General features: G+C 46.8%; 176 protein-coding genes, 29 tRNA genes, 18 rRNA genes, 1 pseudogene and 1 riboswitch (2 of these 225 only partly in view). Of the genes and pseudogenes, 144 read left to right on the forward strand and 80 right to left on the reverse strand.

What is annotated here, in order from left to right:
* Window positions 1-712: the beginning of a guanosine-5'-triphosphate,3'-diphosphate diphosphatase gene (gppA, locus tag OO774_RS00260; RefSeq protein ID WP_264903678.1), read on the reverse strand. It extends 782 nt beyond the left edge of the window; 712 of the gene's 1,494 nt are visible here — the first part of the coding sequence; it begins with the start codon at window positions 710-712; its stop codon lies beyond the left edge, outside the window.
* An 18-nt stretch (window positions 713-730) separates the two neighbouring features.
* Complete coding sequence (gene rhlB, locus OO774_RS00265) at window positions 731-2,044, reverse strand: ATP-dependent RNA helicase RhlB (RefSeq protein ID WP_264903679.1); 1,314 nt, start codon at window positions 2,042-2,044, stop codon at window positions 731-733.
* A gap of 111 nt (window positions 2,045-2,155) precedes the next feature.
* Here rhlB and trxA point away from each other — a divergent pair, with 111 nt between their 5' ends.
* From trxA to OO774_RS00350, 17 genes are all read left to right on the forward strand, one after another.
* Window positions 2,156-2,482, forward strand: a complete 327-nt coding sequence (trxA, locus tag OO774_RS00270) for a thioredoxin TrxA (protein ID WP_264903680.1) — start codon at window positions 2,156-2,158, stop codon at window positions 2,480-2,482.
* Window positions 2,483-2,677: 195 nt separating this feature from the next.
* Window positions 2,678-3,937, forward strand: a complete 1,260-nt coding sequence (gene rho, locus OO774_RS00275; protein ID WP_038868581.1) for a transcription termination factor Rho — start codon at window positions 2,678-2,680, stop codon at window positions 3,935-3,937.
* A 108-nt stretch (window positions 3,938-4,045) separates the two neighbouring features.
* Entirely contained in the window at window positions 4,046-5,041 is a 996-nt protein-coding gene (locus OO774_RS00280) for a hypothetical protein (protein WP_264903683.1), read from the forward strand.
* A 96-nt stretch (window positions 5,042-5,137) separates the two neighbouring features.
* Window positions 5,138-6,991 (forward strand): 4-hydroxy-3-polyprenylbenzoate decarboxylase, encoded by a 1,854-nt coding sequence (gene ubiD / locus OO774_RS00285; RefSeq protein ID WP_264903685.1) that lies wholly within the window; start codon window positions 5,138-5,140, stop codon window positions 6,989-6,991.
* Window positions 6,988-7,257: a 2Fe-2S iron-sulfur cluster-binding protein gene (locus tag OO774_RS00290; RefSeq protein WP_264903687.1), complete on the forward strand. Its 270-nt coding sequence runs from the start codon at window positions 6,988-6,990 to the stop codon at window positions 7,255-7,257. The genes ubiD and OO774_RS00290 overlap by 4 nt, the downstream gene beginning before the upstream one ends.
* Window positions 7,258-7,271: 14 nt before the next feature.
* Entirely contained in the window at window positions 7,272-7,985 is a 714-nt protein-coding gene (fre, locus tag OO774_RS00295; protein ID WP_264903689.1) for an NAD(P)H-flavin reductase, read from the forward strand.
* Between the two features lie 473 nt (window positions 7,986-8,458).
* Window positions 8,459-10,011, forward strand: a 16S ribosomal RNA gene (locus OO774_RS00300).
* 101 nt (window positions 10,012-10,112) lie between these two features.
* Window positions 10,113-10,189, forward strand: a tRNA-Ile gene (locus OO774_RS00305).
* 45 nt (window positions 10,190-10,234) lie between these two features.
* A tRNA-Ala gene (locus tag OO774_RS00310) sits at window positions 10,235-10,310 on the forward strand.
* Window positions 10,311-10,642: 332 nt separating this feature from the next.
* A 23S ribosomal RNA gene (locus OO774_RS00315) occupies window positions 10,643-13,532 on the forward strand.
* A gap of 110 nt (window positions 13,533-13,642) precedes the next feature.
* A 5S ribosomal RNA gene (gene rrf, locus OO774_RS00320) occupies window positions 13,643-13,759 on the forward strand.
* Between the two features lie 373 nt (window positions 13,760-14,132).
* Window positions 14,133-15,685, forward strand: a 16S ribosomal RNA gene (locus OO774_RS00325).
* A 101-nt stretch (window positions 15,686-15,786) separates the two neighbouring features.
* A tRNA-Ile gene (locus tag OO774_RS00330) sits at window positions 15,787-15,863 on the forward strand.
* A 45-nt stretch (window positions 15,864-15,908) separates the two neighbouring features.
* Window positions 15,909-15,984: transfer RNA gene (locus OO774_RS00335), tRNA-Ala, on the forward strand.
* A gap of 334 nt (window positions 15,985-16,318) precedes the next feature.
* Window positions 16,319-19,208, forward strand: a 23S ribosomal RNA gene (locus OO774_RS00340).
* Window positions 19,209-19,318: 110 nt separating this feature from the next.
* Window positions 19,319-19,435, forward strand: a 5S ribosomal RNA gene (gene rrf, locus OO774_RS00345).
* The 16S, 23S and 5S rRNA genes sit together here with 5 tRNA genes alongside, the layout of an rRNA operon.
* A 70-nt stretch (window positions 19,436-19,505) precedes the next feature.
* Window positions 19,506-19,596: transfer RNA gene (locus OO774_RS00350), tRNA-Ser, on the forward strand.
* 512 nt (window positions 19,597-20,108) lie between these two features.
* Here OO774_RS00350 and OO774_RS00355 read toward each other — a convergent pair.
* The 9 genes from OO774_RS00355 to hemC all read right to left on the reverse strand — a co-directional run bounded on the left by OO774_RS00355 (window position 20,109) and on the right by hemC (window position 30,584).
* Window positions 20,109-23,063, reverse strand: coding sequence for an SPOR domain-containing protein (locus OO774_RS00355; RefSeq protein WP_264903691.1), 2,955 nt, complete (start codon window positions 23,061-23,063; stop codon window positions 20,109-20,111).
* A gap of 4 nt (window positions 23,064-23,067) precedes the next feature.
* On the reverse strand, window positions 23,068-23,913 hold the full coding sequence (locus tag OO774_RS00360; protein ID WP_264903692.1) for a fimbria/pilus periplasmic chaperone: 846 nt from the start codon (window positions 23,911-23,913) through the stop codon (window positions 23,068-23,070).
* A 14-nt stretch (window positions 23,914-23,927) separates the two neighbouring features.
* Window positions 23,928-24,398 (reverse strand): DUF4402 domain-containing protein, encoded by a 471-nt coding sequence (locus tag OO774_RS00365; RefSeq protein ID WP_264903695.1) that lies wholly within the window; start codon window positions 24,396-24,398, stop codon window positions 23,928-23,930.
* Window positions 24,399-24,536: 138 nt separating this feature from the next.
* A complete protein-coding gene (locus tag OO774_RS00370) occupies window positions 24,537-25,175 on the reverse strand; it encodes a DUF4402 domain-containing protein (protein WP_264903697.1) in 639 nt (212 codons plus the stop codon).
* 189 nt (window positions 25,176-25,364) lie between these two features.
* Window positions 25,365-26,111, reverse strand: coding sequence for an SPOR domain-containing protein (locus OO774_RS00375; protein ID WP_264903699.1), 747 nt, complete (start codon window positions 26,109-26,111; stop codon window positions 25,365-25,367).
* Window positions 26,112-26,504: 393 nt separating this feature from the next.
* Entirely contained in the window at window positions 26,505-27,686 is a 1,182-nt protein-coding gene (locus OO774_RS00380) for a heme biosynthesis HemY N-terminal domain-containing protein (protein ID WP_264903700.1), read from the reverse strand.
* On the reverse strand, window positions 27,686-28,897 hold the full coding sequence (locus OO774_RS00385; RefSeq protein WP_264903702.1) for a uroporphyrinogen-III C-methyltransferase: 1,212 nt from the start codon (window positions 28,895-28,897) through the stop codon (window positions 27,686-27,688). Before OO774_RS00385 ends, OO774_RS00380 begins: the two co-directional genes overlap by 1 nt.
* Before the next feature lie 17 nt (window positions 28,898-28,914).
* Window positions 28,915-29,643, reverse strand: coding sequence for a uroporphyrinogen-III synthase (locus tag OO774_RS00390; protein ID WP_264903703.1), 729 nt, complete (start codon window positions 29,641-29,643; stop codon window positions 28,915-28,917).
* 2 nt (window positions 29,644-29,645) lie between these two features.
* Window positions 29,646-30,584, reverse strand: coding sequence for a hydroxymethylbilane synthase (gene hemC / locus OO774_RS00395; protein ID WP_264903705.1), 939 nt, complete (start codon window positions 30,582-30,584; stop codon window positions 29,646-29,648).
* Window positions 30,585-30,931: 347 nt separating this feature from the next.
* Here hemC and OO774_RS00400 point away from each other — a divergent pair, with 347 nt between their 5' ends.
* A complete protein-coding gene (locus OO774_RS00400; RefSeq protein WP_264903706.1) occupies window positions 30,932-33,457 on the forward strand; it encodes a class I adenylate cyclase in 2,526 nt (841 codons plus the stop codon).
* 70 nt (window positions 33,458-33,527) lie between these two features.
* Here the strand turns inward: OO774_RS00400 and cyaY are convergent, their stop codons facing one another.
* Window positions 33,528-33,842 (reverse strand): iron donor protein CyaY, encoded by a 315-nt coding sequence (cyaY, locus tag OO774_RS00405; protein ID WP_264903708.1) that lies wholly within the window; start codon window positions 33,840-33,842, stop codon window positions 33,528-33,530.
* Here cyaY and OO774_RS00410 point away from each other — a divergent pair.
* The 6 genes and pseudogenes from OO774_RS00410 (at window position 33,822) to yigB (ending at window position 38,537) form a co-directional block, all read left to right on the forward strand.
* Window positions 33,822-34,033: pseudogene (locus tag OO774_RS00410) on the forward strand (lipoprotein). The gene cyaY and the pseudogene OO774_RS00410 sit on opposite strands and share 21 nt — an antisense overlap.
* A 61-nt stretch (window positions 34,034-34,094) precedes the next feature.
* Window positions 34,095-35,348: a diaminopimelate decarboxylase gene (gene lysA / locus OO774_RS00415; RefSeq protein WP_065297535.1), complete on the forward strand. Its 1,254-nt coding sequence runs from the start codon at window positions 34,095-34,097 to the stop codon at window positions 35,346-35,348.
* Between the two features lie 10 nt (window positions 35,349-35,358).
* Entirely contained in the window at window positions 35,359-36,189 is an 831-nt protein-coding gene (gene dapF / locus OO774_RS00420) for a diaminopimelate epimerase (protein ID WP_264903709.1), read from the forward strand.
* Window positions 36,183-36,914 (forward strand): DUF484 family protein, encoded by a 732-nt coding sequence (locus OO774_RS00425; protein ID WP_264903711.1) that lies wholly within the window; start codon window positions 36,183-36,185, stop codon window positions 36,912-36,914. The genes dapF and OO774_RS00425 overlap by 7 nt, the downstream gene beginning before the upstream one ends.
* A complete protein-coding gene (gene xerC / locus OO774_RS00430; protein ID WP_264903713.1) occupies window positions 36,880-37,812 on the forward strand; it encodes a tyrosine recombinase XerC in 933 nt (310 codons plus the stop codon). Before OO774_RS00425 ends, xerC begins: the two co-directional genes overlap by 35 nt.
* Before the next feature lie 8 nt (window positions 37,813-37,820).
* Entirely contained in the window at window positions 37,821-38,537 is a 717-nt protein-coding gene (gene yigB, locus OO774_RS00435) for a 5-amino-6-(5-phospho-D-ribitylamino)uracil phosphatase YigB (protein WP_264903715.1), read from the forward strand.
* Window positions 38,538-38,845: 308 nt separating this feature from the next.
* Here yigB and OO774_RS00440 read toward each other — a convergent pair whose 3' ends face one another.
* Window positions 38,846-39,442, reverse strand: coding sequence for a tRNA-uridine aminocarboxypropyltransferase (locus OO774_RS00440; RefSeq protein WP_264903717.1), 597 nt, complete (start codon window positions 39,440-39,442; stop codon window positions 38,846-38,848).
* Window positions 39,442-40,992 (reverse strand): hypothetical protein, encoded by a 1,551-nt coding sequence (locus OO774_RS00445; RefSeq protein WP_264903719.1) that lies wholly within the window; start codon window positions 40,990-40,992, stop codon window positions 39,442-39,444. The genes OO774_RS00440 and OO774_RS00445 overlap by 1 nt, the downstream gene beginning before the upstream one ends.
* 47 nt (window positions 40,993-41,039) lie before the next feature.
* On the opposite strand from OO774_RS00445, the gene OO774_RS00450 reads away from it, so the two are divergent.
* On the forward strand, window positions 41,040-41,510 hold the full coding sequence (locus OO774_RS00450) for an EVE domain-containing protein (RefSeq protein ID WP_264903721.1): 471 nt from the start codon (window positions 41,040-41,042) through the stop codon (window positions 41,508-41,510).
* A gap of 48 nt (window positions 41,511-41,558) precedes the next feature.
* On the opposite strand, the gene OO774_RS00455 is transcribed toward OO774_RS00450, so the two are convergent.
* Together OO774_RS00455 and OO774_RS00460 are read right to left on the reverse strand one after the other, a co-directional pair.
* Window positions 41,559-42,395, reverse strand: a complete 837-nt coding sequence (locus tag OO774_RS00455; RefSeq protein ID WP_264903723.1) for a Cof-type HAD-IIB family hydrolase — start codon at window positions 42,393-42,395, stop codon at window positions 41,559-41,561.
* A gap of 280 nt (window positions 42,396-42,675) precedes the next feature.
* Window positions 42,676-43,677, reverse strand: coding sequence for an alpha/beta fold hydrolase (locus OO774_RS00460; RefSeq protein WP_264903725.1), 1,002 nt, complete (start codon window positions 43,675-43,677; stop codon window positions 42,676-42,678).
* 65 nt (window positions 43,678-43,742) lie between these two features.
* Here OO774_RS00460 and rhtB point away from each other — a divergent pair, with 65 nt between their 5' ends.
* The 7 genes from rhtB (at window position 43,743) to OO774_RS00495 (ending at window position 50,329) form a co-directional block, all read left to right on the forward strand.
* Window positions 43,743-44,360 carry a homoserine/homoserine lactone efflux protein gene (gene rhtB, locus OO774_RS00465; protein WP_264903727.1) on the forward strand — a complete coding sequence of 206 codons (618 nt, stop codon included), beginning with the start codon at window positions 43,743-43,745 and terminating at the stop codon, window positions 44,358-44,360.
* Window positions 44,361-44,387: 27 nt separating this feature from the next.
* Window positions 44,388-45,611 carry an EAL and HDOD domain-containing protein gene (locus OO774_RS00470; protein ID WP_264903728.1) on the forward strand — a complete coding sequence of 408 codons (1,224 nt, stop codon included), beginning with the start codon at window positions 44,388-44,390 and terminating at the stop codon, window positions 45,609-45,611.
* A 102-nt stretch (window positions 45,612-45,713) separates the two neighbouring features.
* Window positions 45,714-46,049, forward strand: coding sequence for a metalloregulator ArsR/SmtB family transcription factor (locus OO774_RS00475; RefSeq protein WP_264903730.1), 336 nt, complete (start codon window positions 45,714-45,716; stop codon window positions 46,047-46,049).
* Between the two features lie 52 nt (window positions 46,050-46,101).
* Window positions 46,102-47,103 (forward strand): ArsJ-associated glyceraldehyde-3-phosphate dehydrogenase, encoded by a 1,002-nt coding sequence (locus OO774_RS00480; protein ID WP_264903732.1) that lies wholly within the window; start codon window positions 46,102-46,104, stop codon window positions 47,101-47,103.
* 12 nt (window positions 47,104-47,115) lie between these two features.
* The gene (locus OO774_RS00485) at window positions 47,116-47,610 is read left to right on the forward strand and encodes a cyclin-dependent kinase inhibitor 3 family protein (RefSeq protein ID WP_264903734.1); all 495 of its coding nucleotides are present in this window, start codon (window positions 47,116-47,118) and stop codon (window positions 47,608-47,610) included.
* 256 nt (window positions 47,611-47,866) lie between these two features.
* A complete protein-coding gene (gene arsJ, locus OO774_RS00490) occupies window positions 47,867-49,084 on the forward strand; it encodes an organoarsenical effux MFS transporter ArsJ (RefSeq protein WP_264903736.1) in 1,218 nt (405 codons plus the stop codon).
* A 231-nt stretch (window positions 49,085-49,315) separates the two neighbouring features.
* On the forward strand, window positions 49,316-50,329 hold the full coding sequence (locus OO774_RS00495; RefSeq protein WP_264903738.1) for an acyltransferase family protein: 1,014 nt from the start codon (window positions 49,316-49,318) through the stop codon (window positions 50,327-50,329).
* Between the two features lie 18 nt (window positions 50,330-50,347).
* Here the strand turns inward: OO774_RS00495 and OO774_RS00500 are convergent, their stop codons facing one another.
* A complete protein-coding gene (locus OO774_RS00500) occupies window positions 50,348-50,677 on the reverse strand; it encodes a DUF2500 domain-containing protein (protein ID WP_264903740.1) in 330 nt (109 codons plus the stop codon).
* Between the two features lie 241 nt (window positions 50,678-50,918).
* On the opposite strand from OO774_RS00500, the gene OO774_RS00505 reads away from it, so the two are divergent.
* From OO774_RS00505 to OO774_RS00515, 3 genes are all read left to right on the forward strand, one after another.
* Complete coding sequence (locus tag OO774_RS00505; RefSeq protein WP_264903741.1) at window positions 50,919-51,287, forward strand: DUF4145 domain-containing protein; 369 nt, start codon at window positions 50,919-50,921, stop codon at window positions 51,285-51,287.
* A 961-nt stretch (window positions 51,288-52,248) separates the two neighbouring features.
* Complete coding sequence (locus OO774_RS00510; protein ID WP_264903742.1) at window positions 52,249-52,869, forward strand: lysoplasmalogenase; 621 nt, start codon at window positions 52,249-52,251, stop codon at window positions 52,867-52,869.
* A 69-nt stretch (window positions 52,870-52,938) separates the two neighbouring features.
* Complete coding sequence (locus OO774_RS00515) at window positions 52,939-53,160, forward strand: YecH family metal-binding protein (RefSeq protein WP_264906031.1); 222 nt, start codon at window positions 52,939-52,941, stop codon at window positions 53,158-53,160.
* A gap of 77 nt (window positions 53,161-53,237) precedes the next feature.
* Here OO774_RS00515 and OO774_RS00520 read toward each other — a convergent pair whose 3' ends face one another.
* Together OO774_RS00520 and rsmD are read right to left on the reverse strand one after the other, a co-directional pair.
* Window positions 53,238-53,504 carry a DUF1145 domain-containing protein gene (locus tag OO774_RS00520; RefSeq protein WP_264903743.1) on the reverse strand — a complete coding sequence of 89 codons (267 nt, stop codon included), beginning with the start codon at window positions 53,502-53,504 and terminating at the stop codon, window positions 53,238-53,240.
* 26 nt (window positions 53,505-53,530) lie between these two features.
* Window positions 53,531-54,130 (reverse strand): 16S rRNA (guanine(966)-N(2))-methyltransferase RsmD, encoded by a 600-nt coding sequence (rsmD, locus tag OO774_RS00525; protein WP_264903744.1) that lies wholly within the window; start codon window positions 54,128-54,130, stop codon window positions 53,531-53,533.
* A gap of 223 nt (window positions 54,131-54,353) precedes the next feature.
* Between rsmD and ftsY the strand changes: the two genes are divergently transcribed.
* From ftsY to glpG, 6 genes are all read left to right on the forward strand, one after another.
* The gene (gene ftsY, locus OO774_RS00530; RefSeq protein ID WP_264903745.1) at window positions 54,354-55,583 is read left to right on the forward strand and encodes a signal recognition particle-docking protein FtsY; all 1,230 of its coding nucleotides are present in this window, start codon (window positions 54,354-54,356) and stop codon (window positions 55,581-55,583) included.
* 22 nt (window positions 55,584-55,605) lie between these two features.
* On the forward strand, window positions 55,606-56,280 hold the full coding sequence (gene ftsE, locus OO774_RS00535; protein WP_237318871.1) for a cell division ATP-binding protein FtsE: 675 nt from the start codon (window positions 55,606-55,608) through the stop codon (window positions 56,278-56,280).
* On the forward strand, window positions 56,270-57,238 hold the full coding sequence (gene ftsX / locus OO774_RS00540) for a permease-like cell division protein FtsX (protein WP_264903747.1): 969 nt from the start codon (window positions 56,270-56,272) through the stop codon (window positions 57,236-57,238). Before ftsE ends, ftsX begins: the two co-directional genes overlap by 11 nt.
* Before the next feature lie 175 nt (window positions 57,239-57,413).
* Entirely contained in the window at window positions 57,414-58,271 is an 858-nt protein-coding gene (gene rpoH / locus OO774_RS00545) for an RNA polymerase sigma factor RpoH (RefSeq protein ID WP_264903749.1), read from the forward strand.
* A 490-nt stretch (window positions 58,272-58,761) separates the two neighbouring features.
* The gene (gene glpE, locus OO774_RS00550; RefSeq protein WP_014233309.1) at window positions 58,762-59,082 is read left to right on the forward strand and encodes a thiosulfate sulfurtransferase GlpE; all 321 of its coding nucleotides are present in this window, start codon (window positions 58,762-58,764) and stop codon (window positions 59,080-59,082) included.
* Window positions 59,082-59,924 carry a rhomboid family intramembrane serine protease GlpG gene (glpG, locus tag OO774_RS00555; RefSeq protein ID WP_264903752.1) on the forward strand — a complete coding sequence of 281 codons (843 nt, stop codon included), beginning with the start codon at window positions 59,082-59,084 and terminating at the stop codon, window positions 59,922-59,924. The genes glpE and glpG overlap by 1 nt, the downstream gene beginning before the upstream one ends.
* A 63-nt stretch (window positions 59,925-59,987) precedes the next feature.
* Here glpG and OO774_RS00560 read toward each other — a convergent pair whose 3' ends face one another.
* Window positions 59,988-60,398 (reverse strand): flagellar basal body-associated protein FliL, encoded by a 411-nt coding sequence (locus OO774_RS00560; RefSeq protein ID WP_264903754.1) that lies wholly within the window; start codon window positions 60,396-60,398, stop codon window positions 59,988-59,990.
* A gap of 152 nt (window positions 60,399-60,550) precedes the next feature.
* On the opposite strand from OO774_RS00560, the gene OO774_RS00565 reads away from it, so the two are divergent.
* Window positions 60,551-61,090 carry a chorismate lyase gene (locus tag OO774_RS00565; protein WP_264903756.1) on the forward strand — a complete coding sequence of 180 codons (540 nt, stop codon included), beginning with the start codon at window positions 60,551-60,553 and terminating at the stop codon, window positions 61,088-61,090.
* The gene (gene ubiA, locus OO774_RS00570) at window positions 61,091-61,945 is read left to right on the forward strand and encodes a 4-hydroxybenzoate octaprenyltransferase (RefSeq protein ID WP_264903758.1); all 855 of its coding nucleotides are present in this window, start codon (window positions 61,091-61,093) and stop codon (window positions 61,943-61,945) included. It begins immediately after the preceding gene.
* 57 nt (window positions 61,946-62,002) lie between these two features.
* On the opposite strand, the gene plsB is transcribed toward ubiA, so the two are convergent.
* The gene (plsB, locus tag OO774_RS00575; RefSeq protein WP_264903760.1) at window positions 62,003-64,429 is read right to left on the reverse strand and encodes a glycerol-3-phosphate 1-O-acyltransferase PlsB; all 2,427 of its coding nucleotides are present in this window, start codon (window positions 64,427-64,429) and stop codon (window positions 62,003-62,005) included.
* A gap of 363 nt (window positions 64,430-64,792) precedes the next feature.
* Here plsB and lexA point away from each other — a divergent pair, with 363 nt between their 5' ends.
* The 3 genes from lexA (at window position 64,793) to dinF (ending at window position 67,787) form a co-directional block, all read left to right on the forward strand.
* Window positions 64,793-65,413 carry a transcriptional repressor LexA gene (gene lexA / locus OO774_RS00580; protein ID WP_118119602.1) on the forward strand — a complete coding sequence of 207 codons (621 nt, stop codon included), beginning with the start codon at window positions 64,793-64,795 and terminating at the stop codon, window positions 65,411-65,413.
* 180 nt (window positions 65,414-65,593) lie between these two features.
* Window positions 65,594-66,388 (forward strand): class I SAM-dependent methyltransferase, encoded by a 795-nt coding sequence (locus OO774_RS00585; protein WP_264903762.1) that lies wholly within the window; start codon window positions 65,594-65,596, stop codon window positions 66,386-66,388.
* Between the two features lie 55 nt (window positions 66,389-66,443).
* Complete coding sequence (gene dinF / locus OO774_RS00590) at window positions 66,444-67,787, forward strand: MATE family efflux transporter DinF (protein ID WP_264903764.1); 1,344 nt, start codon at window positions 66,444-66,446, stop codon at window positions 67,785-67,787.
* 66 nt (window positions 67,788-67,853) lie between these two features.
* Here dinF and sthA read toward each other — a convergent pair whose 3' ends face one another.
* Entirely contained in the window at window positions 67,854-69,254 is a 1,401-nt protein-coding gene (gene sthA / locus OO774_RS00595) for a Si-specific NAD(P)(+) transhydrogenase (RefSeq protein WP_264903765.1), read from the reverse strand.
* 95 nt (window positions 69,255-69,349) lie between these two features.
* Between sthA and OO774_RS00600 the strand changes: the two genes are divergently transcribed.
* From OO774_RS00600 to OO774_RS00610, 3 genes are read left to right on the forward strand one after another with little or no spacing between them, the layout of a single operon-like run.
* Window positions 69,350-69,502 carry a hypothetical protein gene (locus OO774_RS00600; RefSeq protein WP_264903766.1) on the forward strand — a complete coding sequence of 51 codons (153 nt, stop codon included), beginning with the start codon at window positions 69,350-69,352 and terminating at the stop codon, window positions 69,500-69,502.
* 46 nt (window positions 69,503-69,548) lie between these two features.
* Complete coding sequence (fabR, locus tag OO774_RS00605; protein WP_264903767.1) at window positions 69,549-70,190, forward strand: HTH-type transcriptional repressor FabR; 642 nt, start codon at window positions 69,549-69,551, stop codon at window positions 70,188-70,190.
* Window positions 70,190-70,561 (forward strand): YijD family membrane protein, encoded by a 372-nt coding sequence (locus tag OO774_RS00610; RefSeq protein WP_264903768.1) that lies wholly within the window; start codon window positions 70,190-70,192, stop codon window positions 70,559-70,561. Before fabR ends, OO774_RS00610 begins: the two co-directional genes overlap by 1 nt.
* Window positions 70,562-70,631: 70 nt before the next feature.
* Here OO774_RS00610 and trmA read toward each other — a convergent pair whose 3' ends face one another.
* A complete protein-coding gene (gene trmA, locus OO774_RS00615) occupies window positions 70,632-71,738 on the reverse strand; it encodes a tRNA (uridine(54)-C5)-methyltransferase TrmA (RefSeq protein WP_264903769.1) in 1,107 nt (368 codons plus the stop codon).
* 184 nt (window positions 71,739-71,922) lie between these two features.
* Window positions 71,923-72,126, forward strand: a riboswitch (cobalamin riboswitch).
* A 57-nt stretch (window positions 72,127-72,183) separates the two neighbouring features.
* Between trmA and btuB the strand changes: the two genes are divergently transcribed.
* The 3 genes from btuB (at window position 72,184) to murI (ending at window position 75,623) form a co-directional block, all read left to right on the forward strand.
* Complete coding sequence (btuB, locus tag OO774_RS00620; protein ID WP_264903771.1) at window positions 72,184-74,019, forward strand: TonB-dependent vitamin B12 receptor; 1,836 nt, start codon at window positions 72,184-72,186, stop codon at window positions 74,017-74,019.
* Between the two features lie 64 nt (window positions 74,020-74,083).
* On the forward strand, window positions 74,084-74,767 hold the full coding sequence (locus OO774_RS00625; RefSeq protein WP_264903773.1) for an adenine nucleotide alpha hydrolase: 684 nt from the start codon (window positions 74,084-74,086) through the stop codon (window positions 74,765-74,767).
* Between the two features lie 40 nt (window positions 74,768-74,807).
* On the forward strand, window positions 74,808-75,623 hold the full coding sequence (murI, locus tag OO774_RS00630; RefSeq protein ID WP_264903775.1) for a glutamate racemase: 816 nt from the start codon (window positions 74,808-74,810) through the stop codon (window positions 75,621-75,623).
* Here murI and OO774_RS00635 read toward each other — a convergent pair.
* Complete coding sequence (locus OO774_RS00635) at window positions 75,577-76,032, reverse strand: RNA-binding protein (RefSeq protein WP_264903777.1); 456 nt, start codon at window positions 76,030-76,032, stop codon at window positions 75,577-75,579. The genes murI and OO774_RS00635 overlap by 47 nt on opposite strands.
* A 611-nt stretch (window positions 76,033-76,643) precedes the next feature.
* On the opposite strand from OO774_RS00635, the gene OO774_RS00640 reads away from it, so the two are divergent.
* From OO774_RS00640 to OO774_RS00660, 5 genes are all read left to right on the forward strand, one after another.
* A 16S ribosomal RNA gene (locus OO774_RS00640) occupies window positions 76,644-78,196 on the forward strand.
* Window positions 78,197-78,321: 125 nt separating this feature from the next.
* Window positions 78,322-78,397, forward strand: a tRNA-Glu gene (locus tag OO774_RS00645).
* A gap of 299 nt (window positions 78,398-78,696) precedes the next feature.
* Window positions 78,697-81,586, forward strand: a 23S ribosomal RNA gene (locus tag OO774_RS00650).
* 110 nt (window positions 81,587-81,696) lie between these two features.
* Window positions 81,697-81,813 (forward strand): 5S ribosomal RNA (gene rrf / locus OO774_RS00655).
* Window positions 81,814-81,854: 41 nt separating this feature from the next.
* Window positions 81,855-81,931 (forward strand) — tRNA-Asp (locus OO774_RS00660).
* A 286-nt stretch (window positions 81,932-82,217) separates the two neighbouring features.
* Here the strand turns inward: OO774_RS00660 and pssA are convergent.
* Both pssA and OO774_RS00670 read right to left on the reverse strand, forming a co-directional pair.
* Window positions 82,218-83,558 carry a CDP-diacylglycerol--serine O-phosphatidyltransferase gene (pssA, locus tag OO774_RS00665; RefSeq protein ID WP_264903779.1) on the reverse strand — a complete coding sequence of 447 codons (1,341 nt, stop codon included), beginning with the start codon at window positions 83,556-83,558 and terminating at the stop codon, window positions 82,218-82,220.
* Window positions 83,559-83,653: 95 nt separating this feature from the next.
* Window positions 83,654-84,061: a GNAT family N-acetyltransferase gene (locus tag OO774_RS00670; RefSeq protein ID WP_264906033.1), complete on the reverse strand. Its 408-nt coding sequence runs from the start codon at window positions 84,059-84,061 to the stop codon at window positions 83,654-83,656.
* Between the two features lie 100 nt (window positions 84,062-84,161).
* On the opposite strand from OO774_RS00670, the gene murB reads away from it, so the two are divergent.
* Entirely contained in the window at window positions 84,162-85,205 is a 1,044-nt protein-coding gene (gene murB, locus OO774_RS00675) for a UDP-N-acetylmuramate dehydrogenase (RefSeq protein WP_264903780.1), read from the forward strand.
* The gene (gene birA, locus OO774_RS00680; protein ID WP_264903782.1) at window positions 85,202-86,167 is read left to right on the forward strand and encodes a bifunctional biotin--[acetyl-CoA-carboxylase] ligase/biotin operon repressor BirA; all 966 of its coding nucleotides are present in this window, start codon (window positions 85,202-85,204) and stop codon (window positions 86,165-86,167) included. Before murB ends, birA begins: the two co-directional genes overlap by 4 nt.
* A gap of 9 nt (window positions 86,168-86,176) precedes the next feature.
* On the opposite strand, the gene coaA is transcribed toward birA, so the two are convergent.
* A complete protein-coding gene (gene coaA, locus OO774_RS00685) occupies window positions 86,177-87,100 on the reverse strand; it encodes a type I pantothenate kinase (protein ID WP_264903783.1) in 924 nt (307 codons plus the stop codon).
* 206 nt (window positions 87,101-87,306) lie between these two features.
* Between coaA and OO774_RS00690 the strand changes: the two genes are divergently transcribed.
* The 13 genes from OO774_RS00690 to rpoC all read left to right on the forward strand — a co-directional run bounded on the left by OO774_RS00690 (window position 87,307) and on the right by rpoC (window position 101,297).
* Window positions 87,307-87,382, forward strand: a tRNA-Thr gene (locus OO774_RS00690).
* A gap of 51 nt (window positions 87,383-87,433) precedes the next feature.
* Window positions 87,434-87,518: transfer RNA gene (locus OO774_RS00695), tRNA-Tyr, on the forward strand.
* Window positions 87,519-87,553: 35 nt separating this feature from the next.
* Window positions 87,554-87,628 (forward strand) — tRNA-Gly (locus OO774_RS00700).
* A 13-nt stretch (window positions 87,629-87,641) separates the two neighbouring features.
* A tRNA-Thr gene (locus tag OO774_RS00705) sits at window positions 87,642-87,717 on the forward strand.
* A gap of 102 nt (window positions 87,718-87,819) precedes the next feature.
* Window positions 87,820-89,004, forward strand: a complete 1,185-nt coding sequence (tuf, locus tag OO774_RS00710; protein WP_264903785.1) for an elongation factor Tu — start codon at window positions 87,820-87,822, stop codon at window positions 89,002-89,004.
* 268 nt (window positions 89,005-89,272) lie between these two features.
* Window positions 89,273-89,653, forward strand: a complete 381-nt coding sequence (gene secE, locus OO774_RS00715; RefSeq protein WP_264903787.1) for a preprotein translocase subunit SecE — start codon at window positions 89,273-89,275, stop codon at window positions 89,651-89,653.
* Between the two features lie 13 nt (window positions 89,654-89,666).
* Complete coding sequence (gene nusG, locus OO774_RS00720) at window positions 89,667-90,215, forward strand: transcription termination/antitermination protein NusG (RefSeq protein ID WP_005384681.1); 549 nt, start codon at window positions 89,667-89,669, stop codon at window positions 90,213-90,215.
* A 164-nt stretch (window positions 90,216-90,379) separates the two neighbouring features.
* Window positions 90,380-90,808, forward strand: coding sequence for a 50S ribosomal protein L11 (gene rplK / locus OO774_RS00725; RefSeq protein WP_008078231.1), 429 nt, complete (start codon window positions 90,380-90,382; stop codon window positions 90,806-90,808).
* A 4-nt stretch (window positions 90,809-90,812) separates the two neighbouring features.
* Window positions 90,813-91,514: a 50S ribosomal protein L1 gene (rplA, locus tag OO774_RS00730; RefSeq protein WP_014233286.1), complete on the forward strand. Its 702-nt coding sequence runs from the start codon at window positions 90,813-90,815 to the stop codon at window positions 91,512-91,514.
* 292 nt (window positions 91,515-91,806) lie between these two features.
* Entirely contained in the window at window positions 91,807-92,301 is a 495-nt protein-coding gene (gene rplJ, locus OO774_RS00735) for a 50S ribosomal protein L10 (protein WP_264903874.1), read from the forward strand.
* 57 nt (window positions 92,302-92,358) lie between these two features.
* A complete protein-coding gene (gene rplL / locus OO774_RS00740) occupies window positions 92,359-92,727 on the forward strand; it encodes a 50S ribosomal protein L7/L12 (RefSeq protein ID WP_264903876.1) in 369 nt (122 codons plus the stop codon).
* 251 nt (window positions 92,728-92,978) lie between these two features.
* Window positions 92,979-97,007, forward strand: coding sequence for a DNA-directed RNA polymerase subunit beta (rpoB, locus tag OO774_RS00745; RefSeq protein WP_264903879.1), 4,029 nt, complete (start codon window positions 92,979-92,981; stop codon window positions 97,005-97,007).
* Window positions 97,008-97,094: 87 nt separating this feature from the next.
* Window positions 97,095-101,297 (forward strand): DNA-directed RNA polymerase subunit beta', encoded by a 4,203-nt coding sequence (rpoC, locus tag OO774_RS00750; RefSeq protein WP_264903880.1) that lies wholly within the window; start codon window positions 97,095-97,097, stop codon window positions 101,295-101,297.
* A gap of 305 nt (window positions 101,298-101,602) precedes the next feature.
* Here rpoC and OO774_RS00755 read toward each other — a convergent pair whose 3' ends face one another.
* Entirely contained in the window at window positions 101,603-102,094 is a 492-nt protein-coding gene (locus OO774_RS00755) for an Rsd/AlgQ family anti-sigma factor (protein WP_014233281.1), read from the reverse strand.
* A 178-nt stretch (window positions 102,095-102,272) separates the two neighbouring features.
* On the opposite strand from OO774_RS00755, the gene nudC reads away from it, so the two are divergent.
* Together nudC and hemE are read left to right on the forward strand one after the other, a co-directional pair.
* Window positions 102,273-103,067: an NAD(+) diphosphatase gene (nudC, locus tag OO774_RS00760; RefSeq protein WP_264903881.1), complete on the forward strand. Its 795-nt coding sequence runs from the start codon at window positions 102,273-102,275 to the stop codon at window positions 103,065-103,067.
* Window positions 103,068-103,318: 251 nt separating this feature from the next.
* Window positions 103,319-104,386 carry a uroporphyrinogen decarboxylase gene (hemE, locus tag OO774_RS00765; protein WP_264903882.1) on the forward strand — a complete coding sequence of 356 codons (1,068 nt, stop codon included), beginning with the start codon at window positions 103,319-103,321 and terminating at the stop codon, window positions 104,384-104,386.
* 485 nt (window positions 104,387-104,871) lie between these two features.
* Here hemE and OO774_RS00770 read toward each other — a convergent pair whose 3' ends face one another.
* Together OO774_RS00770 and OO774_RS00775 are read right to left on the reverse strand one after the other, a co-directional pair.
* Complete coding sequence (locus tag OO774_RS00770) at window positions 104,872-105,444, reverse strand: uracil-DNA glycosylase family protein (RefSeq protein ID WP_264903883.1); 573 nt, start codon at window positions 105,442-105,444, stop codon at window positions 104,872-104,874.
* Window positions 105,445-105,451: 7 nt separating this feature from the next.
* Window positions 105,452-106,375 (reverse strand): D-2-hydroxyacid dehydrogenase, encoded by a 924-nt coding sequence (locus OO774_RS00775; RefSeq protein WP_264903885.1) that lies wholly within the window; start codon window positions 106,373-106,375, stop codon window positions 105,452-105,454.
* Between the two features lie 66 nt (window positions 106,376-106,441).
* On the opposite strand from OO774_RS00775, the gene OO774_RS00780 reads away from it, so the two are divergent.
* Window positions 106,442-107,029 carry a DUF416 family protein gene (locus OO774_RS00780; protein WP_264903887.1) on the forward strand — a complete coding sequence of 196 codons (588 nt, stop codon included), beginning with the start codon at window positions 106,442-106,444 and terminating at the stop codon, window positions 107,027-107,029.
* A gap of 68 nt (window positions 107,030-107,097) precedes the next feature.
* On the opposite strand, the gene OO774_RS00785 is transcribed toward OO774_RS00780, so the two are convergent.
* Window positions 107,098-108,234: a hemolysin family protein gene (locus tag OO774_RS00785; RefSeq protein ID WP_264903889.1), complete on the reverse strand. Its 1,137-nt coding sequence runs from the start codon at window positions 108,232-108,234 to the stop codon at window positions 107,098-107,100.
* 253 nt (window positions 108,235-108,487) lie between these two features.
* Here OO774_RS00785 and hupA point away from each other — a divergent pair, with 253 nt between their 5' ends.
* On the forward strand, window positions 108,488-108,760 hold the full coding sequence (hupA, locus tag OO774_RS00790; RefSeq protein WP_005433627.1) for a nucleoid-associated protein HU-alpha: 273 nt from the start codon (window positions 108,488-108,490) through the stop codon (window positions 108,758-108,760).
* A 39-nt stretch (window positions 108,761-108,799) separates the two neighbouring features.
* Window positions 108,800-109,498, forward strand: a complete 699-nt coding sequence (locus OO774_RS00795; protein WP_264903913.1) for a DUF1481 domain-containing protein — start codon at window positions 108,800-108,802, stop codon at window positions 109,496-109,498.
* 71 nt (window positions 109,499-109,569) lie between these two features.
* On the opposite strand, the gene purD is transcribed toward OO774_RS00795, so the two are convergent.
* Together purD and purH are read right to left on the reverse strand one after the other, a co-directional pair.
* Window positions 109,570-110,859: a phosphoribosylamine--glycine ligase gene (purD, locus tag OO774_RS00800; RefSeq protein ID WP_264903915.1), complete on the reverse strand. Its 1,290-nt coding sequence runs from the start codon at window positions 110,857-110,859 to the stop codon at window positions 109,570-109,572.
* A gap of 128 nt (window positions 110,860-110,987) precedes the next feature.
* The gene (purH, locus tag OO774_RS00805) at window positions 110,988-112,580 is read right to left on the reverse strand and encodes a bifunctional phosphoribosylaminoimidazolecarboxamide formyltransferase/IMP cyclohydrolase (protein WP_264903916.1); all 1,593 of its coding nucleotides are present in this window, start codon (window positions 112,578-112,580) and stop codon (window positions 110,988-110,990) included.
* Window positions 112,581-112,845: 265 nt separating this feature from the next.
* Here purH and zntR point away from each other — a divergent pair, with 265 nt between their 5' ends.
* The 18 genes from zntR (at window position 112,846) to OO774_RS00895 (ending at window position 132,181) form a co-directional block, all read left to right on the forward strand.
* Window positions 112,846-113,244, forward strand: coding sequence for a Zn(2+)-responsive transcriptional regulator (gene zntR, locus OO774_RS00810; protein WP_264903918.1), 399 nt, complete (start codon window positions 112,846-112,848; stop codon window positions 113,242-113,244).
* 155 nt (window positions 113,245-113,399) lie between these two features.
* A complete protein-coding gene (gene cadC, locus OO774_RS00815) occupies window positions 113,400-114,926 on the forward strand; it encodes a lysine decarboxylation/transport transcriptional activator CadC (protein ID WP_264903920.1) in 1,527 nt (508 codons plus the stop codon).
* 675 nt (window positions 114,927-115,601) lie between these two features.
* Window positions 115,602-117,154, forward strand: a 16S ribosomal RNA gene (locus OO774_RS00820).
* 347 nt (window positions 117,155-117,501) lie between these two features.
* Window positions 117,502-120,391 (forward strand): 23S ribosomal RNA (locus OO774_RS00825).
* A 110-nt stretch (window positions 120,392-120,501) separates the two neighbouring features.
* Window positions 120,502-120,618: ribosomal RNA gene (rrf, locus tag OO774_RS00830) — 5S ribosomal RNA — on the forward strand.
* 318 nt (window positions 120,619-120,936) lie between these two features.
* A 16S ribosomal RNA gene (locus OO774_RS00835) occupies window positions 120,937-122,489 on the forward strand.
* A 101-nt stretch (window positions 122,490-122,590) separates the two neighbouring features.
* Window positions 122,591-122,667, forward strand: a tRNA-Ile gene (locus OO774_RS00840).
* A gap of 45 nt (window positions 122,668-122,712) precedes the next feature.
* Window positions 122,713-122,788, forward strand: a tRNA-Ala gene (locus OO774_RS00845).
* Between the two features lie 334 nt (window positions 122,789-123,122).
* Window positions 123,123-126,012, forward strand: a 23S ribosomal RNA gene (locus OO774_RS00850).
* 110 nt (window positions 126,013-126,122) lie between these two features.
* A 5S ribosomal RNA gene (gene rrf / locus OO774_RS00855) occupies window positions 126,123-126,239 on the forward strand.
* Between the two features lie 318 nt (window positions 126,240-126,557).
* A 16S ribosomal RNA gene (locus tag OO774_RS00860) occupies window positions 126,558-128,110 on the forward strand.
* A 125-nt stretch (window positions 128,111-128,235) separates the two neighbouring features.
* Window positions 128,236-128,311 (forward strand) — tRNA-Glu (locus tag OO774_RS00865).
* 2 nt (window positions 128,312-128,313) lie between these two features.
* Window positions 128,314-128,389: transfer RNA gene (locus OO774_RS00870), tRNA-Lys, on the forward strand.
* A gap of 14 nt (window positions 128,390-128,403) precedes the next feature.
* Window positions 128,404-128,479: transfer RNA gene (locus OO774_RS00875), tRNA-Ala, on the forward strand.
* 13 nt (window positions 128,480-128,492) lie between these two features.
* A tRNA-Val gene (locus tag OO774_RS00880) sits at window positions 128,493-128,568 on the forward strand.
* Window positions 128,569-128,946: 378 nt separating this feature from the next.
* Window positions 128,947-131,836, forward strand: a 23S ribosomal RNA gene (locus OO774_RS00885).
* A gap of 110 nt (window positions 131,837-131,946) precedes the next feature.
* Window positions 131,947-132,063: ribosomal RNA gene (gene rrf / locus OO774_RS00890) — 5S ribosomal RNA — on the forward strand.
* A 41-nt stretch (window positions 132,064-132,104) separates the two neighbouring features.
* Window positions 132,105-132,181 (forward strand) — tRNA-Asp (locus OO774_RS00895).
* A gap of 1,099 nt (window positions 132,182-133,280) precedes the next feature.
* Here OO774_RS00895 and fis read toward each other — a convergent pair.
* The 9 genes from fis to OO774_RS00940 all read right to left on the reverse strand — a co-directional run bounded on the left by fis (window position 133,281) and on the right by OO774_RS00940 (window position 143,110).
* Entirely contained in the window at window positions 133,281-133,577 is a 297-nt protein-coding gene (gene fis, locus OO774_RS00900) for a DNA-binding transcriptional regulator Fis (protein ID WP_000462885.1), read from the reverse strand.
* Between the two features lie 23 nt (window positions 133,578-133,600).
* Complete coding sequence (gene dusB / locus OO774_RS00905) at window positions 133,601-134,569, reverse strand: tRNA dihydrouridine synthase DusB (RefSeq protein ID WP_264903922.1); 969 nt, start codon at window positions 134,567-134,569, stop codon at window positions 133,601-133,603.
* A 139-nt stretch (window positions 134,570-134,708) separates the two neighbouring features.
* Window positions 134,709-135,596: a 50S ribosomal protein L11 methyltransferase gene (prmA, locus tag OO774_RS00910; protein WP_264903923.1), complete on the reverse strand. Its 888-nt coding sequence runs from the start codon at window positions 135,594-135,596 to the stop codon at window positions 134,709-134,711.
* A 130-nt stretch (window positions 135,597-135,726) separates the two neighbouring features.
* Window positions 135,727-137,070, reverse strand: a complete 1,344-nt coding sequence (gene accC, locus OO774_RS00915; RefSeq protein ID WP_264903925.1) for an acetyl-CoA carboxylase biotin carboxylase subunit — start codon at window positions 137,068-137,070, stop codon at window positions 135,727-135,729.
* 14 nt (window positions 137,071-137,084) lie between these two features.
* The gene (gene accB / locus OO774_RS00920) at window positions 137,085-137,567 is read right to left on the reverse strand and encodes an acetyl-CoA carboxylase biotin carboxyl carrier protein (RefSeq protein WP_264903926.1); all 483 of its coding nucleotides are present in this window, start codon (window positions 137,565-137,567) and stop codon (window positions 137,085-137,087) included.
* 60 nt (window positions 137,568-137,627) lie between these two features.
* Window positions 137,628-138,077, reverse strand: coding sequence for a type II 3-dehydroquinate dehydratase (aroQ, locus tag OO774_RS00925; protein WP_264903929.1), 450 nt, complete (start codon window positions 138,075-138,077; stop codon window positions 137,628-137,630).
* A 303-nt stretch (window positions 138,078-138,380) separates the two neighbouring features.
* Window positions 138,381-140,330 (reverse strand): acetate--CoA ligase, encoded by a 1,950-nt coding sequence (acs, locus tag OO774_RS00930; protein WP_264903931.1) that lies wholly within the window; start codon window positions 140,328-140,330, stop codon window positions 138,381-138,383.
* Window positions 140,331-140,623: 293 nt separating this feature from the next.
* Window positions 140,624-141,253, reverse strand: a complete 630-nt coding sequence (locus tag OO774_RS00935; protein ID WP_264903933.1) for a 3'-5' exonuclease — start codon at window positions 141,251-141,253, stop codon at window positions 140,624-140,626.
* 30 nt (window positions 141,254-141,283) lie between these two features.
* Complete coding sequence (locus OO774_RS00940) at window positions 141,284-143,110, reverse strand: DUF294 nucleotidyltransferase-like domain-containing protein (protein ID WP_264903936.1); 1,827 nt, start codon at window positions 143,108-143,110, stop codon at window positions 141,284-141,286.
* A 231-nt stretch (window positions 143,111-143,341) separates the two neighbouring features.
* Here OO774_RS00940 and OO774_RS00945 point away from each other — a divergent pair, with 231 nt between their 5' ends.
* Both OO774_RS00945 and OO774_RS00950 read left to right on the forward strand, forming a co-directional pair.
* Complete coding sequence (locus tag OO774_RS00945) at window positions 143,342-144,532, forward strand: 3-phenylpropionate MFS transporter (RefSeq protein WP_264903939.1); 1,191 nt, start codon at window positions 143,342-143,344, stop codon at window positions 144,530-144,532.
* 120 nt (window positions 144,533-144,652) lie between these two features.
* Window positions 144,653-148,087, forward strand: coding sequence for a PAS domain-containing hybrid sensor histidine kinase/response regulator (locus tag OO774_RS00950; RefSeq protein ID WP_264903941.1), 3,435 nt, complete (start codon window positions 144,653-144,655; stop codon window positions 148,085-148,087).
* Between the two features lie 66 nt (window positions 148,088-148,153).
* Here OO774_RS00950 and OO774_RS00955 read toward each other — a convergent pair whose 3' ends face one another.
* From OO774_RS00955 to OO774_RS00975, 5 genes are all read right to left on the reverse strand, one after another.
* A complete protein-coding gene (locus OO774_RS00955) occupies window positions 148,154-149,539 on the reverse strand; it encodes a class II fumarate hydratase (protein ID WP_264903943.1) in 1,386 nt (461 codons plus the stop codon).
* Between the two features lie 15 nt (window positions 149,540-149,554).
* Window positions 149,555-149,935 carry a hypothetical protein gene (locus tag OO774_RS00960; protein ID WP_264903946.1) on the reverse strand — a complete coding sequence of 127 codons (381 nt, stop codon included), beginning with the start codon at window positions 149,933-149,935 and terminating at the stop codon, window positions 149,555-149,557.
* A gap of 521 nt (window positions 149,936-150,456) precedes the next feature.
* Complete coding sequence (locus OO774_RS00965) at window positions 150,457-150,939, reverse strand: hypothetical protein (RefSeq protein WP_264903949.1); 483 nt, start codon at window positions 150,937-150,939, stop codon at window positions 150,457-150,459.
* Between the two features lie 105 nt (window positions 150,940-151,044).
* Window positions 151,045-152,772, reverse strand: coding sequence for a sodium:solute symporter family protein (locus OO774_RS00970; protein ID WP_264903951.1), 1,728 nt, complete (start codon window positions 152,770-152,772; stop codon window positions 151,045-151,047).
* 12 nt (window positions 152,773-152,784) lie between these two features.
* Window positions 152,785-153,048: a DUF4212 domain-containing protein gene (locus OO774_RS00975; protein ID WP_014233250.1), complete on the reverse strand. Its 264-nt coding sequence runs from the start codon at window positions 153,046-153,048 to the stop codon at window positions 152,785-152,787.
* Window positions 153,049-153,436: 388 nt separating this feature from the next.
* Here OO774_RS00975 and OO774_RS00980 point away from each other — a divergent pair, with 388 nt between their 5' ends.
* Window positions 153,437-155,182 (forward strand): potassium/proton antiporter, encoded by a 1,746-nt coding sequence (locus tag OO774_RS00980; protein WP_264903954.1) that lies wholly within the window; start codon window positions 153,437-153,439, stop codon window positions 155,180-155,182.
* 3 nt (window positions 155,183-155,185) lie between these two features.
* Here the strand turns inward: OO774_RS00980 and OO774_RS00985 are convergent, their stop codons facing one another.
* From OO774_RS00985 to aspA, 4 genes are all read right to left on the reverse strand, one after another.
* Window positions 155,186-155,815, reverse strand: a complete 630-nt coding sequence (locus OO774_RS00985; RefSeq protein ID WP_264903956.1) for a response regulator transcription factor — start codon at window positions 155,813-155,815, stop codon at window positions 155,186-155,188.
* Window positions 155,816-156,008: 193 nt separating this feature from the next.
* Complete coding sequence (locus OO774_RS00990) at window positions 156,009-157,826, reverse strand: protein-disulfide reductase DsbD (protein ID WP_264903958.1); 1,818 nt, start codon at window positions 157,824-157,826, stop codon at window positions 156,009-156,011.
* 161 nt (window positions 157,827-157,987) lie between these two features.
* Window positions 157,988-159,295 carry an anaerobic C4-dicarboxylate transporter gene (locus OO774_RS00995; protein WP_264903960.1) on the reverse strand — a complete coding sequence of 436 codons (1,308 nt, stop codon included), beginning with the start codon at window positions 159,293-159,295 and terminating at the stop codon, window positions 157,988-157,990.
* A gap of 173 nt (window positions 159,296-159,468) precedes the next feature.
* Window positions 159,469-160,920, reverse strand: a complete 1,452-nt coding sequence (gene aspA, locus OO774_RS01000; protein ID WP_264903961.1) for an aspartate ammonia-lyase — start codon at window positions 160,918-160,920, stop codon at window positions 159,469-159,471.
* Window positions 160,921-161,305: 385 nt separating this feature from the next.
* Between aspA and OO774_RS01005 the strand changes: the two genes are divergently transcribed.
* Window positions 161,306-161,836 carry an FxsA family protein gene (locus tag OO774_RS01005; protein ID WP_264903962.1) on the forward strand — a complete coding sequence of 177 codons (531 nt, stop codon included), beginning with the start codon at window positions 161,306-161,308 and terminating at the stop codon, window positions 161,834-161,836.
* Between the two features lie 69 nt (window positions 161,837-161,905).
* On the opposite strand, the gene trmL is transcribed toward OO774_RS01005, so the two are convergent.
* From trmL to OO774_RS01025, 4 genes are all read right to left on the reverse strand, one after another.
* Window positions 161,906-162,385: a tRNA (uridine(34)/cytosine(34)/5-carboxymethylaminomethyluridine(34)-2'-O)-methyltransferase TrmL gene (trmL, locus tag OO774_RS01010; protein WP_264903963.1), complete on the reverse strand. Its 480-nt coding sequence runs from the start codon at window positions 162,383-162,385 to the stop codon at window positions 161,906-161,908.
* 116 nt (window positions 162,386-162,501) lie between these two features.
* Window positions 162,502-163,110 (reverse strand): superoxide dismutase, encoded by a 609-nt coding sequence (locus tag OO774_RS01015; RefSeq protein WP_264903964.1) that lies wholly within the window; start codon window positions 163,108-163,110, stop codon window positions 162,502-162,504.
* Window positions 163,111-163,182: 72 nt separating this feature from the next.
* On the reverse strand, window positions 163,183-164,589 hold the full coding sequence (gene cpxA, locus OO774_RS01020) for an envelope stress sensor histidine kinase CpxA (protein ID WP_264903965.1): 1,407 nt from the start codon (window positions 164,587-164,589) through the stop codon (window positions 163,183-163,185).
* Complete coding sequence (locus OO774_RS01025) at window positions 164,589-165,278, reverse strand: response regulator (protein ID WP_264903966.1); 690 nt, start codon at window positions 165,276-165,278, stop codon at window positions 164,589-164,591. The genes cpxA and OO774_RS01025 overlap by 1 nt, the downstream gene beginning before the upstream one ends.
* Before the next feature lie 190 nt (window positions 165,279-165,468).
* Here OO774_RS01025 and OO774_RS01030 point away from each other — a divergent pair, with 190 nt between their 5' ends.
* The 3 genes from OO774_RS01030 (at window position 165,469) to pfkA (ending at window position 168,260) form a co-directional block, all read left to right on the forward strand.
* Entirely contained in the window at window positions 165,469-165,981 is a 513-nt protein-coding gene (locus OO774_RS01030; protein WP_264903968.1) for a CpxP family protein, read from the forward strand.
* Between the two features lie 123 nt (window positions 165,982-166,104).
* Window positions 166,105-167,013 (forward strand): CDF family cation-efflux transporter FieF, encoded by a 909-nt coding sequence (gene fieF / locus OO774_RS01035; RefSeq protein WP_264903969.1) that lies wholly within the window; start codon window positions 166,105-166,107, stop codon window positions 167,011-167,013.
* Between the two features lie 284 nt (window positions 167,014-167,297).
* A complete protein-coding gene (gene pfkA, locus OO774_RS01040; RefSeq protein WP_264903970.1) occupies window positions 167,298-168,260 on the forward strand; it encodes a 6-phosphofructokinase in 963 nt (320 codons plus the stop codon).
* A 173-nt stretch (window positions 168,261-168,433) separates the two neighbouring features.
* On the opposite strand, the gene OO774_RS01045 is transcribed toward pfkA, so the two are convergent.
* Complete coding sequence (locus OO774_RS01045) at window positions 168,434-169,801, reverse strand: MATE family efflux transporter (RefSeq protein WP_264903971.1); 1,368 nt, start codon at window positions 169,799-169,801, stop codon at window positions 168,434-168,436.
* Between the two features lie 218 nt (window positions 169,802-170,019).
* On the opposite strand from OO774_RS01045, the gene OO774_RS01050 reads away from it, so the two are divergent.
* From OO774_RS01050 to OO774_RS01060, 3 genes are all read left to right on the forward strand, one after another.
* Window positions 170,020-170,310, forward strand: coding sequence for a co-chaperone GroES (locus OO774_RS01050; protein ID WP_005381516.1), 291 nt, complete (start codon window positions 170,020-170,022; stop codon window positions 170,308-170,310).
* Between the two features lie 77 nt (window positions 170,311-170,387).
* The gene (groL, locus tag OO774_RS01055; RefSeq protein WP_264903990.1) at window positions 170,388-172,034 is read left to right on the forward strand and encodes a chaperonin GroEL; all 1,647 of its coding nucleotides are present in this window, start codon (window positions 170,388-170,390) and stop codon (window positions 172,032-172,034) included.
* A 321-nt stretch (window positions 172,035-172,355) separates the two neighbouring features.
* Window positions 172,356-172,919, forward strand: coding sequence for a phaC PHA synthase (locus OO774_RS01060; protein ID WP_264903991.1), 564 nt, complete (start codon window positions 172,356-172,358; stop codon window positions 172,917-172,919).
* A gap of 100 nt (window positions 172,920-173,019) precedes the next feature.
* Here the strand turns inward: OO774_RS01060 and epmB are convergent, their stop codons facing one another.
* A complete protein-coding gene (gene epmB, locus OO774_RS01065) occupies window positions 173,020-174,042 on the reverse strand; it encodes an EF-P beta-lysylation protein EpmB (protein WP_264903992.1) in 1,023 nt (340 codons plus the stop codon).
* A 32-nt stretch (window positions 174,043-174,074) separates the two neighbouring features.
* Between epmB and efp the strand changes: the two genes are divergently transcribed.
* Window positions 174,075-174,641: an elongation factor P gene (efp, locus tag OO774_RS01070; protein ID WP_014233232.1), complete on the forward strand. Its 567-nt coding sequence runs from the start codon at window positions 174,075-174,077 to the stop codon at window positions 174,639-174,641.
* 179 nt (window positions 174,642-174,820) lie between these two features.
* Here the strand turns inward: efp and frdD are convergent, their stop codons facing one another.
* From frdD to frdA, 4 genes are read right to left on the reverse strand one after another with little or no spacing between them, the layout of a single operon-like run.
* On the reverse strand, window positions 174,821-175,198 hold the full coding sequence (gene frdD / locus OO774_RS01075) for a fumarate reductase subunit FrdD (protein ID WP_264903993.1): 378 nt from the start codon (window positions 175,196-175,198) through the stop codon (window positions 174,821-174,823).
* 11 nt (window positions 175,199-175,209) lie between these two features.
* Entirely contained in the window at window positions 175,210-175,593 is a 384-nt protein-coding gene (gene frdC, locus OO774_RS01080) for a fumarate reductase subunit FrdC (RefSeq protein WP_264903996.1), read from the reverse strand.
* The gene (locus OO774_RS01085; protein ID WP_264903998.1) at window positions 175,586-176,353 is read right to left on the reverse strand and encodes a succinate dehydrogenase/fumarate reductase iron-sulfur subunit; all 768 of its coding nucleotides are present in this window, start codon (window positions 176,351-176,353) and stop codon (window positions 175,586-175,588) included. The genes frdC and OO774_RS01085 overlap by 8 nt, the downstream gene beginning before the upstream one ends.
* Entirely contained in the window at window positions 176,353-178,158 is a 1,806-nt protein-coding gene (gene frdA, locus OO774_RS01090; RefSeq protein ID WP_264904001.1) for a fumarate reductase (quinol) flavoprotein subunit, read from the reverse strand. The genes OO774_RS01085 and frdA overlap by 1 nt, the downstream gene beginning before the upstream one ends.
* A gap of 426 nt (window positions 178,159-178,584) precedes the next feature.
* Here frdA and epmA point away from each other — a divergent pair, with 426 nt between their 5' ends.
* The 4 genes from epmA (at window position 178,585) to OO774_RS01110 (ending at window position 181,702) form a co-directional block, all read left to right on the forward strand.
* Window positions 178,585-179,556 carry an elongation factor P--(R)-beta-lysine ligase gene (gene epmA, locus OO774_RS01095; protein WP_264904003.1) on the forward strand — a complete coding sequence of 324 codons (972 nt, stop codon included), beginning with the start codon at window positions 178,585-178,587 and terminating at the stop codon, window positions 179,554-179,556.
* 9 nt (window positions 179,557-179,565) lie between these two features.
* Window positions 179,566-179,940: a VanZ family protein gene (locus tag OO774_RS01100; RefSeq protein WP_264904004.1), complete on the forward strand. Its 375-nt coding sequence runs from the start codon at window positions 179,566-179,568 to the stop codon at window positions 179,938-179,940.
* Window positions 179,941-179,961: 21 nt separating this feature from the next.
* Entirely contained in the window at window positions 179,962-180,597 is a 636-nt protein-coding gene (locus OO774_RS01105) for a TetR/AcrR family transcriptional regulator (RefSeq protein WP_264904005.1), read from the forward strand.
* A 148-nt stretch (window positions 180,598-180,745) separates the two neighbouring features.
* Window positions 180,746-181,702, forward strand: coding sequence for a DHH family phosphoesterase (locus OO774_RS01110; protein ID WP_264904007.1), 957 nt, complete (start codon window positions 180,746-180,748; stop codon window positions 181,700-181,702).
* A gap of 51 nt (window positions 181,703-181,753) precedes the next feature.
* On the opposite strand, the gene OO774_RS01115 is transcribed toward OO774_RS01110, so the two are convergent.
* The 6 genes from OO774_RS01115 to OO774_RS01140 all read right to left on the reverse strand — a co-directional run bounded on the left by OO774_RS01115 (window position 181,754) and on the right by OO774_RS01140 (window position 187,642).
* Window positions 181,754-183,082, reverse strand: coding sequence for an IS4 family transposase (locus OO774_RS01115; RefSeq protein WP_264904009.1), 1,329 nt, complete (start codon window positions 183,080-183,082; stop codon window positions 181,754-181,756).
* 128 nt (window positions 183,083-183,210) lie between these two features.
* The gene (locus tag OO774_RS01120; protein WP_264904011.1) at window positions 183,211-184,359 is read right to left on the reverse strand and encodes a murein hydrolase activator EnvC; all 1,149 of its coding nucleotides are present in this window, start codon (window positions 184,357-184,359) and stop codon (window positions 183,211-183,213) included.
* A 29-nt stretch (window positions 184,360-184,388) separates the two neighbouring features.
* A complete protein-coding gene (gene cysE / locus OO774_RS01125; RefSeq protein WP_014233221.1) occupies window positions 184,389-185,210 on the reverse strand; it encodes a serine O-acetyltransferase in 822 nt (273 codons plus the stop codon).
* Window positions 185,211-185,282: 72 nt separating this feature from the next.
* Window positions 185,283-186,320, reverse strand: a complete 1,038-nt coding sequence (gpsA, locus tag OO774_RS01130; RefSeq protein WP_264904014.1) for an NAD(P)H-dependent glycerol-3-phosphate dehydrogenase — start codon at window positions 186,318-186,320, stop codon at window positions 185,283-185,285.
* A 210-nt stretch (window positions 186,321-186,530) separates the two neighbouring features.
* Window positions 186,531-187,001, reverse strand: coding sequence for a protein-export chaperone SecB (gene secB / locus OO774_RS01135; protein ID WP_264904016.1), 471 nt, complete (start codon window positions 186,999-187,001; stop codon window positions 186,531-186,533).
* Between the two features lie 206 nt (window positions 187,002-187,207).
* Window positions 187,208-187,642 (reverse strand): rhodanese-like domain-containing protein, encoded by a 435-nt coding sequence (locus OO774_RS01140; RefSeq protein ID WP_264904019.1) that lies wholly within the window; start codon window positions 187,640-187,642, stop codon window positions 187,208-187,210.
* Between the two features lie 553 nt (window positions 187,643-188,195).
* Between OO774_RS01140 and gpmM the strand changes: the two genes are divergently transcribed.
* A complete protein-coding gene (gpmM, locus tag OO774_RS01145; protein WP_264904021.1) occupies window positions 188,196-189,728 on the forward strand; it encodes a 2,3-bisphosphoglycerate-independent phosphoglycerate mutase in 1,533 nt (510 codons plus the stop codon).
* A gap of 71 nt (window positions 189,729-189,799) precedes the next feature.
* Here gpmM and OO774_RS01150 read toward each other — a convergent pair whose 3' ends face one another.
* The 4 genes from OO774_RS01150 to rsgA all read right to left on the reverse strand — a co-directional run bounded on the left by OO774_RS01150 (window position 189,800) and on the right by rsgA (window position 194,662).
* The gene (locus OO774_RS01150) at window positions 189,800-190,687 is read right to left on the reverse strand and encodes a DMT family transporter (protein WP_264904023.1); all 888 of its coding nucleotides are present in this window, start codon (window positions 190,685-190,687) and stop codon (window positions 189,800-189,802) included.
* Between the two features lie 341 nt (window positions 190,688-191,028).
* Window positions 191,029-192,444 (reverse strand): SLC13 family permease, encoded by a 1,416-nt coding sequence (locus OO774_RS01155; RefSeq protein WP_264904025.1) that lies wholly within the window; start codon window positions 192,442-192,444, stop codon window positions 191,029-191,031.
* 167 nt (window positions 192,445-192,611) lie between these two features.
* Window positions 192,612-193,481: an archaetidylserine decarboxylase gene (gene asd, locus OO774_RS01160; RefSeq protein WP_264904028.1), complete on the reverse strand. Its 870-nt coding sequence runs from the start codon at window positions 193,479-193,481 to the stop codon at window positions 192,612-192,614.
* A 116-nt stretch (window positions 193,482-193,597) separates the two neighbouring features.
* Window positions 193,598-194,662, reverse strand: a complete 1,065-nt coding sequence (gene rsgA, locus OO774_RS01165) for a small ribosomal subunit biogenesis GTPase RsgA (protein ID WP_264904031.1) — start codon at window positions 194,660-194,662, stop codon at window positions 193,598-193,600.
* A gap of 129 nt (window positions 194,663-194,791) precedes the next feature.
* Between rsgA and orn the strand changes: the two genes are divergently transcribed.
* The 12 genes from orn (at window position 194,792) to OO774_RS01225 (ending at window position 196,976) form a co-directional block, all read left to right on the forward strand.
* On the forward strand, window positions 194,792-195,337 hold the full coding sequence (gene orn / locus OO774_RS01170; RefSeq protein ID WP_264904033.1) for an oligoribonuclease: 546 nt from the start codon (window positions 194,792-194,794) through the stop codon (window positions 195,335-195,337).
* A 156-nt stretch (window positions 195,338-195,493) separates the two neighbouring features.
* A tRNA-Gly gene (locus OO774_RS01175) sits at window positions 195,494-195,569 on the forward strand.
* A 44-nt stretch (window positions 195,570-195,613) separates the two neighbouring features.
* Window positions 195,614-195,690, forward strand: a tRNA-Met gene (locus OO774_RS01180).
* 120 nt (window positions 195,691-195,810) lie between these two features.
* Window positions 195,811-195,886 (forward strand) — tRNA-Gly (locus tag OO774_RS01185).
* A gap of 41 nt (window positions 195,887-195,927) precedes the next feature.
* Window positions 195,928-196,004 (forward strand) — tRNA-Met (locus tag OO774_RS01190).
* A gap of 32 nt (window positions 196,005-196,036) precedes the next feature.
* Window positions 196,037-196,112 (forward strand) — tRNA-Gly (locus OO774_RS01195).
* A gap of 44 nt (window positions 196,113-196,156) precedes the next feature.
* Window positions 196,157-196,233: transfer RNA gene (locus tag OO774_RS01200), tRNA-Met, on the forward strand.
* A gap of 32 nt (window positions 196,234-196,265) precedes the next feature.
* A tRNA-Gly gene (locus OO774_RS01205) sits at window positions 196,266-196,341 on the forward strand.
* Window positions 196,342-196,385: 44 nt separating this feature from the next.
* Window positions 196,386-196,462: transfer RNA gene (locus tag OO774_RS01210), tRNA-Met, on the forward strand.
* A gap of 32 nt (window positions 196,463-196,494) precedes the next feature.
* Window positions 196,495-196,570: transfer RNA gene (locus OO774_RS01215), tRNA-Gly, on the forward strand.
* 53 nt (window positions 196,571-196,623) lie between these two features.
* Window positions 196,624-196,699: transfer RNA gene (locus tag OO774_RS01220), tRNA-Gly, on the forward strand.
* A gap of 200 nt (window positions 196,700-196,899) precedes the next feature.
* Window positions 196,900-196,976 (forward strand) — tRNA-Met (locus OO774_RS01225).
* A 700-nt stretch (window positions 196,977-197,676) separates the two neighbouring features.
* Here the strand turns inward: OO774_RS01225 and queG are convergent.
* Complete coding sequence (queG, locus tag OO774_RS01230; RefSeq protein WP_264904034.1) at window positions 197,677-198,804, reverse strand: tRNA epoxyqueuosine(34) reductase QueG; 1,128 nt, start codon at window positions 198,802-198,804, stop codon at window positions 197,677-197,679.
* A 313-nt stretch (window positions 198,805-199,117) separates the two neighbouring features.
* On the opposite strand from queG, the gene tsaE reads away from it, so the two are divergent.
* The 8 genes from tsaE to hflC all read left to right on the forward strand — a co-directional run bounded on the left by tsaE (window position 199,118) and on the right by hflC (window position 208,271).
* On the forward strand, window positions 199,118-199,582 hold the full coding sequence (gene tsaE / locus OO774_RS01235; RefSeq protein WP_264904035.1) for a tRNA (adenosine(37)-N6)-threonylcarbamoyltransferase complex ATPase subunit type 1 TsaE: 465 nt from the start codon (window positions 199,118-199,120) through the stop codon (window positions 199,580-199,582).
* Window positions 199,576-201,291 carry a LysM peptidoglycan-binding domain-containing protein gene (locus OO774_RS01240; RefSeq protein ID WP_264904037.1) on the forward strand — a complete coding sequence of 572 codons (1,716 nt, stop codon included), beginning with the start codon at window positions 199,576-199,578 and terminating at the stop codon, window positions 201,289-201,291. The genes tsaE and OO774_RS01240 overlap by 7 nt, the downstream gene beginning before the upstream one ends.
* Window positions 201,292-201,308: 17 nt before the next feature.
* A complete protein-coding gene (mutL, locus tag OO774_RS01245; protein ID WP_264904039.1) occupies window positions 201,309-203,324 on the forward strand; it encodes a DNA mismatch repair endonuclease MutL in 2,016 nt (671 codons plus the stop codon).
* Window positions 203,321-204,253: a tRNA (adenosine(37)-N6)-dimethylallyltransferase MiaA gene (gene miaA / locus OO774_RS01250; RefSeq protein ID WP_264904042.1), complete on the forward strand. Its 933-nt coding sequence runs from the start codon at window positions 203,321-203,323 to the stop codon at window positions 204,251-204,253. The genes mutL and miaA overlap by 4 nt, the downstream gene beginning before the upstream one ends.
* Window positions 204,254-204,448: 195 nt before the next feature.
* The gene (gene hfq / locus OO774_RS01255; protein WP_182011619.1) at window positions 204,449-204,712 is read left to right on the forward strand and encodes an RNA chaperone Hfq; all 264 of its coding nucleotides are present in this window, start codon (window positions 204,449-204,451) and stop codon (window positions 204,710-204,712) included.
* 38 nt (window positions 204,713-204,750) lie between these two features.
* Window positions 204,751-206,040 (forward strand): ribosome rescue GTPase HflX, encoded by a 1,290-nt coding sequence (gene hflX, locus OO774_RS01260; protein WP_264904045.1) that lies wholly within the window; start codon window positions 204,751-204,753, stop codon window positions 206,038-206,040.
* Window positions 206,041-206,085: 45 nt separating this feature from the next.
* Window positions 206,086-207,288: an FtsH protease activity modulator HflK gene (gene hflK / locus OO774_RS01265; RefSeq protein ID WP_264904047.1), complete on the forward strand. Its 1,203-nt coding sequence runs from the start codon at window positions 206,086-206,088 to the stop codon at window positions 207,286-207,288.
* Between the two features lie 2 nt (window positions 207,289-207,290).
* Entirely contained in the window at window positions 207,291-208,271 is a 981-nt protein-coding gene (gene hflC, locus OO774_RS01270) for a protease modulator HflC (RefSeq protein ID WP_264904050.1), read from the forward strand.
* Window positions 208,272-208,360: 89 nt separating this feature from the next.
* On the opposite strand, the gene OO774_RS01275 is transcribed toward hflC, so the two are convergent.
* Window positions 208,361-208,546, reverse strand: coding sequence for a DUF2065 domain-containing protein (locus tag OO774_RS01275; RefSeq protein ID WP_264904052.1), 186 nt, complete (start codon window positions 208,544-208,546; stop codon window positions 208,361-208,363).
* Window positions 208,547-208,708: 162 nt separating this feature from the next.
* Here OO774_RS01275 and OO774_RS01280 point away from each other — a divergent pair, with 162 nt between their 5' ends.
* The gene (locus OO774_RS01280) at window positions 208,709-210,025 is read left to right on the forward strand and encodes an adenylosuccinate synthase (RefSeq protein WP_264904054.1); all 1,317 of its coding nucleotides are present in this window, start codon (window positions 208,709-208,711) and stop codon (window positions 210,023-210,025) included.
* Window positions 210,026-210,267: 242 nt separating this feature from the next.
* Window positions 210,268-210,909 (forward strand): tetratricopeptide repeat protein, encoded by a 642-nt coding sequence (locus OO774_RS01285; RefSeq protein ID WP_264904056.1) that lies wholly within the window; start codon window positions 210,268-210,270, stop codon window positions 210,907-210,909.
* A gap of 70 nt (window positions 210,910-210,979) precedes the next feature.
* On the opposite strand, the gene hmpA is transcribed toward OO774_RS01285, so the two are convergent.
* The gene (hmpA, locus tag OO774_RS01290; RefSeq protein WP_264904057.1) at window positions 210,980-212,164 is read right to left on the reverse strand and encodes an NO-inducible flavohemoprotein; all 1,185 of its coding nucleotides are present in this window, start codon (window positions 212,162-212,164) and stop codon (window positions 210,980-210,982) included.
* 110 nt (window positions 212,165-212,274) lie between these two features.
* Between hmpA and nsrR the strand changes: the two genes are divergently transcribed.
* The 10 genes from nsrR (at window position 212,275) to OO774_RS01340 (ending at window position 224,400) form a co-directional block, all read left to right on the forward strand.
* Window positions 212,275-212,700, forward strand: coding sequence for a nitric oxide-sensing transcriptional repressor NsrR (gene nsrR, locus OO774_RS01295; RefSeq protein WP_264904059.1), 426 nt, complete (start codon window positions 212,275-212,277; stop codon window positions 212,698-212,700).
* 116 nt (window positions 212,701-212,816) lie between these two features.
* A complete protein-coding gene (gene rnr, locus OO774_RS01300) occupies window positions 212,817-215,336 on the forward strand; it encodes a ribonuclease R (protein ID WP_264904061.1) in 2,520 nt (839 codons plus the stop codon).
* A 99-nt stretch (window positions 215,337-215,435) separates the two neighbouring features.
* Window positions 215,436-216,179 (forward strand): 23S rRNA (guanosine(2251)-2'-O)-methyltransferase RlmB, encoded by a 744-nt coding sequence (gene rlmB, locus OO774_RS01305; protein ID WP_264904063.1) that lies wholly within the window; start codon window positions 215,436-215,438, stop codon window positions 216,177-216,179.
* A 78-nt stretch (window positions 216,180-216,257) separates the two neighbouring features.
* Window positions 216,258-216,944 (forward strand): phosphoglycolate phosphatase, encoded by a 687-nt coding sequence (locus tag OO774_RS01310; RefSeq protein ID WP_264904064.1) that lies wholly within the window; start codon window positions 216,258-216,260, stop codon window positions 216,942-216,944.
* A 114-nt stretch (window positions 216,945-217,058) separates the two neighbouring features.
* Window positions 217,059-218,075, forward strand: a complete 1,017-nt coding sequence (gene trpS / locus OO774_RS01315; protein ID WP_264904066.1) for a tryptophan--tRNA ligase — start codon at window positions 217,059-217,061, stop codon at window positions 218,073-218,075.
* 218 nt (window positions 218,076-218,293) lie between these two features.
* The gene (locus tag OO774_RS01320; protein ID WP_264904068.1) at window positions 218,294-218,881 is read left to right on the forward strand and encodes an aminodeoxychorismate/anthranilate synthase component II; all 588 of its coding nucleotides are present in this window, start codon (window positions 218,294-218,296) and stop codon (window positions 218,879-218,881) included.
* Between the two features lie 361 nt (window positions 218,882-219,242).
* Window positions 219,243-220,454, forward strand: coding sequence for an aspartate aminotransferase family protein (locus OO774_RS01325; RefSeq protein WP_264904070.1), 1,212 nt, complete (start codon window positions 219,243-219,245; stop codon window positions 220,452-220,454).
* Window positions 220,455-220,716: 262 nt separating this feature from the next.
* Entirely contained in the window at window positions 220,717-221,736 is a 1,020-nt protein-coding gene (gene astA, locus OO774_RS01330) for an arginine N-succinyltransferase (RefSeq protein WP_264904071.1), read from the forward strand.
* 28 nt (window positions 221,737-221,764) lie between these two features.
* Window positions 221,765-223,222: a succinylglutamate-semialdehyde dehydrogenase gene (astD, locus tag OO774_RS01335; protein ID WP_264904072.1), complete on the forward strand. Its 1,458-nt coding sequence runs from the start codon at window positions 221,765-221,767 to the stop codon at window positions 223,220-223,222.
* A 386-nt stretch (window positions 223,223-223,608) separates the two neighbouring features.
* Window positions 223,609-224,400, forward strand: a complete 792-nt coding sequence (locus tag OO774_RS01340) for a DUF1338 domain-containing protein (protein WP_264904074.1) — start codon at window positions 223,609-223,611, stop codon at window positions 224,398-224,400.
* 117 nt (window positions 224,401-224,517) lie between these two features.
* Here the strand turns inward: OO774_RS01340 and crp are convergent, their stop codons facing one another.
* From crp to OO774_RS01370, 6 genes are all read right to left on the reverse strand, one after another.
* Window positions 224,518-225,150, reverse strand: a complete 633-nt coding sequence (gene crp, locus OO774_RS01345) for a cAMP-activated global transcriptional regulator CRP (protein ID WP_005381432.1) — start codon at window positions 225,148-225,150, stop codon at window positions 224,518-224,520.
* Between the two features lie 240 nt (window positions 225,151-225,390).
* Window positions 225,391-226,260, reverse strand: coding sequence for a phosphoribulokinase (locus tag OO774_RS01350; protein WP_014233188.1), 870 nt, complete (start codon window positions 226,258-226,260; stop codon window positions 225,391-225,393).
* A gap of 136 nt (window positions 226,261-226,396) precedes the next feature.
* The gene (locus OO774_RS01355) at window positions 226,397-226,609 is read right to left on the reverse strand and encodes a YheU family protein (protein ID WP_176292282.1); all 213 of its coding nucleotides are present in this window, start codon (window positions 226,607-226,609) and stop codon (window positions 226,397-226,399) included.
* An 86-nt stretch (window positions 226,610-226,695) separates the two neighbouring features.
* Complete coding sequence (locus OO774_RS01360) at window positions 226,696-227,703, reverse strand: hydrolase (RefSeq protein WP_264904082.1); 1,008 nt, start codon at window positions 227,701-227,703, stop codon at window positions 226,696-226,698.
* Between the two features lie 168 nt (window positions 227,704-227,871).
* Window positions 227,872-228,360 carry a TIGR02444 family protein gene (locus OO774_RS01365; protein WP_264904084.1) on the reverse strand — a complete coding sequence of 163 codons (489 nt, stop codon included), beginning with the start codon at window positions 228,358-228,360 and terminating at the stop codon, window positions 227,872-227,874.
* Window positions 228,357-230,276 carry an ABC transporter ATP-binding protein gene (locus OO774_RS01370; RefSeq protein WP_264904085.1) on the reverse strand — a complete coding sequence of 640 codons (1,920 nt, stop codon included), beginning with the start codon at window positions 230,274-230,276 and terminating at the stop codon, window positions 228,357-228,359. The genes OO774_RS01365 and OO774_RS01370 overlap by 4 nt, the downstream gene beginning before the upstream one ends.
* A 175-nt stretch (window positions 230,277-230,451) precedes the next feature.
* On the opposite strand from OO774_RS01370, the gene kefG reads away from it, so the two are divergent.
* Window positions 230,452-230,686, forward strand: partial view of a glutathione-regulated potassium-efflux system ancillary protein KefG gene (kefG, locus tag OO774_RS01375; protein ID WP_264904086.1) — the start only. Its footprint extends 362 nt past the window's final position; the window shows 235 of its 597 coding nt (coding positions 1-235); its start codon is at window positions 230,452-230,454; the stop codon falls past the right edge of the window.

The raw sequence follows: 230,686 nt of genomic DNA on the forward strand, positions 1-230,686 counted from the left end.
GTTTGGAGTGAGTAATTACTTCGTCCATTCCCTGTGCCAGCATTATTTCTTGTAGCGCCTGGACGGTACCAGATGCGCCGACACAAACATCCCAACCCAAGTCGGTATACTGCTCTAATATCGGCTTGATGGTCTGTTTTGCGCCTTCAATGGCGGCATCAAAGTTACGCGCAGTCAGCTGGCGGTCTTTAAAGAAGTTCTCTAACCAGGTCACACAGCCCATTTTTAAACTGGTGAGGGCTTTAGCTTCGAACCCTTCCCCGATGATAAGCTCAGTGCTGGCACCGCCAATATCGACCACAAGGCGACGGCCACTACCACCAGAAGTGTGCGCGACGCCTTTATAGATAGTCGCGGCTTCTTCTTCACCGGAGATAACTTCGACGGGGTAGCCTAGAATTTGACGAGCTTTCTCAAGAAACATATCCACATTCGTCGCGGTACGTAATGTAGCGGTACCGACGATACGAATGTTCTGCTTAGGAATATCTTGCAAGCGTTCCGCAAATAGACTTAAGCAGTCCCATCCTCGCTGCATAGCTTCCATACTAAGAGAATTATGTTCATCCAAGCCCGCCGCTAGACGAACTTTGCGCTTAATTTTAGCCATTGTCTGAACGCTGCCATCGATGTGACGCACAACGAGCATGTGAAAACTGTTCGACCCGAGGTCGATGGCGGCGTATAGCGGTGATGATCCTGCTTGACTCATAGTCGGCTTCAGATTCCTTTATGATTGTTTAGGCGCTGATTGACGTGGCTGACGAGGACGACGTCCTTGTTGCTTACGGTTACCAGAGCGAGTTCCGCCTGTATTTGTGCGACGCTGTTGAGTGCGTGGCGCACGCATACGGATAGGAGCTGGCAGATCTTGAATCAGAGCTGACGCATCATATTCCGATACAGGGATAGTGTGTTCAATGTATTCTTCAATCGCAGGTAGGTTGATCGCGTACTCTTCACAAGCAAAGCTGATAGAGTTGCCGCTCGCACCAGCACGACCGGTACGACCGATACGGTGTACGTAGTCTTCACAATCGTCTGGCAGATCATAGTTGAATACGTGTGTTACTTGAGGAATATGCAGGCCACGAGCCGCTACATCCGTCGCCACTAGGATATCCACATCACCTTTAGTGAACTGCTCAAGAATCTTTTCACGTTTCTTCTGCGGTACATCACCAGTCAATAGACCAACACGATGGCCGTCTGCCGCCAGGTGACCCCAAACGGATTCACATTTATGCTTGGTGTTAGCAAATATAATCGCACGATCTGGCCATTCTTCTTCTATAAGTGTTTGAAGAAGCGCCATTTTGTCTTCGTTTGAAGGGTAGAAAAGTTCTTCCTGGATGCGGTGACCAGTTTTTTGCTCTGGTTCTACCACGACATGTTCTGGGTTGTGCATGTGTTCAAACGCGAGTTCTTGTACGCGGTAAGACAGCGTTGCAGAGAACAGCATGTTCAAACGCTCTTTTGGTTCTGGCATACGACGGAACAAGAAACGGATGTCTTTAATAAAACCAAGATCGAACATGCGGTCGGCTTCATCTAACACAACCGCTTGAATGTTATTCAGGTTAAAGACTTTTTGTTTGTAGAAGTCGATGATACGTCCTGTCGTACCGATAAGAATATCTACCCCGCCTTGTAGCTTAGCCAGTTGCTTGTCGTAGCTTTCGCCACCGTAAGCCAGTGCCGCTTTTAAGCCCGTACTTGCAATTAGAGTTTCAGCATCATTGTAGATCTGAATCGCTAATTCACGCGTAGGCGCCATAATGATGGCGCGTGGTTGTGTTGGTTTGCGACCTTCATGCTCCGGTGTCGTCATAAGGTGGTTGAACGTTGCAGTAAGAAACGCGAGTGTTTTACCAGTGCCCGTTTGGGCCTGGCCTGCGATGTCTTGGCCGGTGAGCAGTACCGGCAACGCCAAGGCTTGGATAGGGGTACAAAACTCAAACCCTTTTTTATCCAATCCATCAATAACTTGGGGCTCTAACCCCAAATCGGCGAACTTTTGCTCTGTGATATGCGTCTTTTTCATGGCTATAGAATATCAGCTAAAGCTTGCATTACGAAAGTAAATACATTCCAATAGGGCATCAAATTACTGGTTATCATCCAACCAGTTTCGAAAAACACATTGGAGTGGAAGATGAGTGATAAGATTTTGCAGCTAACTGATGACGGTTTTGATAACGATGTAATCAACGCTGCAGGCCCTGTATTAGTAGATTTTTGGGCAGAATGGTGTGGTCCTTGTAAGATGATCGCGCCTATCCTGGACGAAGTCGCTGAAGAGTACGAAGGCAAACTCACTATCGGTAAACTAAACATCGACCATAACGCAGGCACACCACCTAAGTTTGGTATTCGTGGCATTCCAACGCTACTGCTATTCAAAGACGGCAACGTAGCGGCAACGAAAGTTGGTGCTCTGTCTAAAACTCAACTTAAAGAATTTTTGGACGCAAACATATAATCACCAAGTGATTACAGATAAAACCGTGCAACCATCAATGCACGGTTTTGTTTTTCTAACTCTGGACTAGAATATTAATTAGTGCTAACTTATCGCGCGTTAATTGAACAAATTTCTCTTCTTGGTCGATCCTGTGACCAAATCCATCTTAACTAGAAAACAGATCTTATTTTGACTAAACAAGAATCCACTACCATGAACCTGACCGAACTGAAGAACAGACCTGTGTCTGACCTTGTAAAACTGGGCGAAAGCTTAGGATTAGAGAACCTAGCTCGCTTAAGAAAACAAGACATCATCTTCGCGATTTTAAAAGCGCATGCGAAAGGCGGCGAAGACATCTTTGGCGATGGGGTTCTGGAAATTCTGCAAGACGGCTTTGGTTTCCTACGCAGTGCCGATAGTTCATACCTTGCTGGTCCGGACGATATTTACGTATCGCCAAGTCAGATTCGTCGTTTTAACCTACGTACAGGTGACTCAATTGCTGGTAAAATTCGTCCACCAAAAGACGGCGAACGTTACTTTGCACTTCTGAAAGTCAACACGGTTAACGATGACAAGCCAGACAACGCTCGTAACAAGATCCTATTTGAAAACTTAACGCCTCTGCATGCCAATGAGCGCATGGTAATGGAGCGCGGTAACGGTTCTACAGAAGATATCACTGCACGTGTTCTAGATTTGGCATCGCCAATCGGTAAAGGTCAACGTGGTTTGATTGTTGCTCCGCCAAAAGCGGGTAAGACAATGCTTCTGCAAAACATTGCTCAAAGCATCGCATACAACCACCCAGAATGTGAACTAATGGTACTTCTTATCGACGAACGTCCGGAAGAGGTAACAGAGATGCAACGTCTGGTTAAAGGTGAAGTAGTCGCTTCAACATTTGATGAGCCCGCATCTCGTCACGTTCAAGTAGCGGAAATGGTTATCGAGAAAGCGAAGCGCTTGGTAGAACACAAGAAGGATGTGGTTATCCTACTTGACTCGATTACTCGTCTGGCTCGTGCATACAACACGGTTGTACCTTCATCAGGTAAAGTTCTAACAGGTGGTGTGGATGCGAACGCACTGCACCGTCCTAAGCGTTTCTTCGGTGCGGCACGTAATGTAGAAGAAGGCGGTAGCTTAACAATCATCGCAACTGCGCTAGTTGATACTGGTTCTAAGATGGATGAAGTTATCTACGAAGAATTTAAAGGTACAGGTAACATGGAATTACACCTGAACCGTAAGATTGCAGAGAAGCGTGTCTTCCCTGCGATTGACTTCAACCGCTCTGGTACTCGTCGTGAAGAGCTACTGACTAAGACTGACGAACTACAGAAAATGTGGATTCTACGTAAGATCGTTCACCCAATGGGCGAAACCGACGCAATGGAGTTCCTAATCGATAAGCTAGCGATGACGAAGACCAACGATGAGTTCTTCGATGCAATGCGTCGTCAATAACAGCTAAGTTCTTATTTTGCAAAAGCCACCACAAATAATGGTGGCTTTTTTATTGCTTTCTACCGATAGAAGCCGCAGAATGAGGACTAATGTTATCGGGAGGTTAACATGCAACAAGGAATGTTGTCGTCATTACTCCTGAGTTTGTCACTCGTGACTATACCTATGACCGCATCTGCGAAGGAAATGCAGGAGTCTGTGGTAGAACAGTGGCTTCAGGATACCCAAATACAAACCAAAGTCTCTGAACTTCTTGAATATGTTGTCAGGGATGAGGTTGACTCGCTTAAATTTTCCCTCAATCGACTGGCGTTACCTCAACAAGAGGTGGTGCGTTTCCGCTTACTTGAAAAACTAGAGCAGCAAAACGTAATTCTTACGCCGCGTATGGCTCTTTTTGTTGAATCGCAAAGCCGTATTACTCCCACTTATCAGGTGCTCGAGCGTGGCGATGGTTACGAATTCACAGTGCCAGCTTTTAACTTTCCTACCGTTGCAAGCCGTTTGATCAAGCGCTGGAAGCAAGACCAGAGCACGTTAGAATTTGTTCTTCAAGCGGAGCGCAAAGAGCTCGAACTCAGCCAGTGGCTATTGGCGGGTACCTCACAACAAACACAGGCTCGTGAATCATTATTGATTCGTGAATTAGATAGCTTGTCTCCAGGTGCATTAAATGCATTAACCGTACAGTTGACTCAAATAGATGTGACCAGTTGGCTGCCATCTACTGCAGTGGTTGCTCGCTTAGCTCAGGTAAGTCAGGACGAAGCAATGTACGACTTGTTGTGGCGAATGCGTGCCGATTACAATAGCCACGCAGAACTGGATCGATTAGCTCAAATAGGCGATACCTTTTCATTACATCAGTTGATGAACTCAACCGTTAATCCAACGCTCAAACCTTATGCGATTAGCCTTTTAACCAAAACCTATCCATTGAGCCCTGAAGTGAAGCAGTTCTTAATTGCCAAAATGGCGTTGTCAGGAGAAGCGACATTGGTGGCGAGAGAGTTAGCACAACAAGGGCATCAAAGCTGGCTTCAAGAGTTAGTTTCGGGGAATCATCAGGTTAAAGTGCGTCAAATCGAACAAGTTCTGAAGTAATACTACGCTTAAAACCCACACAAAATAGGAGGACCTTAGTGTCCTCCTATTTGATATACTGCAAAAAGTTTAATCAGTCAGCAGTCATGAAGGCCTATGAGTTTTAAGGATTTACGCGAATTTATCGACTACCTGGAGCAGAAAGGTCTCCTCAAGCGCATTAGTCACCCTGTCAAACCCGCTTATGAAATGACAGAAATCAGCGATCGTACCTTGCGTGCTGGTGGCCCTGCATTGCTGTTCGAGAATCCAATAGGTTACGATGTTCCCGTTTTAACTAACCTGTTTGGTACCCCGGAGCGTGTTGCGATTGGTATGGGGCGTGAAGACGTAAAAGAACTGCGCGAAGTCGGTAAATTGCTGGCTTATCTTAAAGAGCCAGAGCCGCCGAAAGGATTCAAAGACGCGTTAGAAAAGTTGCCGGTATTCAAGCAAGTCCTGAACATGCCAGCCAAGCGTCTGCGTAAGGCGCCTTGCCAGGAAATCGTCTGGCAGGGTGATGAGGTCGACTTAGACAAAATTCCCGTGATGAGCTGCTGGGCTGAAGATGTCGCGCCGTTATTAACCTGGGGACTAACCGTTACCAAGGGGCCGAACAAAAAACGTCAGAACCTTGGGATCTACCGTCAGCAAAAAATAGCGAAAAACAAAATCATCATGCGTTGGCTGGCACATCGAGGTGGCGCTCTTGACCTTCGCGACTGGATGGAAACTAATCCAGGCAAACCATTCCCAGTATCGGTGGCATTCGGTGCGGACCCTGCGACCATTCTTGGTGCGGTAACGCCAGTACCTGATACGTTATCGGAATATGCCTTTGCTGGCTTGTTACGTGGCAGTAAAACCGAAGTCGTCAAATCCATCAGCAACGAGCTGGAAGTGCCAGCGAGTGCGGAAATTGTGATGGAAGGTTACATCGACCTGAATGAGTTTGCTGATGAAGGCCCTTATGGCGATCACACGGGCTACTACAACGAAAAAGAAAAGCACCACGTCTTTACCATTACGCACATTACCATGCGTAAAGATCCGATTTACCACAGCACTTACACCGGTCGTCCACCCGACGAACCTGCTGTTCTGGGTGTAGCACTGAATGAAGTCTTCGTTCCTATTCTGCAGAAGCAGTTCCCGGAAATAGAAGATTTCTATTTACCACCTGAAGGGTGTTCGTACCGTATGGCGGTCGTCACGTTGAAGAAGCAATACCCGGGACATGCAAAACGCGTAATGATGGGTGTATGGTCGTTTTTACGTCAGTTTATGTATACCAAGTATGTGATAGTGTGTGACGAGTCAGTAAACGCGCGTGACTGGGATGATGTGGTTAAAGCCATGACTGTGAATATGGACCCGGTTCGTGATACCGTAATGATTGATAATACGCCGATAGATTCACTGGACTTTGCTTCTCCAGTGGTTGGCCTGGGTTCCAAGATGGGACTGGATGCGACCACTAAATGGGAAGCGGAACTGGCGACTCGCCCAGAAGCCACTGCTCCAGAAAGTAAGGCGATGACACAAGCTGACTTGGACTCCTTAAAAGAACAACGTCGTGAAATTATCGACATCTATTTACCACCGACGGCAAATAATCAGTTCGCTGTGGTAACCATGAAGAAAGACCAGGCTGGCCAGTCTCAAGCATTACTTGAAAAGTTATGGCAATACTTTGCTGATTATACCGACATCAAGTTTATTATCTTATGCGATGAAGACGTCAATGCCAGAGATTGGAATGACATCATCTGGGCAGTAACGACTCGTATGGACCCTGATAGAGATACTATCCAACTTCGGGGAAGTATGACGAGCAGTTCGAAATTAGCATTGGACGCGACGAATAAGTTTGCAACTGAGGTGACGCGCGATTGGGGTATCCCAATTAAGAAAGATCCTAAACTTGTGGCTAAAGTTGATGAGATTTGGAATCAGTTAGGTATTCTATGAGTCATACAGTCCACCTTCTGCCGATAAACGTATCATTTGAGGTTGAAGATGGTGAGACGGTGTTGGAGGCTGCGCTCAACAATAATATTCGCTTCCCTCATCGTTGCCGGGTTGGCGCGTGTGCCATGTGCATGTGTAAGAAGGTATCGGGTGAAGTGAGTTATCACCTCGACCCAATGCTAACCGATAAAGAACAGCAGCAAGGTTGGATATTTCCTTGCCAAGCCTATACAGAAAGTAATTTAGTGCTTACTTTTGATGAGTAAGCGAGAGGGACATCATGACCATCCAATGTAAAGTAAAGTCTATTCAGCCGTTAGCTTGTAATACTTACCAAATTCTACTTCACCCAGAATCACCTGTAACTTTCAAAGCAGGTCAATATCTTATGGTTGTGATGGGAGAGAAAGACAAGCGCCCATTCTCTATTGCGAGCAGTCCTTGTCGACATGAAGGTGAGTTGGAACTGCACATTGGTGCCGCAGAACATAATGCCTACGCAATTGAAGTAGTCGAAGCAATGAAAACCGCTCTAGAAACGGGTAGTGATATTGAAATTGATGCACCACACGGAGATGCGTGGATTCAAGAAGATAGTGAACGTCCACTACTACTGATCGCTGGTGGCACTGGGTTCAGTTATGTACGCTCTATTTTAGATCATTGCGTGGCACAGAATAAGACCAATCAAATCTATTTGTACTGGGGTGCTCGTGATGATAGCCAGTTATACGCAAAAGATGAACTTATCGATATTTCAGAGAAGTTTTCTAACGTTCACTTTATTCCTGTAGTAGAGGAAGCACCGACTGATTGGCAAGGCAAGGTTGGTAACGTACTACAAGCAGTGAGTGACGATTTCGAAAGTCTGGAAGACTATGATATCTATATAGCAGGTCGCTTTGAAATGGCGGGCGCCGCTCGAGAACAGTTTACTCAGAATAAGAAAGCGAAAAGCGAACGTATGTATGCAGACGCGTACGCTTTCATTTAAATACGGCTTTTATGGCATAAAAAGAGGGTTTTTTACCCTCTTTTTTACGTTTTTGATTAAATAATCATCGAGTGTTCGGTTTTTTGGTTTTTTTCAAAAAAAAGGGTTGCGCTACGATCGTAACTCCCTATAATGCGCATCCACCGACACGGCAGACGCGATAAGGCTTCAGCAGGGTCGGAGAGGTAAAAAGCTTCTACGAAAAAAATAGTTGAAAAAAGTGTTTGACACTAACAACCAAATCGCTAGAATGCACCTCCGCTTTGAGAGAAAGATATCTCTCTAAGCAAGCTCTTTAACAATATAGACCTATCAATCTGTGTGGGCACTCGTTGATGATAATCCAATTAGAAACTTCGGTTTCAAATTAGGTTTCAATGAAACGAAGTGACCATTGAATCGAAAGATTCAGCACAGTCAATTCAAACATTACTTTATGTAATGTTCAGTATTCATTGAGCCGACAAAATCTTAAATTGAAGAGTTTGATCATGGCTCAGATTGAACGCTGGCGGCAGGCCTAACACATGCAAGTCGAGCGGAAACGAGTTAACTGAACCTTCGGGGAACGTTAACGGCGTCGAGCGGCGGACGGGTGAGTAATGCCTAGGAAATTGCCCTGATGTGGGGGATAACCATTGGAAACGATGGCTAATACCGCATGATGCCTACGGGCCAAAGAGGGGGACCTTCGGGCCTCTCGCGTCAGGATATGCCTAGGTGGGATTAGCTAGTTGGTGAGGTAAGGGCTCACCAAGGCGACGATCCCTAGCTGGTCTGAGAGGATGATCAGCCACACTGGAACTGAGACACGGTCCAGACTCCTACGGGAGGCAGCAGTGGGGAATATTGCACAATGGGCGCAAGCCTGATGCAGCCATGCCGCGTGTGTGAAGAAGGCCTTCGGGTTGTAAAGCACTTTCAGTCGTGAGGAAGGTAGTGTGTTTAATAGATGCATTATTTGACGTTAGCGACAGAAGAAGCACCGGCTAACTCCGTGCCAGCAGCCGCGGTAATACGGAGGGTGCGAGCGTTAATCGGAATTACTGGGCGTAAAGCGCATGCAGGTGGTTTGTTAAGTCAGATGTGAAAGCCCGGGGCTCAACCTCGGAATAGCATTTGAAACTGGCAGACTAGAGTACTGTAGAGGGGGGTAGAATTTCAGGTGTAGCGGTGAAATGCGTAGAGATCTGAAGGAATACCGGTGGCGAAGGCGGCCCCCTGGACAGATACTGACACTCAGATGCGAAAGCGTGGGGAGCAAACAGGATTAGATACCCTGGTAGTCCACGCCGTAAACGATGTCTACTTGGAGGTTGTGGCCTTGAGCCGTGGCTTTCGGAGCTAACGCGTTAAGTAGACCGCCTGGGGAGTACGGTCGCAAGATTAAAACTCAAATGAATTGACGGGGGCCCGCACAAGCGGTGGAGCATGTGGTTTAATTCGATGCAACGCGAAGAACCTTACCTACTCTTGACATCCAGAGAACTTTCCAGAGATGGATTGGTGCCTTCGGGAACTCTGAGACAGGTGCTGCATGGCTGTCGTCAGCTCGTGTTGTGAAATGTTGGGTTAAGTCCCGCAACGAGCGCAACCCTTATCCTTGTTTGCCAGCGAGTAATGTCGGGAACTCCAGGGAGACTGCCGGTGATAAACCGGAGGAAGGTGGGGACGACGTCAAGTCATCATGGCCCTTACGAGTAGGGCTACACACGTGCTACAATGGCGCATACAGAGGGCGGCCAACTTGCGAAAGTGAGCGAATCCCAAAAAGTGCGTCGTAGTCCGGATTGGAGTCTGCAACTCGACTCCATGAAGTCGGAATCGCTAGTAATCGTGGATCAGAATGCCACGGTGAATACGTTCCCGGGCCTTGTACACACCGCCCGTCACACCATGGGAGTGGGCTGCAAAAGAAGTAGGTAGTTTAACCTTCGGGGGGACGCTTACCACTTTGTGGTTCATGACTGGGGTGAAGTCGTAACAAGGTAGCGCTAGGGGAACCTGGCGCTGGATCACCTCCTTATACGAATGGACAGTTTGCTTTCACTTTTTAAAAGTGAAGACAAATGAGTCACGATGAGTGTCCACACAGATTGATACGGTTTATGTAAAAGAGACGATACTGGGTCTGTAGCTCAGGTGGTTAGAGCGTTCGCCTGATAAGCGAGAGGTCGGTGGTTCGAGTCCACTCAGACCCACCAATTCCCTTCCCAAGGAGTTGGCATACAGTATCGACACACCTTGATGGGGCTATAGCTCAGCTGGGAGAGCGCCTGCCTTGCACGCAGGAGGTCAGCAGTTCGATCCTGCTTAGCTCCACCATCTTTAAGCGCATTAGCAATAGTGCTTTTAAAAATGGTTACTTCTTTGAAGTGATTAGCTCTTTAACAATTTGGAAAGCTGACAAAACAAACTTTGTTTTTTAGAAATAAAGATTTGTTTGTAAAGTTCTCAAAGTATTCCTAATGGAATACAACTAAAAACACATTCAAGTGTTCTTGGGTTTTGCGAAAGCAAAACATATTTGAGTCCGGCAAAATCGAAAGCTATCTCGCTCATTCAAATAATGAGATAGCAACTTTGGTTGTTTGACCGTTTGATTTCACTTTTTAAAGTGAAGACAAAATGCAATTCGAAACTCCTTCGGGTTGTATGGTTAAGTGACTAAGCGTACACGGTGGATGCCTTGGCAGTCAGAGGCGATGAAGGACGTATTAACTTGCGATAAGCCCAGATTAGGCAGTAAAAGCCACTTGAGTCTGGGATTTCCGAATGGGGAAACCCACTTACATAAGTAAGTATCGTTATGTGAATACATAGCATAACGAGGCGAACCGGGGGAACTGAAACATCTAAGTACCCCGAGGAAAAGAAATCAACCGAGATTCCGAAAGTAGCGGCGAGCGAAATTGGACTAGCCCTTAAGCTTTATAGGCGTTAGGTGAACAAGCTGGAAAGCTTGGCGATACAGGGTGATAGCCCCGTAACTGACGACGCATATTCAGTGAAATCGAGTAGGGCGGGACACGTGATATCCTGTCTGAATATGGGGGGACCATCCTCCAAGGCTAAATACTACTGACTGACCGATAGTGAACCAGTACCGTGAGGGAAAGGCGAAAAGAACCCCTGTGAGGGGAGTGAAATAGAACCTGAAACCGTGTACGTACAAGCAGTAGGAGCACCTTCGTGGTGTGACTGCGTACCTTTTGTATAATGGGTCAGCGACTTATATTCAGTGGCAAGGTTAACCATCTAGGGGAGCCGTAGGGAAACCGAGTCTTAACTGGGCGTTCAGTCTCTGGATATAGACCCGAAACCAGGTGATCTAGCCATGGGCAGGTTGAAGATTGAGTAACATCAATTGGAGGACCGAACCGACTAATGTTGAAAAATTAGCGGATGACTTGTGGCTAGGGGTGAAAGGCCAATCAAACCTGGAGATAGCTGGTTCTCCCCGAAAGCTATTTAGGTAGCGCCTCGGACGAATACTACTGGGGGTAGAGCACTGTTAAGGCTAGGGGGTCATCCCGACTTACCAACCCTTTGCAAACTCCGAATACCAGTAAGTACTATCCGGGAGACACACGGCGGGTGCTAACGTCCGTCGTGGAGAGGGAAACAACCCAGACCGCCAGCTAAGGTCCCAAATTACTACTAAGTGGGAAACGATGTGGGAAGGCTCAGACAGCCAGGATGTTGGCTTAGAAGCAGCCATCATTTAAAGAAAGCGTAATAGCTCACTGGTCGAGTCGGCCTGCGCGGAAGATGTAACGGGGCTAAGTAGTAAACCGAAGCTGCGGCAATATACTTTTGTATATTGGGTAGGGGAGCGTTCTGTAAGCGGTTGAAGGTGTGTGGTAACGCATGCTGGACGTATCAGAAGTGCGAATGCTGACATGAGTAACGATAAAGGGGGTGAAAAACCTCCTCGCCGGAAGACCAAGGGTTCCTGTCCAACGTTAATCGGGGCAGGGTAAGTCGACCCCTAAGGCGAGGCCGAAAGGCGTAGTCGATGGGAAACGGGTTAATATTCCCGTACTTCTTACAATTGCGATGGGGGGACGGAGAAGGCTAGGTGGGCCTGGCGACGGTTGTCCAGGTTCAAGTGCGTAGGCTTGAGAGTTAGGTAAATCCGGCTCTCTTTAAGGCTGAGACACGACGTCGAGCATCTACGGATGTGAAGTCATTGATGCCATGCTTCCAGGAAAAGCCTCTAAGCTTCAGATTGTAAGGAATCGTACCCCAAACCGACACAGGTGGTCGGGTAGAGAATACCAAGGCGCTTGAGAGAACTCGGGTGAAGGAACTAGGCAAAATGGTACCGTAACTTCGGGAGAAGGTACGCTCTCGACGGTGAAGTCCCTTGCGGATGGAGCTATTGAGAGTCGCAGATACCAGGTGGCTGCAACTGTTTATTAAAAACACAGCACTGTGCAAAATCGTAAGATGACGTATACGGTGTGACGCCTGCCCGGTGCCGGAAGGTTAATTGATGGGGTTAGACTTCGGTCGAAGCTCTTGATCGAAGCCCCGGTAAACGGCGGCCGTAACTATAACGGTCCTAAGGTAGCGAAATTCCTTGTCGGGTAAGTTCCGACCTGCACGAATGGCGTAATGATGGCCACGCTGTCTCCACCCGAGACTCAGTGAAATTGAAATCGCTGTGAAGATGCAGTGTACCCGCGGCTAGACGGAAAGACCCCGTGAACCTTTACTACAGCTTGGCACTGAACATTGACCCTACATGTGTAGGATAGGTGGGAGGCTTTGAAACCAGCACGCCAGTGTTGGTGGAGCCGACCTTGAAATACCACCCTTGTAGTGTTGATGTTCTAACTTGGTCCCCTCATCGGGGATGAGGACAGTGCCTGGTGGGTAGTTTGACTGGGGCGGTCTCCTCCCAAAGCGTAACGGAGGAGCACGAAGGTGGGCTAATCACGGTTGGACATCGTGAGGTTAGTGCAATGGCATAAGCCCGCTTGACTGCGAGAATGACAATTCGAGCAGGTGCGAAAGCAGGTCATAGTGATCCGGTGGTTCTGAATGGAAGGGCCATCGCTCAACGGATAAAAGGTACTCCGGGGATAACAGGCTGATACCGCCCAAGAGTTCATATCGACGGCGGTGTTTGGCACCTCGATGTCGGCTCATCACATCCTGGGGCTGAAGTCGGTCCCAAGGGTATGGCTGTTCGCCATTTAAAGTGGTACGCGAGCTGGGTTTAGAACGTCGTGAGACAGTTCGGTCCCTATCTGCCGTGGGCGTTGGAGAATTGAAAGGGGCTGCTCCTAGTACGAGAGGACCGGAGTGGACGAACCTCTGGTGTTCGGGTTGTGTCGCCAGACGCATTGCCCGGTAGCTAAGTTCGGGATCGATAACCGCTGAAAGCATCTAAGCGGGAAGCGAGCCTTGAGATGAGTTCTCCCTGATACTTTAAGTATCCTAAAGGGTTGTCGTAGACTACGACGTTGATAGGCAGGGTGTGTAAGCGTTGTGAGGCGTTGAGCTAACCTGTACTAATTGCCCGTGAGGCTTAACCATACAACACCCAAGGGGTTTTGATGGACTCAAAGCAAGAACATTGAATGTGTAAAAACGAGAATTAACAACAGCTTTCCAAGTTTTCTCTAGAAATAGAGAGTAAGAATTTGCTTGGCGACCATAGCGATTTGGACCCACCTGATTTCCATTCCGAACTCAGAAGTGAAACGAATTAGCGCCGATGGTAGTGTGGGGTTTCCCCATGTGAGAGTAGGACATCGCCAGGCTTTTATTTTGCACTTGCTTAATATTTAAGCAAGTCACCATAGGGTTCTAAAGTTTTTTAGAATTTTATGTTGACTTTCAAAGTGGAAAGCGTATTATACGCACCTCGCTTAAGTGCTAAGGCACTGAAAGCCAAGCTCTTTAACAATATAGACCTATCAATCTGTGTGGGCACTCGTTGATGATAATCCAAATAGTTTCTTCGGAAACAATTTAGGTTTCAATGAACTGAGTGACCAATCGAGATTAAGTTTACTTAGTCTTGGCACAGTCAATTCATTATCGTTCTCCTTTTTTATAAAGGAATAACGATAATAGCTTTAAAATTACGTTTGTAGTTTTGAAGTCAGTATTCATTGAGCCAAACAAAACTTTAAATTGAAGAGTTTGATCATGGCTCAGATTGAACGCTGGCGGCAGGCCTAACACATGCAAGTCGAGCGGAAACGAGTTAACTGAACCTTCGGGGAACGTTAACGGCGTCGAGCGGCGGACGGGTGAGTAATGCCTAGGAAATTGCCCTGATGTGGGGGATAACCATTGGAAACGATGGCTAATACCGCATGATGCCTACGGGCCAAAGAGGGGGACCTTCGGGCCTCTCGCGTCAGGATATGCCTAGGTGGGATTAGCTAGTTGGTGAGGTAAGGGCTCACCAAGGCGACGATCCCTAGCTGGTCTGAGAGGATGATCAGCCACACTGGAACTGAGACACGGTCCAGACTCCTACGGGAGGCAGCAGTGGGGAATATTGCACAATGGGCGCAAGCCTGATGCAGCCATGCCGCGTGTGTGAAGAAGGCCTTCGGGTTGTAAAGCACTTTCAGTCGTGAGGAAGGTAGTGTGTTTAATAGATGCATTATTTGACGTTAGCGACAGAAGAAGCACCGGCTAACTCCGTGCCAGCAGCCGCGGTAATACGGAGGGTGCGAGCGTTAATCGGAATTACTGGGCGTAAAGCGCATGCAGGTGGTTTGTTAAGTCAGATGTGAAAGCCCGGGGCTCAACCTCGGAATAGCATTTGAAACTGGCAGACTAGAGTACTGTAGAGGGGGGTAGAATTTCAGGTGTAGCGGTGAAATGCGTAGAGATCTGAAGGAATACCGGTGGCGAAGGCGGCCCCCTGGACAGATACTGACACTCAGATGCGAAAGCGTGGGGAGCAAACAGGATTAGATACCCTGGTAGTCCACGCCGTAAACGATGTCTACTTGGAGGTTGTGGCCTTGAGCCGTGGCTTTCGGAGCTAACGCGTTAAGTAGACCGCCTGGGGAGTACGGTCGCAAGATTAAAACTCAAATGAATTGACGGGGGCCCGCACAAGCGGTGGAGCATGTGGTTTAATTCGATGCAACGCGAAGAACCTTACCTACTCTTGACATCCAGAGAACTTTCCAGAGATGGATTGGTGCCTTCGGGAACTCTGAGACAGGTGCTGCATGGCTGTCGTCAGCTCGTGTTGTGAAATGTTGGGTTAAGTCCCGCAACGAGCGCAACCCTTATCCTTGTTTGCCAGCGAGTAATGTCGGGAACTCCAGGGAGACTGCCGGTGATAAACCGGAGGAAGGTGGGGACGACGTCAAGTCATCATGGCCCTTACGAGTAGGGCTACACACGTGCTACAATGGCGCATACAGAGGGCGGCCAACTTGCGAAAGTGAGCGAATCCCAAAAAGTGCGTCGTAGTCCGGATTGGAGTCTGCAACTCGACTCCATGAAGTCGGAATCGCTAGTAATCGTGGATCAGAATGCCACGGTGAATACGTTCCCGGGCCTTGTACACACCGCCCGTCACACCATGGGAGTGGGCTGCAAAAGAAGTAGGTAGTTTAACCTTCGGGGGGACGCTTACCACTTTGTGGTTCATGACTGGGGTGAAGTCGTAACAAGGTAGCGCTAGGGGAACCTGGCGCTGGATCACCTCCTTATACGAATGGACAGTTTGCTTTCACTTTTTAAAAGTGAAGACAAATGAGTCACGATGAGTGTCCACACAGATTGATACGGTTTATGTAAAAGAGACGATACTGGGTCTGTAGCTCAGGTGGTTAGAGCGTTCGCCTGATAAGCGAGAGGTCGGTGGTTCGAGTCCACTCAGACCCACCAATTCCCTTCCCAAGGAGTTGGCATACAGTATCGACACACCTTGATGGGGCTATAGCTCAGCTGGGAGAGCGCCTGCCTTGCACGCAGGAGGTCAGCAGTTCGATCCTGCTTAGCTCCACCATCTTTAAGCGCATTAGCAATAGTGCTTTTAAAAATGGTTACTTCTTTGAAGTGATTAGCTCTTTAACAATTTGGAAAGCTGACAAAACAAACTTTGTTTCTTAGAAATAAAGATTTGTTTGTAAAGTTCTCAAAGTATTCATGTATTTGAATACAACTAAAAACACATTCAAGTGTTCTTGGGTTTTGCGAAAGCAAAACATATTTGAGTCCGGCAAAATCGAAAGCTATCTCGCTCATTCAAATAATGAGATAGCAACTTTGGTTGTTTGACCGTTTGATTTCACTTTTTAAAGTGAAGACAAAATGCAATTCGAAACTCCTTCGGGTTGTATGGTTAAGTGACTAAGCGTACACGGTGGATGCCTTGGCAGTCAGAGGCGATGAAGGACGTATTAACTTGCGATAAGCCCAGATTAGGCAGTAAAAGCCACTTGAGTCTGGGATTTCCGAATGGGGAAACCCACTTACATAAGTAAGTATCGTTATGTGAATACATAGCATAACGAGGCGAACCGGGGGAACTGAAACATCTAAGTACCCCGAGGAAAAGAAATCAACCGAGATTCCGAAAGTAGCGGCGAGCGAAATTGGACTAGCCCTTAAGCTTTATAGGCGTTAGGTGAACAAGCTGGAAAGCTTGGCGATACAGGGTGATAGCCCCGTAACTGACGACGCATATTCAGTGAAATCGAGTAGGGCGGGACACGTGATATCCTGTCTGAATATGGGGGGACCATCCTCCAAGGCTAAATACTACTGACTGACCGATAGTGAACCAGTACCGTGAGGGAAAGGCGAAAAGAACCCCTGTGAGGGGAGTGAAATAGAACCTGAAACCGTGTACGTACAAGCAGTAGGAGCACCTTCGTGGTGTGACTGCGTACCTTTTGTATAATGGGTCAGCGACTTATATTCAGTGGCAAGGTTAACCATCTAGGGGAGCCGTAGGGAAACCGAGTCTTAACTGGGCGTTCAGTCTCTGGATATAGACCCGAAACCAGGTGATCTAGCCATGGGCAGGTTGAAGATTGAGTAACATCAATTGGAGGACCGAACCGACTAATGTTGAAAAATTAGCGGATGACTTGTGGCTAGGGGTGAAAGGCCAATCAAACCTGGAGATAGCTGGTTCTCCCCGAAAGCTATTTAGGTAGCGCCTCGGACGAATACTACTGGGGGTAGAGCACTGTTAAGGCTAGGGGGTCATCCCGACTTACCAACCCTTTGCAAACTCCGAATACCAGTAAGTACTATCCGGGAGACACACGGCGGGTGCTAACGTCCGTCGTGGAGAGGGAAACAACCCAGACCGCCAGCTAAGGTCCCAAATTACTACTAAGTGGGAAACGATGTGGGAAGGCTCAGACAGCCAGGATGTTGGCTTAGAAGCAGCCATCATTTAAAGAAAGCGTAATAGCTCACTGGTCGAGTCGGCCTGCGCGGAAGATGTAACGGGGCTAAGTAGTAAACCGAAGCTGCGGCAATATACTTTTGTATATTGGGTAGGGGAGCGTTCTGTAAGCGGTTGAAGGTGTGTGGTAACGCATGCTGGACGTATCAGAAGTGCGAATGCTGACATGAGTAACGATAAAGGGGGTGAAAAACCTCCTCGCCGGAAGACCAAGGGTTCCTGTCCAACGTTAATCGGGGCAGGGTAAGTCGACCCCTAAGGCGAGGCCGAAAGGCGTAGTCGATGGGAAACGGGTTAATATTCCCGTACTTCTTACAATTGCGATGGGGGGACGGAGAAGGCTAGGTGGGCCTGGCGACGGTTGTCCAGGTTCAAGTGCGTAGGCTTGAGAGTTAGGTAAATCCGGCTCTCTTTAAGGCTGAGACACGACGTCGAGCATCTACGGATGTGAAGTCATTGATGCCATGCTTCCAGGAAAAGCCTCTAAGCTTCAGATTGTAAGGAATCGTACCCCAAACCGACACAGGTGGTCGGGTAGAGAATACCAAGGCGCTTGAGAGAACTCGGGTGAAGGAACTAGGCAAAATGGTACCGTAACTTCGGGAGAAGGTACGCTCTCGACGGTGAAGTCCCTTGCGGATGGAGCTATTGAGAGTCGCAGATACCAGGTGGCTGCAACTGTTTATTAAAAACACAGCACTGTGCAAAATCGTAAGATGACGTATACGGTGTGACGCCTGCCCGGTGCCGGAAGGTTAATTGATGGGGTTAGACTTCGGTCGAAGCTCTTGATCGAAGCCCCGGTAAACGGCGGCCGTAACTATAACGGTCCTAAGGTAGCGAAATTCCTTGTCGGGTAAGTTCCGACCTGCACGAATGGCGTAATGATGGCCACGCTGTCTCCACCCGAGACTCAGTGAAATTGAAATCGCTGTGAAGATGCAGTGTACCCGCGGCTAGACGGAAAGACCCCGTGAACCTTTACTACAGCTTGGCACTGAACATTGACCCTACATGTGTAGGATAGGTGGGAGGCTTTGAAACCAGCACGCCAGTGTTGGTGGAGCCGACCTTGAAATACCACCCTTGTAGTGTTGATGTTCTAACTTGGTCCCCTCATCGGGGATGAGGACAGTGCCTGGTGGGTAGTTTGACTGGGGCGGTCTCCTCCCAAAGCGTAACGGAGGAGCACGAAGGTGGGCTAATCACGGTTGGACATCGTGAGGTTAGTGCAATGGCATAAGCCCGCTTGACTGCGAGAATGACAATTCGAGCAGGTGCGAAAGCAGGTCATAGTGATCCGGTGGTTCTGAATGGAAGGGCCATCGCTCAACGGATAAAAGGTACTCCGGGGATAACAGGCTGATACCGCCCAAGAGTTCATATCGACGGCGGTGTTTGGCACCTCGATGTCGGCTCATCACATCCTGGGGCTGAAGTCGGTCCCAAGGGTATGGCTGTTCGCCATTTAAAGTGGTACGCGAGCTGGGTTTAGAACGTCGTGAGACAGTTCGGTCCCTATCTGCCGTGGGCGTTGGAGAATTGAAAGGGGCTGCTCCTAGTACGAGAGGACCGGAGTGGACGAACCTCTGGTGTTCGGGTTGTGTCGCCAGACGCATTGCCCGGTAGCTAAGTTCGGGATCGATAACCGCTGAAAGCATCTAAGCGGGAAGCGAGCCTTGAGATGAGTTCTCCCTGATACTTTAAGTATCCTAAAGGGTTGTCGTAGACTACGACGTTGATAGGCAGGGTGTGTAAGCGTTGTGAGGCGTTGAGCTAACCTGTACTAATTGCCCGTGAGGCTTAACCATACAACACCCAAGGGGTTTTGATGGACTCAAAGCAAGAACATTGAATGTGTAAAAACGAGAATTAACAACAGCTTTCCAAGTTTTCTCTAGAAATAGAGAGTAAGAATTTGCTTGGCGACCATAGCGTTTTGGACCCACCTGACTTCCATTCCGAACTCAGAAGTGAAACGAAATAGCGCCGATGGTAGTGTGGGGCTTCCCCATGTGAGAGTAGGACATCGCCAGGCTTTAAATATCGTTACCTGTGGAAACATGTAACAACATCATCAGTGTACTAATCTGTTGATGACAATTTGTGGAGAGATGGCTGAGTGGTTGAAAGCACCGGTCTTGAAAACCGGCATACGTTAATAGCGTATCTAGGGTTCAAATCCCTATCTCTCCGCCACTATTAAGAAGCCTCGCTAGAAATAGCGAGGCTTTTTTCATTTCTACACTGTCCTGAAATGTCTTCACGCGTTGAAGACAGTCGACGAGTTCAGGCAACTTCAACAAGCCCTTATACCAATTACATTAATTAAGTAGTCAATTTTGTCCAGTCCCTAAAGCAGAGTGAGGTATCTCTGCTTTTATTCTCCACAAATCGATTCCAAGCAGTACAAATACTGTCAACAATGGCTTCGTAGCTATCAAAGCATCGGTTGGCTAGTTCATGCTGTCGCAATCAACTCCAGACTTGCTCTATTGGATTGAGCTCTGGTGAATACGGTGGGATATGGAGACTGGTTACGTTTGAGTACTCTTTTCCTAGATAATTTTGGTGCCAGCTCGCTTGATCCATGATGATACCAATCAGGAAAATTAACTGGTCAGGGAACAGGGTTCGATAAACAAACTCGATTTGCCATGGATGGCAAATCGAAGCCCCTTGGATGGGCTCATGCGTGTTTGTGTCCGATGCTAAGAGCTTTTTTCTAATAAGAGCTCTGTGGTAGTAACCCGGCAGTTGATGCCTTGCTCCTGCAGACGGGTGCATTGAGACTGGGCCTGTGCTTTGTTCAGGTAGGTGCCCAGTTGTAACCTGAGGTGCTTGCTGCCTTCTCTAGCCACCTTAGAATAAGATGCCTGCGGCAATATATTTGCGTGCGAACGGTGGAGCAGGTGCCAGTAGGCTTTCATGGTTGTTTCGGAGCTAAACTCACCCAATGAAACCAGAAACGCTGGCTGGAAGCTCAGGGCAGCAAGACTGAAATCGTTGCCGCGCAACACATCGCCATCACCCTTTATCGTTACCTCGACGGCTGCAAGCGGATACAGTTTCTTATCCTCGATATAATGCTTATCGATCTCCACCCGGAACTTACCCGGCAACACATTTATAAAGAGGTAGAAGCCATCATATTCACTCTCCCCCCTCTGTACCACTTTACCCTGCTCGTCCAGTAGGACAAGTGGGGCATAGGCTGCCGGTTTTTCACCGCCATGACCGTCCTCTAGGTAGACCATACCTTCGATTTCACCAGTGGTGACCACAGGTATATCCAGGGTCTCCACCAACCCCGGTCTGGGTGTAATCGAGATTCCGGGGCGACTGGGCATCCAGTAGGGGTCCTCCAGACTTCCTATCTCTAGTTCAATATCCGTGGTGCGATAAGCGGGCAGGCCACGCAAAAAAGCAATCCCTTTGTCATTAGTAGAAGCTCTGCGGTATACCTGAGTGCCTTTTACCTTGGCACCCACCACTGGCGGCTCATCTTGGTCGTAGCGGCCGTTTAGGTTCAAGTCCTGAAATACGCGCACACTGATGGCACCGTTTTGCGCCAGGCGGCGGCGGTCTATATAAATGTCACTTTCCTGAGGATCCCAGCCCAGGCTAAATAGGGTGTTCAGGCCCAGGAACCATTCGCCGCGATCATCGTAGGAGAGGGTAGAGATCAGGTAAAACGTATCGGCTTTCCAGTTCAACCTCATATCCGCTTTATACCTTTCGGTTTGGGGCCAATAGTTAATGCCAAGCTCACTGTTAAGTGAGGAGCTGAGGGCGTGGCTGAGCTTGGTATCCAGCTGGGTAATCTCGGCCTCGGGTGACAAGCTGTAATCAACCCCCAACTCCCAAGTAAAGTTGGAAAAACGCTTGCGCAGTAAAGCGCTACCGATTTGCCATTCCTCTGCTTCACCCACCTCAGGCTCGGTTCTTTGATAAGTAAAGCTGTTGCTCAGGTAATAGGACGACTGGTAGAGGCTGAGACGGTTTTGTAGCGAAAAGCTCGGTTGGTCGATATCGCCATAGCGGCGGCTAAAACCCTGTTCATAGTTGAGTGCAGTCTGCCGGCCCTGGAAAAGCGAGCCTGCTAGCGTCACATTGTCATTAAGCTGACCATCATCAGCATTATGCGAGAAATTCAGTGCATGTTTGCCCAAAAAGGTTTTCCCCCCAATCCGGTAGGCGCCGTTGTTGTCAACTCCGGCCTGCATCAGCAGGCGGTCAAACAGGGAAAAACTAGCGTCTAAAGAGTAAGCAGCGTTACGTCTTTCCATCTTGGAAAAGGTTGCATCTAACAACAATTTGTCGCCAAGGCTTTTGCTATACTTGCCGGCCAGATGCCAGTCGGCAGCATTGGCTGCGGGCTCGTTGAGAAACAGGCTGCCGGGCTGGGTCAGGGAGAGATCGAAATAGTGCTGCTTTTCTACCGTGCGGCTGTCTACTAACACCTGCTTGGTCTTTTCCCGGATCTGGCCTTGCGGGCCGTAAAAGATCAGTCTAAGGGTGTTGTTGCCGTAGAGCAGCTCTATATCGTTAAACACATAGCGACCATCTGGCCCGGCGGTCAGCGCATTTATCAGTACATCATTACGGTAAAGCTCCACATCCCAGCCGGGCTGAATATCTCCCTGCAAATCCAGAGTGTCTAACTCGGTATTGCCCGTCAGTGGCCTGTTGCTAAAACTCATTCCCCGTTCCTGGGCGCTGGCACCGGCTACTGGTACAACATCGCCAAAGCGGTATTGGGTAGCGTTTACGGGACCCAATAGGCCGCCCTCCAGCGAGTTTTTTTCCAATGTCAGCCGTGCGGTGTCTAGTTCATTGTTCGAGCTACCACCAAGGTAATATTGACTGGTGAAATAGCCCAGGTCATGGCGACCCAAGACGGAATAGCCGAGGTTGACCTCTTCGCTTGAATAGGTGGCGTTGGTGCTGATATCCAACAGGGGCGCGGACAACAGTTTGTGATCGCTTTTGCGCAGTGGTAAAACCGGCTTGGCGCTGGCTATTTTTTTCCTGCTTTTTGGTCTCTGTTTACGTGCCAGAGCTGCCTGGAGCGGCAGGGGGTGCTCTGGTTTCAACATTAACGTCATAGCACCGAAGTCAAATGTCATTTTGATATTAAACCAGCGGCCGAGATCGTCGGCATGAATATAGAGGTCGTCCGGCAGGAGCTGAAAGTGTGAGTGTGACAGAGGGTAGACAATCCCGTTTGCCTCGGCTTTAGCCTGGCTGTCGACGGCAGCTTGCTCACCATTCTTTCCGGGCAGGCTCAAACTAAAGCTCTGGCTCTCATTGATATACCAGCCAGATGCCGCCGATGTTTCGCTGTCCAGCTCAATGGCGAAATTCAGTAGCTCGACAAACTGGCCAAAGGCGATAAGAGCGCTACTTTGATGCTTGATGGCAAACAGATCTCCGATCACCAGGTCGTCGATGCGCACCTCTAGCAGCAGCTCTTCACCATCGGCGATACCCCGGCTGTCATCTGCCGTTGGAGCGTCGGCAGGCACCAGACCAAAATCTGGTTCCTGATATTTACGGTTGATCGTGCGGATCAACTCAAACAGTTCTGACTGGGCAACAACGGGTGTGCAGACTGGACAAAGCAGGCCCAGCAGCAGCCATTTACACGGATGGTGAAGGGACATAAAGTTAAGGTGCTAATCGGTAGTCGCTGATGGTCAGCTGCTGCTCCGCCAGAGTGTGGTCGCCAAACTCATCGTCTCCCTGGTAAATTAGGTGCAGGGTGCCGTCCCGGGCAATGGGATCGTGAAAGGGCAGACGAACCAGGCGTTGACTGTTTTCATGGAAAACCGCCACGTTGTTAAGGGTAGCCACCTGGCGCTCTTCGCCGCTGTCATGCGGGCGCCAGAAGGCTTTCAGACTACCGAAGGTGCTGTGCAGGCCAGAGCGGTTAATAGCAAAGGTTACCCCATCTGGCTTAGCACTGCCCGCATCCCGGTAGAGCTTCACCGGGCCAAATTCCGCAGCGGCGTCAAGGCTGCCGACGCGCACGATCACCGGGATAGAAAAGCTCAGCCGAAGGTTTAATTGAAGACCCACGCCCTCGGTTTGCCTGCGATCCTTGCTGCCGGGCAGGGCAGCAAGTAGCAGGTGGGAGCGATACTCCCCGGGAGCTAGATCTTTGGGACGGCGCACCGCGATGCGAACCTGCTGGCGCTCGCCGGGTTTGAGTGTTACCTGTCTTGGGCTGAACCTGAGCATGTGGCTGGCGGTATTAAAGCCGACTAATTCGCTCTCGCTAAGCGACTGATAGAGGCCGTTGGGCAACTGCCTTTGCTGCTGAAACTCCAGTCGGTAGGTCTTGGTCTCGCTGCTGGTATTCATCAGAAAGACCTTAGTGCTACGATCTCTCTCGGCAAAGGTCACTCGGGTCGGCGAGATCAAAAGGCTGGCGCTGGCGTTGCTGGCAAGTAAAACAGGCAGCAGCAAGGTGGCGAGCAGTGACAGGGTTTTTCTGTTTATTATCAACAGCATGTAATTCCTAAACTTTATTGATGGGTGATTTGTAGAGTTATATGGGGATTGTCGTATTTGGCATCCAGGTAGTGACCCTCACCCGAGGTGGCCAGAGTGGCACCAACCCATACCCGGGCCTCGCCCTTAGCGTTGGTTCTGACCCAGGGTTTGACGTTTAACTGCTTAATGGTGAAGCGGCTGCCAGCGTTGCCGCCGTGGCTCAGGCTGTTAGCGCTCTCGGGCAGGCTGGTCGTGATATGCAGATAGCTGCCTGCCTGGAACCCGGAGAGCAGAAATTCGGCTGGGTGGCCTTGCTCTATTACCACGATATTAGGGTCATACTTTCGTGAGCCGTCCGGGTTAATCTGGTAGTTATAGATATTGTCGTTGTTGCGCAATGCGATAACCCCGAAGTCAAGCGGCTTAACCTGAGTGATCTCCCCAGCCCAGGCTCCGCCGGTGAGCAGGCATATTGCCAGCGCCGATAACAAGCGGTTACACATGACTTCTCCATAAACTCTTGTACTGGACAATTTAACTGAGGCAAGCCAGTAAGCGGGCTCGCCTCTTTGCTTTAGTAATTAATACTCCGACATATCTGTTGCTGTAAAAGTTATGGGAGTATCTTGCAACCCGTGTTGCTAGTAGCTGATGGTCACAGCGTATTCGCCTTTGTATTCAGCATCCAGATAAGGCTCTGTTCCAGCGCTCCGCGCTTTTTCAGTACTTAGGGTCGCACCTACAAGCAATACTAGGTTGCCGTTCTCGTCTGTTCTGGCTTTGCCTGCACCAGTAGTATCATCTAAGCCAACAGCTTTATCATTGGCATAAGCTGTAAATTTACCTAGGGTAAACTTCAGTGATTCCGGAGCTGCGTTTTCCATTTTCAACTCGATAGTTTCAGTATCTTTCGGCAACGCGATATTCAGGTCGGTATATCTGGCTGCGTTGCTCACCGTAAAGGTACCTGGTGATACATTGGTTTTGTCAATTGGGGTTATGCTGCCTACTTTCTTGGCTACATCGGTGGCAGTAACGGAAGTCGCAGTTAGTTCGCCGGAGGCCGGGTCCAACTTCAGTGTGGCCAAAGTCGCATCATCACCAGCAACTGCCGCGATGGTGCCGAAGTTTAATGAAGCCGTTTCGACGATATCTAGGGTATTTTTGACCTCGACCGATGCCGTCCCTTTGCCGTTAAACTCAGGTGCTACGCCCTCTGCGTAGGCAGAGCTGGCAAATACGGCCAGTGCTGCATAAGCCAGTTTTTTGTTATTTTTCAATGTTAACTCCTTTTGTTTCCAAGATAAGTGGGCGGCTAAGCGCCACCGTTAGATTATTCAATAAAGAGAACTTACTAAACCAATAGACGTGGGCGTATTGTTTAAGCACAGCCACTAAAAGCAGGGGGCAGGGCTAACCAATCGGTTATCCTTTAACCTTACTGTCAGCACATACTTACGCCGGTTGATTTACTTTATATAAGCGATATTCTGTTCATCAGACAAAGGCTTGCCGCTCAGCGGCCTTACCATACAGTCCAGTCCGTCGGTCTTAAGTTGCCGACACAATGCTTGTGCTGTCACCTTATCTTTAACTGGGCCGGCAAGTAGACGATAAAGCTTCTCCTTTTTTGGCCCGATATAAACTGGTGTTAGATAAAAACGTTTGTCTGACAGAAGTTCAGGCGACTTCTTCACCAGTTTCCTTTTATTTGACTCGATATATTGAAGCCATCTATAGGTGCCAACTTGTAATGCATATTGTTGGGTTTTAGGCTGAGCGTCTTTCTCTTTATTAGCTGAAGCCTTGATTGCTTTATCGCCTGCATCGACCACTGCCATCAACTTATGATCTTTTACTTCAGGGAGGATCTTATTTGGCGCTGGCTTAGGAGAAGAGGAAGCCATTTTATCCAGTTGACCGATCAGATTTTTAAAATCCGACTCCAACGCGGCCAACCGGTTAATGCCTGGGCGGTATTGCTCCCACTCCATATTTTGTTGATCAAGACGATCTCTCAACTCTTCGACTTGTGCTTGAATAGCCTGGTACTCAGATGTGTTTGTGGGTTTGCTGGTTGCACAGGAAGCCAGTAATAGACAAAAGCCAACGATTAACAACTTTGATATCGCGGTGCTTGTATATGGACCTTGAACTGTATTCGACCGACAACCTTGCCTTGTAAGCTTATTATTGGATGCCTTAATTATTTGCACGCATTATACCTAGAAGACAACTTATTGATATTTATAATATGATGCGAAGTTTAATCAAGGGGGTAAAACTAATCAATAGCTAAGAACAGGATTACGCGATGGGGTTAAAAGAACAGTCAAGCAAGAGCTTCTCTCTGAGCTAGCCATCCCAAGCAACTTATGACTGTTTTCCTATAACGTTCTCTTCTATGAGGAAAGTGTGATATTTGCTCTTCGGTGGGTAGAGAACAACAGTACATTAAATGGCTAGTCGGAAAGGCACGTGCAATACCTGATGTGATGGTCTGTTGATAGACGTTGTTAGAAGGCGAAATAGATAAGGTTTTTTGAATAGCAATAAAAAAACCGACACTACCAAATGTCGGTTTTTAAGTAACAATAGAAAGAGTCTACTTAATCGTTTTGAACCAGTGTCAGAGCTTTGCGAGAGACTTCGTGCGCTGCTTTAGTCAGATTTTGCTTCTCTAGTGTGTCTGCTAAGAAAGCGTAATCAGAAACGTCAGAGCGCAGTTTTAAGGCCGCCTCAAATTGCTCCTGAGACTCATGCCACTTCTCTTGACGGAAGTAGAAATGCGCTAATGCACTGTGTGCAGCCGCATTGTCAGACTCTTTCTTGATGACGTCTTCCAGCATAACAACGACCGGATGAATGTCTGGTACATTTAACTCAGGAAGAAGCTCGTATAGCTCAGGCGCTGGCGTTTTATTCAATGCTTCTTTGAGCACGGTAAAGGCTTCATTATCGGCTTTACGGGCAATCAGTTCGCGAGCAAAGCATGCGATCAAATGCGGGTCCTGTTTTACTTTACGCGCTAAGCCGTTCCAGTGAGAAATCAGTCCTTCGCTACCTTGCTGTTGTGCTACTTCATGTAATAAGCCACATTGCGCAGTTTTTATTAGCTCGATTTGCTCGCCTTCCGTTATAAGCTTTGCTTTGTTTAACTGAGGCATTAAGTCGATTAAAGGTTGCCACAGTTTTAGCTGCATATACGTCGTTTTTAGCAGATTCAACACTACCGGGTTGCTTGCGTATTGATTTTTTAGTGACGAGAGTGTGTCAAATGCCGCGCCAAACTCATTGTCGCGGATAAACTGTTTGGCACGTGTCAGTTCAACGGCTAGGTGTGCGTTTTCTTGCTGACTTGCCAGTTCCAAGTACTTGTCACGTTTCTCTTTATCACCTTGTCCTTGAGCGGCTTCTGACGCTACTAGGTAGCACAAAAGTGGCATGTCGTGGTGATTTGCCCAGCGAGTTACCTTCTTCTCAGCACCCTTCCAATCACCTTCTAGTAATTTGATGATGCCTTCATTTGTGTAACGTCGAGAACGACGCATTTTACGTACACTGAAGTAGTTCCAGGTACTTGAACTCGCGTAGACCAGTTTCTTGATTAGGTATTCTAAAATGAACAGACCAGCAAGCGCCGCGATAACAAAAATAACCAGTGTCGTTACACTCATCTCAATGGTTTTCTCGGCGATTGAGATCAGAACATAACCCTGTTGACCTGAGTATTGCGTACCTACAAACAGGCCAGCCCCCAGAATTACAAATAGGAAAATAAGACGAAACATTACTTATCCTCCGTGCCTGTCATAGTGGTTACTTCACGACGTAGACGCTCACGAATGACGTCAGATAGCTGAGATTGACTCTCCAGTTTAGCCGGGTATTCAACCTGGATGTTTTGCTGGCTTAATTGGCCGATCGTTTTGTTGAACTCTTTAACTGAGTTGTCGTCTTGATTAAAGAATGCCAGCGCCCATTTATCTGCTGTTTTAAGCGAGGTCGAGTACACTTCACCTTGTTCTTGGTAAACCGCTTTAATAGCCGTTGCTAGCTTGGCTTTAATGTTCTCTTTCAGGTAGAAGTGCTGCTGAGGGGAAAGCAGCGGGATGACGTTGCCATCGCGGGTGCGGAAAGTAATAAAGTTTTCTGAGAAGTCCTTAAGGGACGTCATTAGGTTATCTTGCCAGTTCGCGATATCTTCAGATACTTCTTGCTCGGTAACAGCAGCTGCTTCTGGAAGTAAAGCATTCGCCAGTGGCATTTTGTCGACTTGTTGTTGCAACGCAGTCAGACGCAGCACTAGGCCATCGCGGTCGATTAATGGCACGGTACGAAGTTTAGTAATGTCGTTCGCCATCGCTTTGCGAAGATTGACCAGGCTAGGGTCATTAAGCGCAGCGATACGTTGGTCTGCACTTTCCATCAGTTGAGTCGCACTTTCTACGTCGTGCTCAAGGAACAGTTTACGTCCAGCCAGTTTAACTAGGTAATCGGCTTCGGCCAGTAACCAGTCGTTCGGACGGCGGCCTTTTACGTCAGCCACGGCAAGTTGCAAGCTTTCGATGCTTTTCTGCTGCTGGCCAAGAACCACTTCTGCTTTATGAGTTACGGTGGTCGCCTTTTCGATGGTTTCTTCTTTAACCTGCGTCAGCTCTTGCTTCATTGATGCTTGAGCGGATTCTAACTGGCTTTTCAGTTGAGCAATTTGAGCCTGGTAATCGGCTTGTTGCTCGTGAAGCTTATACGCTAAACCGCCACCAAAAATAATCGACAAGATGATGGCTACAGTGCCGAGTTTGACACCTCGTTTGCCTTGTTTCTCTTCAAACTCAACTTTCTTTGGTTCCGTTGGCTTTTCTGTATCAGCTGGTTGTGCTGTTTCCTGTTGAGGCTCAGCGTCCTTTTTAGGGGTATCTTGTTCAGCTAGCGGTGCTGAAGAGGTATCTTCAGCAAGGTTTTTCTCATTATTTTTTTGGTCGTTATTTTTACTTGTCATGCCTTTATCCTGTGTAGCTAGGGCTGGAGAGCAGCCAGTAATTCTTGGTTGGATGCGCTTCCTGTGCATCTTACCTGAGTAAACCCCTTTTGAATTGCGATGTCGGCGATACGCTGACTGGGGATATACAACTCTTGTTGATTAAGCCAAGCCAATTGCTCAGACGACAACTGGCTGCACAAATAGTCAAGTTGTTCACCGCTAGTGACGATGATCTGATTGATTTGTTGAGCTTTCCATAGTGAAACACAGCTTACTGGATCGAATGGGATAAATTCTCTCTTGTAAGTCTCACTATAGTGAACTTTTGCCCCACGTCTCACCAATGCATCTTTAATTAGCTCTCTTCCACCGTTTCCACGCAGAATCACTACGGTCTGTTGGTCTACATCGTTTAACGCTGGGAGTTGCAATAAGTGTTCACTATCACTGACTTGAGGATAGTGTACTTTTTGTTGCGTGCATTTGCTTAAGTAGTGTGCTGTTTTTTGACCAACGGCAAGGTAAATGGCGTGTTTAGGCCATGATATACCGTTGTTTGATAATATTTGTTGCGCGCACTGCACCGCATGTCGGCTAACGGCGATAATAAAGTGGGCATGATGAAGGTGATCGGAGAGCTGTGTATCCGTGAGATCAGCAACAATGTCGATCAATGGATGATGATATGCGGAAATACCGTGGCTTTCGAGCAGAGAGCAAAGCCCAACGCCTTGCTCTCCCGGCCGAGTGACCAACACTGTCATGATTAGTCGTGATCTGCGTACAGCTTGGTGAGGATGTCGCGTGCACCATTATCCAGCAGTTCATTTGCTAGCTGAACACCGAGTGCTTCTCCGTCTTGGCGATGGCCGCGAATTTCACCGCGAACAATTTGACTTCCGTCTGGCTCTCCGACTAGAGCGCGTAACCAAACGTCATCACCATCAAGCAGAGCGTAGCTACCAATAGGAACCTGACAGCCTCCTTCCAGTGTCAGGTTCATGGCACGCTCACACAGTACTCGGTCAACCGTATCTTTGTGATTAAGTGGCTCGAGTAGCTTGATCAGTCTTTCATCGTCTAAGCGACACTCAATGCCAACTGCGCCTTGACCCACGGCAGGAAGAGATTGCTCAGGTTCAATGAAACTGCGGATACGCTCTTCAAGTTCCAGGCGCTTCAGACCTGCAGCTGCGAGGACGATAGCGTCGTATTCGCCAGCATCCAGTTTTCCAAGGCGCGTACCCACGTTGCCACGTAGCTCTTTGATGACCAGATCAGGGCGGTATTCCTTCAGTTGGCATTGACGACGCAGGCTGCATGTACCGACAATAGCGCCTTGAGGTAACTCATCAACGCTACTATAGGCATTAGAAACAAAAGCATCGCGCGGGTCTTCGCGTTCGCAGATGGTGACCAAGCCTAGCCCTTCAGGGAAATCGACTGGTACGTCTTTCATTGAATGCACGGCGAGATCTGCACGGCCTTCCAGCATTGCGACTTCCAGCTCTTTAACGAATAAACCTTTACCGCCCACTTTCGCTAACGGTGTATCTAGGATCACATCACCTTTGGTCACCATGGTTACTAACTCGACTTCTAAACCTGGGTGAGCGGCTTGAAGGGCGTCTTTGACAAAGTAAGCTTGCCACAAAGCAAGTGGGCTTTTTCGAGTTGCAATGCGAATTGGTGTGGATTGTGTCATGATCTTCTCAATGCTGTTTGGATTTGGCTTTATCCTACCATTCCCATCAAGAAATTCTTACTGTTAGTTGGATATCTGGCGCTGCCATGAATGGAATTACATAATGTTATGAAAATAGTGTGACTAGATTCTCAATTAGACTAAGGACTATTATTAGTTTGAGGCGATTACAAGCGACACTAGCTCGCTGTTAATTTTGTGACTGGAGTATAGTTTTTGCTCTGAAACGAATTCGAGCGTTGAAACTTTACCATGAACAATAAAAGTGTTAAATTGATCACGTTTTTAGGCTTTTTGAGCTTAAAATATCATCAGATATCTGTGATTGTTCAACCAAGGAATTACCCTTGCAGGCTTACACCCAAAAAATAATTCAGCGACTAGATAATTTGAATCAGCAACGTGTTGAACGTGCGCTGGCGCTTATGGATTCGCAAAGCCAGCAAGTTTTCCACTTGATTCCTGTCTTGTTGAATTACAATCACCCTGTCATTCCGGGTTACTACGATGCTGACGTACCAGTCGGTGTCTATGGTCTGGAACCCAATGGCGTTCAACAGCAATTCATCGACGATACACAACTTACCATTAGCGATAAGCTAGAGGATGCGGCGCAACCTGCGATTCTTGGTTTGTATACCATGGGTAGTACGTCATCGATTGGTCAAAGTACCTCGAGTGATTTGGACATTTGGGTGTGTATTTCACCGCAGATGGATTGTGATCAGCGAGAGTTACTCACCAACAAGTGTTTATTGATCACTGACTGGGCGCAGACCAAAGGCGTCGAGGCGAACTTCTTCCTGATGGATGAAGAGCGTTTCAGAAGTAACCATTCTGAAGAGATGACTGGTGATAACTGTGGTTCATCACAGCACTTATTGTTACTTGATGAATTCTATCGGAGCGCCGTGCGTATCGCCGGTCAGCGATTGTTGTGGCAAATTGTGCCACCAGAGATGGAAGAGTCTTACGACGAGTACGTTTCTCAACTTTGTCGCGATGGCTATATCGATTGTAAAGAGTGGATCGACTTTGGCAAACTGAACCGAATTCCAGCAGAAGAATACTTTGGCTCGAATTTGTGGCAGTTGTACAAAAGTATCGATTCTCCGTACAAGTCGGTATTAAAAGCCATTCTGCTTGAAGCTTACTCGTGGGAATACCCTCACACTCAACTATTAAGTATCGATACTAAGCGACGTTTCTTTGCCCATGAGCCTGATCTCTATGGGATGGACGCGTATTACTTAATGCTTGAGAAAGTTACCCGTTATCTTGAACGTATTCAAGACCATACTCGTTTAGACTTGGTTCGCCGCTGTTTTTACCTTAAAACCCATGAAAAGCTCTCTCGTCAGCCTGGTGTTGGTTCTGTTGCTTGGCGTCGTGAAGCCTTGAGCGACATGATTACCCGCTGGGATTGGGATGAAAGTGTCGTGGCAGAACTTGACGATCGTCGCAACTGGAAGGTCGAACAGGTGAAAGTGGTGCATCATGCGCTATTAGATGCATTGATGCAAAGTTACCGCAACCTTATCCAATTTGCGCGTCGTAACGACATTACTTCGGCCATCAGTCCGCAAGACATCAGTATTCTGGCTCGTAAGCTGTATGCGGCTTTTGAGGTGCTTCCGGGTAAGGTCACGCTGCTGAATCCTCAAATCTCACCAGATTTACATGAACCGGATCTGAGCTTTATCGAAGTGAAGAATGGTGGTGTGAATAAGTCCGGTTGGTATCTGTACAAACAGCCGCTGGTTGCACACCGTATTCTGGGTCAGCCATACCTTGAACACCATGAATATCTGAGCAAACTTGTTTCGTGGGCATTCTTTAATGGCCTGATCACGGAATCGACTCGTTTACACGCTGTCGTACGTGAAGCGCAGTTAGATATTGATAAGTTCTACCAAATGGTGAGCGATTTACGTAACACATTTGCATTGCGTAAGCGCCGTCCGACTATGCAAGCTCTGGCGAGCCCATGTGAAATTAGTCAACTGACGATGTTCATCAACTTTGAAAGTGACCCGACTGAAGAGTTATCCGGTCGTTCGCTCAAAGTGGATGTGAAGAATACTGATATTTTTAGTTTTGGTCCTGAACACAAAAACTTGGTCGGTAGTGTTGATTTGGTTTACCGAAATTCCTGGCATGAAGTTCGTACGCTGCATTTTAAAGGTGAGACGGCGATGCTCGATGCTCTGAAAACCATTTTGGGTAAGATGCACCAGGATGCGCTGCCACCAGAGTCGGTGGATGTGTTCTGTTACGCGAAAAATATGCGCGGCGTGATGCGCAACAAAGTGTATCAGCTGCTGGCGGAATGTATCGATCTGCGCTTGAAACCTGTCGAACAGGAAAAACGTCGTCGCTTTAAAGCGATGCGTCTTGGCGAGAAAACCTATGGTTTATTCTTCGAGCGTCGCGGTGTATCTGTACAGAAGCTAGAAAACTCAGTCGATTTTTATCGCAGTATCTCGACTAACAAGCTGAAAGGTTCTCCGCTACTAATGCTCGATCGCGAGCAAGAATATCAAATGCCGGATGCGGTGGATGGCTTTGCCAGTGAAGGCTTGGTGCAGTTCTTCTTCGAAGACAGCGAGAAAGGGTTTAATATCTACGTACTCGATGAATCGAATCAGGTGGAAGTGTATCACCAGTTTAGTGGCTCAAAAGATGAGATGATTGCTTCGGTTAACAGCTTCTATACCTCGGTGAAAGATGATACTCACGTGGCTTCGAAGTTCATTAACTTTAATTTGCCGCAGTACTATCAGATCATTCATCCTGAAGAGGGCAACGCTTACATCATTCCTTACCGTAATGATTGTCCTCCACATCGTCCTAATAAAGCGGTGAATGCATAACAGTAAATCGAACAAAAACAAAAAGAGCACCGCGGTGCTCTTTTTCTGTATTGGGGAGGACAAAATGAACTTAAGCCCAGTCGATCTCTTCACCAGCGTGCTTTTCACACTCTTGCTTGACCATCTCAAACAGTTCCATGCCAGTCTTCGAGCATGTCCATTTATCTTCGATACGTTTGAAGTGGAAGCCACCTGATTTTGATGCCAGCCAAATTTCATGCATCGGTTCCTGGCGGTTGATGATGATCTGGCTACGGTCTTCAAATTCCAATGTCATTACGTTACCAGACACCTCGTAATCAATGTCTGCACCTGAATCATCGATGGATTCTTCAATGATTTGCATCTGTACATCCACCAGTTGATGAAATTCAGTATCGTTCATCCGTCTGTCCTATTGCTTTTCCTGAGTGTGGTGCGATTATAGGGGGCATTGATTCAATAATCACGATATGCCAAATGAAAAAATTAGTTACTGTGTTGTTTGTGATGGCTGCCGCTACGCTGGCAGGGTGTGGACAGTCAGGTTCACTCTACATTCCAGATGACACACAACAAAACGAGCAATCACAATAAATATCCGCACCTTTGGGTGAAATTAGGGTTCTGCAGTCGAATAAAATAAGGGAAGCGAATTTTGGATTACTTCAACTATCAGGATGATGGCCAGCTTTGGGCCGAAGACGTCTCACTTCAAGCTCTGGCCGAGCAATATGGCACTCCTCTTTATGTATACTCTCGAGCCACGCTAGAGCGCCACTGGAAGGCGTTTGATAGTGCAGTGGGTCAACATCCTCACCTGGTTTGTTATGCCGTAAAAGCAAACTCAAACTTGGGCGTACTGAATACACTGGCTCGTTTGGGGTCAGGATTTGATATCGTATCAGGTGGTGAACTGGAACGTGTTATTGCAGCCGGTGGTGACGCGAAGAAAGTGGTATTTTCTGGTGTAGGCAAAACGCCAGCAGAAATGAAACGCGCACTGGAACTTGGTATCAAGTGCTTTAACGTTGAATCTGAGCCTGAACTTGAGCGCCTGAATAAAGTGGCAGGTGATCTTGGTGTGATTGCTCCGATTTCATTGCGCATCAACCCTGATGTAGACGCAAAAACACACCCTTATATTTCGACTGGTCTTCGCGACAACAAATTTGGTATTGCGTTTGATCGTGCACCTGAGGTGTACAAGTTCGCTCAAAGCTTGCCGAACCTAAACGTACAGGGTATCGACTGCCATATTGGTTCTCAGCTAACTGATATTGAACCTTTCATCGATGCGACTGATCGCTTGCTTGCTCTGATTGATGATCTGAAAGCACAAGGCATCAACATTCGTCACTTGGATGTTGGTGGTGGTCTTGGTGTGGTTTACCGTGATGAGCTTCCTCCACAGCCATCTGATTACGCGAAAGCGCTATTAGGACGTCTGACTAATCACCAAGATCTGGAACTGATTTTTGAACCTGGTCGTGCGATTGCAGCGAATGCTGGCATCTTGCTGACTCGCGTTGAGTTCTTAAAGCACACTGAGCATAAAAACTTTGCCATTATTGATGCAGCAATGAATGACCTGATGCGTCCTGCTCTTTACCAGGCATGGCAAGATATCGTGCCAGTTTCGCCACGTGATGGTGAAGCGCAGACTTACGACTTGGTTGGACCAATTTGCGAAACCGGTGATTTCCTGGGTAAAGATCGCGCATTGGTTTTACAAGAAGGTGATCTACTCGCGGTTCGTTCTGCTGGCGCCTATGGTTTTGTTATGTCTTCGAATTACAATACTCGTACCCGAGCGGCGGAAGTGATGGTGGACGGTAAGCAAAGCCATCTTGTTCGTCAGCGTGAGGAGCTGACAAGTTTGTGGCAGCTGGAACAGATTCTACCGGAGTAACACAAAGCAAATGCATTTCCACTTTTCCAAAATGCACGGTTTGGGTAACGACTTTATGGTCGTCGACTGCATTACCCAGAACGTGTTTTTCTCGCAAGATTTGATCCGCCGCCTGGCGGATCGACATACTGGTGTTGGTTTTGACCAATTGCTCGTGGTAGAAGCGCCTTATGACCCAGAGACCGATTTCCACTACCGCATCTTCAATGCAGATGGCAGCGAAGTTGAGCAGTGCGGTAACGGTGCGCGCTGTTTTGCTCGTTTTGTTCGTCTTAAAGGTTTGACCAACAAATACAGCATCAGCGTGAGTACCAAGAAAGGAAAGATGATCCTCAACGTCGAAGACGATGGTGAGGTTACGGTCAATATGGGTGTGCCAGAGTTTGAACCGAACAAGATCCCTTTCAAAGCCAAGCAAAAAGAGAAAACCTACATCATGCGCGCTGATGACAAGACCCTGTTTTGTGGTGCTGTCAGTATGGGCAACCCACATGTTGTGACGGTCGTGGATGATGTCGATACGGCTGATGTCGATACATTGGGTCCGCTGCTAGAGTCACACGAGCGTTTTCCTGAGCGAGTGAATGCGGGATTTATGCAGGTTGTCGATCGCAGCCATATCCGTCTGCGTGTTTATGAGCGCGGTGCGGGTGAAACCCAGGCATGTGGTAGTGGTGCCTGTGGCGCGGTTGCTGTGGGTATTCTACAAGGCTTGTTAGACGAGAATGTCAAAGTGTCGCTACCTGGTGGTGAGTTGAATATTTCTTGGCAAGGTCCGGGTAAACCGCTGTTTATGACTGGCCCAGCGACCCATGTCTTTGACGGGCAACTATCGTGCTAGTGGAAGAAAAAGGAGACGTTTTGTCTCAAGTGGAAGCGGATGCGTTGACGGCCGAAGTGGTCGCTGAGTACCTCAAAGATCACCCGGACTTTTTTGTTCAGCGACCTGAACTGGTCGACCGTTTGTCATTTCCGCACGCGGATTTAGGCGCGGTTTCATTGGTTCATATTCAGATGAATCGCCAACGTCAACGCATTGAAGAGCTTGAAGAAGATATCACAACACTGATGTCTCTGGCTGCCAACAATGACCGTACTTTTTACGAATTCATGGATTTGCAGGACCAGGTTCTTAAGTGCAGTGACTTCAAACAGGTGATTCATGCCATTGAACAGAAAGCGCATGACCTCGGCCTGAGTGCTTACGTTCGTCTGTTCAGTCAATGTGATGCATCCCTTCAACTAAGCAAAGAAAGCTACCAGCGTTTTGCTACGACACATCTCAATGGCAAAGATGCCTACTTAGGTCGCTTACGTAAAGTTGATCGTGAAGCCTTGTTTGGTAACCTGGAAATACCAGAAATGGGATCTTACGTGGTATTGCCATTAGTGAAAAAGCAGACGCTTGGTGTGCTGGCATTTTCTAGTCAGGACGGCGGGCATTTCCAACCAGATATGGATACCTTGTTTCTGCGTCATCTATCCTTAGTAGTGGCACATCTTGCTCAAACATTGGTATGGCAACGTTATAATGACGACGACTCCAAACACACCTCTGCCAAATAGTCTGCAAAAGCCTCTTGAACGCTTCTACGAATTTCTGCGAAGTGAAAAGGGGCTAAGTTTGCATACCCAGCGTAATTACAAACAGCAGCTGGAAACCATGGCGCACCACTTAATTGAAATGGGATTGAAAGACTGGTCTCAGGTTGATGCTGGCTGGGTTCGTCAGTTGGCGGGTAAAGGCATGCGTGAAGGAATGAAAGCCAGCAGTCTGGCTACGCGTTTGTCTTCACTGCGCAGTTTCTTCGACTTTCTTATCTTACGCGGCGAAATGTCGGCGAATCCGGCCAAAGGCGTTTCTGCACCGCGTAAGCAGCGTCCGCTACCAAAAAACCTTGATGTCGATGAAGTTAACCAGTTATTGGAAGTGAATGAAGACGATCCGCTAGCGGTTCGCGATCGCGCCATGATGGAGCTGATGTACGGTGCGGGTTTACGATTGGCTGAGTTGGTTAGTGTCGATGTGCGTGATGTGCATCTGCGCAGTGGCGAACTTCGTGTCATTGGTAAAGGTGATAAAGAGCGTAAAGTGCCGTTCTCTGGCATGGCAACGGAGTGGGTAGGCAAATGGCTTAAAGTGCGTGGCAATCTTGCTGCACCGGGAGAGCCTGCATTGTTTGTCTCTAAGCTGGGTACGCGTATTTCGCATCGCAGTGTGCAAAAGCGCATGGCAGAGTGGGGGCAGAAGCAATCAGTAGCGAGCCACATCAGCCCACACAAATTGCGTCACTCATTTGCGACCCATATGCTGGAATCAAGTAACAACTTACGTGCGGTGCAAGAACTCTTGGGTCACGAGAATATTTCCACGACTCAGATCTACACCCATCTCGACTTCCAACATTTGGCGCAAGCCTATGACCAAGCACATCCACGTGCACGTAAAAAGAGCGGGGACTGAACCAAAGCATGAAATTTTACCGCCGTATTGCGCCAATTAAGGCGATGACGTTTGACCTTGATGACACTCTCTATGATAACTATCCGGTAATAGTTCGTATGGAGCGTGAGCTTTTGTCTTGGCTTCAGCAAGCACATCCTGCCGTAGCCCATATGGAAAAGCCGGACTGGGTCAAAGTGAAAAAACAGGTTTTGCAGCAGGATCCGGAGTTAAAAAGTGACGTGACGCTTTGGCGCTTGGTGCAGCTTAAGCAGGGCTTTCTCGATGCTGGTTATCATGAAGAGCAAGCGCAAACTGCTGCGGAAAAAGGTGTGCAAGTCGCCCTTGACTGGCGTAATCGTTTCCAGGTCCCACAGCTGAGCCTTAACGTACTCGCGCATCTTGGTGAGCAAATTCCTTTAGTTGCGATCACTAATGGTAATGTTGACTTAGATAAAGTCGGTCTGACACCCTATTTTAAAAGTGTGCTGAAAGCAGGACCGGATGGATTAGCCAAACCAGCCGGTGATATGTTTGCTAAAGCGCAACAGATTTTAGATCTGCCGGCAGAGAATATTTTGCACGTTGGCGACCATATCGTAACGGATGTTCACGGTGCTAAGCTGGCTGGTTTTGCGGCTTGTTGGTTTAACGACGTAAACAAGAATATCGCTCAATTTCCAAGAGCCAGAACGTTGCCGGATATGGAAATTCATAGCTTACCGCCGTTACTCTCACTGATTTGATGTGGCAGAGACTCAGAGTTTAAATTGTTTCACGTGAAACACGTATAATAAAGCGCAGCGAGGGCTTAATGATGTTCACTTAATCGCTATCGGAGTATTCCAGTCTACCGTCATCCTGAACAGCGACGAAGGAGCGTGATTCAGGATCTTCTAACCGAGCACTTTGTTGTCAAAGGTATTTCTTTATATTCTCAGAGAGCTGATATTAGATTCCTAGTCTCGCTATGGCTCGCTGGAATGACCCAATAAGAATCGTTAAGTGCCTGGCATTAAGCTAAGTCTGCGCTTTCTAATCTCACTGTTTAATATTATTGCTTCAGTGCATGTCCGCTTTTGTCTGCCTGAAAGGTAGCGAGATAGTGAATGAAGAAATCCTGCATCTTCTGTTGGTTATCTTCTTCCCCTAATTGCCCTAACAACTGCGCCGCGACTTCAAACGTACACAGGTTGCCTTGTTGCTGGTTACGACGCAGCTGATAATGCGAATCGCCCTGGGTTGAAAGCCCCATCAATGGCACGTTCTCCAGCCAGCGACTTTTATTGATCATTTTGCGCGCCTCTTGCCAGGTCGCATCCAAAATAATAAACAAAGGCTTGCGGCTTTGTTGCTGGCTCTGCTCTGCCACTTGTTCGAGTGTCAGGCTTTCCTCTCCGGGAAACAATAACACTGGGTATAAGTTCGAATCTTCAAGGATAGCGAGCAACTCGCCAGGTGGATGCTTGCGATCCCAAATCTCCTGCTTCACATTAAGTTGGCATTGCTGCAGCAATTTGCCTGTGTTGGTATCGCGCGCCAGTTCATTGGGGTGCATCAATAGTATGATGCTGTGCTCGCTGCTGAGATTAGGCAGCAGTGAGCAAATGCAGTTGAACTGAAAACCACAGTCAGGGCATGGTAGTGCCATTACAAGCGAACTCCTTCGCGGACTGGGCTAATGCCATCCGAGAACAAGCGCACACCACTCACTTGTGTTGACGTTGCCTTTGGCGCCATACTCGGATTGATTGGGTAGCTGACGCCGGTGTATTGCATGATGTGTTGAGCCGGAGTTGCACCACCGCCACTGACATTAAAAATCAGGTCTCGCCAGCCATGTGAGGTTTGCTGGCCAAGCATTATCGGGCTCTGTACTAGAGTGATACGGCTGTTAAAACGCCACTCACTTTGATGATTTTCAAACACCAGTAAGGTACAGCCGCCCGAACCACACCAATCTAGCTGTACGAACAGTTCTTCGTTTCCATCACCATTCAGATCGTAAGTCAGCCAGCGGTATTGGTTATTGCTAGGATTGGTGTGATTGATAAAAAAGTAATTGCGCACTGCTGCATCGACTTTGGAGTTGAAGTCGGCACTCGAGGGTATATCTGCGCTGCTGATAGGACTGTTAGCTCGCTCTGGGGCGGCGGTCTTAGTTCCTGATTGACGTACGGTTGCCGGATACAACACCAAGCCGCCATCAGCGATTGGGTAAACCATAGTGCCAACTTTTTCTTGTGTGGCTTTAAGCTGGTTTCCTTCGCGGATGAAAAGTCGCTCTGACTGTAAACGCTGTTGCTGGTGGTGGGTCATTACGACCTGAATCTGTGACGGACTTAATTGCTGCCAGTAACCACGTTCAATCAGTGGCGCTTGACCGTCAGAGTAACTGTATTGGGTTGTCGCACTGTGATCTGGTTTCAAGGTCATCTGTACTTCAAACCCTTGTGATTGCGTTGACGTTGCGACGTAAGTGTTTGCCCATTCGAGTGTCGAGTCGACATTTGATGCCATGCCACAGCCCTGATACGTTGTGCCATCGTGTTTAAGCGTTGCTGTCCAGCCATAAAGGGAATCACTCATGGTGTCAGAACAAAGGTTTTCCGTCATGCGCAGTTCGCCATCTGCTAGTTGATAAGTGCGTTGACGTGCTTGTAGCTGTCTGGATTCAATGGTTATAGATTGTGCCTGCTTACCCGGTTGCTGAAATTGCAGTGCGTCTGACTCAAAACTTGCTGACCAGAATGGCTCATTACCAAATACGCGAGTGGGTTTACTTGGCTGACTGCAGCGCTGCGGGTTCTCACTGGTGAGGAGGTTAACCTGTTCAACAACAAAGTTGGCGTCGAAATCGGCAGAGAAGCCGTCATTACCTGGAGGGTTCAGGTGGCCAATCATTTCCCCATACATGGGTTGATAAGGCTCGCTACTCAACGACATGGCGCGTTGAGCTTGTTGTGGTGACAGTTGCAGCCAGTATTGTTTGTCACTGCCACATGGTCTGATGTACTGACTTTCATGGCCGATAACGACCTGGCCACGCACTATAAACGTTTGAGGTTGAATGGATTCAGGCTTATCGAGTGATGCTGGTGGCGTGGTTGTCATCTCGTCGCCATTTTGTGGCGGTTGCGAGCTACATGCTTGCAGAACCAGCAGAGTGGCCAGGGCCACTGGGTTTTTCAAAGCCTTCATGTTATATCTTCCTCATTATTGTTACTCAATCAGCATCGGATGGCATTATGGCATATTGGTTATTTAAAACTGAACCAGATACCTTTTCTATTGACACGCTTCGAACCCAAAAGGTTTCATGTTGGGAAGGTGTTCGGAATTATCAGGCGCGTAACATGATGCGTGATCAGGTGAAATTAGGCGATTTGGTTTTCATTTATCACTCTTCGTGTAAACACGTTGGTGTCGCAGGAATTGCCAAAGTCGTACGCGAGGCGTATCCGGACCATTTCCAGTTCGACCCGGAAAGCGACTATTACGACCCTAAGTCAGAGCAGGACAATCCACGTTGGATAATGGTCGATGTAGAGTTTGTACGTAAAACGGATCGGGTGATTCCGTTGTCAGTGATGAAAGCGATGCCAGAGCTGGAGAATATGCCCCTCGTTAAACGTGGAAATCGTTTATCGGTTATGCCAGTGACAGAGGAGGAGTGGCAAGCAATTCTTGGCCGAGAGAAGCTGCCCAGCCAGCGTTAGACTAGATAAAAACAAGGGCTGGTTTATACAGCCCTTGTGATGATTTTCTTATTGCTCGTCTTGCAGCAAATGTTTTTGCAGATAGCGCGCAACTGCATCTTCGGCGTTACTGCCAATCACTTCATTGTTTGGTAGTGCCTGCATGACTTTTTCGTGTGCCGTGCCCATCACCAGGCCTTTACCTGCCATCGATAACATTTCGACGTCATTCATGCCATCACCAAATGCAAGGCAGTTCTCTAGCTTCTGCTCGAGTGACTCCGCGATAGCTTGCAGAGCATGACCTTTAGAGACTTCTCCGTTCATGACTTCCAGACACCAAGGCGTTGAGAAGGCGATATTTAACTTATCCCCAAACTGGTCACGCAACTTCGTTTCGAACGCGACCAGACGTTCATGATCTTTGTCTGCATGGGTAAAGAAGATTTTCGCGATGCCGTCAGTGGGGGCCTGATTTTCATCGAATAGTTTATAAGTAAACTCTTCATGAAATTCACGCAGCGTTTCATCATCTTTGTTTAGTAACCAGTCGTCATTCTGGTACATGTGGATAAGTATTTCATGATCGTGCTTGATCGTATCGATCACGCCTTGAACGAGTTCCTGGGGTACGTTTTCGCTGTACATCAGTTTATCGTTTTGATCATGCACGCGCGCGCCGTTTGAGGTGATCATGTAAGCTGGAATCCCTACCTGAGAGCGGATACCAGCGACGTCTACGTGGTGACGACCTGTAGCAAAGACAAAGGTGTAACCCATTTCATGTAGCGTTCGCAGCGTCATTTTTGAGTAAGCGCTGAGTTGATGATTGGGTGCAAGTAAGGTGCCATCCAGATCTGAGGCAACGATTTTAGTGATCTCTTTGCAAGGTAGCGATGTGCTCATGAAGTCCTCGTAAACGGTTTGGATAGAGTCGAGTATGTTGAGTGCAAACGGAGCTATGCAGACTGACTAGGTCATGCGGCTCCGAATGCTAGGGGGAACTTAAGGTGCTATTCATCTTTCGGGGTTACATCTTGGTTGAAAGCTGAACAAGCCTGATCAGTGTACGTTAAAATAGGGATGAAAAAGAGGGTAAATCGCGTTGCATACATTTCCTCTTTAAATTGCCCAGAGAACAGGGACGTATAAAGTCCACTTCGCTTATCTGGCGGCGGACTGTTTTTCATGGAACGGAAGAAGGCTTAGGCTGTGTCATAAAACGGAAAATCGCATCCAGAGCCTGATTACGGTATTTATCAGCTTCGAACAAAATTTCATGATGAGCACCTTCTACGGATACCAGCTCGGCGTTTGGGTTGGTTTTACTCAATTTATCAATAAAACGTTTCTGGGCTAAATTACTGACAATACGATCTTCTCCGGCTTGAATAAGCAACACGGGTATTTTTACCTGTCGTGTCAATAAAAAGCATTGTTTGGCTGCCATCAGCCCTTGCCATACCCAGCGGGTACTTGGCCCACCGACTTGCAGTTCTGGCATGTCTGAATAAAGTCCACGAAACCAACGATAGCGATCATGGCTCTGGCTGAGGAGATTGTTCTCGAACGGTTTGGGGAAGTAAGGTTGATGACCAGGCGCATAACGTGGCAGCGTTGATACCGCTGAAAGAATTTGTGTCACCGGTAGGGCGATCGGAGATAAGTACCACGGCAGGTTAATCCCGAACATCGGGGCACTTAAAATCAACCCTGTGAAATGATGCTTCGGGTGAGTTTGAAGATAACGAGTGGCGATGGCACCGCCCATGGAATGCGCGACGATAAAACACTGGTCATAGTGGCCGAGATCGTGCTTTTTTATCACTATGTCCATATCTTCAACATAGTCTGCAAAGTCATAGACGTGACCCATGTCTGAGTCTTCTAGTAGCCGATCGGATAAACCTTGCCCACGGTGGTCAAATGAGTAAACGTCGTAACCTTGGCGGTAGAAATCATAAAACAGCTCTTGGTATTTCCAGGAAGACTCTATTCGCCCGTTGACGACCAGTACGGCTTTTTTATGTTCAGGGTGGGTGAGTTTGCACCAGTAGATCTTCTTTTTCTCTGTCCCTTTCACAAAGCCTTCTTGGCGACTTTGCCAGAGTTCAGCGATCGGACCACCTATTGCTTGCTCAAATAAGTTCTCTTGAGTATAAGTCGTAGGGGAATGGTGAGTAGCCATTAGTCGATTACCTGAAAATACATTGTAGACGCGATGTATCATCGAAGAATTAGTGAGGAAATGCAATGGATACCCATGTTTGGTTTGCCTATTTGGTCACAGCAATTGTTTTTAGCCTTGCTCCGGGATCAGGTACCGTAAATTCGATCAGTAATGGTTTGAGCTACGGTACACGCAAGTCTCTAGGCGCGATTATGGGGTTGCAAATAGGTTTAGCGATTCATATTGCTATGGTGGGTGCTGGGATTGGCGCGCTGGTGGCACAATCGGCCACGGCGTTTGCGGTTATCAAATGGGTTGGTGCGGCTTATCTTGTCTGGCTTGGTTTTCAGAAGTGGCGCGATACTTCTGGTTTGGTGGCGGCAGAGAGTCAAAAAGAGATGTCAGCAACAGCGCTGATGTATAAAGCGATCCTCATTAATTTAACCAATCCCAAATCGATTGTTTTTCTCGTGGCCTTGTTTCCGCAGTTTATTGACCCAGCTAAAGACCAGCTAACTCAGTTATTAGTGCTCGGTGTAACAACGGTTGCGGTGGATTCATTTGTGATGCTTGGTTATACGTCACTGGCATCCAAGATGGGCCGTTTTATTCGCTCAGATAAAATTATGACGAACATAAATAAAGTCTTTGGTTCCATGTTTATGGGATGTGGTGCACTATTAGCTGCAGCAAAATCATAACTCGCTAATTAGTAGGTTGTTTTTAGTATGAATACCACGTATGTCGCTCGCCAGCCTATCTTTAATCGTAAAAGACAAACGCTTGGCTACGAACTGCTGTTTCGGGATGGGGAGCGTAATGTTTTCCCTTCTCATATTGATGCAGACCGGGCGACATACCGATTGGTTGTCGAAAACTTCTTATCTGTCGGGTTAAATCCGGTGATTACGTCGTCGCGATGTTTCATCAACTTCCCTCATCAGAGTTTACTGCGCCGTTTACCCCGCAGCTTGCCGAAACATAAAATCGTCGTCGAAGTACTAGAAACTTGTCAGCCTACCGATGAGCTGTTTGAGGCGATTAGAGAGCTTTATCGAGAAGGCTACCTGATCGCATTGGACGACTTCACCCTCACCCCAGAATGGAAACGTTTCTTGCCTTACGCACACATTGTAAAGCTGGACATTATGGCAATGGGGTTAAAGGCTGCGTGTGAATTGGTCAAAACGCAGCTAGCGCAACGAGTTAAATACCATTTTCTTGCTGAGCGGGTAGAGACCGAAGAGGAGTTTAATAAGGCCAAAGCCGCGGGTTTTAAATTCTTCCAGGGTTACTTTTTCAGTAAGCCTTTGGTGTCTCAAACCCGTTACGTAAGCCCAGAACAAATTGTGGCACTGCAGTTATTTCGTGAAGTATGTGCTCCGGAGCCAGACTTCCAGCGCATTGAAAGTATTGTCACTCAAGATGTGGCACTGTCGTACAAACTGCTGCGTTTTGTGAACATGCAGGCGACCAAGCTGGAAGTGGAAATCTGTTCGTTTCGTCAAGCTCTGATTTACCTTGGTCAGGATAATCTCAAGCAGTTCGTCTCACTTGTCGTGGCGTCTTATATCTCGTCTAACAAACCACGTGAATTGTTTAACCTCTCACTTCAGCGAGCTCAATTTTGTCAGTTGATGTCTCGTCACCAGCCATTCTCTCATTTGAACGAGCAAGGCTTTATGGTCGGCTTATTGTCGATTCTCGATGCCATACTCGATCTGTCTACTGAATCATTAATCAAACAATTACCGCTCAGTGAACCTGTTCAACAAGCATTGCTGCATCGAAAAGGGGAATACGGTGCACTTATTTCTCTGGAAGAATGCTACGAGCGTGCAGATTGGCCCGGAGTGGAAAAATTTTCTAATCAGTTGGGCCTTTGTTTCGAACAAGTACAGGCTTCTTTAGGTGAAGCGGTTCGTTGGAGCCAAAGCGTCGCTAACGCCTAGCCTTTCTATTATTAAACTTTTGTGACGTAACATGCTGACCGCTTGACGCTGTCGTGGTTTTAAATAAGTATATACGCATATCCATATATAGGTATGTTTACTATGCTTCCACATCAGTTTTTTAAACTTTTATCTGACGAGACTCGCGTGCGTTGTTTGATGCTGGTGGCTCGCGAGGGTGAGGTCTGCGTGGGCGATTTAGCGTTTGCACTGCAAGAAAGCCAACCAAAAGTTTCTCGCCATCTGGCCCAGTTAAGATCCAATGGCATCTTGGTTGATAAGCGTCAGGGACAGTGGGTGTTTTACCAGTTGTCCCAACAGCTTCCTGGGTGGATGAGAAAAGTGATTGATGACCTAGTGGCATCGAATTGTTTGAAGCAAGAGTACCAGCAAGATATTTCGCGTCTGCATGACAAAAGTCGTGAGGCATGTTGCTAATCGCAACGAGCAAACAGCAATTTCAAGGTAGAAGATTTTAAAGGTAAAGATTATGACGATTAAAGTAGGGATTAATGGTTTTGGCCGAATTGGCCGTTTGGCACTGCGTGCGGCGTTTGACTGGCCTGAGTTGGAGTTTGTGCAGATTAATGATGTTGCTGGCGATGCGGCAACACTGGGTCACCTACTGGAGTTCGACTCGGTTCAAGGCCGTTGGCATCATGAAGTTCAGGTTGAAGGCAATGAATTGATCATTGATGGTAAGCGTATCGTCACTACACAACAGCGAGACATCGATGCCGTTAACTGGTCGGGATGTGATGTTGTGATTGAAGCAACGGGTGTACATCGTAAATCGTCGTACTTAGATCAGTATCTTGACCAAGGTGTTAAGCGAGTTGTCGTCAGTGCGCCAGTGAAAGAAGAAGGCATTGCTAACATCGTTGTCGGTGTGAATGACCATATCTTCGATCCTGAAAAACACCGTATTGTGACTGCAGCATCTTGTACTACCAACTGTATCGCGCCAGTGGTGAAAGTGATTCATGAGAAACTTGGTATCGAGCAGTCTTCATTTACCACTATTCACGATCTGACCAACACACAGACAATTCTTGATGCGCCACACAAAGATCTGCGTCGTGCTCGCGCTTGTGGCATGAGCCTGATCCCAACCACTACGGGCAGTGCGACAGCGATTGTGGAAATTTTCCCTGACCTTAAAGGCAAAATTAACGGCCATGCAGTACGTGTTCCTTTAGCCAATGCCTCACTGACTGACATCATCTTCGATGTTAAGCGTGATACCACAGCAGAAGAAGTGAATGCATTACTGAAAGAAGCATCTGAAGGCGAATTGAAAGGCATTCTTGGTTTTGAAGCGCGCCCATTGGTATCGATTGACTACAAAGGCGACCAACGCTCAACCATCGTCGATGCACAATCAACCATGGTCGTGGGGTCTCGCATGGTGAAGATTTATGCGTGGTACGACAATGAAATGGGTTACGCAACACGTACAGCAGAGCTGGTACGTAATGTTGGTCTGGCTTAAAGAGGTTTAACTATGTCTCATCCTACATGGCAATTAGCGTTAGAGTCGGGCGCATTGGTATTAACACCGTGTCCGGGTACCAAAAATGTTGCGCTACAAGCATCACTTGAGCAGTTGAAAGAGCAGGGCGTTCAAGCCGTTGTTACCGCATTGGATAACACTGAACTGGCAGCTAAAAATGTCTCCGAGTTGGGTGAAATCACTCAGCAACTGGGTATGAAATGGTTTCAGGTCGAGATAGAAGACGATTGTGCACCAGATGAGGTGTTTGCGACGAAATGGCAGCACGCGAGTCCTAAGCTACACGCCATTCTTGCCGAGGGCGGTAAGGTTGCCATGCACTGTATGGGTGGCTCCGGCCGGACTGGTCTTTTGGCTGCGCACTTACTGCTTGAGAAAGAGTGGGTACTAGACGATATCGTGCGTGAAGTACAGGCTTTGCGCCCTGGCGCATTTACGAAACCAGTGCAGGTTGAGTACATCGAGCACGTAGCACAGAGTGCTTGATCAGCTAATAGAGCTTTTGGAATACTATGATCTAAAAGCTCTATCAAACCCGTTTAGCTTGTGTTTCTGATGCAAGATTGATATCTGTTTTTTATCATATCTTTTTGATTTTAAATGCATTAATCACATTTTCGGCTAAGGCTGGCTGGGCTGGTATGTTTACACCAATATCAACAGAAGATATTGGTGTACAGGTTTTACAGCATTTGGCACATCATGATCCAAATGCTTTTATTGCTGTACATCTGAGGTCAAAATGATTTCACAACTTAGCAAAAGTATCCGCCAGTACATGTTGGTGACGTTTAACTATTGGAACTTTACGGTTACCGATGGCGCTTTACGTATGCTGGTGGTGCTTTACTTTCACGATTTGGGTTATTCAACCCTGGCGATAGCGTCGCTTTTCCTTTTCTATGAGTTTTTTGGCGTGGTTACCAATCTGATTGGTGGTTGGTTAGGGGCGAGATTAGGCCTGAATAAAACCATGAACATCGGGCTGGCGATGCAAGTTTTTGCTTTGTTGATGCTCGCTGTACCAAATGTTTGGTTAACGATCCCTTGGGTAATGGCGGCACAGGCGCTGTCGGGGATTGCTAAAGACCTCAACAAGATGAGTGCAAAGAGTGCGATCAAGACCTTAGTGCCAGATGAGCAACAAGGCGCCCTTTATAAATGGGTGGCGATTCTTACTGGTTCGAAGAATGCGCTCAAAGGTGCAGGATTCTTTGTTGGTGGCTTGTTATTGACTTGGGTGGGTTTCCAAAATTCCATGTTCATTATGGCAGGTGTTTTGGCGGTGGTGTTTGTTTGTAGCATGATCTGGCTAGAAGCCGATATGGGCAAAGCCAAAAGCAAACCTAAGTTTCGCCATATTTTCTCTAAATCAGAATCAGTGAATATCCTGTCAGCAGCGCGTATGTTCCTGTTCGGAGCCCGTGATGTTTGGTTTGTGGTTGCTCTGCCTGTTTATCTCGGCAGTGTCTTTGGTTGGGATCACCTGTGGGTGGGTGGCTTCTTAGCTGCATGGGTGATCGCGTATGGCTTTGTGCAAGGTTTCGCACCACGTATTACCGGTAAAGCGCAAGGCCGCATACCCGATGGCAGTGCCGCACTTGTTTGGGCGGGCATATTAGCTTTGATTACGGGAGGCATCGCTTACGGAGTACAAGTCGGTTGGCAACCACAACTTGTGATTGTGGTTGGTCTGATGATTTTTGGCGCGGTATTCGCGATCAACTCTTCGCTTCACTCCTACCTGATTGTCAGCTATGCCAAAGGTGATGGAGTATCGTTAGATGTGGGTTTCTATTATATGGCGAATGCGATGGGTCGTTTGATTGGGACTGTGCTGTCAGGCTGGATTTACCAGGAAGCCGGATTAGCTGCTTGTCTGTGGGTATCTTTCGCGTTCCTTGCTTTGACCACTCTGATTTCCGTCAAGTTGCCCAAAGCCAAGACAGTGACGGCTTGAGCGTCCACTTTCACTTCGTATCGGGCTCTTTTATGGAGCCCTTTTTTGTCTCTGTTTGTTCATTCTCACCTTTCACTGTGATTTTTCTTGCTGTCATTGCCATGGATTAAAATTGGCTGTTTCAATCTTTCTGAGTTAAAAATAAGCAAAAACAGTTTGTTAAGCACACCTCTGCCAGGAAATTACCCTATGCTATAAACAAACGATAAGCGACTCAGTTTAGGAACAAGTATGAGAGAAAGGGTTCTGTTTTTTGATCTATTGCGCTGTGTGGCGGCGGTCGCAGTGATCGCCATTCACGTTTTAGCACCTTATCGAGATGAATTAGGCGTCATTCCTTTCGAGCAGTGGCTTACGGCTGTGGGAGTCAATAGTGTGACCCGCTGGGCGGTACCGGTTTTTATTCTGATCACTGGCGCGTTAATGCTCACCGATACCCGACCATTTGATGGCAAATATTATTTAAAAAGGCGTTTGGGTAAAGTCCTGATTCCTTTTATTTTGTGGTCGGTGTTTTACGCTTACCTATCGGGATGGACGGCGCAGGGGTTTGACTTTGAAACGGTTAAAGAGGTTTTGAGTAATAGTGTCCACCATGAAACCTATTATCATTTGGGCTTTTTCTATTACTTTATCCCGCTCTATTTCGTGATCCCTCTGTTTCAATGGATGGCGCGGAATGTTGACGATAATGTTTTATATACCTATCTGGCATTCTGGTTGTGCACCAGTACCTTATTTCTGTTCAAGATAGACGGTCCTTGGAGTAATCAAATGTGGCTCTATATGGGTTATTTACCTTTGGGCTATGTATTGTACCAAAAGTTGTCTTTGAGCCGTTCGAACGTCACTCTGTTTACTGGCTTGGGTCTCGCCGCGTTGGCGGTTACCTTTGTTATGGTGGTAACAAACAGTTTGGAAGCGGAGAAATATACAGTAGGACGCTGGTTGTCATACAAAACGCTGAACGTGATTCTGGCCGCGTCGATGATTTTTATGTTGGCACGCTATTTTGGCGAAGGACTACCGCCTAAGGTACAAAAAGTCGTGAGCTTTATTAGCCAGCACAGCCTAGGTATTTATTTGTTGCATCCTATCTTTTTATGGCCGATGAAAGAATTTGGCTGGTATGAAGGGCATCCGGCGTGGGTGATACCAGTGTGGATAATATTAAGCGGCGCTGGAGCCTTGGCGATGAGTTATCTGTTCTCTCGTTCGGTCAAGACTCGCTGGCTACTGCCTTAGTTGATACCAATCGTAGTATTACTGCTTCAGGGCGAAATGGAGAAACTTATCGCCTTGGTAAGTGAGTTTTCCTTTATCGCCCGGATTGAGCGCATGGTAATAGTGGACACCAATTTGGAACTCACGTTTGGGACCAACAGGGCTACGCTGCACGTAAATCCAATACTCTTGATCATCTTCTCCCGGCGCTGCATCCGGAATATCGATGGCTTGTTTATCTAGGATGGTCACTTGAACACATTGCTCAGGGGCGCCCTCACCAACATAGTGTTTGCTGTAGAGGCGAAAGAAAACCCAGGCTCCTAGCGCTATTAGGGCAAAAAGAGCCAAAATAAATTGAATTGGCATGATGATCTCCAGTCTTTCGGTGGTGCCTATTTTACAGAACTCCCCGTTGAAACGATGTGTTGACGCACAGGATTCGTGAATCATCAAAATGCGGTAAGATTTTATTCGGCGCACTTCACAGTTTATATGCGTACAAGGACACAGTTTGAATTGAAAGTAGTACTTAACCGCTCGAAAAAGCTCTAAATTTATAGAAGAGTAAAATGCATAATAAAGAAAGCGTCTTGTGAGGAGGGTGACGATGTCAGATATTGAAAAAGTAGTCATACGTACCCGAACGATCGAAAAACTTTTGCGTACTCAATATCATGCAGAAGGGAAAGGGCTGCATCAGCTCATTAATAGCTGTGAAGAGCGACTACCGCATGATGTGATCGCAAAATTGCGCTATATCGCTACGGTGCGTAATAAGATTGTTCACGAAGAAGATTTTCAGCTCGATGATCGAAAGAATTTTATGGCAGTGTGTGATGATTGTGAAAAAGAATTGACGCCAAGAAGTTCGCGCTTTATCTGGCGAGCCGCAATTTTTTTGATGGCGTTGATCACGCTTGCTGCTCTTGGCTTCTACTATATGCATTGGGATCTACTATCTGAACACATAAATTAGGGCCAATATATAAAAACAAAAAAGGACGCATTAGCGTCCTTTTTTACTTTTAATCAGTAGCTTAGTACATCATTGGCAGTGTCATTAAACCCACAACCACTGCAATCATTACCAGCCCTTGTTTTTGAGAAGATGAAATCATAACACTACCCCTAAATCTTGATGAACTCTATGCATTTAATATAGCACCATTTTTCAGGTTTGATCAACGTATCTGGCGAAAAGTTTTTAAAACTTACAGTTAACTGACCTATTTTTACCTTGTTTTGACTAATTGAACTATGTTTTTTACGTTGTATTTAAAGTGTTCGGTTTGTGTCTTTATTGTTCGTTTTTGATTTAAGTATATGATTTTAAAGTGTAAGAAAGGTCTTACATATTGTTTAAATATTGTTTTTTGTCTCAGGGGTTAGGTTGGTGCTTAATGTTGCCTGTGTTTCTCAAAATCTGAGAAAACCTAGTTAATTCTATTCCGGTGGGAGGCGAGGAGCTGCTATCTCGAAGGTATATTTCTCAACTGGTAAGATAATCTAAGTGCCAAAAGGGGTTAGCACGCAACGATAATGCGAACCAGTGGTTTGTGAGTCTAACTTTATTAATGCTCTTAAATATCATCATGTTAATGTTGGTTTGCTCGACTTTATTATCTGTATGTATGCCTGATATTAGGCTCTTATGTTGGCCCTGTAGGGGTTAATGGTGCATTCTATGGCGTACAATGGGGCTTTTGTTTTTAATGTTTGTTCTTTGTACGTATTGACTGACGAGTAGGCATCTTGACTGAATAGTTAGCAACTTTTCTATTTAAGTATTGAGTTAGTTGATGTCGTATTTAGTTGTTCTAAATAGAAGGTCAAATGTCCCGAATCGCTAGCGAGATCCAACTTTCGCAGATTGTGCCTTTACATCAACATCGGTCTACCTAGACTAGCGGCGAGTTTAAGTAAAAGGTATGTACAGCATGTGGAGTTGGCTGGCTATAGGGCTATCAGGTGTGTATTCCGTATTGGGGGCTAAGCAAGCCAATCCAACGCAATCTCTCGTCTTTAAAATATTTACTCTGTTACTCCTTCTTGTGCTGGTTTTAACTCAAGGTACGCCAGCATCTTATACCTATTGGATTGCTGGTGGTCTGGGTGTATCGATAATTGCCGACACGCTACACTCACTCCGTTCACGTAAACTGATTTATTTCTTCGGCTACTTAGTGGCGCAGGTTTGCTATAGCAAATCGTTCTGGATGCAGTTGAACGGAGACATTATTTGGTGGTTATTGGCGTTATTGCTGGCGGCTAGCATCGTGGCGTTCTTTTTATTGTTACCTCAACTCGATTCTTTGGTCTTTCCTGTGGTGATCATGGGCATGATGCTGGTGCAGATGGCTTGGGCTGCTGGAGAGGTCTGGTTACAGTCGCCTAGTTACGCACATGCGATTGGATTCAGTGGCACCTTGGTCATGACCTACTCAGCGTTGGCTTACGCGATTCATGGTTACCGTAAGCCGATGAAGCGCGCGTACGTATGGGTGAGTGGGAGCTATTTCATGGCGCATGCACTTATCGTCGCTTCGATTATTTACTAATCTAGGTCAAAGCAGCCTTAGACGTTTTAAGTACACTGGTCGTATTCAATATGACGATTGGAGACGATGATGAGTGACATTCATGCCCACAACCTTCTAAACCTGCTTCGTGAGAGCCCAATGACTCGTGAAGAGCTTGCGGTCTATTTTGGCTTAGATGTCCGCTTTCATACTTGCAAACTGAGTGATTTAGACTTGGACACATTGCTTGCGTTTTTATTAAAACGAGAAAAAGTTCGTGAGCTAGAAGGGAAGTTTGTAGTTAATATGGCGCGTGTTTGCAATCACTAAACGGCAACACGCTGTCAGCCTCTGATGACTAATACAAAACAGCCGCTCTTGTGAGCGGCTGTTTTATTATCAGGTGTTTACATCATGTGCTTGCGACGGATATCGAGCAGAGCAAAGATGCCAAAAATAAGGATGGAATATTTCTCCCAGCTACTCATTTTTATCTTATCGCCAAATGCGCCGATGAAAATAGCCATTTGCAGGCCATGCATAATGAACAGGAACGCAGTCATAATATAGAGAGCAATCGCTGCATTGCCTGGGAACGGCATAACAATGTTAATGATCAATACCAACCAAACAAAGGCGATGGCCGCTTTGGCTAAGATGATTAGTGCTTTCATTTTGGTATCCTTTTTGAGTTGTGGCTCTACACGGACGTGCGTTCGTAGAGGCGATAACTGACTTGACCAGCGGTTTTTTCTCGATACAGATGCCAGCTTTCCGGCAGGTCGATCATATTCAGTTCTTTCTCGGTTTCAATATAAATCATCGCATCTTCAGCAAGCCAGCCGTTTTGCTCTAGCAAGCTCACGGTTTCATCCAATAAGCCTTTGCGAAATGGTGGATCAATAAAGACCACATGATGGGGTGTCCCTGGTTGGTTTAAAAAGCTCAGTGCGTCGGTATTCACCACGTTAATGTTGGTCGCATTTAACGATGCCACGTTTTTCTTCAGTTGCTGAAACGCTTGCGGGTTCAGTTCTACCATTGTTACTTGTTCTGCCTGACGCGAAGCGGATTCAAAACCTAAGCCGCCAGAACCAGCAAACAAGTCGAGACACTTTGCTTGCGGCACATCTTGCGCCAGCCAGTTAAACAGCGTTTCTTTTACGCGATCGGTGGTCGGACGTAAGCCCTCTGCGTCATGAACTGGGAGTTTTCGGCCTCTCCATAAGCCACTAATAATACGAACGAAGCCCGTTGTTGGCTTTTTTTGTGATGAGTTTTGCTGGCGACGTCTTACCATAGATTTTTTGACCGCTAATAAAGTGATACTATATCCAATCGCCCAAGCATTGAGCTTGGATACAGCCCAGAATATTCAAGATGACAGAGTGTAACACTAATAAGATTAGATTCATCTAATTGAAAAGTTTTCACAGCTTTGTCATTCGCCTTTTTTAGACGGATAATAATCTTGTCAAAAAAGAGTCATTAATAGATAAAAAGATAATCTAGGATAGCCCCAGATGACGGAAAAAAAGAAGCGCGGATTACTTTCGTGGCTAGGTTTTGGTGATGAAGAACAAAGCCAACAACCAAAAACTGAAGAAACAGTAAAAGAAGAAGCAGTGGAAGCGGCTTCTGAAGAGCAACCTACTGAAGAGGGTGCTCTGCAAGCAGAAGAAAAAAATAGAGTTGAAGACGAGCCTGAAAAGGCTGAAGCTGTCCCAGCAGAAGCAGAAGCAGAAGCAGAAGCAGAAGCAGAAGCAGAAGCAGAAGCAGAAGAGCCTGAAGTGTCAGTGATGCCTCGCGTTCAGGAGCAGGAAAAACCAACCGAAAGCTTCTTTGCACGCCTAAAGCGCAGCTTAAGTCGTACCAAAGCCAATATCGGTGCTGGCTTCTTTGGTTTGTTCAGCGGTAAAAAAATCGATGATGACCTGTTCGAGGAGCTGGAAGAGCAACTGCTCATCGCTGATGTGGGTATGAATACCACAACAAAAATCATCAACAACCTGACTGAAAAAGCATCTCGCGGCGATCTTAAAGACGGCGAAGCTCTTTACGGCTTGTTGAAAGAAGAAATGGCAGACATTCTATCTAAAGTTGAACAGCCTTTAGAAGTCGACACGAGTAAAACGCCATACGTTATCTTGATGGTTGGCGTAAATGGTGTTGGTAAAACCACGACGATCGGTAAGCTGGCGAAGCAGTTCCAGAACCAGGGTAAGAAAGTGATGTTGGCTGCTGGCGATACTTTCCGTGCGGCAGCGGTAGAGCAACTTCAGGTATGGGGTGAGCGCAACAACGTTCCTGTGATTGCTCAACATACTGGTGCTGACAGTGCTTCAGTTATCTATGATGCGATTGAAGCGGCAAAAGCGCGTGGCGTGGATGTGGTGATCGCCGATACCGCTGGCCGTCTGCAAAACAAAGCGAACCTGATGGAAGAGTTGCGCAAGATCATTCGTGTGATGAAGAAGATTGATGACACAGCACCTCACGAAATCATGCTGACACTCGATGCCGGAACTGGTCAAAATGCGATCAGCCAGGCGAAGCTTTTCAGTGACGTTTCACCTATCACTGGGATTACACTGACTAAACTAGATGGTACAGCAAAAGGTGGCGTTATCTTCGCTATCGCTGATCAGTTCGGTATTCCAATCCGTTACATTGGTGTGGGTGAAGGTATCGAAGATTTGCGTCCTTTTGAAACTCAAGAGTTCATTGACGCACTGTTCAGCCGCGAAGAGTAAATTAAGTGAGAGGGAATCAAGGGTGATCAAATTTCAGCAAGTGAGTAAAGCTTACCGCGGTGGTCGACAAGCACTGCAAAAAGTCGACTTTCACCTAAGGCGTGGAGAGATGGCGTTTTTAGGCGGGCATTCTGGCGCTGGTAAAAGTACCTTGCTGAAATTGATCTGTGCGATTGAGCGTCCGACTGATGGCACCATTCATTTTAATGATCATGATATCACTCGTATTTCGAACCGAGATATCCCGTTTCTACGCCGTAATATCGGCATCGTATTTCAGGATCACCGTTTGCTGATGGATCGCAGTGTGTACGACAATGTCGCACTGCCGATGCGTATCGAATCGATTTCTGAAAATGAAATAAAACGTCGCGTTTCGGCGTCGTTGGATAAAACCGGCCTGCTCGATAAAGCACGTTGTTTGCCAAGTCAACTTTCGGGTGGTGAGCAACAACGTGTGGGGATTGCCCGTGCGGTAGTGAATCGACCAACCTTGCTGGTGGCGGATGAGCCTACGGGTAACCTTGACCCTGAGTTATCTAACCGAGTGCTGCGACTGTTTGAAGAGTTTAATCGTGCTGGTGTCACCATCCTACTCGCGACGCACGATATCGGGTTAGTAAACACTCGCCCACAATATCGTCATTTTGAATTGAATCAAGGTTTCCTAAGCGAGGTACAAGACTATGGCAGGTAAAAAAATCTCGCAAAAGAAAGGTAAAGGCAGCAGTGCTAAGCGCGCCAATACTGATGGTTTTTTCTCTGTTCATATTAAACAAGCAAAAGCGTCTTTTGCTGCCTTGTGGCAACGACCTTTGGGGAACATTTTAACGCTGGCTGTGGTTTCAATCGCACTGGCGATGCCTGCCTGTTTGTACTTATTAGGTAAAAATGTCGCGGGTGCGGCAGAAGATGTCGCATCACCATCACAAGTTAGTGCTTACTTAGTAGAAGGTATGCCTGATGCACGTGTAATGGTGCTCAAAGATGAAATAGAAACCTGGCCGTTAGTAGGTACTGTGGAATACATTTCTCCGCAGCAAGGGTTGGCTGATCTAAGCCAATATGCGGGCTTCGATCAGGCGTTGAGTTTGTTAAGTGGCTATGCACTACCAGGCGTACTGGTGATTACACCGGACTCTGAACTGAAAAGTGATATTCAGTCTATAGCCCAGGACGTTCGTAAGCAGCAAGATGTTACCGATGTGCGACTCGATGAGGACTGGCTGGCTCGACTTGATGCCATCAAAACACTGGCCAGTATTATCGTTATTACACTTTCGGTACTGATGCTCGGCGCGGTATTTTTAATTGTTGGTAATACATTACGATTCAATGTGCTGGCGAACAAAGAAGAGATTCAAACCATGAAGCTGATTGGTGCAACTGACAGCTTTATTCTTCGCCCTTATTTATACACTGGAATGTGGTTCGGTGTATTGGGGGCAACCATCGCTTGGTTAGTGACGACAGTGATGACTTTCGTTATGAACAGTGCGGTGGAAGATTTAGCGGCATTGTATGACAGCCAGTTCCGTTTGAATGGTCTAAACTGGGATGAATCTCTGCTACTCATCATTACGGGTAGCTTGATAGGTTGCATCGCTGCGCGCATTTCTGCCCAGCGTCACCTAAAAGAAATTGAACCAGTTTAAGTGATGACGGTCTTATACTTGGAATTTATGAGCACAAGCTAATTTGTACCTCTTGTATAGAACACTTGTTTATGGATAATTGCTCGCCCTTCTTGAAACTTGTTCATTTTGAGTTCAAGATATCGAAGCTAAATTGCAATGTAATGCTCCAGATCAGAGATTGATGAGGAATTGAATGACAAAAGAAGCGTATCCGATGGCTCTAGTCACGCAAGATAGTCTTGATAGCTATATTCGCTCCGTTAACAGCTACCCAATGCTGACGGTAGATGAAGAGCGTGAGCTGGCAGAACGATTACACTACAAAGGTGAGATTGAAGCCGCGAAAGGGCTGATCCTATCGCACCTGAGATTCGTTGTTCACGTTGCTCGAGGTTACTCAGGCTACGGTTTGCCAATGGCAGACTTAGTGCAAGAGGGTAATATCGGCCTAATGAAAGCCGTTAAGCGTTTTAACCCAGAAGTGGGTGTGCGTTTGGTGTCTTTTGCGGTCCACTGGATTAAAGCTGAGATTCATGAATACGTGCTGCGTAACTGGCGTATTGTTAAAATCGCAACGACCAAAGCACAACGTAAATTGTTCTTTAACCTGCGCAAGTCGAAAAAGCGTCTGGGTTGGTTCAATAACGGCGAAGTCGAAACCGTTGCTCGTGAATTAGGTGTTGAGCCTGCAGAAGTCCGTGAGATGGAGTCCCGTCTGGCGGCAGTCGACTCTACGTTCGATATGCCAACCGACGAAGACGATAGCTCAAACAACTACACTGCACCGATGCTTTATCTGGAAGATAAATCGTCAGATGTTGCTGATAACGTTGAAGCAGCAAACTGGGAAATGCATACCAACAATCGTCTTGGTCATGCATTGGCAAGCCTGGATGAGCGTAGTCAGCGTATTGTACGTTCTCGTTGGTTAGATGATGAGAAATCCACACTGCAGGAGCTGGCTGATGAGTTTGGTGTGTCTGCCGAGCGTATTCGTCAGCTGGAAAAGAATGCAATGAAGAAGCTCAAACTGGCCGTTGGTGAGTTCTAACGCTAGCTTCTAAGCAAAGCCAATTTTCATAGAAAGCCGAGATCATCTGATCTCGGCTTTTTTATTTTGGATCGAAAGTCGATAACGTTTGCGATCTAAATTTTATGTGTTACCTGTGCATAACTCTGTGAAGTAATTATTTATCAACTGTTCGAAAGCGGGGAAAAATAAGGCGTTCAGGCGTTTTTCCGGTTGGGGATAGTTAATAATATACACACAGCTAGATCAAGATCATCACTACATATTGTGGATTAAAAGATCAAAATATACTTTATCAACGCAATCCACAGCTTTATCCACATCTGGTTGTAATGTGTACACTTTTAAATTCCCGGATAATTCTTGTGTCTAAATTTAGCGTTGGATAGGTTACAATGGCAGCATATACCCAAGTGACTTTATGACGCGAAACCTAGGCTACCTTGTGATTCTGGCTCAACCGCACGTCACTAGGTTATTTGGGTATATTAATAAGACAATGAGAAAGTAAATGGATCAGTTTCAGCATATCGATGTACAAGGTGCACAAGCACTGCTCGAGCAGGGCGAAGCAAAACTTGTAGATATCCGTGACCCTCAATCGTTTGCCGTAGCACATGCAGAGTCAGCCTTTCATTTAACCAACGACTCGATCGTCTCTTTCATGGACGATGTGGAATTCGAGCAACCGGTGCTTGTGATGTGCTATCACGGCATTAGCAGTCAGGGTGCAGCGCAATACTTAGTAAACCAAGGCTTTGAGCAGGTCTACAGTGTGGACGGTGGTTTTGAAGCCTGGCAACGCGCCGAGCTACCGATAGTGAGAAGTTAATGAAGAGATTGGTAACGTTAAATAACCCACGCATGGCACAGGCTTTCATCGATTATATGGCGTCGCGTCATATAGAAATTCAGATGATGCCTGAAGGTCAGGGGCAGTTTGCGCTTTGGCTAACGGATAGCCAACATGAAATCGAGGCAGAAGCTGAGCTAAAACATTTCTTGGCTAACCCTTCCGATTCCAAATACAGCGCTGCTTCGTGGAACGTTGCTGATACTCGCAAGAGTCAATTTCATTACTCAAGCCCAAGCATCATGAGTATGGTCAAAGCGAAAGCTGGCCCGGTGACGTTACTGATCATGGCTGTGTGTGTCGTTATCTACATTTTGCAAATGATCGGTTTTGGACGGGGCGTGTTTGCATCGCTGCATTTTCCTGCGTTTGAAGGTCAACAGTGGCAGCTTTGGCGTTGGCTGAGTCATGCTTTGCTGCATTTCTCCGCAACTCATATCATCTTCAACTTATTGTGGTGGTGGCAATTGGGGGGGGATATTGAACGTCGCCTCGGTTCCGGAAAGCTACTGCAAATCTTTGTTGTTTCCGCAGCCTTGTCTGGCGTGGGGCAATTTTATGTTGAAGGTGCGAATTTTGGTGGGTTATCTGGTGTGGTATACGCGCTACTCGGTTATCTGTGGATCTTAGGTTATCGTCTGCCTCATCTGGGATTGACGTTACCAAAACCGATTATCGTGTTTATGTTGGTGTGGCTAGTGCTAGGTTTCGTTCAGCCGTTTATGGCGATTGCCAATACCGCGCATTTGGTGGGACTGATTTCGGGAATGGCGATTGCGCTGTTTGACTCCGGAAAAATGAAGTACCAGCAGAAAGCTTAAGGCATAAAGAAGAGATAAAAAAGGCCGCCAGAAGCGGCCTGTTCGTATCAGTTAAAGTCGCGTCTACTGATAGAGATATTTGGTAAACAGCAAATCCGCAATAACGGTTTTCCCAGTTTCCGGCAGGAGTGTTTCGTTTAACCTTGTTACCAAGGTCTTACGCAAATCTTCCCGACCAGAAAGAGACTTGATAGTATCTTCTGTCTGCTTGCCGAGTAACTCAATGATGGCATCGCGAATCAATGGTTGGTGATGTTCAATGATGGTCAGGTCTTGCTGACTCATGACCATGATATCGATACGCACCTGAACGTAACCTAACTTTTTTCCTTTAGTGTAAAAGTTTGTCGTTAAGTCTGGTTCTAAAGTGAAGTACGCCAACTGAGCTCCAGCTTGTTCCGTTTCAGCCCAGGTTGGTGTGGAGATAAGCATGGTTAACGCAAAAATAGTTTGGGCTATATAACGTTTGTACATATTTCTAACTTTTCTTTCTCTGGATCGCGATATTCGAATCGCTTCAGTCTTGGTACAATAGACCGTCTATAACAAATAATGAACTTACGGTTTCAGTAAGACGGTAAGTTGTTGCTTTATTCTACGCATAAAGCCTCTAATTGAATACTAGTATGAATCAGCCAACATCACTCTATCTTGCTTCTTTATTGGAAGTAGAGTGGCAAAAGCCCGAAGAATTTGAATTTCCAAATGAATTGTCCAAGCATTGGCTTGAAGAACAAGGGTCTTTGTCACGTCGTTTAAAGCAGCACTGTCAGGCTTTGACAGTGGAATTGCTACAAAATCAAATTGTCACTGCCAAGACACTGAAACAGGATGAAAGTCAGTTATTATCTGAGCAAGATTGCCTGTTACGAGAGGTGGTTTTGTGTGGTGATGACAGTCCTTGGGTTATAGGACGTACGCTCATTCCCTGTACGACACTGGTGGATCAGCAATACGATTTGGCTGAACAAGGGGATATCCCTTTAGGTCTGACCGTTTTTAGTGCGGATAACGTAGAGCGAGACTCACTGCAAATAGGCTGGGCCAATCTGCCTCAAGGACGATTTTTAGCGCGACGTTCAAGGTTGTGGATGAATCACAAACCGATGTTAGTCGCCGAGTTATTCTTATCTCTTTCACCTATTTACGCTAAGGAGAGGGTGTAAATGACCGCAGATAAAGCCAAAGCATATTGGCAACTGACGCGAATGGATCGACCAATTGGGTCCTTGCTACTGCTGTGGCCTACCGTTTGGGCTCTTGTCATTGCAGCTCAGGGTATGCCGAGTTGGGATGTTTTGTTTGTGTTTGTATTAGGCGTGTTTCTAATGCGAAGTGCAGGTTGTGTGATCAACGACTTCGCTGATCGTAAAGTCGATGGTCACGTTAAGCGCACCAAACAACGCCCGTTACCATCGGGCAAAGTCACGGCGAAAGAAGCAATAGGCCTGTTTCTAGTGTTAGCCGTGAGCTCATTTTTATTGGTTCTGACCATGAATCCACTGACGATTCAGCTGTCGTTTGCAGGTGTTGTGTTGGCTTTCATCTACCCATTTATGAAGCGCTACACCCATCTTCCACAATTGTTTTTGGGGCTGGCGTTTAGTTGGGCAATCCCGATGGCGTGGGCAGCACAAACGGGTGAACTGCCTTTGATCGTATGGTTTATCTTTGTGATTAATGCGCTGTGGACCATTGCTTACGACACCCAATATGCCATGGTTGACCGTGATGATGATTTGAAAATTGGCATCAAATCGACCGCGATTCTGTTCGGTCGCCATGACAAGCTAATCATCGGTATTTTACAACTCATTACCTTAGCGATGCTGGTTGGGCTGGGACAGTATTACCAGTTAGGGCAGAGCTACTACTGGACGATTCTGATTGCCGCTTCACTGTTTGTTTATCAGCAGCATTTGATTCGCCACCGAGAACGCGATCTATGCTTTAGAGCATTTCTCAACAATAACTATGTCGGTATGGTTATCGCTGTCGGTTTATTAGTGGCGTTTTGGTAGGAACTCGAAAATTGAAAAAGGCATCCGATTGGATGCCTTTTTTGTTAGTGCGTTTTGTTATGACTGAAGCTGGTGAATACTTTCTTCTATCGTTAGCTTCACCTCTGGATAAAGCAGAGTAAATAACAGTTTGGCAAATTGCTGCGTATTTTCTGTATCGCAGTTGCCATCATTGTCTAGGTACGCTTGCTGTTTCAGGGTATTGAACATCGCGCTAAATACACCTTTATCAAAGAACTCCGGTGCGTTAATGCCATGCAGTCGACCCAGACGTTGAGCGATGTCCTGACTTTTCTGCTCTAGGTCTGATTTACCTAACTCAGGGTACGCGACCAACAAGTTCGTTGCGATGGAGTAGCGCTGCAGTGTTTCAGTAATTGTGCGACCCAGCAGAACCAATGACTGGTTGTTGGACTGATTGATTTCCAGCTTATTGCCATCAAGACAGATCATCTTCTGCTCGACAAATTCGTTAAGAATTTTCTCGACCAGCTCATTCAAATCCTCTTCCTGATAGCTTAAGAACAGCTCTTTTTTCAGGAATGGATAGATCTGAGCAACGTTCTGTTGAACGCTTTCCACGGTGACGTTGCGCTGGCGAATTATCATCTGAGCGATCAGTGACGGAAGCGCAAACAAGTGAATGATGTTATTGCGGTAGTAAGTCATCAGAATCGACTGGTTGCGATCCAGTGAAATGATATCGCCCATGCTATCTGTTTCAATCACAAACTTATCAAGTGAGATTGCGTGATCAACCAACGCTTCTGCGCTTTTGCTTGGAATGGTAGAGGTGCTCGAGTACGGGTTGTTCTTGAGTAGCTTCAGGTAACATTCAATCTGACTGATTAGAGAATCACGAGATAACGCGCGCTGACGAGAAGCAAGCAAGGCAGTCGCACAGAGTGTCAGTGCGTTAGCAGCAGCCGCATCGTTAATGTGCGTCATCATCTTGTTGGCCAGTCCGTTCACTACCGGATTCATCCATTGTGGTTTGCTGCTACCCATAGGGTCGATATCTTTAGTCCACTCCGGAGCATGCTCGTTAAGGTATTGGTTGAGCTGAATTGGCTCACCAAAGTTGACGTAACCCAAACCAAAGTTGCGCAGTTTACGCAGAGTGCGCAGTACCAAACCGGCATTCTCTTTCTCTTTACGCTTACCGCGAAGTTCTTTAGCGTAAGTACTTACTTCCATTACATGCTCGTAGCCAATGTACACCGGCACTAAAGTCACTGGACGATTTAGACCACGTAGCATGGCCTGAATCGTCATCGCCAGCATACCGGTTTTGGCTTGCAGTAATCGCCCAGTACGCGAGCGGCCGCCTTCACTGAAGTATTCAACTGAGTAGCCTTTCGCGAAAAGCTCGGCCAGATACTCGCGGAAAATCGTCGAGTACAGTTTATTGCCTTTAAAGCTGCGGCGGATAAAGAACGCACCACCACGGCGGAAAATAGGACCAGCCGGAAAGAAATTGAGGTTTATACCGGCAGCAATATGTGGCGGAACCATGCCTTCGTTGTAAAGCACGTACGAAAGCAGCAGGTAGTCCATGTGGCTACGGTGACATGGAACGTATACGATCTCATGACCATCTTGTGCTAAACGGCGTACCGTAGAGGCATTATTGATATGCAGACCCTGATACAGCTTATTCCAAAGCCAGCCGAGAATGCGGTCACCTCTTTTCACCAGGCCATAAGAAAAGTTCGCGGCAATTTCATCCATGATGTCATGGGCTTCTTTGCGCGCTTTTTCAATCGAGATATTTTTGCTCTTAGCTTCATCAGCGATGGCTTGCTCAATCGCTGGTGATTTCATTAAACGCGCAAACAATACCTGACGCTGGGGTAGGTTAGGACCCGATGCTGCCAGCTTTTGGCGAGAGAAGTGGATACGAGCCACTCGCGCGAGCTTGTGAGCAATAGCACTGTCAGTGCCATGAGAATCTGCCATGTAGCGCAGCGATACCACCGGGCTAAAACGCACTAAACAGTCACGGCCAGATGCCATCACCGCTTTGGCTTTTTGTGGACCATTCATTGGCTGAAGGTACGGTTTACTATTCTCTTCTTTACCAGGCTTGCGTCCCCACAGCACGGTCGCTGGGATCATTTGTACATCTAATTCGCTGTCCAGTTTGTGCAGCTCTAATAACTCACGAAAAAGAGAGTCAGATTCTGTTGGTACGTCATTGTCATTTCCCATCACGGTTGGACGAGCAGCAATAAAGACGTAACGGTTGAGTGTTTTGCCATTAATTTCCAATGGACTGAGCGGGTCTGGCAGACCAAGGCTCATGGCTTGTTTTTGCAGTGTCAGCAAATCCACGTTCGAACGGAACGGTAAGGCATACACAATCGGTTTAGCCAGATCGATATCAAGATCGTCAATAGGGTTTGATGGGATTGTGGTGCCCTTTACCAGTACCGATAAAGGTAGTTTTAGTAATGAACGTGAAAATGATTGTCCAGAAGACATAAAGTTCACAGCCTCGATAGGTATTCAAACAGGCCCTAGCTTATTTCTGTGTCCGCATGGCCCACCTTGAGAGAAAATGAGTACGGCAATAGAAATAAGCCTAGGCGATAAAATTTAAGCGCAGCAAGGATAACAGAAACTGGTCGAACCTTTTAATTTTATTGAGCATGAATTAGTCAAACACCCGAACCATTGCTTCCACTTACCCCACTTTAGGCGGGCTGTTTTAAACGTTTATGACGAAAATGATGGTGTATTACTTAAGTAAGCCAAGCAAATAAATTAAAAAACAACCAATTGGGTTTCCATTTAACCATTTACTGGATATACTCACAGTTAACTGTATAAAAAGACAGGTGAGACATGAAGCCGTTAACGCCACGCCAACAACAAGTCTTCGATTTGATTAAAAGTAAAATCGAAGACACCGGAATGCCACCAACTCGTGCAGAGATTGCGCGTGAGCTTGGCTTCCGCTCTGCAAATGCTGCAGAAGAACACCTAAAAGCACTTGCTCGTAAGCAAGCGATTGAAATTATTCCGGGTGCATCTCGAGGGATTCGCATTCTGCTTGAAGATGCTGCAAATGATGATCAGGGCTTGCCTCTGATTGGTCAAGTGGCAGCGGGTGAGCCGATTCTGGCTCAAGAGCATGTGGAAGCTCACTACCAAGTCGATCCGGCGATGTTTAAGCCGCAAGCGGATTTTTTACTTCGCGTAAATGGCGAAAGTATGAAAGACATCGGTATTATGGATGGTGACTTACTCGCTGTGCATAAAACGCAAGACGTACGTGACGGTCAGGTTGTTGTTGCTCGTGTTGACGACGATGTGACGGTAAAGCGTCTGGAGCGTAAAGGCTCTACCGTATTGCTGCACGCAGAGAATGAAGAGTTTGCCCCTATCCAGGTGGATTTGACTTCTCAGCACCTGACGATTGAAGGTCTGGCTGTCGGTATTATTCGTAATACTGACTGGATGTAAGCTAGGCTTTGTAGCAACAGTCCAGCTTTCCTGGGCTGTTGCTTATCACGCTTTTAATTTTCCCCACGTCTCTCATTTCACACTTCCTATCTTCTGATATGCATTCAGGCTTGATAATGCAATTGATATTCATTATCATTTATTTCTGTATCGATAACTTTCATTGGCGCAGGAAATGCCATGTCTCAGTCTAAGCATCAAGTTCCCAACCATTTATTAAAACCTTTGTTGTTACGAAGCCGTGAAAGTATGGTCGACAATGGCTTGGTGTATGACCCTATCGCAGCTAAAGCCTGTTTAAACTGTCAAATGGCGCCTGATTGTCTTGGCGGAGATGTGGCGCAAAAGCAGTTATTGCATGTAACGTTAACTCAACTTTGTGACCAACAGGTCAATCAATTCCTGCAGCAACATCCTGATGCGTGGGTGATTAATGTCGGCGCAGGTCTCGATACACGTTTTTACCGTCTGGATAACGGACGTTGTCATTGGATCGAGCTGGATGTTACGGAGAATCTGGTTTGGCGCCAGCGACTTTTCCATAAAAACGAACGTTATAAAAATCATATCGGCAGCGTAGAAGAGATGTCATGGCTGGACTCTGTGAATATTCCAGACAAATCACCGGTTTTGCTTGTCTGTGAAATGGCACTGCTGGATTGCTCAGAACTACAGGTCGCCCGTTTTATTCAAACGTTGGGGCGACACTTTGTGTCTGCTGAAGTGTGTATGGTTCTGGCAGGGGATCTCACAGAAAGTAAATGGGGTAAGAAGCTGGGCTCTGATTGTTATGCGCACGGCTTTGAAGCGCCATCAGAACAATTTCTGCAATGGCTGCCTTGGGCTGAGTGGGTCAAAGTCTTTTCGCCATTTGATCGCTTTTGCTCTCGCTGGAAGGCTTGGCAACGCTGGCTCAATAAGATCCCGGTACTGAAATACCGTCTGACACCCGTCCTCGTTCATATTAAGTGGTGATTGGCTAGCTTCACATTGCTCAGGTACACTCGTTAATCCAGTTAATGAGGTGCTTGTGACAAACTCTATTTTCTCTCCTTTATCTAATCCTCAGGTGCACCGTCAGGTCTTGGCACTTGCGATTCCGATGGTGCTTTCGAATATTACCGTTCCGCTGCTAGGTCTGGTTGATGCCGCAGTGATTGGTCATCTTGAACATGCCTGGTATCTGGGCGGTGTCGCCTTGGGCAGCACGATGATCAGTGTGACTTTTTGGTTGCTCGGTTTTTTACGTATGTCGACGACGGGATTAGCTGCGCAATCTTATGGAAGTAATGATCGCAAACAACTTGCTTTAGTTTTCCTGCAAGGCGCTTTGATGGCGTTGCTGTTCGCAGTGCTGTTTTTAGTTGCACACAGTTCTATTGCTGACCTTATCTTTAGCTGGAGCGATGCCAGTGAGGAAGTGAAACACTATGGTATGCAGTATTTCTCTGTCCGTGTCTGGAGTGCGCCTGCAGCGTTAATGAATTTCGTGTTGTTGGGTTGGCTGCTTGGCACACAAAACGCCAAAGCGCCGATGTGGATGGTGATCATTACCAACCTGACTAATATCACCCTGGATGTCCTGTTTGTCATTGGCTTAGGCTGGAAAGTCGAAGGGGCGGCATTGGCCTCAGTGATCGCAGACTACTCAGGTATGGCATTTGGCTTGGTTTGTGTTTGGAAAACATGGCAGGAGCGACAGTTGCCTTTGCCTAAGTCTCTTCTTGCAGACACGCAGCATGGGATAGGTCGGTTTATAAAACTTAATCGAGATATCTTTTTACGCTCTTTGTGTTTGCAGGCGGCATTTAGCTTTATGACCTTTCAGGGGGCGAGCTTCGGTGATGATGTCGTGGCTGCGAATGCCGTGCTGATGAGTTTTTTGATGATCATTTCTTACGGCATGGACGGTTTTGCGTATGCCATGGAAGCCATGGTGGGTAGCGCGATTGGAGCGAAAGACAGGCAGCAACTGAGCGCATCGCTTATTGGGACTTTCTTTTGGAGTCTGGTTATTTGTTTAGGCTTAACGGTCGCCTTTGCTTTAGCAGGATCGTTCATGATCGCCATGATCACCTCAATCGAAGAGGTACAGCAGCAGGCGGCGATTTATCTGCCATGGCTGGTGGTGATGCCACTGGCTTCGATGTGGTGCTTTCTTCTCGATGGAATTTTTGTCGGAGCGACTAAAGGTAAAGACATGCGCAACAGCATGTTTGTGGCGACCAGCAGCTTCTTTGTTGTCTTTTACTTATTTTCGGGATGGGAAAATCACGCGCTTTGGCTGGCGATGACCAGTTTTATGTTGATGCGCGGCATCGGGCTTGGCGTGATTTTTCTGTATCAATGGCGCAAGGGGACATTTCTCGCTTAGCGGTTACCACAAACAAAAACAGCAGGCGGAGTGCCTGCTGTTTTACGTTTTAGGGTGCTAGTCCCATTAGAAAAGTCGGTTTAAACCATTCAATGCTGCCACACGGTAGGCTTCGGCCATGGTTGGGTAGTTGAACGTTGTGTTAACGAAATACTCGATGGTATTCGCTTCGCCTTTTTGTTCCATGATGGCTTGTCCGATGTGGATGATTTCCGCTGCACGTTGACCAAAACAGTGGATGCCAAGGATCTCTTTGGTTTCGCGGTGGAACAAAATCTTCAAACTGCCAATGTCTTTTCCTGCGATCTGTGCGCGCGCCAGATGTTTAAAGGAAGAGCGACCCACCTCGTAAGGTACTTTCGCTGCCGTCAGTTCTTGCTCTGTTCTACCAACGGAACTGATTTCCGGAATGGTGTAGATGCCGGTTGGGATATCTTCAATCAGATAGTTATCCGCTTGTCCCTTGGTGATGGCTTGCGCCACAAAGCGCCCTTGATCGTAGGCAGCACTTGCCAGGCTAGGGTAACCAATCACGTCACCAACTGCGTAAATGTGCTCCACTGCGGTTTGATAGTTACGGTTCACTTTCAATTGTCCGCGCGAGTCCGCTTCCAGACCAACCGTACCTAAATTAAGTTTGTCGGTATTACCTGTTCGGCCGTTGGCGTACAGCAGGCAGTCGGCACGCATCTTCTTACCAGATTTCAGGTGGATGATGACGCCATCTTCTGTACCTTCAATTTTCTCGTAAGTTTCGTCGTTACGAATCACCACACCACTATTCCAGAAGTGGTATGACAGGGCATCAGAGACCTCGTTGTCCAAGAAAGACAGCAAACGGTCACGGGTGTTAATCAAGTCAGTTTTCACCCCAAGCCCGCGGAAGATAGACGCATACTCACAGCCAATGACACCTGCACCATAGATAATGATATGACGAGGGTCATGCTTCAGGCTTAGGATGGAGTCACTGTCGTAAATGCGTTCGTGTAGGAAGTCGACATCATCTGGCTGGTATGGGCGAGAGCCTGTCGCTATGACAAATTTATCTGCTGAGTAGACTTCTTCTGTGCCATCACTTTGCATGACCGCGACAGAGTAATCATCGATAAAACGTGCGGTGCCGAATAGCAGGGTACATTGGTTGCGGTCGTAGAAACCCTGACGTAGGCGTGTTTGTTTGTCGGTGACCGACTTCGCATGGCCTAAAATGTCAGAAAATGTTGCATGTAAACTGGTGCTATTGCGGCAGAATAGCGGGTTGCTATTAAATTCGATGATTCGGCTAACCGCATGACGCAGTGCTTTTGATGGTATGGTTCCCCAGTGCGTACAGCCGCCACCAACGCTGCTCTCTTTCTCAATGATGGCTACATTCAGTCCCGCTTTGGTTAACCCCATTGCTGCCCCTTCTCCGCCAGGGCCACTACCAATTACGATCACGTCAAAGTGATTTACATGCGCCATGATGTATTTCCTTGTTATATTTGCTTAACATTGCCTTAGCGCAATTTTAACTCATTTACTCTATACGTACACGTAATGGCTGCGAGAGAGTGGAAGTGATCACGCAGAAAGTACCAAAAGCACCAATTGGCATGTTGGATGTCTATAAATTGCATCGAGAACATTGCATTCAGACGGCTGCCAATAGTAACGTTTGCGCGGTTAACGCTGGTAAAGGCAACATCTCTTTCTCCGCAGGGGGGAATTAAGTTATATTGAGGCTCTTGTCCCCTACATAAAAAGAGCAAGTTAAGAATGAAATCGATGGGAATCCGCGCGCAACAAAAAGAGAAGACACGTCGATCACTGATCGACGCGGCATTTAGTCAATTAAGTGCGGATCGCAGCTATTCCAGTCTCAGCTTGCGAGAAGTTGCCCGAGAGGCAGGAATTGCACCTACTTCTTTTTACCGCCACTTCAAGGACATGGATGAGCTTGGCTTGACCATGGTCGATGAAGGGGGGTTACTGTTACGTCAATTGATGCGTCAGGCGCGTCAACGTATCGTGAAAGAAGGGAGTGTGATTCGAACTTCAGTTGAAACATTTATGGAATTCATTGAAAGTAGCCCGAACGTATTTCGTTTATTACTGCGTGAACGTTCTGGAACTTCTTCTGAATTCCGTACTGCTGTTGCTCGAGAAATTCAGCATTTTGCGGCAGAATTGACCGAGTACTTGATGAGCACCGGTGTGACCAGAGAAGAGGCGTATACTCAAGCAGAGGCGTCGGTTACTTTGGTCTTTAGCTCGGGTGCTGAAGCTTTAGATTTAGATCGCCGTGAACGCGATGAACTCGCGGAACGATTGATTATGCAATTGCGAATGATAGCCAAAGGGGCTTATTGGTATCGCAAAGAACGTGAACGTAACCGATTAAAAGGCAGGATAGAATAATGTCGAATGGAAATAAATCTGAAAAGAAAACGCTGATTTTAGCGTTGGTTGCAGGTGTGTGTGGTGATGCTTTGTTGTCATGGTTGACCATGAGCGAAGTCTCTTTCTCAATCTTCCCGTTGATTGCACTTGTGCTGGCAGTACAAGCGCTGTACCAAGAATACCTAAACAACCCGGTATCGGAAGATATCCCGTTGGTTGGACTGGCGTGTTTCTTTGTGGGGGCTTTTGGTCACTCTGCGTTTATCAAAGCGCAATACCCAGAAGCAGGTTCAAACTTCTTTGCCATTCTGGTTTCTATGATCCTACTAGTATGGATCGGTAAGAAGCTTGGTTTTATGGAACACAAAAGCAAAACTTCAGCGGAATAACACCGCAAAGGTGAAATAAAAAGCGAGCTCAACAGCTCGCTTTTTTTATCCCTGTTTAATTGAGTGACGCTTATTTGCGTTCAAGAAATACACCGGCTTCCATGTGGTGGGTGTATGGGAACTGATCGAACAAAGCAAAACGCGTGACTTTGTGGGTTTCACTCAATATATCCAGGTTCTCTTTGAGTGTTTCAGGGTTACATGAGATGTACATGATACGCTCGTAACCTTGCACCATCTTGCAGGTGTCCACATCCATACCAGAACGCGGTGGATCAACAAAAATCGTGTTGCAGTTGTAGCTCTTCAAATCCACGCCAGCATCTTGCAAGCGGCGGAACTCACGTTTACCTTCGATCGCCTGAGTAAACTCTTCTGCTGAAAGACGCAGGATTTGCACGTTATCAATTTCATTCGCGGCGATATTGTATTGTGCAGATACCACGGAAGGCTTCGCCAGTTCGGTTGCCAATACGCGGTCAAAGTTTTGTGCCAATGCCAGCGAGAAGTTACCGTTACCACAGTAAAGCTCTAACAGGTCACCGGTGCTGTCTTGAGTACAGTCTACCGCCCATTCCAGCATCTTCTCCGCGACTTTACCGTTTGGCTGCGTAAAGCTGTTTTCTACTTGTTGGTAAATGTACGACTGACCATTCACATCTAGTTTCTCGATGACATAATCTTGGTCGAGGACGATTTTCATCTTGCGTGCACGGCCGATGATATTGAGGTTGAAACCTTCATCATTCAGACGCTGCTTCATTGCTTTCGCGTTTTCAATCCACTCATCATCCAACTGACGATGGTAAAGCAGAGAAACCAGAATCTCACCGCTCAGTGTAGAAAGAAAGTCCACCTGGAATAATTTACGACGCAGAGAGTCGTTGTCTTTCATCGCATCAATTAACAGCGGCATCAAATCATTAATCAGACGGCTAGCAGCAGGGAATTGGTCAACACGGTATTTTTCGCGAGTTTCCTGATTAAACATGATGTAGTAAAGGTCTTCACCCTCATGCCAAACGCGGAACTCAGCACGCATACGGTAGTGCTGCTCTGGTGATTCAAACACTTCCAGCTCTGGCACGTTATATGGCGAGAACATATCAGTGAGACGTTCAACTTTTTCCGCCAGTTGTTCTTGGTAGTGTTGTGGGTTTACATCAAGAGTAGCCATGATCTTACCTTTTATGGTGCATTCAATTTAAGAGCGCAGATTTTATTCAATCTCAACAGTATGTCCAGTTTTGTACTTGAATTGATCTAAAGATAGTGTGTACAGGCTGAAGAGAAAGCGCAATTAATCAAAACGTTACAATTTATAGGGCTAATATTGGCTGGACAAATAACCCATAGCTGAATAATATCAGCCTCAAGCTGGTGCTATCTAGCAATCTAGATGGCTGAAATGGGAATCTGGTGGAACTCCAGAACTGACGCGCAGCGGTAAAAGAGAACGAAAGCTTATCAAGACACTGCATTGGCTGATGTGGGAAGTCGAGCGAGTAGGTGGGGTAAAACCAGGCTCTTAAGTCCGAATACCTGCCAGCAACTGAGCCACAGCACTGGTCTGCCATTAAATGGCAGGGCTCGGAAGGAATTACGCGATTTAGGACAATACAATGAAAAAATCCGCATTGGCGATCACTCTGGCATCGCTGCTTTCACCTGTCTCTTATCTACAGGCCCAAGAAACCTCCGTTGACGAAACCCTCGTTGTTACCGCTAACCGATTTGAACAAGCCGAAAGTAATACGCTTGCTGATGTGGAAGTCGTGACCCGAGAAGATATCGACCGTATTCAAGCTAAGACTCTACCGGATGTATTGCGTCGACTTACTGGTATTCAGGTGACGCAAAATGGTGGCCGTGGTCAGTTAGCTTCGCTATTTGTGCGTGGCACAAGTTCAGACCAAGTTTTGGTGCTGGTTGATGGTGTACGTTTTGCTCGTGCAGCAAAAGGCGCGGTTGATTTCAACCAGATCCCACTGACTTATGTTCAGCGCATTGAGTATGTTCGTGGCGCTCGTGCGTCTCTGTACGGCTCGGAAGCGATTGGCGGTGTTATCAATATCATTACCGTGGCTCGCGCAGAAGATGAAAGCACCAAGTTGAGCGCAGGTCTGGGTAGCCTTGACTATCAAGAGCTGAGTATCGCATCGGGTATTAAAGTCGGTGACAATGGTCAGTTGAATCTTGCATTGGGAACTGAAAGTGATGACGGCTACAACGTTCGCCCGGTTGCAGGCATCAACGATGGTGATCGTCATGGCTTTGAAACCAAGAATGGTCTGATTGGCTACGTGCATAATTTTGATAAGCAGTGGTCAGCATTTGGTAACTTCCGTGCATACGAGAATGTTTACCAGTACGACAGCAGCTATGGCAGTCGCGCCTACTACGAAGCAGAGAAAGATGATTTCTCGGCAACAATTGGCGGCAAATACCAATCTGACAACCTGATGTCTGAGTTACAAGTGACGGCACAGAAGCAGAAGTCATGGAATTACCAACAGTCAGCAGGTAAGCACTCAGGTACAGAAGATGAGCTAGAACAGCAAAACGTGCAGTGGACCAACAGCTACCTTCTAAACAACAATACAACGATTGCTGGTGGTATTGATTGGCGTGACGAGTCTTACGTTGATAAGAACGCAAATAAAACGTTCGATCGCACCAATGGCGCATTATTTGGTATCGCGACAGCAACGATTGATAACGCTATGCTCGAAGGCAGTGCCCGTATTGATGACAACGAAGAGTACGGCAGTGAGTTTACTTACAGTCTGGCTGCGGGTTACCAGTTCGTCCCAGAGTTTGGCGCTAAAGCCTCTTTTGGTACTGCATTTAAAGCTCCGAACCTTTATCAGCAATACGACCCAACTTACGGTGAGAAAGATCTTAAGCCAGAAGAGTCGGATGCTTGGGAAATCAGCTTTAGTGGTGATGTTCAGGGCGTTTTCTGGTCACTGACGGGGTACGACTATAAGATCACCAATCTTATCGACTACCATCCGACCACATACAAGTACCTGAATGTTGACGGTGAAACACACATTCAAGGTGTTGAACTAGTTGCCGAGTTTGAAACGGGTATTGTACAGCATCAATTGAGCGCTGATTACAAAGATGCAGAAGATGATAATGGTGATCAGTTGCAACGTCGTGCCAAAGAAATGTACAAGTGGAACGCGATGGTAAACTTTGACAAGGTTGATTGGTCAATTAGCTATCTATACGTAGGTAAGCGCCCAGATGTTGATTACAACACTTGGCCATCTCAAGATGTATATATGCCTTCTTACTCACTGGTAGATACAGCAGTCACTTACTACCCTAATGAGTCAACCACGATTAGTGCTCGTATCGATAACTTGTTTGATGAAGAGTACGAAATGGCCTTGGGTTATCCTGCTGCAGAGCGTGCTTACTACGTAAACATCGGTTACCAATTCTAGCCTTAGTTATGAATGAAAGCCGCCTTCGGGCGGTTTTTCTTTTCAAGAATCGTATGGAGGCATCATGAGTACACCAAAACGTGTCGTGATCAGTTGGTCGAGCGGTAAAGATTCCACACTGACGTTAGAAAGGTTGCAAGAAGACCCAAATTACGAAGTAGTTGGACTCTATACAACTTATGTCGACGACGAAGTTCCTTTTCAGGCGACACCTCTTGAAGTGGTAAAGATGCAGGCTGACTTGCTGCATTTGCCGCTCGTAACGATACCTTTGCCTGAAGTGTTTCCAAGCAATGATATCTACCAATCTACCATTGTCACCGCGTTGGCGAAGAGTGGGTTGAACATACAAGCTGTCGCTTTTGGTGACATGTTCTGCAATGGTATAGCCGATTATCGACGTAGCTATATACAACCTGCTGGCTGGGAATGTGTGTTCCCGCTATTAGGGGAGTGTAGCAAGGGCTTAGCTTTGGAAATTATCGAGCGTGGTATTGAAACGATGCTGATCACCACCGATGGAGAAGCCTTGTCATCAGAATGGTGTGGGCGTTGGTATGACAAACCGCTGGTTGATTCGCTCCCAAGTCATATTGACCCGTGTGGAGAAAATGGCGAGTTTCATACCTTGGTGACATCCACCCCTTCATTTCGAGGCCATATAGAACTGGTTAAGCTAGAGGTAGAGGTTGGAGAGAGGTTTAGTCACCAAAGATACTGCGCCAAATCATTGCCAAAACAAATCTAGCCAGTATGATCGCAGCGTTTATATTGCTTAGGTAAGACTCGTGCGAGTGACGAATAAGAAAAAGGTTCTGGTGTTTGACTCTGGTGTTGGAGGTCTTTCTGTATTTAAAGAAATCCATCGTCTATTGCCACAACTGGATTACCTCTATCTATTCGACAATCAAGCTTACCCATATGGAGAACTCGATCAGAGTGTTCTTATCTCACGAGTAAACCAATACGTATCTACGCTAGTTAATGCCTATCAGGTAGATATTGTTGTTATTGCATGTAACACCGCCAGCACCATCGTACTTCCTTCATTGCGTAAAAAACTCTCTGTTCCGGTTGTTGGGGTAGTGCCAGCGATCAAACCTGCGTCATTACTCGCTTCTAAAGGCGTAGGGCTTATTGCGACTCCTGCTACGGTGACGCGACAATACACACACAGATTGATTCGTGACTATGCTCAGGGAAAACCGGTCGAGCTATTGGGTTCAACCCGCCTGGTCGATATAGCGGAAGAAAAGCTACGTGGTAAAGAAGTTTGTATTGCAGAATTAAAGGGCATCTTAGAACCGCTACGTAATAAAGTGGATGTTGCCGTATTAGGTTGCACTCACTTCCCACTTATCAGAGAAGAAATTCACCAAGCGCTGGATGGCAATGTGACCTTAGTTGATTCAGGAGAAGCGATAGCACGTCGAGTGAAGACGCTATTGTGTAGCGGGCTGAGTATGGAGAGCGGAGAAGAGGGAACTAAGAGAATTTTTGCCAGTGCACCTCCTTGGCAAGAAGATGCACTGAATGTGTGTTTGGCGAAATTAGGTTTTAGTCCTGTTCAGGTTTATCGCCTTCCGGATGTTTCGGATCGTTAGCGATGCGTACTTTAAGCGTACGATCCATATATAACTTTTCATTTAACTTAGCGATGGCCGGTTCAGCATCTGCAGCAGCCATCACAACAAATCCAAATCCTCTTCTTTTACCAGTACGTTTATCTTTCATTAAGCGCACGGCATAGACTTGTCCATATTCCGCAAATAAATCGCGAACATGACTTTCATTTGCCTTATAAGGCAGGTTTCCGACATACAAGGTTTTGGTTGATGGGTCAGAGTCGGTTGATTGATCAATTGGTGTCTGGCTAGAAAATGAAAACAGAAAAGCAGTAGCGACAACACCGATAAGAAAGCTCAGTACGGGTGAAACGGCGAATTGAGAGAAGATGACTCCCCCAATGACGGCCAACCCGGCAGATAAAATCAGATTTTTTTTAGACGTCATTTTGATTACTACACATAGGTGATAAAGAGATTGTTTGCCTATTAACATAATAGACACATGAATCTTACGTATATGGTTGGTGTTTTTCCAACCAATTGCTGTGATATGTCTCAAATGTGACGAAGAAATATGCGAATTTCACTTTTTTGATTAATAACTGACCGCTTAAATCTTTTTTTAAAAAAAAGAGTTGCGCTCTTCAAGCATCTCCCTATAATGCCGCCTCACCGACACGGAGTGAGACGAGAGTCACACAGCGAGTTGGAAAGAGAAGAAAAAGAAATTTGGAAAATTTCTTGACTCTCAAACTGGGCAGCGTAAGATACGCACCCCTGACAGCGAGACGCGAAAGCGGCAAGTTAAGTCAGAAAAGCTCTTTAACAATATAGACCTATCAATCTGTGTGGGCACTCGTTGATGATAATCCAAATAGTTTCTTCGGAAACAATTTAGGTTTCAATGAACTGAGTGACCAATCGAGATTAAGTTTACTTAGTCTTGGCACAGTCAATTCATTATCGTTCTCCTTTTTTATAAAGGAATAACGATAATAGCTTTAAAATTACGTTTGTAGTTTTGAAGTCAGTATTCATTGAGCCAAACAAAACTTTAAATTGAAGAGTTTGATCATGGCTCAGATTGAACGCTGGCGGCAGGCCTAACACATGCAAGTCGAGCGGAAACGAGTTAACTGAACCTTCGGGGAACGTTAACGGCGTCGAGCGGCGGACGGGTGAGTAATGCCTAGGAAATTGCCCTGATGTGGGGGATAACCATTGGAAACGATGGCTAATACCGCATGATGCCTACGGGCCAAAGAGGGGGACCTTCGGGCCTCTCGCGTCAGGATATGCCTAGGTGGGATTAGCTAGTTGGTGAGGTAAGGGCTCACCAAGGCGACGATCCCTAGCTGGTCTGAGAGGATGATCAGCCACACTGGAACTGAGACACGGTCCAGACTCCTACGGGAGGCAGCAGTGGGGAATATTGCACAATGGGCGCAAGCCTGATGCAGCCATGCCGCGTGTGTGAAGAAGGCCTTCGGGTTGTAAAGCACTTTCAGTCGTGAGGAAGGTAGTGTGTTTAATAGATGCATTATTTGACGTTAGCGACAGAAGAAGCACCGGCTAACTCCGTGCCAGCAGCCGCGGTAATACGGAGGGTGCGAGCGTTAATCGGAATTACTGGGCGTAAAGCGCATGCAGGTGGTTTGTTAAGTCAGATGTGAAAGCCCGGGGCTCAACCTCGGAATAGCATTTGAAACTGGCAGACTAGAGTACTGTAGAGGGGGGTAGAATTTCAGGTGTAGCGGTGAAATGCGTAGAGATCTGAAGGAATACCGGTGGCGAAGGCGGCCCCCTGGACAGATACTGACACTCAGATGCGAAAGCGTGGGGAGCAAACAGGATTAGATACCCTGGTAGTCCACGCCGTAAACGATGTCTACTTGGAGGTTGTGGCCTTGAGCCGTGGCTTTCGGAGCTAACGCGTTAAGTAGACCGCCTGGGGAGTACGGTCGCAAGATTAAAACTCAAATGAATTGACGGGGGCCCGCACAAGCGGTGGAGCATGTGGTTTAATTCGATGCAACGCGAAGAACCTTACCTACTCTTGACATCCAGAGAACTTTCCAGAGATGGATTGGTGCCTTCGGGAACTCTGAGACAGGTGCTGCATGGCTGTCGTCAGCTCGTGTTGTGAAATGTTGGGTTAAGTCCCGCAACGAGCGCAACCCTTATCCTTGTTTGCCAGCGAGTAATGTCGGGAACTCCAGGGAGACTGCCGGTGATAAACCGGAGGAAGGTGGGGACGACGTCAAGTCATCATGGCCCTTACGAGTAGGGCTACACACGTGCTACAATGGCGCATACAGAGGGCGGCCAACTTGCGAAAGTGAGCGAATCCCAAAAAGTGCGTCGTAGTCCGGATTGGAGTCTGCAACTCGACTCCATGAAGTCGGAATCGCTAGTAATCGTGGATCAGAATGCCACGGTGAATACGTTCCCGGGCCTTGTACACACCGCCCGTCACACCATGGGAGTGGGCTGCAAAAGAAGTAGGTAGTTTAACCTTCGGGGGGACGCTTACCACTTTGTGGTTCATGACTGGGGTGAAGTCGTAACAAGGTAGCGCTAGGGGAACCTGGCGCTGGATCACCTCCTTATACGATGATTATCGTGATGAGTACCCACACAGATTGATACGGTTTATAAAGTTTAAGAGAGAACATCCCTCAAGATGTTCGAGCTGTTTTGGTTCTGCTTTTACAAAAGTGGAAACAAACAAAGTGTCCCGTTCGTCTAGAGGCCTAGGACACCGCCCTTTCACGGCGGTAACAGGGGTTCGACTCCCCTACGGGATACCATCTTTAAGCGCATTAGCGATAGTGCTTTTAAAAATGGTTACTTCTTTGAAGTGATTAGCTCTTTAACAATTTGGAAAGCTGACAAAACAAACTTTGTTTTTTAGAAATAAAGATTTGTTTGTAAAGTTCTCAAAGTATTCATGTATTTGAATACAACTAAAAACACATTCAAGTGTTCTTGGGTTTTGCGAAAGCAAAACATATTTGAGTCCGGCAAAATCGAATGTCTCTCGCTCATTCAAATAATGAGAGACAACTTTGGTGATTTGACATCAACTCGAAACTCCTTCGGGTTGTATGGTTAAGTGACTAAGCGTACACGGTGGATGCCTTGGCAGTCAGAGGCGATGAAGGACGTATTAACTTGCGATAAGCCCAGATTAGGCAGTAAAAGCCACTTGAGTCTGGGATTTCCGAATGGGGAAACCCACTTACATAAGTAAGTATCCTGTTGTGAATACATAGCAGCAGGAGGCGAACCGGGGGAACTGAAACATCTAAGTACCCCGAGGAAAAGAAATCAACCGAGATTCCGAAAGTAGCGGCGAGCGAAATTGGACTAGCCCTTAAGCTTTATAGGCGTTAGGTGAACAAGCTGGAAAGCTTGGCGATACAGGGTGATAGCCCCGTAACTGACGACGCATATTCAGTGAAATCGAGTAGGGCGGGACACGTGATATCCTGTCTGAATATGGGGGGACCATCCTCCAAGGCTAAATACTACTGACTGACCGATAGTGAACCAGTACCGTGAGGGAAAGGCGAAAAGAACCCCTGTGAGGGGAGTGAAATAGAACCTGAAACCGTGTACGTACAAGCAGTAGGAGCACCTTCGTGGTGTGACTGCGTACCTTTTGTATAATGGGTCAGCGACTTATATTCAGTGGCAAGGTTAACCATCTAGGGGAGCCGTAGGGAAACCGAGTCTTAACTGGGCGTTCAGTCTCTGGATATAGACCCGAAACCAGGTGATCTAGCCATGGGCAGGTTGAAGATTGAGTAACATCAATTGGAGGACCGAACCGACTAATGTTGAAAAATTAGCGGATGACTTGTGGCTAGGGGTGAAAGGCCAATCAAACCTGGAGATAGCTGGTTCTCCCCGAAAGCTATTTAGGTAGCGCCTCGGACGAATACTACTGGGGGTAGAGCACTGTTAAGGCTAGGGGGTCATCCCGACTTACCAACCCTTTGCAAACTCCGAATACCAGTAAGTACTATCCGGGAGACACACGGCGGGTGCTAACGTCCGTCGTGGAGAGGGAAACAACCCAGACCGCCAGCTAAGGTCCCAAATTACTACTAAGTGGGAAACGATGTGGGAAGGCTCAGACAGCCAGGATGTTGGCTTAGAAGCAGCCATCATTTAAAGAAAGCGTAATAGCTCACTGGTCGAGTCGGCCTGCGCGGAAGATGTAACGGGGCTAAGTAGTAAACCGAAGCTGCGGCAATATACTTTTGTATATTGGGTAGGGGAGCGTTCTGTAAGCGGTTGAAGGTGTGTGGTAACGCATGCTGGACGTATCAGAAGTGCGAATGCTGACATGAGTAACGATAAAGGGGGTGAAAAACCTCCTCGCCGGAAGACCAAGGGTTCCTGTCCAACGTTAATCGGGGCAGGGTAAGTCGACCCCTAAGGCGAGGCCGAAAGGCGTAGTCGATGGGAAACGGGTTAATATTCCCGTACTTCTTACAATTGCGATGGGGGGACGGAGAAGGCTAGGTGGGCCTGGCGACGGTTGTCCAGGTTCAAGTGCGTAGGCTTGAGAGTTAGGTAAATCCGGCTCTCTTTAAGGCTGAGACACGACGTCGAGCATCTACGGATGTGAAGTCATTGATGCCATGCTTCCAGGAAAAGCCTCTAAGCTTCAGATTGTAAGGAATCGTACCCCAAACCGACACAGGTGGTCGGGTAGAGAATACCAAGGCGCTTGAGAGAACTCGGGTGAAGGAACTAGGCAAAATGGTACCGTAACTTCGGGAGAAGGTACGCTCTCGACGGTGAAGTCCCTTGCGGATGGAGCTATTGAGAGTCGCAGATACCAGGTGGCTGCAACTGTTTATTAAAAACACAGCACTGTGCAAAATCGTAAGATGACGTATACGGTGTGACGCCTGCCCGGTGCCGGAAGGTTAATTGATGGGGTTAGACTTCGGTCGAAGCTCTTGATCGAAGCCCCGGTAAACGGCGGCCGTAACTATAACGGTCCTAAGGTAGCGAAATTCCTTGTCGGGTAAGTTCCGACCTGCACGAATGGCGTAATGATGGCCACGCTGTCTCCACCCGAGACTCAGTGAAATTGAAATCGCTGTGAAGATGCAGTGTACCCGCGGCTAGACGGAAAGACCCCGTGAACCTTTACTACAGCTTGGCACTGAACATTGACCCTACATGTGTAGGATAGGTGGGAGGCTTTGAAACCAGCACGCCAGTGTTGGTGGAGCCGACCTTGAAATACCACCCTTGTAGTGTTGATGTTCTAACTTGGTCCCCTCATCGGGGATGAGGACAGTGCCTGGTGGGTAGTTTGACTGGGGCGGTCTCCTCCCAAAGCGTAACGGAGGAGCACGAAGGTGGGCTAATCACGGTTGGACATCGTGAGGTTAGTGCAATGGCATAAGCCCGCTTGACTGCGAGAATGACAATTCGAGCAGGTGCGAAAGCAGGTCATAGTGATCCGGTGGTTCTGAATGGAAGGGCCATCGCTCAACGGATAAAAGGTACTCCGGGGATAACAGGCTGATACCGCCCAAGAGTTCATATCGACGGCGGTGTTTGGCACCTCGATGTCGGCTCATCACATCCTGGGGCTGAAGTCGGTCCCAAGGGTATGGCTGTTCGCCATTTAAAGTGGTACGCGAGCTGGGTTTAGAACGTCGTGAGACAGTTCGGTCCCTATCTGCCGTGGGCGTTGGAGAATTGAAAGGGGCTGCTCCTAGTACGAGAGGACCGGAGTGGACGAACCTCTGGTGTTCGGGTTGTGTCGCCAGACGCATTGCCCGGTAGCTAAGTTCGGGATCGATAACCGCTGAAAGCATCTAAGCGGGAAGCGAGCCTTGAGATGAGTTCTCCCTGATACTTTAAGTATCCTAAAGGGTTGTCGTAGACTACGACGTTGATAGGCAGGGTGTGTAAGCGTTGTGAGGCGTTGAGCTAACCTGTACTAATTGCCCGTGAGGCTTAACCATACAACACCCAAGGGGTTTTGATGGACTCAATGAAAGAACATTGAATGTGTAAAAACGAGAATTAACAACAGCTTTCCAAGTTTTCTCTAGAAATAGAGAGTAAGAATTTGCTTGGCGACCATAGCGATTTGGACCCACCTGATTTCCATTCCGAACTCAGAAGTGAAACGAATTAGCGCCGATGGTAGTGTGGGGTTTCCCCATGTGAGAGTAGGACATCACCAGGCTTTACATTTTGGACATCTGCTTATGCGGATGATACCACTGCGGAGTGGTAGTTCAGTTGGTTAGAATACCGGCCTGTCACGCCGGGGGTCGCGGGTTCGAGTCCCGTCCACTCCGCCACTTATTCGAGACCTCAGCAGAAATGCTGAGGTCTTTTTGTTTGTGTTCAGTTAGGTTGGTCTTCGACCAATGAGTCCCGGTCGTGTGCGACCCCAGCCTCTCCGCCACTTATTAGAAAGCCTAGTCGAAAGACTAGGCTTTTGTCGTTTATGGCACATGGTTTCCCTTTCAGGGAAATCGAGTCCCGCTTGTGTGCAACCCTGCTGCTTTGCGAAGCTCTGCTACCTAGATACAAAAACGCCCAACGGATGTTGGGCGTTGAGTTGAGATAGTTGAACAAGCTAGATTAAAGAATGCGCTTTAATACTCCATCGGCTTTAAGGCGAGTGATTTTTCTTACCAGCTTTTGTACACCGAACGGATAATCTTCGACTTTTTCTAGCTGTCTGTAAGTGCAGATTAAGTGAGTGTGTTCCAAGATTCGCGAAACTTCTTCCTCGAACTTGTCAGTAAGTTGGGCGTAGTTATCTTGAATCAATAAGCCGTTCTCTAGATCAAGCGACCACGCTCTAGGGTTCAAGTTATTGCCTGTCAGCAGCATGTATCGTTTATCGACCCAAATACCTTTTAGGTGAAAGCTGTTATTGTCGTGCTTCCATAAGTGAATCGATAGCTTTCGCGCTGCTATGTTGGCTTCATTTGCTTTAGCGAAGCGACGAAGGTTCACTTCATAAAGATAAGGTAAGCCACCAATGGTCTTAAAATCTTCTTCAGGAGAAATATAGAAATCGTTGGCTATCTTATCGCCGACCACAATAGTGACTTTAACACCGCGTTTCATGGCACGTTTCACTTCACGGTGAATCGCTTTAGGAAAGTTAAAGTACGGAGTACAGATGAAGATTTCATTTTGAGCCGCCGCGAGTAACTTTACTATCTGTTGATTCAATATATTACGTCGTTTACCTAAACCAACCAGTGGGGTGACTTTTACGTCTTGTTCGGTTTCTGTCTTACTTTCGAACTGATAACTTGCTTGAGATAGTGAAGCGCGTAGTTGGCGAATAGCCGATTTGATTTCTTTTGTTTCTGGCTTGTAATGGTTAGCAAGGTCATTAACTGCTGGATGAGCGATCATCTCATTTTGAATAAATTGCGCCATTGAGTCTGCGAGAGGCTCATTGCGAATAACATGGTAGCGATCAAAGCGATACCGACCGTGATAGTTCAGATAGACATTATTGAGGCTTGCTCCGCTGTAAATGACGGTGTCATCGACAATGAAGCCTTTCAAATGCAGAACACCAAAAACTTCTCGACCACGTACGGGAATGCCATATACAGGAATTCTGTGTTGGTATTTTTGAGCGTATGCCTTATAAAGGGCTGAATTACCTTCAGAGGTTTCTGCACCAATCAAACCTCGTTGTGCTCGGTGCCAATCTACACAGATATTGATGTCCAGCCCTGGATTACGTTGCTTCGCCTCGTAAAGTGCTGTGAGTATTTCACGTCCAGCCTCGTCATCTTCCAGATATAGAGCGACTAGGTAAATTCGTGACGTTGCTTTGCTTATCGCATCCAGAAGGCGAGTTCTGAATTCTTGTGCAGAATACAGAACGTCAAAGTCCTCAGGATTTACTGCGAGGCTTGGCAACTGTTCGAATGGATTCCTACTTACTATCATATCGGTGTGAGTACCTTAATTTAGTGCAATATTGCGAACCTGATATTTTATCAAAGATATGATTTATCTGGCTACAAAAGCACGTGATTTGAAGTCTAGGATGGGATGAATTGCATTGGAATGAGATCTTTACCGCTATCAACATAGCGCTGAAAGGCCATTTTCAATGAGTTTGGGAGTTTTGAGCTATCTATGGTCTTAAAACCATGTTGAGAGTAATAAGTCTCTAAGTGCATAAAAGCAAAGCAATAATCACCATCGGTGAAAACTTTGTTTTCGCAGTGAGTCAGTAACAGATTCCCTACACCAGTTCCCCTATATTCAGGAACAACAAGCATCCCAGTTAATAATCGATAGTTCTCCACGCTCTTCATACGCAGTAGAGCTACGATAGATCCTTCATGACTTGCCGTGATGATCAGCTCATCTCTTTTCGCTCGCCCTGAGGGATAGTGTGCTTTATACAACCTCTTAATGAGAGGAAGTTTGATGGGATTTAACACTTCTATGATTAATGAGTTAGGTATTGTCACTGCGGTTAAAAGAGTTCTAAGGTAGAATGTTGACAGTTTAAGAGAATCTTATCTGGCGTTGCAAACCACTATGCAAATTAAAACAAATGCGAGCCTTAAGGCTTATCACACTTTTGGTATCGAACAGACATGTTCGTATTTAGCCGTCGTTGAGTCTGTTGACGATGTTATTCAACTTTTTCAGGAGCCTGCTTTCAAAAGCTTACCTAAGCTATTCCTGGGCAAGGGGAGTAATGTACTGTTCACTGAGCATTACGAAGGCCTGGTTATCGTCAATAGACTGCTTGGCAAAGTAGTAGTAGAGACTGACGAGCATTACTTGCTACATATCGAAGGTGGTGAAGATTGGCCTGAATTAGTTTCCTGGTGTGTTGAGCGAGGCTTAGGTGGCATAGAAAACCTAGCGCTCATCCCTGGTTGTGCAGGTTCTGCGCCAATCCAAAACATTGGTGCTTACGGATTAGAATTGAAAGACGTTTGTGACTATGTGGATATCTTAGATCTCACGACGTTTGAATCGCGACGCATGAGCGCAGATGAGTGCGAATTTGGTTATCGTGACTCTATCTTTAAGCATGCTTTGTATGGTGAATGTTTTATTTCCGCTGTTGGGCTTAAGCTGAACAAAGAATGGAAACCGATCAATCAATACGGTCCTTTGCAAAGTATTCCTACCGAAAAGTTAAGTCCAGCATCCATATTTGAACGTGTTTGCCAGATTCGCCAAGAGAAATTGCCTGATCCTGCGAAAGTGGGTAATGCAGGCAGCTTTTTTAAGAACCCAGTGATCTCGCAAGATCATTATGATCGACTGGTTGAGGCGCATCATGATCTGGTGGCGTACCCTGCAGAGAATGGAATGAAAGTTGCTGCGGGTTGGCTCATTGATCAATGTGCTCTTAAAGGGATCTCTGTTAATGGCGCGCAAGTTAACCCTTTGCAGGCATTAGTGCTGACAAACGTGGACAACTGCAGTGCGCAAGATGTACTGGCTCTGGCATCTCTCGTTAAGCAGACGGTATGGAATAATTACCAGATAGAGCTCGAGCATGAAGTTCGGTTTATCAATCGTGGTGGTGAAACCAATCTTGCTGAGATAGAGGCTGCGCAATGAGAAAAGAGCATGCAACAAAACTACATATCCTGAAAACACTCAGTGATGGCGAGTTCCATTCCGGTGAAGCCTTAGGTCATGACCTTGGTATCTCAAGAGCGGCCATTGCTAAGCATATCAAAGGCCTGAGTGAATGGGGTGTGGATATATACCGTATTCAAGGACGTGGTTATCAATTGGCTCATCCGATGCAACTGTTAGACGAGGCGAGACTCACGGATAGCTCCGAGCCAAAACTGGAGTTAATCCCTGTGATTGATTCCACCAACCAGTACTTGTTAGAGCGGGTGAATGAATCCGAAAAAGGCCGTGTTTGTGTCGCTGAGTACCAAGCTAGCGGTCGTGGCCGTCGTGGTCGCCAATGGGTTTCTCCGTTTGGCTCCAACTTATATTTGTCTATGTACTGGCGTCTTGATGCGGGGATGGCCGCAGCAATGGGCTTGAGTCTCGTTATTGGTATCGCTGCGGTTGAAGCATTAGAGGAGATGGGCATCCAAGGCGTTAAGCTCAAGTGGCCGAACGATCTCTATTATCAAGATAAAAAGCTAGCGGGCATTCTGGTAGAAATGTCAGGCCAAGCCGGTGGCGCGGCTAATCTCGTAATAGGAATGGGTCTAAACATTGGTATGCCAGATAAACAGCCTGATATTGACCAGCCCTGGACGACGCTCAATCAAGTGTGTGCTGATCTCAGCTTAGATAGAACGCAGCTTTCTTTGACGCTAATTGAGCATTGGAAGACGATATTGCTCGATTACGAAATGATGGGACTGGCAGGCTTTGTCGATCGCTGGAATCGTCTCGACAACTTCATTGGCCGCCCGGTCAAACTCTTAATGGGAGCCAGAGAAGTGAAGGGGATTGTTCAAGGTATTGATCAGCAAGGTGGTGTGGTTCTGGAAACCGAAAATGGATTGGAGACCTACATTGGTGGTGAAATTTCTTTGAGAAAAGGGGATTGAGTTATCCCCTTACTTTCGAAGAGACACCTTGTCTACCAGGTGGTTACCCCCTTTATGTAAGATCAGATGGGCTCTTTCTCGGGTAGGAAGAATATTGTGCTCTAAGTTAAGCCCATTAATACTCTGCCAGATCTCTCTTGCTTTACTTTTCGCTTCTTCAGTCGACAACTGAGTATAGTGACTAAAATAAGACCCTGGTTTGGTAAAAGCCCCTCGGCGGAACTTCAAAAATCTGTCCACATACCACTGTTCAATGGTTTCAGACTCTGCATCGACATAAATAGAGAAATCCAGGAAGTCTGAAACGAACACTCGATGGGGATCGTGTGGATAATCCATCCCGCTCTGTAATACGTTTAACCCTTCAATGATCAGAACATCAGGTCTGTCGACTTTTTTAAGCTCACCGGTAATGTCATAAGTAATGTGCGAGTAGACAGGAACTTCAAGATCAGGCTTCCCGGCTTTTACATCTGACATAAATTCAACTAAGCGTTTGATATCGTAGGATTCGGGAAAACCTTTGCGATGCATGATGCTTTTTTCTTCCAAAACTTTTTTTGGATACAAAAAGCCGTCCGTCGTCACTAAAGTTACTTTAGGATGGTTTTCCCAGCGAGAAAGTAGCGCCTTGAGAATTCGGGCTGTTGTGCTTTTACCTACCGCGACACTGCCTGCGATTCCAATGACAAAGGGAGGGGCATGTTCTTCGGTATTCAAAAACTGTTGAAGAACCGTATTGCGACTCTGGCGAGCTTGTACATACAAATTTAATAGTCGAGACAATGGCAGGTAGATTTCTACTGCCTCCTCCATGGTGAGGTTTTCATTTATGCCCTGAAGCGCAGTTAAGTCCTCTTCAGAAAGTGTCATTGGCACAGAGTTTCTTAGTTCTGCCCAGTTGGCACGGTCAAATGACAAAAATGGACTCATGGGTCTCTTTTATCCTTGGTTTCATTAAGAGCATGAACATACATCAAGCGCACTTTAAAGCAAACGACAGAGGTCGAAGTTTGCTTGAAAAAAGCAGAGTTTGTACGTTTTTGCAGCAAACAAATATAAAAAATCGAAATTTATGATTTTTTTTAAAATTCCTATTGCAACCTCGAAAATCATTCAATAGAATGCGCACCACTTATGCCGACTTAGCTCAGTAGGTAGAGCAACTGACTTGTAATCAGTAGGTCACCAGTTCGATTCCGGTAGTCGGCACCATTCTCTCCTGTTTCTTAGAAACAATTAGTAGTGAGAATGACTAGAAATTTTGGAGGGGTTCCCGAGTGGCCAAAGGGAGCAGACTGTAAATCTGCCGGCACTGCCTTCGATGGTTCGAATCCGTCCCCCTCCACCATATTCTTTAGGAAATAGCTCTCAGAGTTACGTGTTGCGGGCATCGTATAATGGCTATTACCTCAGCCTTCCAAGCTGATGATGCGGGTTCGATTCCCGCTGCCCGCTCCACTCTAATTTGAGTGCTGATATAGCTCAGGTGGTAGAGCGCATCCTTGGTAAGGATGAGGTCGGCAGTTCGAGTCTGCCTATCAGCACCAGCTCTCAAGCGCATATTTCCTTTTGATATTAGATTTACCAATAATCTTTTTTGGTTGCGTGGTCATTTGGGCCACCAAAATCCGTACCTAGAGGGACCACTCATGTCTAAAGAAAAATTTGAACGTACGAAACCGCACGTTAACGTTGGTACTATCGGCCACGTTGACCACGGTAAAACAACTCTAACTGCAGCTATCTGTACTACTCTTGCTAAAGTTTACGGCGGTGTAGCTAAAGACTTCGCATCTATCGATAACGCTCCAGAAGAGCGTGAGCGCGGTATCACAATCGCAACTTCTCACGTTGAGTACGACACTCCAACTCGTCACTACGCACACGTTGACTGTCCAGGACACGCGGACTACGTTAAAAACATGATCACTGGTGCTGCTCAGATGGACGGTGGTATCCTAGTTGTTGCTGCGACTGATGGCCCAATGCCTCAAACTCGTGAGCACATCCTACTAGGCCGTCAGGTTGGTATCCCATACATCATCGTATTCATGAACAAATGTGACATGGTTGACGATGAAGAGCTACTAGAACTAGTAGAAATGGAAGTTCGTGAACTTCTATCTGAGTACGATTTCCCAGGTGATGACCTACCAGTTATCCAAGGTTCTGCACTAGGCGCACTAAACGGCGAAGAGCAGTGGGAAGCGAAAATCGTTGAACTAGCTGAAGCGCTAGATTCATACATCCCAGAACCAGAGCGTGCAGTAGACCTACCGTTCCTAATGCCTATCGAAGACGTATTCTCGATCCAAGGCCGTGGTACTGTAGTAACTGGTCGTATCGAACGTGGTATCCTAAACGTAGGTGACGAAGTTGCTATCGTAGGTATCAAAGACACCATCACTACTACATGTACTGGTGTTGAAATGTTCCGTAAGCTTCTAGACGAAGGTCGTGCGGGTGAGAACGTTGGTGCACTTCTACGTGGTACTAAGCGTGACGAAGTAGAACGTGGTCAAGTACTAGCTAAGCCAGGTTCAATCACTCCACACACTAAATTCGAATCAGAAGTATACGTACTGTCTAAAGATGAAGGTGGTCGTCACACTCCATTCTTCAAAGGCTACCGTCCACAGTTCTACTTCCGTACAACTGACGTAACTGGTGACATCACGCTACCAGAAGGCGTAGAAATGGTAATGCCAGGCGACAACGTACAAATGACTGTTGAGCTAATCGCACCAATCGCAATGGACGAAGGTCTACGTTTCGCGATCCGTGAAGGTGGCCGTACAGTAGGTGCTGGTGTTGTTGCTAAGATCTTCGACTAATTCATAGCGAATTAGACGGATGCTTTCGGAAAATCTTGAATTAGATTTGACGAACCAGTAGCAAAAAGGGCATCATTTGATGCCCTTTTTCTGCACTCAACATAATTTTTGCTGTTTTCTTGTTCAGAAGTTGCTTGAGTGCGGAGCAAGATTAAGCAAACGGGCTTAATCTTACTAAGAGTACGCTGATTTTTTCAGCGATATGGAGTTTGCCCTGCAACAGCGGGGTTGTTGTCGTCTATATTAAGACTTGAAACAGGTTGGTTTTATGAAAGCAAATAATGCTGAAACTCCTGATAGCTCAAATGCAGCAGATACGTTTAAGTGGATCGTCGCTTTCGTATTGGCAGCTGCCGCTGTTGTGGGTAATTACCTGTATGGTGAAATGTCTGTAGTGATTCGCGCTGCAGGTGTTGTTGTTCTTATTGCAGCTGCTCTAGGCGTTGCAGCAACAACGACTAAAGGTAAAGCAGCGATCAGTTTTGCAAAAGAATCGCGTATGGAAGTACGTAAAGTTGTTTGGCCTACACGCCAAGAAACCATGCAAACAACACTGATCGTTTTAGCTGTAAGTATTGTAATGGCTCTAGTGCTATGGGGTATTGACGGAATTATGGTTCGTCTAGTAGCTCTAGCGACTGGGGTATAGAGGGTTTTAATTCATGAGTGAAGCTCCAAAAAAACGCTGGTATGTGGTTCAAGCCTTCTCTGGATTTGAAGGTCGTGTGGCTCAATCTCTGCGCGAGCATATCAAGATGCACGGCATGGAAGAGCTATTCGGTGAAGTACTGGTTCCTACTGAAGAAGTAGTAGAAATGCGCGCGGGTCAGCGCCGCAAATCTGAGCGTAAGTTCTTCCCAGGTTACGTCCTTGTTCAGATGATTATGAACGATGAATCATGGCACCTTGTACGCAGTGTGCCGCGTGTCATGGGCTTCATTGGTGGTACCTCGGACCGTCCTGCACCTATCACAGATAAAGAAGCTGACGCGATTCTTAACCGTCTTGAAAAAGCGAGCGAAGCGCCACGTCCTCGTACTATGTACGAAGCGGGTGAAGTGGTACGTGTTAATGAAGGTCCATTTGCTGACTTCAACGGTACGGTTGAAGAAGTGGATTACGAGAAGAGCCGCCTGAAAGTGTCTGTATCGATTTTTGGTCGTGCAACACCAGTTGAGCTTGAATTTGGTCAGGTTGAAAAGCTGGACTAAAACTCTTAAATAAAGAGTATAAAAAATCACCTTTTTAGGGTTGTATAAGGCGCGAATTATTACTATAATTTCGCGCCTTTTTACTTCTAGTGAAGTAAAAAGTTTCTTACACAAACGGGGAGCTGATCTGTGATTAGCGCTAGTACCCAAACTTAGGAATTATCATGGCTAAGAAAGTTGAAGCTTACATCAAGCTACAAGTTGCTGCTGGTATGGCTAACCCTAGTCCACCAGTAGGTCCTGCACTAGGTCAACACGGTGTTAACATCATGGAATTCTGTAAAGCGTTCAACGCGAAAACAGAATCTATTGAGAAAGGTCTACCGACTCCAGTAGTTATCACTGTTTACAACGACCGTTCTTTCACGTTCGTAACTAAGACTCCACCAGCTGCTGTTCTACTTAAGAAAGCTGCTGGCGTTAAGTCTGGTTCAGGTCGTCCAAACACTGAAAAAGTGGGTACTGTAACTGACGCTCAAATCCAAGAAATCGCAGAAACTAAAGCTGCTGATATGACTGGTGCTGACATCGAAGCGATGAAACGCTCAATCGCTGGTACTGCTCGTTCAATGGGCCTAGTGGTAGAGGGTTAAGATCATGGCAAAACTAACTAAGCGCATGCGCGTAATCCGCGAAAAAGTTGACGTAACTAAAGAATACGAAATCAACGAAGCTGTTGCTCTTCTTCAAGAACTAGCGACTGCTAAATTTGTTGAGTCTGTTGACGTTGCTGTTAACCTTGGCATCGATGCTCGTAAATCTGACCAGAACGTACGTGGTGCAACTGTACTACCTCACGGTACTGGCCGCGAAATCCGCGTTGCAGTGTTCACTCAAGGTGCAAACGCTGAAGCAGCTAAAGAAGCTGGCGCAGACATCGTTGGTATGGAAGATCTTGCTGAGCAAGTGAAGAAAGGCGAAATGAACTTCGACGTAGTTGTTGCTTCTCCAGATGCAATGCGCGTTGTAGGTCAACTAGGTACTATCCTAGGTCCTCGTGGTCTAATGCCAAACCCTAAAGTTGGTACTGTAACTCCTAACGTTGCTGAAGCGGTTAAGAACGCTAAAGCTGGTCAGGTTCGTTACCGTAACGACAAAAACGGCATCATCCACACTACTATCGGCAAAGCTAACTTCTCTGCAGAGCAGATCAAAGAGAACCTAGAGTCTCTTCTAATCGCTCTTAAGAAAGCTAAGCCATCTTCAGCGAAAGGCACTTTCCTGAAGAAAGTAAGCATCTCTACTACTATGGGTGCTGGTGTTGCTGTTGATCAGGCTAGCCTGAACACTCAAGCATAATTTATTTGCTTAGGTGCAAAATTAGTGTATAATTTTGCGCCTAATATTTGTGGTTGGGGCTGAACTTTGGTTCTTTGAACTGTCTCCTAGTTCGAATTGAATTAAGACCCAGTCTCCGTCCAAGACCGTAGGTGTTTGCTAATTTGTAAACTTAATTACCCTACGTAGATGGTGCCCGAACTGACAGAAAGCTCTATTTTAATAGTTAACTTTCTTCTGGGAATGCACCTCAATAGCTCTCACTGTCGTGATGATAGTGAGTGGTGTAACGACAACCAGGAGTAAATCCAAGATGGCTTTAAACCTTCAAGACAAAAAAGCAATTGTTGCTGAAGTCAACGAAGCTGCCAGTGGTGCACTTTCTGCAGTTGTAGCTGATTCTCGTGGCGTTGAAGTGGGCGCAATGACTTCTCTACGTAAACAAGCTCGTGAAGCTGGCGTTTACATGAAAGTCGTGCGTAACACTCTAGCACGTCGTGCGGTTCAGGGTACAGACTACGAGTGTCTAGTTGAGACATTCTCTGGTCCTACTCTAATCGCGTTCTCTAACGAGCACCCAGGTGCTGCAGCGCGTCTTTTCAAAGACTTCGCTAAAGAGAACAAAGACTTCGAGATCAAAGCTGCTGCATTTGAAGGCGCGCTAACTGACGCTGAAGTACTAGCGACACTACCAACTTACGACGAAGCAATCGCACGCCTAATGATGTGCATGAAAGAAGCTTCTGCTGGCAAGCTGGTACGTACCTTCGCTGCTATCCGCGATCAAAAAGAAGAAGCAGCGGCATAAGCCTTGCTTTTTACTGGTTGCTTAATAAACTTATTGTTGACTTAAAAGAGAATTGTTATGTCTATTACTAACGAGCAAATCCTAGACGCAGTTGCAGAAATGTCTGTAATGCAAGTTGTTGAACTAATCGAAGCAATGGAAGAGAAATTCGGTGTTTCTGCTGCTGCTGCTGTTGTAGCTGGCGGCGCTGCTGCAGGCGAAGCTGCTGCTGAGCAAACTGAATTCGACGTAATCCTAGAAGCTGCTGGCGGTAACAAAGTTGCTGTAATCAAAGCAGTACGCGGCGCAACTGGCCTAGGTCTTAAAGAAGCTAAAGGTCTTGTAGACGGCGCTCCAGCACCTCTTAAAGAAGGTGTTGAGAAAGCAGAAGCTGAAGCTCTTAAAGCTCAGCTAGAAGAAGCTGGTGCAACTGTTGCTATTAAGTAATTATTGCATAGTTTCTTAGCCTAACGGCTAAATGGCTGGTGGTTTTTTAACCACCGGCCTTTTTGCGCTGTAGGGTATAGGTGAATTTTCCCGCTGTTTAAGCGCCTCATACCCATGCAAAAAACATTTCATTCTATCGAAATGAAATGTCACTACAGTAAACAGCTATTTAGTCACTGTCCCTTACCCCCCTTAAGTAACTAGGAGCGGGCGGACAGTTTGGGTCACTTATCAGCGAGCTGAGGAACCCCATGGTTTACTCTTATACCGAGAAAAAGCGCATCCGTAAGGACTTTGGTACTCGTCCACAAGTTTTGGACATTCCATACCTGCTATCGATCCAGCTCGATTCGTTCGACAAATTTATCGAACAGGATCCTGAAGGTCAATACGGTCTTGAAGCTGCTTTCCGTTCTGTATTTCCAATTCAGAGCTACAACGGCAATTCTGAGCTGCAATACGTTAGCTACCGTCTTGGTGAGCCAGTTTTTGACGTTAAAGAATGTCAAATCCGCGGTGTAACTTACTCAAAGCCACTACGTGTAAAACTACGCCTAGTTATCTTTGATAAAGACGCGCCAGCAGGTACTGTAAAAGACATTAAAGAACAAGAAGTCTACATGGGTGAGATTCCACTCATGACAGACAATGGTACCTTCGTAATCAACGGTACCGAGAGGGTTATCGTATCCCAGCTGCACCGAAGCCCAGGCGTGTTCTTCGACAGCGATAAGGGTAAGACCCACTCATCAGGTAAAGTTCTATACAACGCACGTGTTATTCCTTACCGTGGTTCATGGCTTGATTTCGAGTTTGATCCTAAGGATAACCTGTACGTGCGTATCGACCGCCGTCGTAAGCTACCAGCATCGATCATTCTTCGTGCACTAGGTAAATCGTCTGAAGAAATCCTAGATATCTTCTTCGAGAAAGTGAACTTCGAAGTGAAAGACCAAACTCTACTGATGGAGTTGGTTCCAGATCGTCTACGTGGTGAAACTGCGTCATTCGACATCGAAGCTGATGGTAAAGTTTACGTAGAGCAAGGTCGTCGCGTAACGGCTCGTCATATCCGCCAACTAGAGAAAGATGGCGTTGATCACATCGAAGTACCTGTTGAGTACATCGTTGGTAAAGTTGCATCGAAAGATTACATCAACGAAGCAACAGGCGAGATCATTGTTAATGCTAACCAGGAAATCAGCCTGGAAGCACTAGCGAACCTATCTCAGGCTGGCCACAAAGCACTAGAAGTTCTGTTTACGAACGATCTAGACCACGGTCCATTCATGTCAGAAACACTACGCATCGACAGCACGGTTGATCGTATTTCTGCGCTGGTAGAAATCTACCGCATGATGCGCCCTGGTGAGCCGCCAACAAAAGAAGCTGCAGAAGCACTATTCGAAAGCCTATTCTTCTCTGAAGAGCGTTACGATCTATCGACTGTTGGTCGTATGAAGTTCAACAGCTCTATCGGTCGTGAAGATGCTCAAGAGCAAGGCACACTTGACGAAACTGATATCGTTGAAGTGATGAAGAAGCTTATCGCGATCCGTAACGGTATCGGTGAAGTGGACGATATCGACCACTTGGGTAACCGTCGTATCCGTTCTGTAGGCGAAATGGCTGAGAACCAATTCCGCGTAGGTCTAGTACGTGTTGAGCGTGCAGTTAAAGAGCGTCTAAGTCTAGGCGACCTTGACGCAATCATGCCTCAAGACTTGATCAATGCGAAGCCAATTTCTGCAGCAGTTAAAGAATTCTTTGGCTCTTCACAGCTTTCACAGTTCATGGACCAAAACAACCCACTATCAGAAGTCACGCACAAGCGTCGTATTTCTGCATTGGGTCCTGGCGGTCTGACTCGTGAACGTGCTGGCTTCGAAGTTCGAGACGTACACGTAACTCACTACGGCCGTCTATGTCCTATCGAAACGCCTGAAGGTCCAAACATCGGTCTGATCAACTCTCTATCTGCGTTTGCGCGTTGTAACGAGTACGGTTTCCTAGAGACTCCATACCGTCGCGTTGTAGATGGTGTTGTGACAGACGAAGTAGATTACCTATCTGCAATCGAAGAAGGCCAATTTGTTATCGCTCAGGCTAACGCTGCGTTAACTGAAGAAGGTACGTTTGCAGATGAGCTGATCACAGCTCGTCAAAAAGGTGAATCTGGTCTACACCCTCGTGAGCACGCTCAGTACATGGACGTTGCGACAAACCAGGTTGTATCTATCGCTGCATCGCTTATCCCGTTCCTAGAACACGATGATGCGAACCGTGCATTGATGGGTGCGAACATGCAACGTCAGGCAGTTCCAACACTGAAAGCTGACAAACCGCTTGTTGGTACTGGTATTGAACGTAACGTAGCCGTTGACTCAGGTGTAACTGCAGTAGCGAAACGTGGTGGTGTAATCCAGTCTGTAGATGCTTCTCGTATCGTTGTTAAAGTGAACGAAGAAGAGCTGGTACCTGGCGAAGCGGGTATCGACATCTACAACCTGACTAAATACACACGTTCTAACCAGAACACATGTATTAACCAGCGCCCATGTGTGATGCCAGGTGAACCTGTATCACGCGGTGACGTACTTGCTGATGGTCCATCAACAGACCTTGGTGAGCTAGCGCTTGGTCAAAACATGCGTATCGCGTTCATGCCTTGGAACGGTTACAACTTCGAAGACTCGATCTTAGTATCAGAGCGCGTAGTTCAAGAAGACCGCTTCACGACTATCCACATTCAAGAACTGACTTGTGTGGCACGTGATACTAAGCTGGGCTCTGAAGAGATCACAGCGGATATTCCAAACGTAGGTGAGTCTGCTCTGTCTAAACTGGACGAGTCAGGTATCGTTTACATCGGTGCTGAAGTTAAGGGTGGCGACATCCTGGTTGGTAAAGTAACACCTAAAGGTGAAACTCAGCTAACGCCTGAAGAGAAGCTACTACGTGCGATCTTCGGTGAAAAAGCATCGGATGTTAAAGATACGTCACTACGTGTACCTAACTCTGTATCAGGTACGATCATCGACGTTCAAGTCTTCACTCGCGATGGCGTAGAGAAAGACAAGCGTGCGCTTGAAATCGAACAGATGCAGCTTAAAGAAGCGAAGAAAGACCTAACTGAAGAATTCCAGATTCTTGAGGGTGGCCTTCTAAACCGTGTGAAAGCGGTTCTGATTGAAGGCGGTTACTCTGAAGCGAAACTAGAGTCTACTGATCGTAAGAAGTGGCTAGAGCTAACGCTGGAAGATGACGCACTACAAACTCAGCTAGAGCAACTTGCTGAGCAGTGGGACGAGCTAAAAGCTGACTTCGATAAGAAGTTCGAAACTAAGCGTCGCAAGATCACTCAAGGTGATGATCTGGCACCTGGCGTACTGAAGATCGTTAAGGTTTACCTAGCGGTTAAACGTCGCATCCAGCCTGGTGATAAGATGGCCGGTCGTCACGGTAACAAGGGTGTAATCTCTAAGATCAACCCTGTTGAAGACATGCCATACGATGAAAAAGGTCAGCCTGTAGACATCGTGCTTAACCCACTGGGTGTACCTTCGCGTATGAACATCGGTCAGATCCTGGAAGTTCACTTAGGTCTGGCTGCGAAAGGTATCGGTGACAAGATCAACCAGATGGTTAAAGAGCAGCAAGAGCTAGCGAAATTCCGCGAGTTCCTGCAAAAAGTTTACGATCTAGGCGACACTCGCCAGAAAGTAGACGTTGCTTCTCTTTCTGATGATGAAGTACGTACACTGATCAAGAACCTGCGTGGCGGTCTACCAATCGCGACGCCAGTATTTGACGGTGCTTCTGAGCCTCTAATCAAAGAGCTGCTAAAACTAGCAGACCTACCAGAATCTGGTCAGCTAACGCTGTTTGATGGTCGCACAGGTGATGCGTTTGAGCGTCCTGTAACGGTTGGTTACATGTACATGCTGAAACTGAACCACCTTGTTGATGACAAGATGCACGCTCGTTCAACTGGTTCGTACAGCCTAGTAACTCAGCAACCACTTGGTGGTAAAGCTCAGTTCGGTGGTCAGCGTTTCGGTGAGATGGAAGTATGGGCACTGGAAGCATACGGTGCAGCTTATACTCTACAAGAAATGCTAACTGTTAAGTCGGATGACGTTAACGGCCGTACTAAGATGTACAAGAACATCGTAGACGGAAGCCATAGCATGGAACCTGGTATGCCAGAATCGTTCAACGTATTGTTGAAAGAGATCCGCTCGCTAGGTATCAACATCGAGCTAGAAGACGAAGAGTAATCCCTTTCTCATTTGAGAAAAGTGATTATCTGGTAGAAAGCAGCTAGCGCTTGGCTGGCTGCTTTTAACTCCTTACAGGAGCTGATTGTGAAAGACTTATTAAACTTTCTAAAAGCACAGCATAAGACCGAAGAGTTTGATGCAATCAAAATCGGTCTATCTTCACCAGACATGATCCGTTCATGGTCTTTCGGTGAAGTTAAAAAACCTGAAACGATCAACTATCGTACGTTCAAACCTGAACGCGATGGTCTGTTCTGTGCGCGTATTTTTGGTCCAGTTAAAGACTACGAATGTCTTTGTGGTAAATACAAGCGCTTGAAGCACCGTGGTGTTATCTGTGAGAAGTGTGGTGTAGAAGTTACACAAACTAAAGTTCGTCGTGACCGTATGGGCCACATTGAGCTTGCTTCACCAGTAGCTCACATCTGGTTCCTAAAATCGCTACCGTCTCGTATCGGTCTACTAATGGATATCCCTCTACGTGATATCGAACGTGTTCTTTACTTCGAAATGTACGTAGTAACTGAACCAGGTATGACGGATCTAGAAAAGAGTCAGATGCTTACTGAAGAGGAGTATCTGGACCGTCTAGAAGAGTGGGGCGACGAGTTCACTGCTAAGATGGGTGCAGAAGCTATCAAGGACCTACTAGGTTCTATGGATATGCACGCCGAAGCTGAACAAATGCGCGAAGAGCTAGAGTCTACAAACTCTGAAACTAAGCGCAAGAAAGTCACTAAGCGTCTTAAACTGGTAGAAGCGTTCATCGCATCGGGTAACAACCCAGAGTGGATGATCCTGACTGTTCTTCCAGTACTTCCGCCAGATCTACGCCCTCTAGTACCACTAGATGGCGGTCGTTTTGCGACTTCTGATCTGAACGATCTATACCGTCGTGTGATCAACCGTAACAACCGTTTGAAGCGTCTTCTAGAGCTAGCAGCTCCGGACATCATCGTACGTAACGAAAAACGTATGCTGCAAGAGTCTGTTGATGCGCTACTGGATAACGGTCGTCGTGGTCGTGCGATCACAGGTTCGAACAAGCGTCCTCTGAAATCTCTTGCTGATATGATCAAGGGTAAACAAGGTCGTTTCCGTCAGAACCTTCTAGGTAAACGTGTAGACTACTCTGGCCGTTCTGTAATCACAGTAGGTCCATACCTTCGTCTACACCAGTGTGGTCTTCCTAAGAAGATGGCACTTGAACTATTCAAACCATTCATCTACAGCAAGCTAGAGACTCGTGGTCTTGCGACTACAATCAAAGCTGCTAAGAAAATGGTAGAGCGTGAAGAAGCGGTTGTTTGGGATATCCTGGACGAAGTAATCCGTGAACACCCAGTACTATTGAACCGTGCACCGACACTTCACCGTCTAGGTATCCAGGCGTTCGAACCAGTACTAATCGAAGGTAAAGCGATTCAGCTACACCCACTTGTTTGTGCGGCGTACAACGCGGACTTCGATGGTGACCAAATGGCGGTTCACGTACCTCTAACTCTAGAGGCACAGCTTGAAGCTCGTACTCTGATGATGTCGACAAACAACATTCTGTCGCCAGCGTCAGGCGATCCGATCATCGTACCTTCTCAGGACGTTGTATTGGGTCTTTACTACATGACTCGTGAAAAGATCAACGTGAAAGGTGAAGGCATGTACCTTTCTGGCCCAGCAGAGGCTGAGAAAGCATACCGCACTAAACAAGCTGAACTTCACGCACGCGTTAAAGTACGTATTACTGAAACAGTCGTAGACGAAGACGGCAACAGCACTACATCTACTGGTATGGTTGATACCACTATCGGTCGTGCAATGCTTTGGCAAATCGTGCCATCTGGTCTGCCGTACAGCATCGTTAACCAAAAGCTAGGTAAGAAACAAATCTCTAACCTACTTAACGAGGCGTACCGTAAGCTAGGTTTGAAAGACACGGTAATCTTCGCTGACCAAATCATGTACGCAGGTTTTGCTTACGCAGCACTATCTGGTGTATCGGTTGGTATCGACGATATGGTTGTACCGCCAGCTAAGTACACTGAAATCGCAGAAGCGGAAGAAGAAGTACGTGAAATCCAGGAACAGTACCAATCTGGTCTTGTTACTGCGGGCGAACGCTACAACAAAGTGATCGATATCTGGGCATCGACCAACGACCGCGTTGCGAAAGCAATGATGGAGAACCTGTCATCTGAAACGGTAATTAACCGTGACGGTGAAGAGGAACAACAAGAGTCGTTCAACAGCATCTACATGATGGCCGACTCAGGTGCTCGTGGTTCTGCAGCACAGATTCGTCAGCTTGCTGGTATGCGTGGTCTGATGGCACGTCCAGATGGTTCAATCATCGAAACGCCGATCACTGCGAACTTTAAAGAAGGTCTAAACGTACTTCAGTACTTTATCTCAACGCACGGTGCTCGTAAGGGTCTTGCGGATACGGCACTGAAAACAGCGAACTCGGGTTACCTAACTCGTCGTCTAGTAGACGTTGCTCAAGACGTTGTTGTAACTGAACATGACTGTGGCACTCACGAGGGTGTTGACATGATGCCTCATATCGAGGGTGGTGATGTTAAAGTTGCACTTTCTGAGCTAGCTCTAGGTCGTGTTGTTGCTGAAGACGTTCTAAAACCTGGTACTGAAGATGTTCTTATTCCACGTAACACCCTGATCGATGAGAAGTGGTGTCAAATCATGGAAGAGAACTCAGTAGACAGCATGAAAGTACGTTCTGTTGTTACTTGTGATTCTGACTTCGGTTGTTGTGCACAGTGTTACGGTCGTGACCTAGCACGTGGTCACCTAGTGAACCAAGGTGAAGCAGTAGGCGTTATCGCTGCTCAGTCTATCGGTGAGCCGGGTACACAGCTTACGATGCGTACGTTCCACATCGGTGGTGCGGCATCGACAGCAGCAGCTGAAAACAGCGTTCAAGCGAAGAACAACGGTTCTATCAAGCTACACAACGCTAAATCAGTAGTGGCAGATGACGGTAAGATCGTTATCACCTCTCGTGCGACTGAACTAACCATCATCGATGAGTTTGGCCGTACTAAAGAGAAGCACAAACTGCCTTACGGTACACTACTAAGCAAAGGCGACGGTGACACAGTTCAAGCTGGTGAAACGGTAGCTAACTGGGAAGCGCACACACTACCAATCATCACTGAAGTAGCGGGTCGCATCCAGTTCGTAGATATGATCGACGGTGTAACAGTTTCTCGCCAAACAGATGACCTAACAGGTCTATCTTCAAGCGAAGTAACTGACGCAGCAGCGCGTCCATCTGCAGGTAAAGATATGCGTCCAGCTATCAAACTTGTTGATGAGCAAGGTAACGATGTAATGATCCCTGGTACTGATATGCCAGCTCACTACTTCCTGCCTGGTAAAGCGATTGTAAACATCGAAGATGGCGCAGCAGTAGGCGTAGGTGCAACACTTGCACGTATTCCTCAGAAATCTGGCGGTAACAAAGATATCACCGGTGGTCTTCCACGCGTTGCTGACCTGTTCGAAGCTCGTAAGCCTAAAGAGCCTGCGATCCTTGCTGAACACACAGGTACAGTTAGCTTCGGTAAAGAGACCAAAGGTAAGCGTCGTCTAGTGATCACTCGCGACAGCGGTGAAGCATACGAAGAGATGATTCCTAAGCATCGTCAGCTTAACGTTTTCGAAGGTGAGAAGGTTGAGCGTGGTGATGTCATCGCTGATGGTCCAGAGTCTCCACATGACATCCTACGTCTACGTGGCGTACACGCGGTAACTCAGTACATCGCTAACGAAGTACAAGAAGTTTACCGTCTACAAGGCGTTAAGATTAACGATAAGCACATTGAGACTATCGTTCGTCAAATGCTACGTAAGTGTACTATCACATTTGCTGGTGATTCTGAGTTCCTACCTGGTGAGCAAGTAGAATACTCACAAGTTAAGATTGCTAACCGTAATCTAGAAGCTGAAGGTAAAGAGCCTGCGCGTTTCGAACGTGAACTTCTAGGTATTACTAAAGCGTCTCTAGCGACTGAGTCGTTCATCTCTGCGGCATCGTTCCAGGAGACAACTCGCGTACTAACAGAAGCTGCAGTTTCTGGTAAGCGTGATGACCTTCGTGGTCTGAAAGAGAACGTAATTGTTGGTCGTCTGATCCCAGCTGGTACTGGTTTCGCATACCATCAAGAGCGTCAAGCTAAACGTACTGAAGCGCAAGAAGGCCCGTCTGCTGAACAAGCAACGGATAACCTGGCAGCACTTCTAAACGCTGGCTTCTCTTCTGAAGAATAAGCTTCTGACGAGTTATCGTTAAGAATGAAAAAAGGCACCCTCGGGTGCCTTTTTTAATATCTATGTACCGTCCTAAATAAGAAAGTGGTCATACTTAATGATAGAGAAGCAGAAAACAGGCATCGAGAACAAACACGCATGAACCCATCCATGGGGCTTCGATTTGCCATCCATGGCAAATCGAGTTTGTTTATCGACACCTGTTCCCTGACCAGTTAATTTTCCAGATTGGTATAATTTTTAATATCTAAAAAGGGCTGATGTTTTCACATCAACCCTTCTGCTATAGATTCGCCAGAGTTCGTTTAAGCCCCTGGTGGCATAGCTAAACTATCAGAGATCTGTTGAATCAATTGATCTTCTACTTCGAAACGAGTCTCGAGAATCTCTCCAACGAGCGACATGTCTGAATTGAAGTCAGGCAACTCATCATCTTCTGTGACTTCAGAGTATTTATCGTTAAAGTTCAGCAGTGGCTCCGTCGTAATGACGATTTTTCCGTACGTCTGATTGATTTCGTCTGTCACGATAAAGCCGGTCGATTTCCAGCGATCCATGACCATATCGTAAATTTTGAAATGGCCTTCAGAGATATAGTCGACCAGATGTTGGCAGAAGTTTTGCAACTCGGAAGGGGTAGGAAGTTCAATCACGTTAGTTTTCGAACAAGGTTGCAGCGCTGCAAGCTTACAGTATTCAACGATCAGCGATTGTCTCGTTTCTAACCAGTGATCAATGACATCACTGGAGCCACCCCACTGGTCTTGTGTTTGTTTGAATTTTTTTAGCATGACCATGCCCTCATGATCGGTTCGCCATTTGGCAAACGTATCCTTTGCATAGCAAAGTTAGTAAAGTTATTACAAACTCTTGTCCTTACTAAAATTTATAGTTTCATATTTACCTAACGATAAACTCTAGTATGAAATTAGATTGCCAGTAAAATGGTTGAACTTCAAGCAAAGGGAGGGTGTCATGTTAAGAAAAGGTGATGTTAAGCGCGTAGAAAATGCGCATTGGTGTGTTGTTTCAGGAAGTGAAATTTGGCTGGTGGATGGTGCTGTTCCTTTTGGCTCTGCGGAACAGTTCGCGTTGCCGGAAGTTGGTGCAAGAAAAATTGGTGAGTATCAACAGCATCCGGTTATGTGGGTAAACCTAGCCGATCTAGAACAAGATTTACCGATGACTTCATTGCGAGATTGCCTGCATTTTCCTGAAACGCTCTTTTTGCTGCTAAGTAAGGCTATTCAGTATGGACACATGACGCAAAGTTTACGTTTTTGTCCTCAATGTGGTGGTCGGAACTTCATCAATAATAATCAGCTAGCTATGCAATGTGGCGAATGTAGAACGCTACACTACCCACGTATCTTCCCATGCATTATCGTCGCTGTACGTAAAGAGAAGCAGATTCTACTGGCGCAGCACCCAAGACATCGAAACGGTATGTATACCGTCATAGCGGGCTTTCTGGAGGTCGGAGAGACGCTAGAAGAGTGTGTTGCGCGTGAAATACACGAAGAAACCGGTGTATACGTAAAAAATATTCGTTACTTCGGCAGTCAGCCTTGGGCGTTTCCATCCAGCATGATGATGGCTTTCTTAGCAGACTATGAGTCTGGGGAATTAAGCCCCGATTATACAGAATTGTCAGATGCTCAGTGGTTTAATGCTGATGAGATGCCAGATGTCGCTCCAAAAGGCACGATTGCCCGAGCACTTATAGAGCAAACCCTGCAAGATATTAAAGCTAATCACTTGGGCAAGTAGATAAAAAAAACCCTCCGAGAGGGAGGGGGTAAGTAAGATGTCGTTATGAGATGCTGAGTACTAGGTACTCAGTTTATAATTGTAGTTTTCGCTAGCGAACAAATTTTTAACACTGATACGGATTGGGCGCAAATTAAGCGTTGATTTAAAAGTTAATAACATGATCCAGGTTGCAAAGCACACAGCTATTGGCCTTAAATCAGTGTTAGAATACGCCCTTTAAAAGAAAGCCTAACAATTGGAATTACGGAATGACTGAATTAAAAAATGATCGTTATCTGCGTGCTCTACTGAAAGAGCCTGTAGATTACACGCCAGTATGGATGATGCGTCAGGCAGGTCGTTACCTACCAGAATACAAAGCAACACGTGCACAAGCGGGCGATTTCATGTCTTTGTGTAAAAACGCGGAGCTGGCGTCTGAAGTAACGCTTCAACCTCTACGCCGTTTTCCTCTTGATGCAGCAATCTTGTTCTCAGACATCCTGACTATCCCTGATGCAATGGGACTTGGTCTGCGCTTTGCAGCGGGTGAAGGCCCAGTGTTTGACAACCCAATCACTTGCAAAGCAGACGTGGAAAAAATTGGCCTTCCCGATCCAGAAGGTGAGCTGCAATACGTGATGAACGCAGTGCGTCAGATCCGTAAAGACCTAAAGGGTGAAGTGCCACTGATTGGTTTCTCTGGCAGCCCTTGGACACTCGCGACTTACATGGTTGAGGGTAGTAGCTCAAAAGCGTTCACTAAGATCAAGAAGATGATGTACGCGGAGCCACAGACACTGCATCTATTGCTTGATAAGCTTGCCGACAGCGTCATTGAGTACTTGAATGCGCAAATTAAAGCGGGTGCGCAATCGGTGATGGTATTTGACACATGGGGTGGTGTACTGACTCCTCGTGACTACAACTTGTTCTCACTGCAATACATGCACAAGATCGTTGATGGTCTAATTCGTGAAAACGACGGTCGTCGCGTACCAGTAACGCTATTCACTAAGAATGGCGGCATGTGGCTAGAGCAAATCGCAGCAACAGGCTGTGATGCAGTTGGCCTGGACTGGACAATCAACATCGCAGACGCAAAAGCACGTATCGGTGACAAAGTCGCGTTGCAGGGTAATATGGATCCATCAATGCTTTACGCTTCACCAGAGCGTATCCGTGAAGAAGTCGCGGATATTCTGGAAGGTTTTGGTGATACTGGTACTGGTCATGTATTCAACCTTGGTCACGGTATCCACCTCGATGTTCCGCCAGAAAACGCAGGCGTATTTGTCGAAGCGGTGCATGAGTTATCAAAGCCATACCACAAATAATCTCGATTTTTCGCAATTCAATACCGGCATCTATTGCCGGTATTTTTTTGTCTGAAGTTTATTTATACCCAAATAACCTCGAGATGCTAGGTTCAGCGAGAATGGATTGGTGCACAGACGCGGCAACGATTTGATGATCTAGTGGCTCTAAATCAAAAATCGTTAACAAAGGCTGTGATCCAAGACAACTCGCCCTTCGGGAGCGTGTCACTGACACGATTTCAGCGTCAAATCACTTGAAAATAGCTGTCTATTCCTCTGCGTTATTTTTCTTGAACTCGAGTCAGTGACAACGCTCTGAATCCTGCATCTTGAAGTCATTTGGGTATATGTACAGCCATTATAGTATTTAGCCTACTATGATCTAATTACTGGTAACGCTGTACGTAATAATTTATTGGTAATTAAAACAGTCATTTATTCTTTTAGGTTGTTTGTGGTTTATTACTCTGTACAGCGAAGAGAGTATTTAGATCATAGGTAACCTAAAGCATCGAATGAATGCGACTTTGCAGGTAAGGAACGACGTCTGCCTCAAACCATGGGTTCTTTTTAAGCCATAACGTATTGCGTGGTGAAGGGTGAGGAAGAGGGATAAAGTCCGGTTCCCAGTCCTGCCAATGTTGGACGGTTTCGGTCAGTGTTTTGGGCTTATTGGGCAGGTAGTAGTTCTGTGAATATTGGCCAATAAGTAATGTCAGTTCGATATTTGGTAGTTGTTGCAGCAGCTTTTGATGCCAGGCAGGTGCGCATTCTTTACGTGGAGGCAGGTCCCCAGAACGCCCCTTACCCGGATAACAAAATCCCATCGGAATAATGGCAACTTTGGTCGGGTCGTAGAAGGTGTCTTTATCCATATCCAGCCACTGGCGTAGCCGGTCACCACTAGGGTCATTCCACGGAATGGATGTGTTGTGGACCCGAGTACCGGGCGCCTGGCCAATTATCAGTAGTCGGGCTTCTTTCGCTGCTTGTACGACCGGATTTGCGCCTAGCGGTAAATCGCTGGCGCAAAGCTGACAGGCTCTAACTTGCTTCAGTAGTGCGTCTAGTGACATGAACGATTTAATATCCTTTATCGAAATCGACTTGGTAGTTGAGTGTGAATCCATCTCGCCAGTTTAGGTAATTCTCGGCAAATATCTCCACCACTTGCTCAGGGAAGCTGAGAGCGGCAATGTGCGGTGTGAGTGTAATTTGCGGTAATCTCCAGAAAGGATGCTCCTTAGGAAGTGGCTCTTGCTCAAAAACATCCAGAATCGCGTGCTCTATCCAGTGATTTTTAATTGCAAGTAGGAGTCCCTTGTCCTCGAGCACATCTCCGCGTCCGACATTAATCAGTATGGCTCGGTTTAGATGACTGAGTGTTTCGCTATTAAGCAGGTAAAGGGTCTCGGGTGTGCTTGGCAAGGTGTTGACGACGATGTCTGCTTGCTTGAGGGCGCTCGTAAGTTCATTGATATGAAAAGTCTGGTTAAATTCCCCACCTGACGTTGGAATGCCAGTGCGATTAACACCGATAGTCTCTATTCCCATGGCTCGAACCGTTTTTGCTAAGTAACTGCCTATGCTGCCGGTGCCGAGAATGACCATCTTTTTACTTTGCAGAGAAGTATAGAGGTGAGGCTGCCATAGCCGATTCTGTTGCTGCTGGTGGTAAAGGCTAAAGTGGCGATAGTGGGCGATACAGTAACCAATGACATATTCCGCAATAAGTGAGCCAAAGATCCCTCGCACATTCGTCAGGGTATAATCGCGACGCAAATCCTGCTGCATTAAGGTGTTCACTCCCGCAAAGGTAGATTGTACCCAGTCAAGTTGTGAAAACTCGTCTAACCTTTGTGATAGCAGAGGCGGATCAGCCAGAACAATCTGAGCGTCGTTCGGATCATCCGTAACGCTAAGATCGGGCAGGTTTTTCTCTGCCAATAATGTTTGATAGGTGCTTTGATGCTCTGAGAGCAGGAAAATCTTATTTGGTTGCGGCATTAACTTTTTTCCCTGTGATGAATCAAGTACACTTTCGCTGTTTTTTTCTTCAATGATTGAGTGACTATGCTTAAGAATCCTCTTCAGGTTCGTTTGGAAAAACTAGAACCTTGGCAACAAATTACCTTTATGGCGTGTCTGTGCGAGCGCATGTATCCAAACTACGCGATGTTTTGCGAGAATACAGAATTTGCGGAGCCGCGCGCTTACCGAGCGATTCTTGATAGTGTATGGGAAATTCTGACAGTTAAGAGCGCGAAAGTGAACTTTGAGCGTCAGCTAGAAAAACTGGAAGAGCTATTCCCGAGTTCTGATGAGTTTGATTTTTACGGCGTATACCCAGCAATGGATGCGTGTCAGGCTCTGTCTACATTGCTGCATGGTCTGTTGGATCGCGACTACCTTTTTGACTCAATGATTAAAGTGAGCCAACAGTCGGTACAAACCGTTGCGGATCTTGAGCAAGCTCAAGGGAGCGAGCCAATCACGAATGACAATCAAAAAGAAAACCAGGCAGTGTGCGAAGAGTGGGATGTTCAGTGGGCCATTTTCCGTCCACTACGTGAAACTACCGAGCGTGATATCAATTTGATAAAAGATCTGCGTGAAGAGTTGCGAGAAGAAGGTGTAAGCAATATTGGTATTGCGCTATAACTTTCCAATGAATATGAAAAAGGCATCCGATTGGATGCCTTTTTGCTGTATGTATTCCTAGATTAAGACTATTTGGTGTCTGATTTGGTGTCTGATTTTACAGTTTTAGATGATTCAGCCTGAGGTTCTTGACTCTCCAGACCTTCTTCCTCCTCGTCATCGCGGCTTTCTATCACACCGTGCTTCTCTTTCCAGCTTTCCCAACGCTGGAACGCCAGTTCTTGCATGTCTGTGCTCTTGTCTGCTTCATCGATGATCTCTTCGCCTACGAGGTGCTCAAAGATATCTTCCAGCGTCACCAAGCCTTGTACCGTGCCGTATTCATCAACCACGAGTGCAAGCTGCAGGCGGTGAGTCATCATCTGATCAAACACTTTAGGTAGCGTTGTGTTGTTCAGTACCACTTGAATTGGACGCATCACCGCTCCAAGTTGTTTCTGACCACAACCAGATTGTTGCAGTTTAAACAGCTCTAAACGGTGTACAAAGCCGATAATGTTGTCTTTCTGTTCGCTATAAATCAACGGACGAGAGAAAGGCGTATCTTTGTGTTTATCTAAAAACTGATCGATGGTCTTGGTTGCGTTGACGCGGAATACCACCGGACGAGGCGTCATAACCTGAGTGACGGGAACATCTTGAATACCCAATAGGTTACTCAGAATTTTTGATTCACCTTCTGCGAACTCGCCGCTTTCACGAGCAAGAATTGCCATTGCTGATAACTCATCACGCATCTTAGGCGCGACGTGATTGCGAGATAGACGTTTGGTAATTTGCTCAGAGAACCAAACGAATGGTGTTAAAGCCCATACCATCCAACGTAAAGCGACCGCAGCGGTAGGGGCAAGCTGACGCCAGTAAGTCGCACCAATCGTCTTTGGTACGATTTCAGACAGGACCAAGATAGCCAAGGTCAGTACCGCAGAGAAAATACCCAGCGCTTCACTACCGAATACCACGGCGGCTTGTGCCCCCGCGGTTGCCGCACCAATGGTATGTGCGATGGTGTTAAGCGTCAGAATCGAAGCTAACGGGCGGTCGATGTCTGATTTGAGTTTAGAAAGCTGTCCAGCAGCAGGGTGCCCCTGTTGATTGAGCTGTGCGATGTAGCTTGGACTGATACTTAGTAATACTGCCTCCAGTACCGAACAGATAAATGAAATGCCGATAGCAATAGAGATATAAATGGATAACAGCAGCATAGTTGCCCTTGAAAGTAATTAGATAGTCGTTGTTTGCAGCCATTATAGCCGCGTATGTGGGGTATAAATTGCGCCAAATACGTTGGAAAGCAAGGGGATTCGGACCTTATGTGGTAACAAATTGTGAGTTAATACTCATATTATGGCTAAAAGTACGTCATAAAATCGAAAGTTCACCTACAAACCTTTGCCAGATGGGGCATTTATGTTTTAGAGTGAGACGAATTCGATAACCTATAAGAAGGGAAACCTAATGAACAAGACCCAATTAATCGACTTTATCGCAGAGAAAGCAGACCTATCAAAAGCACAAGCAAAGGCTGCTCTTGAAGCGACTCTTGAAGGTGTAACTGGCGCACTGAAAGAGGGTGACCAAGTTCAACTAATTGGTTTTGGTACATTCAAAGTAAACCACCGTGCTGCACGTACTGGCCGTAACCCTAAGACTGGCGATGAGATTCAAATCGCAGCGGCTAATGTTCCTGCATTCGTAGCAGGTAAAGCACTGAAAGAATCAGTAAACTAAGTTAGAATGCACCGAGGTATCCTGCCTCGGTGCAACTTTATGAAAAAACAGCTCTTCACTTCACTTCTCCTTACTAGCCTTTCTCTTGTTGGCTGCTCATCTGTTGAAACTCCCAATCTAGAACAATTTACTCATTTCACTGGTGGCAAAACCGAAGGTGATGCAAGCAGTTTATATTGGGTGACGGAACGACTTACCCGCGTCAGTACAGCAGCAGACTATGTAACAGCGGGTGATTACGGTTGGTACCAAAGTGATTATCGCTGGGATGACGGGGAATTACGGGAGTTGACTCGAAAGGGTGACCAGATTGATGCCAAGTTGGGTATGGTACCTTTCCAAATCCACATCCGATTCAATAAAGATGGTGAAGCGGTTTATCAGCAATATCGAGTTAGTAACAAAGTCCTGCCATTGCAGCATGCTCAATTAGAGCGTTTTAAGCAAGAAGCGAACGATGTCGTTGTCTCGGTCAAAGAAAGCTCTCGGAATGGACAAAGCCTGATTCAAGGCTACTGGAATGGTGAGTTATTGGAAACTTGCGATGGTAAGGCGTTTGCGACACTCGAATTTAATCAAACGTTGCCGAGGTTTGTCATTGACCGATTAGCATCCGTTGATAATTACATTGCCTTTATTGGTAAAGAGTCTCGTAATAAAGTGACGATTGATGAATTACTGTTGCTTAAAGAGGACGATTTTGACTGCGTTCTGCGACCTAAACTCATTGCTGAATAACCGGCCTTGCTTTGAATAATAAAAAAAGGCGCTTTACGCGCCTTGTTATTTATAGCCAACTGATGTTGTTTTTATTTTGCTTGCTCACGTGCGATAGCACGGTAGCCAATATCATTACGATGGAACATGCCATCCCAGCTGATTTGCTTCGCTAGCTCATACGCTCGTTGCTGAGCTTCTGAAACGCTGTGGCCAAGCGCTGTAGCACATAGTACGCGACCACCATTTGTCACAACATCGCCGTCTTTGTTCTCAGTACCCGCGTGGAAGACTTTCTCGCCTTCAACTTCGCTCTGAGGTAGGCCTGAAATCACATCACCTTTGTTGTACGCCGCTGGGTAACCACCTGCAGCAAGAACAACACCGATAGACGCGCGTGGATCCCATTTCGATTCCACTTGATCCAGTTTCTTGTCGACAGCAGCCAGACAAAGCTCAACTAAATCTGATTGCATGCGCATCATAATTGGCTGAGTTTCTGGATCGCCGAATCGACAGTTATATTCGATCACTTTTGGCGTGCCGTCTTTATCGATCATTAGACCCGCATATAGGAAACCTGTGTATGGGTTACCTTCTGCTGCCATACCGCGAACGGTTGGGTAAATCACTTCGTCCATGATGCGATTGTGAATTTCTGCTGTAACCACTGGTGCTGGAGAGTAAGCTCCCATACCACCTGTGTTAGGACCAGTATCTTTATCGCCTACGCGTTTGTGGTCTTGGCTGGTGGCCATTGGTAGGACGTTCTCGCCATCTACCATTACGATGAAGCTTGCTTCTTCGCCATCCAGGAATTCTTCAATAACCACACGGCTACCAGCGTCACCGAAAGCGTTACCAGCAAGCATGTCTTTGATTGCGTCTTCCGCTTCGCCTAGCGTCATTGCGACGATAACACCTTTACCTGCAGCAAGGCCGTCAGCTTTCACCACGATTGGTGCGCCTTGCTCACGAACGTAAGCCAATGCAGGCTCAATCTCGGTGAAATTAGCGTAAGAGCCTGTTGGGATTTTATGGCGTGCAAGAAAGTCTTTGGTGAACGCTTTTGAGCCTTCAAGCTGAGCAGCAGCTTGAGTTGGGCCAAAAATCGGTAGGCCAGCTTCATTAAACGCATCGACGACACCAATCACAAGTGGTGCTTCAGGGCCAACGATAGTCAGCTCAATTGCATTTTCTTGTGCAAATGCAACCAGTGCTGCCGTGTCTTCTACGCCGATGTTGACGTTTTTCAGTTTTGGTTCGAGTGCAGTACCCGCGTTACCAGGGGCAACAAATACCGTTTCAACATTTGGGTTCTGAGCGGCTTTCCAACCCAGTGCGTGTTCACGACCGCCGGCACCGATAATTAATACATTCATTTTTAATCCTTTTTATCACGGTGGTGATAAGAATACAGAACGCTTCGCTTACAGAACACAGAACAGCAATCATCCATTCTGTATTCTCGAAGGGCGCGTTGCGCCCGCTCTGTATTCTGTATTTTAAATTAGTGACGGAAGTGACGCATACCAGTGAAGATCATCGCCATACCGTGCTCATCTGCTGCTGCAATAACTTCGTCATCACGCATAGAGCCACCTGGTTGAATCACACATTTGATGCCAGCTTCTGCTGCCGCATCAATACCATCACGGAATGGGAAGAATGCGTCTGATGCCATTACGCTACCAGCAACTTTCAGACCTTCATCGGCTGCTTTAATGCCAGCGATTTTTGCAGAGTAAACACGGCTCATTTGGCCAGCGCCTACACCGATAGTCATGTCACCTTTTGCGTAAACGATCGCGTTTGATTTCACGAATTTCGCTACTTTCCAGCAGAATAGCGCGTCTTTTAACTCTTCTTCTGTTGGCTGACGCTTAGATACCACTTTAAGGTCATCCAGGCTTACCATGCCTTGGTCACGGTCTTGAACCAGCAGGCCGCCGTTAACGCGTTTAACATCAAAGCCAGTTGTCTTGGTTGTCCACTCTCCGCACTCAAGAAGGCGAACGTTTTTCTTCGCAGCAACTACTTCGATAGCTTCCGCTGATACTGAAGGTGCGATAATGACTTCAACGAATTGACGTTCAACAATCGCTGTAGCAGTTTCTGCGTCTAGCTCTTTGTTGAATGCGATGATGCCGCCGAATGCTGATGTTGGATCCGTTTGGTAAGCGCGGTTGTACGCTTCTAGGATGTCTTTACCTAGCGCTACACCACATGGGTTTGCGTGTTTCACGATCACACATGCTGGCTCGTCGAACTCTTTCACACACTCAAGCGCTGCATCAGTGTCAGCGATGTTGTTGTAAGAAAGTGCTTTACCTTGGATTTGGTGAGCAGTAGAAACAGATGCTTCTTCTGGATTTGCTTCAACATAGAATGCTGCTGCTTGGTGGCTGTTCTCACCGTAGCGCATATCTTGTTTCTTCTCGAACTGCTGGTTGAAAGTGCGTGGGAATTTCGATTCTTCATCACCTTCTTTGTTCTCACCGTAAGATGGAACCATAGTGCCGAAGTAGTTTGCGATCATGCCGTCGTAAGAAGCAGTATGCTCAAATGCAGCGATAGCAAGGTCGAAGCGCGTTTCCAACGTTAGCGATTTGTCGTTTGCATCCATTTCAGCGACTACGCGATCGTAATCTGAAGCGTTTACAACGATAGTTACGTCTTTATGGTTTTTCGCTGCAGAGCGAACCATTGTTGGGCCACCGATATCGATGTTCTCAACAGCGTCTTCTAGAGTACAGCCGTCTTTAGCAACAGTTTCTGCGAATGGGTATAGGTTAACGACAACCATGTCGATTGGATTGATGCCGTGCTGCGCCATTACTTCATCGTCCTGACCGCGACGGCCTAATACGCCACCGTGAACTTTCGGGTGAAGCGTTTTTACGCGACCGTCCATCATTTCTGGGAAACCAGTGTAGTCAGAGACTTCTGTTACTGCGATACCTTGCTCAGCAAGTAGGCGAGCTGTACCACCAGTAGATAGGATATCGACACCACGTTCAGCCAGAGCTTGTGCAAACTCAACAATACCTGTTTTGTCTGATACGCTGATTAGCGCGCGGCGAATAGGACGAGCGTTGTTCATGCTTCCATTTTCCTCAAATTCACGGAGTTAAAGATGTTTGCCAAAAATGAACTTGTTTTTACCTCTTGGGATAAAATATTGGCCAGTTTTGGTAAAGACCTTTCGAGGTGTTTTCCAATCAGAAAACAGTCTCCACTATTTGATGGCGCGTATTCTAACCAATTTATTACAAAAAAGCTCGCGCAATCGTTTGGCATCTCAAAAATAATTGGGAAAAAGTCGATCTTTAACTTTAAAAGTAACGAGATAGTTAATAAGGACAGTTATGTTTCATATAGGTGAACTGGCGAAACGCTGTGGTGTGACTGCCGATACATTACGATTCTACGAAAAAAATGGACTAATCAAACCAGCAGAACGAAGTGAGTCAGGCTATCGTCTCTATAATGAAGAGAATCAAAAGCAGGTTCGATTTATCCTCAAAGCAAAAGAGCTTGGCTTAAGTTTGTGTGAGATTAGAGATCTGCTGGAAATCAAACTAGAAGCAACAGAACACAGTTGCGCTGAGGTTAAGGCTATTACTACTGCCAAGTTGGAGCTGGTGGATGAAAAAATTAATGAACTGACTAAAATTCGCCGAGCGCTCAAGAAGATTAATGACGCCTGCTGCGGTCATGTGGATGACGATGCGAGTCACTGCTCTATCTTAGCTGCTCTGGAGTAGTCAGATTTTTTATTATGCCCAGGATTGTATCTGGATGGGATGGTTTACTAGGAACCAGCCGCTCTCCACCCTATAATCCCTCATCTTTATTTGCGGTAAGAGATGGTGTCCTGTCTTTCTGCTGCTTTACCTGGTAGATGAGAGAGTGTAATTACATGGTTGGAGTCTATTTTCAAATCAACGATTGGACGCTGGACGTTGGTGAAAATAAGCTTTACCGAAAAGGTAGAGAAACCTCCGTCGAACCGCGATTAAGTAACCTTCTATATTTCTTTGCTAACAACGCGAACCAAGTTTTCACACGCAAAGAGTTAATACAGTCAGTTTGGGATAGGGCGGCTGTCACCGACCAAGTGGTGACTCAGTCTATCTCTGAGCTGCGTAAGTTATTGCGTGATAGCCGTGAAGATAACCCCAGCTATGTCATCACAGTGCCCAAGCGAGGGTATAAACTCGTCGCTGAAGTCACACGCTTAACGCCAAAAGAGTTTATGCGCGTTAGTCATGAGGACCTGCCTTCCGTAACTGGAGAAGCCGAGCGTTGCCACTCAAACGATTCTCAGGCACAACGTTCCACTGACTCAGATTCTGTTGGTGGGTCAAATAAACTAAAGCATCAACAACGCTATCGACGTAAGGGATTTTTTAGCTTTACTTTGATTGGTATTGTGGTTGCGATGATAATCACGTCTACCTTCAAGCAGCCAGAAGCCAGTAATAACCCAAACAACGACATACATCTGATTGAATTCAAGCTCCACAACAACGTCAGTCATACAGGTATTAGCCATGACCTAGCCGACGGTATCACCAAAAAGTTAATGTCGGATGTGGCTCAGGTCAGTGACTATCGCGTGATGCAGAAGAGCTCGTCCTTTAATGGCAGTGCGGAACCGGGCAAATCTGTGGTGGTGAAAATAAGGCAAAGTGATGTAGCCCGGTTATTAGAAATCGAGTATCGAACCAGTTTATCGGATAAAGCGTTATTTCGTCGTTTATATACTTTGGCGGACCGTGATTTAAAGACGGTTTTACAGCAAGCGTCGCTGGGGATGATGACGATACTGAATGTGCCCAACGCTAAACTGGAATCAACGATGCTGGTGGCTGGGCTTCCCATGACGCCCAAGGCACTAAAACTGTTTATTCAAGCGCATCATTATTTAAACATTTCGGATGCTGAACAGTATCAGCATGGTATTGATCTCATGGAAAACGTTTTAGACATTGAACCACACAATGCTTATGTCCAAGCTGAGTTGTTGATTGCCTACTATGTACAAAAAGCACTGTACCCTGAACAAGCTCAGAAAAAGAGACAGACACAAGCACTCCATGAGGCATTGGAAGTAGGGGCAAAAATGACTATTGGTCAAATTCAGCCTCGCATTTATGAAGCGCTCGCTCTACATGAAACAGTCACTGGTGATTTAGCGAAGGCAAAGCAGTATCTAGCGCAAGCTCTTAAGTTGCGTGATTCCGTGCTTGCCAATGTTATTCTCGGCAAACATGCTGAGTTGGAGCAAGATATAGAGGCTGCGGGCAAGTTCTATCGCAAAGCCCTCTATATAGATATGTCTCTTAAGACTCACCTATTGTGTAAGTTGTTAGTGTTTAAAAGTGATGTGACGATGGAAGACATCACGCATCAAAACAATTCGCTAGCCGTGAATGAAAGTTAATAAACGAATTCTATTCATTGTATAAGCCCTTCACATTGGTGAGGGGCTTTTTATATCTGCACAATTTCTACAGAAGATATGCCTTTCAGTAACCGTGATTAATACTAAATGGCAAAAACGCACGGTGATATTGAAAAAATAAGTGATAGAGGCGTAATCGAAGAGGAAAATGTTAGCGCTTTTTCTACGAAGCGATGGCCTTTATCTGCAGAAAAGATCCGTTTGATCCAAGAAAAATAGACTAAATCGTTCTTTATTTGCACAAAGTGTTTGTTGTTTGTTCGGTTGAAAGTTTTTTTGCAAAAAACGCTTGTGCTAATTTCTTAACTCCCTATACTGCGCATCCACCGACACGGAGTGAGACGAAAGTCACACAGCGAGTCGGAAATGAGAGAAAAAGAAATTTGAAAAAATGCTTGACTCTCTCACGGTGCGGAGTAAGATACGCACCCCTAACGACGAGCAACTGAGTTGCTGGGTAAGTTAGAAAAGCTCTTTAAAAATAAGAACCTATCAATCTGTGTGGGCACTCGTTGATGATAATCCAATTAGATACCTCGGTATCAAATTAGGTTTCAATGATACGAAGTGACCATTGAATCGAAAGATTCAGCACAGTCAATTCAAACATTACGTTATGTAATGTTCAGTATTCATTGAGCCGAACAAAATCTTAAATTGAAGAGTTTGATCATGGCTCAGATTGAACGCTGGCGGCAGGCCTAACACATGCAAGTCGAGCGGAAACGAGTTATCTGAACCTTCGGGGAACGATAACGGCGTCGAGCGGCGGACGGGTGAGTAATGCCTAGGAAATTGCCCTGATGTGGGGGATAACCATTGGAAACGATGGCTAATACCGCATGATGCCTACGGGCCAAAGAGGGGGACCTTCGGGCCTCTCGCGTCAGGATATGCCTAGGTGGGATTAGCTAGTTGGTGAGGTAAGGGCTCACCAAGGCGACGATCCCTAGCTGGTCTGAGAGGATGATCAGCCACACTGGAACTGAGACACGGTCCAGACTCCTACGGGAGGCAGCAGTGGGGAATATTGCACAATGGGCGCAAGCCTGATGCAGCCATGCCGCGTGTGTGAAGAAGGCCTTCGGGTTGTAAAGCACTTTCAGTCGTGAGGAAGGTAGTGTGTTTAATAGATGCATTATTTGACGTTAGCGACAGAAGAAGCACCGGCTAACTCCGTGCCAGCAGCCGCGGTAATACGGAGGGTGCGAGCGTTAATCGGAATTACTGGGCGTAAAGCGCATGCAGGTGGTTTGTTAAGTCAGATGTGAAAGCCCGGGGCTCAACCTCGGAATAGCATTTGAAACTGGCAGACTAGAGTACTGTAGAGGGGGGTAGAATTTCAGGTGTAGCGGTGAAATGCGTAGAGATCTGAAGGAATACCGGTGGCGAAGGCGGCCCCCTGGACAGATACTGACACTCAGATGCGAAAGCGTGGGGAGCAAACAGGATTAGATACCCTGGTAGTCCACGCCGTAAACGATGTCTACTTGGAGGTTGTGGCCTTGAGCCGTGGCTTTCGGAGCTAACGCGTTAAGTAGACCGCCTGGGGAGTACGGTCGCAAGATTAAAACTCAAATGAATTGACGGGGGCCCGCACAAGCGGTGGAGCATGTGGTTTAATTCGATGCAACGCGAAGAACCTTACCTACTCTTGACATCCAGAGAACTTTCCAGAGATGGATTGGTGCCTTCGGGAACTCTGAGACAGGTGCTGCATGGCTGTCGTCAGCTCGTGTTGTGAAATGTTGGGTTAAGTCCCGCAACGAGCGCAACCCTTATCCTTGTTTGCCAGCGAGTAATGTCGGGAACTCCAGGGAGACTGCCGGTGATAAACCGGAGGAAGGTGGGGACGACGTCAAGTCATCATGGCCCTTACGAGTAGGGCTACACACGTGCTACAATGGCGCATACAGAGGGCGGCCAACTTGCGAAAGTGAGCGAATCCCAAAAAGTGCGTCGTAGTCCGGATTGGAGTCTGCAACTCGACTCCATGAAGTCGGAATCGCTAGTAATCGTGGATCAGAATGCCACGGTGAATACGTTCCCGGGCCTTGTACACACCGCCCGTCACACCATGGGAGTGGGCTGCAAAAGAAGTAGGTAGTTTAACCTTCGGGGGGACGCTTACCACTTTGTGGTTCATGACTGGGGTGAAGTCGTAACAAGGTAGCGCTAGGGGAACCTGGCGCTGGATCACCTCCTTATACGATGATTATCGTGATGAGTGTCCACACAGATTGATAGTTCACAAGCGCAAGCTTGTAGCTAACATAGCTCTTTAACAATTTGGAAAGCTGACAAAGTAATCCTTGTCTTTAAATAGATAGGAGATTACTTGTAAAGTTCTCAAAGTATTCATGTATTTGAATACAACTAAAAACACATTCAAGTGTTCTTGGGTTTTGCGAAAGCAAAACATATTTGAGTCCGGCAAAATCGAAAGCTATCTCGCTCATTCAAATAATGAGATAGCAACTTTGGTTGTTTGACCGTTTGATTTCACTTTTTAAAGTGAAGACAAAATGCAATTCGAAACTCCTTCGGGTTGTATGGTTAAGTGACTAAGCGTACACGGTGGATGCCTTGGCAGTCAGAGGCGATGAAGGACGTATTAACTTGCGATAAGCCCAGATTAGGCAGTAAAAGCCACTTGAGTCTGGGATTTCCGAATGGGGAAACCCACTTACATAAGTAAGTATCGTTATGTGAATACATAGCATAACGAGGCGAACCGGGGGAACTGAAACATCTAAGTACCCCGAGGAAAAGAAATCAACCGAGATTCCGAAAGTAGCGGCGAGCGAAATTGGACTAGCCCTTAAGCTTTATAGGCGTTAGGTGAACAAGCTGGAAAGCTTGGCGATACAGGGTGATAGCCCCGTAACTGACGACGCATATTCAGTGAAATCGAGTAGGGCGGGACACGTGATATCCTGTCTGAATATGGGGGGACCATCCTCCAAGGCTAAATACTACTGACTGACCGATAGTGAACCAGTACCGTGAGGGAAAGGCGAAAAGAACCCCTGTGAGGGGAGTGAAATAGAACCTGAAACCGTGTACGTACAAGCAGTAGGAGCACCTTCGTGGTGTGACTGCGTACCTTTTGTATAATGGGTCAGCGACTTATATTCAGTGGCAAGGTTAACCATCTAGGGGAGCCGTAGGGAAACCGAGTCTTAACTGGGCGTTCAGTCTCTGGATATAGACCCGAAACCAGGTGATCTAGCCATGGGCAGGTTGAAGATTGAGTAACATCAATTGGAGGACCGAACCGACTAATGTTGAAAAATTAGCGGATGACTTGTGGCTAGGGGTGAAAGGCCAATCAAACCTGGAGATAGCTGGTTCTCCCCGAAAGCTATTTAGGTAGCGCCTCGGACGAATACTACTGGGGGTAGAGCACTGTTAAGGCTAGGGGGTCATCCCGACTTACCAACCCTTTGCAAACTCCGAATACCAGTAAGTACTATCCGGGAGACACACGGCGGGTGCTAACGTCCGTCGTGGAGAGGGAAACAACCCAGACCGCCAGCTAAGGTCCCAAATTACTACTAAGTGGGAAACGATGTGGGAAGGCTCAGACAGCCAGGATGTTGGCTTAGAAGCAGCCATCATTTAAAGAAAGCGTAATAGCTCACTGGTCGAGTCGGCCTGCGCGGAAGATGTAACGGGGCTAAGTAGTAAACCGAAGCTGCGGCAATATACTTTTGTATATTGGGTAGGGGAGCGTTCTGTAAGCGGTTGAAGGTGTGTGGTAACGCATGCTGGACGTATCAGAAGTGCGAATGCTGACATGAGTAACGATAAAGGGGGTGAAAAACCTCCTCGCCGGAAGACCAAGGGTTCCTGTCCAACGTTAATCGGGGCAGGGTAAGTCGACCCCTAAGGCGAGGCCGAAAGGCGTAGTCGATGGGAAACGGGTTAATATTCCCGTACTTCTTACAATTGCGATGGGGGGACGGAGAAGGCTAGGTGGGCCTGGCGACGGTTGTCCAGGTTCAAGTGCGTAGGCTTGAGAGTTAGGTAAATCCGGCTCTCTTTAAGGCTGAGACACGACGTCGAGCATCTACGGATGTGAAGTCATTGATGCCATGCTTCCAGGAAAAGCCTCTAAGCTTCAGATTGTAAGGAATCGTACCCCAAACCGACACAGGTGGTCGGGTAGAGAATACCAAGGCGCTTGAGAGAACTCGGGTGAAGGAACTAGGCAAAATGGTACCGTAACTTCGGGAGAAGGTACGCTCTCGACGGTGAAGTCCCTTGCGGATGGAGCTATTGAGAGTCGCAGATACCAGGTGGCTGCAACTGTTTATTAAAAACACAGCACTGTGCAAAATCGTAAGATGACGTATACGGTGTGACGCCTGCCCGGTGCCGGAAGGTTAATTGATGGGGTTAGACTTCGGTCGAAGCTCTTGATCGAAGCCCCGGTAAACGGCGGCCGTAACTATAACGGTCCTAAGGTAGCGAAATTCCTTGTCGGGTAAGTTCCGACCTGCACGAATGGCGTAATGATGGCCACGCTGTCTCCACCCGAGACTCAGTGAAATTGAAATCGCTGTGAAGATGCAGTGTACCCGCGGCTAGACGGAAAGACCCCGTGAACCTTTACTACAGCTTGGCACTGAACATTGACCCTACATGTGTAGGATAGGTGGGAGGCTTTGAAACCAGCACGCCAGTGTTGGTGGAGCCGACCTTGAAATACCACCCTTGTAGTGTTGATGTTCTAACTTGGTCCCCTCATCGGGGATGAGGACAGTGCCTGGTGGGTAGTTTGACTGGGGCGGTCTCCTCCCAAAGCGTAACGGAGGAGCACGAAGGTGGGCTAATCACGGTTGGACATCGTGAGGTTAGTGCAATGGCATAAGCCCGCTTGACTGCGAGAATGACAATTCGAGCAGGTGCGAAAGCAGGTCATAGTGATCCGGTGGTTCTGAATGGAAGGGCCATCGCTCAACGGATAAAAGGTACTCCGGGGATAACAGGCTGATACCGCCCAAGAGTTCATATCGACGGCGGTGTTTGGCACCTCGATGTCGGCTCATCACATCCTGGGGCTGAAGTCGGTCCCAAGGGTATGGCTGTTCGCCATTTAAAGTGGTACGCGAGCTGGGTTTAGAACGTCGTGAGACAGTTCGGTCCCTATCTGCCGTGGGCGTTGGAGAATTGAAAGGGGCTGCTCCTAGTACGAGAGGACCGGAGTGGACGAACCTCTGGTGTTCGGGTTGTGTCGCCAGACGCATTGCCCGGTAGCTAAGTTCGGGATCGATAACCGCTGAAAGCATCTAAGCGGGAAGCGAGCCTTGAGATGAGTTCTCCCTGATACTTTAAGTATCCTAAAGGGTTGTCGTAGACTACGACGTTGATAGGCAGGGTGTGTAAGCGTTGTGAGGCGTTGAGCTAACCTGTACTAATTGCCCGTGAGGCTTAACCATACAACACCCAAGGGGTTTTGATGGACTCAAAGCAAGAACATTGAATGTGTAAAAACGAGAATTAACAACAGCTTTCCAAGTTTTCTCTAGAAATAGAGAGTAAGAATTTGCTTGGCGACCATAGCGATTTGGACCCACCTGATTTCCATTCCGAACTCAGAAGTGAAACGAATTAGCGCCGATGGTAGTGTGGGGTTTCCCCATGTGAGAGTAGGACATCGCCAGGCTTTTATTTTGCACTTGCTTAATATTTAAGCAAGTCACCATAGGGTTCTAAAGTTTTTTAGAATTTTATGTTGACTTTCAAAGTGGAAAGCGTATTATACGCACCTCGCTTAAGTGCTAAGGCACTGAAAGCCAAGCTCTTTAACAATATAGACCTATCAATCTGTGTGGGCACTCGTTGATGATAATCCAATTAGATACCTCGGTATCAAATTAGGTTTCAATGATACGAAGTGACCATTGAATCTTCGGATTCAGCACAGTCAATTCAAACATTACGTTATGTAATGTTCAGTATTCATTGAGCCGAACAAAATCTTAAATTGAAGAGTTTGATCATGGCTCAGATTGAACGCTGGCGGCAGGCCTAACACATGCAAGTCGAGCGGAAACGAGTTATCTGAACCTTCGGGGAACGATAACGGCGTCGAGCGGCGGACGGGTGAGTAATGCCTAGGAAATTGCCCTGATGTGGGGGATAACCATTGGAAACGATGGCTAATACCGCATGATGCCTACGGGCCAAAGAGGGGGACCTTCGGGCCTCTCGCGTCAGGATATGCCTAGGTGGGATTAGCTAGTTGGTGAGGTAAGGGCTCACCAAGGCGACGATCCCTAGCTGGTCTGAGAGGATGATCAGCCACACTGGAACTGAGACACGGTCCAGACTCCTACGGGAGGCAGCAGTGGGGAATATTGCACAATGGGCGCAAGCCTGATGCAGCCATGCCGCGTGTGTGAAGAAGGCCTTCGGGTTGTAAAGCACTTTCAGTCGTGAGGAAGGTAGTGTGTTTAATAGATGCATTATTTGACGTTAGCGACAGAAGAAGCACCGGCTAACTCCGTGCCAGCAGCCGCGGTAATACGGAGGGTGCGAGCGTTAATCGGAATTACTGGGCGTAAAGCGCATGCAGGTGGTTTGTTAAGTCAGATGTGAAAGCCCGGGGCTCAACCTCGGAATAGCATTTGAAACTGGCAGACTAGAGTACTGTAGAGGGGGGTAGAATTTCAGGTGTAGCGGTGAAATGCGTAGAGATCTGAAGGAATACCGGTGGCGAAGGCGGCCCCCTGGACAGATACTGACACTCAGATGCGAAAGCGTGGGGAGCAAACAGGATTAGATACCCTGGTAGTCCACGCCGTAAACGATGTCTACTTGGAGGTTGTGGCCTTGAGCCGTGGCTTTCGGAGCTAACGCGTTAAGTAGACCGCCTGGGGAGTACGGTCGCAAGATTAAAACTCAAATGAATTGACGGGGGCCCGCACAAGCGGTGGAGCATGTGGTTTAATTCGATGCAACGCGAAGAACCTTACCTACTCTTGACATCCAGAGAACTTTCCAGAGATGGATTGGTGCCTTCGGGAACTCTGAGACAGGTGCTGCATGGCTGTCGTCAGCTCGTGTTGTGAAATGTTGGGTTAAGTCCCGCAACGAGCGCAACCCTTATCCTTGTTTGCCAGCGAGTAATGTCGGGAACTCCAGGGAGACTGCCGGTGATAAACCGGAGGAAGGTGGGGACGACGTCAAGTCATCATGGCCCTTACGAGTAGGGCTACACACGTGCTACAATGGCGCATACAGAGGGCGGCCAACTTGCGAAAGTGAGCGAATCCCAAAAAGTGCGTCGTAGTCCGGATTGGAGTCTGCAACTCGACTCCATGAAGTCGGAATCGCTAGTAATCGTGGATCAGAATGCCACGGTGAATACGTTCCCGGGCCTTGTACACACCGCCCGTCACACCATGGGAGTGGGCTGCAAAAGAAGTAGGTAGTTTAACCTTCGGGGGGACGCTTACCACTTTGTGGTTCATGACTGGGGTGAAGTCGTAACAAGGTAGCGCTAGGGGAACCTGGCGCTGGATCACCTCCTTATACGAATGGACAGTTTGCTTTCACTTTTTAAAAGTGAAGACAAATGAGTCACGATGAGTGTCCACACAGATTGATACGGTTTATGTAAAAGAGACGATACTGGGTCTGTAGCTCAGGTGGTTAGAGCGTTCGCCTGATAAGCGAGAGGTCGGTGGTTCGAGTCCACTCAGACCCACCAATTCCCTTCCCAAGGAGTTGGCATACAGTATCGACACACCTTGATGGGGCTATAGCTCAGCTGGGAGAGCGCCTGCCTTGCACGCAGGAGGTCAGCAGTTCGATCCTGCTTAGCTCCACCATCTTTAAGCGCATTAGCAATAGTGCTTTTAAAAATGGTTACTTCTTTGAAGTGATTAGCTCTTTAACAATTTGGAAAGCTGACAAAACAAACTTTGTTTCTTAGAAATAAAGATTTGTTTGTAAAGTTCTCAAAGTATTCATGTATTTGAATACAACTAAAAACACATTCAAGTGTTCTTGGGTTTTGCGAAAGCAAAACATATTTGAGTCCGGCAAAATCGAAAGCTATCTCGCTCATTCAAATAATGAGATAGCAACTTTGGTTGTTTGACCGTTTGATTTCACTTTTTAAAGTGAAGACAAAATGCAATTCGAAACTCCTTCGGGTTGTATGGTTAAGTGACTAAGCGTACACGGTGGATGCCTTGGCAGTCAGAGGCGATGAAGGACGTATTAACTTGCGATAAGCCCAGATTAGGCAGTAAAAGCCACTTGAGTCTGGGATTTCCGAATGGGGAAACCCACTTACATAAGTAAGTATCGTTATGTGAATACATAGCATAACGAGGCGAACCGGGGGAACTGAAACATCTAAGTACCCCGAGGAAAAGAAATCAACCGAGATTCCGAAAGTAGCGGCGAGCGAAATTGGACTAGCCCTTAAGCTTTATAGGCGTTAGGTGAACAAGCTGGAAAGCTTGGCGATACAGGGTGATAGCCCCGTAACTGACGACGCATATTCAGTGAAATCGAGTAGGGCGGGACACGTGATATCCTGTCTGAATATGGGGGGACCATCCTCCAAGGCTAAATACTACTGACTGACCGATAGTGAACCAGTACCGTGAGGGAAAGGCGAAAAGAACCCCTGTGAGGGGAGTGAAATAGAACCTGAAACCGTGTACGTACAAGCAGTAGGAGCACCTTCGTGGTGTGACTGCGTACCTTTTGTATAATGGGTCAGCGACTTATATTCAGTGGCAAGGTTAACCATCTAGGGGAGCCGTAGGGAAACCGAGTCTTAACTGGGCGTTCAGTCTCTGGATATAGACCCGAAACCAGGTGATCTAGCCATGGGCAGGTTGAAGATTGAGTAACATCAATTGGAGGACCGAACCGACTAATGTTGAAAAATTAGCGGATGACTTGTGGCTAGGGGTGAAAGGCCAATCAAACCTGGAGATAGCTGGTTCTCCCCGAAAGCTATTTAGGTAGCGCCTCGGACGAATACTACTGGGGGTAGAGCACTGTTAAGGCTAGGGGGTCATCCCGACTTACCAACCCTTTGCAAACTCCGAATACCAGTAAGTACTATCCGGGAGACACACGGCGGGTGCTAACGTCCGTCGTGGAGAGGGAAACAACCCAGACCGCCAGCTAAGGTCCCAAATTACTACTAAGTGGGAAACGATGTGGGAAGGCTCAGACAGCCAGGATGTTGGCTTAGAAGCAGCCATCATTTAAAGAAAGCGTAATAGCTCACTGGTCGAGTCGGCCTGCGCGGAAGATGTAACGGGGCTAAGTAGTAAACCGAAGCTGCGGCAATATACTTTTGTATATTGGGTAGGGGAGCGTTCTGTAAGCGGTTGAAGGTGTGTGGTAACGCATGCTGGACGTATCAGAAGTGCGAATGCTGACATGAGTAACGATAAAGGGGGTGAAAAACCTCCTCGCCGGAAGACCAAGGGTTCCTGTCCAACGTTAATCGGGGCAGGGTAAGTCGACCCCTAAGGCGAGGCCGAAAGGCGTAGTCGATGGGAAACGGGTTAATATTCCCGTACTTCTTACAATTGCGATGGGGGGACGGAGAAGGCTAGGTGGGCCTGGCGACGGTTGTCCAGGTTCAAGTGCGTAGGCTTGAGAGTTAGGTAAATCCGGCTCTCTTTAAGGCTGAGACACGACGTCGAGCATCTACGGATGTGAAGTCATTGATGCCATGCTTCCAGGAAAAGCCTCTAAGCTTCAGATTGTAAGGAATCGTACCCCAAACCGACACAGGTGGTCGGGTAGAGAATACCAAGGCGCTTGAGAGAACTCGGGTGAAGGAACTAGGCAAAATGGTACCGTAACTTCGGGAGAAGGTACGCTCTCGACGGTGAAGTCCCTTGCGGATGGAGCTATTGAGAGTCGCAGATACCAGGTGGCTGCAACTGTTTATTAAAAACACAGCACTGTGCAAAATCGTAAGATGACGTATACGGTGTGACGCCTGCCCGGTGCCGGAAGGTTAATTGATGGGGTTAGACTTCGGTCGAAGCTCTTGATCGAAGCCCCGGTAAACGGCGGCCGTAACTATAACGGTCCTAAGGTAGCGAAATTCCTTGTCGGGTAAGTTCCGACCTGCACGAATGGCGTAATGATGGCCACGCTGTCTCCACCCGAGACTCAGTGAAATTGAAATCGCTGTGAAGATGCAGTGTACCCGCGGCTAGACGGAAAGACCCCGTGAACCTTTACTACAGCTTGGCACTGAACATTGACCCTACATGTGTAGGATAGGTGGGAGGCTTTGAAACCAGCACGCCAGTGTTGGTGGAGCCGACCTTGAAATACCACCCTTGTAGTGTTGATGTTCTAACTTGGTCCCCTCATCGGGGATGAGGACAGTGCCTGGTGGGTAGTTTGACTGGGGCGGTCTCCTCCCAAAGCGTAACGGAGGAGCACGAAGGTGGGCTAATCACGGTTGGACATCGTGAGGTTAGTGCAATGGCATAAGCCCGCTTGACTGCGAGAATGACAATTCGAGCAGGTGCGAAAGCAGGTCATAGTGATCCGGTGGTTCTGAATGGAAGGGCCATCGCTCAACGGATAAAAGGTACTCCGGGGATAACAGGCTGATACCGCCCAAGAGTTCATATCGACGGCGGTGTTTGGCACCTCGATGTCGGCTCATCACATCCTGGGGCTGAAGTCGGTCCCAAGGGTATGGCTGTTCGCCATTTAAAGTGGTACGCGAGCTGGGTTTAGAACGTCGTGAGACAGTTCGGTCCCTATCTGCCGTGGGCGTTGGAGAATTGAAAGGGGCTGCTCCTAGTACGAGAGGACCGGAGTGGACGAACCTCTGGTGTTCGGGTTGTGTCGCCAGACGCATTGCCCGGTAGCTAAGTTCGGGATCGATAACCGCTGAAAGCATCTAAGCGGGAAGCGAGCCTTGAGATGAGTTCTCCCTGATACTTTAAGTATCCTAAAGGGTTGTCGTAGACTACGACGTTGATAGGCAGGGTGTGTAAGCGTTGTGAGGCGTTGAGCTAACCTGTACTAATTGCCCGTGAGGCTTAACCATACAACACCCAAGGGGTTTTGATGGACTCAAAGCAAGAACATTGAATGTGTAAAAACGAGAATTAACAACAGCTTTCCAAGTTTTCTCTAGAAATAGAGAGTAAGAATTTGCTTGGCGACCATAGCGATTTGGACCCACCTGATTTCCATTCCGAACTCAGAAGTGAAACGAATTAGCGCCGATGGTAGTGTGGGGTTTCCCCATGTGAGAGTAGGACATCGCCAGGCTTTTATTTTGCACTTGCTTAATATTTAAGCAAGTCACCATAGGGTTCTAAAGTTTTTTAGAATTTTATGTTGACTTTCAAAGTGGAAAGCGTATTATACGCACCTCGCTTAAGTGCTAAGGCACTGAAAGCCAAGCTCTTTAACAATATAGACCTATCAATCTGTGTGGGCACTCGTTGATGATAATCCAATTAGATACCTCGGTATCAAATTAGGTTTCAATGATACGAAGTGACCATTGAATCTTCGGATTCAGCACAGTCAATTCAAACATTACGTTATGTAATGTTCAGTATTCATTGAGCCGAACAAAATCTTAAATTGAAGAGTTTGATCATGGCTCAGATTGAACGCTGGCGGCAGGCCTAACACATGCAAGTCGAGCGGAAACGAGTTAACTGAACCTTCGGGGAACGTTAACGGCGTCGAGCGGCGGACGGGTGAGTAATGCCTAGGAAATTGCCCTGATGTGGGGGATAACCATTGGAAACGATGGCTAATACCGCATGATGCCTACGGGCCAAAGAGGGGGACCTTCGGGCCTCTCGCGTCAGGATATGCCTAGGTGGGATTAGCTAGTTGGTGAGGTAAGGGCTCACCAAGGCGACGATCCCTAGCTGGTCTGAGAGGATGATCAGCCACACTGGAACTGAGACACGGTCCAGACTCCTACGGGAGGCAGCAGTGGGGAATATTGCACAATGGGCGCAAGCCTGATGCAGCCATGCCGCGTGTGTGAAGAAGGCCTTCGGGTTGTAAAGCACTTTCAGTCGTGAGGAAGGTAGTGTGTTTAATAGATGCATTATTTGACGTTAGCGACAGAAGAAGCACCGGCTAACTCCGTGCCAGCAGCCGCGGTAATACGGAGGGTGCGAGCGTTAATCGGAATTACTGGGCGTAAAGCGCATGCAGGTGGTTTGTTAAGTCAGATGTGAAAGCCCGGGGCTCAACCTCGGAATAGCATTTGAAACTGGCAGACTAGAGTACTGTAGAGGGGGGTAGAATTTCAGGTGTAGCGGTGAAATGCGTAGAGATCTGAAGGAATACCGGTGGCGAAGGCGGCCCCCTGGACAGATACTGACACTCAGATGCGAAAGCGTGGGGAGCAAACAGGATTAGATACCCTGGTAGTCCACGCCGTAAACGATGTCTACTTGGAGGTTGTGGCCTTGAGCCGTGGCTTTCGGAGCTAACGCGTTAAGTAGACCGCCTGGGGAGTACGGTCGCAAGATTAAAACTCAAATGAATTGACGGGGGCCCGCACAAGCGGTGGAGCATGTGGTTTAATTCGATGCAACGCGAAGAACCTTACCTACTCTTGACATCCAGAGAACTTTCCAGAGATGGATTGGTGCCTTCGGGAACTCTGAGACAGGTGCTGCATGGCTGTCGTCAGCTCGTGTTGTGAAATGTTGGGTTAAGTCCCGCAACGAGCGCAACCCTTATCCTTGTTTGCCAGCGAGTAATGTCGGGAACTCCAGGGAGACTGCCGGTGATAAACCGGAGGAAGGTGGGGACGACGTCAAGTCATCATGGCCCTTACGAGTAGGGCTACACACGTGCTACAATGGCGCATACAGAGGGCGGCCAACTTGCGAAAGTGAGCGAATCCCAAAAAGTGCGTCGTAGTCCGGATTGGAGTCTGCAACTCGACTCCATGAAGTCGGAATCGCTAGTAATCGTGGATCAGAATGCCACGGTGAATACGTTCCCGGGCCTTGTACACACCGCCCGTCACACCATGGGAGTGGGCTGCAAAAGAAGTAGGTAGTTTAACCTTCGGGGGGACGCTTACCACTTTGTGGTTCATGACTGGGGTGAAGTCGTAACAAGGTAGCGCTAGGGGAACCTGGCGCTGGATCACCTCCTTATACGATGGACAGTTTGCTTTCACTTTTTAAAAGTGAAGACAAATGCGTCACGATGAGTGTCCACACAGATTGATACGGTTTATAAAGTTTAAGAGATAGAACATCCCCCAAGATGTTCACTTAGTGTCCCGTTCGTCTAGAGGCCTAGGACACCGCCCTTTCACGGCGGTAACAGGGGTTCGACTCCCCTACGGGATACCATTGGGTCGTTAGCTCAGTTGGTAGAGCAGTTGACTTTTAATCAATTGGTCGCAGGTTCGAATCCTGCACGACCCACCATTATCTCAAGATATGGGGCTATAGCTCAGCTGGGAGAGCGCCTGCCTTGCACGCAGGAGGTCAGCAGTTCGATCCTGCTTAGCTCCACCATTCTTGATTCGATGGGCGATTAGCTCAGTTGGGAGAGCACCTGCCTTACAAGCAGGGGGTCACTGGTTCGAGCCCGGTATCGCCCACCATTCTCTAAGCATTTTTGGAATAAAACATCCAAACCAGAGCAAGCAATTGATACTGGTTGGCATTTTTGACTCTGAAAGTCTTTAGAAAATGTACTTCCTTGTGAAGAAACATAGCTCTTTAACAATTTGGAAAGCTGACAAAACAACAATTTATTGTTGTTTGTAAAGTTCTCAAAGTATTCATGTATTTGAATACAACTAAAAACACATTCAAGTGTTCTTGGGAATAATCTTCGGATTATTCATATTTGAGTCCGGCAAAATCGAAAGCTGTCTCGCTCATTCAAATAATGAGACAGCAACTTTGGTTGTTTGACCGTTTGATTTCACTTTTTAAAGTGAAGACAAAATGCAATTCGAAACTCCTTCGGGTTGTATGGTTAAGTGACTAAGCGTACACGGTGGATGCCTTGGCAGTCAGAGGCGATGAAGGACGTATTAACTTGCGATAAGCCCAGATTAGGCAGTAAAAGCCACTTGAGTCTGGGATTTCCGAATGGGGAAACCCACTTACATAAGTAAGTATCGTTATGTGAATACATAGCATAACGAGGCGAACCGGGGGAACTGAAACATCTAAGTACCCCGAGGAAAAGAAATCAACCGAGATTCCGAAAGTAGCGGCGAGCGAAATTGGACTAGCCCTTAAGCTTTATAGGCGTTAGGTGAACAAGCTGGAAAGCTTGGCGATACAGGGTGATAGCCCCGTAACTGACGACGCATATTCAGTGAAATCGAGTAGGGCGGGACACGTGATATCCTGTCTGAATATGGGGGGACCATCCTCCAAGGCTAAATACTACTGACTGACCGATAGTGAACCAGTACCGTGAGGGAAAGGCGAAAAGAACCCCTGTGAGGGGAGTGAAATAGAACCTGAAACCGTGTACGTACAAGCAGTAGGAGCACCTTCGTGGTGTGACTGCGTACCTTTTGTATAATGGGTCAGCGACTTATATTCAGTGGCAAGGTTAACCATCTAGGGGAGCCGTAGGGAAACCGAGTCTTAACTGGGCGTTCAGTCTCTGGATATAGACCCGAAACCAGGTGATCTAGCCATGGGCAGGTTGAAGATTGAGTAACATCAATTGGAGGACCGAACCGACTAATGTTGAAAAATTAGCGGATGACTTGTGGCTAGGGGTGAAAGGCCAATCAAACCTGGAGATAGCTGGTTCTCCCCGAAAGCTATTTAGGTAGCGCCTCGGACGAATACTACTGGGGGTAGAGCACTGTTAAGGCTAGGGGGTCATCCCGACTTACCAACCCTTTGCAAACTCCGAATACCAGTAAGTACTATCCGGGAGACACACGGCGGGTGCTAACGTCCGTCGTGGAGAGGGAAACAACCCAGACCGCCAGCTAAGGTCCCAAATTACTACTAAGTGGGAAACGATGTGGGAAGGCTCAGACAGCCAGGATGTTGGCTTAGAAGCAGCCATCATTTAAAGAAAGCGTAATAGCTCACTGGTCGAGTCGGCCTGCGCGGAAGATGTAACGGGGCTAAGTAGTAAACCGAAGCTGCGGCAATATACTTTTGTATATTGGGTAGGGGAGCGTTCTGTAAGCGGTTGAAGGTGTGTGGTAACGCATGCTGGACGTATCAGAAGTGCGAATGCTGACATGAGTAACGATAAAGGGGGTGAAAAACCTCCTCGCCGGAAGACCAAGGGTTCCTGTCCAACGTTAATCGGGGCAGGGTAAGTCGACCCCTAAGGCGAGGCCGAAAGGCGTAGTCGATGGGAAACGGGTTAATATTCCCGTACTTCTTACAATTGCGATGGGGGGACGGAGAAGGCTAGGTGGGCCTGGCGACGGTTGTCCAGGTTCAAGTGCGTAGGCTTGAGAGTTAGGTAAATCCGGCTCTCTTTAAGGCTGAGACACGACGTCGAGCATCTACGGATGTGAAGTCATTGATGCCATGCTTCCAGGAAAAGCCTCTAAGCTTCAGATTGTAAGGAATCGTACCCCAAACCGACACAGGTGGTCGGGTAGAGAATACCAAGGCGCTTGAGAGAACTCGGGTGAAGGAACTAGGCAAAATGGTACCGTAACTTCGGGAGAAGGTACGCTCTCGACGGTGAAGTCCCTTGCGGATGGAGCTATTGAGAGTCGCAGATACCAGGTGGCTGCAACTGTTTATTAAAAACACAGCACTGTGCAAAATCGTAAGATGACGTATACGGTGTGACGCCTGCCCGGTGCCGGAAGGTTAATTGATGGGGTTAGACTTCGGTCGAAGCTCTTGATCGAAGCCCCGGTAAACGGCGGCCGTAACTATAACGGTCCTAAGGTAGCGAAATTCCTTGTCGGGTAAGTTCCGACCTGCACGAATGGCGTAATGATGGCCACGCTGTCTCCACCCGAGACTCAGTGAAATTGAAATCGCTGTGAAGATGCAGTGTACCCGCGGCTAGACGGAAAGACCCCGTGAACCTTTACTACAGCTTGGCACTGAACATTGACCCTACATGTGTAGGATAGGTGGGAGGCTTTGAAACCAGCACGCCAGTGTTGGTGGAGCCGACCTTGAAATACCACCCTTGTAGTGTTGATGTTCTAACTTGGTCCCCTCATCGGGGATGAGGACAGTGCCTGGTGGGTAGTTTGACTGGGGCGGTCTCCTCCCAAAGCGTAACGGAGGAGCACGAAGGTGGGCTAATCACGGTTGGACATCGTGAGGTTAGTGCAATGGCATAAGCCCGCTTGACTGCGAGAATGACAATTCGAGCAGGTGCGAAAGCAGGTCATAGTGATCCGGTGGTTCTGAATGGAAGGGCCATCGCTCAACGGATAAAAGGTACTCCGGGGATAACAGGCTGATACCGCCCAAGAGTTCATATCGACGGCGGTGTTTGGCACCTCGATGTCGGCTCATCACATCCTGGGGCTGAAGTCGGTCCCAAGGGTATGGCTGTTCGCCATTTAAAGTGGTACGCGAGCTGGGTTTAGAACGTCGTGAGACAGTTCGGTCCCTATCTGCCGTGGGCGTTGGAGAATTGAAAGGGGCTGCTCCTAGTACGAGAGGACCGGAGTGGACGAACCTCTGGTGTTCGGGTTGTGTCGCCAGACGCATTGCCCGGTAGCTAAGTTCGGGATCGATAACCGCTGAAAGCATCTAAGCGGGAAGCGAGCCTTGAGATGAGTTCTCCCTGATACTTTAAGTATCCTAAAGGGTTGTCGTAGACTACGACGTTGATAGGCAGGGTGTGTAAGCGTTGTGAGGCGTTGAGCTAACCTGTACTAATTGCCCGTGAGGCTTAACCATACAACACCCAAGGGGTTTTGATGGACTCAATGAAAGAACATTGAATGTGTAAAAACGAGAATTAACAACAGCTTTCCAAGTTTTCTCTAGAAATAGAGAGTAAGAATTTGCTTGGCGACCATAGCGATTTGGACCCACCTGATTTCCATTCCGAACTCAGAAGTGAAACGAATTAGCGCCGATGGTAGTGTGGGGTTTCCCCATGTGAGAGTAGGACATCACCAGGCTTTACATTTTGGACATCTGCTTATGCGGATGATACCACTGCGGAGTGGTAGTTCAGTTGGTTAGAATACCGGCCTGTCACGCCGGGGGTCGCGGGTTCGAGTCCCGTCCACTCCGCCACTTATTCGAGACCTCAGCAGAAATGCTGAGGTCTTTTTGTTTGTGTTCAGTTAGGTTGGTCTTCGACCAATGAGTCCCGGTCGTGTGCGACCCCAGCCTCTCCGCCACTTATTAGAAAGCCTAGTCGAAAGACTAGGCTTTTGTCGTTTATGGCACATGGTTTCCCTTTCAGGGAAATCGAGTCCCGCTTGTGTGCAAGTCCAATTGCGCGCAAGCCCGGCCATTCCGCCATTTATACCATATATGGTATAAATAGCGTTGCCTCATCCAATGCCATACCAGTTCTATTGGGTTCAACTCTGGAGAATAGGGCGGCAGTTTGATGACACTGACGTTACATTGGCAATGTCTTCTGGACGCCGTCCTGCGCCATCCATAACAACAACTGCGTGACGTCCTTTCTCTGTGACTGTCGATATTTGTTTTAAGTGCCCTATCATGATGTCTTTATTGACCCAAGGGGCGACGATAGCCTCACCAATTCCTTTGCTGGGACAGACTGAACCGAACAGATAGGCATACTCAAATTGTTGTTACTTCACGACTCTTGGACGCGTTCCCTTTTCAGCCCATATGGCCGGGGATCTTAAGGATCGTTTCGATTTTGAATTTTTTAAATCCTCCTGGATTTCTTGAGGCTGTTTAGGGTGTTTTGAGCGGGAAGTTATCTATGAAAAGCCTATGTGGTCGAGTAGGTAATAGATAGAGTCTGCTTGCCAAATTCTTTCACGATATAAGCGTGGATATCGGCACCAGTCAGTCCCAGTCAGTCGTCCGCCTTGTGTGTCATTGGTGTATTGGCTCAATTGATCTCTTTGCTCGGAAGTTAAGGGGGGGGGCTTCCTGTTCTTGGCTTTTCCTGCAGTCCTTCATTATCTTGAAAATCGTTGCTCAATGCTCATGCATACGTCCTATTTACTCTCAAGAGGGATATTAGCGGTACAACTAGGGGGATGGTGCTGGTATCGAGTTTCTTGGCAATATGGAGCTTTGTAGAAAGCCTGTCGAGGTTAGCCAAGGAGGTTCTTCGTCATATACAAAGAAAAGCCGCGACCTAAAAAGGTAGCGGCTTGTTCTATAACAATTTTTAATTACGGTCTTAGTTCATGCCGTATTTTTTAAGTTTCTTGCGAAGAGTACCGCGGTTGATACCCATCATAGTTGCTGCGCGAGTTTGGTTACCGCGAGTGTATTGCATGATGGTATCTAGTAGTGGCTGTTCAACTTCAGCTAGAACTAATTCGTATAGCTCTGTGACTTCCTGGCCGTTTAGTTGAGCAAGGTAGTTTTTAAGAGATGCTTTAACAGAGTCACGTAAAGGCTTTTGAGTAATCTGGTCTTGTGACGTTACTGTAGTTACTGTTAATGCTTCTGAAGTCAGATTTTGTTCGAACATATTCGGTCTAGCTCTTCTCTTAATTATGATGCAACGTTATCAAAATAACCTTCTAACGCCTCTATTTGCAGCGGGGCTGCATCGATAGCGTTGAAGGTACGGCGAAACTCACTCGCTTGCTCATGCTCTTTTAGATACCAACCAACGTGCTTACGCGCGATACGTGGGCCTAAGTACTCTCCATAAAATTCATGCAGAGCATTCACATGGCCAAGCATAATGGCTTTCACTTCCTCTGCCGGAAGCTCATCCATCGTGGTGCCGTTTTCCAAATAGTGATGGATTTCCTGGAAAATCCAAGGACGACCCTGGGCAGGGCGTCCAATCATTAAAGCGTCCGCACCGGTGTACTCCAGTACAAATTTGGCTTTCTCCGGGCTATCGATATCACCGTTCGCGATAACCGGAATTGAAATTGCCTCTTTTACCGCTTTAATGCTGTCGTATTCGGCCTCACCTTTGTACATACATGCTTTTGTTCTACCGTGCAGTGCAAGAGCCTGTATGCCGCAGTCTTCGGCTAATTTAGCGATTTGGAGACAGTTTTTGTTTTCTGTATCCCAGCCAGTTCGGGTCTTCAACGTTACAGGAACGTCAACAGCATTCACTACCGCTTTCAAAATCTCTTCGATAATGGTTGGGTATTGAAGCAGTGCAGAACCCGCCAGCTTTTTATTCACTTTCTTTGCTGGGCAGCCCATGTTGATGTCGATGATTTGCGCACCGTTTTCAACACTGAATTGAGCTGCATCTGCCATAAGCTGTGGATCGGAACCGGCAATCTGTACAGAGCGAACGCCCGATTCGCCTTCATGTACCATGCGCTGTTTCGACTTTGACGTTTTCCATAGTTTCGGGTTAGCAGACATCATTTCACTGACCGCCATTCCTGCACCATACCGAAGACACAACTCGCGAAACGGTCTATCCGTTACACCAGCCATTGGGGCCACGATTAGATTGTTCTTAAGTTGATAGTTTCCAATTTTCAAAACGTCATCACAGTTCTGTACTAGCAAGGGCGCGCATTTTACGCATTTTTTTACTGCGTGAAAAGACTAATATTTGAGCATTTACAAATTGTTTTTGTAAATAGTATGAATTTCAATCAATTAGCCTTTAAATCCTTGTCTAGCCTTGCTTACGACCAGAGATGCGACACCATTCTTTTTGCTCAATGATAGGGTCTATGTGAAGCTCATCACGGTAGTAGTTAGCAACGTCTTCTGCTTGGGTGTCTAAAACGCCCGACATAGCAAGGTCACCATTTGGCTTCACCAGACTTTTAATGACAGGAGCAAGTTCACGCAAAGGGCCTGCAAGAATATTGGCAACCACCACGTCAGCGATCAGGCCTTCAGGCTGATTTTGAGGTAGGTAAACTTCAAGTTGGTCGGCAACACCGTTACGCTCTGCGTTGTCGCGAGAGGCTTGTAAGGCTTGAGGATCAATGTCGATCCCGATGACTTTTTCTGCGCCTAGTTTGATCGCGGCGATCGCCAGAATGCCAGAGCCACAACCAAAGTCGATGACTGTCTTACCCGTCAGGTCCAGGCCTTCTAGCCATTCCAGACAAAGTGCTGTCGTTGGGTGAGTACCCGTTCCGAATGCCAGGCCAGGATCGAGCATAACGTTTACAGCGTCTGGCTCAGGAACGTCACGCCAGCTAGGACAAATCCAAAGGCGCTCACCAAATTTCATTGGGTGGAAGTTTTCCATCCATTCGCGTTCCCAGTCTTTGTCTTCTAGCTGCTCTACTTTGTAAGCAAAATTGTCTGCAAGCATGTTACTTGCTTTGATTTGGTCGATGATGAAGTTGGTATCGGCTTCTGCATCGTACAGTGCCAGAATATCAGTATCGCCCCATAAGCGAGTTTCGCCAGGCAGAGGTTCGAATACAGGCGTATCCTGCGCGTCTAGGAACGTTACAGACAGCGCACCAGTCTCTTCCATTAGCATGTCGCCGATTTGCTCAGCGTTTTCATTGGTCGCGTTGAGTTTGATTTGAATCCAAGGCATTGGTTTTTGCTCTTACAGTAAATGAAGTGGCGCAGAGTTTACCAGAACTCTGCGATTTGTTTGAGTATAGATAATATACAAAACAAAAATGCCCACAGATGTGGGCATTTTTCAGGAGTTCAATCAAGGCTTATTGCAGGCCTAGTTTCTTCTCTAGGTAATGAATGTTGGCACCACCGTGCTGGAAGTTCTCATCATTCATGATTGAAACTTGCAGTGGCACGTTAGTTTTGATGCCTTCAATGATCATCTCACCAAGTGCATTCTTCATACGTGCAATCGCTACATCACGGTTCTCACCGTAAGTGATCAGTTTACCAATCATTGAATCATAATGCGGTGGTACTGAGTAACCCGTGTAGATGTGTGATTCCCAACGTACGCCCATGCCACCTGGAGAGTGGAAACGCTCAATCTTACCTGGAGATGGCAGGAAGCGCTCGGGGTCTTCTGCGTTGATACGACACTCAATCGCATGGCCGCGGATCTTAATATCATCCTGAGTGAATGACAGAGGCTGGCCAGCTGCAACACGTAGCTGCTCTTTGATGAGGTCGATACCTGTAACCATTTCTGTTACTGGGTGCTCTACCTGAATACGAGTGTTCATTTCGATGAAGTAGAACTCACCGTTTTCGTATAGGAACTCGAACGTACCTGCACCGCGGTAACCGATTTCGATACATGCACGAGTACAACGCTCACCGATGTACTTACGCATTTCTTCAGTGATACCTGGTGCTGGTGCTTCTTCCACCACTTTCTGGTGACGACGTTGCATTGAACAGTCACGCTCGCCTAGGTGGATAGCACCGCCTTGGCCGTCAGCAATAACCTGAACTTCAACGTGACGAGGGTTTTCCAGGAATTTCTCCATGTAAACCATGTCGTTGTTGAACGCCGCTTTCGCTTCTGCACGTGTCATAGCGATGGCTTGAATCAGCTCTTTTTCAGAGCGAACAACGCGCATACCACGACCGCCGCCGCCGCCTGATGCTTTGATGATGACTGGGTAACCAATGCGTTTAGCAAACGCTTTGTTTTTATCTTCATCATTGTCCAGTGGGCCGTCAGAACCAGGCACACAAGGAACGCCAGCTTTCTTCATTGCATTGATCGCTGATACTTTGTCGCCCATCAAGCGGATAGTTTCTGCTTTTGGACCAACAAAGATGAAGCCGCTACGCTCAACTTGCTCTGCGAAGTCTGCGTTTTCTGACAAGAATCCGTAACCGGGGTGGATAGCTACTGCCCCCGTTACTTCTGCTGCAGAAATGATACGTGGAATGTTTAGGTAGCTGTCGATACCACGAGCAGGACCGATACATACGGTTTCATCTGCAAGTAGTACGTGCTTAAGATCACGGTCAGCTGTTGAGTGAACAGCAACGGTCTTAATACCTAACTCTTTACAAGCGCGAAGAATACGAAGTGCAATTTCACCTCGGTTCGCGATGACTACTTTGTCTAGCATAAGGCAAGCCTCGCTTATTCGATTACAACTAGAGGTTGGTCGAATTCAACTGGTTGGCCGTCTTCAACTAGGATTGCTGTAACAACGCCAGATTTGTCCGCTTCGATTTGGTTCATCATCTTCATTGCTTCAACGATACATAAAGTGTCGCCAGCGTTAACTTTTTGGCCTACTTCTACGAATGATTTTGCGTCTGGACTTGGAGAGCGGTAGAAAGTACCAACCATTGGAGAAAGAACTTGGTGACCCGCAGGTACTGCTGCCGCTGGAGCTTCAGCTGCTGGTGCTTCAGCTGCTGGTGCTTCGGCTACTGGCGCCGCTGCTGCTGCTGGTGCAGGTGCTGCTACCGGAGCTGCTGCGTAGTGAACTGGTGCTGGAGCCGCTGCAGCGCCGTGACGACTGATGCGTACTGATTCTTCACCTTCTGAAATTTCTAGCTCAGCAATGCCAGATTCTTCAACTAACTCGATTAGCTTTTTGATTTTACGAATATCCATCTTTTCTTTCTCTTTTATCTTGTGATTAAGACAACCCCGTAGGATTGCAGAGTGTAAGGGTTACTTTGTCTGAAGTTTGTTAATTACGGCAGACAGAGCAAATTCATAACCTTGTGCGCCCAGACCACAAATCACCCCTTCAGCTTTATCTGACAGGTATGAGTGATGGCGAAACGGCTCACGTGCATGCACGTTTGATAGGTGCACCTCGATAAATGGGATGGCGACGCCAAGTAATGCATCTCGCAGTGCTACACTGGTATGAGTGAAAGCAGCTGGATTGATGATGATGAAATCAATCTTACCGTAGGCGGCATGAATGGCTTCAATCAGTTCGTACTCACGATTTGATTGTAGGTGTTCTAATTCCACCCCTGCATTGTGAGCTTGCTCCGTTAGCGTATTCACAATTTGTGCTAAGGTGTTATTACCATAGTGTGTCGGTTCGCGCAGACCTAACAGATTAAGGTTTGGTCCGTTTAGAACAAGAATCCGTGACTTTGCAGACATTATGTTGCTATCTTCCCTTATCGTGAGTGGAACGTTTATATTCCCAAATATACGATAATTCAACACGATTTTTTTGTTAAAACCGAGCAAAATTTAAAAAATCGACCAAGATTATAGCTAATTCACAGCAATTAGCAGCAATTTACTGGTCTAATCTCCCAATGGCTCACCTTGTTTCTGCAACCAAGTTAACAAAAATAACCTAATGACCACATCAAGATTGTGGCCAAATTGCGTCCCAAAGCAAAAAACCGCCATCAAAGTGGCGGTTTTCTGTTATGTATTTAAAACTGGCTAGTTAGCTTACGCCAGCTCAGCTTTTTCAGCGATGAGCTTGTCTACGACGCTAGGGTCTGCAAGCGTTGATGTGTCACCCAGATTGCTGGTATCGCCAGTTGCAATCTTACGCAGAATTCGACGCATGATTTTACCAGAGCGAGTCTTAGGTAGGGAATCCGTCCAGTGCAGCACATCGGGTGTGGCAATTGGACCGATCTCTTTGCGCACCCAGTCTTTGACTTCTTTGTGCAGCTCCGCTGAAGGGAATTCACCGTCGTTTAGCGTGATGTAAGCATAGATAGCCTGACCTTTGATGTCGTGCGGGATACCGACAATGGCTGCTTCTGCAATCTTGTGGTGCGCGACTAGGGCGGATTCAATCTCTGCGGTACCCATACGGTGTCCAGATACGTTCAATACGTCATCCACTCGGCCTGTGATCCAGTAGTAACCATCTTCGTCACGACGAGCGCCATCACTGGTGAAGTACATGCCCTTGAAGGTTGAGAAGTAAGTCTGCTCGAAGCGTTCATGGTCACCATAGACTGTACGCATCTGACCTGGCCACGAATCAAGAATCACAAGGTTGCCTTCAGCTGCACCTTCAATGATGTTACCCATGTTATCGACAAGCGCAGGTTGTACGCCGAAGAATGGACGGGTCGCGGAACCTGGTTTTAGATCTGTAGCGCCTGGTAGTGGAGCAATCAAGATGCCGCCTGTTTCAGTTTGCCACCAGGTATCGACGATCGGAGAATTCTCATTACCGATGGTCTTGTAGTACCACTCCCATGCTTCTGGGTTGATTGGTTCACCCACCGAACCCATGATGCGAAGGCTGGAACGAGACGTGCCTGCAACCGCTTCATCACCTTTTGCCATTAACGCGCGGATAGCAGTAGGCGCGGTGTAAAGGATGTTCACTTGATGCTTATCAACCACTTCGCTCATACGGCTTGTGCTTGGGTAGTTTGGCACACCTTCAAACAAGATGGTTTTAGCGCCGTTTGCTAGTGGGCCGTAGATAAGGTATGTGTGACCCGTAATCCAACCCACGTCAGCGGTACACCAGAAGGTTTCACCTGGTTGGTAGTCGAAGACGTATTTAAATGTCATTGCGGCGTAAACCAGGTAACCACCTGTGGTGTGTAGTACGCCTTTTGGTTTACCCGTAGAGCCTGAGGTGTAAAGGATGAACAGTGGGTCTTCCGCTTTCATCTCTTCTGGAGGGCAAACGTCAGAAGCATTTGCAGTTGCTTCATGCCACCAGACATCGCGGTGATCATGCCATTCTACATCGCCACCAGTGCGCTTAAGAACTAACACTTTATTGATGGTTTTCACTTCTGGGTTGGTCAGTGCTTCGTCCACGTTCTTTTTCAGTGGAACAGCACGTCCGCCACGAACGCCTTCGTCAGCGGTGATGACAACTTTAGCGTCTGAGTCAATGATACGGCCAGAAAGGGCTTCTGGTGAGAAACCGCCGAATACCACAGTGTGGACTGCGCCGATGCGGGTACAAGCCAGCATTGCCACGGCGGCTTCAGGTACCATTGGCATGTAGAGACAAACTACGTCGCCTTTACGTACGCCTTGATCTTTCAATGCGTTTGAGAATTTACATACTTCTTTGTGTAGTTCATTGAACGTCAGCGTTTTATCGTCTGCAGGATCATCGCCTTCCCAGATGATTGCCACGTCGTCGCCGTGTTCTGCCAGATGGCGGTCAATACAGTTTGCTGAGACGTTAAGTGTGCCGTCTTCAAACCAGCGGATGTCGACGTGACCCGTGTCGAAAGAGGTGCTTTTTACTTGGGTGAAAGGTTTAATCCAATCAACGATTTTGCCGTGCTCGTTCCAGAAGCCCTCTGGGTCGGTTACCGACTGCTGATACATGGCTAGGTAGGTTTCATTATCCGCGTGTGTATGAGTTTTAATGTTTTCTTTTACCGGATAAACGTGGGCTTCGCTCATGGCTTCTCTCCTTGTGCCTTTATTTCTCGGCCTTACAACAATCTACATAAGACTTTGAATCTTTACTTTGTCGGGCTGTTGTATTTACCCGTTCTATAAACATTCTGATTTTCTTAAACATAATGAATAGAACGGATATTTGTTTTAAACAGTTGGTCGTCGCAAGACTGACCTTGTGCTTATAACTGTCAGTCACAGCGCGTATTTCCACAATTAGACTTTAGGATGATAGAGAGGGATCTACCGAAAAAGGATTGAAATAAAAGTAATTTTGGGAGCCAGGTCAACAGGAATTAAGTGTATGGCACGCTGAGACTCGGTAAATCGCCTTTGGTCAAACGCACAAAAACCAATGCTGCGGATATCGCATCTTGCAAAGCGTCGTGCTTGTCTTGAATTGGTAGCTCAAGGTGCTTGCAAATGGCATCCAGACTTAAGTCGAAATAGGCATTAGGTAGATGTCGCTCCAGCTTGTCGTGGTAAATCTGGCTTACTTCAATAAGAGGGTTGGGCAGAGGGAAGCCCAGTTGTCTTTGACAGGCGAGATCCAAGATTTTTTTGTCGTAGCGAATGTGGTAGCCGACTAACGGTCGATTGCCGATAAAGTCGATGAGCTTCAGTAGGGCATCCTTTTCGCTGATGCCGTCGACTAAATCCTGATGGCGAATTTTATGGATTTTCACCGAGCCGGAATCGAGCGATTGTGGTGCACGTAGGTGCACTTCAAATGGCTGGCTGGTGATGATGCGGTTATCAATGATCTTAGTGGCTGCGATGGTCACCAGCTCGGCTCTATTGGGATCTAAGCTGGTGGTTTCGCAGTCGAGAGAAACCAGCTCGGTTTTATTTGGTACACAAAATAGCGACTGATAAGGCGAGCCTTTCAGCTTATAGTGCCAATATTTTCGTTGTAGCCAATTCATCCCAGATACCTCTTGTACAACTTACCGGGCTTAATCACGGATCTGATAGTGGAAGCCTAAAAACTGCTGAAATTTTTTCACTACGTGCAGGCTATGGCGCAGTAAGTCTCGCTCTGTTCGGTCGAGTCGTTTAATGTCGATATTGTTCAGCGCCTCTTGTTGATTCAGTTGCTGATTGAGACGCAGCTTAAAGAACAACTTGAGTGCTTCGTTTAAGTTGTCCGCCGTTTCTGGCTCTAAAATTCGTTTGTTTCTTAAAGCTTCTATACGGGCAAAGGTATTTTTCTCTTCAATGGCATGTTCTAGGGACAGCGTTCTAATGCCGTGTACAATCGGGAAAATACCGCCGCGTTTGATGTCTAAGCCATCTTTGGCACTTTTTACGTTACCAAACAGCGTGAGTGGCACTGAAAATTGCAGCGCTGGTCGGGTGAAGTCAGATAAGATCAGCATGCGATCTTTCATGGCGTCTCTGAGGTGAGTGGTGACGGCCGTGAGTAGATCTCGGTTGCCCGCAACGGCTTGTGCATCACTAAAGATGGCTAAGTCCATGATTTGTTCCGGCTGCGCCTTTGCAATCCAATTGTCTAGGGTTCTGATCCACTCCGATTGAGATTTGACCCATTTTGGATTGTTGACCATGACTTTTCCGGGACATAGCGGATAACCCAATTGCTGCAGGGTGTGGGTGAATGACTGCATCACCTGCTCACTGTGTGACCACTCTAAACCGTCTTTAATGATCAGCGCGTTATCTTGGTCGGTCTTAAGGACTTGTTCTCCTCGGCCTTCCGAGCCTAAAACAATTAGGCAGCAGTGGTCGTGTAGTGCTGGTGGCACAACCAATTCAAACGCTTTTTCGATAATTTGTTCATTTACAGCCGATATCAGCTCCATGATAAAGCGGGTGCGAATGCCGTTCCTCACTAGGCTCTCTACCAACTGACGTTGTCGATTGGAGGCAAGGGCAAGCTCTTCGACACTGCTGGCTCTGGCGATGCTGAGTGTGAGCACGTGCGAATGAGTGGAGAAAGCACTGAGGATCTGAGTCATATCCAACATGCCAATGGCTTGATTACCATCGCATACCATCAAGCGTTTCATCCGGTTACGCGTCATCGTAATCATGGCATTAAACAAGAAGTCGCCTTCATCTACGTGGTAAACCGGAAAGGTAGCGATCTCGCCCACTGGTGTATCGACAGCGTGATCATCTAACATCACCGAGTGAAGCATATTGGTGCGCGTGACAATGGCATATGGGTGTTCAGACGGCCACTTTTCCAGACGAGGGTCGTCAGGGTTTAGCTCAACTAAGGCGGCATCGATGCCATTTTCTTTTAAGGTTTTTGTTACCTCGTTGATAGGCGTTTCTGGTGCAAGGATCATAGGAGGATGATAAATGCCCTTATCGACTTTGGTCAGAATAAATTCAGCTAGATTCTGCTGTTGCTGCGCCGCTTCGATTAATGCCTGTCGTTTAGACAGGTTGTTATCGAAGTATGCGGCGAACTGCCCATTCTCGTTATAGAGTTCAAGAAACACTTCTTTTGGCAGCAAATAGGACAGCGTATCCTCAAGTGCCACATACTGATGACGAACGCTCCCTTCAAACAAAGAACGGACATCAAACATATCGTCGTTGGCATAGTGAGCGAAAACTTCGTTCTGGTCTTTGGAGCGCTCTTCCACTGCGCCTTTGATCAAAATATGCAAATGAGGGTTGGATTGCCCACAAGATAAAATCACATCTCGAGTTCGATAGTATGCCACGTCGAGAGACGAACGCAGTCGCGCTTGTTGCTTGCTGGTCAGGCGGTCGAACGGTGGAGAATGCATATTGAATTTATCAGGCATAAGGAACCCTAAAATGGAAAGGAACACACATTCTAAGTCTGACAAATTTCTTTCTATTAGCCAGACGACTTTGGTCTAAATTCAGAACATTGAAACCCAAGTTTTTAATTTTTAATACTTTGTATTCCATCGAGGAAACGGTAAGTTGCCGATTCTTCCCTTTTTCTACTCCGTTTCGCGATCCATAATCCTCGCTCATAACGTTGGTGTTCCCATTTTAGGAAAATAATAATGCTAAAACCTTCTCCGTATGGCTGGATCTCCCAGTACTTTCTCGGGTTCTTTTTTGCGTATGGCGTCTATCTGCCATTTTGGTCGTTGTGGTTTAAAGAGCAGGGCGTCTCTCCAACCGATATTGGTTTGCTAGTTGGTTTAGGCCTGGCAACACGTTGTGTGGCGAACTTAGTGATAACCCCGCGCATTCATAAAGTAGAGCACTTAATGCCAGCTTTACGATGGGTGAGTTTCGCTGGTCTTATTTTTGTTGGATTTCACTTTTTTACCGGCGGAAACTTTTGGCTGATGGCGTTAGCAACTGTATTGTTTAACGTATGTTGCGGACCAATCATCCCACTCTCGGATGCGATGGCGAATTACTACGCTCGTTTGAACATGCTGGATTATGGGCGCACGCGTTTATGGGGCTCGATAGCGTTTATCGCTGGTTCTACCGTGGTTGGTTACTTAGTGGCAGGTTTTGGTGCGGATATGATTCTGTACACCGCCATGGCGGGTTTAGTTGTCGCTTGGTTGTTTGCGATGCGTGTGACTAACCCAATGCCGGTAACGCTCGGTGACCAGCACGCTGAGCGTCCAAAATTGTCGGCACTGTTAACCGAGAAATCCGTCCTTAAGTTTTTAGTACTTGTATCGCTGATTCAAGGTAGCCACGCGGCGTACTATGGCTTTAGTGCGATCCACTGGAAATCCGCTGGGCACTCTGAAGATGTGATTGGTTATCTTTGGAGTCTAGGGGTAGCAGCAGAGGTTGCCGTGTTTGCATTAAGTAAGCGCCTATTTGCGGGCTGGTCTTTACGTACTTTATTTGTTATTGCCGCTCTTGGTGTGATGATGCGTTGGGGGATCACGGCCGGGACAACGTCGATTGTCGCTTTGGTCGTTGTACAGATGCTGCATGGTGTGACCTTTGCGACGGCTCATATTGCCGCCATCCAATACATTCAGAACTCTGAAGAGAACAAGATGGTCGCCTTGCAGGCGTTGTACAACGCGATTGCTCTGGGAGCGTTTATCGCACTCATGACCGTGCTTAGCGGCTGGGCTTACGAGCATTGGGGCTCACTTGTGTTCTGGGGGATGGCAGTTATGGGATTGATTGCACTGTTTATAAAACTGGATCCGCAAGAGCCTGCAAGGCATGTTGTTGACCTGTCTGATAAAACACTTGAAACACAGAATTAGACTTCTGTGACAAAGGTTAAAAACTAATCTTTGTCTCTGTTGTGAAAGCAGTGTTAAATGAAGCCTCTCCCTTACGGAGAGGTTTTTGTTTTTTGTAAGCAAGGTCATAAAGGATATCGGATGCAAGGATGGCTGGTGGTTCCCGTTTCTTTGGCGTACTTGGGAGCCCTATTTATAATCGCGTGGTATGGAGACAACCAGAGAAGGTGGCTAGCCAGATGGCGGCCTTGGATCTACAGTTTGTCTATTGCTGTGTATTGTACCTCCTGGACGTTCTACGGCACGGTGGGCCAAGCGAGCAGTAATCCCTGGTCTTTTTTGCCGATCTACATTGCGCCGATTCTGGTCTTTACGCTTGGTTGGCGAGTGCTTGCCAGACTGATATTGATCGCCAAGCGCGAACACATAACCTCTATTGCTGATTTCATTGGCGCACGTTATGGAAAATCGCAGGGACTAGCGGTTGCCGTGACGCTGATTGCCGTCGCGGGGATTCTTCCTTATATCGCATTGCAGTTACGTGGCATCACCATGGGGCTGGAAATCATTGCGCCTGAGCTTGCGTCAGACTTCGGTTATGAGAACGACAGTGTCTCTTGGTTTGTGGTGATGGCACTGGCTATCTTTACCATTTTATTCGGCACACGCCATATCGATAACACCGAGCATCACCGGGGCATGATGATGGCGATCGCCTTTGAGTCGATCATCAAGCTGATAGCTTTTTTAGTGGTGGGTGTGTTTATTGTCTGGTTGGCAATGAGTGCAGAAAATCTCAGTTTGATAGATGTAGCGACACAAACCTATCAGCCACCAAATATTCCGACCATGCTGATTCATACCATACTCACCATGCTGGCGATCGTTTGTTTACCGCGTCAATTTCATACCATGGTGGTAGAAAACGAGCGCGCTCAGGATCTGCATGTCGCCCGTTGGTTGTTCCCACTGTACCTGATTTTAATGGGTATTTTTGTACTGCCGATTGCGTGGGTAGGGCAAGGGTTGTTGAGTGGTGCATCGCCAGACACCTTTGTTATCAGTGTGCCGATGGCGGTAGGTGCCAGTGAGATCGCTTTACTGGCGTTCCTTGGTGGTACATCAGCGGCGAGTGGAATGGTGATCGTCTCGACTATCGCGTTAGCCATCATGGTGTCGAATGATTTAGCGATGCCACTGCTTCTGCGCCGTATGCGTCTTTCACAACGTAATCATCAGCACTTTTCTCAGTTATTGCTGCGTATCCGTCGTGCACTTATCCTGCTTCTTTTGATTGGTGCATGGGGCTTTTATCAGGCACTTGATAGTATCCACTCACTCTCTGCAATAGGTTTTCTCTCGTTTGCAGCCATCACCCAATTTGCGCCGGCACTGATCGGCGGGATGTATTGGCGTCAGGGAAACAAGAAGGGCGTTTACGTCGGCCTTGCGGTTGGCTTTACCATTTGGCTGATCACTCTGATGAGCCAAACTGACATGCTGGCGGGTAACTCCAGCAGTAACTTCCTGATTTGGCTTATCACGCCACCCGAGATGCTAAGTCAATTTAATATTGCGGTTTCTGACTGGGGTATGATCCTCAGCGTCGCGGCCAATACCGCCTGTTTTGTCGTCGTTTCTCTGATTACTCGTCCAAGCCTAAGTGAGCGCTTACAATCGGCTTCGTTTGTTGGTACACCGTTACCAGAAAGCGAAAATATGAGCCTTTACCAGAGCCGCGTGACCGTGGCTGAACTGGAAATGCTCGCTTCTCGTTTTGTTGGGCGATCACGCGTTAAAGTTGCGTTTCAGGCCTATTGGAGCCAGCAACGTGAAGAGCTGATGCCGAACCAGCAAGCTCCGTCTTCCTTGATACGACACACAGAACGTGTGCTCGCGGGGGTCTTCGGCGCTTCTTCTGCTAAGTTAGTACTTACTTCTGCCTTGCAGGGAAGAAATATGCAGTTGGAAGAAGTCGCGACCATTGTTGATGAAGCTTCTGAACTGTACGATTTCAGCCGGGGATTACTGCAAGGTGCAATTGAGCACATCGGGCAAGGTATCGCGGTGGTTGATAAGCAATTACGGCTGGTGGCATGGAACCAGCGTTATCTTGAGTTGTTTGAATTTCCTCCCGGGTTAATTCAGGTCGGTCGTCCGATCGCGGATGTGATTCGCCACAATGCGGAGCAAGGGCTATGTGGTCCAGGTGATCCAGATGACCATGTTCGTCGCCGGGTTTACCATCTTGAGCAAGGGACGCGGCATACCTCTTCGCGTGTTCGCCCTGACGGACGCGTGATTGAAGTGCAGGGGAATCCGATGCCGGGCGGCGGTTTTGTTATGAGCTTTACTGACATCACCGTGTTCCGCGATGCCGAACAAGCACTAAAAGAAGCCAATGAGACGCTTGAGGAACGTGTGCGACTTCGTACCCGCGAACTAGAGCTGCTCAACAAACAACTGGTAGCGGCAACACAACGTTCAGATTTAGAGTCTAAGTCGAAATCACGTTTCTTGGCGGCGGTGAGCCACGACCTGATGCAGCCGCTGAATGCTGCCAGACTTTTTGCATCTTCACTTTCTGAAGTGGCCAAAGACGATGAGGTGAAAAAGCTCTCCTCTCATATCGAAAGCGCGCTCGGCGCAGCAGAGGATTTGATTGGCGACTTGTTGGATATTTCCCGCCTAGAATCGGGCAAGCTTGAAGTGCATGTGTGCGGTTTTGCTGTGAATGATGTGCTGGCCAATCTGAATGCTGAATTCAGTGCATTAGCCAAACAACAGGGCATTGAATTTACCATGATCCCTTCCTCACTGACGGTGAACTCTGACCCTAAACTTCTGCGTCGAGTAGTGCAAAACTTTCTTACTAACGCGTTCCGCTACAGTCCAAACGGCAAAGTCGCTTTGGGTGTGCGTCGTGTCAAAGGTCGAGTGCGTATTGATGTCTGGGATAACGGTATGGGCATTGAAGAAGAGAAACAACAGGAGATTTTTGAAGAATTTAACCGAGGCTCTCAAGTTCGCTCCGATCAGGGCCTAGGGTTGGGGCTGGCGATATCAAAGGGAATAGCGCAGGTGCTGGGACATGAAATCTCGATGCGTTCATGGCATGGCAAAGGTAGTGTTTTCTCTATCACGCTCGACAGAGCCGAGAGTGTGCAGGTTCTTAACACAGTGAAGATGCCAAGCAGTGCTCAGTCTGAACTTTGTCACCTGAAAATTCTTTGTGTCGATAATGAGCCTGATATTTTGGTTGGCATGGAAAACTTATTGTCACGTTGGGGCTGCGATACTCGGCTGGCCACCGACTTGGTCGAAAGTCTACAAGCGTTGGATGATGGCTGGATACCTGATGTGATTTTCTCAGATTATCGATTGGATAACGGACGCACTGGATTGGAAGTGCTGCAACAGTGCCGCCTTCGTCTGGGTAATCGCTTTGAAGGTGTCATCATCAGTGCGGATAGGACTGACGATATGCTCGATGGCATCAAAGCGAATGGATTTAGCTTTATCGCCAAACCCGTTAAACCGTTGAAGTTACGTTCGGTACTAAACAGAGTGGCCTAGTTTTAGTTATCTTATAGTTAGATAAAGACCTCCAGTTGGAGATCTTTATCTTTGAGGCTGGATGAATTACTCAGCCACCCCGCCTTGCGTCAATTTGGTTGGATTCAGCAGTTTCTCCAGTGTCGCACGATCTAAGTCGGTTTCCTCTTCAGCGACATCAATGATAGCACGTCCTTGTTTATAGGCTTTTTTTGCTATTTCTGCTGCTTTTAAGTAGCCGATCACCGGATTAAGTGCGGTCACCAGAATGGGGTTCTTGGCTAATGCAACATCGAGGTTGTCTTGCCTGACTTCAAACGTTGCAATCGCTTTGTCTGCCAATGCTGTAGCACTATTCGACAATAGTTCGATACTTTCCAGTACATTATGAGCAATCACTGGCAGCATTACGTTGAGTTGGAAATTACCTGACTGGCCCGCAATAGTAATCGTGGTGTCATTGCCAATCACCTGAGCACTGGCCATGGCTGCGGCTTCTGGAATCACAGGATTTACTTTCCCAGGCATGATGGATGAGCCCGGCTGTAGGCCCTGTAATTCGATTTCTCCCAACCCTGCGAGTGGACCGGAATTCATCCAGCGAAGATCGTTTGCGATCTTCAGGATCGCAACTGCTGCTGTTTTAAGCTGTCCGGAGACTGCCACGATCGCATCCTGACTGCTGAGATTAAAAAAGAAATTAGGGCTGGATGAAAAGACCACTTTTGTGGACTGAGACAGGTTATCCGCAAATAAAGCGGCAAAACGTGGATCAGCATTGATCCCAGTCCCTACAGCAGTGCCACCTTGTGCCAAGGCTTTTATAGCGGGCAGAGTATGCTCTATCGCTTTTTTGGCGTGCTCAATCTGAAACTGCCAGCCACCAAGTTCTTGTGCGAAGGTAATTGGCATCGCGTCCATCAGGTGAGTTCGGCCTGTTTTGACCACGTCTTTCAAATTCTGCTGTTTAGTGCTAAGTGTCTGGATAAGATGGTTGAGCGCTGGGAGCAACTGTTTTTCGATAGAGAGTGCGGTACTCACTTGAATCGCGGTTGGTACCACATCGTTACTACTTTGGCCCATATTGACGTGATCATTTGGACTGACGTTCCCGCCTAAATTGTCTGAGGCAAGGGTAGCGATCACCTCATTGGCATTCATATTTGAGCTGGTTCCAGAGCCGGTTTGAAAGACATCGATTGGAAACTGTTCAAGGTACTTTCCGTCGATGATGGTCTGTGCGGCATCCGCTATCGAATTCGCAATATCCCCTTCAAGCAAACCTAGCTGTGCATTGGTGAGAGCTGCGGTTTGCTTGATATAGGCTAAGGCGTGGATAAAGCCTTGTGGCATGGTGTGTTTACTGATAGAAAAATTATCCACGGCACGTTGGGTTTGAGCTTGGTATAGGGCTTCTGATGGGACTTGTACTTCGCCCATACTGTCAGTTTCGATACGGAATTCCGAGGTCATGGTAGGTCCTTTTGTTTAATCTAATTGCATCTGTATCAGACGTAATTGTTGTTGCAAGGAGAGATATTTCACGTTGCCACGCTTAAACTGATAATAGAAACGTTTAAGGCAAAATAGCGGAGTGTGGATTGAATCAAGGCACACGCGACGAAAAGTTCGGCTGCGTCTCTGATCTTGAATTGCATCGAGCAGGTGGAAATACACTTGGCGTAAAAACAATTCACACAGCAGTAAATTTTCATCTTCTGCTTCGTGTTCATATTCCGACGCAAGTACCATTCCCCAGTGAATATAGTCATAAATCACATCGGGCTCAAAGCCACTTGGTGCGTGAGCATGAAGGAAGCGATCTTGCGCTTTAAAGAATGCGTTAAAGATTACGTTGCTACTGTCCATGGTATTCCTCACTCAAAAGATAACGATAATTATTATCAATAAATGATCAGTTAGCAACCAAATATTTTGCCAGGTTTGAATAAAGGGCAAGTGACGAGAATTTAGCGAGATAGAGTCGGGATTCGTATCCGTTAGGAAGGAGGAGAGGAGCGTCAATGGCACAAATTTTTTGTGACAACCACACGGTGGCAACGCGCTGAATATTAGCGTTATTGGGATGTATTAATACCATATATGGACCCTCTCTTACTTTTCTTGATTGCCTTTTCATCAATCAATATGGCTCATTTGAAGCCGATTAGGTAGAGAGGGTCCATTCCATTAACCTACTTAAGTATCCTTGCAAGCCAAAACTGCCAATGGCTGTATCACCATTTTGCAATTAGGATAACCAATTACTGCAGTCTCTTGCTGTAAGCGATTTTCCTGCGCAAAAAGGATCTCTTACTTATTCAGATTGGCATCGGGTGTAAATTGTCGCCAGTTTGTCTACTCAGAAAAGTCTGTTCAGTAATCAAACGCTATTCAGTAAACAGAGTTTCGTATTTTACGAAAGCGGTTTGCGTCTCGCCGTAATAGAGTGTTCCTTCCGACTGAATGACCACTCTTAACCAACTTTCTGCTGATTTTGGTCTAGGCAGGGTGATGTACCAGTTTTTACCTGCTTGATCCGCAGGTTCCATATCCACAGGTTTCGCATTTTTTTCCTGGTTGGCAACCACAGAAATTTTTACGCCTTCCAGGGGATAAGCGGCATTCAGAGACAATTCTAAACGGTCTTTAGTAAGTTTTTCTGAACGAAACTTCACTTTAAAATCGCCATTTTCCATATCACACAGACCACTGGTGTAGCGACAATTTGACTTGCTGGCCAATTTATAACTTTCACCTTCTTTCGCGGCATGAGGCTTTTCGCTTAATGCCATATCGGTACCGAAGTAGGCAATTAACGATAGGATCGGAGCGATTAACAGAGCGATAATTAAGTGCTTGTTTTTGAACATCTTGGCTTCCTTGCAACGACAGATTTCTAAATAGTAACTGAAAAATTAGAATAAAAAAGCCCCGAACAGGTGTTCCCAGACGGGGCTTTGAGGTTGTAATTATAATTAGTGATCGACAGCTTCGCCTGCACCAACTGGGACACGTACGTGTTCAACCAGATCTTTCACTTCTTGAGGCGTTTCATCAGTGACTTTCGATACTGCGAACGCGACAATAAAGTTGAAGACTGCACCAATTGCACCAAACGCATTAGGCTCAATGCCTAGGAACCAGTTGCTACCCCAGCTTTCCAGGTATTTCCAATCAGCGACAAATAGGATGCCTTTGTGCTGGAATACGTAGAACAGGGTGATACTGATACCTGCGATCATACCTGCGATTGCGCCTTCTTTATTGATGCTTTTACTGAAGATACCCATCATCAAGGCTGGGAAGATAGAGGATGCCGCCAGACCAAAGGCCAGTGCAACGGTACCTGCTGCAAACCCAGGCGGATTTAAACCTAGATAACCAGCTGCAGCGATTGCCACCGCCATGGAAATCCGGCTGGCAAGCAGCTCTTTCTTCTCGGAGATGTTAGGGTTGATAACCCCCTTGATTAAGTCATGGGAAATTGCCGACGATATGGCCAACAACAGACCCGCAGCGGTTGATAGCGCAGCCGCCAGGCCACCTGCCGCAACCAATGCGATTACCCAGTTTGGTAGTTTAGCAATCTCTGGGTTTGCCAGTACCATGATGTCGTTATCTACACGTAGCTCGTTAGTCGCCGCATCTGAGGTGTATTGGATATTGCCGTCACCATTTTTATCGTCAAAACCTAGTAGGCCTGTTGTTTCCCAGTTTTTGAACCAAGCTGGACGCTCGTCATAAACAAGATGCTGACCAGGCGCCGGGTTAACCGTATTCATAAGGTTTAGACGTGCCATTGCTGATACTGCTGGAGCAGTAGTGTAAAGAATAGCAATGAAAATGAGTGCCCAACCTGCAGATGTACGTGCGTCACGAACCTTAGGTACCGTAAAGAAACGGATGATTACGTGTGGCAGACCCGCTGTACCGATCATCAGTGACATGGTGTAAACGAACATGTTTAGCGTATCACCACGAACCTGGGTGGTATATTCACTAAAGCCGAGTTCGGTCACCACCTGATCGAGCCGATCGAGTAGATAGACGTCGGTTCCCGCCATCGTACTACCAAGACCGATCTGAGGAATTGGGTTACCAGTCAATTGCAGAGAGATAAAGATTGCTGGGATAGTGTAAGCAAGAATGAGTACGCAATATTGAGCAATCTGCGTGTAAGTAATACCTTTCATGCCGCCAAGTACAGCGTACATGAATACGATACACATACCGATCAGTAGACCCGTTGAGTAATCAACTTCCAGGAAACGACCGAATGCAACGCCAACGCCTTTCATCTGACCGATAACGTAAGTTACCGATGCGATGATCAGACAGATAACCGCTACGATACGAGCCGTCTTGGAGTAGAAACGCTCACCGACAAACTCTGGCACAGTAAATTTACCGAACTTACGTAGGTAAGGAGCAAGAAGCAGAGCAAGCAGCACGTAACCGCCAGTCCAACCCATGAGGAATACAGAACCACCGTATCCCATGAAGGCAATCAGACCTGCCATCGAAATAAACGAAGCCGCTGACATCCAGTCTGCTGCTGTCGCCATACCGTTCGCGATTGGGTTTACACCGCCACCCGCAACATAGAACTCTTTGGTCGAGCCTGCGCGCGCCCAAATCGCAATCCCGATGTACAGGATGAAGGTTGCACCAACAACCAGGTAAGTAATAGTTTTCAAATCCATCTGAGTGACTCCTTACTCATCTACGCCGAATTCACGGTCGATTTTGCGCATCTTCCACGCGTAGTAGAAAATAATACCCAGGAAGGCGTAGATGGAGCCTTGTTGAGCGAACCAGAAACCAAGCTTGTATCCACCTAGTTGAAATTGATTTAGTACATCGACAAATAAAATGCCGCAGCCGAAAGACACAACGAACCAGATGACCATTAGGCCAATCATGAGCTTCACGTTTTTGTCCCAATAGGCTTTGGCTCTTTCTTCACTTTCAAATGCCATTGCCGTCTCCTTACGATCGGTATTGTTGTTAAAAAAATGTTTCACCATGTACATTAGCAAGGTGTTGGCAAGAACTCTTTTCAACTTTAGTCGGGGCATGAAAAACAAAAAACGCCCGTATAATGGGCGCTTAAAGAGATTGTAAGAGAATTTTACCATGTTAACGCAGTGTTAAATTAGCCTAAGGTCTAATGCGAAATGACACTATTCACAATTTATTTTTGCTGGCGTTATCTTTTCTTCATTGATTTGGTGAAACCTATGCTGGTGACCACAAGTTATTTGTTTACATAAAGTTTTCGTTTTAACTAGAGCGCTGAGACACAATAAAGCGGTAGACTAACGATGATACCTACGTTGGTTATAACTTTTATATTTGGGAGGGGGAATGGACGCAAACACCATTAACAGCTTTTTTCTTGTCGGTGCATTGCTGATTGCACTGAGCGTTCTTCTTAGCCCTGTCTCTTCTAAGTTGGGTATTCCCATTCTCCTTGTCTTTCTTGCCGTTGGTATGCTGGCGGGGGAAGACGGCTTAGGCGGTATTCTGTTTGATAATTTCTCGATTGCTTACTTAGTCAGTAACTTAGCCTTAGCCATCATATTGCTTGATGGTGGCATGAGAACAAGAGTCGCAAGTTTCCGGGTGGCATTATGGCCATCGGTGTCATTGGCCACGTTGGGTGTCGCAATGACGACGCTCTTAACCGGACTGATGGCGACCTGGTTGTTTGATCTGGATTTACTGCAAGGCATCCTTGTTGGAGCCATTGTGGGGTCTACGGATGCGGCTGCGGTATTTTCTCTGCTTAAAGGACGCAGTCTCAATGAACGTGTGGGCTCGACTCTGGAAATTGAATCCGGTACTAACGATCCGATGGCAGTCTTTCTCACCGTGACCTTAATTGCGATTTTGTCGAGCTCAGGTGCGGAGTTAAGCGTCGGCTTCTTAGCTCTGAGCTTTGTGAAACAGTTTGGTATTGGTGCATTGCTTGGTATTGCTGGTGGCTGGGTACTATGGAAGATCATTAACCGCAATCAACTGCCAGATGGTTTGTACTCAATTTTGACCGTCAGTGGTGGCCTGCTGATTTTTGCTTTATCGAATACACTCGGTGGCAGCGGCATCCTATCCATTTACCTGGTGGGTTTGCTACTTGGTAATCGTCCAACGCGCAGCCGCCACTCGATTCTGCATGTCTTAGATGGCATGACCTGGTTAGCGCAAATTGGCATGTTCTTAGTGCTGGGCTTGCTGGTCACGCCTTCGAATCTGTTGTCGATAGCGCTACCGGGGCTGGCACTTGCCTTTGGTATGATTCTGTTTGCGCGTCCAATTTCTGTGTGGGTAGGCTTACTGCCATTCAAAAGTTTTATGCCACGTGAAAAGTGGTTTGTTTCCTGGGTGGGGTTGCGTGGTGCCGTGCCGATCATTTTGGCGGTGTTCCCGATGATGGCTGGCCTTCCTGATGCACAACTTTATTTTAACCTCGCGTTCTTCGTCGTTATGGTCTCGCTGATTGTTCAGGGAGGCACGTTGACCAAAGCAATGTCGCTAGCCAAAGTAGAACTGCCCCCAAAACCGGAGCCAATATCGCGAATTGGTGTTGAGGTTTATCCTACCAGTGAGTGGGAGCTATTTATCTATCGATTGAAAGCAGACAAATGGTGCATTGGGGAACCATTGCGTAGTTTGTCTATGCCGGAAGGCACGCGTATTGCGGCGGTCTTTCGCCACCAGGAATTGATGCACCCATCAGGAAGTACCAAGCTGGAAGAAGATGATACTTTGTGTGTCTTTGCTCAAGAGAAAGATTTAGATGCGTTGAGCCTGCTGTTCAGTGAAGCGCCAGAAAAAGCGTCAATGACTCGTTTCTTTGGTGATTTCTTTTTGGATATTGAAGTCAGACTATCCGATGTTGCCATGATGTATGGCTTAGACCTTGGCGAGGAGTCACTGGACTTCACCTTGAGAAGGCTGGTGGAGGAACACTTGGGAACAGCTCCGGTTCTGGGTGACCAATTTGAATGGCAAGGGCTACATTGGATTATTGCTGATGTGGTCGATCAGCAAGTGACCAAAGTAGGCTTACGCTTGCCTACTGAACAAGATGAACTGACGGAAGACGAGTAGAGTTTAACTATTCATTTCCGTTAGCATGATGACAGCTTGAGTGCGGTTCTTCACGCCTAGTTTGCGGAAAATCGCCGTCATGTGCGCTTTGATGGTGGCCTCTGATACATTCAGCTCATAAGCGATTTGTTTGTTCAGCAAGCCATCTGACAACATCCCCAACACTTTGTATTGCTGCGGCGTTAACGTAGCAATCTTCTCTGCTAAATCACTGCATGCGGCATTATTGGTAATCAGACCTTCAGGGAAGTAGGGGTCGCCGTTAAGCACCTGATTGATAGCATTAACGAGTTCACGCATATCACTTGATTTAGGAATGAAGCCGAAAGCGCCGTGACTTTTTACCTGAGTTACGATAGCTGGCTCTTCACTGGCTGAAACGACAACTACAGGTAAGTCAGGGTATTCGGCACGCAGGTGAATCAGACCCGACATACCATTTGCGCCAGGCATCTTGAGATCCAATAGCACTAAGTCTGGCTCCTCTTCCCTCTCCAATAACGCAAGTAAGGCATCGAGTGAGTCAGCTTCGAGAAGATTTGCACCACTCACCGCCATGTGTACCGATTGGAACAAAGCATTACGGAAGAGAGGGTGATCATCAGCAATGATGATGGTGTAGGTCGAATCCATGACGTTAAACACTTTTGACTATTTGGTTAAATTTATTATTGTCCAGCTTTGAGATTGTGGACAATATTTATTCGCTAAAAGTCTGAACCAAATCGACTTTTATTAGAGAAAATGCATATAACCCTCATTTTATTTTTTTGTTTTGTGCAATAAAAACGCCAGTAGAAAATTACTGGCGTTTGAATTTGTCTGATTAGAACTGATTGATGTGCTCTAAGAAAGGCTCTGCCTGCATGAAACCTGTTAAACGAGCGTTTGAAACGTACTCTCCTTTACTGTTCCAAAACTCAATCGTTGGTAGGCCAAGGACATTCATACGCTTGAGTAATTCAATATCTTGAACCTGATTTTTGGTCACATCCGCTTGCAGTAGTACAAAATCTCGCAGCTTTTCTTCGACTTTTGGCGAATGGAAGGTGTACTTCTCAAACTCTTTACATGCCACACACCAGTCGGCATAAAAGTCGAGCATGACCGGTTTACCTGCCACTTTTGCTAGCGCCAGTTGTTCTTCTAGCTCTGCGACATTCGCTATCCGTGTGAAACTGACACTGGCTTGCTGAGCATGGGTTTCGTTGTGACCAAACCAATAATTCAGCGCAGGTTGTGCAGAAGCGAATAATCCCAGAACGGCAATAATTCCAACGGCACTCTGTTTCCAGCCGCCAAACTCGAGGCTATTTTTTACGTGATATAGCCAGCCAAAAGCAGCGACACCCAACACAGACCAAAGTAACGTTGACCACATTTCAGGTAACAGGCGTTCAAGCAGGAAGATAGGTGCTGCGAGCAGAATGAACCCGAATAGCGTTTTAACCCGACCCATCCAGTTACCCGCTTTCGGCAGCAGTTTATTGCCGAAGACCGCAACCAGAATCAGAGGAATCCCCATCCCCATGGCCAGAGCGTACAGAGCAACACCACCGGTTAGCAGATCGCCACTTTGCGCGACGTAAAGCAGCGCACCAGAGAGCGGTGCAGTGGTGCATGGTGAGCATACCAAACCGGAAATGGCTCCCATTACAAACACGCCAGTACCGCTGCCTCCGTGCTGTTTGTTACTTAGGTTATTGAGCCAGGTTTGGACACTGCTTGGGAGTTGCAGCGAATACAGGCCAAACATCGACATTGCCAACGCGATGAATAAGACACTCAGACCGATAAGTACATATGGGTGCTGCATTGCCGCCTGGAACTGCATGCCAGCAGAGGCAACGACCAGACCAAGCAGGGTATAAGTCAGCGCCATACCTTGTACGTAAATAAACGATAGGCCAAGTGCACGTCGTTGGCTGAGTTTCCCGCTACCAAGCACAATGCTGGTCAGAATCGGGTACATAGGCAGTACGCAAGGAGTAAAAGCAAGGCCAACACCCAAAGCTAAGAACAGCAGTGGTGTCCACCAACTGTCAGCCAGGTTGGCCGCGAGGCTGTCTTGCTGCGTAACAGGCGCTGTACTTGTTGCTTTTGGTTCTGGTGTTGTTGGTTTTATCGTTGGCTCTTGCGATGAAGTGGTCGCCGTTTTATCTGATGAGTTTGTCGGTGACGTAAAGGCGTGGATAGGAATGACACGGGTTTCTGGTGGGTAGCAGAAACCTGCTTTAGCACAGCCCTGATACTGCACGACAACACGTGCACCTTCCTGCCGATCTGAAAGCGCTACATTGACAAACAGAGGCATGGTGTAGATATGTACCTCACCAAAAAATTCGTCGTTGTGTGGTGTGCCGCGCTCCATGTCTAACTCGCCAAGCGTGACGTTCTCTCCTGATACTGACAAACGTTCCTGGTACAGGTAGTAGCCATCACGTACTTGCCAGTCGAGCATCAGCTTGTCACCTTGCTGATAAAAATTAAACGGAAAGGCCTGGTCGACAGGCACAAAGCTATCGCTGCTATTACCGAAATTGTTGTTCTGACTATTGTTAAACTGGTCTTTGCCAAATAGGGCAAGCGAAGGTGCAGAAAAGGTCATCAACCCTAAGAGTAATACGGAAAGTAATGCACGCATAAAATGTTCAATTCGTCTTAGATAATTGCCGTAAGTGTAACCCAATCAGACCTGCTGACTAACCGATAAGTTTCATCAAAGTGAAGATTTGTTAATCAATACGTTCAAATTCTGGCAATAAAAAAGGGAGCCGAAGCTCCCCGAGTAAGACTCTGTTTCTGCTAGATCAGCAGGCCACCGAAGATGAAGCCTAATGTCACTGCTGACGCGATGGTTGCGACACCTGGTAGGAAGAATGGGTGGTTGAACACGTACTTACCAATACGTGTTGAGCCTGTGTCGTCCATCTCAACCGCGGCAAGTAGCGTCGGGTAAGTTGGTAGTACGAACAGCGCACTTACCGCCGCGAATGATGCAACCGCAGTCAGTGGTGCGACACCAATCGCTAATGCTGCAGGCATCAGTGCAACAGTCGTTGCGCCTTGTGAGTAAAGCAACATAGAAGCGAAGAAGAGCACCAATGCAAGCATCCATGGGTAATCTTCGAGAAGTGCACCAGCCACTTCCTTAATGCCATCAACGTGAGCGTTCACGAATGTAGAGCCTAGCCATGCAACACCAAGTACACAAACACACGCTGTCATACCAGAACGGAATGTTGCCGCCGCTGGGATTTTGCTCGAGTCGATCTTACAGCTCATTACGATGGCTGCTGCTGCCGCAAGCATGACTGTCATGATCGCTTCGTTACGACCCAGTGCTGGGTTCTCGATAAGACCCACAGAGCCAGAGATTGCGGCTGCGTAGCACACTACGAATGCGATAGCGCCAAGGAAGATAAACGTTGCTTTCTTCGCTGTTGGTAGAATCTTGCGTTTTTCTTCAGTACTGAGTTTGATGAGGCCATTTTCCAGACGATGTTGATATTCAGGATCGTCTTTTAGTTCACTGCCCATGAAGTTCGCAATGAACGCACCGACCATACAAGCGATGAATGTGGTTGGAATACACACAGCGAGTAGAGTGAGGTAATCGACGCCAAATGGAGCAAGCATGGCTGCGAAAGCGACCACAGCCGCAGAAATTGGAGACGCTGTGATGGCGATTTGCGATGCGACAACGGCGATAGACAAAGGACGAGAAGGTCGAACGCCCTGACCTTTAGCCACCTCGGCAATGACTGGCAGAGTGGAGAACGCAGTGTGACCAGTACCCGCCATTAGTGTCATTATGTATGTCACGATTGGCGCATAGAAGGTGATGCGTTCAGGGTGTTTACGCAAAAAGTTTTCGGCAACTTGCACCATCCAGTCCAGACCACCTGCAACTTGCATTGCTGCAATAGCGGTAATCACTGACATGATGATCAAAATTACATCAACAGGGATGTAAGCCTGGCTAGTAGGAACGCCTAGGATCAAAGACAATGCAATGACACCCGCACCACCGGCAAAACCGATGCCGATACCGCCGATTCTCGCTCCCAAATAGATAAAGAGCAGAACCACGAAGAGTTCGACCATGACCATTATAGATACCTCTTTAGTTTGTATAGATTCTGATTTTTTGAACACTCAGGAACAGGAGTAAATGTTCAGAAAATCAGCTCTCAAGAGCTATAGAATTTAAAAAGCTTATAAAAATTGTGGTTAATAGTATGAGATCCTAAAAAGGGGCCTTAAAGGCCCCTATGGAAGATGACTTACTCGTAGCGTTTTGCTTTGTAAGTTGGATGCATGAAGTTTTCAACCGATAAGATTTCGTCAAGTTCTTCTTCTGTTAGCAGACCGCGCTCTAACACGACTTCACGAACACTCTTACCAGTTTCTGCACAAATCTTACCGACTATGTCGCCTTCATGGTGACCGATGTATGGGTTCAGGTAGGTTACGATACCGATGGAGTTGTAAACGTAGTTCTCACAGATTTCTTTGTTCACCGTGATGCCATCGATACATTTGTCACGCAGATTGATGCACGCATTTTGTAGCAGTGAGATGGACTCAAACATGCTTTGTGCGATCACGGGTTCCATTACGTTTAGCTGTAGTTGGCCGCCTTCTGCTGCAAAAGATACTGTGTTGTCGTTACCCAGTACTTTAAAACACACTTGGTTTACGACTTCAGGGATCACAGGGTTAACTTTCGCAGGCATGATAGATGAGCCGGCTTGCATTTCAGGAAGGTTAAGTTCATTCAGACCAGCGCGCGGGCCTGAAGAAAGCAGACGCAGGTCGTTGCAAATCTTAGACAGTTTCACAGCCAAGCGTTTTAGTGCACTGTGCGTCATCACGTAAGCACCACAGTCTGAAGTCGCTTCGATAAGGTCTTCTGCAGGAACCACATCCAGACTTGTCACATCTGCCAGGTGTTTTACAGATAGCGCTTGGTAACCTGTAGGTGTGTTCAGGCCCGTACCGATAGCGGTCGCACCCAGGTTAATTTCTAGCAGTAGCTTTGATGTGTAGTCCAGGGCACGAATTTCTTCGTTTAATGTTACCGCCCAAGCGTGGAACTCTTGACCAACCGTCATTGGCACTGCGTCTTGTAACTGAGTACGGCCCATTTTAAGCACATCTTTGAACTCAATCGCCTTAAGTTCGAATGCGCCTTTCAGGTACTCAATGGCTTCCATCAGCTTATGTACGCTGTTGTAAACCGCAATACGGAAGCCGGTAGGGTAAGCACAGTTGGTAGACTGACTTTTATTGACGTGATCATTCGGGTTAACGAATTCGTACTGGCCTTTCTCTTTGCCCATGATTTCAAGAGCAACGTTGGCGATTACTTCATTGGTGTTCATGTTGACAGAAGTGCCAGCACCACCCTGGAATACGTCTGAAGGGAATTGATCCATACACTTGCCTGTTTCCAGGATCAAATCACATGCTTCGATGATGTAGTTAGCAACATCTTTTGGAATCGCACCAAGTTCTTTGTTTGCGAGTGCCGCGGCTTTCTTGGTCATCACCATGCCACGTACAAATTCGGGTACGTCAGAAATGGTTACATTTGAGATGTTGAAGTTTTCGATGGCACGTAGGGTGTGAATACCGTAGTACGCATCTGCAGGAACATGACGTTGACCTAATAGATCTTCTTCAATGCGAGTGGCTGAGTTTACTGCTTTTTGAGTATCAGATAGAGTAGCCATAACAGGATCCTTAGATGATAATTCTAATAATATGGTTGAGTATTAGCCTATTCTGCAATCTAGAATCCATTCATCAGAATTTTGGGCTGGAAAATCCGTCCTGACTTATGTGGCACATCATACTTTACCTAGCACATAAAAATAGTAACTAGATCACCTTTTTGGCTTTTTATGCATCAATAGTGTGCAAAGTATGAACGGGTCATTGTCTTAGGTTTCAGGCGAGTGTTTTTACTGTTCATATTTTTTGATTATTGCCATCTGTATCGTGCCAACAGAAAGACATCATTTAACTCATCTGAAGGGCTGAACACGCTTTTTTACAACGATTCGTTTGAGCTTGGTTGGCTTTTACCATTACACTGAATTAAACAAAGGAGGGCGTGTGTTTCCTATCTTATTATTGGCGTTTATTTTTGTTCCGATCATCGAAATCGGCTTGTTTATTCAGGTGGGCGGATTTTTAGGGCTCTGGCCGACCATTGCCTTGGTGTTGATCACGGCGGTAGTAGGGGCGTCTTTAGTGCGTAGTCAGGGCATTCAGACTCTGATGTCAGTGCAGGGGCGTCTTGAGCAAGGTGAAATTCCTGCTCAGCAGATTTTTGAAGGTGTCATGCTGGCTGTAGCTGGCGTGCTGCTGTTAACTCCAGGGTTCATGACGGATGCACTTGGTATGTTGGTATTGTTGCCTGCGCCTCGTGCTGCGATTGCAAAATACCTGATGAGTAAAATGGTGGTAAAAACGGTTCACGGTGGTGGTTTCCACGGTGGTTTTTCTGGTCAGCAGGGGCCGTTTGACGATGATTCATTCCGTCGTGGTCCATTCGATTCTCATTCGGATAATGGTAACACCTTCGAAGGTGAATACGAGCGTAAAGACGACGATGATCGTAATGACCGAAATAAGCTCAACTGATCAATAGTCAGTTCCAGCAGAAAACAAAAGGGCGCATCAAGCGCCCTTTTTGTGTCTTTATTTACGCTATTATTGAGCGCCTTCAAAGCCCATCTGACGCCATGCTTCAAAGGCAATAATGGCGACGGCATTCGACAAGTTTAGGCTGCGAGCATCTGGCATCATTGGAATACGAATGCGTTGCTCCATTGGTAAGCTTTCAATCACCTCTGCCGGTAAACCACGCGTTTCTGGGCCGAATAACAACACATCGCCTGCTTGATACTGGGCATCCACATGGTGACCTGTTGTTTTGGTAGTACAAGCGAACAGGCGGTAGCCACCTTGCTTTTCTTTATCGAGATGTTCCAAGAATGCTTGATAGTTCTTATGGCGCGTCACGCGAGCCAAATCGTGATAATCCAAACCTGCGCGGCGGACTTTCTTTTCTTCTAAATCGAAACCCAGCGGTTCAATCAAATGAAGATTTGCACCGCAGTTGGCACACAATCGAATGATGTTGCCAGTGTTCGGCGCGATTTCTGGTTCATATAAAGCGATATCAAACATGGTATTGAAATAGAGTTGGTCAAAAGAGAGGCCCAGTATATACCCAAGTGCAGCGACTTGGGTATAAAAGAGCGCTGAGCACTGAATAGTCGTCGCCCCTATACTCGTAGCTGCAATTAGCTGAGCGCACGAGCATAGCTTTCTTCAACAGCGCGCCAGTTTACGACATTCCACCAGGCGTCAATGTATTCAGGTCGACGGTTCTGATAACTGATGTAGTAAGCGTGTTCCCATACGTCTAGTGCAAGGATGGGCTCACCGCGGATATCTGCCACGTCCATTAATGGGTTGTCTTGATTGCTGGTGGAAGTGATATGAATTTCACCGTCCGTTACGACTAACCAGGCAAAGCCGGATCCAAAGGTGTTAATGGCCGCTTGTGCGAACGCGTCTTTGAATTTATCGAAGCTCCCAAACGTCTCGTCGATAGCTTGGGCAAGCACGCCTTGTGGTTCACCACCACCATCTGGAGACATGCAATTCCAGTAGATAATGTGATTGTAGTACCCACCCCCATTATTACGAATGGCAGGGCTGTGTTGCGATACGGTCGCGAAGATTTCATCCAAAGATTGAGTCTCAAGATGGCTTCCTTGCACTGCAGTAACGAATTTGTCGAAGTAGGTTTTGTGATGTTTGTTGTAATGCACTTCCATAGTCTTTGCGTCGATGTATGGCTCTAACGCATTGTATGAGTAAGGCAGAGCGGGAAATGTATGCGACATAGTAAATCCTCCTTAATCGGAGGATTTACTTTAGTGCTAATGAAAATCATTATCAACTGTAATCTTGTAGGGTTATTTTACCACTTTGATCAAAGGTAAAGTGATGGTGACGCGCAAGCCTCCCAGTGGACTGCGGCTCGCGACAATCGTACCGCTGTGTTGGCGAATGGCATTTTCAGTGATGGTTAGTCCTAACCCTGTTCCGCCAGAGTGGCGATCACGTGCAGTAGAAACGCGATAAAACGGACGGAAAATCGCTTCTAATTCTTCATCCGGAACACCTTCACCGTTATCATCTACCGTAATGTGTAAGGTGTTCCCTTGCGTATTCACATCGACTTCAACTTCATCTTTGCCGTAGTAAATCGCGTTTCTAATGATGTTCTCGACTGCGCTCATCAGTAGTTTCGGATTACCTGAAATACTGCCTTTCGGTAGCTGAGAATAACGCAGCTTTTTGCCCATTTGTTCGGCTTCAAACTGAGCGTCTTTGATGATCTCTTCCCACAAACTTTGAATCGGTTGAGTTTCTCGTGTCATGTGGCTATTCGCCTGCATGCGAGACAGCTCTAGTAACTCACTGATCATTTGCTCAAGCCTTTGAGCCTCGGTATCAATCCGTATGAGCTCTGGGCTTTCTCCCTGTTTTCGCGTTGCTAACGCACTGGCCATGCGTAGGCGAGTGAGCGGAGAACGCAGCTCGTGAGATATATCGGATAGTAAACGCTGTTGACCGGATATCATCTGATTCACTGCTTCGACCATTTGGTTGAAACTGCTACCTGCTTGACGGAACTCTGACGTGCCTTTCTCCAGGGTGGGATCAATCACAAACTCTCCCTTGGCTACTCGCTGTGCAGCGGCTTCTAGCCGACGTGCTGGCTGACTCAATGCCCATGCGAGCCAGAGCAAAAGAGGTGTACTCGCCAGCATCACAGCCAGTAATAACTGAACAGGATGATCAAATAGTCTCAGTAATAGTGGTGGTGGTTCATTCCATTTAAAGCCAACGTACATCAGCAGATCCGAATCGGCCAAGGTAATGGGTACCGGACCTGCAATCATATATCGGCCATAGAGTTTTTGTTTCGGTTGGTTATTGTCTTCAATAATGGAAACAAAGTTCTGCATGGCCCGCATTTGAAAATTGTTGCGGTGGTCCGTGGTTAATATTTTGCCGCTATAGTCAGAAAAGAACATCCGTGGCCTAGGGTCGTTTTTATTTTGACGACGTCCTTCGATACTAAATAGGATGCGGCCAAGGTCAGTTTCTTGATTGTATTGATTCTGAATTTCATCACGCACTTCTAGCATGCGCTGATAGGGTCCACTTGGAATATCACGAGGTTTACGTGGATCCAGATGCGGTAGCGATAGCACAGCGATTAATACCAACAGCATGGTGAACCAAAAGATGGCAAATATGCGTCCATACAAGCTGTTAATATTCGGCAGTTTGATGCGTGATATTTGGCTCATTAATCTTCCTCAAGCAGCATGTAGCCTCGGCCACGTAAGGTTTTGATACGTGGTTTACCGTTACTTTGGTCGGGCAGTTTTTTACGTAAGTTGGAGACGTGCATATCAATCGCGCGGTCAAAAGCGGCGAGTCGCTTGCCAAGCACATCTAAGCTTAGAGTTTCTTTCGTCAGGACTTGCCCTGGGTGTTGTACAAAGTGTGTGAGCAAAGCAAATTCTGTTGCCGTTAAATCAAGCAGCAGCTGATCGCAGTAAGCCTCTTGCTTGCCTGGATAAAGGTGAAGCTCTTGATACTCAATGCAGTCACTGTTTTTACTGTCTTTTTGCGTTGCACTGGTACGACGTAAAATGGCGCGAATGCGAGCCAGTAGTTCTCTGTCACTAAACGGTTTCGGTAAGTAATCGTCTGCCCCTAGTTCTAAGCCAATCACTCGGTCTATTTCTTCGCCTTTAGCGGTCAGCATTAGTACCGGGGTTTCCCAGTTTTCACGCAAGCGCTTTAATGTTTCCATGCCGTTGAGTTTAGGCATCATGACATCCAGCAAAATCAAATCGACTTCACTTGTCACGGCAGCTAAACCTGCTTCTCCGTCATTCGCTTCACTGACTTCAAATCCTTCGAAGCTGAGTACTTCTTTTAACAGGCTAGTTAGCTCTATATCGTCATCAATTAAAAGAATGTTTGCCATTTAGGGACCTACCATCAATTACCTTTTATTTAATATTACATTGGAATGATGGGTGACGAAGAGTATAAAAATCACTCTTTACGAATCTTTACGCTCCCTATACATCACTTTACTTAGCGCGTCCTATTCTATACTCAAGCGCTGGGAGAACAGCCCAGAAGAAGCAATCAGATGTATGAGGAATCAAATTATGAAATCTGCAAAAAAAATTGTGTTAGCTGCCGTTGTTCTACCACTGACTCTTGGTGCAGCAGGTGCTTTTGCTTATGGTGGTAAAGACCATCAAAAAGGGCCTCGTGACGAATGTGGACCGGGTATGGAGCGCGGTATCATGCGCCAAATGGATCTGACTGACGCACAAAAAGAGCAATTGCAATCTTTCCGTGATGCTAACCGCGCTGAAATGAAAGGCAAAAATTCGGCAGACCGTGATGCTCGCAGAGCGGAGCGCCAAGCTTACCATGCAAGAATGCAAGCTCTCGTGCTAGCGGACAACTTTGATGAAGCCCAAGCCACTGCATTAGCGAAAGAAATGGTAGAAAAACAAACTGAGCGCCGTGTAAAAATGCTGGAGAAAAAACACCAGATGTTGAGTGTTCTGACTCCTGAGCAAAAAGAAGAGTTTGTAAAATTGCAAAACGAACGTATGCAGCAGTGTGGTGAAAGAATGCAAAAACGCATGGAAAAACCAAACAGTAACTAACCATCACACTGAAATAATCTGAAGAGGCTGCCAAAGGTAGCCTCTTTTTGATCTGGCTATTTCATACTCATTCAATAATTATCGAGGTATACTCTGGATATGGTTTGAGTTAACTCTTTGATTATGAAACATCAATATGCACGCTTAGTGACGACGGCAGCATGGACTGCGACAATCACGGCAACGGTTTTATTACTGGTTAAGGTTGTCACTTGGTGGGTGACAGGTTCGGTCAGCCTATTAGCCTCCCTTATTGACTCTATGTTGGACATTGCCGCATCAGTAGTGAATTTAGTTGTGGTCCGTTACGCCTTGCAGCCTGCAGACAGAGAACATACTTTTGGTCATGGCAAGGCAGAGTCATTAGCGGCTCTGGCGCAAGCGATGTTCATTTCCGGATCTGCGGTATTTTTGATCCTCAACGGGGTCGATCGTTTCTTCCGTCCTCATGCTTTGCATGCTCCCGAGCTAGGGGTTTATGTCTCATTGTTTGCTATGGCAGTGACGTTCGGCTTAGTGACTTTTCAGAAACATGTTGTGCGGTTGACTGGTAGCCAAGCGATTGCCGCCGATTCTCTCCACTATCAAACCGACCTTTATATGAATGCGGCGATTATGGTTGCGCTTGGGTTGAGTTATTTTGGCGTTACACAAGCTGATGCGGTGTTTGCGATTGGCATTGGTGTGTTCATTCTGTACAGCGCTGTCAAAATGGTCAATGAAGCGACTCAGACTTTACTAGACAGAAAACTGCCGGATACCGAGTTAGAAGAAATCCGCGCGCAGTGCTTGAGTGTGAAAGGGGTGAGAGGGGTTCATCAACTACGAACCCGAATGTCCGGGCCGACGCGTTTTATTCAGTTACACCTTGAGCTAGACGACGACTTACGTTTAATCGAAGCTCACTATATTGCTGATAAAGTAGAAGAAAATTTACTTGCAGTGTTCCCTGAAGCGGATGTGCTGATCCATCAGGATCCTATATCTGTCATTTATGGACCAGAGAAAGAACAGAAACAACAAGACTGGTAGCGCTCGAAAAATAGTAAGACGTCTGACGACAAACGGGCGCTTATTGTCTATCTTTCCATCAATACGTTTTAAGAATCCTGATACTGATGTGAATCAACGAAGTTGCTAAGAGAAGCTGTAATACTCTTACATAAGTAGAAAAGTTACATAAAAATGTGTGTTTTCATTGGTAATCCGGTATAGGAAATGTAACATAACGCACAGTTCTGGATTATGCAGGTTGCTTGGTGACAAGGGGCCTAAAAGAAAATTATATAATTGATTGCCAAAGATCGAGGGTGAGCATGATTAAGAAGATCGGTGTTTTAACAAGTGGCGGTGACGCACCTGGTATGAACGCTGCAGTACGCGGCGTGGTACGCACAGCACTTTCTGAGGGATTGGAAGTTTACGGTGTGTACGACGGCTACCTAGGTCTTTATGAAGATCGCATCACAAAACTAGATCGTTCTAGTGTTTCTGATGTTATCAACAAAGGTGGTACGTTCCTGGGCTCTGCTCGCTTCCCTGAATTCAAGGAAGTGGCAGTACGCGAAAAAGCAATTGAGAATCTGAAGAAACACGGTATCGATGCACTGGTTGTTGTCGGTGGTGACGGCTCGTACATGGGGGCGAAGAAACTGACTGAAATGGGTTACCCATGTATCGGTCTGCCAGGCACTATCGATAACGATATCGCGGGTACGGATTACACCATTGGTTACCTAACTGCACTAAACACAGTTATTGATGCAATCGACCGTCTACGTGACACTTCTTCATCTCACCAACGTATTTCAATTGTAGAAATCATGGGCCGTCACTGTGGTGACCTGACTCTGATGTCTGCTATCGCTGGTGGTTGTGAGTACATCATCACACCAGAAACGGGTCTTGATAAAGAGAAGCTGATCGGCAACATTCAAGACGGTATTGCAAAAGGTAAGAAACACGCAATCATCGCACTTACTGAGTTGATGATGGATGCAAACGAACTTGCTCGTGATATCGAAACAGCAACGGGTCGTGAAACTCGAGCAACCGTACTGGGTCATATTCAACGTGGTGGTCGTCCTACTGCATTTGACCGTGTGCTTGCTTCTCGCATGGGTAACTACGCGGTTCACCTTCTGATGGAAGGTCACGGTGGCCGTTGTGTTGGTATCCAAAAAGAAGAGCTTGTACATCACGATATCATTGATGCGATTGAAAACATGAAACGCCCAGTACGTAATGACCTGTACAAGGTTGCAGAAGAGCTGTTCTAAGCAAAGTCGATTCGCTTTGTATTGAACTCAATTACTGAATGCCGTTTGCTTAACCGTAAACGGCATTTTTATTGGTTTGGATTACAGATGACGGAGCGCTTCGCTTACAGATTACGGGAGGTCTTCTTTTCAGTATTCAGTAAGCCCCAAACTTTTTCCTAAAATCTCTGGCTTTATTCTATCAGCATTAATTTCCGCTCGTGAAGCGCAAACATGTAACCAAGTAAACCACCTAATATATTACCCACCGCAACACCAATAAATAGCCCTTCCACGTCGTACAGGTGGCTGCCAATCCAAGCTGCTGGCAAAGTGAATACGAACAAGCGCATAAAGCTCCATTGGAAGGCGCGCAATGGTTTATGCATCGCATTCAATCCGCTCACTAATATCATCACAATACCTTGGAAACCGTAGCTGAACGGCACAACAAGCAGATAATGCCAAAGCAGGCTTTTTACTGCTTCTTCTTGTGAGAAAAGAGCGGCAAGAGGAATGCTCAATGGCACCATCGCCAGAAAAATCAGCCCTTGAAACACCACCGCAAAACGCATGCTGATAAACAGTCCGGCGAACGCACGCTGTGGGTTGTTGGCCCCCAGATTTTGCGCCATAAAGGGGGTCAGTGCAGAGGTCAGAGACATCAGTACCAGAAGGAGTATCGATTCAATTCGCTGAGCGGCTCCATAAGCGGCAACCGCTGCGGTGCCGTGGCTTGACAGTAGCATCATCAAAATGGCACCTGACAGAGGAGTCATTGCCGTAGATAGTGCGGCTGGTGTGCCAATTTTTAATGTTTGCTGCCAATCTTGTTTGAGTCGTTTCCACTGTGGTTGAGCGAGTAACTGTTCGCGTTTTATGAGCAAGTAGAATGAGCCCAACAACGCTCCCAACCAGCTGAAGGCACTCGCAATTGCAGCACCTTGGATTCCAAGCTCAGGGAAAGGGCCTAAACCGAAGATCAGTAATGGGTCTAATATTCCGTTGATCAAACCCGCAAGCATCATGATCTTAGCGGGGGTTTTGGTATCACCCGTCGCGCGTATCGCACTGTTACCAGCCATTGGTATCACCAGCAATGGAATAGTGAGATACCACACGTGCATATATTGCTCGATAAGCGGCAGCAAATCGTCAGCCGCACCAAGAAAACCAAACAGTGGTCTGATGGTCACAAAGCCAACTGATGACGCAATCACAACTAGCATGACAGCTAACAGTAGACCATGAGTAGTAAAACGCGCGGCTTGCGCAGAGTGCCCCTGTCCGAGTAATCGGCCGATATTGGTCGAAAGGCCCATGCCAATGCCCATCGTAATGCAATTCACACCAAAGGTGACCGGAAAGGTGTAACTAATGGCAGCTAGGGCTTGAGTGCCGAGCAGAGAAATAAAGAATGTATCGACCAGATTGAACATCAATATCGCGATCATGCCCACCGTCATCGGGACCGTCATTTTTCTCAGTGTTTCGGGAATGGGCGCGCTCAACAAACCATGTTTATCTGTTGCTTGGTGTTCCGGCTTGTTTCTTTCCAGCATGTTTAACGTCTATCTGGTGGATAAACTGCAAGGATACAAGAAAGCAAGAAGGTGAGCGAGTGCGCATTTCTCACGCAAACCGTTGCGATCTTTTAACTAAGTCACAAAAAAATCATGCTCGCCCCTTGGGATCGTTCATTGGACCCCTTATATAGTGATCACGTGTCCCAGAAGGGCAATTATCAAATAAACATGGAAATTTTCAGGAGAGACGACCAATGAACATTCGTCCATTACATGACCGAGTTATCGTTGAACGTAAAGAAGTTGAATCTAAGTCAGCTGGTGGAATCGTTCTGACTGGTTCTGCTGCGGAAAAATCAACTCGCGGTGTTGTTCTAGCTGTAGGCAAAGGCCGCATTCTAGAGAACGGCACAGTGCTACCGCTGGACGTTAAAGTTGGTGATACTGTTATCTTCGCTGAAGGTTACGGCACTAAGACTGAAAAAATCGACGGTAAAGAAGTGCTAGTGATGTCTGAAAACGACATCATGGCAATCGTTGAATAATAGCAATCATTGAGTAATTTTTTGCTCAGATTCAAAAACCAAGTCGAACTTAAAGAATTGTAGAAAGGAAATCAAAGATGGCTGCTAAAGACGTTAAATTTGGTAATGACGCACGAGTTAAGATGCTAGAAGGTGTAAACGTTCTGGCTGACGCGGTAAAAGTGACATTAGGTCCTAAAGGCCGCAACGTCGTTCTAGATAAATCTTTCGGTGCACCAACAATCACTAAAGATGGTGTATCTGTAGCGCGCGAAATCGAACTGGAAGACAAGTTCCAGAACATGGGCGCTCAAATGGTTAAAGAAGTAGCATCTAAAGCAAACGATGCTGCAGGTGACGGTACAACAACAGCAACAGTACTGGCGCAATCAATCGTAAACGAAGGTCTGAAAGCAGTAGCTGCGGGTATGAACCCAATGGATCTTAAGCGCGGTATCGACAAAGCAGTAGCAGCAGCAGTTGAACAGCTAAAAGAGCTGTCTGTTGAGTGTAACGACACTAAAGCTATCGCACAGGTAGGTACTATCTCTGCGAACTCTGACGTAAGCGTAGGTAACATCATTGCCGAAGCAATGGAACGTGTTGGTCGCGATGGTGTTATCACTGTTGAAGAAGGTCAGGCGCTACAAGACGAGCTAGACGTAGTTGAAGGTATGCAGTTCGACCGCGGTTACCTGTCTCCTTACTTCATCAACAACCAAGAAGCAGGTTCTGTTGATCTAGAAAACCCATTCATCCTGTTAGTTGATAAGAAGATCTCAAACATTCGTGAACTTCTACCAACACTAGAAGCGGTTGCTAAAGCCTCTCGTCCACTGCTAATCATCGCAGAAGACGTAGAAGGTGAAGCGCTAGCAACACTAGTTGTGAACAACATGCGTGGTATCGTGAAAGTGGCGGCAGTAAAAGCACCAGGTTTTGGTGACCGTCGTAAAGCAATGCTACAAGACATCGCCGTTCTAACTGGCGGTACAGTGATTTCTGAAGAAGTAGGTCTAGAGCTTGAAAAAGTAACACTAGAAGACCTAGGTCAGGCGAAGCGCGTTGCGATCACGAAAGAAAACACAACTATCATCGATGGTATCGGTGAAGAAGCGATGATCCAGGGTCGTGTCACTCAGATTCGTCAACAAATCGAAGAATCAACTTCAGACTACGACAAAGAGAAACTACAAGAGCGCGTAGCTAAGCTAGCTGGCGGTGTTGCAGTAATCAAAGTTGGTGCAGCAACTGAAGTTGAAATGAAAGAGAAGAAAGACCGCGTAGAAGACGCACTACACGCAACTCGCGCCGCAGTTGAAGAAGGCGTAGTCGCAGGTGGTGGTGTTGCTCTAATCCGTGCAGCATCTAAGATTGTTGACCTACAAGGTGACAACGAAGAGCAAAACGTTGGTATCCGCGTTGCACTACGTGCAATGGAAGCGCCAATCCGTCAAATCACCAAGAACGCTGGTGCTGAAGACTCAGTAGTCGCGAACAACGTGAAAGCGGGCGACGGCAGCTACGGCTACAACGCGGCAACCGGCGAGTACGGCGACATGCTAGAGATGGGTATCCTGGATCCAACTAAAGTAACTCGTAGCGCTCTACAGTTCGCAGCATCGGTTGCAGGTCTGATGATCACAACTGAAGCAATGGTTACTGACCTACCACAGAAAGACGGCGCAGGCATGCCTGATATGGGCGGCATGGGCGGTATGGGTGGTATGGGCGGCATGATGTAGTGCTGCTTACCTTGTTGCTGTAACCTTTTATAGCGTTAAGGTAACTGACCAGACCAAGAAAAAGCTGAGGTTTTTACCTCGGCTTTTTTGTGCCTGGTGTTTGAGGGTGAATACTTTTCGATGGGGCTAAAAGCATCTGTATTGTGAGGGGTTGGTGCAAGAAACACTTCCGAAAATAGTGAAATATAGTCAGTCTATATTTTTCCTATTATAGTCAACTTGTTAAATATGACGTGCGAGTAACGTTTTTTAGCTTAGCAACTAGAAAATGAGAATTCATACGCTATGTTGTAAATAATGCTTAATATAACGGAGATTAGAATGAAAAAGCTTTTGACGTCTTTGGCAGTGGTATCCGCGGTTACATCACCTGTTGCGCTTGCTGACAGTACTCCTGTGATGTTTTCTACTATCGATCACACGAATGCACCATCTCGCTCTGAAGTGGGTGGTGTTCGCTTAGCTGTTCTACATGGTCAGGTTAACGAAGTGAAAGGGGTTGATTTCTCTTTACTTGGTATGTCAGAAACCGATCGTACTACAGGCATTAACTTTGGTTTGTTCTTTGGCGCTGCAAAAGTAAACCAAGAAATGAAAGGTGCTTCACTTGGTTTGGTTAACTGGAACCGCGGCCAAACAACAGGTCTCAACCTGGGTGCGGTTAATATTACGAACAATGTGAACGGTCTTAACTGGAGTGCGGTGAACTACTCTGAAGGTTATACAATGGCGGATGTCGGTCTGGCTAGTATTTCTAAAAAGTCTAACTTCCAGCTAGGTTTCTTTAACATGACAGACCAAATTGACGGTATTCAAATCGGTCTGCTTAACTGTGCGGATAACGGTTTCTTGAAGTGTTTCCCACTGATTAACTTCGCGAAATAATCTGAAGTTAGCAAAATAAGATTTAACACAAAAAGACCCCGAACCGATGTCGGGGTCTTTTTATATTTCATGTTTTAGCTTATTTGATCTAGCGGGACGCTTACTCTAAGTGCAGATCCAGTGGTGTTTTACTTGGCCTGCCACCGACTTCTCGCGTAAGTTTTGGCACCAGATAACCAGACACACGTGTAATCACTTCGCGCATGAGCGTTTTTGCCTCCTCATCGGAAACAAAGTAGTGCGCAGCCCCTTGAACTTTGTCTAATACATGCAAGTAATAAGGTAACACTCCCGCATCAAATAAGGCTTCACTCAAGTCGACTAGGGCATCCACAGAGTCATTGATATCTTTAAGCAGCACACTTTGGTTGAGTAGAGTCACACCAGACTGTTTGAGTTTGAACAGCTGTGAGGCGAGCTCACTACTTAATTCGTTTGCATGGTTGATGTGAGTGACCAAGATAACCTGCAAGCGGGAGTCGCGAAGTATCTGGCATAGCCCATCGGTTATACGCGCTGGGATTACCACAGGTAAGCGGCTGTGAATTCGAAGACGTTTGATATGCGGAATTTGTGCAATCCGCTCTATCAGCCACTGAAGTTCATCATCTTTCGCCATTAATGGGTCACCACCAGAGAAGATCACTTCGTTCAGCTCGGGTTGCTGCGCAATATATTCGAGACTTTGAGCCCAGGCTTGTTTACCACTTTTGTTATCCTGATACGGGAAATGTCGACGGAAGCAGTAGCGACAATTCACCGCACAGCCTCCTTTAACAATCATCAGCGCACGATTGCGATATTTGTGCAGCAAGCCGGGAATTTCGTTGTCTTGCTCTTCAAGTGGATCGCTGGAGTAGCCCTTATGCACTTCGAACTCTTCACTTAACGGTAAAACCTGACGTAAAAGAGGGTCTTTGGGATTGCCTTTTTCCATTCGATCGACAAAACTTTGCGGTACACGCTGTGCAAACAGCTTGCGCGCGGCAAACCCGTCTCGCCACGGTGAGGGATCTATTTCCAGTTTTTCGAGCAATTTTGCAGGATCAGAGATCCCATTCGCCAACTGTTTGAGCCAGTTTTGCTCAACAGAATCGACTTTTCGGGTTATTATGTGCGGCATTGAATTTAGCTCTAAGAATGTAAGAGGAAAAAATGGCTACAGTTAGCACCAATGAATTTAAAGGCGGTCTTAAGTTAATGCTTGATAACGAGCCTTGCGTAATTCTGGAAAACGAATACGTTAAACCAGGTAAAGGCCAAGCGTTCAACCGCGTGAAAATTCGTAAACTTCTTTCTGGTAAAGTGCTAGAGAAAACATTCAAGTCTGGTGACACTTGTGAAGTGGCAGACGTAATGGATATCGACCTAGATTATCTATATTCAGACGGCGAATTCTACCACTTTATGAACAATGAGACGTTTGAGCAAATCGCTGCTGATGCAAAAGCAGTTGGTGAGAACGCTAAGTGGTTGGTAGAAAACAACACTTGCATGATCACACTTTGGAACGGTAACCCAATCTCAGTGACGCCACCAAACTTTGTTGAGCTGGAAGTGACTGACACAGATCCAGGTCTGAAAGGTGATACTCAAGGTACTGGTGGTAAACCAGCGACACTATCAACTGGCGCTGTTGTACGTGTTCCACTGTTCATCGCAATTGGCGAAGTGATCAAAGTTGACACTCGTACTGGTGAATACGTAGGTCGTGTGAAGTAATTCACTTAAACGTATCGAATAAAAAGGTCGCTTCGGCGGCCTTTTTTATTGCCTGTAATTTATCAGCTTATAGGGCAATGTGAACAATGGAGAGTACCGCTCTATTAGTAAAAAGATCATAGGTGACCAAAAACAAAAAAGCTGGCATAAAGCCAGCTTTTTTCATTTATAAAAGTGTCTTAAATCATGAAGATAAAGATAACGGATAGTGCGCTAATTAGGCCAGCGAACGCATAGCATGCCACTTTACCCACTACACCAGTGTGGAACTTAAGATCGTGCATACCGTGGTGAACACGGTGCATTGCATGCCACATTGGCAGCGCTAGTGTACCGATGATAAATAGCGCACCAATGATGCTGGTCGCGAATTCAGATACCCGCTCGTAGCTCATTGCTTCTGCATCAATCACGCCCAGTGGAACGAGGATACCAAGTATAAGTACGGTGATAGGAGTGATCATGGCAAACCAGGTACCGCCTGCACCAAACAGTCCCCACCAGATTGGCTCATCCGAACGTTTTGGTGCGGTATTTACACTATAATTTGGTTTCATTGTTCAGCTCCTTACACCACGATGAGAACGATCAGTGAGATAAACGCCACGGCTGCCCACTGAGTCAGTACGATGATCTTCTTATCTACAGGCTTGCCTTTGAGGCGAATTGGCATCACCTGCGGCATCATGCTGAAGAAGGTTTGTGCGTGGAATAAGCTACCAAGTAGGGCAACGATGTTGATCGCGACTACGATTGGATTTGCCATAAATTCTAACCAACCTTGCCAAGCTTCAGGACCTTTCACTAATGAACCTAAACCGAAAGTCAGGAAGATAGTAAATAGAATCAGCGGTAGAACGGTCGCTTCTCGCACCATGTAGAAGCGGTAGAACGGATGATCTTTCCACCAAGTGCGTTTTACTTCACGAACGTAAGGTTTACGATTACTCATCCTTTGCCTCCACTGTGTTGGCTGAACCATCTGGTTTCAGCATCGCAATTACAAAGTCCATAGAAGACTCTACCTTACCTTGGTTTACTGCTGCGGCAGGATCCACGCTCTTTGGACAGACTTCAGAGCAGTAACCGACAAACGTACAACCCCAGGCACCATTATCACCGTTGATCAGCTTCATACGCTCAGCTTTACCGTTATCACGGCTATCTAAGTTGTAACGGTGCGCTAATGTCAACGCTGCAGGGCCGATGAACTCTGGGTTGAGACCGAATTGAGGACACGCTGCGTAACACAGGCCACAGTTGATACAGCCAGCAAACTGCTTGTATTTCGCCATTTGCTCAGGCGTTTGTATGTTAGTGCCGTCTTCAGGCTTACGGTCGTTACCAATGATGTAAGGCTTGATGGCTTCAAGACGCTCAATAAACGGCGTCATATCGACGATCAGGTCTTTCTCGATCGGGAAGTTAGCTAATGGTTCGATCTTCAGACCATTTGGGTAGTCTCGTAAGAAGCTCTTACACGCTAGTTTAGGCACGCCATTGACCATGATGCCACACGAGCCACAGATCGCCATACGACAAGACCAACGATAAGACAAGTCTTTGTCTAGGTTATCTTTGATGTAACCAATCGCGTCGAGCACAGACATTGTTTCATCGAATGGTACTTCGAAAGCTTGTAAGTGCGGTTCTGCGTCTTTTTCTGGGTCATAACGCAGAATGTCTACTTTCTGGATGCGGTTTGCTGACATTATGCTTGCTCCTCTGCGTTCTTCGCTGCTTCTTCTGCTGCGGCTTTTTCTGCAGCTTCACCGTATAGACGCGCTTTAGGCTGAGACTTAGTAATGGTTACATTGCTGTAGTCGATGCTAGGCGCTGCGTCTGGTTGATAGAAAGCAAGTGAGTGTTTCAGGAAGTTCACGTCGTCACGTTCAGTACAGCCATCGTCTAGACGTTGGTGCGCACCGCGAGATTCTTTGCGCAGGATTGCAGAGTGAACCATCGCTTCTGCCACTTCCAGGCCGTAACCGACTTCGATTGCGTACAGAAGATCAGTGTTGAACACTTTGCCTTTGTCTTTGATGCTGATGCGTTTGTAACGTTGTTTAAGTTCCGTGATCTTATCGATGGTTGCTTGCATCAGATCTTCTTGGCGGTAGATACCACAGCCCGCTTCCATGGTGTGGCCCATTTCAGTACGGATGTCTGCCCAGTTTTCATTGCCTTCTTGGTTCATCAGGCTGGCAATGCGTTCTTCTACAGACTTCACTTGAGCCGCGATAGCGTCGTCGTTCCAGCCTTTGAACTCGGCTGCACGTCTCACTGCGTTTTCACCCGCAACTCGGCCAAATACCACGAACTCAGCCAGAGAGTTAGAGCCAAGACGGTTCGCGCCATGCAGACCAACTGATGCACATTCACCAACCGCGAATAGGCCTTTAATACGAGTCTCACAGCCACCATTCGTTTCGATACCGCCCATGGTGTAGTGCACGGTCGGACGAATTGGAATAGGTTCTTTTGCAGGATCAACGTTCACGTAAGCTTTCGCTAGCTCACAGATGAAAGGTAAACGTTCTTGCAGGTACTCTTCACCAAGGTGGCGAAGGTCGAGATGCACAACATCACCCAGTGGGTGCTTGATGGTGTTGCCTTTTTGTTGCTCATGCCAGAAAGCTTGGGAAACTTTGTCACGTGGACCCAGTTCCATGTATTTATTTTTCGGTTGACCCACTGGCGTCTCTGGGCCCATGCCGTAATCTTGCAGATAGCGGTAACCGTCTTTGTTGACAATAATACCGCCTTCACCACGACAACCTTCAGTCATCAGGATACCGGTACCAGGAAGACCAGTTGGGTGGTACTGAACAAATTCCATATCACGCAGTGGAACACCATGACGGTAAGCCATTGCCATACCGTCACCCGTTACGATGCCGCCGTTGGTGTTACAATGGTAAACACGTCCTGCACCACCGGTAGCAAGTACCACAGACTTAGCTTTGATGGTAACCAGTTCGCCTTCGGACATGTGGATGGCGATTAGGCCTTGCACTTCACCGTCATCAACCAGCAGATCCAACACAAAGTACTCATCAAAACGTTTGATGTTGCTGTACTTCATTGAAGTCTGGAATAAGGTATGAAGCATATGGAAGCCGGTTTTATCCGCTGCAAACCAAGTTCGTTCAACCTTCATACCACCAAAGCGGCGAACGTTAACTTCCCCGTTTTCTTTACGACTCCAAGGGCAACCCCATTGTTCCATTTGGATCATTTCGCGGGTTGAGTTTTCTACAAAATATTCAACGACGTCCTGTTCACATAGCCAGTCGCCACCGCCAACGGTATCGTTGAAGTGATTGTCTAAGCTATCTTCATCCTTGATAACTGCTGCTGAGCCACCCTCCGCTGCGACTGTGTGTGAGCGCATAGGATACACTTTAGAAATTAGAGCAACTTCTAAATCAGGGTTTGCCTCTGCTGCTGCAATAGCAGTACGAAGACCAGCGCCGCCAGCGCCGATGACTGCGATATCTGTGGTGATAGTTTGCACAGTTATCCTCCAGTGAGTGATTGCGGAAATCCGCTTGTTATTGTGATAGTGAGGGGGCCTCGAAGAGGAGTTCCCCAAAAGTAGTAGGGATCAGTGTAGTGGAGCTACATGAGATAAATATTGATGTATTTAGGTTTTTTCTTTGGTAATGCACTTAAGAGCATAAAAATTATAGGTTATGTGATTGCAATCACGGCGAGACAATTTGTAACTTCTACCTCAAATTATCGAATGTTAATGGAGTGTTGCTGACTGTTGGTGGTGTTGATAACAAGTTTTGTAGTGAGTGTTGTTTTTGTTTTGTGGCGCAAAAAGTTCGGGCTTCAGGTTCCGTTATTCCCAGGTGAAAATCGTTTCTCGTCGAAAAGGAAAAAGCATGTAGAATGTCAGCTTTGACCGCTAGCCCCAAGCTTCGAGAGACTTGTTATGCAAACCAACTGGCAACCGACCGCTTCTATTGAACAACTTCGTCAACGTGCGGCGTTAATCGCCACTATTCGCCAATTTTTTGCCGAACGACAGGTGATGGAAGTGGATACGCCTGCCATGAGCCACGCGACGGTGACGGATATTCATTTGCATACCTTTCAAACCGAGTTTGTTGGCCCTGGCTATGCTGACGGCAGTAAGCTGTTCTTTATGACCAGTCCTGAATTCCATATGAAACGTTTATTGGCGGCGGGTAGTGGCTGTATCTACCAGATCAATAAAGCGTTTCGCAATGAAGAGAATGGCCGTTACCACAACCCTGAGTTCACTATGCTGGAATGGTATCGAGTAGGTTTTGACCATCATCAGTTAATGGAAGAGATGAATGAGTTGCTACAGCGAGTGCTGAAGTGTGGCTCGGCTCATCGTATGACTTATCAGCAGGCGTTTCTTGACGTTCTTGGTGTGTGCCCGCTTGAAGGCTCAATGTCTGAGCTTAAAGTTGTCGCCGGAAAGCTGGGGCTGAGTGATATTGCCGATACGGAAGATGACCGCGATACTTTGCTACAACTGCTGTTTAGTATTGGTATTGAGAATAAGATCGGTCAGGATTCGCCAGTGTTTGTTTATGACTTTCCTGCATCGCAAGCGGCATTAGCAAAAATAAACCCTCAAGATGGCCGTGTCGCTGATCGCTTTGAAGTGTATTTTAAAGGGATAGAGCTAGCCAATGGTTTCCATGAGTTAGACAATCCTAAAGAACAACTTGCGCGTTTTGAACAAGACAATGCGAAACGCTTAGAGATGGGTTTGAAGCCTCAGCCGATTGACTACCATCTTATTGCGGCACTAGAGGCCGGGTTGCCAGATTGTGCTGGTGTAGCGTTAGGGGTTGATCGACTCATCATGTTGGGATTAGGCTGTGAACATATTGATCAGGTAACCGCATTCCCATTCCCTATTGCATAAGGATATCCAATGAACCGAACGGTCGGGCGTTTGATTATTTTCGGTTGCGCTGCCGTGATTGCGTATTTATCGCTCAGCTCAGGAGAGCTGCAAAAGTGGGGGACTTTTACTTACCTCGATAAGCTACAGCATTTAATGGCCTACACGAGTTTCGCTTTTGTTGCCTGTTGTTGTGTTCGCCATTGGCGTCAACGTTGGACGGTAGCGATAAGTATTCTGTTGTTCAGCGCAATGATCGAATGGCTGCAAGGTTATGTCGGTAGAGAAACCTCATGGTTAGACCTTGTAGCAAATGGCTCGGGGATTCTGACTGGTCTGCTATGTTACCGTATTTGGAGCCTCTATCGACCTAGGTTGGTGAAGTCGCTATACTCGATTCGTTAACGAAAAGGAAATACGATAATAATGAAAACGCGCGACAAAATAGTCTACGCGGCACTGGAGTTGTTCAACCAACATGGTGAGCGAAATATCACCACTAATCACATTGCCGATCACATCGAAATCAGCCCAGGTAATCTTTATTACCACTTTCGCAATAAGCAAGAAATCGTCCGCGAAATCTTTGCGCTTTATTCAGCAGAACTTTTAGAAAGATTTACCCCTCTTAAAGGCTCGCAAGAGAGTCTGACTATGCTGAAGAGCTACCTAGATTCGACCTTCACGCTGATGTGGAAGTACCGTTTTTTCTACGCCAATTTGCCAGAGATTTTGTCGCGTGATGAACAACTTCACGAGCAGTACATCGAGGTGCAGGACAAACTGCAAGCCAATCTGATTGCGATTATGCAGGAGTTCGTTGCCCTCAAGTTGCTTGATGTTGATCAGCAGCAGTTAACCTCGCTAGTATGCACGCTGCATTTAATTGCTTGCAGTTGGTTGTCTTATCAGTCTGCGATGCTACCTAAATCCAATATTACCGAGCAAATGGTGCGACAAGGCATGCTTCAGATGATCAATGTGGTCAAACCAGTCGCAACGGAGCAAGGGTTGGAGCAGCTATTGCTGTTGGAAGATGGCGTAAGTGCGATGCAGGGCTAATTGCGTACTATTTTAAGCTTAATTTCGAGTAACTCTCTCACTTTCGAGTCGTACCTTGAGTTGACTTGTGGCACACGCTGCGCACAATAGGTGAAATCTCCCAAGTGATAGCTGGGCAAAAACTTCTCGATAAAGGAATTATCTTTCAATGAATTACGATATTTTTAATGGTGATGCAGACGGTATTATTGCTCTGTTACAACTGCGCTTAGCTGATCCTCTCGAAGCCAAGCTAGTAACGGGTGTAAAACGCGATATTAAGCTGGTGGAAACCGTGGATGTACAAGCGGGTGATGAACTGACCGTGTTAGACGTTTCGATGGAAAAGAACATGGCAGGTCTGGAGCATGCTTTGGCTCAGGGCGCTCATGTTTTTTACGCCGATCACCATAAAGCGGGTGACATTCCACAGCATGGTAATTTAGATGCGCACATCGATCTCGATGCGAATATGTGTACCGCTTTGATTGTGGATAAACTGTTGCAGGGGCGCTTTCATGCTTGGGCCATCACCGCTGCTTACGGTGATAACCTTATCGCTAAAGCGGATGAACTGGCTGACCTTGCTGGTTTTTCGGCGGAACAAAAATCGCAACTCAAAGAGCTGGGCACTCTGATCAATTACAACGGCTATGGCTCCAAAGTGGATGACTTGCATTTTCATCCGGCGGATTTATATCAAGCGTTGAAGCAATATGCCTCACCGTTTGATGTGATTACTGATACGGCTTCACCATTCTACCAACTTCAAGCAGCTTATCAGCAAGATATGGATGCCGCCCAAGCGATTCCAGCGACTCATGAAAGCGAAAAACTGAAGCTGTTTGAATTGCCAGATAATGCAGCGTCACGCCGCATCAGCGGGGTTTATGGCAACTGGTTGGCGAACCAGAACCCGGATTCGGCTCATGCAGTTTTAACTGAAAACACCGATGGTACTTATACGGTATCACTGCGCGCGCCATTGAATAATAAACAAGGTGCGGTTACGGTTTGTGGACAGTTCCCGACAGGCGGTGGTCGAGAGGCTGCAGCGGGAATCAATGCGTTAAGCAAAGATGATGTGAGCGCATTTATTGATGCGGTTGAAACGTATTACGCGTAACGATTTATAGTCATTCATTTGTGTAAAAAGGAGCCATCGGCTTAATGCCAGTCAGTTAAGCTGACTGGCATTCTTTTTATTAGGGTATTTTCTGACTTTTGCTTTGACGGCCCTCGGGTATATCCGATCTTCTCGTTTGATAGGCAATACATGGTGAGAGGTCTCTTCTATCAAGTGAGTGATCCTCTTTGGTATCGTTCCTGCTGATTCTAGCCAGAAGCCATGGATTAGATGAATAATGGCGTGAGCACAAGTCGTGAAACTCAGTTGGTTTGGATATAAACCAGGTATGCTGGAGGCCATGTTAACCATCTGATACCTCAGTATATTGTAGGCTAAAAGCAGTCCCCATAACTCTTGGCGAACCATCTCTGGCTTTTTACTTCTTAGTGTAAATTCATTTTTAAGAAGCGCTGATTTCATTTCTCTGTAACCTACCTCTATCTCCCAACGATGGCTATACAAGTCCGTTATTTCTGAACTTGGGTAACGCATTGCGTCTGTCATGGATGTGAAGATATTGACCTCTTTCCCTTTGATTGTTCGAGTTATCAGTCGTACTTGTATGGCTTCTGGTAGGTCTGGGAACTTTTTCCTGGCTTGAGGGTTAGATTTCAACTCAACAAGCTTGTCGTTTCTTCCAAGTTTACTTATTACCGTGTATTGAGTCCCTTTTCTCATGGGGATCATCCAGTGACGCTCGCGACCAGTGCAAGCCCAGCGATTCAACAGACCAAGCGAGAAAAAGCCTCTATCGAACATCGTTAAACTATTGTCTGGAGTGGTTTCGATTAGGTTTTCTGCCAGCTTCATTTCATTCGTTTTATAGCTATCGAAAGCACTAGCAATAAGCATATGACTGGTCACTTCCATCTGACATACCATGCGAACTTGAGGAAAGCTCGCGTCGCCATTCTGATTTGAAGGGGCTTTGAAGGCCTGTCGATTTTCATCACTATCCGGCGTTCTCCAAAGCACACCATCGACGGCAAGCAACTTCAACCCTGACCATGTGGGGTGTTGTGCCTCTTGATTCCAAAGCCTTTGACTCTGATGAAAAACTTGCTTTACCGCTTCATCTCCTAGTCGTTGTCTAGCTTGAACAATAGCGCTTGGGGCTACCAACGATTTCTTACCTGGTAGCATCAGTTGGGCTTTTGACACAATGCTCCATAAAGGCTCTTGTCGATACAAAGACATGGCAATCACAGACCAGACAGCCATATCAAGGGGGATTCGACGCTTACGAATAGTTGCTACACCAGTAGTTTCAAGGCATTGGTTAATAAAATCGGGGGAGAGAATATCACTTAGCTTTCCCAGCTGTTCAGTGTTTGGTGCATAGCGATTAGCAAGTGATAAGGCTGTAGTTAATTGCAAAAGAAAAAGCTCTAAGATTGAATTCTTAGAGCCTTTATAAACGAGTTGGAGGATCGTTCAACCGATCATTTATTGCTTAACTGATCGGCATTAGCCATCGGCTCCTTTTTCTTTTTCGGTTATTTTTCTTACAGTCGCTTTAACCAGGATTTTGGGTTTTGCGCTTCACTGTTACGACGAATCTCAAAGTAGAGGGATGCTCTGTCTTGGCCGCCAGTGTCACCAGCAAGCGCAATGACTTCACCAGCGGTCACTCTATCGCCCTCTTTTTTCGTCAGCGCTTGATTATATCCGTAGAGGGTCATGTCTCCTTTACCATGGTCAAGCAGGACCACCAAACCATAACCACGTAAGTACTCGGCAAATACGACAGTGCCTGGATAAACCGCTTTCACTTGTTGACCATAGTTGGCGGAGAGCACCATGCCTTTCCAATTAACTTGACCAGTCTGACGCGTGCCGAAGTTATGCAGAACACTGCCGTTTATTGGCCACGGCAACTTGCCCCGTTGCTTACTTAAACCGTCCATTGGTACCGCATTACGTTTAGCCGCTTTAGCGATTTCTGCTTTAAGGCGAGTTTCATTGCGCTGCAACTCTGCCAGATAGCGTTTATCGTTTTTTATACTGCCCTGAATTTTGCTCAGTGTTTGTTTACGTTTCGATTGGGTACTGGCCAGAGCAGTACGTTTTTCAGATTGTTGTTTTAGCAGGGTTTCAATCTGCGCTTTTTCCAACTCAAGTTGGTTCTTATTATGTTCTAGCTTTTGAGTGGTTTGGGTAATGGCATCAATGATTTCAGAGCGCGTTTTTGCCAAGTGTTGAAAGTATTGGCTGATACGATCTTCTTCGACGCCTTGATTGAGCAAGTGCCCATTGGCTTTAGCACGCTCAGTCACGTAATAGGTTTGCAGAAGCTGCTTTAGCTCCTCTTCCTGAGTCTGTCGCTGACCTTCTTGTAAGGCGATCTTTTCTTCTAAGTTATTGATGTTTTTGTCGGCTTGAGTGAGGTCTGCTTTGGTCTGTTTGATCTCTCGTTCTAAGGATGAGATCCCTAGTTCTTGGTCTTTCAAAGATTTTTGCAGTTCATTCAGTTGCTTTTCTTGAGAGGTGAGGGCTTTCTTCTGGCGATTGATTTCGCTGGAGACCCCTTTCAACTCTTGCTGACTCACAGCGGAAGAGGTGAGGGGGAACGTGGCAGATAAAGCACAAGTTAATAAAATAGCCGAGCGGAGCACAGGATGATTTTGTTTTCGCACTTGAGAGTTACCTACCACATTGTTGTTATATAAAAATTAGAGAGCGATTAAATACCATCTCCATGGATAAAGCTTTGAGATTTGCCATTGAAGCCTTGGTCCATATCGAGTGATGGCTTATCTGTTTTTGGTCGGCCCACAATTTTTGCTGGTACCCCAGCCACGGTCGTGTGAGGGGGAACCGGTTGTAGAACCACGGAGCAAGAGCCAATTTTGGCACCTTCACCCACTTCGATGTTACCGAGAATTTTGGCACCAGCACCAATCATCACGCCTTCACGGATTTTCGGGTGACGATCACCGCACTCTTTACCCGTACCACCTAAAGTAACGTCCTGCAGGATAGATACATCATCTTCTACAACGGCGGTTTCACCAATCACGATACCAGTAGCGTGATCGAGCATGATCCCACAGCCAATTCGCGCCGCAGGGTGAATATCAACCTGACACGCGACCGAAATTTGGTTTTGCAGGTAAGTCGCTAATGCATGACGACCTTGTGACCACAACCAGTTTGCGACACGATATCCTTGTAGCGCGTGGTAGCCTTTCAAATACAGCAGAGGCATAGAGTACATAGAAACTGCTGGGTCACGATTCACTGTGGCACAAATGTCGCAAGCCGCACAGTCGGTAATGTTTGGATCGGCGATAAATGCCTCTTCAATCACTTCCCTCACTGCCATAGCTGGCATCGAGGCTGTGTCTAATTTGTTGGCCAAAATGTAACTCAGGGCAGCACCGAGACTTTCATGCTTGATGATAGTCGCGTGGTAAAAGCTGGCCAGCATTGGCTCCTGCTCTGACATTTCGCGGGCTTCTGCCACAATTTTGTTCCAGACTTTTTGTTTTTCGCAGTGTTTCATTCTCAATATCCTGAGTGTTTCTTCTTCCGTGATCCGACAACTTATATTCTTCTCAGATGAGGTGTTAGGGTGCTATTTACCTTCAGACTTTTTGTCACGAGCAAGTAAATCTTGTGCTGCCAGGCGCGCTTCTTTCCCTTGATACAATACTTGATAAATTTGGTCAACAATCGGCATCTCAACACCCATACGCTGAGAGAGCATCCATACCTCTTTGGTGTTGCGATAACCTTCCACAACTTGACCAATCTCTTCCTGAGCGGTATCGACGTCTTTCCCTTGACCTAATGCCAAACCAAAACGACGATTACGTGATTGATTATCGGTACAGGTGAGAACAAGATCACCTAAACCAGCCATACCCATAAAGGTTTCTGGCTTCGCACCCAGAGCGGCACCTAAACGACACATTTCGGCTAAACCTCGTGTGATGAGGGCAGTACGTGCATTTGCACCAAACCCAATGCCGTCTGACATACCAGCACCAATGGCAATGACGTTCTTCACTGCGCCACCAAGTTGCATACCAATGAAATCACTATTAGCGTATACGCGGAACGTTTTACTACAGTGGATTTTCTCTTGCAGATCAGCAACAAATTCAGCATCCGGTGAGGCAACAGAAATTGCAGTTGGTAGCCCCATGGCCAGCTCTTTTGCGAAAGTTGGGCCTGACAATACTGCCAGCGAGTAGTTTTCTCCGATGATGTCAAAGGCAACGTCTTTGAGCAGGCGGCCCGTTTCTGGCTCCAGGCCTTTGGTCGCCCAGCAGATGCGCGTATCTTCACGTAAGAAAGGTTTGCAGCTTTTCAGAACGATACCAAATACATGGCTAGGAACGACAACCAACAAGTCACGACTTGCCTGAACCGCCTTTTCCAAATCCGATTCAATAATCAAGCTTTCTGGAAAGTCGATGCCAGGTAAGAATTCATGGTTAGCGCGATCTGCTTCAAGGCGTGCCATATGCTCAGGCTCGTGACCCCAAAGGATGATGTTTGCACCATTACGAGCAAGAGAAATTGCCAGCGAGGTTCCGTACGAGCCCGCGCCAATTACAGTCATTGCGATGTCTTTACCGTAAGCATTGTTGGTATTTGCTTGTGTCATACTACCGCCTAATCGTTATTCTTCTTGTAGAATCTAGTTCATTACCGCCAGATTTTACGCTCTATAGAGGCTAGGAACTAGGGTTTGTCTAGCAACTTGTTCAGAAATAAAAAATGCACATCGCATCGCTCGGTGGACGCTTTGTGCATTTTCTTAGGTATGTGACGCTTTTGGTTGTCTTCAACCAGAGACGTCACTTACAAACGTGAATTACGCTTCAGCTTCGCCTTCACCTTGTTGAGCTTGCTGTTGTAGGTAGTTCATGAACAGAGCATCAAAGTTTACTGGTGCTAGGTTCAGTTGAGGGAACGTACCTTTAACTACTAGGCTTGAGATAGTTTCGCGAGCGTATGGGAATAGGATGTTAGGGCAGAATGCGCCTAGGCAATGTGCTAGTTGACCAGCTTCCATTTGCTCAGCTGTGAAGATACCACCTTGTTGAACTTCACATAGGAACGCTGTTTCTTCTTCGTTCCTAACAGTAACTGTCAGACGTAGAACCACTTCGTAAACGCCTTCACCAAGCTCACGGCTTTGAGTGTCTAGGTCTAGTTTAACGTCTGGGTTCCACTCTTTTTGAAAGACTACTGGAGAGTTAGGTGCTTCGAAAGAAACGTCTTTTAGGAAGATGCGTTGAATTGCGAAGTTTTGTTGTGCGTCTTGTGGTGTAGCTTCTGCCATTTTTAAATCCTTAATAAACATTGGTTGGGCTTAGAACGCCTAAACCCAGAAATCTGGTTTGTCCTGAGACTAACTGAGCAAATTTACCGTGACTAGATGAAGCGTGTATTACGTGCAAAGCGTCACAACTTAGGGCTTCAACTGCTTTTTATTTGCTCAGTTTTTTATCCACTAAGCTCTCAATCGCGATGAAGGCGACCTTAGTACTACTTTTTACCGCGTACTAAAGGAAGGTTCGCTTCGTTCCATGCAGTCAAACCATTCTTAAGTAGGCTTACGTTTGTAAATCCTGCTTTTGCTAGTAGGTTTGCGCTCTCCTGAGCGGATTGGCCCGTCTTGCATACTAGGATGATTGGGTCGGATTTATGGTTTTCAAGGCTACCGAAGCTACCTGATTTGATATCTGACGGTAAAATGTGAAGTGAATCGGTGATATGACCCTTTTTGAATTCATCTTGTGTACGAGTGTCTACCACAACACCGTTTTCACGGTTAATAAGGTGAGTCAGTTGGTTTACGTTGATTTCTTTGTACGCCGCTGTCGCTGACTTAACGATATTCAGGATAAATGCGATAAGAAGACCTACCCAAACCAAAGATAGAATCATGTTTTGTTGGAAAAATTCAATGTACTCTTGCATGTCTTGAGCTCTTGCACTGTTGGCGGAAAATTAAAGCAGGAGTATAGCGAGGTTAGGCCTCTTAGGCGAGAGGGTTAAAATTTTCTAACCAATAATTGAGATCTCTACAAATTCATCCCGCCTGAATACTCCTGTCACTGGTCGCGGCTTTATTCATCAACATTTCCTATTGTAGCTATTGGTCTAAGTGACTTCTGTTTTTCAGCAAAAGGAGAACAATAAGCAATAGGTTTTATCTTTTACGGCAACAAGTCATGTCTAATATTCGACAAGCTTAGTAAGTTCTACAGCCAAAATCGGACGTAAAAATCGAATATCGACCGGGTATACAAAGCTTGTGGGGAGTGACTATGCTTGTTGGACAGGTTTGCTGACAGAGACACGTTGCTCGCTAAACTTGTAAGATAGCAACAATAAATCGCAAACAATATTTGATCTTAACCTACAGTTTTGGTTAAAAAGTGTAGTAAAATTACGCTAGTTTTGTTTCAAGGTTAGATGGGGCAGAGAAGCCCTACGCCAAAAAGTTACTAAATTTGATGAGGTCATCACTATGTCAGCTAAGAAGCCATTGGCTCTAGTTATCCTTGACGGTTACGGTTACCGTGAAGACACAGCAAGTAACGCAATTGCAAATGCGAAAACGCCAGTAATGGATGCATTGATTGCGAACAACCCAAATACTCTAATCTCTGCTTCAGGCATGGATGTTGGCCTTCCTGATGGTCAAATGGGTAACTCAGAAGTTGGTCACACTAACATTGGCGCAGGTCGCGTTGTATACCAAGACCTAACTCGTATTACTAAATCTATCGCTGACGGCGAATTCGCAGAAACGCCAGCGTTGGTTGAAGCTATCGATGCCGCTGTAAAAGCTGAGAAAGCCGTACACATCATGGGTCTGATGTCTCCAGGTGGCGTACACTCTCACGAAGATCACATCTACGCAGCGGTTGAAATGGCTGCAGCTCGTGGCGCAGAGAAAATCTACCTACACTGCTTCCTGGATGGCCGTGATACGCCACCTCGTAGCGCAGAAAACTCGCTACAACGTTTCCAAGATCTATTCGCGAAACTAGGTAAAGGCCGAGTTGCTTCTCTAGTGGGCCGTTACTACGCAATGGACCGTGACAACAACTGGGAACGTGTTCAGGTAGCTTACGATCTTCTGACTCAAGCGAAAGCAGAGTTCACCGCTGAAACTGCAGTAGCTGGCTTGGCAGCGGCTTACGCTCGTGAAGAAAATGATGAGTTCGTGAAAGCGACAGCAATCAAAGCGGAAGGCGAAGAAGACGCAATCATGCAAGATGGCGATGCAGTTATCTTTATGAACTACCGTGCAGACCGCGCACGTCAAATCACACGCGCATTCGTACCTGAATTTGATGGCTTTGAGCGCGAAGCATTCCCAACACTTCACTTTGTGATGCTGACTCAATACGCAGCGGATATCCCACTAGCAATCGCGTTCCCACCTACGTCTCTAGAGAACACGTACGGTGAGTGGTTGTCTAAGCAAGGTCAAACTCAGCTACGTATCTCTGAAACCGAGAAATACGCTCACGTTACCTTCTTCTTCAACGGCGGTGTTGAAAGCGAATTTGACGGAGAAGAGCGTCAACTTGTTGCTTCTCCAAAAGTTGCTACTTACGACCTTCAACCAGAAATGAGCTCTCCAGAGCTAACAGAGAAGCTGGTAGCGGCTATTAAATCTGGTAAGTACGACACTATCATCTGTAACTACCCGAACGCAGATATGGTTGGTCACACTGGCGTTTACGAAGCGGCTGAAAAAGCGATCGAAGCGCTAGACGAAAGCGTAGGCAAAGTGGTTGAAGCTATCAAAGAAGCGGGCGGCCAGCTACTTATCACGGCTGACCACGGTAACGCAGAAATGATGGTTGACCCAGAAACTGGCGGTACTCACACTGCACACACAAACCTACCAGTACCTCTAATCTACGTAGGTGACAAAGCGGTTGAGTTTAAAGACGGCGGTAAACTGTCTGATCTTGCGCCAACTATGCTTTCTCTTGCTGGCCTGGAAATTCCTGCAGAAATGTCTGGTGATATTCTGGTTAAGTAATTAACGGAAATGCAGAATGATAAAAGCCCGAGTTGATCTCGGGCTTTTTTGTTTCTGATGTTCTTTGAACTCTAGTGGACCAAAATTCCTGCTCCAATCACTGCGAGAGCAGCGCCTAGCCAGGCAAATCTATTTGGTCTGCGCTTGGTATAAATCCAGAGCAGTGGTAGTAGCATGATTGGTGTGGTAGAGGACAGTAACGCGACCATGCCTACATTTCCCTCACGAAGCGCGTAAAGAATCAGTGTCATACCAACCGCCATGGCGAGAAAACCGTTCAGAGCGGTAATGCCAAAAACACGCCACGTAATATGTTGTGTCGGTCTGGCGACTTTGACTCCGACGAAAAGCAATAAGCAGTGAGCAATAAAAGCGCTGATCATACGAATCGCCGATGCAGCAACAGGATCAACGCTGGTTTGCATCACTGGTTTGGCAATGATGCCACTAAGCGCCTGACACATTGCAGCAGTGAGCCCTAATCCTACCCCTAGCCAGATATTGCCTTTGACCTCTTCTAAAACGTTATTCGTTTGCCCGCGTCGGCCAAAGAAAATGGCCATTACGACCCCACTGAATACCAGCGCTGAGCCGAGCAATTCCGTATTGGTCATGCTTTCACTAAACAGGAAATAGCCAAGGATGGTTGAGAACACAGCATGACAGGAGAACAGCAACCCTGCTTGCCTTGGCCCCATACGATTCATACAGGCAAACAGAGCAGTATCACCAATGAAGATACCAATTAAGCCTGAAGCCATCATTGGTGTGATGTGCTCCATCGACACACTTAGCCAGCCACCCGTCACCCAAGCCATGGTCGTAAGTATTACCGCTGTACACCCCATACGCCAACGGCTATAAGCGAAAGCGCCCAAATGCTGCGCCGGAATGACGGAAATTAAGCTAGAGATCGCCCACAAAAAAGCAGCACAAAGTGCCAGCCATTCATAACCCATGATTGAGTAAAGTCCTGTTGGTTCGGGAGGGAGCACTAATATGCATTAAATTGTATCGATGTAAAAGAACAAGTTAGCGGCAAAGAAAAAGCCGCTCAATTCACCTCGTCATTCTGAACAGCGAGGCACGAGCGTGATTCAGAATCTACTTTTAGAGCGCTTTGTTGCTGAGACAATTCCTAAAACTTTTCAAAGCGCTGATATTAGATTCCTAGTCTCACTAAGGCTCGCTGGAATGACCCATAAGGGGCATTCCAGCGATTGACATTTGCTCGATGAACTGTTTTTTATCATAAAAATGAAGAGCTTCGATTGCGTGATAATGCAGTCAAACCTCATGGCTAAAACAGAATAAGCACGGCACCATAAACAATAAACAAGCCGACCAATCCAAGGATAAGGCCGACTTTCGCCATGTCTTTACTTTCTATCAAGCCTGTCGAGTAAGCCAGTGAGTTTGGTGGTGTAGATACAGGTAAAATCATGCCGAGTGATGCTGAGAAGGCGACCACGACCAACAGACCCTGGAGCCCCCCAATAGAAGCCAAGCTTGGCATGGATGCACCAATCGCGGCAGCAATTGGCATCAACAAGTTAGCTGTCGCGGTGTTAGACATAAAGTTTGCCATTAGCCAACAGACAACCGATAGCGCGAGCACAACCGCAAATGGAGAGAGTGACTCGTAGTCTATCGCATGGGCTAAGGCTTCAGCTAAGCCGGTTTTATCCAGTGCAATACCAATCGCAATACCACCAGCTACCAGCCAAAGCACGTCCCAGTTAATGAGTTTCAGCTCTTCTTTGCCCATGATGCCAGTTAAGGTGAAGATCGCCAGTGGGATAATCGCGACCACATAGGTGTTCATGCCGTGGGCTTGGGTTGTCATCCATAGCAGAATCGTCATTGCAAACGTCACGTAGACCACATAGGCACGCCAACTTCTCTTGAACGTCCCATCCAGTTTGAGTTTCATCTCTGCCTCGCTAGAAGGGAAAAGCTTTTGCAGTAAGAACCAGGCAAGGGTGAGTTGTATTAGTACAAACGGCAGGCCCATCATCATCCAGCTCAGGAAGTCAATGGTGTTTTCACCGGTGAGATACTGCAGGGCAATGGCATTGGGTGGCGTACCGATAGGCGTTGCGATACCACCAGTGTTTGCTGCGATCGGGATACATAACACCAGTGCTTTAATGCCTAAGTCGCCTTTTGGCGCAGAAGCGACGATCGGGCCTAATAAAGCCAGCATCATCACCGTTGTCGCGGTATTAGACATAAACATAGAGAATACGGCCGTGATCAGCATCAGGCCAAGCATGATGAATTTAGGTTGCGTGCCAAATGGTTTGAGCAGAACACGTGCAAGGTTGTTGTCGAGATCGTACTTTGAGGCAGCAATGGCGAGTGCAAAACCACCCATGAAGAGAATGATGATCGGTGATGAGAAAGCGGAAAAAATGTCGGTGTAGGCGATCAGTTCGCCAAGATCGTGACCAGCTGGCGGTGCTCGAAAGAGATGTAATCCTTTATCGGAGATCATGATAAGTTCAAGGGCGATGATCAGGATGGAGGTGGCGAAAACGGGCACGGGTTCCAGTACCCAAAGCAGGGCTGCAAGAAGAAAAATAGCCAGTAGACGATGTTGAATTAAAGTCAGATCATCAATAGGAATGGCGTCGATCGGCATCATTAACACACCGATTGGAATCAAAAAACACACCAGCAATTTAACCAGTGTACTCGCACTCATCTTTGGCATTGGTCGCCCCTTTAAATAGTCACTCCATTGCACAGAGTAATTGATCGTGCTTTTAAGTACTTAGAGGCAGGTATGAGTTTGAAAATGTTAGGCTAAATTTCGAACAGAGTTTTGTTTTTTATCAATAAAAAAGCCTCCGAATGTGGAGGCTATTGAAATCATTGATTTTACAGGGAAGGTTGCTGTTTGTGAGCGTAAGGAGTGCCCATTACCGTTGTCTTGCCATTTTCCATGCTTTCATCGAAGGCGATGGTATCTTTCGCGAACAAGTTGATAACAGTTGAGCCCAGCTTAAAGCGACCCATCTCTTCGCCTTTTTTAAGGATTACCGCTTTGTTACCTTCCGCTGGGTAGTCCCACTTGTAAACGGTATTGCCGCGAGGAGGCGTAATAGTACCAGCCCAAACTTGCTCAATACTGCCTACGATGGTTGCACCAACCAGAACCTGAGCCATTGGGCCAAACTCGGTATCGAAAATACAAACGACGCGCTCATTACGTGCAAATAGGTTTGGTACGTTTTCCGCTGTAAGAGGGTTTACTGAGAACAGATCGCCCGGCACGTAAATCATTTGACGTAGTGTACCGTCGCATGGCATGTGCACACGGTGGTAATCACGAGGTGACAGGTACAGTGTTGCAAATGAGCCGTCTTGGAACTCTTCTGCCAGCTTTGCATCACCGCCAAGCAGTTCCTGAGCCGAAAAGTAGTGACCTTTTGCCTGGATCAATTGACCATTTTCAATCGGGCCAAATTGACTGACACAAGCATCCGCAGGATGAGTGATCACCGCTTCGTCTTCAGTAATCGGACGTGCGCCTTGTTTAAGTTCACGAACAAAAAACTCGTTGAACGTTTTAAAGTGCTTAGGGTCGGAGTACTTCGCCTCGTCCATGTTGACATTGTATTGTTTGATAAACCAGCGAATGACTGCTGTTGTCAGACCGCCAGCTTTTGCTGAAGCCAGTTTACCCATCAGGCGGGTTAAGCCATGTTGTGGGATCCAGTACTGCAGTCCAACTTTAATCTTGTCCATCTTTAATTCCGATACTTCTGTTAGATACACGCGTTAGGGCGCGTGATGTTACTGAAATTTAATTTACTTGTCAGTATCCGGTGAAGAATTATTACACAGTTGCAGCGACAATCCGGTTACAGATCCGCTTTCTTATTGCGTGAATATTGACGGTTTGCCTTATTCTCCACCATGCTTTCGAGGATTCGATGATAGTTTTCAAATCGAACTTCACTGATTTCACCTTTCTCTACGGCTTCACGCAGAATACAGCCAGGGTCATCATTGTGTTTACAGTCTCGGAATTTACAGCCGCCAAGATATGGACGGAATTCAACAAATGCTTTGGTCACTTCCTCGGCCTCTAAATGCCATAGACCAAACTCACGCACCCCTGGAGAGTCAATCAGATCACCACCGGTAGGAATATGGTACAGACGCGCAGCCGTCGTGGTGTGCTGGCCTAATCCTGAGTTTTCAGAAACTTCGCCTTCTTCCACTTCTTGATCGAGTTCTGGCATGAGTGCGTTGACGAGGCTGGATTTACCCACACCAGATTGACCAACAAAGATATTGATACGATCACGCAATTGAGCTTCCAGTTCCTCGATGCCTTCGCCAGACTTTTTACTGACAAACATCACCTTGTAGCCAATGCGTTGGTACTCTTTGAGCCACTCTTCGTACATTGCACGATCGTCAGCTTCGAGCAGATCGACTTTGTTAAGAACCAATAAAGGCGCAATGCTGAGTGTCTCTGCCGCAACCAGGTAACGGTCGATGATATTAAGTGAAAGTTCAGGCAATACGGAAGAAACGATCACCATTTGGTCAATGTTCGCCGCAACAGGTTTTAGTCCATCGTAGTAGTCCGGGCGAGTCAGCATTGAAGTGCGAGGCTCAACGGCTTCCACAACACCAGAAATTCCGGCCATTGATTCCAGGCCTTCGCGCCATAATACTCGGTCTCCAGAAACCAGAGATTCGACACCGCGACGAAGATTACAGCGTTGAACTTGTCCCGTTTCTAAGTCTTCGATATCAGCATGTTGGCCAAAACGGGTGATCACTAAGCCCTGTTTACTCGCGCCTAGCATGGCCTCATCCCATTGGATGGACTCATCTTGTTTCTTCAAACGTTTCTGTTGGTTGTTACGAACGCGTCGTACCTGACCTTTGGTTAACTTTTTCTTTTTCGCCACAATTTTGTACTTAATATGAGTTAACTCAAGCTATTGAGCTCGCTACCGGCTCAAGTTAGTGAGTATCGTGTTTCAAGTAATTTGAGGTATAGTACCTTTTTTATCGATAAACAAATAGGCGGCGTAACCATGTCCTTTAGCGATCAAAACCTGATATGGGTTGATTTAGAGATGACGGGGCTCGATCCTGAAACGCACAAAATCATAGAAATTGCTTCTATTGTCACCGATAGCGAATTAAATATTCTGGCTGAAGGGCCGGTACTTGCTGTCCATCAGCCAGATGATGAACTGGCTAAAATGGATGACTGGTGCACCAATACACATACGGCAAGTGGTTTGGTTGAGCGTGTCCGTAATAGCAAAACTTCTGAACAAGATGCGGTCGCTCAAACTATTGCGTTTCTGGAGCAATGGGTGCCGAAGGGGGCTTCACCAATTTGTGGTAACAGCATTGGCCAGGATCGTCGCTTCCTTTACAAGCACATGCCAGAGCTGGAAGAATACTTTCACTACCGTTATTTGGATGTCAGCACGCTGAAAGAGCTTACTCGTCGATGGAAACCAGAAGTGCTGGATGGTTTTTCTAAACAAGGTACACATTTGGCTTTAGATGACATTCGTGAGTCTATTGCTGAACTGAAGTACTACCGCGAGACAATCTTTAAGATTTAATTGTTAAGGCTGCGATCTAAATAGTTGTCATTCATGGTTGTTTTGCTTGCTTTTTCATCATTCAGTAAAAAATTAAAGTTTTTTTGAAGGAAGGACTTGCATCACAAAAAAATGCTCTTATAATTCGCAGCCCTGAACAACGGAAACGTTGTTGATGCGACACTAGCTCAGTTGGTAGAGCGCAACCTTGCCAAGGTTGAGGTCACGAGTTCGAACCTCGTGTGTCGCTCCAGCTTCAAAGTTCTCACGGTACTTTAAACGGTGACACAATACGGACGCGGGGTGGAGCAGCTTGGTAGCTCGTCGGGCTCATAACCCGAAGGTCGTCGGTTCAAATCCGGCCCCCGCAACCAAATTCAAGACAGTTTGATTGTTATTTATCATAACCCTCAGGCCGTCGACGGATGCGCCGCCCGGATCAAATTCCGGCCCCCGCAACCAAATTTAGATTAAACGCATTAGCGGTTAGTCATGCGACACTAGCTCAGTTGGTAGAGCGCAACCTTGCCAAGGTTGAGGTCACGAGTTCGAACCTCGTGTGTCGCTCCAATTTGAAAAGCTGTCATCATGCTTTGAATGGTGATTATGGACGCGGGATGGAGCAGCCTGGTAGCTCGTCGGGCTCATAACCCGAAGGTCGTCGGTTCAAATCCGGCTCCCGCAACCAAATTTAGATTAAACGCATTAGCGGTTAGTCATGCGACACTAGCTCAGTTGGTAGAGCGCAACCTTGCCAAGGTTGAGGTCACGAGTTCGAACCTCGTGTGTCGCTCCAGATTCAAAGTTCTCACGGTACTTTAAACGGTGACACAATACGGACGCGGGGTGGAGCAGCTTGGTAGCTCGTCGGGCTCATAACCCGAAGGTCGTCGGTTCAAATCCGGCCCCCGCAACCAAATTTAGATTGAACGCAATAGCGGTTAATCATGCGACACTAGCTCAGTTGGTAGAGCGCAACCTTGCCAAGGTTGAGGTCACGAGTTCGAACCTCGTGTGTCGCTCCAGATTCAAAGTTCTCACGGTACTTTAAACGGTGACACAATACGGACGCGGGGTGGAGCAGCTTGGTAGCTCGTCGGGCTCATAACCCGAAGGTCGTCGGTTCAAATCCGGCCCCCGCAACCAAATTTAGATTGAACGCAATAGCGGTTAATCATGCGACACTAGCTCAGTTGGTAGAGCGCAACCTTGCCAAGGTTGAGGTCACGAGTTCGAACCTCGTGTGTCGCTCCACTTTCTTTTAAATAGAGAGTAATAGCCCTCATTGTGCTTAACAGTGACAAAATGCGACACTAGCTCAGTTGGTAGAGCGCAACCTTGCCAAGGTTGAGGTCACGAGTTCGAACCTCGTGTGTCGCTCCACTTTTTCTTTAAGTGGAAAGCCTAGCCCTAACCGTGCTTAACGGTGATGAATACGACACTAGCTCAGTTTATTGAGCACTACCTTACCAAGGTTGAGGTCACGCCTTTCTGTTTATGAATAGGGAACCTCGTGTGTCGCTGCACTTTTTGTTAAGTGGAAAGTATATAGCGCTCATCATGCTTTGAATGATGATTACGGACGCGGGGTGGAGCAGCTTGGTAGCTCGTCGGGCTCATAACCCGAAGGTCGTCGGTTCAAATCCGGCCCCCGCAACCAAATTCAAGATAGTCTGATTGTTAGTTATCATAACCCTCAGGCCGTCGACGGATGCGCCGCCCGGTTTAAATCCGGCCCCCGCAACCAAATTCAAGACAGTCTGATTGTTATTTATCATAACCCTCAGGCCGTCGACGGATGCGCCGCTCGGATCAAATCCAGCCCCCGCAACCAATCCACATCGCTCTTTTCATCATGCTGTGAAGCATAACCCCCCTAAAATAAATTTTAATCCGCATTATATAATGTCGGACTTTTTCGTTTGTGTTGAAAACGTAATATGAATCTGCAGACACAAGAGTGCTCTGGTATGCAGAGGGTTGTACTACCTTTCATTAACAGACTTATCCACATACAGCGTTCTGTGGATAACTTGGTTGATAAAGTGTTTTTAGCTTGACATTATTTGTTAGTAAACGAAGATCTTTTCTTTTTAAACTGTTTTTATAGTGGCTTATTTTTAATTTAAACCACTGTTAAATAAAGAAAAAATGGAATAATGCATAGATCCTGGCTGTTGAAATACGATCATTACATTGCGTTTTTTTGATCCTAGTCATTTACTGGGATTGTGTTTAACTTTTTTTTTCAACCTCTTTTTTATCGAATCTCAAATTTTTTTCCACATTACAAAATTGAGAACGAGGTCATGAATTGCGTACGTAAAAAGCATTTCAATCTTTTGCATATAGACTACGCCTTATGCATCTCTCGGTAAGCCTTTCTCTACAATTCTGATTAAACGGTTTTTCTTCGTTTCAACTGACTCAGTCTCATTGACCGGAGTTTGGTTCAGCTGCTGATCCAATGCCCAGATAATATGTTCATCGAGTAAGTCGCTTTCTCCCTGACGAGAGGCAAGCGCATCAATGACACGTTGACTGTATTCTGCATTGCCAAGTGCGACAGCAATATTACGCAGCCATTGTAAGTGACCAATTCGGCGAATCGCGGAGCCTTCCATGTTCTTTAAGAAAGTTGCTTCATCCCAACCAAAAATATTGACTAAATCTGGGTGTTGAAAACTATCACGGCGGTGAAAGTCTTCTTGCTCGGTGATATCTGCATACCGGTTCCATGGACACACCAGTTGGCAATCATCACAGCCATATATTCGGTTACCCATTGGTTTTCGGAATTCTTCTGGAATGATGCCATCGAACTCGATGGTCAGATAAGAGATACAACGTCGCGCATCCACCACTTTGTCTTCTACAATTGCTTGAGTCGGACATGAGGTAATACACGCTTTGCATTTTCCGCATTGGTCGACACTTGGCTGATCAACTGGCAATGGTAAATCAACCAGTAACTCGCCGAGAAAGAACCAAGACCCACACTCTTTATCTAAGATCAGAGAATGTTTCCCGGTCCAACCTAGCCCTGCTTTTTGAGCCAGTGGTCGCTCTAATATCGGGGCTGAATCAACAAACGGGCGGTAGCCAAACTTACCAACTTCTTCTTCGATTAATTTTCCAAGCTTATTGAGCTGTTTTCTGACTAGTTTGTGATAGTCACGTCCTAAGGCATAGCGACTGATATAGGCGTGGTTTTTATTGGCAAGGTTAGATGCAAATTGTGCTTCTGGTGGTAGGTAATCCATACGTGCACTGATAACACGCACGGTACCCGGTAGTAATTCATGTGGCCTCGCACGCATCATGCCATGGCGAGCCATCCAATCCATAGAACCATGATAGCCAGCATCCAGCCAATGTTGCAGTGCGGCTTCATGTTCACTTAGGTCAACGTCGCAGATCCCTACTTTTTGAAAGCCGAGTTCTTTTCCCCAAATTTTAATTTGCTGTGCGAGTTGTTCGTAGTTCATGGTTACCACCGAGATAAATGGGGGGCGGATCTTAACGGATCTCTTGTATTGGTTCTAGCGTAAAGTCGAACTTATAAAAATACGATAAATAGTGATATTTATAATGGAACCTTTTGCAATCTACTGCTTTCTTATATTGGAGAGCTAAACTCATATTGCTTGAAGTAGAGTGCTGACAAATAAGATACCGTTTTGTGGCTACTTTTTTCGCACATATGACATTTGAAAGCTTGTCTATCAAAACCAACACAGTTTACTATTCCTGTTCTTTTGATTTTTATATAGTCAACGATCATTAGTAAGAGAAGCATTAATGAGCACGAAACAATTTAATTTAAAAGATGAGCACGAAACGGTAGCACTGGGCACCGCTCTGGCTCAGCTTTGTTCTCAACAAACGACAATTTATCTGCATGGTGATTTGGGCGCAGGTAAAACAACTTTTAGTCGTGGCTTTGTCCGTGCTCTTGGGCATCAGGGAAATGTAAAAAGCCCAACTTATACTTTGGTTGAACCTTACCAACTGGATAAGTGGCAGGTTTACCATTTTGACCTTTACCGTCTTGCCGATCCTGAAGAGTTAGAATTCATGGGGATTCGAGACTATTTCACTGATGATGCGATTTGTTTAGTTGAATGGCCGGAAAAGGGGCAAGGCTTATTGCCTGAGCCAGATCTTGATGTGAACATCCGCTACCAAGGTGAAGCGCGTATCGCTGAACTAATCGCGAATAATGCTTATGGTGTGCAGTTACTCAGTCGATTGGAGCTATGTTGAGTTTTTCAAATTTTAGAGTAGTGGCGACGTTTGTCGCCACTTTTCTCCTTATCATCCCCAGTTTAGCGTTTGCTAACGTCGTTAAAAGCTTTCGAGTTTGGCCTTCACCAGATGAGACTCGTGTTGTCATCGATTTAGGCTCGGAAGCAGATTACTCCTACTTTTCATTGTCTGGGCCGGATAGACTGGTTGTGGATTTGAAAGACGTTACGATGCAAGCGAAATTACCAGTAACGGTCTCCGATAGCCCGGTTTTGACAAGGGTACGAAAAAGCTCACCTCCGGAAACTGGCACTTATCGTTTGGTCTTTGAGCTGAAAAAAAGTGTTCAAGCCGAGCTGTTCAAATTGAGCCCGACTCCAGGCGGACAATATGGCCATCGTTTGGTGATCGATCTTCCGCATGGTAAGAAAACGGCGACAGCCGCTGCTAAGTCAGAACAAAAAACCACAACCAGTAAAGACATGAGCTCCGTGCAGCGAGCTCAAGAGGTGTTGATTGTTATCGACCCTGGTCATGGCGGTGAAGATCCGGGATCAATTGGTCCGTCTCGTCGTAAATATGAAAAAGACGCAGTATTGAGTATTTCTCGTAAGATTGCTGCCCAGCTTAACGCGACACCTGGAATCAAGACTCGATTGACTCGTACCGGAGACTATTTTGTCAACCTTAACCGACGTGTTGCAATTGCACGAGAGAATGATGCTCACCTGCTGATTTCAATTCACGCGGATGCATTCACCTCTCCAAAACCTCGCGGAGGTTCAGTGTTCGTACTTAATACACGTCGTGCGAATACGGAAATTGCCCGTTGGGTAGAGAACCATGAAAGGCAGTCTGAACTTTTAGGCGGATCTGGCAACGCTTTTGTCAGCAATACCAAAGACCGTAACGTCAACCAAACTTTGCTGGATCTGCAGTTTAGTCATTCACAGAAAGAAGGTTATAAGCTGGCAACAGAAATTCTTGGTGGAATGGGGCGTGTCGCTCACCTGCATAACAAGAAACCTATCAATACCAGCTTGGCCGTGTTGCGCTCTCCGCAAATCCCATCGGTATTAGTCGAAACAGGTTTTATCTCAAACCCAACTGAAGAGAAATTGTTGTTCCAGCGTGCACACCAAGACAAGTTAGCACAGTCGATATCTAAAGCGGTGGTCAAGTATCTGAAGGATAACCCGCCAGAAGGTACGGTATTCTCACCTTCATCGAAGCCGATGGTGCATACTGTTAAGCGCGGTGAATCTTTATCGGTGATTGCGAATAAATACGGGACAAGTTCGAAAGCGTTGATGACTGAGAATAACTTGAAATCAACCGGCTTAGCGATAGGTCAGAAACTGCGAATTCCGTCTGCTGGTAGCATTAAAGTACCAAGCAAGCCGATCACAGTTGAGACTGAAACGATCACTCACACCGTTAAATCGGGAGAGTTCTTAGGTAAGATTGCCAATCATTACAAAGTGAAAGTTTCTGATATCCGCCGCGAAAATAATCTCAAATCGGATACGTTGTGGGTAGGTCAGAAGTTGAAGGTGACGGTTGCGGTGAAAGACAAGCCGATCCGTAAACATAAAGTCTCACGTGGTGAGTACCTTGGTAAGATCGCATCGAAGTACGGTGTGAGCGTGCAGAGCATTCGTGAAGCGAATAACTTACGCTCAGATGAACTCGCCGTAGGACAAGTGTTGATAATTCCGAACAAGTAAGTGAGCTTTAACGCATTATGACGATCAAAATTCTGCCAGCCAGACTCGCTAACCAAATAGCGGCAGGGGAGGTGGTTGAAAGACCCGCCTCTGTTATCAAAGAGTTGGTTGAGAACAGTCTCGATTCGGGCGCCACCCGTATTGATATCGATATTGAGAAAGGTGGTGCTAAGCTCATCCGGGTTCGTGATAACGGCAAAGGGATCGCGAAGGATGAGCTAGGCTTGGCATTAAGTCGTCATGCAACGTCTAAGATTCATACCTTAGATGACTTAGAAGCGATCATGAGCCTGGGGTTCCGTGGTGAGGCATTAGCGAGTATCAGCTCGGTCTCTCGCTTGACTTTAACCTCTCGCCCCGCGGCACAAGAAGAAGCGTGGAGTGCGTACTCTGAAGGCCGTGAAATGCAGGTCAAAATGCAACCTGCTGCACACCCTATTGGAACTACGGTAGAAGTGTTAGATCTGTTCTTCAATACACCCGCACGTCGTAAGTTTCTCCGCACCGAGAAAACGGAATTCTCTCATATTGATGAACTGTTAAAACGTATCGCACTGAGCCGTTTTGATGTGTCGATTAACGTTCGTCATAATGGGAAAATTATTCGCCAATATCGAGCGGCAAAGAACCAATTGCAAACTGAAAAGCGCATCGCTGCGGTATGTGGCAATACTTTTGTCCGCAATATGCTGCGTATCGAGTTGGAGCATCAAGGTTTAAAACTGCATGGCTGGATTACCACCCCTGATGGTGCAAGGCAGCAAAGCGATTTGCAATATTGTTATGTGAATGGACGCATGATGCGTGACAAGCTGATAAATCATGCGATTCGTCAGAGTTACGAAATGAGTTTGAAACCCGATCAATTTGCGGCATACGTGCTGTTTATCGAGCTCGATCCACATCAGGTGGATGTGAATGTCCATCCCGCTAAACATGAAGTACGTTTCCATCAGTCGCGGCTGGTACACGACTTTATCTATCAGGCACTAGCGGACGCACTAGTACAAAGTGCAGTGATCGAAAAGCCACATGTCAATGAATCTGCGTTTCATCACGCTGAGCCATCTCAATCGGGCCTGGAAAGCGAGCTTACTCCAGATCCTTCAACGAAAGAAGACAAAGTCTCGTCCCCCGTCCCTGAGCAAGTTTATCAAGCGATAGACAAAACGCCTGCTTATCCCGGCCGAAGTGACTACGAGAAGAAACCACGTGAGCGCGCCTCTTCTGAGTCTTCACTGCGAGAAGCCCGACAGTCAGATTCTTATCATCGCTCTGACTGGGTTGAATCTAAGCCAGCTTCTAAACCGACGCCGAACAAAGAGCGCCATATCGAGCCCGCTCCGACCAAGCAAGAAGTCCGTGCATATCATGAGCTATTGAAAACACCAGACTTTGAACCGCAAATGACAGCGAGTGCTGCTCCTTCTACATCGATCAATCAAACAAATTTGCCTCAAGTGACGGCATTAGGGAAAGCATTGGCAGTGGTAGATGAGCAGTTTGCTCTGATGAGCAGTGACAGTGGCGCTGCATTAGTTTCATTACCACGCGCGGAACTCTACCGAGTCAAAGGGCAGCTAACGCCAAGTGAAGGCGCGCTAAAAGCACAACCTTTACTGGTACCTTTGTCGCTAAAGCTGGATACAGCGTTAGTCAAGTTAGCTGCGGATTATCAACAAGATTTCGCCCAGATTGGTATACAACTGAAAGCGAGAAATGACAAAGCAGTGATGGTTATGGGTGTACCTGCGCCATTACGCCAACAAAACTTACAAAATTTGATACCAGATCTGTTATCTTACGCGCAAACGTGGGTAACGAGAGAAAATACGGCGACTCAGATGCTTTCAGCGCTGATCGATTGGCTTGCTTTGCAGGTAACGACAGTAAAAAGCCATTATACTCTTTCCGAAGCCATTCAAATTATTGCGGAACTTGAACAGCTAAGACACGGTCAGTTACCATTAGAAGATACTCAGTTTGTATCTGCTGTTGATTTCTCTGCTACGATAGCCAAATTAATACCATGACAGAAAAACTACCCTTGGCTCTATTTTTAATGGGGCCAACTGCATCAGGTAAAACAGAACTTGCGATTAGACTTCGTCAGAAGTTTCCAGTTGAGATCATTAGCGTCGATTCGGCTTTGATCTACAAAGGAATGGATGTCGGGACTGCTAAGCCTGATGAGCGTGAATTAGCCTTAGCCCCTCACCGACTGATTGATATTTTAGATCCGAGCGAGTCATACTCCGTAGCGGACTTCCGTCGCGACGCGCTAAAGGCAATGGATGACATTGTTGCAGAAGGCAAAATCCCGTTGCTCGTTGGTGGTACAATGCTCTATTACAAGGCATTACTTGAAGGCTTATCACCTCTTCCTGCTGCAAATCCTGAAATTCGTCAGCAAATTGAACAAGAAGCATTGACTAAAGGCTGGTCGGTGTTGCACGATGAGCTCAAAGTCGTTGATCCTGTCTCTGCCGAAAGAATCCACCCTAATGATCCTCAGCGTTTATCTAGGGCATTGGAAGTTTTTCGAATTTCAGGTAAAACTTTAACTGAGTTGACTCAAACCAAAGGCGAAAGCCTGCCGTTCCGAGTCAAGCAGTTTGCAATAGCTCCCAAGGATAGGGCAGAACTTCACCGTCGCATTGAACTGCGCTTCGAAAAAATGATGGAAGCGGGCTTTGAAGATGAAATGAAAGCGTTATATGCGCGTCAGGATCTTCACCCAGATCTTCCGTCGATACGTTGTGTCGGTTACAGACAGATGTGGGAGTATTTAGATGGGGACTGTACTCGCGAAGACGCCGTTTTTCGTGGTGTATGTGCAACTCGTCAATTGGCCAAGCGTCAAATCACCTGGTTACGCAGCTGGGATGACTTAACTTGGTTGGATAGTGAGAACATTGAACAGGCTCTCGAAACCATTTCGCAAGCAATAGCATCTGATTGAGATAGCTGTGTATAATGTGATCGTTTTTGCGTGAAAGCGCTCTCGAAGGAACAGTAGTTGGCAGTTTTTAGACTATGCTGCTAATTACTTAGAGTGCATTTTTTACTCGTTTAGCTCAGATGCAAAAGCAGTACTTTTTTGCATTGCACCACTAGCTAAATAATTACAACTACAAATTAAATAAGGAAAATAAAAATGGCTAAGGGGCAATCTCTACAAGACCCATTTCTAAACGCGTTACGCCGCGAGCGTATCCCAGTTTCTATCTACCTTGTAAACGGTATTAAACTACAAGGTCAGATCGAGTCATTCGATCAGTTCGTGATCCTTTTGAAAAATACGGTTAACCAAATGGTGTACAAGCACGCAATCTCAACAGTTGTACCGGCTCGCCCAGTGAGCCACCACAGCGGTGAACGTAGCCAAGGTGATCGTCCACAAGAGAAATCTGAAGATTAATTCTTCATCAAATAGTTATAAAGTAAGGAGTTGATTGCTTGTTTGACCGTTATGAATCCGGTGAGCGAGCCGTACTTGTTCATATCAACTTCACGCAAGAAGGTGAATGGGAAGATCTGGCTGAGTTCGAAATGCTGGTTTCTTCCGCTGGGGTAGAGACGCTACAAGTGGTAACTGGTAGTCGTCAATCCCCACACCCGAAATACTATGTCGGAGAGGGTAAGGCTCAGGAAATTGCTACAGCAGTACAATTAACTGGCGCTGAAATTGTGATTTTTAATCACGCCCTCTCTCCTGCCCAAGAACGTAACCTCGAAACACTGTGCCAATGTCGAGTTCTCGACCGCACTGGTCTCATCCTCGATATTTTTGCTCAACGAGCCAGAACACACGAAGGTAAGCTACAGGTAGAGCTGGCTCAACTTCGTCATATCTCTACTCGTTTGATTCGTGGTTGGACGCACCTTGAAAGGCAGAAAGGGGGTATCGGTTTACGTGGTCCTGGTGAAACCCAGTTGGAAACCGACCGTCGATTATTGCGTGATAGAATTAAAGCCATTCTGCGCCGCTTAGAAAAAGTGGCCAAGCAACGTGAACAAGGGCGTCGCGCCCGAAGTCGAGCTGAAATACCAACCATTTCACTCGTGGGCTACACCAACGCGGGAAAATCGACACTGTTTAACCGCATTACCGAAGCAGGCGTGTATGCCGCAGACCAGTTATTTGCTACTTTGGACCCTACATTACGTAAGATCGAGTTAGCGGACGTTGGGTCGGCCATACTTGCTGACACGGTTGGTTTTATTCGACATTTGCCTCACGATTTAGTTGCTGCCTTCAAAGCAACCTTGCAAGAAACGCAAGAAGCTGACATTTTGTTACATGTTGTTGATGCCAGTGATGAGCGTTTTCGTGAGAATATTCAAGCTGTTCATGAAGTGCTAGAAGAGATCGATGCACACGAAGTGCCTAGTCTGGTCGTCATGAACAAAATCGACAATCTAGAATCGCAGAATCCGCGTATAGAGCGTGATGAGGAAGGCGTACCTCGTTCGGTCTGGGTATCTGCAATGGAAGGGGTGGGCATAGAGCTCCTGTTTGAAGCGCTGACGGAACGTCTGGCGTCGCAAATGGTTGAGCATCGGTTGTGTATTCCTCCACAGTATCAAGGACGGTTCCGTAGTACATTCTTCCAAATGAATTGTATTCAACGTGAAGAATACGACCAGGATGGTAACTTGTTGATCGATATTCGAATGCAGCAAGTAGATTGGTCTAGACTTGAGAAAAGAGAAGGGGCAGTTTTGACTGGCTTTATAGTCACTTAAAGGACTGCTACAGTATAACGTCATATCAAATGATGGAGCTTTCTAATGGCGTGGAATGAGCCTGGAAATAACAACGGCAATGATGGCCGCGATAAAGACCCTTGGGGTAATAATAATCGTGGTGACCAGCGTCCTGGTGGCCGAGATCAAGGTCCGCCAGATTTAGATGAAGTGTTCAATAAACTGAGTCAGAAGCTGGGCGGAAAGTTTGGTAAAAAAGGCGGCGGTGGTTCTCCACTCGGCGGTGGTGGTAGTGCAATTGGTTTTGGTGTGATTGCGCTTATTGCTGTTGCTGTCTGGTTCTTCGCTGGTTTTTACACCATCGGTGAAGCAGAGCGTGGTGTTGTGCTGCGTTTAGGCAAATACGATCGTATCGTAGAGCCTGGCCTTAACTGGCGCCCTCGTTTTATTGATGAGTATGAAGCGGTTAACGTACAGGCGATTCGTTCACTGCGTGCATCAGGTCTAATGCTGACTAAAGATGAAAACGTAGTAACGGTAGCGATGGATGTTCAGTACCGTGTTACTGACCCGTACAAATACTTGTACCGCGTAACCAATGCAGACGATAGCTTACGTCAGGCAACGGATTCTGCACTACGTGCAGTTATTGGTGACTCATTGATGGATAGTATTCTAACCAGTGGTCGTCAGCAAATTCGTCAAACTACGCAAGAAACACTGAACCAAATCATTGATAGCTATGACATGGGCCTAGTGCTTGTCGACGTGAACTTCCAGTCTGCGCGTCCACCAGAGCAAGTAAAAGATGCGTTTGATGATGCTATCGCAGCTCGTGAGGATGAAGAACGTTTCATTCGTGAAGCAGAAGCATACAAGAACGAAATTTTGCCGAAAGCAACTGGTCGTGCAGAGCGTTTGAAGAAAGAAGCGCAAGGTTACAACGAACGTGTAACTAACGAAGCGCTTGGTCAGGTAGCACAGTTTGAAAAACTTCTACCAGAATACCAAGCTGCACCAGGTGTAACCCGTGACCGTCTGTACATTGACGCAATGGAAGAGGTTTATACCAGCACTTCTAAAGTGTTGATTGACTCTGAATCAAGCGGCAACCTACTTTACTTACCAATTGATAAGTTGGCGGGCAAAGAAGGCCAAACAGACACTAAACGTAAATCGATGTCATCTTCAACCTACGATCAAATTCAGCTAGAGTCTGAGCGTACACAAGAAGACACTTCGAGCTCGCAGTCTCGTTCAACAGGTTCACGTCAAGGGAGATACTAAGAATGCGTAAGTTAATGATCCCTGTATTGGTAATCGCACTGGCATTGATGCTGATGTCTCTGTTTGTGATTCCTGAAGGTGAGCGCGGTATCGTGGTTCGATTTGGTCGTGTTCTGAAAGACAACAACGACATCACTCGAATTTATGAGCCTGGTTTGCATTTCAAGATGCCTTTGTTTGACCGTGTGAAACAACTTGATGCGCGTATCCAGACAATGGATGGTCGTGCGGACCGTTTCGTAACGTCTGAGAAAAAAGACGTTATCATTGATACCTACGTTAAGTGGCGTATCGAAGATTTCGGTCGTTACTACCTAGCGACAGGTGGTGGTAACGCTCTGACTGCAGAGGCTCTACTTGAGCGTAAAGTCACCGATGTGCTTCGTTCTGAAATCGGTGCGCGCGAAATCAAGCAAATTGTTTCTGGTCCACGTAATAACGATGTGCTACCAGAAGACGCAAGCGCTGACGTTGTAGCGACTGAAGCGGCACGTAAAGCGCTTGAAATTGATGGTGAGCGTGACCTCATTATGTCGAACGTACTGAGAGACACGCGTGAAAGTGCGATGAACGACTTAGGTGTTCGCGTGGTTGATTTCCGTATGAAGAAAATCAACCTTCCTGATGAGATCAGTGAGTCTATCTACCGTCGTATGCGTGCTGAGCGTGAGTCGGTAGCGCGTAAGCACCGTTCTCAAGGTCGTGAGAAAGCCGAAGTGATTCGTGCACAAGCGGAGCTTGAAGTGGCAACGATTTTGGCTGAAGCAGACAAAACAGCTCGTGTAACACGAGGTGAAGCGGATGCAGAAGCGGCGAAGATTTATGCGGAAGCTTACAACAAGGATCCTGAGTTCTTTAGTTTCCTACGTTCACTAAGAGCGTACGAAAAATCGTTCAGCTCTAAGAACGATATCCTTGTGTTGGATCCGAAGAGCGACTTCTTCCAGTACATGAATAACGCGAAAGGCGCAAAAGCTGAGTAAAGTTATCAGTTAGTGTTAAAAAGGCTCCGTTGGGAGCCTTTTTTGTATCTGTCACTTTTTGTACCTATCAAAAGGTAATCCACCAGCCGTTAGCTCATCATGATCGCGATGACGGCTCCGGCTACCACCAGACAGCCGCCAATTCGGCGCAGCTGATTATTGGGTTGTTCACTCAGTTGAGCGACCATGCTTCGCCAGCCATTTGGTGCGACCAGCGGACCGATCCCTTCAACAATCAATACTAGCCCTATAGCCAGCCATATTGACTCAGACATAAAGCTTCCTAATTCAATTTATAAAGCTAAATATTATCAGCGATATGCTGTTTCTGAAATGCTCGAATACGCTGCAGCTCTATGTCTGTGAACAAAAAATGACTGCAAGAAGTCCGATTCGGTGCTAGAATCCATTTTTAACTAGCAATCAGACTTGGAAAGATGGGAAATAACGTAGTCGTTCTAGGCACCCAATGGGGTGACGAAGGTAAAGGTAAAATCGTAGACCTTTTAACTGAAGATGCAAAGTACGTGGTACGCTACCAAGGCGGTCACAATGCAGGCCACACTCTCGTAATTGACGGTGAAAAAACCGTTCTTCACTTAATTCCATCAGGTATCCTTCGCGATAACGTAAAATGTGTTATCGGTAACGGTGTAGTACTATCACCTGAAGCTCTACTTAAAGAAATGAAACCTCTTGAAGAGCGTGGTATTCCAGTACGCGAGCGTCTTTTCATTTCTGAAGCATGTCCTCTAATTCTTCCTTACCACATTGCAATGGACCAAGCTCGCGAAATCGCTCGTGGTAAAAAAGCTATCGGTACAACAGGTCGTGGTATTGGTCCAGCATACGAAGATAAAGTTGCTCGTCGCGGTCTACGCGTTGGCGATCTATTCGATATGGAAGCATTCGCTGAGAAGCTAAAAGAAGTGATGGAATACCATAACTTCCAACTAGTAAATTTCTACAAAGCGGAACCAGTAAGCTACGAAGCAGTACTGGAAGAAGCGAAAGGCTACGCTGAGCTGCTAACTTCAATGGTTATCGACGTAACTGATGAGCTAGATTCTGCTCGTAAACGCGGCGACAAGATTATGTTCGAAGGTGCTCAAGGTACGCTACTAGATATCGACCATGGTACATACCCATACGTAACGTCTTCTAACACGACAGCTGGTGGTGTTGCTGCTGGTTCTGGTTTTGGTCCTCGTCACATTGGGTACATCCTTGGTATCGCGAAAGCTTACTGTACGCGTGTAGGTTCTGGTCCATTCCCGACAGAACTATACGATGGTCTAGACAAGCAAGACCCAATCGGTAAGCACCTAGGTACTGTAGGTCATGAGTTTGGTGCAACGACTGGTCGTCTACGTCGTACTGGTTGGTTTGATGCGGTTGCAATGCGTCGTGCTATCCAAATCAACTCTATCTCTGGTTTCTGTCTAACGAAACTAGACGTACTAGATGGTCTAGAAGAGCTAAAAATCTGTACTGGTTACAAGATGGAAGATGGCTCAATGCTAGAAGTTTCTCCAATGGCTGCGGAAGCATTTGAACAAGCAACGCCAATCTATGAAACAATGCCTGGCTGGACTGAAAACACATTTGGTGCGAAGTCACTAGAAGATCTACCAAAAGCGGCTCTAGACTACATCAAGCGTATCGAAGAGCTAACAGGCGTGCCTGTAGACATCATCTCAACAGGTCCAGACCGTAACGAAACTATCATCAAGGTTCATCCATTCGAATCTTAATTAATGCTCGTTAGAGATTGTGAAAGCCGACCTTAAGGTCGGCTTTTTTGTGTCTGATACTTTTGTGCAATGGAACGCTTCGGTTGTGGAACAGGCGTCTCAATGTGGCAACTTGTTGCCGTCGCTCAGCGGTGAGGGGCAAAAATTGTCTAAAGCTCAGGGCAGGTTTGCCGATAACCTTATCAAGCAGAACAGATCCTTCGGCGATCTTTTGTTTCTCAGACACCTTGAAGAGTACGTTTATGAAGTTACGAACAGTGGCTGCTTCACTGTTACTGATGCTGGCGACGGCTGCATCACGGGCGAGCGCCTCTGATGTCGGAGTCGGAGCGCCTGTTCCCATTTACACCGAAGCAGAACTGATAACGCTTATTGAGCAGAATAAGCACTTACAGCGCGTACGCGCTGACAACTGCCAGTTAGTGGAAGACATCGTTGCTCGCGCGACTCGAATTAGTCTGCCTGCGTATGAATTTTTGTATGGTGATATGCTGGCGTGGGGTGTCTGTGTTGAGCAAGATGTGGAACTCGGACTCTACTATATGGAGAATGCCGCCCAGCAAGGATTACCAGCCGCGTTAGAACAAATAGGGCGCTATTACTCTCTTGGTACCCTGGTCCAGCAGGACAAAGAGCGAGCGATCCCTTATCTGCGCGAAGCGGCATCCATGGGGAATCTCAATGCACGCATTCAACTTGCGGAGTTGCTCCTGCGTGATTACGGCAGCCCTTTGGACTATGAAGACGCTTACCGCTGGTTGTATAACTCGGTAACGGCCGATAAACGCCAGCACAAACGTATTACTATTTTACGAAACGGCCTTGAGCAGCGTATGCCTGAAAATATTATCGCCCGAGCTAAGCGGCGAGATACATTCTGGTAAAATTGCCCATGATTGAATACATGCAACAAAGCCCACATATGTGGGCTTTGTTGTTTTTAACGATATGACTTTAAATGACTTTATGTGGGCCAAAGCACTCGTAATGGAACTGTTCCTGTGGAACACCAAGGTCGATAAGCTGCTTGGCGACATACTGCATGAACCCAACAGGACCGCAGAAGTAAATCTGAACATTGGTTTGCTTAAGCGCTGCTTCAATTTCCTTTAGGTTGACGAAACCAGTGAAGTGGTAATCTTCACCAAGTTTATCTTCGGCTGTCGGTTGGTTATACCAGACAAGCGCATTGACGTTATCTTGTGAGCTGACAATTTGGTTCACATGCTGCTTAAAGGCATGCTGTTGACCATTTTCCGTCGCATGTACCCAAGTCACCGGCGCCAGATGTTCAGACAAGCTCTCTAGCATAGACAGCGTCGGCGTTAAGCCAACGCCTGCGGAAAGTAGTACCACTGGTGTGTCTGATTCGACGTCCATAAAGAAGTCACCCGCCGGAGAGACCAGTTTTACTTTATCACCAACGTTTAGCTCATCGTGCAGATAGTTGGATACCTTACCGTCTTGTTCACGTTTTACTGAGATGCGGTACGTGTTCTCTTGTGCCGCAGAAGAGAGGCTGTATTGGCGGATCTCTTGGTTATCAAACTTATCGCTGTTGATGTAGATACCCACATATTGCCCAGGCTTATAAGCTGCGACGTTAAGACCATCGGTTGGTTTAAACATAAAACTGCAGATGTGTTCGCTTTCTGCTTGTTTCGTGACAAGTTCGAATTCACGCAATCCACGCCAGCCGCCTTCTAAGGCTTCATTCGCCTGATAAATTTGCTCTTCTCTTTGAATGAACACATTGGCTAGTACGCCATAAGCTTCTGCCCATGCATCCAACACTTCCTGACCCGGATTGAATAGTTCGTCAATGGTCGCTAGCAAGTGTGTACCGACAATTTGATATTGGTCTGCTGTGATCAAGAAGCTGGTGTGTTTATGCGCAATTTTTTCTACCGCACCAAGCAGAGCCGGTAAATTTTCAATATTCGCCGCGTATGCACAGATAGCATTAAATAACGCTTCACGCTGATCGCCATTGCGCTGGTTGCTCATGTTGAAAATGTCTTTTAACTCAGGGTTGTGAGTAAACATACGATCATAAAAATGTGCGGTCAGTTTTGGTCCTGTTTCGGCGATAAGAGGTGCGGTTGCTTTTACGATTTCAATGGTCTGATTGCTGAGCATGGGGCTTCCTAATTTAAGTTGTATTTATAATGCATGTTTAAAGTTGTATCTCAAATGTATCTTTCAATCAAGAAAAGATTTACACTTTTGCTATTAGAGAGGATAGCAATATGCAGTTAACCAGCTTCACCGATTACGCGCTGAGAACCTTGATCTATCTGGCTTCATTGCCAAAAGATAAGTTGACAAATATCACTGAAGTGACTGATTTATTTGGCGTATCACGTAACCATATGGTTAAGGTGATTAACCGACTTGGTCAATTGGGTTATGTACAGACTGTACGTGGAAAAAATGGTGGTATCCGTCTGATGAAGCCTGCCGCTGAGATCACAGTTGGTGGCGTTGTCCGTGATTTGGAACCGTTAGATTTGGTCAACTGCAGCGCAGATTTTTGCCACATCACTCCAGCCTGTCGACTGAAAGATAAGTTAGCAAAAGCCAAAAGTGCTTTCTTGGCGGAATTGGATGACTGCACGATTGAGGAGTTACTTAGGGACAATTCTGAGCTTTTGATCTTATTAGAGCGTCCATAAACTATCTTGTCTGTTTAGTGCCGAGCGCGATCATTCTTTTTTCAAAGCATTTCTGTAGCTTATCAAGAGACTCGGATATACTAGCTCTATACCTTCCTTGCTAGATAGGCGTGCCTATGTCAGACAATATTCCAAACGATCCATTCGCAGATCGTGAATCCCAGAATTACGAAAATCCAATTCCAAGCCGAGAGTTCATTATTGAATTCTTAACTCAAGCAGGCGTTCCAATGAATCGCAACGACCTGTTTGAAGCGTTAAAGCTAGAAGGCGAAGAGCAATACGAAGGGTTGCGTCGTCGTTTACGTGCGATGGAACGAGATGGTCAGCTAGTGTTCACTCGTCGTCAGTGCTACGCATTACCTGAAAAGCTGGAAATGGTGAAAGGTTACGTGATCGGCCATAAAGACGGTCACGGCTGGGTGCGTCCAGAAGGCAGCGTCGGCAAGGATAACGATATTGTACTGCCACACCATCAGATGAAGAACATTATTCATGGCGATTATGTGCTGGTTCAGCCAACTGACAACAGTAAACGTGGTCGTCGTGAAGGTCGCTTAGTGCGTGTGCTTGAAGAACGCAATGATCAAATCGTCGGCCGCTTTTTCCTTGAGTACGGTTACTCGTATGTTGTGCCTGATGACTCACGCATCAGTCAGGATATTCTGATCCCGAATGAACACAAAGCGGGTGCCCGTATGGGTAACGTTGTGGTGATTGAAATCACCGATCGCGGTTCACGTTCACGCGGCATGATGGGTAAAGTCGTTGAAGTACTTGGCGAAAACATGGCGCCGGGTATGGAAACTCAAATTGCGATTCGCACCCATCAAATTCCTCATGAGTGGCCGGAAGGTGTCGATCAGCAAATTGCTAACCTAACGGAAGAAGTGCCGGAAGAAGCGAAAGAAGGTCGTGTCGATCTGCGAGATCTGCCACTCGTCACGATTGATGGCGAAGATGCGCGTGACTTCGATGATGCGGTTTTCTGTGAGAAGAAGAAAAGCGGTGGTTGGCGTCTTTGGGTTGCCATTGCTGACGTAAGTTACTACGTGCGTCCGGATTCGGCTTTGGACAAAGAAGCGATCAATCGTGGTAACTCCGTCTACTTCCCATCTCAGGTTGTCCCAATGTTGCCGGAAGTCCTTTCTAATGGTCTATGCTCGCTGAACCCACAAGTGGATCGCTTGTGTATGGTGTGTGAGATGACTATTTCAGAAACGGGTAAGCTGTCGGGTTACAAGCACTATGAAGCGGTGATGAACTCACATGCTCGTCTGACTTACACCAAAGTGCATCACATTCTGGAAGGTGATGAAGAACTACGTGAGCGCTACAAAGCGCTGGTTCCTCATTTGGAAGAACTGCATAGCATGTACAAGGTTCTGAAAGGAGCGCGTGAGCAGCGTGGTGCGATTGAGTTCGAAACCGTCGAAACCAAATTTATCTTCAATGCTGAGCGTAAGATTGAGAGCATTGAACCCGTGGAACGGAACGATGCACACAAACTGATCGAAGAGTGCATGATCATGGCGAACATTGCGTCGGCATCGCTGGTGGAAAAAGCCAAAGAGCCTGCGCTATACCGTATCCATGAAACGCCAGGGGAAGAACGCCTGATGGGCTTCCGTGATTTCCTAAGCGAGCTGGGGCTAGAGCTCGGTGGTGGTCTTGAACCGTCACCAACCGATTATGCGCATCTGATGAGCCAGGTGGGCGACCGTCCGGATCAGGAACTGATTCAGACCATGTTGCTACGCTCGATGAAACAAGCGGTGTATAACGCTGACAATGCCGGTCACTTTGGTCTGGCGCTACAGCGATATGCTCACTTCACCTCGCCAATTCGTCGTTACCCAGATTTGCTGTTGCACCGAGCTATCAAATATCTGATTGCTAAACACGAAGGCCGAAATCAAGATCGCTGGACACCAACCGGTGGTTACCATTACTCGTTTGATGATATGGACTTCTATGGTGAACAATGCTCTATGACTGAGCGTCGGGCGGATGATGCCACTCGTGACGTCGCCGACTGGTTGAAATGTGAGTACATGCAAGACCATGTTGGGGCTGAGTTAGAGGGTGTGATCGCAAACGTGACCAGTTTTGGTTTCTTTGTTCGTTTAACCGATCTGCACATTGACGGTTTGGTGCATATTTCGACCTTGGCAAATGACTATTACCAGTTTGACCCGATTGGTCAAAGACTTATCGGAGAAAGCTTCGGTAATATTTATCGCTTAGGTGATGCGGTAAAAGTCAAAGTGTTAGCCGTAAACTTAAATGACAAACAAATTGACTTTGAATTAGTCGAAACAAGTCGTAAGCTACGCGGCGAAGGTAAGACCGCTAAGAAGCGCGCGGCAGAAGCAAAACGTAAAGCGAAAGAGAAAAAACGCGCAGCGACACGTTCTTCATCTAAAGACGGTGGTGCAGTGCGCGCTGTTCCTGCAATTGAACCGACTAAACGTCCGGAAGAAAGTGCAGCAGGAGGCCAGCGCAATGGTCCTAAGCGCGGTACTAGGAATGGTGAAACGGAAGGCAAAAAGAAGCCTAAAGTAAGAAAAGCTAGTAAGAAAAAGCCACACAGTAAGCCAAAGAAAACCAAACGCTCGAAACAAGACGAGTCGTAGGCTGAATAGCCAGTCTGGTGGTTACTGGACTGGCTGAGGCACTGATACCAACTTATGAGATTGATTCCGATTGGTGTCATCAGAACAACAGGTTAAATAATGAGTAACGATTTTATTTACGGTATTCATGCCGTGAAAGCGGTATTGGAACGTGAACCAGAGCGATTTATCGAAGCGTACGTATTAAAAGGACGCCAGGATGATCGTCTAATGCCAATCCTGAATGATTTGCAGGTATGTGGTGTTTCTATACAGCAAATGACACGCAAAACCTTAGATGACAAAGCGCATGGCGCAAATCACCAAGGTATCATCGCTCGCGTAAAGCCTGCGAAGCAGCTAAATGAAAACGACATTGATGCGATTTTAGCACAACATGAATCACCGCTTTTATTGGTGCTTGATGGAGTGACAGATCCACATAACCTTGGCGCGTGCCTGCGTAATGCCGATGCAGCTGGTGCTGCCGCGATCATCGTACCAAAAGATCGTTCTGCTCAGATAAATGCGACAGTAAGCAAGGTTGCATGCGGTGCTGCTGAAGTCGTGCCATTGGTTCGCGTGACCAACCTGGCGCGCACAATGCGTACACTGCAAGAGCAAGGTATCTGGTTTGTGGGAACGGCAGGTGAAGCGACACACGATATTTACCAGGCGAAACTGACGGGTCCTTTGGCTATTGTCATGGGCGCAGAGGGTGACGGAATGCGCCGCTTGACGCGTGAAACCTGTGATGATTTGATTAAAATCCCAATGGCAGGTAGTGTATCAAGCCTGAATGTATCGGTAGCGTCAGGTATCTGTTTGTTTGAAGCGGTTCGTCAACGATTAGCGGCAAAATAAACGTAGAACAATAAACATGACCAATACACAGGATGGGCAACCATCCTTTGTTATTTTTAGCTCATGCGTAGGGAAGTTATGACTCAACAATCTATAAAATTCATCACCTTTGATCTGGATGGCACTTTGCTTGATAGCGTACCAGACCTTGCCATTGCTGCGGACCAAACCGTTCAAGCTCTCGGTTTTCCATCAGTGTCAGTAGAACAAGTGCGTGACTATGTGGGGAATGGCGCTGATGTGCTGATTGGTCGTTCACTCAGTCAAAGCCTGACCGTCAATCCTGACCTGAGTGATGAGCTGCGTGCAGAAGCGCGAGAACTGTTTGATGAGTTTTACGAGCAGAGTGGTCATAAACTGAGTCACCTTTACCCGACGGTAAAAGAGACACTGGCAGAGTTGCACCAGGCGGGTTTTACCCTTGCCGTCGTCACGAACAAACCTTCTAAGTTTGTACCGCATATCCTGGAACAACACGGCATTGCCCACTACTTTGTCGATGTGTTGGGCGGTGATGCTTTTCCTGAGAAAAAACCAAACCCAGTGGCACTGAACTGGTTAATGGAAAAACATCAGCTACAACCAGGCGAAATGTTAATGGTAGGGGATTCGAAAAACGACATCCTTGCCGCGAAAAACGCAGGCTGCACCTCATTTGGTTTAACTTACGGTTACAACCATGGTGAGCCAATTTCTGCATCAAATCCGGACTTTGTCGCAGACAAGATGTCGGAATTATTGGAAGTTGTCGCCGTTTCTGCATAAGCGCGACAAAAAATCTTCCAAAATACTTGTTAATGAGTACACTGAGCTAACCGTGCATCAAAAAGTGCGCGGTTTTTCATTTAATTAGATTAAGAAGTCAAAGGAATCATTCTAATGAGCAAACCCATTGTATTGAGTGGTGTTCAACCTTCAGGTGAACTAAGTATCGGTAACTACTTGGGTGCTCTACGTCAATGGCACCAGATGCAAGACGATTATGATTGCCAATATTGTGTAGTAGACCTTCATGCGATTACGGTTCGTCAGGACCCTAAAGCGCTACATGAAGCAACTCTGGATGCACTGGCAATCTGTTTGGCAGTGGGTGTTGACCCTAAGAAGAGCACGCTATTCGTTCAGTCACACGTCCCAGAGCATGCTCAACTTGGTTGGCTTCTTAACTGTTACACTCAGATGGGTGAGCTGAGCCGTATGACTCAGTTTAAAGACAAATCAGCTCGCTACGCGAACGACGTAAACGTGGGCCTATTTGATTACCCAGTGCTGATGGCCGCAGATATTCTGCTTTATGGTGCACATCAGGTACCAGTAGGCAGCGACCAGAAGCAGCACCTTGAGCTAGCACGTGATATCGCAACGCGTTTCAATAACATCTATTCGCCAGAGAGCCCTATCTTTACGGTTCCTGAGCCATACATCCCGACGGTGAATGCACGCGTAATGAGCCTTCAGGACGCGACGAAGAAGATGTCTAAATCAGATGACAACCGTAAGAACGTTATCACGCTGCTGGAAGAGCCTAAGTCGATCATTAAGAAGATCAACAAAGCGCAAACAGACACAGAAACACCACCAAGCATTCGTCATGATATTGAGAGCAAAGCGGGTATCGCAAACCTAATGGGCTTGTACTCAGCGGCGACAGGTATGAGCTTTGAAGAAATCGAAGCGAAGTACAAAGGCGTAGAAATGTATGGTCCGTTCAAGAAAGACGTCGGTGAAGCGGTTGTCGCTATGCTTGAGCCAATTCAGGCTGAATACCACCGTATTCGTGCCGATCGTGCTTATATGGATGAAGTGATGCAGCAAGGTGCAGAAAAAGCATCGGCTCGTGCAGCTGAGACGCTGAAGAAAGCTTACGCAGCGGTAGGTTTTGTAGCTCGTCCATAGTCATAGCATTAAGTACTCATTCTTCTAAAAAGCTCCGTAATGCGGAGCTTTTTTTGATCTGTTGACCGTAGATAGACTTTGTGTGTAAGTATATACGGGCTTTTTATTCAGTAAAAACTTGCCTTTCTGGTTTGGTGTTGCAAAATACCGCCCTCCATATATCACAAAAGTGTGGTTGAGACGGTAATGCCAAACGGATTGGGAGCAAGCGACACCTTATGTTGTTGATCATCGATAACTACGACTCTTTCACTTATAACCTTTATCAGTATTTTTGCGAACTTGGCGCAGAGGTAAAGGTTGTGCGCAATGATGAAATCGACCTTCAGGGAATCGAAGCGCTTAATCCGACTCACTTGGTGATCTCTCCTGGCCCTTGTACGCCAAACGAAGCGGGTATTTCGTTGCAGGCGATTACACACTTTGCGGGTAAGCTGCCAATTCTCGGTGTCTGTTTGGGACATCAAGCCATTGCTCAGGCCTTTGGTGGAAACGTGGTACGTGCGCGACAGGTGATGCATGGCAAAACCTCTCCAGTACGTCACAATGGCCTCAGTGTGTTTAAAAACCTCAATAATCCTCTTACTGTGACGCGCTACCACTCTCTGGTGGTTGAGAATGGGACATTGCCTGATGTGTTTGAACTGACTGCCTGGACAGAACTGGCGGACGGCAGTATGGATGAAATCATGGGCTACCAACACAAGACACTGCCCATTGATGCGGTGCAATTTCATCCTGAATCTATCAAAACAGAACAGGGTCATGAACTGTTAGCTAACTTTCTGGCGCGTGAAATGATCTGATCTTGATCACTTTTCTTAACAAATAATTCATTTTTCAGGCGGTGTGAGAGTATTGCAAAACTATGCGTTTCGCTTTGCTCCCTCAATTTATTCATTCTATTTTTTATCTTCTAGCGCCTGTATTACCTGCCTTTTATAAAAAAAATCTTCGCTATTTTTGTTTCTTCATGCATAAATAATCACGAGTGGTGATTATTGGCAGTTGTGTGTCTGCATAAAAAGCATAAATCACTATTGAAATGGTTAATTGAATGTAAATACAATGCCGCAATAGCTTAAATGCAAAACATTATTTGCTGGTAAAGGGAACCGATTAAGTTCGCTTATCTGCTAAGCATGCGGTATCAAGAAGGAATGTGCGATGACAACGGAAATAAAAGTAGAGCGCGGTTTATTCGATGAGGTGATGGTACCTTGTTATAACCCAATGGAAATGATCCCAGTAAAAGGTAAAGGTTCACGTATCTGGGACCAGGAAGGTAATGAATACATCGACTTTGCTGGTGGTATTGCGGTGAGCTGTCTGGGTCATTGCCACCCTGCGATGGTGGAAGCGTTGACTGAACAAGGCAATAAGCTTTGGCACCTAAGTAACGTAATGACTAACGAGCCTGCTCTTCGTCTGGCGAAGACACTGACAGAATTGAGCTTTGCGGAGCGCGTTTTCTTTGCTAACTCTGGTGCAGAAGCGAACGAAGCGGCATTAAAACTGGCTCGTCGTTATGCTGCCGATGTACATGGTCCAGAGAAATCAGAAATCATCGCATTCCAACAAGGTTTCCACGGCCGTACGTTCTTTACGGTAACGGTAGGTGGCCAAGAAGCCTACTCTGATGGTTTTGGTCCTAAACCAGGTGACGTGACACACCTACCATACAACGACATCGAAGCACTGCAAGAACACATCTCAGACCGTACGTGTGCTGTGATGATGGAGCCACTACAAGGTGAAGGCGGTATCGTGCCACCAACACCAGAATTCGCTCAAGCAGTACGTGAGCTATGTGACAAGCACAACGCACTGCTGATTTTCGATGAAGTTCAAACGGGCAACGGTCGTACTGGTCACTTCTACGCATACCAAGGTCTTGGTATCACACCAGATATTCTAAGCACAGCGAAATCACTAGGTGGCGGTTTCCCTATCGGTGCAATGCTAACAACGGCAAAACTGGCTGAGCACCTTAAAGTTGGTACTCACGGTTCAACTTACGGTGGTAACCCACTGGCATGTGCAGTAGCCGAAGCGGTGGTAAACGAGGTCACTAAGCCTGAAACATTGGCTGGCGTTCTTGAGCGTGAAGCAATGTTCCGTGAAGGCTTGGAAGCGATCAACGCAAAATACAACATCTTCTCTGAGGTGCGTGGTAAAGGCCTATTACTAGGTGCAGCACTGAACGAAGAGTGGAAAGGTCGCGCACGTGATGTATTGGTCGCTGCGGGTAAAGAAGGCCTGATGGTACTGATTGCAGGTGCTAACGTTGTTCGTTTCACACCATCACTGGTTATCACACAAGAAGAAATTGAACAAGGTTTGGCGAAACTGGATAAAGCGATCGCGACTTTAGTGTAAGCGATACAACAGAATAAACGTCAACGTATTTACCCCCGTTAAGGATCTCTGACGGGGGAGTTTTTCCTACAATATAAATAACCTTAACCCGGGATAATTTAAGCCAGTCAGCACCACTCTTTTAGCACCTAACAGTGTTATGCATCTAAAATTGCAGTACTGGCTCAAGTTTTTAGTCACGATATGAAAGTTGAAGTTGTTTGGACTTTCTTATCCCTAGTTAAGGTTCATTAGGATTTTCTTGCATCTGGAGGGAGTATTGATGCTAGTAGTTCGCCCTATCGCGATGTCGGATTATGATTCGCTACACACTTGTGCGGTTGAATCTGGTCACGGATTTACATCTCTACCGGTTAACGAAGAACTGTTAACCAATCGAATCAAACACTCAGAGTACAGCTTTGGCAAACCGGACGTTAATGAACCGGGTGATGAAGGCTACCTTATGGTCGGCTTTGACTCTGAAACGGGTGAAGTCGCAGGTACGACCGGAATCGAAGCATCTATTGGTTGGGATGTACCTTTCTACTCTTACCACATCAGTAAGGTTGTTCACTCATCACCTAAATTAGGCGTGAACAATGTTGTGAAGTTATTGACGTTTGGCAATAACTACACGGGTAACAGCGAAATCTGTACTCTTTTCTTGCGTGAGAAATTCCGCCAGGGTCTGAATGGTCGCCTGATGTCGAAATGCCGTTTTTTAATGATGGCAGAGCATCCAGAGCGTTTCTCTGAAACCATTTTTGCTGAGATGCGTGGTGTCTCTGATGAAAATGGTAATTCGCCATTCTGGCAGTGGTTACAAGAACACTTCTTCTCGATTGACTTCACTCTTGCGGACTACCTGACAGGTATTGGTAAGAAAGGCTTTATCGCTGACTTAATGCCTAAGCTGCCAATCTACATCAATTTACTCAGCCCAGAAGCACAAGCGGTGATTGGTAAGGTGCACGATAATACACGTCCGGCACTAAAGCTGCTGGAACGTGAAGGTTTTACTAACCGAGGCTACGTCGACATTTTCGATGCAGGCCCAACGGTAGAGTGCGATCTGCGCAATGTTGAATCTGTGCGCCACTCATTCCGTGCACGAGTCAAAATTGCAGAACACAACAGCACGCAGGATTTCTTGATGTGTAACGCATCATTCGAGAACTTCCGTGCGGCAGCAGCAAAAGCGGCGTATGACCCAGAAACACAAAGTGTTGTACTAGCACCAGAACTTGCCGATGCACTTTTAGTCGAGGAAGGGGACTTCGTTCGCCTTCTACCGCAGTAACAGACGACAGAATTTAAGGATAGTAACAATGACACATTGGATTGCAGGTGAATGGGTACAGGGTCAGGGTGAAGAGTTTACGTCACTGTCTCCATACAACCAGGAAGTGATTTGGCACGGCAAAGGTGCGACGGCTGAGCAAGTAAATCAAGCTGTAGCGGCGGCTCGTGCTGCTTTTGTCGACTGGAAAAATCGTCCATTTGCAGAGCGCGAAGCCATCGTGCTGGCGTTTGCCGAAAAAGTGAAAGAAAACAGCGAACAAATCGCTGAAGTGATCGCCAAAGAAACGGGCAAACCAATTTGGGAAACCCGTACAGAAGCGGCTGCCATGGCGGGTAAAATCGCAATTTCAATTCGTGCATACCACGACCGTACTGGTGAAACGACACGTGAAGCGGCGGGTAATCAAATCGTTCTGCGTCACCGCCCTTTGGGAGTGATGGCGGTATTTGGGCCTTACAACTTCCCAGGTCACCTGCCTAATGGCCACATTGTTCCTGCTCTTTTAGCTGGTAATACAGTGGTATTCAAGCCATCAGAGCAAACGCCTTGGACTGGCGAGCTGGCGATGAAACTGTGGGAAGAAGCAGGTCTGCCGAAAGGTGTGATTAACCTGGTTCAAGGTGCGAAAGAGACTGGTATTGCTCTTGCGGATGCGAAAGGCATCGACGGTGTCCTATTTACCGGTAGTGCAAACACTGGCCACATTCTGCACCGCCAATTTGCAGGTCAACCTGGCAAAATGTTAGCGCTAGAAATGGGCGGTAACAACCCAATGGTTATCTCTGATAACTACGGTGATCTAGACGCAACGGTTTACACCATCATTCAATCTGCATTCATCAGTGCTGGCCAGCGTTGTACCTGTGCACGTCGCCTGTACGTACCGTTTGGTGAAAAAGGTGATGCATTGATTACTAAATTGGTTGAAGCGACGAATAAGATTCGCGTCGACCAACCATTTGCACAACCAGCACCGTTTATGGGACCACAAATTTCTGTTGCGGCGGCGAAGTTCATTCTTGATGCACAAGCTAACCTACAGTCACTGGGTGGAGAGAGCCTAATCGAAGCGAAAGCGGGTGAAGCGGCGTTTGTTTCTCCGGGCATCATTGATGTGACGAATATTGCTGAGTTGCCAGATGAAGAATACTTCGGCCCACTGCTGCAAGTTGTACGTTACGAAGGTTTGGAAAAAGCAGTGGAACTGGCGAATGATACTCGCTTTGGTCTATCTGCGGGTCTAGTGTCAACCGACGACCAAGAGTGGGAATACTTTGTTGACCACATCCGTGCTGGCATTGTAAACCGCAACCGTCAATTGACTGGTGCAAGTGGTGACGCGCCGTTTGGTGGTCCTGGTGCATCAGGCAACCTTCGTCCAAGCGCATACTATGCGGCTGACTACTGTGCTTACCCAATGGCATCAATGGAAGGTGGCGAAACACTACTTCCCGCGACATTGAGCCCAGGTGTAGAACTTTAAATTTCAACAATAGAGCCACGATGGTACTTCGTGGCTCAGATTGCCGATGCATCATTAAAGTATGGAGTCTTAATGAGGTCAGCATGAAAATAATTAAAAAATGGGTGTGCGACTGACTGATACTTCATCACAGGTTAGGCTGCTCGTTCATTATTCTGGACAGAGTTATACCAATCGTAGTAAATAACTGACCATTCTAACTTGTTAAAACGCTCGATAACTGCGTTAGAATTTTTGATTGTAGAGTAACTACTTATCGAAAATTCTGCCTTGTTCTCAAACGTTTTTCCTACGTTATTTATGTTCTCTTACTTACTGTGATTGGTATTAGGGCTGTGAACGAGCCGCCAACATTCTTACCCTACATCTCGTAACAAGGAGCCGTTATGACCCCTGATGTGTTATTCCAATCGTTATGGCAAGACTATATTCAGCGTCTTTGCCCCTCTGCTGCTAAAGTTCATCAACTTCTTCAAGAAGATGAGCCTTTGATTAACGACCATATTGCACTGCGCACATTCAATGTTGAGCCTCTTGGCATTGAGACGCTGGCTAAGCCATTTTTAGCGATTGGTTACAAGGCGTGTGGTGACTATGTATTTGAAAGCAAAAAGCTTGTCGCTAAGCACTACGAGCACCCAGACCAAAAACAGCCTAAAGTGTTCATCAGTGAGCTCAAAGTAGAAGAGTGTTCGCCAGAGTTACAAGCGATTGTTTCTAAACTGGCAGCACAAGTGGATACAGATAAACTCGCAGATAGCGCATTTTTATATGGCGGCCGCTTATGGGATCTTAGTTTTGCAGATTACCAGGTTTTGGAAAAAGAGAGTGAATACGCGTCCTGGCTGGCGGCTCATGGATACGGCGCTAACCACTTCACGGTCAGCGTAAATCAACTGAATCAGCATGATGAAGTGAAGCAAGTGAACGATCACTTACGCCAAGCTGGATTTGTGATTAACGAGTCGGGTGGCGAAGTGAAAGGCTCGCCTGAAGTCCTGTTAGAACAGTCTTCAACTATGGCAGATAAAGTGCCGGTTAACTTTACTGAAGGCTCTGAGAACATTCCGGGTGGATTCTACGAATTCGCTAAGCGTTACCCAATGGACAATGGTGAGCTTTACCCAGGCTTTGTTGCAGCATCGGCAGACAAAATTTTTGAAAGCACGAATGGCTAATCCATGTCGTTAACTCGATTCCTGAGAGCATAGCTCGAACCCTGGCCTGAATAGAAAAAGCCACCAATGCTGCCATTGGTGGCTTTATTATTTTCTTTACACTACTCGAATCAGAGATTAACGAGTACCGTAAACGACGATAGTTTTACCGTGCGCAGAGATTAGATTCTGCTCTTCTAGCATCTTCAAGATACGACCAACTGTCTCACGAGAACAGCCAACAATTTGACCGATTTCTTGACGAGTGATCTTGATTTGCATGCCATCTGGGTGAGTCATCGCGTCTGGTTGTTTTGCAAGGTTCAGAAGCGTCTGAGCGATACGACCAGTTACGTCTAGGAACGCTAGGTCACCCACTTTTTGGCTGGTTACTTGAAGGCGACGAGCCATCTGCGCAGAAAGACGCATTAGGATGTCTGGGTTTACTTGGATAAGCTGACGGAATTTCTTGAAAGAAATCTCAGCAACTTCACAAGGAGATTTAGCTCGAACCCAAGCTGTACGCTCTTGGTCTTCCTCGAATAGACCAAGTTCACCAATAAAGTCACCTTGGTTTAGGTAAGAAAGGATCATTTCCTTACCTTCTTCGTCTTTGATAAGAACCGCAACAGAACCTTTAACGATGTAGTATAAGGTTTCAGCTTTTTCACCAGCGTGAATCAGCGTGCTCTTTGAAGGGTACTTATGAATGTGACAGTGTGAAAGAAACCACTCTAATGTCGGGTCGGTTTGAGGTTTACCTAGAACCATAATATCTCACTTCCTCTGCAGGGTACGCTTGCGCTATCCATATTTTAGCTAAGCCTGAATCAGGCTTACTAGAATAAGAGCACTTTTTATATGCTGCAAGCTATCTTGTGTTTCGGTAAGAAATAGTATCCTTTTTCTAGGATGATTTCTTGATTTTAATCGTGCCATGGTTGCTATTTTGTACGCAAAACTGTGCACATGATCACGGTATGAAAAGTAAACACTCCGAAAGCGAGATTTTTAGCCAATTTTTCCTGTTTCTATCAGTTGTTGTAGGATAGGCCTCACGATCAGCTCCATTGCAAAACTCATCTTACCGCCCGGCACGACTATCGTGTTGTGACGTGACATAAACGAACCGTCAATCATGGCCAACAGGTAAGGGAAGTCGACATTCTTGATCCCACGTAGTCGGATGACCACAAAGCTTTCATCCAGACTCGGGATGCCTTTCGCATTGAGTGGGTTCGATGTATCCACGGTTGGCACGCGCTGAAAGTTGATATGAGTACGTGAAAACTGCGGAGTAATGTAATTCAGATAGTCATCCATCGAGCGTACGATGGAGTCCATGACGGCCTCTCTTGAGTGGCCGCGGTCACGCGTATCCCGGACGAATTTTTGGATCCACTCCAGGTTCACAATCGGTACCATGCCAATCAGAAAATCGACATGTTGTGATACGTTCACTTCACCATCGACCACGCCACCGTGCAGCCCTTCATAGAAGAGTACGTCGCTGTTGTCTGGTAGGTCTTGCCACGGTGTGAAAGTGCCTGGCATCTGGTTGTACGGTACCGCTTCATCAAAGGTGTGTAGATAACGGCGTATGCTGCCAGTGCCTTCCTCACCATATTGGCGGAAAAACTTTTCCAAGCCAGGAAAGTCATTCGCCTGAGGACCAAAGTAGCTGATGTGTCTGCCTTGCTCGCGCGCTTTACGAATTTCGATATCCATTTCCGGGCGGGTAAAGCGATGGAAGCTGTCACCTTCAACCCAAGCTGGTTTGACGTTCATCATATTGAACATCTTACGGAAGGCTTCAGATGTAGTGGTCGTGCCGGCTCCGGATGAGCCGGTAACTGCAATAATTGGGTGTTTAGCTGACATGACAAACCTTGTCGAAAATTACTTTCCTTTAAGTGCAGCAGGCATCTACTGCACAAGTGATAGTCCACTATAGCACGTAACTACGGCTTGTCATCGGGTGGGGTACGGTAAAATGTGAAGGGCTTGGGGAAATGGTTTAATACTTTGCTTTTAATTGAATATCCACAGTTTCATGCAGTTCGGAATACACGATAACCGCTTCGCCTTTCTCTAGCTGCGATTTCACCTGATCGATCTTATCTTGCAGAGATACTTCCAGCGTGCCGTAATCTGTTCCTTCACGCAGAACAAATTCACGAATCAGGTTTTCCAGTGTTTCTGGCGCAATGTCTTGCCAAGGAATGATCATCAATACCTCAAAATTTTATGACGAGTGGGTAGGATATGTCGACCTTTGCAGCAAAAAATCAGTTCTAAAGGCCAACCTCTCCAAGTCTACTGTGTCTTACGTTTTGATACAGCAGAAAGATGATCAGCAGCGATACTCTCGTAATAGGATGGCAGCGCTTCTTCGAGCCAAAACTTTGGCTTTAATGCAGACCCTGAGATAAAACCAACATGCCCGCCGTGTTCATACAGGCGATAGTCAATATTGGCAGGCAGGACAAACTTAGGGATAACCGCATCGGTCATAAATGGGTCATCCTTAGCGTGAATGATCAGCGTGGGCAGTTTGATCTGTTGTAACTTGCTCAGCCCAGAGCATTGGGTGTAATAGTCCTGCGCATCTTTAAACCCATGCAGAGGTGCTGTGATCAAATCGTCGAACTCTTGTAAGCGAGTGACACGCTTGATTGAATTGTAAGAGAGTGCCAGCTCTCCATGGAGTAACGTGTGCTTTTGTAAGGCGTTCCGCTTTAATGATGAAAGTAAATATCGGCGGTAAACCTTGGAAAATCCCTGTTCAATGCGGTTAGCGCAAGCCGCTAAGTCGAGAGGCGCCGACACAATGGTTGCCGCTTTCAATATCGGGTTATCTTGGTATTGCGCTAAGTAGTTTGCCAGCATATTTCCCCCTAAGGAAATGCCAATGGCAACTTTAGGGTTGTCCGGAAATTGCCTTTCAAGATGTTCAAGGAAAAAGCGAGCGTCTGTCACTTCTCCTGAGTGATAAGCGCGGGCTTTTTTGTTTGGTTTCCCGCTACAGCCACGAAAGTGCATCATCACTGAAAGCCAGCCAGACTGAGCAAATGCGTTCATCAATCCGTTGGCATACGGGCTGTAGAAGCAGCCTTCCAGGCCGTGAAACAGGATAAAAATAGGTTTGTGCTGAGTGGTTTCTTTGTTTGGATCTTCACTCCAGGCGAGATCAAGAAAATCGCCATCCGTGGTATCCAGCGTTTGCCAGACAGGGGAAAACAACGCTTTTTTACGAATAAAGCGTGGTAGAAGGGTCTGGAGGTGTGGGTTTTTCATCCCAGCGGCTGCTAAAAATTGTGTCATACCTAACTGCTCTTATGCGCCCTCCAACATCCATGGGAGAACTTATTAATATAATCCTTTATAAATATTATAGGTACTTTATACCTAAATGACTTCAAGATGCAGGATTCAGAGTGTTGTCACCGGCGCTAGTTCAAGGAACCAGCATTTCACGTTGTGTAATACAATTTATGAATGCTTTGGCGGGTGAATATTTGGCACTGGGATAGCAAAAGCTTGTTGTAGATGTTCACCGCCCAACTGGCGGCAATATCTGAGCGTGAGAGGATCGCCGTCGTTTTTGATCAGGCTGAGTGAGTTAATACAGTCGACTAAGTCGGATTGTTGCTGTTTCTCTAGCTGCAGCTCAAACTGCAGAGTTTCACGATACAATGCGTCGTTGACCTGAGATTTGAGGTGGCGTCGCAGATCGCGAAAAGAGTGCAGCAAGGTCTCGCTTCGGCCCAGACAGCTTTGAACTAAATGCCAGTCTTTCTCTTGGAAAATAAGCTGCTGCTCGTCGAGCCATCGGAGCAGCAGTAGTAGATTCACGTTGCCGTGATAATTGTTTTGTAGTGATAGGCACGCTTCTTTTACTTCCCGCACGCCATAAAACTGCAAACTGAATTGCCATAGGTGCTCTAAGGTAAGGGGGTATTCTGCGTGCTTATTTGTCATTGATTAAACTCTAGCTCCATCTGCTCAAGTTCTTCCTGAGCTGACATCCATTCCATTTCTACTTCTTCGAGCTCTGATTTGCTCGACGATTGAAGCGCTAACACTTCATTTAGTTTAGCTTTATTTTCGGCTTCATACAGAGAGTTATCCGCCAATTGTTCTTCAGCTTTTGCTAGTGCTGCTCCCAACTTATCCATTTTATTTTCTAATTGTGTCAGCGTTTTGCGAATTGGTGCCGTTTGTTTACGAAATTCGGCTTCGCGGCGTTTCTGCTCTTTCTTCGCAACGGCGCTATTGGCGGTGTCTTTCGCCGGTTGTGATGCCTGTGCCTCTTTACGCTCAACTTTTTGTTGCTCTGTTAACCATTTATAGTAGTCATTTAAGTCGCCATCAAATGGGGCCACCTGGCGGTCGTGGACGAGGTACAAGTCATCTGTGGTGGCGCGTAGCAGATAGCGGTCGTGCGAGACAATCACCATGGCGCCTTCAAACGTTTGCAGTGCAAAAGTCAATGCTTGACGCATGTCTAAGTCTAAGTGGTTGGTTGGCTCATCGAGCAGTAATAGGTTCGGTTTTTGCCAAACAATCAATGCCAATACCAAACGTGCTTTTTCACCACCCGAGAATGGCGCGACTTTTTCCAGCGCTTTATCGCCCTGGAAGCCAAAACTACCCAAGTAATCACGTAACTGTTGTTCGGTTTGATTCGGTGCGATTTGCATTAAGTGCTGTAGTGGCGTTTCTTCAGGGTGCAGCGTTTCAAGCTGGTGCTGAGCGAAGTAGCCAATCTTCACGCCTTGTGAATAGGTCAGGTCGCCGCCTTGGGCTTTGAGCTCGCCAGAAAGCAGTTTGATCAGCGTTGATTTACCTGCACCATTGCGACCAAGTAGACCGATACGGCTGCCAGGGACTAGGTTAAGGCGGATTTTCTCCAGAATTAAGTTGTCATCGTAGCCTGCCGAGACATCATCCATCATCATGATTGGATTTGGTAAAGCGGCAGGTTGACGGAATTCAAAGCTGAATGGGTTATCGAACTGCGCTGGTAGTACTTTCTCCATGCGTTCCAGTGCCTTAATTCGGCTCTGCGCCTGACGTGCTTTGGACGCTTTGTAGCGGAATCGGTCGATGTAGCTTTGCATGTGCGACATCTGCTTTTGCTGCTTCTCGAACATCGCTTGCTGAAGAATCATTTTTTGCGCACGCTGGTTTTCGAATGACGAGTAGTTACCGGTGTATTCATTCAGCTGCTGATTTTCGATGTGAATGATGCGACCAACGATAGGATCAAGGAAATCACGGTCGTGCGAAATCAGAATTAACGTGCCCGGGTAGTTTTGTAGCCAGCGTTCCAACCACATTACCGCATCTAAATCCAGGTGGTTAGTTGGCTCATCGAGCAGCAGTAAATCAGAGCGACAAAGCAGTGCTTGAGCGAGGTTGAGACGCATACGCCAGCCACCGGAAAACTGAGTCAGACTCCAGCTCATCTGTTCCTGACTGAACCCTAAGCCGTCAAGCAACTCTGCAGCTCGGGCGCGAATGCTATAACCACCAATGGTTTCGATTTTGCCGTGAATTTCAGCGACCAGAGTACCGTTATCTTGCTCTTCAGCGGCGGAAAGTTGCTTTTCAAGGTCACGGAACTCACGATCGCCATCTATGACATACTCTAATGCACTGCGCTCCAGAGCGGGTGTTTCCTGTGCTACCCAAGCAAGTTCCCAGTGCTGTGGTTGGCTGAATGAACCAGCATCAATCGACAGTTCATCTTTTAATAAGGCGAACAGGGTGGATTTACCACAGCCATTTTTGCCAACTAGACCGACTTTATCTCCGGGGTGGATAGTCGCAGAAGCTTGATCTAAAAGAGGTTTACCGCCACGCAGTAACTGAATATCAGAAAAGGTAATCATAGAGTCGTCATTCACTTTGCGCAGTGCGCGTTGCTTTGTTACTAAGGTATGTATCTAGCGGTGAATAGTAGGGGTATTGGCACTAAAAGTCGATCTCTGAGCACGAATTGCATTATGCTGCACAAAAACGTATAACAATTTGATAACGGATAAAAATGACCACAAGGACGACCATTTGGCTGTAACAGCGTCTATTCCCCCAAGAGTTCTGGTTATCTATGCTCACCCAGAGCCAGATAAATCCATTGCCAATCAAGTGATGATAAAGAGAGTTCAATCACTTGATCATGTAACGGTGCACGATTTGTATGGTGCTTATCCGGACTTCTTTATCGATGTTAACAACGAGCATGATCTCTTAAAGGAACATGATGTGATCGTATTTCATCATCCTCTTTATATGTACTCCT

The sequence above is a fragment of the Vibrio sp. STUT-A11 genome, assembly GCF_026000435.1.
In the GTDB taxonomy this organism is placed as follows: Bacteria; Pseudomonadota; Gammaproteobacteria; order Enterobacterales; family Vibrionaceae; genus Vibrio.

Excerpts from the sequence above, each read along its gene's own strand:
- OO774_RS00505 (WP_264903741.1), top strand. The coding sequence starts at position 50,919 with ATGTCAGATATTGAAAAAGTAGTCATACGTACCCGAACGATCGAAAAA.
- ftsX (WP_264903747.1), top strand. The coding sequence starts at position 56,270 with ATGGCAGGTAAAAAAATCTCGCAAAAGAAAGGTAAAGGCAGCAGTGCT.
- OO774_RS01030 (WP_264903968.1), top strand. The coding sequence starts at position 165,469 with ATGAAATCTGCAAAAAAAATTGTGTTAGCTGCCGTTGTTCTACCACTG.
- OO774_RS00455 (WP_264903723.1), bottom strand. The coding sequence starts at position 42,395 with ATGAGCACATCGCTACCTTGCAAAGAGATCACTAAAATCGTTGCCTCA.
- OO774_RS01085 (WP_264903998.1), bottom strand. The coding sequence starts at position 176,353 with ATGTCAGCAAACCGCATCCAGAAAGTAGACATTCTGCGTTATGACCCA.
- OO774_RS01240 (WP_264904037.1), top strand. The coding sequence starts at position 199,576 with ATGTTGAGTTTTTCAAATTTTAGAGTAGTGGCGACGTTTGTCGCCACT.
- fabR (WP_264903767.1), top strand. The coding sequence starts at position 69,549 with ATGAAATCGATGGGAATCCGCGCGCAACAAAAAGAGAAGACACGTCGA.
- groL (WP_264903990.1), top strand. The coding sequence starts at position 170,388 with ATGGCTGCTAAAGACGTTAAATTTGGTAATGACGCACGAGTTAAGATG.
- OO774_RS00485 (WP_264903734.1), top strand. The coding sequence starts at position 47,116 with ATGTCTCATCCTACATGGCAATTAGCGTTAGAGTCGGGCGCATTGGTA.
- ftsY (WP_264903745.1), top strand. The coding sequence starts at position 54,354 with ATGACGGAAAAAAAGAAGCGCGGATTACTTTCGTGGCTAGGTTTTGGT.
- coaA (WP_264903783.1), bottom strand. The coding sequence starts at position 87,100 with ATGAGTCCATTTTTGTCATTTGACCGTGCCAACTGGGCAGAACTAAGA.
- hupA (WP_005433627.1), top strand. The coding sequence starts at position 108,488 with ATGAACAAGACCCAATTAATCGACTTTATCGCAGAGAAAGCAGACCTA.
- OO774_RS00380 (WP_264903700.1), bottom strand. The coding sequence starts at position 27,686 with ATGTTTCGTCTTATTTTCCTATTTGTAATTCTGGGGGCTGGCCTGTTT.
- rhlB (WP_264903679.1), bottom strand. The coding sequence starts at position 2,044 with ATGAAAAAGACGCATATCACAGAGCAAAAGTTCGCCGATTTGGGGTTA.
- pssA (WP_264903779.1), bottom strand. The coding sequence starts at position 83,558 with ATGATAGTAAGTAGGAATCCATTCGAACAGTTGCCAAGCCTCGCAGTA.
- OO774_RS01060 (WP_264903991.1), top strand. The coding sequence starts at position 172,356 with ATGAAAAAGCTTTTGACGTCTTTGGCAGTGGTATCCGCGGTTACATCA.
- xerC (WP_264903713.1), top strand. The coding sequence starts at position 36,880 with ATGACGACGACTCCAAACACACCTCTGCCAAATAGTCTGCAAAAGCCT.
- OO774_RS01310 (WP_264904064.1), top strand. The coding sequence starts at position 216,258 with ATGACTCAACAATCTATAAAATTCATCACCTTTGATCTGGATGGCACT.
- OO774_RS00290 (WP_264903687.1), top strand. The coding sequence starts at position 6,988 with ATGAGTCATACAGTCCACCTTCTGCCGATAAACGTATCATTTGAGGTT.
- OO774_RS00445 (WP_264903719.1), bottom strand. The coding sequence starts at position 40,992 with ATGAAGGCTTTGAAAAACCCAGTGGCCCTGGCCACTCTGCTGGTTCTG.
- OO774_RS01050 (WP_005381516.1), top strand. The coding sequence starts at position 170,020 with ATGAACATTCGTCCATTACATGACCGAGTTATCGTTGAACGTAAAGAA.
- OO774_RS01100 (WP_264904004.1), top strand. The coding sequence starts at position 179,566 with ATGAACCGAACGGTCGGGCGTTTGATTATTTTCGGTTGCGCTGCCGTG.
- OO774_RS00625 (WP_264903773.1), top strand. The coding sequence starts at position 74,084 with ATGAGTACACCAAAACGTGTCGTGATCAGTTGGTCGAGCGGTAAAGAT.
- cpxA (WP_264903965.1), bottom strand. The coding sequence starts at position 164,589 with ATGAGCCAAATATCACGCATCAAACTGCCGAATATTAACAGCTTGTAT.
- prmA (WP_264903923.1), bottom strand. The coding sequence starts at position 135,596 with ATGCCTTGGATTCAAATCAAACTCAACGCGACCAATGAAAACGCTGAG.
- OO774_RS00585 (WP_264903762.1), top strand. The coding sequence starts at position 65,594 with ATGTCTCAGTCTAAGCATCAAGTTCCCAACCATTTATTAAAACCTTTG.
- lexA (WP_118119602.1), top strand. The coding sequence starts at position 64,793 with ATGAAGCCGTTAACGCCACGCCAACAACAAGTCTTCGATTTGATTAAA.
- fre (WP_264903689.1), top strand. The coding sequence starts at position 7,272 with ATGACCATCCAATGTAAAGTAAAGTCTATTCAGCCGTTAGCTTGTAAT.
- OO774_RS01140 (WP_264904019.1), bottom strand. The coding sequence starts at position 187,642 with ATGCAAGAGTACATTGAATTTTTCCAACAAAACATGATTCTATCTTTG.
- frdD (WP_264903993.1), bottom strand. The coding sequence starts at position 175,198 with ATGAAACCAAATTATAGTGTAAATACCGCACCAAAACGTTCGGATGAG.
- zntR (WP_264903918.1), top strand. The coding sequence starts at position 112,846 with ATGTTTCATATAGGTGAACTGGCGAAACGCTGTGGTGTGACTGCCGAT.
- astA (WP_264904071.1), top strand. The coding sequence starts at position 220,717 with ATGCTAGTAGTTCGCCCTATCGCGATGTCGGATTATGATTCGCTACAC.
- hflK (WP_264904047.1), top strand. The coding sequence starts at position 206,086 with ATGGCGTGGAATGAGCCTGGAAATAACAACGGCAATGATGGCCGCGAT.
- OO774_RS00280 (WP_264903683.1), top strand. The coding sequence starts at position 4,046 with ATGCAACAAGGAATGTTGTCGTCATTACTCCTGAGTTTGTCACTCGTG.
- OO774_RS00940 (WP_264903936.1), bottom strand. The coding sequence starts at position 143,110 with ATGCCTGATAAATTCAATATGCATTCTCCACCGTTCGACCGCCTGACC.
- rpoB (WP_264903879.1), top strand. The coding sequence starts at position 92,979 with ATGGTTTACTCTTATACCGAGAAAAAGCGCATCCGTAAGGACTTTGGT.
- OO774_RS01105 (WP_264904005.1), top strand. The coding sequence starts at position 179,962 with ATGAAAACGCGCGACAAAATAGTCTACGCGGCACTGGAGTTGTTCAAC.
- nusG (WP_005384681.1), top strand. The coding sequence starts at position 89,667 with ATGAGTGAAGCTCCAAAAAAACGCTGGTATGTGGTTCAAGCCTTCTCT.
- OO774_RS00990 (WP_264903958.1), bottom strand. The coding sequence starts at position 157,826 with ATGCGTGCATTACTTTCCGTATTACTCTTAGGGTTGATGACCTTTTCT.
- nudC (WP_264903881.1), top strand. The coding sequence starts at position 102,273 with ATGTTAAGAAAAGGTGATGTTAAGCGCGTAGAAAATGCGCATTGGTGT.
- gpsA (WP_264904014.1), bottom strand. The coding sequence starts at position 186,320 with ATGACACAAGCAAATACCAACAATGCTTACGGTAAAGACATCGCAATG.
- queG (WP_264904034.1), bottom strand. The coding sequence starts at position 198,804 with ATGAACTACGAACAACTCGCACAGCAAATTAAAATTTGGGGAAAAGAA.
- OO774_RS00355 (WP_264903691.1), bottom strand. The coding sequence starts at position 23,063 with ATGTCCCTTCACCATCCGTGTAAATGGCTGCTGCTGGGCCTGCTTTGT.
- OO774_RS01370 (WP_264904085.1), bottom strand. The coding sequence starts at position 230,276 with ATGATTACCTTTTCTGATATTCAGTTACTGCGTGGCGGTAAACCTCTT.
- OO774_RS00955 (WP_264903943.1), bottom strand. The coding sequence starts at position 149,539 with ATGACCTCGGAATTCCGTATCGAAACTGACAGTATGGGCGAAGTACAA.
- orn (WP_264904033.1), top strand. The coding sequence starts at position 194,792 with ATGTCCTTTAGCGATCAAAACCTGATATGGGTTGATTTAGAGATGACG.
- OO774_RS00480 (WP_264903732.1), top strand. The coding sequence starts at position 46,102 with ATGACGATTAAAGTAGGGATTAATGGTTTTGGCCGAATTGGCCGTTTG.
- yigB (WP_264903715.1), top strand. The coding sequence starts at position 37,821 with ATGAAATTTTACCGCCGTATTGCGCCAATTAAGGCGATGACGTTTGAC.
- OO774_RS00560 (WP_264903754.1), bottom strand. The coding sequence starts at position 60,398 with ATGTACAAACGTTATATAGCCCAAACTATTTTTGCGTTAACCATGCTT.
- OO774_RS00510 (WP_264903742.1), top strand. The coding sequence starts at position 52,249 with ATGTGGAGTTGGCTGGCTATAGGGCTATCAGGTGTGTATTCCGTATTG.
- plsB (WP_264903760.1), bottom strand. The coding sequence starts at position 64,429 with ATGTCTTCTGGACAATCATTTTCACGTTCATTACTAAAACTACCTTTA.
- astD (WP_264904072.1), top strand. The coding sequence starts at position 221,765 with ATGACACATTGGATTGCAGGTGAATGGGTACAGGGTCAGGGTGAAGAG.
- OO774_RS00995 (WP_264903960.1), bottom strand. The coding sequence starts at position 159,295 with ATGGTCATGGTCGAACTCTTCGTGGTTCTGCTCTTTATCTATTTGGGA.
- fis (WP_000462885.1), bottom strand. The coding sequence starts at position 133,577 with ATGTTCGAACAAAATCTGACTTCAGAAGCATTAACAGTAACTACAGTA.
- tsaE (WP_264904035.1), top strand. The coding sequence starts at position 199,118 with ATGAGCACGAAACAATTTAATTTAAAAGATGAGCACGAAACGGTAGCA.
- OO774_RS00970 (WP_264903951.1), bottom strand. The coding sequence starts at position 152,772 with ATGGATTTGAAAACTATTACTTACCTGGTTGTTGGTGCAACCTTCATC.
- accC (WP_264903925.1), bottom strand. The coding sequence starts at position 137,070 with ATGCTAGACAAAGTAGTCATCGCGAACCGAGGTGAAATTGCACTTCGT.
- rhtB (WP_264903727.1), top strand. The coding sequence starts at position 43,743 with ATGGATACCCATGTTTGGTTTGCCTATTTGGTCACAGCAATTGTTTTT.
- cyaY (WP_264903708.1), bottom strand. The coding sequence starts at position 33,842 with ATGAACGATACTGAATTTCATCAACTGGTGGATGTACAGATGCAAATC.
- OO774_RS00390 (WP_264903703.1), bottom strand. The coding sequence starts at position 29,643 with ATGACAGTGTTGGTCACTCGGCCGGGAGAGCAAGGCGTTGGGCTTTGC.
- frdC (WP_264903996.1), bottom strand. The coding sequence starts at position 175,593 with ATGAGTAATCGTAAACCTTACGTTCGTGAAGTAAAACGCACTTGGTGG.
- dapF (WP_264903709.1), top strand. The coding sequence starts at position 35,359 with ATGCATTTCCACTTTTCCAAAATGCACGGTTTGGGTAACGACTTTATG.
- OO774_RS01280 (WP_264904054.1), top strand. The coding sequence starts at position 208,709 with ATGGGAAATAACGTAGTCGTTCTAGGCACCCAATGGGGTGACGAAGGT.
- rho (WP_038868581.1), top strand. The coding sequence starts at position 2,678 with ATGAACCTGACCGAACTGAAGAACAGACCTGTGTCTGACCTTGTAAAA.
- OO774_RS00500 (WP_264903740.1), bottom strand. The coding sequence starts at position 50,677 with ATGCCAATTCAATTTATTTTGGCTCTTTTTGCCCTAATAGCGCTAGGA.
- OO774_RS01110 (WP_264904007.1), top strand. The coding sequence starts at position 180,746 with ATGAATTACGATATTTTTAATGGTGATGCAGACGGTATTATTGCTCTG.
- rlmB (WP_264904063.1), top strand. The coding sequence starts at position 215,436 with ATGAGTAACGATTTTATTTACGGTATTCATGCCGTGAAAGCGGTATTG.
- OO774_RS00965 (WP_264903949.1), bottom strand. The coding sequence starts at position 150,939 with ATGTTCAAAAACAAGCACTTAATTATCGCTCTGTTAATCGCTCCGATC.
- OO774_RS00945 (WP_264903939.1), top strand. The coding sequence starts at position 143,342 with ATGCTAAAACCTTCTCCGTATGGCTGGATCTCCCAGTACTTTCTCGGG.
- OO774_RS01350 (WP_014233188.1), bottom strand. The coding sequence starts at position 226,260 with ATGTCAGCTAAACACCCAATTATTGCAGTTACCGGCTCATCCGGAGCC.
- OO774_RS01360 (WP_264904082.1), bottom strand. The coding sequence starts at position 227,703 with ATGACACAATTTTTAGCAGCCGCTGGGATGAAAAACCCACACCTCCAG.
- asd (WP_264904028.1), bottom strand. The coding sequence starts at position 193,481 with ATGGACAAGATTAAAGTTGGACTGCAGTACTGGATCCCACAACATGGC.
- OO774_RS00470 (WP_264903728.1), top strand. The coding sequence starts at position 44,388 with ATGAATACCACGTATGTCGCTCGCCAGCCTATCTTTAATCGTAAAAGA.
- fieF (WP_264903969.1), top strand. The coding sequence starts at position 166,105 with ATGAAACATCAATATGCACGCTTAGTGACGACGGCAGCATGGACTGCG.
- glpG (WP_264903752.1), top strand. The coding sequence starts at position 59,082 with ATGAAGAGATTGGTAACGTTAAATAACCCACGCATGGCACAGGCTTTC.
- hfq (WP_182011619.1), top strand. The coding sequence starts at position 204,449 with ATGGCTAAGGGGCAATCTCTACAAGACCCATTTCTAAACGCGTTACGC.
- OO774_RS00385 (WP_264903702.1), bottom strand. The coding sequence starts at position 28,897 with ATGACAAGTAAAAATAACGACCAAAAAAATAATGAGAAAAACCTTGCT.
- cadC (WP_264903920.1), top strand. The coding sequence starts at position 113,400 with ATGGTTGGAGTCTATTTTCAAATCAACGATTGGACGCTGGACGTTGGT.
- sthA (WP_264903765.1), bottom strand. The coding sequence starts at position 69,254 with ATGGCGCATGTAAATCACTTTGACGTGATCGTAATTGGTAGTGGCCCT.
- OO774_RS00780 (WP_264903887.1), top strand. The coding sequence starts at position 106,442 with ATGCTTAAGAATCCTCTTCAGGTTCGTTTGGAAAAACTAGAACCTTGG.
- OO774_RS00495 (WP_264903738.1), top strand. The coding sequence starts at position 49,316 with ATGAGAGAAAGGGTTCTGTTTTTTGATCTATTGCGCTGTGTGGCGGCG.
- OO774_RS00460 (WP_264903725.1), bottom strand. The coding sequence starts at position 43,677 with ATGGCTACTCACCATTCCCCTACGACTTATACTCAAGAGAACTTATTT.
- rplL (WP_264903876.1), top strand. The coding sequence starts at position 92,359 with ATGTCTATTACTAACGAGCAAATCCTAGACGCAGTTGCAGAAATGTCT.
- OO774_RS00985 (WP_264903956.1), bottom strand. The coding sequence starts at position 155,815 with ATGGATTCGACCTACACCATCATCATTGCTGATGATCACCCTCTCTTC.
- OO774_RS01150 (WP_264904023.1), bottom strand. The coding sequence starts at position 190,687 with ATGGGTTATGAATGGCTGGCACTTTGTGCTGCTTTTTTGTGGGCGATC.
- OO774_RS00520 (WP_264903743.1), bottom strand. The coding sequence starts at position 53,504 with ATGAAAGCACTAATCATCTTAGCCAAAGCGGCCATCGCCTTTGTTTGG.
- OO774_RS01025 (WP_264903966.1), bottom strand. The coding sequence starts at position 165,278 with ATGGCAAACATTCTTTTAATTGATGACGATATAGAGCTAACTAGCCTG.
- gpmM (WP_264904021.1), top strand. The coding sequence starts at position 188,196 with ATGTCAGCTAAGAAGCCATTGGCTCTAGTTATCCTTGACGGTTACGGT.
- hmpA (WP_264904057.1), bottom strand. The coding sequence starts at position 212,164 with ATGCTCAGCAATCAGACCATTGAAATCGTAAAAGCAACCGCACCTCTT.
- trpS (WP_264904066.1), top strand. The coding sequence starts at position 217,059 with ATGAGCAAACCCATTGTATTGAGTGGTGTTCAACCTTCAGGTGAACTA.
- rnr (WP_264904061.1), top strand. The coding sequence starts at position 212,817 with ATGTCAGACAATATTCCAAACGATCCATTCGCAGATCGTGAATCCCAG.
- murB (WP_264903780.1), top strand. The coding sequence starts at position 84,162 with ATGCAAATTAAAACAAATGCGAGCCTTAAGGCTTATCACACTTTTGGT.
- OO774_RS00795 (WP_264903913.1), top strand. The coding sequence starts at position 108,800 with ATGAAAAAACAGCTCTTCACTTCACTTCTCCTTACTAGCCTTTCTCTT.
- OO774_RS00950 (WP_264903941.1), top strand. The coding sequence starts at position 144,653 with ATGCAAGGATGGCTGGTGGTTCCCGTTTCTTTGGCGTACTTGGGAGCC.
- OO774_RS00755 (WP_014233281.1), bottom strand. The coding sequence starts at position 102,094 with ATGGTCATGCTAAAAAAATTCAAACAAACACAAGACCAGTGGGGTGGC.
- OO774_RS00610 (WP_264903768.1), top strand. The coding sequence starts at position 70,190 with ATGTCGAATGGAAATAAATCTGAAAAGAAAACGCTGATTTTAGCGTTG.
- OO774_RS00475 (WP_264903730.1), top strand. The coding sequence starts at position 45,714 with ATGCTTCCACATCAGTTTTTTAAACTTTTATCTGACGAGACTCGCGTG.
- glpE (WP_014233309.1), top strand. The coding sequence starts at position 58,762 with ATGGATCAGTTTCAGCATATCGATGTACAAGGTGCACAAGCACTGCTC.
- birA (WP_264903782.1), top strand. The coding sequence starts at position 85,202 with ATGAGAAAAGAGCATGCAACAAAACTACATATCCTGAAAACACTCAGT.
- arsJ (WP_264903736.1), top strand. The coding sequence starts at position 47,867 with ATGATTTCACAACTTAGCAAAAGTATCCGCCAGTACATGTTGGTGACG.
- OO774_RS00775 (WP_264903885.1), bottom strand. The coding sequence starts at position 106,375 with ATGCCGCAACCAAATAAGATTTTCCTGCTCTCAGAGCATCAAAGCACC.
- mutL (WP_264904039.1), top strand. The coding sequence starts at position 201,309 with ATGACGATCAAAATTCTGCCAGCCAGACTCGCTAACCAAATAGCGGCA.
- aroQ (WP_264903929.1), bottom strand. The coding sequence starts at position 138,077 with ATGTCTGCAAAGTCACGGATTCTTGTTCTAAACGGACCAAACCTTAAT.
- OO774_RS01355 (WP_176292282.1), bottom strand. The coding sequence starts at position 226,609 with ATGATCATTCCTTGGCAAGACATTGCGCCAGAAACACTGGAAAACCTG.
- OO774_RS00770 (WP_264903883.1), bottom strand. The coding sequence starts at position 105,444 with ATGTCACTAGACGCACTACTGAAGCAAGTTAGAGCCTGTCAGCTTTGC.
- OO774_RS00365 (WP_264903695.1), bottom strand. The coding sequence starts at position 24,398 with ATGTGTAACCGCTTGTTATCGGCGCTGGCAATATGCCTGCTCACCGGC.
- OO774_RS01325 (WP_264904070.1), top strand. The coding sequence starts at position 219,243 with ATGACAACGGAAATAAAAGTAGAGCGCGGTTTATTCGATGAGGTGATG.
- ubiA (WP_264903758.1), top strand. The coding sequence starts at position 61,091 with ATGACCGCAGATAAAGCCAAAGCATATTGGCAACTGACGCGAATGGAT.
- OO774_RS00960 (WP_264903946.1), bottom strand. The coding sequence starts at position 149,935 with ATGGACAGTAGCAACGTAATCTTTAACGCATTCTTTAAAGCGCAAGAT.
- OO774_RS00360 (WP_264903692.1), bottom strand. The coding sequence starts at position 23,913 with ATGCTGTTGATAATAAACAGAAAAACCCTGTCACTGCTCGCCACCTTG.
- purD (WP_264903915.1), bottom strand. The coding sequence starts at position 110,859 with ATGAATGTATTAATTATCGGTGCCGGCGGTCGTGAACACGCACTGGGT.
- OO774_RS01015 (WP_264903964.1), bottom strand. The coding sequence starts at position 163,110 with ATGTCGCATACATTTCCCGCTCTGCCTTACTCATACAATGCGTTAGAG.
- rpoH (WP_264903749.1), top strand. The coding sequence starts at position 57,414 with ATGACAAAAGAAGCGTATCCGATGGCTCTAGTCACGCAAGATAGTCTT.
- acs (WP_264903931.1), bottom strand. The coding sequence starts at position 140,330 with ATGAGCGAAGCCCACGTTTATCCGGTAAAAGAAAACATTAAAACTCAT.
- OO774_RS00785 (WP_264903889.1), bottom strand. The coding sequence starts at position 108,234 with ATGCTGCTGTTATCCATTTATATCTCTATTGCTATCGGCATTTCATTT.
- cysE (WP_014233221.1), bottom strand. The coding sequence starts at position 185,210 with ATGAAACACTGCGAAAAACAAAAAGTCTGGAACAAAATTGTGGCAGAA.
- OO774_RS01275 (WP_264904052.1), bottom strand. The coding sequence starts at position 208,546 with ATGTCTGAGTCAATATGGCTGGCTATAGGGCTAGTATTGATTGTTGAA.
- rplK (WP_008078231.1), top strand. The coding sequence starts at position 90,380 with ATGGCTAAGAAAGTTGAAGCTTACATCAAGCTACAAGTTGCTGCTGGT.
- secB (WP_264904016.1), bottom strand. The coding sequence starts at position 187,001 with ATGGCAGAAGCTACACCACAAGACGCACAACAAAACTTCGCAATTCAA.
- rsmD (WP_264903744.1), bottom strand. The coding sequence starts at position 54,130 with ATGGTAAGACGTCGCCAGCAAAACTCATCACAAAAAAAGCCAACAACG.
- OO774_RS00980 (WP_264903954.1), top strand. The coding sequence starts at position 153,437 with ATGGACGCAAACACCATTAACAGCTTTTTTCTTGTCGGTGCATTGCTG.
- epmA (WP_264904003.1), top strand. The coding sequence starts at position 178,585 with ATGCAAACCAACTGGCAACCGACCGCTTCTATTGAACAACTTCGTCAA.
- OO774_RS00935 (WP_264903933.1), bottom strand. The coding sequence starts at position 141,253 with ATGAATTGGCTACAACGAAAATATTGGCACTATAAGCTGAAAGGCTCG.
- OO774_RS01155 (WP_264904025.1), bottom strand. The coding sequence starts at position 192,444 with ATGCCAAAGATGAGTGCGAGTACACTGGTTAAATTGCTGGTGTGTTTT.
- ubiD (WP_264903685.1), top strand. The coding sequence starts at position 5,138 with ATGAGTTTTAAGGATTTACGCGAATTTATCGACTACCTGGAGCAGAAA.
- rplA (WP_014233286.1), top strand. The coding sequence starts at position 90,813 with ATGGCAAAACTAACTAAGCGCATGCGCGTAATCCGCGAAAAAGTTGAC.
- OO774_RS01365 (WP_264904084.1), bottom strand. The coding sequence starts at position 228,360 with ATGACAAATAAGCACGCAGAATACCCCCTTACCTTAGAGCACCTATGG.
- pfkA (WP_264903970.1), top strand. The coding sequence starts at position 167,298 with ATGATTAAGAAGATCGGTGTTTTAACAAGTGGCGGTGACGCACCTGGT.
- btuB (WP_264903771.1), top strand. The coding sequence starts at position 72,184 with ATGAAAAAATCCGCATTGGCGATCACTCTGGCATCGCTGCTTTCACCT.
- OO774_RS00975 (WP_014233250.1), bottom strand. The coding sequence starts at position 153,048 with ATGGCATTTGAAAGTGAAGAAAGAGCCAAAGCCTATTGGGACAAAAAC.
- OO774_RS01340 (WP_264904074.1), top strand. The coding sequence starts at position 223,609 with ATGACCCCTGATGTGTTATTCCAATCGTTATGGCAAGACTATATTCAG.
- OO774_RS00635 (WP_264903777.1), bottom strand. The coding sequence starts at position 76,032 with ATGACGTCTAAAAAAAATCTGATTTTATCTGCCGGGTTGGCCGTCATT.
- crp (WP_005381432.1), bottom strand. The coding sequence starts at position 225,150 with ATGGTTCTAGGTAAACCTCAAACCGACCCGACATTAGAGTGGTTTCTT.
- OO774_RS00440 (WP_264903717.1), bottom strand. The coding sequence starts at position 39,442 with ATGGCACTACCATGCCCTGACTGTGGTTTTCAGTTCAACTGCATTTGC.
- hemC (WP_264903705.1), bottom strand. The coding sequence starts at position 30,584 with ATGACACAATCCACACCAATTCGCATTGCAACTCGAAAAAGCCCACTT.
- purH (WP_264903916.1), bottom strand. The coding sequence starts at position 112,580 with ATGAACAACGCTCGTCCTATTCGCCGCGCGCTAATCAGCGTATCAGAC.
- epmB (WP_264903992.1), bottom strand. The coding sequence starts at position 174,042 with ATGCCGCACATAATAACCCGAAAAGTCGATTCTGTTGAGCAAAACTGG.
- OO774_RS01285 (WP_264904056.1), top strand. The coding sequence starts at position 210,268 with ATGAAGTTACGAACAGTGGCTGCTTCACTGTTACTGATGCTGGCGACG.
- OO774_RS00565 (WP_264903756.1), top strand. The coding sequence starts at position 60,551 with ATGAATCAGCCAACATCACTCTATCTTGCTTCTTTATTGGAAGTAGAG.
- tuf (WP_264903785.1), top strand. The coding sequence starts at position 87,820 with ATGTCTAAAGAAAAATTTGAACGTACGAAACCGCACGTTAACGTTGGT.
- efp (WP_014233232.1), top strand. The coding sequence starts at position 174,075 with ATGGCTACAGTTAGCACCAATGAATTTAAAGGCGGTCTTAAGTTAATG.
- OO774_RS01045 (WP_264903971.1), bottom strand. The coding sequence starts at position 169,801 with ATGCTGGAAAGAAACAAGCCGGAACACCAAGCAACAGATAAACATGGT.
- accB (WP_264903926.1), bottom strand. The coding sequence starts at position 137,567 with ATGGATATTCGTAAAATCAAAAAGCTAATCGAGTTAGTTGAAGAATCT.
- aspA (WP_264903961.1), bottom strand. The coding sequence starts at position 160,920 with ATGGCTACTCTATCTGATACTCAAAAAGCAGTAAACTCAGCCACTCGC.
- secE (WP_264903787.1), top strand. The coding sequence starts at position 89,273 with ATGAAAGCAAATAATGCTGAAACTCCTGATAGCTCAAATGCAGCAGAT.
- miaA (WP_264904042.1), top strand. The coding sequence starts at position 203,321 with ATGACAGAAAAACTACCCTTGGCTCTATTTTTAATGGGGCCAACTGCA.
- hflC (WP_264904050.1), top strand. The coding sequence starts at position 207,291 with ATGCGTAAGTTAATGATCCCTGTATTGGTAATCGCACTGGCATTGATG.
- rplJ (WP_264903874.1), top strand. The coding sequence starts at position 91,807 with ATGGCTTTAAACCTTCAAGACAAAAAAGCAATTGTTGCTGAAGTCAAC.
- trmL (WP_264903963.1), bottom strand. The coding sequence starts at position 162,385 with ATGTTTGATATCGCTTTATATGAACCAGAAATCGCGCCGAACACTGGC.
- hemE (WP_264903882.1), top strand. The coding sequence starts at position 103,319 with ATGACTGAATTAAAAAATGATCGTTATCTGCGTGCTCTACTGAAAGAG.
- OO774_RS01320 (WP_264904068.1), top strand. The coding sequence starts at position 218,294 with ATGTTGTTGATCATCGATAACTACGACTCTTTCACTTATAACCTTTAT.
- OO774_RS00515 (WP_264906031.1), top strand. The coding sequence starts at position 52,939 with ATGAGTGACATTCATGCCCACAACCTTCTAAACCTGCTTCGTGAGAGC.
- trxA (WP_264903680.1), top strand. The coding sequence starts at position 2,156 with ATGAGTGATAAGATTTTGCAGCTAACTGATGACGGTTTTGATAACGAT.
- trmA (WP_264903769.1), bottom strand. The coding sequence starts at position 71,738 with ATGGCTACTCTTGATGTAAACCCACAACACTACCAAGAACAACTGGCG.
- nsrR (WP_264904059.1), top strand. The coding sequence starts at position 212,275 with ATGCAGTTAACCAGCTTCACCGATTACGCGCTGAGAACCTTGATCTAT.
- OO774_RS00450 (WP_264903721.1), top strand. The coding sequence starts at position 41,040 with ATGGCATATTGGTTATTTAAAACTGAACCAGATACCTTTTCTATTGAC.